The sequence below is a fragment of the Desulfovibrio biadhensis genome, from assembly GCF_055388615.1.
The window spans coordinates 627,501-855,543 of record NZ_AP042477.1 but is presented as its reverse complement, the minus strand read 5'-3'; the positions used below and the strand labels follow the sequence as shown (position 1 = coordinate 855,543).

The 228,043-nt window shown below is 56.1% G+C and carries 215 protein-coding genes, 2 tRNA genes, 1 other RNA gene and 4 pseudogenes (2 of these 222 only partly in view); 92 read left to right on the top strand and 130 right to left on the bottom strand.

The genetic code is table 11. The features are described from left to right. The 3 genes from ACZ5EH_RS03880 to ACZ5EH_RS03870 all read left to right on the top strand — a co-directional run. Positions 1-229: the final stretch of a hypothetical protein gene (locus tag ACZ5EH_RS03880; protein ID WP_464276820.1), read on the top strand. It extends 269 nt beyond the left edge of the window; 229 of the gene's 498 nt are visible here — the last part of the coding sequence; its start codon lies off the left edge, out of view; its stop codon occupies positions 227-229. A gap of 7 nt (positions 230-236) precedes the next feature. Beyond that, a complete protein-coding gene (locus tag ACZ5EH_RS03875; RefSeq protein WP_464276819.1) occupies positions 237-740 on the top strand; it encodes an acyl-CoA thioesterase in 504 nt (167 codons plus the stop codon). Between the two features lie 187 nt (positions 741-927). After that, entirely contained in the window at positions 928-1,572 is a 645-nt protein-coding gene (locus tag ACZ5EH_RS03870) for a YIP1 family protein (RefSeq protein ID WP_464276818.1), read from the top strand. 84 nt (positions 1,573-1,656) lie between these two features. Here the strand turns inward: ACZ5EH_RS03870 and ACZ5EH_RS03865 are convergent, their stop codons facing one another. After that, a complete protein-coding gene (locus ACZ5EH_RS03865) occupies positions 1,657-2,556 on the bottom strand; it encodes a Tim44 domain-containing protein (RefSeq protein ID WP_464276817.1) in 900 nt (299 codons plus the stop codon). Positions 2,557-2,570: 14 nt separating this feature from the next. After that, entirely contained in the window at positions 2,571-2,969 is a 399-nt protein-coding gene (locus ACZ5EH_RS03860) for a response regulator (RefSeq protein ID WP_464276816.1), read from the bottom strand. A gap of 169 nt (positions 2,970-3,138) precedes the next feature. On the opposite strand from ACZ5EH_RS03860, the gene ACZ5EH_RS03855 reads away from it, so the two are divergent. Then, complete coding sequence (locus ACZ5EH_RS03855) at positions 3,139-3,714, top strand: hypothetical protein (protein WP_464276815.1); 576 nt, start codon at positions 3,139-3,141, stop codon at positions 3,712-3,714. Between the two features lie 90 nt (positions 3,715-3,804). Here ACZ5EH_RS03855 and ACZ5EH_RS03850 read toward each other — a convergent pair whose 3' ends face one another. Further along, positions 3,805-4,038 carry a hypothetical protein gene (locus tag ACZ5EH_RS03850; RefSeq protein ID WP_464276814.1) on the bottom strand — a complete coding sequence of 78 codons (234 nt, stop codon included), beginning with the start codon at positions 4,036-4,038 and terminating at the stop codon, positions 3,805-3,807. A 305-nt stretch (positions 4,039-4,343) separates the two neighbouring features. Here ACZ5EH_RS03850 and ffs point away from each other — a divergent pair. After that, an RNA gene (gene ffs, locus ACZ5EH_RS03845) (signal recognition particle sRNA small type) lies at positions 4,344-4,437 on the top strand. Positions 4,438-4,502: 65 nt separating this feature from the next. Here ffs and ACZ5EH_RS03840 read toward each other — a convergent pair. From ACZ5EH_RS03840 to ACZ5EH_RS03825, 4 genes are all read right to left on the bottom strand, one after another. Then, positions 4,503-4,694 (bottom strand): YgaP family membrane protein, encoded by a 192-nt coding sequence (locus ACZ5EH_RS03840; protein ID WP_464276813.1) that lies wholly within the window; start codon positions 4,692-4,694, stop codon positions 4,503-4,505. A gap of 91 nt (positions 4,695-4,785) precedes the next feature. Further along, complete coding sequence (locus tag ACZ5EH_RS03835) at positions 4,786-5,151, bottom strand: CGGC domain-containing protein (RefSeq protein ID WP_464276812.1); 366 nt, start codon at positions 5,149-5,151, stop codon at positions 4,786-4,788. A gap of 220 nt (positions 5,152-5,371) precedes the next feature. Next, on the bottom strand, positions 5,372-8,041 hold the full coding sequence (locus ACZ5EH_RS03830) for a multiheme c-type cytochrome (RefSeq protein ID WP_464276811.1): 2,670 nt from the start codon (positions 8,039-8,041) through the stop codon (positions 5,372-5,374). A 1-nt stretch (position 8,042) separates the two neighbouring features. Further along, positions 8,043-9,158 (bottom strand): hypothetical protein, encoded by a 1,116-nt coding sequence (locus ACZ5EH_RS03825; protein ID WP_464276810.1) that lies wholly within the window; start codon positions 9,156-9,158, stop codon positions 8,043-8,045. A gap of 260 nt (positions 9,159-9,418) precedes the next feature. Here ACZ5EH_RS03825 and ACZ5EH_RS03820 point away from each other — a divergent pair, with 260 nt between their 5' ends. The 9 genes from ACZ5EH_RS03820 (at position 9,419) to ACZ5EH_RS03780 (ending at position 17,856) form a co-directional block, all read left to right on the top strand. Next, positions 9,419-9,883, top strand: a complete 465-nt coding sequence (locus tag ACZ5EH_RS03820) for a hypothetical protein (RefSeq protein WP_464276809.1) — start codon at positions 9,419-9,421, stop codon at positions 9,881-9,883. A 174-nt stretch (positions 9,884-10,057) separates the two neighbouring features. Next, positions 10,058-10,867, top strand: coding sequence for a type III pantothenate kinase (locus ACZ5EH_RS03815; protein WP_464276808.1), 810 nt, complete (start codon positions 10,058-10,060; stop codon positions 10,865-10,867). A gap of 144 nt (positions 10,868-11,011) precedes the next feature. Further along, complete coding sequence (eno, locus tag ACZ5EH_RS03810; protein WP_464276807.1) at positions 11,012-12,307, top strand: phosphopyruvate hydratase; 1,296 nt, start codon at positions 11,012-11,014, stop codon at positions 12,305-12,307. A 311-nt stretch (positions 12,308-12,618) separates the two neighbouring features. After that, on the top strand, positions 12,619-13,485 hold the full coding sequence (gene folD, locus ACZ5EH_RS03805; RefSeq protein ID WP_464276806.1) for a bifunctional methylenetetrahydrofolate dehydrogenase/methenyltetrahydrofolate cyclohydrolase FolD: 867 nt from the start codon (positions 12,619-12,621) through the stop codon (positions 13,483-13,485). A gap of 31 nt (positions 13,486-13,516) precedes the next feature. Next, on the top strand, positions 13,517-14,713 hold the full coding sequence (locus ACZ5EH_RS03800) for an acyltransferase family protein (RefSeq protein WP_464276805.1): 1,197 nt from the start codon (positions 13,517-13,519) through the stop codon (positions 14,711-14,713). A 9-nt stretch (positions 14,714-14,722) separates the two neighbouring features. Further along, positions 14,723-15,694, top strand: coding sequence for an ornithine cyclodeaminase family protein (locus ACZ5EH_RS03795; protein WP_464276804.1), 972 nt, complete (start codon positions 14,723-14,725; stop codon positions 15,692-15,694). 91 nt (positions 15,695-15,785) lie between these two features. After that, positions 15,786-16,856 (top strand): glycosyltransferase family protein, encoded by a 1,071-nt coding sequence (locus ACZ5EH_RS03790; protein ID WP_464276803.1) that lies wholly within the window; start codon positions 15,786-15,788, stop codon positions 16,854-16,856. A gap of 148 nt (positions 16,857-17,004) precedes the next feature. Next, positions 17,005-17,334, top strand: coding sequence for a hypothetical protein (locus ACZ5EH_RS03785; RefSeq protein ID WP_464276802.1), 330 nt, complete (start codon positions 17,005-17,007; stop codon positions 17,332-17,334). A gap of 144 nt (positions 17,335-17,478) precedes the next feature. Then, complete coding sequence (locus tag ACZ5EH_RS03780) at positions 17,479-17,856, top strand: hypothetical protein (RefSeq protein ID WP_464276801.1); 378 nt, start codon at positions 17,479-17,481, stop codon at positions 17,854-17,856. A gap of 62 nt (positions 17,857-17,918) precedes the next feature. Here ACZ5EH_RS03780 and ACZ5EH_RS03775 read toward each other — a convergent pair. From ACZ5EH_RS03775 to hmcA, 13 genes and pseudogenes are all read right to left on the bottom strand, one after another. Next, positions 17,919-19,175: pseudogene (locus ACZ5EH_RS03775) on the bottom strand (MFS transporter). Positions 19,176-19,309: 134 nt separating this feature from the next. Then, positions 19,310-21,592: a PAS domain S-box protein gene (locus ACZ5EH_RS03770; RefSeq protein ID WP_464276800.1), complete on the bottom strand. Its 2,283-nt coding sequence runs from the start codon at positions 21,590-21,592 to the stop codon at positions 19,310-19,312. A gap of 130 nt (positions 21,593-21,722) precedes the next feature. Next, positions 21,723-22,184 (bottom strand): RrF2 family transcriptional regulator, encoded by a 462-nt coding sequence (locus ACZ5EH_RS03765; RefSeq protein WP_464276799.1) that lies wholly within the window; start codon positions 22,182-22,184, stop codon positions 21,723-21,725. Between the two features lie 153 nt (positions 22,185-22,337). Further along, entirely contained in the window at positions 22,338-24,290 is a 1,953-nt protein-coding gene (locus tag ACZ5EH_RS03760; RefSeq protein WP_464276798.1) for a response regulator, read from the bottom strand. A gap of 67 nt (positions 24,291-24,357) precedes the next feature. Continuing rightward, the gene (gene divK, locus ACZ5EH_RS03755) at positions 24,358-24,714 is read right to left on the bottom strand and encodes a DVU0259 family response regulator domain-containing protein (protein WP_464276797.1); all 357 of its coding nucleotides are present in this window, start codon (positions 24,712-24,714) and stop codon (positions 24,358-24,360) included. Positions 24,715-24,887: 173 nt separating this feature from the next. Beyond that, positions 24,888-25,241, bottom strand: coding sequence for a DVU0259 family response regulator domain-containing protein (divK, locus tag ACZ5EH_RS03750; RefSeq protein WP_464276796.1), 354 nt, complete (start codon positions 25,239-25,241; stop codon positions 24,888-24,890). 126 nt (positions 25,242-25,367) lie between these two features. Then, the gene (locus ACZ5EH_RS03745; protein ID WP_464276795.1) at positions 25,368-26,264 is read right to left on the bottom strand and encodes a universal stress protein; all 897 of its coding nucleotides are present in this window, start codon (positions 26,262-26,264) and stop codon (positions 25,368-25,370) included. Positions 26,265-26,310: 46 nt separating this feature from the next. Further along, complete coding sequence (gene hmcF, locus ACZ5EH_RS03740; RefSeq protein ID WP_464276794.1) at positions 26,311-27,708, bottom strand: sulfate respiration complex iron-sulfur protein HmcF; 1,398 nt, start codon at positions 27,706-27,708, stop codon at positions 26,311-26,313. 46 nt (positions 27,709-27,754) lie between these two features. Then, on the bottom strand, positions 27,755-28,432 hold the full coding sequence (gene hmcE, locus ACZ5EH_RS03735) for a sulfate respiration complex protein HmcE (protein ID WP_464276793.1): 678 nt from the start codon (positions 28,430-28,432) through the stop codon (positions 27,755-27,757). A gap of 23 nt (positions 28,433-28,455) precedes the next feature. Continuing rightward, positions 28,456-28,617, bottom strand: a complete 162-nt coding sequence (gene hmcD, locus ACZ5EH_RS03730) for a sulfate respiration complex protein HmcD (protein WP_464276792.1) — start codon at positions 28,615-28,617, stop codon at positions 28,456-28,458. 118 nt (positions 28,618-28,735) lie between these two features. Further along, complete coding sequence (gene hmcC, locus ACZ5EH_RS03725; protein WP_464276791.1) at positions 28,736-29,908, bottom strand: sulfate respiration complex protein HmcC; 1,173 nt, start codon at positions 29,906-29,908, stop codon at positions 28,736-28,738. After that, positions 29,908-30,969 (bottom strand): sulfate respiration complex iron-sulfur protein HmcB, encoded by a 1,062-nt coding sequence (hmcB, locus tag ACZ5EH_RS03720; protein ID WP_464276790.1) that lies wholly within the window; start codon positions 30,967-30,969, stop codon positions 29,908-29,910. Before hmcB ends, hmcC begins: the two co-directional genes overlap by 1 nt. Positions 30,970-30,988: 19 nt before the next feature. Next, positions 30,989-32,788: a sulfate respiration complex hexadecaheme cytochrome HmcA gene (gene hmcA / locus ACZ5EH_RS03715; RefSeq protein WP_464276789.1), complete on the bottom strand. Its 1,800-nt coding sequence runs from the start codon at positions 32,786-32,788 to the stop codon at positions 30,989-30,991. A gap of 593 nt (positions 32,789-33,381) precedes the next feature. On the opposite strand from hmcA, the gene ACZ5EH_RS03710 reads away from it, so the two are divergent. Further along, entirely contained in the window at positions 33,382-33,762 is a 381-nt protein-coding gene (locus tag ACZ5EH_RS03710) for a hypothetical protein (RefSeq protein ID WP_464276788.1), read from the top strand. A gap of 22 nt (positions 33,763-33,784) precedes the next feature. On the opposite strand, the gene ACZ5EH_RS03705 is transcribed toward ACZ5EH_RS03710, so the two are convergent. The 3 genes from ACZ5EH_RS03705 to ACZ5EH_RS03695 are packed head-to-tail and all read right to left on the bottom strand — an operon-like array spanning position 33,785 to position 36,186. After that, complete coding sequence (locus ACZ5EH_RS03705; protein WP_464276787.1) at positions 33,785-34,513, bottom strand: sulfite exporter TauE/SafE family protein; 729 nt, start codon at positions 34,511-34,513, stop codon at positions 33,785-33,787. Positions 34,514-34,535: 22 nt separating this feature from the next. Beyond that, entirely contained in the window at positions 34,536-35,261 is a 726-nt protein-coding gene (locus ACZ5EH_RS03700) for a hypothetical protein (protein ID WP_464276786.1), read from the bottom strand. Between the two features lie 4 nt (positions 35,262-35,265). Then, a complete protein-coding gene (locus ACZ5EH_RS03695; RefSeq protein WP_464276785.1) occupies positions 35,266-36,186 on the bottom strand; it encodes a DMT family transporter in 921 nt (306 codons plus the stop codon). 336 nt (positions 36,187-36,522) lie between these two features. Here ACZ5EH_RS03695 and ACZ5EH_RS03690 point away from each other — a divergent pair, with 336 nt between their 5' ends. Continuing rightward, positions 36,523-37,959, top strand: coding sequence for a sigma-54 interaction domain-containing protein (locus tag ACZ5EH_RS03690; protein WP_464276784.1), 1,437 nt, complete (start codon positions 36,523-36,525; stop codon positions 37,957-37,959). Between the two features lie 169 nt (positions 37,960-38,128). Here the strand turns inward: ACZ5EH_RS03690 and ACZ5EH_RS03685 are convergent, their stop codons facing one another. The 17 genes from ACZ5EH_RS03685 to ACZ5EH_RS03605 form a co-directional block, all read right to left on the bottom strand. After that, positions 38,129-38,965, bottom strand: coding sequence for an FAD/NAD(P)-binding protein (locus ACZ5EH_RS03685; RefSeq protein ID WP_464276783.1), 837 nt, complete (start codon positions 38,963-38,965; stop codon positions 38,129-38,131). Further along, positions 38,958-40,031 (bottom strand): 4Fe-4S dicluster domain-containing protein, encoded by a 1,074-nt coding sequence (locus tag ACZ5EH_RS03680; protein ID WP_464276782.1) that lies wholly within the window; start codon positions 40,029-40,031, stop codon positions 38,958-38,960. The genes ACZ5EH_RS03685 and ACZ5EH_RS03680 overlap by 8 nt, the downstream gene beginning before the upstream one ends. Beyond that, the gene (locus ACZ5EH_RS03675) at positions 40,022-40,981 is read right to left on the bottom strand and encodes a 4Fe-4S dicluster domain-containing protein (protein ID WP_464276781.1); all 960 of its coding nucleotides are present in this window, start codon (positions 40,979-40,981) and stop codon (positions 40,022-40,024) included. The genes ACZ5EH_RS03680 and ACZ5EH_RS03675 overlap by 10 nt, the downstream gene beginning before the upstream one ends. Further along, complete coding sequence (locus tag ACZ5EH_RS03670; RefSeq protein ID WP_464276780.1) at positions 40,969-41,442, bottom strand: hydrogenase iron-sulfur subunit; 474 nt, start codon at positions 41,440-41,442, stop codon at positions 40,969-40,971. The genes ACZ5EH_RS03675 and ACZ5EH_RS03670 overlap by 13 nt, the downstream gene beginning before the upstream one ends. Next, entirely contained in the window at positions 41,415-43,391 is a 1,977-nt protein-coding gene (locus tag ACZ5EH_RS03665) for a 4Fe-4S binding protein (protein ID WP_464276779.1), read from the bottom strand. The genes ACZ5EH_RS03670 and ACZ5EH_RS03665 overlap by 28 nt, the downstream gene beginning before the upstream one ends. Continuing rightward, the gene (locus ACZ5EH_RS03660) at positions 43,388-44,305 is read right to left on the bottom strand and encodes a CoB--CoM heterodisulfide reductase iron-sulfur subunit B family protein (protein WP_464276778.1); all 918 of its coding nucleotides are present in this window, start codon (positions 44,303-44,305) and stop codon (positions 43,388-43,390) included. The genes ACZ5EH_RS03665 and ACZ5EH_RS03660 overlap by 4 nt, the downstream gene beginning before the upstream one ends. A 29-nt stretch (positions 44,306-44,334) precedes the next feature. Next, on the bottom strand, positions 44,335-44,928 hold the full coding sequence (locus ACZ5EH_RS03655) for a 4Fe-4S dicluster domain-containing protein (protein WP_464276777.1): 594 nt from the start codon (positions 44,926-44,928) through the stop codon (positions 44,335-44,337). A gap of 111 nt (positions 44,929-45,039) precedes the next feature. After that, entirely contained in the window at positions 45,040-45,867 is an 828-nt protein-coding gene (gene eutJ, locus ACZ5EH_RS03650; RefSeq protein WP_464276776.1) for an ethanolamine utilization protein EutJ, read from the bottom strand. 1 nt (position 45,868) lies between these two features. Further along, positions 45,869-47,290 (bottom strand): aldehyde dehydrogenase family protein, encoded by a 1,422-nt coding sequence (locus ACZ5EH_RS03645; RefSeq protein WP_464276775.1) that lies wholly within the window; start codon positions 47,288-47,290, stop codon positions 45,869-45,871. A gap of 26 nt (positions 47,291-47,316) precedes the next feature. Beyond that, a complete protein-coding gene (locus ACZ5EH_RS03640; RefSeq protein ID WP_464276774.1) occupies positions 47,317-47,601 on the bottom strand; it encodes a EutN/CcmL family microcompartment protein in 285 nt (94 codons plus the stop codon). Between the two features lie 100 nt (positions 47,602-47,701). Continuing rightward, complete coding sequence (locus ACZ5EH_RS03635; RefSeq protein WP_464276773.1) at positions 47,702-47,986, bottom strand: BMC domain-containing protein; 285 nt, start codon at positions 47,984-47,986, stop codon at positions 47,702-47,704. Between the two features lie 54 nt (positions 47,987-48,040). Continuing rightward, positions 48,041-48,382 (bottom strand): BMC domain-containing protein, encoded by a 342-nt coding sequence (locus ACZ5EH_RS03630; RefSeq protein ID WP_464276772.1) that lies wholly within the window; start codon positions 48,380-48,382, stop codon positions 48,041-48,043. 82 nt (positions 48,383-48,464) lie between these two features. Next, positions 48,465-49,022, bottom strand: coding sequence for a BMC domain-containing protein (locus ACZ5EH_RS03625; protein ID WP_464276771.1), 558 nt, complete (start codon positions 49,020-49,022; stop codon positions 48,465-48,467). A gap of 1 nt (position 49,023) precedes the next feature. Beyond that, the gene (locus ACZ5EH_RS03620; RefSeq protein WP_464276770.1) at positions 49,024-50,361 is read right to left on the bottom strand and encodes a 4Fe-4S dicluster domain-containing protein; all 1,338 of its coding nucleotides are present in this window, start codon (positions 50,359-50,361) and stop codon (positions 49,024-49,026) included. Between the two features lie 151 nt (positions 50,362-50,512). Beyond that, on the bottom strand, positions 50,513-50,788 hold the full coding sequence (gene eutM, locus ACZ5EH_RS03615) for an ethanolamine utilization microcompartment protein EutM (protein WP_464276769.1): 276 nt from the start codon (positions 50,786-50,788) through the stop codon (positions 50,513-50,515). Between the two features lie 40 nt (positions 50,789-50,828). Then, a complete protein-coding gene (locus tag ACZ5EH_RS03610; protein WP_464276768.1) occupies positions 50,829-51,830 on the bottom strand; it encodes a phosphate acetyltransferase in 1,002 nt (333 codons plus the stop codon). Between the two features lie 40 nt (positions 51,831-51,870). Further along, positions 51,871-52,614, bottom strand: coding sequence for a cupin domain-containing protein (locus ACZ5EH_RS03605; protein ID WP_464276767.1), 744 nt, complete (start codon positions 52,612-52,614; stop codon positions 51,871-51,873). A 1,145-nt stretch (positions 52,615-53,759) separates the two neighbouring features. On the opposite strand from ACZ5EH_RS03605, the gene ACZ5EH_RS03600 reads away from it, so the two are divergent. The 6 genes from ACZ5EH_RS03600 to ACZ5EH_RS03575 all read left to right on the top strand — a co-directional run bounded on the left by ACZ5EH_RS03600 (position 53,760) and on the right by ACZ5EH_RS03575 (position 61,783). Then, positions 53,760-54,872, top strand: coding sequence for a TRAP transporter substrate-binding protein (locus tag ACZ5EH_RS03600; protein WP_464276766.1), 1,113 nt, complete (start codon positions 53,760-53,762; stop codon positions 54,870-54,872). A gap of 82 nt (positions 54,873-54,954) precedes the next feature. Beyond that, positions 54,955-55,578, top strand: a complete 624-nt coding sequence (locus ACZ5EH_RS03595; RefSeq protein ID WP_464276765.1) for a TRAP transporter small permease subunit — start codon at positions 54,955-54,957, stop codon at positions 55,576-55,578. A gap of 3 nt (positions 55,579-55,581) precedes the next feature. Continuing rightward, the gene (locus ACZ5EH_RS03590) at positions 55,582-56,901 is read left to right on the top strand and encodes a TRAP transporter large permease (protein WP_464276764.1); all 1,320 of its coding nucleotides are present in this window, start codon (positions 55,582-55,584) and stop codon (positions 56,899-56,901) included. A 353-nt stretch (positions 56,902-57,254) separates the two neighbouring features. Beyond that, a complete protein-coding gene (gene hpsG, locus ACZ5EH_RS03585) occupies positions 57,255-59,741 on the top strand; it encodes a (2S)-3-sulfopropanediol dehydratase (RefSeq protein ID WP_464276763.1) in 2,487 nt (828 codons plus the stop codon). A 72-nt stretch (positions 59,742-59,813) separates the two neighbouring features. Further along, a complete protein-coding gene (gene hpsH / locus ACZ5EH_RS03580) occupies positions 59,814-60,743 on the top strand; it encodes a (2S)-3-sulfopropanediol dehydratase activating enzyme (protein ID WP_464276762.1) in 930 nt (309 codons plus the stop codon). A gap of 89 nt (positions 60,744-60,832) precedes the next feature. After that, positions 60,833-61,783 (top strand): amidohydrolase family protein, encoded by a 951-nt coding sequence (locus ACZ5EH_RS03575; RefSeq protein ID WP_464276761.1) that lies wholly within the window; start codon positions 60,833-60,835, stop codon positions 61,781-61,783. A gap of 206 nt (positions 61,784-61,989) precedes the next feature. Here ACZ5EH_RS03575 and ACZ5EH_RS03570 read toward each other — a convergent pair whose 3' ends face one another. The 9 genes from ACZ5EH_RS03570 to ACZ5EH_RS03530 form a co-directional block, all read right to left on the bottom strand. Continuing rightward, on the bottom strand, positions 61,990-62,616 hold the full coding sequence (locus ACZ5EH_RS03570; RefSeq protein WP_464276760.1) for a FlxA-like family protein: 627 nt from the start codon (positions 62,614-62,616) through the stop codon (positions 61,990-61,992). Positions 62,617-62,994: 378 nt separating this feature from the next. After that, complete coding sequence (locus ACZ5EH_RS03565; protein WP_464276759.1) at positions 62,995-63,555, bottom strand: DUF3159 domain-containing protein; 561 nt, start codon at positions 63,553-63,555, stop codon at positions 62,995-62,997. A 218-nt stretch (positions 63,556-63,773) separates the two neighbouring features. Next, positions 63,774-64,694: a GGDEF domain-containing response regulator gene (locus tag ACZ5EH_RS03560; RefSeq protein ID WP_464276758.1), complete on the bottom strand. Its 921-nt coding sequence runs from the start codon at positions 64,692-64,694 to the stop codon at positions 63,774-63,776. Next, positions 64,684-68,118, bottom strand: coding sequence for a hybrid sensor histidine kinase/response regulator (locus ACZ5EH_RS03555; RefSeq protein WP_464276757.1), 3,435 nt, complete (start codon positions 68,116-68,118; stop codon positions 64,684-64,686). Before ACZ5EH_RS03555 ends, ACZ5EH_RS03560 begins: the two co-directional genes overlap by 11 nt. Before the next feature lie 101 nt (positions 68,119-68,219). Beyond that, positions 68,220-69,206 carry a hypothetical protein gene (locus tag ACZ5EH_RS03550; RefSeq protein ID WP_464276756.1) on the bottom strand — a complete coding sequence of 329 codons (987 nt, stop codon included), beginning with the start codon at positions 69,204-69,206 and terminating at the stop codon, positions 68,220-68,222. A gap of 61 nt (positions 69,207-69,267) precedes the next feature. After that, positions 69,268-69,816, bottom strand: coding sequence for a TlpA family protein disulfide reductase (locus tag ACZ5EH_RS03545; protein WP_464276755.1), 549 nt, complete (start codon positions 69,814-69,816; stop codon positions 69,268-69,270). Between the two features lie 13 nt (positions 69,817-69,829). Continuing rightward, positions 69,830-70,606 carry a hypothetical protein gene (locus ACZ5EH_RS03540; protein ID WP_464276754.1) on the bottom strand — a complete coding sequence of 259 codons (777 nt, stop codon included), beginning with the start codon at positions 70,604-70,606 and terminating at the stop codon, positions 69,830-69,832. 260 nt (positions 70,607-70,866) lie between these two features. After that, positions 70,867-72,015 (bottom strand): iron-containing alcohol dehydrogenase, encoded by a 1,149-nt coding sequence (locus tag ACZ5EH_RS03535; RefSeq protein ID WP_464276753.1) that lies wholly within the window; start codon positions 72,013-72,015, stop codon positions 70,867-70,869. Between the two features lie 92 nt (positions 72,016-72,107). After that, on the bottom strand, positions 72,108-73,487 hold the full coding sequence (locus ACZ5EH_RS03530; protein ID WP_464276752.1) for an aminotransferase family protein: 1,380 nt from the start codon (positions 73,485-73,487) through the stop codon (positions 72,108-72,110). 348 nt (positions 73,488-73,835) lie between these two features. On the opposite strand from ACZ5EH_RS03530, the gene ACZ5EH_RS03525 reads away from it, so the two are divergent. Continuing rightward, on the top strand, positions 73,836-74,579 hold the full coding sequence (locus tag ACZ5EH_RS03525) for a GntR family transcriptional regulator (RefSeq protein ID WP_464276751.1): 744 nt from the start codon (positions 73,836-73,838) through the stop codon (positions 74,577-74,579). A gap of 6 nt (positions 74,580-74,585) precedes the next feature. On the opposite strand, the gene ureG is transcribed toward ACZ5EH_RS03525, so the two are convergent. From ureG to ACZ5EH_RS03415, 22 genes are all read right to left on the bottom strand, one after another. Beyond that, the gene (ureG, locus tag ACZ5EH_RS03520) at positions 74,586-75,191 is read right to left on the bottom strand and encodes an urease accessory protein UreG (RefSeq protein WP_464276750.1); all 606 of its coding nucleotides are present in this window, start codon (positions 75,189-75,191) and stop codon (positions 74,586-74,588) included. A 21-nt stretch (positions 75,192-75,212) separates the two neighbouring features. Continuing rightward, positions 75,213-75,884, bottom strand: coding sequence for an urease accessory protein UreF (locus tag ACZ5EH_RS03515; protein WP_464276749.1), 672 nt, complete (start codon positions 75,882-75,884; stop codon positions 75,213-75,215). Further along, complete coding sequence (ureE, locus tag ACZ5EH_RS03510; RefSeq protein ID WP_464276748.1) at positions 75,881-76,351, bottom strand: urease accessory protein UreE; 471 nt, start codon at positions 76,349-76,351, stop codon at positions 75,881-75,883. The genes ACZ5EH_RS03515 and ureE overlap by 4 nt, the downstream gene beginning before the upstream one ends. 83 nt (positions 76,352-76,434) lie before the next feature. Then, positions 76,435-78,138 carry an urease subunit alpha gene (ureC, locus tag ACZ5EH_RS03505; protein WP_464276747.1) on the bottom strand — a complete coding sequence of 568 codons (1,704 nt, stop codon included), beginning with the start codon at positions 78,136-78,138 and terminating at the stop codon, positions 76,435-76,437. Positions 78,139-78,146: 8 nt separating this feature from the next. Beyond that, complete coding sequence (locus ACZ5EH_RS03500) at positions 78,147-78,455, bottom strand: urease subunit beta (RefSeq protein ID WP_464276746.1); 309 nt, start codon at positions 78,453-78,455, stop codon at positions 78,147-78,149. A 7-nt stretch (positions 78,456-78,462) separates the two neighbouring features. Continuing rightward, positions 78,463-78,765, bottom strand: a complete 303-nt coding sequence (ureA, locus tag ACZ5EH_RS03495; protein ID WP_464276745.1) for an urease subunit gamma — start codon at positions 78,763-78,765, stop codon at positions 78,463-78,465. A gap of 18 nt (positions 78,766-78,783) precedes the next feature. Continuing rightward, complete coding sequence (locus ACZ5EH_RS03490) at positions 78,784-79,665, bottom strand: urease accessory protein UreD (protein WP_464276744.1); 882 nt, start codon at positions 79,663-79,665, stop codon at positions 78,784-78,786. A 30-nt stretch (positions 79,666-79,695) separates the two neighbouring features. Further along, positions 79,696-80,610 (bottom strand): LysR substrate-binding domain-containing protein, encoded by a 915-nt coding sequence (locus ACZ5EH_RS03485; protein ID WP_464276743.1) that lies wholly within the window; start codon positions 80,608-80,610, stop codon positions 79,696-79,698. A gap of 1 nt (position 80,611) precedes the next feature. After that, on the bottom strand, positions 80,612-81,403 hold the full coding sequence (locus ACZ5EH_RS03480) for an amino acid ABC transporter ATP-binding protein (protein ID WP_464276742.1): 792 nt from the start codon (positions 81,401-81,403) through the stop codon (positions 80,612-80,614). Between the two features lie 21 nt (positions 81,404-81,424). Further along, positions 81,425-82,084 carry an amino acid ABC transporter permease gene (locus tag ACZ5EH_RS03475; RefSeq protein ID WP_464276741.1) on the bottom strand — a complete coding sequence of 220 codons (660 nt, stop codon included), beginning with the start codon at positions 82,082-82,084 and terminating at the stop codon, positions 81,425-81,427. A gap of 10 nt (positions 82,085-82,094) precedes the next feature. Continuing rightward, positions 82,095-82,745 carry an amino acid ABC transporter permease gene (locus tag ACZ5EH_RS03470; RefSeq protein ID WP_464276740.1) on the bottom strand — a complete coding sequence of 217 codons (651 nt, stop codon included), beginning with the start codon at positions 82,743-82,745 and terminating at the stop codon, positions 82,095-82,097. Positions 82,746-82,769: 24 nt separating this feature from the next. Then, positions 82,770-83,618 carry a transporter substrate-binding domain-containing protein gene (locus ACZ5EH_RS03465; protein ID WP_464276739.1) on the bottom strand — a complete coding sequence of 283 codons (849 nt, stop codon included), beginning with the start codon at positions 83,616-83,618 and terminating at the stop codon, positions 82,770-82,772. An 84-nt stretch (positions 83,619-83,702) separates the two neighbouring features. Beyond that, positions 83,703-84,662: an agmatinase gene (gene speB / locus ACZ5EH_RS03460; protein WP_464276738.1), complete on the bottom strand. Its 960-nt coding sequence runs from the start codon at positions 84,660-84,662 to the stop codon at positions 83,703-83,705. A 705-nt stretch (positions 84,663-85,367) separates the two neighbouring features. Next, on the bottom strand, positions 85,368-85,784 hold the full coding sequence (locus tag ACZ5EH_RS03455) for a PaaI family thioesterase (protein ID WP_464276737.1): 417 nt from the start codon (positions 85,782-85,784) through the stop codon (positions 85,368-85,370). A 52-nt stretch (positions 85,785-85,836) separates the two neighbouring features. After that, complete coding sequence (locus ACZ5EH_RS03450; RefSeq protein WP_464276736.1) at positions 85,837-86,682, bottom strand: HDOD domain-containing protein; 846 nt, start codon at positions 86,680-86,682, stop codon at positions 85,837-85,839. Between the two features lie 7 nt (positions 86,683-86,689). Continuing rightward, a complete protein-coding gene (locus ACZ5EH_RS03445; protein ID WP_464276735.1) occupies positions 86,690-88,540 on the bottom strand; it encodes a GspE/PulE family protein in 1,851 nt (616 codons plus the stop codon). Positions 88,541-89,200: 660 nt separating this feature from the next. After that, the gene (locus ACZ5EH_RS03440) at positions 89,201-90,106 is read right to left on the bottom strand and encodes a hypothetical protein (RefSeq protein ID WP_464276734.1); all 906 of its coding nucleotides are present in this window, start codon (positions 90,104-90,106) and stop codon (positions 89,201-89,203) included. Positions 90,107-90,437: 331 nt separating this feature from the next. Next, positions 90,438-92,066, bottom strand: coding sequence for a glycosyltransferase (locus ACZ5EH_RS03435; protein ID WP_464276733.1), 1,629 nt, complete (start codon positions 92,064-92,066; stop codon positions 90,438-90,440). A gap of 449 nt (positions 92,067-92,515) precedes the next feature. Beyond that, entirely contained in the window at positions 92,516-92,890 is a 375-nt protein-coding gene (locus tag ACZ5EH_RS03430; protein WP_464276732.1) for a hypothetical protein, read from the bottom strand. A gap of 360 nt (positions 92,891-93,250) precedes the next feature. Then, the gene (locus ACZ5EH_RS03425; RefSeq protein ID WP_464276731.1) at positions 93,251-94,081 is read right to left on the bottom strand and encodes a formylglycine-generating enzyme family protein; all 831 of its coding nucleotides are present in this window, start codon (positions 94,079-94,081) and stop codon (positions 93,251-93,253) included. 311 nt (positions 94,082-94,392) lie between these two features. Next, complete coding sequence (locus ACZ5EH_RS03420) at positions 94,393-95,109, bottom strand: RES family NAD+ phosphorylase (RefSeq protein WP_464276730.1); 717 nt, start codon at positions 95,107-95,109, stop codon at positions 94,393-94,395. A gap of 6 nt (positions 95,110-95,115) precedes the next feature. Further along, positions 95,116-95,532 (bottom strand): antitoxin Xre-like helix-turn-helix domain-containing protein, encoded by a 417-nt coding sequence (locus ACZ5EH_RS03415; RefSeq protein WP_464276729.1) that lies wholly within the window; start codon positions 95,530-95,532, stop codon positions 95,116-95,118. 663 nt (positions 95,533-96,195) lie between these two features. Here ACZ5EH_RS03415 and ACZ5EH_RS03410 point away from each other — a divergent pair. The 28 genes and pseudogenes from ACZ5EH_RS03410 to ACZ5EH_RS03275 all read left to right on the top strand — a co-directional run bounded on the left by ACZ5EH_RS03410 (position 96,196) and on the right by ACZ5EH_RS03275 (position 122,673). After that, entirely contained in the window at positions 96,196-96,525 is a 330-nt protein-coding gene (locus ACZ5EH_RS03410) for a plasmid mobilization protein (RefSeq protein WP_464276728.1), read from the top strand. Positions 96,526-96,532: 7 nt separating this feature from the next. Continuing rightward, positions 96,533-98,251 carry a TraI/MobA(P) family conjugative relaxase gene (gene traI, locus ACZ5EH_RS03405; RefSeq protein WP_464276727.1) on the top strand — a complete coding sequence of 573 codons (1,719 nt, stop codon included), beginning with the start codon at positions 96,533-96,535 and terminating at the stop codon, positions 98,249-98,251. A gap of 603 nt (positions 98,252-98,854) precedes the next feature. After that, positions 98,855-99,163 carry an ArsR/SmtB family transcription factor gene (locus ACZ5EH_RS03400; RefSeq protein ID WP_464276726.1) on the top strand — a complete coding sequence of 103 codons (309 nt, stop codon included), beginning with the start codon at positions 98,855-98,857 and terminating at the stop codon, positions 99,161-99,163. A gap of 64 nt (positions 99,164-99,227) precedes the next feature. After that, positions 99,228-100,529 (top strand): permease, encoded by a 1,302-nt coding sequence (locus tag ACZ5EH_RS03395; RefSeq protein ID WP_464276725.1) that lies wholly within the window; start codon positions 99,228-99,230, stop codon positions 100,527-100,529. Between the two features lie 14 nt (positions 100,530-100,543). Beyond that, positions 100,544-100,777, top strand: a complete 234-nt coding sequence (locus ACZ5EH_RS03390; RefSeq protein ID WP_464276724.1) for a thioredoxin family protein — start codon at positions 100,544-100,546, stop codon at positions 100,775-100,777. 137 nt (positions 100,778-100,914) lie between these two features. Then, complete coding sequence (locus ACZ5EH_RS03385) at positions 100,915-101,283, top strand: putative zinc-binding protein (RefSeq protein WP_464276723.1); 369 nt, start codon at positions 100,915-100,917, stop codon at positions 101,281-101,283. Between the two features lie 98 nt (positions 101,284-101,381). Beyond that, positions 101,382-101,705 carry a thioredoxin family protein gene (locus ACZ5EH_RS03380; protein ID WP_464278258.1) on the top strand — a complete coding sequence of 108 codons (324 nt, stop codon included), beginning with the start codon at positions 101,382-101,384 and terminating at the stop codon, positions 101,703-101,705. Between the two features lie 2 nt (positions 101,706-101,707). Continuing rightward, positions 101,708-102,415, top strand: a complete 708-nt coding sequence (locus ACZ5EH_RS03375) for a cytochrome c biogenesis CcdA family protein (RefSeq protein WP_464276722.1) — start codon at positions 101,708-101,710, stop codon at positions 102,413-102,415. Positions 102,416-102,577: 162 nt separating this feature from the next. Further along, entirely contained in the window at positions 102,578-103,306 is a 729-nt protein-coding gene (locus ACZ5EH_RS03370) for a UshA-like (seleno)protein family 2 (RefSeq protein ID WP_464278257.1), read from the top strand. A gap of 16 nt (positions 103,307-103,322) precedes the next feature. Continuing rightward, positions 103,323-103,802: a rhodanese-like domain-containing protein gene (locus ACZ5EH_RS03365; protein ID WP_464276721.1), complete on the top strand. Its 480-nt coding sequence runs from the start codon at positions 103,323-103,325 to the stop codon at positions 103,800-103,802. Between the two features lie 2 nt (positions 103,803-103,804). Then, entirely contained in the window at positions 103,805-104,275 is a 471-nt protein-coding gene (locus tag ACZ5EH_RS03360) for a MauE/DoxX family redox-associated membrane protein (protein WP_464276720.1), read from the top strand. Then, positions 104,251-105,048, top strand: coding sequence for an alkaline phosphatase family protein (locus tag ACZ5EH_RS03355; protein ID WP_464276719.1), 798 nt, complete (start codon positions 104,251-104,253; stop codon positions 105,046-105,048). Before ACZ5EH_RS03360 ends, ACZ5EH_RS03355 begins: the two co-directional genes overlap by 25 nt. A 129-nt stretch (positions 105,049-105,177) precedes the next feature. Beyond that, on the top strand, positions 105,178-105,501 hold the full coding sequence (locus tag ACZ5EH_RS03350; protein WP_464276718.1) for a carboxymuconolactone decarboxylase family protein: 324 nt from the start codon (positions 105,178-105,180) through the stop codon (positions 105,499-105,501). Between the two features lie 215 nt (positions 105,502-105,716). Continuing rightward, a complete protein-coding gene (gene arsM, locus ACZ5EH_RS03345) occupies positions 105,717-106,523 on the top strand; it encodes an arsenite methyltransferase (protein WP_464276717.1) in 807 nt (268 codons plus the stop codon). After that, positions 106,523-106,885: an ArsR/SmtB family transcription factor gene (locus ACZ5EH_RS03340; RefSeq protein ID WP_464276716.1), complete on the top strand. Its 363-nt coding sequence runs from the start codon at positions 106,523-106,525 to the stop codon at positions 106,883-106,885. The genes arsM and ACZ5EH_RS03340 overlap by 1 nt, the downstream gene beginning before the upstream one ends. A gap of 16 nt (positions 106,886-106,901) precedes the next feature. After that, positions 106,902-108,013 (top strand): annotated as a pseudogene (gene arsB, locus ACZ5EH_RS03335) (ACR3 family arsenite efflux transporter). Then, positions 108,006-109,340, top strand: coding sequence for a radical SAM/SPASM family putative metalloenzyme maturase (locus tag ACZ5EH_RS03330; protein ID WP_464276715.1), 1,335 nt, complete (start codon positions 108,006-108,008; stop codon positions 109,338-109,340). Before arsB ends, ACZ5EH_RS03330 begins: the two are co-directional and overlap by 8 nt. Positions 109,341-109,373: 33 nt before the next feature. Then, complete coding sequence (locus ACZ5EH_RS03325) at positions 109,374-109,847, top strand: arsenate reductase ArsC (protein WP_464276714.1); 474 nt, start codon at positions 109,374-109,376, stop codon at positions 109,845-109,847. A 50-nt stretch (positions 109,848-109,897) separates the two neighbouring features. Beyond that, on the top strand, positions 109,898-110,863 hold the full coding sequence (locus ACZ5EH_RS03320; protein ID WP_464276713.1) for a substrate-binding domain-containing protein: 966 nt from the start codon (positions 109,898-109,900) through the stop codon (positions 110,861-110,863). Continuing rightward, positions 110,844-113,039, top strand: a complete 2,196-nt coding sequence (locus ACZ5EH_RS03315; protein WP_464276712.1) for a sigma 54-interacting transcriptional regulator — start codon at positions 110,844-110,846, stop codon at positions 113,037-113,039. Before ACZ5EH_RS03320 ends, ACZ5EH_RS03315 begins: the two co-directional genes overlap by 20 nt. A gap of 314 nt (positions 113,040-113,353) precedes the next feature. Further along, a complete protein-coding gene (locus ACZ5EH_RS03310; protein WP_464276711.1) occupies positions 113,354-113,728 on the top strand; it encodes a hypothetical protein in 375 nt (124 codons plus the stop codon). Between the two features lie 117 nt (positions 113,729-113,845). Continuing rightward, positions 113,846-115,087 (top strand): type III sulfide quinone reductase, selenoprotein subtype, encoded by a 1,242-nt coding sequence (gene sqr / locus ACZ5EH_RS03305; RefSeq protein ID WP_464276710.1) that lies wholly within the window; start codon positions 113,846-113,848, stop codon positions 115,085-115,087. 11 nt (positions 115,088-115,098) lie between these two features. Further along, positions 115,099-115,758, top strand: a complete 660-nt coding sequence (locus ACZ5EH_RS03300) for a hypothetical protein (RefSeq protein ID WP_464276709.1) — start codon at positions 115,099-115,101, stop codon at positions 115,756-115,758. 141 nt (positions 115,759-115,899) lie between these two features. Continuing rightward, positions 115,900-118,473, top strand: a complete 2,574-nt coding sequence (locus tag ACZ5EH_RS03295) for a molybdopterin-dependent oxidoreductase (protein WP_464276708.1) — start codon at positions 115,900-115,902, stop codon at positions 118,471-118,473. Positions 118,474-118,487: 14 nt separating this feature from the next. Beyond that, a complete protein-coding gene (locus tag ACZ5EH_RS03290) occupies positions 118,488-119,216 on the top strand; it encodes a 4Fe-4S dicluster domain-containing protein (RefSeq protein WP_464276707.1) in 729 nt (242 codons plus the stop codon). Continuing rightward, positions 119,213-120,304, top strand: coding sequence for an NrfD/PsrC family molybdoenzyme membrane anchor subunit (gene nrfD, locus ACZ5EH_RS03285; RefSeq protein ID WP_464276706.1), 1,092 nt, complete (start codon positions 119,213-119,215; stop codon positions 120,302-120,304). The genes ACZ5EH_RS03290 and nrfD overlap by 4 nt, the downstream gene beginning before the upstream one ends. A gap of 60 nt (positions 120,305-120,364) precedes the next feature. After that, complete coding sequence (locus tag ACZ5EH_RS03280) at positions 120,365-120,994, top strand: TorD/DmsD family molecular chaperone (protein WP_464276705.1); 630 nt, start codon at positions 120,365-120,367, stop codon at positions 120,992-120,994. 14 nt (positions 120,995-121,008) lie between these two features. Next, positions 121,009-122,673: an FmdE family protein gene (locus ACZ5EH_RS03275; RefSeq protein WP_464276704.1), complete on the top strand. Its 1,665-nt coding sequence runs from the start codon at positions 121,009-121,011 to the stop codon at positions 122,671-122,673. Between the two features lie 141 nt (positions 122,674-122,814). Here ACZ5EH_RS03275 and ACZ5EH_RS03270 read toward each other — a convergent pair whose 3' ends face one another. The 5 genes from ACZ5EH_RS03270 to ACZ5EH_RS03250 all read right to left on the bottom strand — a co-directional run bounded on the left by ACZ5EH_RS03270 (position 122,815) and on the right by ACZ5EH_RS03250 (position 128,103). Next, complete coding sequence (locus ACZ5EH_RS03270) at positions 122,815-123,129, bottom strand: hypothetical protein (protein ID WP_464276703.1); 315 nt, start codon at positions 123,127-123,129, stop codon at positions 122,815-122,817. A gap of 110 nt (positions 123,130-123,239) precedes the next feature. Then, positions 123,240-125,393 (bottom strand): zincin-like metallopeptidase domain-containing protein, encoded by a 2,154-nt coding sequence (locus ACZ5EH_RS03265; RefSeq protein WP_464276702.1) that lies wholly within the window; start codon positions 125,391-125,393, stop codon positions 123,240-123,242. Beyond that, the gene (locus ACZ5EH_RS03260) at positions 125,380-125,574 is read right to left on the bottom strand and encodes a hypothetical protein (protein ID WP_464276701.1); all 195 of its coding nucleotides are present in this window, start codon (positions 125,572-125,574) and stop codon (positions 125,380-125,382) included. Before ACZ5EH_RS03260 ends, ACZ5EH_RS03265 begins: the two co-directional genes overlap by 14 nt. 14 nt (positions 125,575-125,588) lie before the next feature. After that, positions 125,589-126,131, bottom strand: coding sequence for a conjugative transfer signal peptidase TraF (gene traF, locus ACZ5EH_RS03255; RefSeq protein WP_464276700.1), 543 nt, complete (start codon positions 126,129-126,131; stop codon positions 125,589-125,591). Beyond that, on the bottom strand, positions 126,106-128,103 hold the full coding sequence (locus tag ACZ5EH_RS03250) for a type IV secretory system conjugative DNA transfer family protein (RefSeq protein WP_464276699.1): 1,998 nt from the start codon (positions 128,101-128,103) through the stop codon (positions 126,106-126,108). Before ACZ5EH_RS03250 ends, traF begins: the two co-directional genes overlap by 26 nt. Before the next feature lie 46 nt (positions 128,104-128,149). Here ACZ5EH_RS03250 and ACZ5EH_RS03245 point away from each other — a divergent pair, with 46 nt between their 5' ends. Further along, positions 128,150-128,374: a hypothetical protein gene (locus tag ACZ5EH_RS03245; RefSeq protein WP_464276698.1), complete on the top strand. Its 225-nt coding sequence runs from the start codon at positions 128,150-128,152 to the stop codon at positions 128,372-128,374. Between the two features lie 10 nt (positions 128,375-128,384). Here ACZ5EH_RS03245 and ACZ5EH_RS03240 read toward each other — a convergent pair whose 3' ends face one another. The 14 genes and pseudogenes from ACZ5EH_RS03240 to ACZ5EH_RS03175 form a co-directional block, all read right to left on the bottom strand. Beyond that, positions 128,385-129,620 carry a TrbI/VirB10 family protein gene (locus ACZ5EH_RS03240; RefSeq protein ID WP_464276697.1) on the bottom strand — a complete coding sequence of 412 codons (1,236 nt, stop codon included), beginning with the start codon at positions 129,618-129,620 and terminating at the stop codon, positions 128,385-128,387. After that, positions 129,617-130,075, bottom strand: a complete 459-nt coding sequence (locus tag ACZ5EH_RS03235) for a hypothetical protein (RefSeq protein WP_464276696.1) — start codon at positions 130,073-130,075, stop codon at positions 129,617-129,619. The genes ACZ5EH_RS03240 and ACZ5EH_RS03235 overlap by 4 nt, the downstream gene beginning before the upstream one ends. Then, the gene (gene trbG / locus ACZ5EH_RS03230; RefSeq protein WP_464278256.1) at positions 130,075-130,986 is read right to left on the bottom strand and encodes a P-type conjugative transfer protein TrbG; all 912 of its coding nucleotides are present in this window, start codon (positions 130,984-130,986) and stop codon (positions 130,075-130,077) included. The genes ACZ5EH_RS03235 and trbG overlap by 1 nt, the downstream gene beginning before the upstream one ends. An 11-nt stretch (positions 130,987-130,997) precedes the next feature. Further along, positions 130,998-131,696: a VirB8/TrbF family protein gene (locus ACZ5EH_RS03225; RefSeq protein ID WP_464276695.1), complete on the bottom strand. Its 699-nt coding sequence runs from the start codon at positions 131,694-131,696 to the stop codon at positions 130,998-131,000. Beyond that, positions 131,686-132,873 (bottom strand): P-type conjugative transfer protein TrbL, encoded by a 1,188-nt coding sequence (trbL, locus tag ACZ5EH_RS03220; RefSeq protein WP_464276694.1) that lies wholly within the window; start codon positions 132,871-132,873, stop codon positions 131,686-131,688. The genes ACZ5EH_RS03225 and trbL overlap by 11 nt, the downstream gene beginning before the upstream one ends. A 15-nt stretch (positions 132,874-132,888) precedes the next feature. Beyond that, positions 132,889-133,710 (bottom strand): P-type conjugative transfer protein TrbJ, encoded by an 822-nt coding sequence (gene trbJ / locus ACZ5EH_RS03215; protein ID WP_464276693.1) that lies wholly within the window; start codon positions 133,708-133,710, stop codon positions 132,889-132,891. After that, a complete protein-coding gene (locus tag ACZ5EH_RS03210) occupies positions 133,711-136,164 on the bottom strand; it encodes a TraG/VirB4 family ATPase (protein WP_464276692.1) in 2,454 nt (817 codons plus the stop codon). It abuts the gene before it with no gap. Further along, on the bottom strand, positions 136,164-136,439 hold the full coding sequence (gene trbD / locus ACZ5EH_RS03205; protein WP_464276691.1) for a conjugal transfer protein TrbD: 276 nt from the start codon (positions 136,437-136,439) through the stop codon (positions 136,164-136,166). Before trbD ends, ACZ5EH_RS03210 begins: the two co-directional genes overlap by 1 nt. A gap of 123 nt (positions 136,440-136,562) precedes the next feature. After that, positions 136,563-136,835 (bottom strand): TrbC/VirB2 family type IV secretion system protein, encoded by a 273-nt coding sequence (locus ACZ5EH_RS03200; RefSeq protein ID WP_464276690.1) that lies wholly within the window; start codon positions 136,833-136,835, stop codon positions 136,563-136,565. Between the two features lie 88 nt (positions 136,836-136,923). Next, positions 136,924-137,829 (bottom strand): annotated as a pseudogene (gene trbB, locus ACZ5EH_RS03195) (P-type conjugative transfer ATPase TrbB); the annotation flags it as partial. A gap of 1 nt (position 137,830) precedes the next feature. Beyond that, entirely contained in the window at positions 137,831-138,277 is a 447-nt protein-coding gene (locus ACZ5EH_RS03190) for a hypothetical protein (RefSeq protein ID WP_464276689.1), read from the bottom strand. Between the two features lie 107 nt (positions 138,278-138,384). Next, the gene (locus ACZ5EH_RS03185; protein ID WP_464276688.1) at positions 138,385-139,119 is read right to left on the bottom strand and encodes a nucleotide-binding protein; all 735 of its coding nucleotides are present in this window, start codon (positions 139,117-139,119) and stop codon (positions 138,385-138,387) included. A gap of 8 nt (positions 139,120-139,127) precedes the next feature. Continuing rightward, positions 139,128-139,445, bottom strand: a complete 318-nt coding sequence (locus ACZ5EH_RS03180; protein ID WP_464276687.1) for a TraK family protein — start codon at positions 139,443-139,445, stop codon at positions 139,128-139,130. A gap of 3 nt (positions 139,446-139,448) precedes the next feature. Then, the gene (locus ACZ5EH_RS03175; protein ID WP_464276686.1) at positions 139,449-139,703 is read right to left on the bottom strand and encodes a hypothetical protein; all 255 of its coding nucleotides are present in this window, start codon (positions 139,701-139,703) and stop codon (positions 139,449-139,451) included. A 109-nt stretch (positions 139,704-139,812) separates the two neighbouring features. Between ACZ5EH_RS03175 and ACZ5EH_RS03170 the strand changes: the two genes are divergently transcribed. The 6 genes from ACZ5EH_RS03170 to ACZ5EH_RS03145 all read left to right on the top strand — a co-directional run bounded on the left by ACZ5EH_RS03170 (position 139,813) and on the right by ACZ5EH_RS03145 (position 145,853). Beyond that, on the top strand, positions 139,813-140,118 hold the full coding sequence (locus ACZ5EH_RS03170; RefSeq protein ID WP_464276685.1) for an immunity protein: 306 nt from the start codon (positions 139,813-139,815) through the stop codon (positions 140,116-140,118). A 270-nt stretch (positions 140,119-140,388) separates the two neighbouring features. Beyond that, complete coding sequence (locus ACZ5EH_RS03165; protein WP_464276684.1) at positions 140,389-140,586, top strand: hypothetical protein; 198 nt, start codon at positions 140,389-140,391, stop codon at positions 140,584-140,586. Between the two features lie 455 nt (positions 140,587-141,041). Then, complete coding sequence (locus ACZ5EH_RS03160; RefSeq protein WP_464276683.1) at positions 141,042-143,549, top strand: phage NrS-1 polymerase family protein; 2,508 nt, start codon at positions 141,042-141,044, stop codon at positions 143,547-143,549. 12 nt (positions 143,550-143,561) lie between these two features. Then, on the top strand, positions 143,562-143,792 hold the full coding sequence (locus tag ACZ5EH_RS03155; RefSeq protein ID WP_464276682.1) for a helix-turn-helix transcriptional regulator: 231 nt from the start codon (positions 143,562-143,564) through the stop codon (positions 143,790-143,792). Positions 143,793-143,806: 14 nt separating this feature from the next. Next, the gene (locus ACZ5EH_RS03150) at positions 143,807-144,886 is read left to right on the top strand and encodes a tyrosine-type recombinase/integrase (RefSeq protein ID WP_464276681.1); all 1,080 of its coding nucleotides are present in this window, start codon (positions 143,807-143,809) and stop codon (positions 144,884-144,886) included. Between the two features lie 82 nt (positions 144,887-144,968). Next, positions 144,969-145,853: an FRG domain-containing protein gene (locus tag ACZ5EH_RS03145; protein ID WP_464276680.1), complete on the top strand. Its 885-nt coding sequence runs from the start codon at positions 144,969-144,971 to the stop codon at positions 145,851-145,853. A gap of 194 nt (positions 145,854-146,047) precedes the next feature. Here the strand turns inward: ACZ5EH_RS03145 and ACZ5EH_RS03140 are convergent. From ACZ5EH_RS03140 to cbiM, 6 genes and pseudogenes are all read right to left on the bottom strand, one after another. Next, positions 146,048-146,124, bottom strand: a tRNA-Pro gene (locus tag ACZ5EH_RS03140). A 131-nt stretch (positions 146,125-146,255) separates the two neighbouring features. Continuing rightward, a pseudogene (locus tag ACZ5EH_RS03135) lies at positions 146,256-146,900 on the bottom strand (energy-coupling factor ABC transporter ATP-binding protein); the annotation flags it as partial. 172 nt (positions 146,901-147,072) lie between these two features. Then, positions 147,073-147,831 carry a cobalt ECF transporter T component CbiQ gene (gene cbiQ, locus ACZ5EH_RS03130; RefSeq protein ID WP_464276679.1) on the bottom strand — a complete coding sequence of 253 codons (759 nt, stop codon included), beginning with the start codon at positions 147,829-147,831 and terminating at the stop codon, positions 147,073-147,075. An 81-nt stretch (positions 147,832-147,912) separates the two neighbouring features. Then, a complete protein-coding gene (locus tag ACZ5EH_RS03125) occupies positions 147,913-148,680 on the bottom strand; it encodes a DUF4198 domain-containing protein (RefSeq protein WP_464276678.1) in 768 nt (255 codons plus the stop codon). A 92-nt stretch (positions 148,681-148,772) separates the two neighbouring features. Beyond that, the gene (locus ACZ5EH_RS03120; protein ID WP_464276677.1) at positions 148,773-149,402 is read right to left on the bottom strand and encodes a hypothetical protein; all 630 of its coding nucleotides are present in this window, start codon (positions 149,400-149,402) and stop codon (positions 148,773-148,775) included. A gap of 3 nt (positions 149,403-149,405) precedes the next feature. After that, complete coding sequence (gene cbiM, locus ACZ5EH_RS03115; RefSeq protein ID WP_464276676.1) at positions 149,406-150,047, bottom strand: cobalt transporter CbiM; 642 nt, start codon at positions 150,045-150,047, stop codon at positions 149,406-149,408. Positions 150,048-150,389: 342 nt separating this feature from the next. Here cbiM and ACZ5EH_RS03110 point away from each other — a divergent pair, with 342 nt between their 5' ends. The 8 genes from ACZ5EH_RS03110 (at position 150,390) to ACZ5EH_RS03075 (ending at position 158,485) form a co-directional block, all read left to right on the top strand. Further along, positions 150,390-151,031 (top strand): D-sedoheptulose 7-phosphate isomerase, encoded by a 642-nt coding sequence (locus ACZ5EH_RS03110; protein WP_464276675.1) that lies wholly within the window; start codon positions 150,390-150,392, stop codon positions 151,029-151,031. Between the two features lie 103 nt (positions 151,032-151,134). Further along, positions 151,135-151,374, top strand: a complete 240-nt coding sequence (locus tag ACZ5EH_RS03105) for an FmdB family zinc ribbon protein (RefSeq protein ID WP_464276674.1) — start codon at positions 151,135-151,137, stop codon at positions 151,372-151,374. Positions 151,375-151,499: 125 nt separating this feature from the next. Continuing rightward, positions 151,500-152,432 (top strand): hydroxymethylbilane synthase, encoded by a 933-nt coding sequence (gene hemC, locus ACZ5EH_RS03100; RefSeq protein WP_464276673.1) that lies wholly within the window; start codon positions 151,500-151,502, stop codon positions 152,430-152,432. Positions 152,433-152,783: 351 nt separating this feature from the next. Then, complete coding sequence (gene tmcD / locus ACZ5EH_RS03095; RefSeq protein WP_464276672.1) at positions 152,784-154,055, top strand: electron transfer complex subunit TmcD; 1,272 nt, start codon at positions 152,784-152,786, stop codon at positions 154,053-154,055. 15 nt (positions 154,056-154,070) lie between these two features. Continuing rightward, the gene (gene tmcC / locus ACZ5EH_RS03090; protein WP_464276671.1) at positions 154,071-154,730 is read left to right on the top strand and encodes a TmcC family electron transfer complex membrane anchor subunit; all 660 of its coding nucleotides are present in this window, start codon (positions 154,071-154,073) and stop codon (positions 154,728-154,730) included. Positions 154,731-154,779: 49 nt separating this feature from the next. After that, on the top strand, positions 154,780-156,108 hold the full coding sequence (tmcB, locus tag ACZ5EH_RS03085; protein WP_464276670.1) for an electron transfer complex ferredoxin TmcB: 1,329 nt from the start codon (positions 154,780-154,782) through the stop codon (positions 156,106-156,108). Positions 156,109-156,154: 46 nt separating this feature from the next. Further along, positions 156,155-156,553 carry an acidic tetraheme cytochrome c3 TmcA gene (tmcA, locus tag ACZ5EH_RS03080; RefSeq protein ID WP_464276669.1) on the top strand — a complete coding sequence of 133 codons (399 nt, stop codon included), beginning with the start codon at positions 156,155-156,157 and terminating at the stop codon, positions 156,551-156,553. 579 nt (positions 156,554-157,132) lie between these two features. Further along, positions 157,133-158,485 (top strand): tetratricopeptide repeat protein, encoded by a 1,353-nt coding sequence (locus ACZ5EH_RS03075; protein ID WP_464276668.1) that lies wholly within the window; start codon positions 157,133-157,135, stop codon positions 158,483-158,485. Here the strand turns inward: ACZ5EH_RS03075 and ACZ5EH_RS03070 are convergent. Beyond that, entirely contained in the window at positions 158,482-159,723 is a 1,242-nt protein-coding gene (locus ACZ5EH_RS03070; protein WP_464276667.1) for an MFS transporter, read from the bottom strand. The two genes, ACZ5EH_RS03075 and ACZ5EH_RS03070, sit on opposite strands and share 4 nt — an antisense overlap. A gap of 98 nt (positions 159,724-159,821) precedes the next feature. After that, on the bottom strand, positions 159,822-160,895 hold the full coding sequence (pspF, locus tag ACZ5EH_RS03065) for a phage shock protein operon transcriptional activator (RefSeq protein WP_464276666.1): 1,074 nt from the start codon (positions 160,893-160,895) through the stop codon (positions 159,822-159,824). Between the two features lie 168 nt (positions 160,896-161,063). On the opposite strand from pspF, the gene ACZ5EH_RS03060 reads away from it, so the two are divergent. The 11 genes from ACZ5EH_RS03060 to ACZ5EH_RS03010 all read left to right on the top strand — a co-directional run bounded on the left by ACZ5EH_RS03060 (position 161,064) and on the right by ACZ5EH_RS03010 (position 172,309). After that, entirely contained in the window at positions 161,064-161,741 is a 678-nt protein-coding gene (locus tag ACZ5EH_RS03060; RefSeq protein WP_464276665.1) for a PspA/IM30 family protein, read from the top strand. Positions 161,742-161,831: 90 nt separating this feature from the next. Then, a complete protein-coding gene (locus tag ACZ5EH_RS03055; protein WP_464276664.1) occupies positions 161,832-162,077 on the top strand; it encodes a hypothetical protein in 246 nt (81 codons plus the stop codon). After that, on the top strand, positions 162,074-162,454 hold the full coding sequence (gene pspC / locus ACZ5EH_RS03050; RefSeq protein WP_464276663.1) for an envelope stress response membrane protein PspC: 381 nt from the start codon (positions 162,074-162,076) through the stop codon (positions 162,452-162,454). Before ACZ5EH_RS03055 ends, pspC begins: the two co-directional genes overlap by 4 nt. A gap of 203 nt (positions 162,455-162,657) precedes the next feature. Continuing rightward, on the top strand, positions 162,658-163,221 hold the full coding sequence (locus ACZ5EH_RS03045) for a C40 family peptidase (RefSeq protein ID WP_464276662.1): 564 nt from the start codon (positions 162,658-162,660) through the stop codon (positions 163,219-163,221). 176 nt (positions 163,222-163,397) lie between these two features. Then, positions 163,398-164,588, top strand: coding sequence for a homoserine O-acetyltransferase MetX (metX, locus tag ACZ5EH_RS03040; protein ID WP_464278255.1), 1,191 nt, complete (start codon positions 163,398-163,400; stop codon positions 164,586-164,588). Positions 164,589-164,599: 11 nt separating this feature from the next. Then, positions 164,600-165,214: a methionine biosynthesis protein MetW gene (gene metW, locus ACZ5EH_RS03035; protein WP_464278254.1), complete on the top strand. Its 615-nt coding sequence runs from the start codon at positions 164,600-164,602 to the stop codon at positions 165,212-165,214. A gap of 96 nt (positions 165,215-165,310) precedes the next feature. Further along, positions 165,311-166,756 carry a signal recognition particle-docking protein FtsY gene (gene ftsY / locus ACZ5EH_RS03030; RefSeq protein ID WP_464276661.1) on the top strand — a complete coding sequence of 482 codons (1,446 nt, stop codon included), beginning with the start codon at positions 165,311-165,313 and terminating at the stop codon, positions 166,754-166,756. A 167-nt stretch (positions 166,757-166,923) separates the two neighbouring features. After that, entirely contained in the window at positions 166,924-168,165 is a 1,242-nt protein-coding gene (locus ACZ5EH_RS03025) for an HDOD domain-containing protein (protein ID WP_464276660.1), read from the top strand. Beyond that, positions 168,155-170,314, top strand: a complete 2,160-nt coding sequence (locus tag ACZ5EH_RS03020; RefSeq protein WP_464276659.1) for a sensor histidine kinase — start codon at positions 168,155-168,157, stop codon at positions 170,312-170,314. Before ACZ5EH_RS03025 ends, ACZ5EH_RS03020 begins: the two co-directional genes overlap by 11 nt. Then, positions 170,308-171,765: an IS1182 family transposase gene (locus ACZ5EH_RS03015; protein ID WP_464274772.1), complete on the top strand. Its 1,458-nt coding sequence runs from the start codon at positions 170,308-170,310 to the stop codon at positions 171,763-171,765. Before ACZ5EH_RS03020 ends, ACZ5EH_RS03015 begins: the two co-directional genes overlap by 7 nt. A gap of 70 nt (positions 171,766-171,835) precedes the next feature. Next, a complete protein-coding gene (locus ACZ5EH_RS03010; RefSeq protein ID WP_464276658.1) occupies positions 171,836-172,309 on the top strand; it encodes an Hpt domain-containing protein in 474 nt (157 codons plus the stop codon). 9 nt (positions 172,310-172,318) lie between these two features. Here ACZ5EH_RS03010 and ACZ5EH_RS03005 read toward each other — a convergent pair whose 3' ends face one another. From ACZ5EH_RS03005 to ACZ5EH_RS02955, 11 genes are all read right to left on the bottom strand, one after another. After that, the gene (locus tag ACZ5EH_RS03005; RefSeq protein ID WP_464276657.1) at positions 172,319-172,948 is read right to left on the bottom strand and encodes a LolA family protein; all 630 of its coding nucleotides are present in this window, start codon (positions 172,946-172,948) and stop codon (positions 172,319-172,321) included. Then, on the bottom strand, positions 172,945-173,439 hold the full coding sequence (locus ACZ5EH_RS03000) for a hotdog family protein (RefSeq protein ID WP_464276656.1): 495 nt from the start codon (positions 173,437-173,439) through the stop codon (positions 172,945-172,947). Before ACZ5EH_RS03000 ends, ACZ5EH_RS03005 begins: the two co-directional genes overlap by 4 nt. Next, on the bottom strand, positions 173,436-174,467 hold the full coding sequence (locus ACZ5EH_RS02995; RefSeq protein ID WP_464276655.1) for a radical SAM protein: 1,032 nt from the start codon (positions 174,465-174,467) through the stop codon (positions 173,436-173,438). The genes ACZ5EH_RS03000 and ACZ5EH_RS02995 overlap by 4 nt, the downstream gene beginning before the upstream one ends. After that, positions 174,464-175,789, bottom strand: coding sequence for a phenylacetate--CoA ligase family protein (locus ACZ5EH_RS02990; RefSeq protein WP_464276654.1), 1,326 nt, complete (start codon positions 175,787-175,789; stop codon positions 174,464-174,466). Before ACZ5EH_RS02990 ends, ACZ5EH_RS02995 begins: the two co-directional genes overlap by 4 nt. 7 nt (positions 175,790-175,796) lie before the next feature. Continuing rightward, positions 175,797-176,540 (bottom strand): lysophospholipid acyltransferase family protein, encoded by a 744-nt coding sequence (locus tag ACZ5EH_RS02985; protein WP_464276653.1) that lies wholly within the window; start codon positions 176,538-176,540, stop codon positions 175,797-175,799. 147 nt (positions 176,541-176,687) lie between these two features. Further along, on the bottom strand, positions 176,688-176,951 hold the full coding sequence (locus ACZ5EH_RS02980) for an acyl carrier protein (protein WP_464276652.1): 264 nt from the start codon (positions 176,949-176,951) through the stop codon (positions 176,688-176,690). Further along, positions 176,944-178,188, bottom strand: a complete 1,245-nt coding sequence (locus tag ACZ5EH_RS02975) for a beta-ketoacyl-[acyl-carrier-protein] synthase family protein (protein WP_464276651.1) — start codon at positions 178,186-178,188, stop codon at positions 176,944-176,946. Before ACZ5EH_RS02975 ends, ACZ5EH_RS02980 begins: the two co-directional genes overlap by 8 nt. Then, positions 178,179-179,666: a phytoene desaturase family protein gene (locus ACZ5EH_RS02970; RefSeq protein WP_464276650.1), complete on the bottom strand. Its 1,488-nt coding sequence runs from the start codon at positions 179,664-179,666 to the stop codon at positions 178,179-178,181. Before ACZ5EH_RS02970 ends, ACZ5EH_RS02975 begins: the two co-directional genes overlap by 10 nt. Next, entirely contained in the window at positions 179,663-180,883 is a 1,221-nt protein-coding gene (locus ACZ5EH_RS02965) for a beta-ketoacyl-[acyl-carrier-protein] synthase family protein (protein ID WP_464276649.1), read from the bottom strand. Before ACZ5EH_RS02965 ends, ACZ5EH_RS02970 begins: the two co-directional genes overlap by 4 nt. Positions 180,884-180,993: 110 nt before the next feature. Further along, positions 180,994-181,722, bottom strand: a complete 729-nt coding sequence (gene fabG, locus ACZ5EH_RS02960; protein ID WP_464276648.1) for a 3-oxoacyl-ACP reductase FabG — start codon at positions 181,720-181,722, stop codon at positions 180,994-180,996. A 73-nt stretch (positions 181,723-181,795) separates the two neighbouring features. After that, positions 181,796-182,356 (bottom strand): hypothetical protein, encoded by a 561-nt coding sequence (locus ACZ5EH_RS02955; protein ID WP_464276647.1) that lies wholly within the window; start codon positions 182,354-182,356, stop codon positions 181,796-181,798. A 132-nt stretch (positions 182,357-182,488) separates the two neighbouring features. Here ACZ5EH_RS02955 and ACZ5EH_RS02950 point away from each other — a divergent pair, with 132 nt between their 5' ends. The 3 genes from ACZ5EH_RS02950 to ACZ5EH_RS02940 all read left to right on the top strand — a co-directional run bounded on the left by ACZ5EH_RS02950 (position 182,489) and on the right by ACZ5EH_RS02940 (position 184,989). Continuing rightward, the gene (locus ACZ5EH_RS02950; protein ID WP_464276646.1) at positions 182,489-183,472 is read left to right on the top strand and encodes a beta-ketoacyl synthase N-terminal-like domain-containing protein; all 984 of its coding nucleotides are present in this window, start codon (positions 182,489-182,491) and stop codon (positions 183,470-183,472) included. A 143-nt stretch (positions 183,473-183,615) separates the two neighbouring features. After that, positions 183,616-184,236, top strand: a complete 621-nt coding sequence (locus ACZ5EH_RS02945; protein WP_464276645.1) for an acyloxyacyl hydrolase — start codon at positions 183,616-183,618, stop codon at positions 184,234-184,236. A 6-nt stretch (positions 184,237-184,242) separates the two neighbouring features. Continuing rightward, on the top strand, positions 184,243-184,989 hold the full coding sequence (locus ACZ5EH_RS02940) for a TlyA family RNA methyltransferase (protein WP_464276644.1): 747 nt from the start codon (positions 184,243-184,245) through the stop codon (positions 184,987-184,989). A gap of 88 nt (positions 184,990-185,077) precedes the next feature. Here ACZ5EH_RS02940 and ACZ5EH_RS02935 read toward each other — a convergent pair whose 3' ends face one another. Beyond that, positions 185,078-185,578, bottom strand: coding sequence for a hypothetical protein (locus tag ACZ5EH_RS02935; protein WP_464276643.1), 501 nt, complete (start codon positions 185,576-185,578; stop codon positions 185,078-185,080). A gap of 242 nt (positions 185,579-185,820) precedes the next feature. Beyond that, positions 185,821-186,330, bottom strand: a complete 510-nt coding sequence (locus tag ACZ5EH_RS02930) for a hypothetical protein (RefSeq protein ID WP_464276642.1) — start codon at positions 186,328-186,330, stop codon at positions 185,821-185,823. Positions 186,331-186,618: 288 nt separating this feature from the next. On the opposite strand from ACZ5EH_RS02930, the gene cobT reads away from it, so the two are divergent. From cobT to ACZ5EH_RS02915, 3 genes are all read left to right on the top strand, one after another. Beyond that, positions 186,619-187,716 carry a nicotinate-nucleotide--dimethylbenzimidazole phosphoribosyltransferase gene (gene cobT, locus ACZ5EH_RS02925; RefSeq protein WP_464276641.1) on the top strand — a complete coding sequence of 366 codons (1,098 nt, stop codon included), beginning with the start codon at positions 186,619-186,621 and terminating at the stop codon, positions 187,714-187,716. A gap of 64 nt (positions 187,717-187,780) precedes the next feature. Then, positions 187,781-189,991, top strand: coding sequence for a DUF2339 domain-containing protein (locus tag ACZ5EH_RS02920; RefSeq protein ID WP_464276640.1), 2,211 nt, complete (start codon positions 187,781-187,783; stop codon positions 189,989-189,991). Between the two features lie 484 nt (positions 189,992-190,475). Beyond that, a complete protein-coding gene (locus ACZ5EH_RS02915) occupies positions 190,476-191,462 on the top strand; it encodes a D-glycero-alpha-D-manno-heptose-1,7-bisphosphate 7-phosphatase (protein WP_464276639.1) in 987 nt (328 codons plus the stop codon). Positions 191,463-191,486: 24 nt separating this feature from the next. Here the strand turns inward: ACZ5EH_RS02915 and ACZ5EH_RS02910 are convergent, their stop codons facing one another. Next, positions 191,487-195,065, bottom strand: coding sequence for a PAS domain-containing protein (locus ACZ5EH_RS02910; RefSeq protein ID WP_464276638.1), 3,579 nt, complete (start codon positions 195,063-195,065; stop codon positions 191,487-191,489). Positions 195,066-195,563: 498 nt separating this feature from the next. On the opposite strand from ACZ5EH_RS02910, the gene ACZ5EH_RS02905 reads away from it, so the two are divergent. Next, complete coding sequence (locus ACZ5EH_RS02905; RefSeq protein ID WP_464276637.1) at positions 195,564-196,856, top strand: substrate-binding protein; 1,293 nt, start codon at positions 195,564-195,566, stop codon at positions 196,854-196,856. After that, the gene (locus ACZ5EH_RS02900) at positions 196,856-199,615 is read left to right on the top strand and encodes an ATP-binding protein (RefSeq protein ID WP_464276636.1); all 2,760 of its coding nucleotides are present in this window, start codon (positions 196,856-196,858) and stop codon (positions 199,613-199,615) included. Before ACZ5EH_RS02905 ends, ACZ5EH_RS02900 begins: the two co-directional genes overlap by 1 nt. A 91-nt stretch (positions 199,616-199,706) precedes the next feature. Here the strand turns inward: ACZ5EH_RS02900 and ACZ5EH_RS02895 are convergent, their stop codons facing one another. The 6 genes from ACZ5EH_RS02895 to ACZ5EH_RS02870 form a co-directional block, all read right to left on the bottom strand. Continuing rightward, positions 199,707-199,931, bottom strand: a complete 225-nt coding sequence (locus tag ACZ5EH_RS02895; protein ID WP_464276635.1) for a YMGG-like glycine zipper-containing protein — start codon at positions 199,929-199,931, stop codon at positions 199,707-199,709. 7 nt (positions 199,932-199,938) lie between these two features. Further along, positions 199,939-200,319, bottom strand: coding sequence for a hypothetical protein (locus ACZ5EH_RS02890; RefSeq protein WP_464276634.1), 381 nt, complete (start codon positions 200,317-200,319; stop codon positions 199,939-199,941). 166 nt (positions 200,320-200,485) lie between these two features. After that, the gene (locus tag ACZ5EH_RS02885; protein ID WP_464276633.1) at positions 200,486-200,932 is read right to left on the bottom strand and encodes a universal stress protein; all 447 of its coding nucleotides are present in this window, start codon (positions 200,930-200,932) and stop codon (positions 200,486-200,488) included. Positions 200,933-201,054: 122 nt separating this feature from the next. Next, positions 201,055-201,543, bottom strand: a complete 489-nt coding sequence (locus ACZ5EH_RS02880; protein WP_464276632.1) for a PilZ domain-containing protein — start codon at positions 201,541-201,543, stop codon at positions 201,055-201,057. Positions 201,544-201,917: 374 nt separating this feature from the next. Next, positions 201,918-202,004: transfer RNA gene (locus ACZ5EH_RS02875), tRNA-Leu, on the bottom strand. 60 nt (positions 202,005-202,064) lie between these two features. Then, on the bottom strand, positions 202,065-202,439 hold the full coding sequence (locus ACZ5EH_RS02870) for a hypothetical protein (protein ID WP_464276631.1): 375 nt from the start codon (positions 202,437-202,439) through the stop codon (positions 202,065-202,067). A 156-nt stretch (positions 202,440-202,595) separates the two neighbouring features. On the opposite strand from ACZ5EH_RS02870, the gene ACZ5EH_RS02865 reads away from it, so the two are divergent. Together ACZ5EH_RS02865 and ACZ5EH_RS02860 are read left to right on the top strand one after the other, a co-directional pair. Then, positions 202,596-203,936 (top strand): alkaline phosphatase family protein, encoded by a 1,341-nt coding sequence (locus tag ACZ5EH_RS02865; protein WP_464276630.1) that lies wholly within the window; start codon positions 202,596-202,598, stop codon positions 203,934-203,936. Further along, positions 203,926-206,082: an ATP-dependent helicase gene (locus tag ACZ5EH_RS02860; RefSeq protein WP_464276629.1), complete on the top strand. Its 2,157-nt coding sequence runs from the start codon at positions 203,926-203,928 to the stop codon at positions 206,080-206,082. Before ACZ5EH_RS02865 ends, ACZ5EH_RS02860 begins: the two co-directional genes overlap by 11 nt. A gap of 83 nt (positions 206,083-206,165) precedes the next feature. Here ACZ5EH_RS02860 and ACZ5EH_RS02855 read toward each other — a convergent pair whose 3' ends face one another. Both ACZ5EH_RS02855 and glpX read right to left on the bottom strand, forming a co-directional pair. Next, positions 206,166-206,594, bottom strand: a complete 429-nt coding sequence (locus tag ACZ5EH_RS02855) for a hypothetical protein (protein ID WP_464276628.1) — start codon at positions 206,592-206,594, stop codon at positions 206,166-206,168. A 305-nt stretch (positions 206,595-206,899) separates the two neighbouring features. Beyond that, the gene (glpX, locus tag ACZ5EH_RS02850) at positions 206,900-207,886 is read right to left on the bottom strand and encodes a class II fructose-bisphosphatase (RefSeq protein WP_464276627.1); all 987 of its coding nucleotides are present in this window, start codon (positions 207,884-207,886) and stop codon (positions 206,900-206,902) included. Here glpX and ACZ5EH_RS02845 point away from each other — a divergent pair. Then, entirely contained in the window at positions 207,885-208,013 is a 129-nt protein-coding gene (locus ACZ5EH_RS02845; RefSeq protein ID WP_464276626.1) for a hypothetical protein, read from the top strand. The two genes, glpX and ACZ5EH_RS02845, sit on opposite strands and share 2 nt — an antisense overlap. 24 nt (positions 208,014-208,037) lie before the next feature. On the opposite strand, the gene ACZ5EH_RS02840 is transcribed toward ACZ5EH_RS02845, so the two are convergent. The 8 genes from ACZ5EH_RS02840 to ACZ5EH_RS02805 form a co-directional block, all read right to left on the bottom strand. After that, entirely contained in the window at positions 208,038-208,889 is an 852-nt protein-coding gene (locus tag ACZ5EH_RS02840; RefSeq protein ID WP_464276625.1) for a class I SAM-dependent methyltransferase, read from the bottom strand. Between the two features lie 243 nt (positions 208,890-209,132). Continuing rightward, complete coding sequence (locus ACZ5EH_RS02835) at positions 209,133-209,603, bottom strand: response regulator (RefSeq protein ID WP_464276624.1); 471 nt, start codon at positions 209,601-209,603, stop codon at positions 209,133-209,135. Positions 209,604-209,948: 345 nt separating this feature from the next. Then, positions 209,949-210,635: a M15 family metallopeptidase gene (locus tag ACZ5EH_RS02830; RefSeq protein ID WP_464276623.1), complete on the bottom strand. Its 687-nt coding sequence runs from the start codon at positions 210,633-210,635 to the stop codon at positions 209,949-209,951. 5 nt (positions 210,636-210,640) lie between these two features. Further along, positions 210,641-212,038, bottom strand: a complete 1,398-nt coding sequence (locus ACZ5EH_RS02825; RefSeq protein WP_464276622.1) for a FlgO family outer membrane protein — start codon at positions 212,036-212,038, stop codon at positions 210,641-210,643. 162 nt (positions 212,039-212,200) lie between these two features. Further along, positions 212,201-214,189: a ribonucleoside triphosphate reductase gene (locus tag ACZ5EH_RS02820; protein WP_464278253.1), complete on the bottom strand. Its 1,989-nt coding sequence runs from the start codon at positions 214,187-214,189 to the stop codon at positions 212,201-212,203. Beyond that, positions 214,092-214,988 carry an anaerobic ribonucleoside-triphosphate reductase activating protein gene (locus ACZ5EH_RS02815; RefSeq protein WP_464276621.1) on the bottom strand — a complete coding sequence of 299 codons (897 nt, stop codon included), beginning with the start codon at positions 214,986-214,988 and terminating at the stop codon, positions 214,092-214,094. Before ACZ5EH_RS02815 ends, ACZ5EH_RS02820 begins: the two co-directional genes overlap by 98 nt. A gap of 872 nt (positions 214,989-215,860) precedes the next feature. Continuing rightward, positions 215,861-218,602: a PAS domain-containing sensor histidine kinase gene (locus ACZ5EH_RS02810; RefSeq protein ID WP_464276620.1), complete on the bottom strand. Its 2,742-nt coding sequence runs from the start codon at positions 218,600-218,602 to the stop codon at positions 215,861-215,863. A gap of 71 nt (positions 218,603-218,673) precedes the next feature. Continuing rightward, positions 218,674-219,702 (bottom strand): class I SAM-dependent methyltransferase, encoded by a 1,029-nt coding sequence (locus tag ACZ5EH_RS02805; protein WP_464276619.1) that lies wholly within the window; start codon positions 219,700-219,702, stop codon positions 218,674-218,676. A gap of 187 nt (positions 219,703-219,889) precedes the next feature. Between ACZ5EH_RS02805 and ACZ5EH_RS02800 the strand changes: the two genes are divergently transcribed. The 3 genes from ACZ5EH_RS02800 (at position 219,890) to dnaK (ending at position 223,575) form a co-directional block, all read left to right on the top strand. Beyond that, positions 219,890-220,279: a cupin domain-containing protein gene (locus ACZ5EH_RS02800; protein ID WP_464276618.1), complete on the top strand. Its 390-nt coding sequence runs from the start codon at positions 219,890-219,892 to the stop codon at positions 220,277-220,279. 79 nt (positions 220,280-220,358) lie between these two features. Continuing rightward, complete coding sequence (locus ACZ5EH_RS02795) at positions 220,359-221,180, top strand: AraC family transcriptional regulator (protein WP_464276617.1); 822 nt, start codon at positions 220,359-220,361, stop codon at positions 221,178-221,180. Between the two features lie 469 nt (positions 221,181-221,649). Then, positions 221,650-223,575: a molecular chaperone DnaK gene (dnaK, locus tag ACZ5EH_RS02790; RefSeq protein ID WP_464276616.1), complete on the top strand. Its 1,926-nt coding sequence runs from the start codon at positions 221,650-221,652 to the stop codon at positions 223,573-223,575. A gap of 94 nt (positions 223,576-223,669) precedes the next feature. Here dnaK and ACZ5EH_RS02785 read toward each other — a convergent pair whose 3' ends face one another. Both ACZ5EH_RS02785 and ACZ5EH_RS02780 read right to left on the bottom strand, forming a co-directional pair. After that, positions 223,670-225,964, bottom strand: coding sequence for a bifunctional diguanylate cyclase/phosphodiesterase (locus ACZ5EH_RS02785; RefSeq protein WP_464276615.1), 2,295 nt, complete (start codon positions 225,962-225,964; stop codon positions 223,670-223,672). Between the two features lie 12 nt (positions 225,965-225,976). After that, complete coding sequence (locus ACZ5EH_RS02780; protein ID WP_464276614.1) at positions 225,977-227,224, bottom strand: HDOD domain-containing protein; 1,248 nt, start codon at positions 227,222-227,224, stop codon at positions 225,977-225,979. A gap of 550 nt (positions 227,225-227,774) precedes the next feature. Here ACZ5EH_RS02780 and ACZ5EH_RS02775 point away from each other — a divergent pair. After that, a protein-coding gene (locus tag ACZ5EH_RS02775) for an Hsp20/alpha crystallin family protein (RefSeq protein WP_464276613.1) crosses the window boundary here: on the top strand, positions 227,775-228,043 show its 5' portion. Its footprint extends 145 nt past the window's final position; 269 of the gene's 414 nt are visible here — the first part of the coding sequence; it begins with the start codon at positions 227,775-227,777; the stop codon falls past the right edge of the window.

The following is a 228,043-nucleotide window of genomic DNA, read 5'->3' as shown; positions in this document are numbered from 1 at the left end:
ACTGGTCCCCAGTGCTTTGGACAGCCCGGATTTTCAGAATGAAATGTACCTGTTTCAGGTGTGGGCGCAGTCCCATGAGTCGCAACTGGAAAAAGCGCCCATGGAATTTGCCACTTGGCAGAAGCTCTATCATGAGTGGAAGCAGACTGATCATGTGCAGAAGCTGATAAAGCAGGCGGATACCGACGCCCAGCGCGCGGCCAAGTGTTCCACCAAAACAGTGCAGTGAGGCAACCATGACCGAGGTCAACGACCTGCAAGCGCGGTCTGTGAGCGAGACCCGGGTGGAGCTGCCGCAGTTGATGCTGCCCCAGGACACCAACCCGGCCGGCCACATCCACGGCGGTGTCATACTCAAATATATTGATACCGCCGCAGCCATTGTGGCCATGCGACATTCCCGCTGCAACGCCGTGACTGCGGCCATTGACCGCATGGATTTTATCAAGCCCGTTTTTGTCGGAGAGCTGGTGCATTTCAAGGCCAGCTTGAACTGGGTCGGCAAGTCATCCATGGAAGTGGGCGTCAGTGTGGAGGGAGAAAATCTCTTCACTGGCGAGTTCAGGCATTGCGCTTCCGCTTACGTGACGTTCGTGGCCTTGGACGGTAACGGCCGGCCGCGTTCGGTACCCCCGCTGCTGTTGGAAACCGAGGAAGACAGAAGGCGCAACGGCGAAGCCGCCATGCGCCAGGAAATGCGTACCCAGCAGAAGTTGAAGATGGAGATGAACCGCAGTTGAGGCGGCTTTCATACGAATATATGAGCGCTCTTCCCCCGGGGAGGGCGCTTTTTTTTGTTGTTGTGGCAAGCGCCATTCGGGAGGTACTTGAAAGGGGACACGAATTGGGCAAGGATGCACCCACAATTGCAGGTGGAGCGATCTTTCGCGCCCTCCCTATAACGGTCTACGCAATAAGGAGCTGCCCATGGCCAGCCAGTTTCAGGAAATCAAGGACACGGCGGTTCAAATTATTTTTCAGCCCACGGCGTTCTTTAGCAGCATGGAGAAGGACGGCGGCTTTGGCCAGCCAGTGCTTTTTGTCGCGGTCATGGGGGTGGCCACGGCCCTGGTGTCCATTGCGCTGAGCCTGTTGGGGTTGGGGCTGCAGGGGTTTGGCGTCTCCTTTGGCGGCATCATTCTTTTCCCCATTTTTATGGTGATCGCCACATTCATTATGAGCGGCATAGTGTTTCTTATCTGGAAGCTCATGGGCTCACGCGAGAATTTTCAGACAGCGTTTCGCTGCTATGCCTATCTTGCCGCCATCACCCCCCTGACTACGGCGCTCAACGCCATCCCGGTGGTGGGTTCCCTTCTGGGGCTTGCCTGGCTCCTTTGGCTCATCGTCATCGCCTCGGTGCAGGTGCATGGGATTTCACCAAAAAAGGCATGGATAGTGTTTGGCATACTGACGTTTCTTTTCGCCCTTGTCAGCCTGCGCTTGCAATCAAGGGCAGATGACCTGGAACAACGGCTGCATGACTACGGGCAGCAAAGTGAAACCGTGGCTCCGGCTCAGGAAACAACTGCTGCGCTGGGGCATTTGCCTTTACAGAGGGCGGATACATAAAAAAGACGCCCCGCATTTTGGGGGCGTCTTGGATGGTTTTTAGCAATCTGGGGTAGCGCGTTGCCAACGCTGGTGAGGAGCGCGTTACTTCTGGCGCTGCATGAAGCTGATGCGCCAGGTGGCGTCCTGGACCGCAATTTCCTTCTCAAATCGCCATATTTCCCGAACTTCCTGTGGCGGGCCGGATTCGCCGGGGAACTGGATCAACGAGGAGAACACAACCGAGGCCACGGCGCGGCCGTTCAGGATGCGCGCATCCTGTATGCCGGCTTCCACGAACATCACCTGGGGTTCCGGCATGGGGCCGGAAATCTGTTGTCGCAGGTGCTCCATGAATTCGGGCGTGGTGAAATAGCGTATATCGTCCCAGTCCGCCTGCGCCATGGACTCGTGCATACGGGCGTATACAACCTTTGCCCCTTGTAGCAGATCATCCGTATCAAAGCCGGCCTCCTTGGAGGAAGGCGTTTGCGGCAGGTCCTTTGCAAGGTTCTGAATGTCCTGCTCCGGCACATCGGGCGGCGGTGTCGGCGGTGCCGGTCTGGAAGGGCGGCGGGGCGGTTTGGAGCTCAAGTGGTCCCACATCTGCTCGCCACGCTGATAGGCACGGCTGTTGCGCCCCGGACCAGGAACGTCATCCACGGGGGGCTGTCCTGAATTGCCATTGGATTGGGCGTGGTAGTCCTTGTTGGCGTTCTCCCGACTGCTGCGGCTGCTCACGTAAAGGTAGCCGACAATGGCGGCCAGCAGGCCCAAAAAGGCTATGTCGCCAACGGTGAGTCCCGTGAAGTGGCGGTCAGAGAACAGGGATTGTATGAGGCCGCCCCCTTGTTGCTCCTGGGAATCTGCCTGTTGCTGTTGTTTTTGCTGGGTTAACCGTTCCCAAGGGGTGACAGGCTCCTGGGCAGCCATGCATGGCGCTGCGGCGATGCAAAGCAAAGCCAGCAGCAATCCGGCGAGTACGACAGTGCGGAATATGGGCATACGTTCAATGTGCGTCAGCTGATGAGTCCCAGATTGCGCAGCAGGTGGATAAACAATTGACGATCGATGGGCTTGGGGATGTAAGATGTTGCTCCCCCTTTATAGTAGGCTTCAACCACGTTTTTTGGATCATCCAGGGCGGTGGTCATGACGACCTTGGCCTCGCCAGTGCCCCGAACATTATGTTCCTTTTCTATGCCCCTGATTTTTTTCAGGGCTTCCTGACCGTCCATTTCGGGCATCATGATGTCCATGCAAATCAGGTCATAAGGCTGTCCTGCATCGAGAGCAGCCTTGAAGGCATCCACGGCTTCTTTGCCGTTGACCGCGATGTCACATTCCCCATGTGGGCTGAGGATGGTCTGCATCAGCTTGCGGCTGGTAAAGTCGTCCTCCACGATCAAAACCTTCATGGATACCTCCTGAAAAAGGGCGTGGACAGAGAATAAAGAGCCTTCGTTGCCCTTGTGCTACCAATGTTATACAAAAAAATGGCCGATGGGAATAGTGTGTAACGTCTTTGCGGTTTAATTCAAACCTGCCGCGAACTCCCAATGCCGATGATTTTGAGATACCTTAATAATGACTGCAAATCCCTTATTATCTTTTTTACGTCGCAAAAAGACTTCTGCGGAAGAAGAAAGCGTTGCCATAGCCCGCCTGGAATCGCAACTGGCAGTGTGCGGCTGGTGCATTGGCTGCGCCTGCGGTGTGCTGCGAGGGGTGTACGGGCCGAAAGGAGAGCATGACCTGGGTATATTGCTCTGGGCTGTCTCTGGACTGTTGCTTGTGGCCATTGCCAGCGGTTTGGGGTGCGGCCTTGGATATGGTCTTGCACGCCTTGTGCGCAGACCACGGAGCGAAGAGCAGGAGGAGGTTTTTACCAGCCGGACATCGCAGCCCAAAGAGAGCCAGATGCAAAGCCTCGGCGGCAACGGGGGGCACCAGGAAGCAGAGCTGGTGAGCAGTCTGGGGCTCGGGTCTGCAGTGGGGAGCTTTCTCGGAGCTGTGACCATGCTCGTTGCCGGCGCATGGGCCAATGCACTTTACGGGGCGGCCATAGGAGCTTTTCTGGTAAGCTTGGCTATAACGCCCTATGGCGACCTGGTGCGTATCGTATTACATATGATGGTGCGTGACAGGCAAAACAAACAGTAATAAAACCCCAATAAATGAGGCGGGGTATCTGGACATCGCAGTTGAAAGGGCATAATTATAAAAAAAGTGTTACGCTTATTTTAGCTATATTCAGGAGGCGCCACCATGTGTAAAGACTGCGGTTGTGGACCGAAGAAAGAGAGCAAGTTCGAGAAGTTCGCTAAAAATCATGCCCATGAGCACGAGCACCACCATGAGCATGAGCATTCCCATGACGGGCAAGTGCACAGCCATGAGCATGTGCATTCTCATAGCCACGAGCATGAACATGAGCACGACCACGATCATCCCCATGCGCATGACCATGCCCACGATCATGACCATGCACATTCGCATGAACACAATCACGACCACAAACACTAACATTTGGAGTCATGGTAAAGGGCGGACGGGGTGCGTCTGTCCAGGCAAATGATTTCCGACCTGAAGATGACTGTTGCCCCTGGCAACAGTCATTTTGTTTTTGTCCCCTTGTCTTGAAAGAATACAGGGGGATGCGTTGTCGGTCCCTGGTTGTTGAATTCTGGTAGGGAAAAGGCTTGACCTTCGCACCTCTTGATGCCAATAATTCCTGTTTCCCGCCGTAACCCGCCAAGACGCAAGATGTGTCCGTTAGGGTGACCAATGCGGCGGGGAGCCGGGCGGCAAATTCGCTGTCAACCCCGTCAGGTCCGAAAGGAAGCAGCGGTAGCAGTTGGGTTTGGGTGTCCGGCTCCCATAAGGGCCCAGGGCGTTATGCTCTGGGCCCTTACCATTTCATTCTCCAGAAAGCCCACCGTCGTGCCTGCTCAGCAGCTTTTAACACCCATTTTGCGCAGCAGCGCCATCAGGGGGCACCAGTTGCTGAACGCGCTCTGGAACAGGTTCAGCCCTACAAAGGCTGTAAACAGCAGCCACCAGGGAGAATGCGCATAGGCCAGGAACACGCTCAGCAGTACGAAGAATCCCGCCACGCCTCGAAGTATGCGATCAACTGTCATGATAGGCCTCCATCGTTCGCTAGGGAGTTTCGCTTGCCGGCTGTCTGCCTGTGATGGTCTGTATTCAGGCTAGCGGGCGCAGGACCACCTGTCAGGCAAAGATGTCAGAAGGCACAAACGGATGGGTGCCCTCTATGACCCGTATGCCGGCCTTGGCATTTATTTTTGCCATGATGCTGTCTTTATACGGGCACTGTTCGGCAATGCAAGGCGCAATGTGAATCACTGTCGGTTTTTCCTGCATGGGAGCGTTCCACAACTTCACCTGGGCCAGACGGGTCACTATGGCCGGTCCCGGACACCCGCCGCATCCCAAAAGCCCGATTATTTCCGCGTCGGTGTCTTCATAAATTTCAAAAACACCCTGCCGCCGGTTGAAGGCGACCATGCATCGGGAGCAACCGACACAAACGTCGTCCATGGTGTTCTTGCATCCGACAATAAGAATCTTCTCCATGATTTTGGCTCCTTGCCTCGTCTGATGTGAAATAAGATTTGGATAATATTTTATAGGGAAATAGTCTGCGTTGCAATCCCATGGTGCGTGAATCTTGGAAAACAGGATGGAGGAGTGGCGTGAGGTCAGCGGGAGCCATGCGCCCCCCGCGTAGCAAAAAAACGGCCGGACGCAGAGAGCGCCCGGCCGTTGTGCTTTATGGTGTAACTGTTGCGTCTTTTTATGGCGCTGTGGAGGGGTGGTGCGGGAACATGCCCATATCCATGGTGTGGCAGGGCTGACAGTTCTGGTCCGCGCCGATGGCCCTGTTCATGCCCATATAGCGCATGGGCTGCAGTGCATCGCGGTTTTCGCCATAGGGGTTGGTTGCCGGATACACGGCATGGGGGCTGTTGTGGCAGGCCGTGCACATCATGGCGCCCTGGTAATCGTGGCGCATGCGGAAAAGGTTTTCTTTTCCGGGCTCGGTCCACAGGTTGAATGCGCTATAGTTCTGGACTTCGCCCCCTGCGCCATCCAGCACGTGGCAGCTCAGGCAGTCGGGCTGCTGCACCCAGGCCTTTCTCGGAGCTATTTCCTCCACGCTTTCCACGGCTTCAGGCGTGAGTCCTTTCATGACCTCGCTGGCGTGTTGTCTGCCGGATTCGAGTTCGGCCTTGAGCAGCGCCAGGGAGTGGTCGGTCATGGAGCCGTGGCAGTCGGTGCAGGAAAGCATCATGTCGTTATGCAGATCGCGGAGCATGCGGGTGGCGCCCTCCGGGGAGGAGGCGTGGCATGCGTTACAGGCATCTGCGCCGGCGCCCTGCAAATAGGGGGCGTGGAAACCATGGATGGCGGCGGAGAGCCCGATTCTTTTGTTGTCGCCCTTTTTCAGCTTCATTCCTGCGTCGGGGTGGCAGCTTTGGCAGGCTTCCGGCTTGCCTGAAAGCGCAACCCGCTTCAGTTTGGTGCCGGAGCGCTTGTCGTGCATGGCCAGAATGTCGAGAGCCGTTGTGTCATCTATGCCCATGATTGGGGGGGTGTCCGTGCCGGAGGGCATGCGCCATTCGCCCCCGTGACAGTTCTTGCAGCCCATTTCCGTGGATGCCGGGGCAACAGTGCGCGTTTGGGCCAGAACGTTACCGTCCTTGTCACGGGCTTCTATGGTCACCAGCGGGTAGGGCATGGCATTGCCGGCAGCGTCATAGGGGGAAACAGGCACCATTTCCGCTGTCCAGGCTTGCTGCTCTGCATCGGGCTGCATTTCGCCCTCCACACCTGCGCCGGTGAGTCCGACATTGTCCTTGGCCTTGATGTCGAATGTCTTGCGCGAGTATTCCCAGAGTCGCAAATGTTTTGCAGGCTGTTGGTACCCTTCCTCCAGGGAATAGTGCAGGGTTACGTCTTCGGTTATCAGCGTCGGCAGGGGGCCGCGTTCAAGCAACTGGGCGTAGATGGTGTTGCCGGCCGGCATCAGCGAGAAGTACCGCGAGGCATCGGAAAAGAGATGCATCCCCGTGGTGTTCCAGGCCAGCAGCAGGTATTGGTCGTTGGCATCGTCATAGGGCAGGGGCTCGACTTCGAGTTGCGGCAAATCTGCAGCCACGGCCTGCGGCTGGTTGCCGTTAAGCCCTTCCACCACATAAGCGGCCAAGGCCGCGCGTTCGTCTGCATTGCCCACAAAGGGCGGCATGTACGGGCTGCGGAGCCCCTGACCGCGGAGCTGCGCTTCCATGCCGAACTGGGTGTACTTGGCCGTCCGCGGTATGATGTTCAGCATAGGGCCGCCAATGCTGTGGCAATTGGCGCATTGGATGCGGAAGATATCTTCCCCCACCTCCAGGCGGTTTTCATCTGTGATTTCCTTGTGCCGGACCCATTTGGCCTTGGAAAGAAACCCGTTTTCGCCCAGTTCGGGAACGTCTGCAGTATGGATTGAGTTCGAATACATGTACTCCCAGATCAGATAGGGGCGGCGGCCTGCTTCCCGAATGTATTCAAAAGCCCCCAGCTGGATAAAGGCAAGGATCAGAAGCAGCCAGGCCAAAGGGCGTCTGTTGGACTGAGGCGTGAGAAACGCCATGGCCAGAGCGCCCAGAAATACCAGCGGCGTTGCAACCAGGAAAGCGCTGAGCATCGGCGGAATTTCCTGGGACTTGTTCATGATCATGTCCATTTGCGCAGGCGGCATGGCCATCAGGTACCAGGCGCCGGAAAGCAGCACGAGGAGGAACGGCCCCGCCACCCACCAGGTGGAAAAGCGGATCATGCGTTCGCGGGCGTTTTCATCGGGAATGCGGATGGCTGTGAAATACGCCAATACCCCGGCCAGCAGGGCACAGAGCATGGTGCGGAAAACCAGCGATGGCCAGAAGGAAGGGTTGAAGAAACCGTCCCAGAAGCCCTTTGTTTGCGCCCATTCCCCAGGGGTGAGCATGAAGCCGATGATGCCGTTGATCATGAACAGGGAGAGCCAGGCAAAGATGAAATACAGCCAGCCGACTATCTGGTGTTCTCGGGGGCGCATTTTGCCGAATGTATAATAGTAGACAAGCAGCGCTACGATTTCACCGATAAAAAAGACCCACTCCGTAGCCCATCCAAAAACAAAAATGTTGATAAGCGCGCTGGTGGCCGCGGGGCTGGCAACGCCGATGACGAACCATATCCCCACACCCGTAAGGCCGCCTGCCACTAGCGTGAGCAAAAGAAAGAAGCGGGTGTGCCGCTTCACATACGCCAGGATATGTTCTTTGGCGTCCGAGTTGTCTTTCAGGCCCACACGTTCAGCAAAGACCAGGAAAAGACCGCCGCCAATGGCGAAGTGCGCAATGAAAACGTGAATGGTTGCGATGACTGCAACCGCCAGGGCCGCGCTCAAACTGGGAATCCACCATACGGGATATTCCATCTCAGCCCTCCAGAGTCTTTTGGTCAGTGTTCGGGGTTCTGCCCGCGATAAGAGCCTGCTTCAATATCCAGTAGATGGCTGCCAACCCTATGGCGAGAGAGACGAGGAACAGTGTCAGCGCAGAATATTGCGGCATGACCGGAGCTTCCTGGGCATTGTAGTAAGGGGCCAGGTAGCCGATGCGCACGAACGCCCGGATAATGGACATGAACAAAACGAGGACGCCCAGGCTGGCCACTGTGGGCCAGAGCATCCGGCGAATGCCCAGGTAGATGGTCAACACCACAAAGCCGAGGCCAACTACCATCAAACCGGTGTTGATGGCGTCTCCGCCCAGAAAGCTGTTCATCACGCGTTCCGGCAACGTCATAAGAAAGATGGGGCCTACGATTATTTGCAGCAGCGTGGTGCGCGTGAACCAGCGCATGCCGAATTCAATGCGGCGGGTAGCTACCTCTTCCGTCATTTTACCGCGTTTCATCTGTATGCGGGACATTGCCGCAGTGAACAGGCCGCCCACTGCCAGGGCTGCGACGACCATGTGCAGGTAGCGCGGAAAAAGCGAAGGTTCACTCCAGTTGAGCATGGTGCCCCCTGGGGAATCGAAATATTTCACCCAGCGTTCGGGTGCCAGCATCAGGGTCATGTTGTTGGTCAGGACAAACGCCACGATCAACAAGAGTACGGAGCACGCCCCTAACAGGATGATGCGCGCATGACCCATGGCTTCATATTTGAAGTTGAACGCATACAATCCGTAGTAGGCCAGGATGATAATGGCGACGATACCGAGCCATGACCAGGCCATGAGCACCGAACTGGTGTAGAGAAACTGTCCGTAAAGAACCTGGATGAAAAGTAACGGCGCTACTCCAAGGTTTACAGCCAGGGCCAAGGACATGGTCAGTTTGGGCGATAGTTCCTTGCCTGTGCCGGCCAATCCCCGGGCGTATTCTCCTTTGCCCTTGGCTTCTGCCACCATGGCGACGATGCTCCCCCCGAGAACAACGTTCATCAGCAACATGTGCAGGGTGAATGTCACCACGAGCAGTATTTGCAGAACGATGGCCTGAATGGGCATCGGGTAGCCCTGGGGTATGAGTGCGCTTGGATCCATATGGATTCTCCCCTTTTTTTGGGTCGTACGAGTTTGTCCTCTATAGCCTGTGCAGGAACACAAGACAAGGGTCTTAGAATATGCCGCTTTTAGCATAACGCCCCGCTATGCCCAATTATTATTTCTCCAAGAGGGATTTCCCCATTTTATCCCCGAGACGTACCTTTGCAACAGGCATTGTATTCTGGTTCGATGGAAAACTGAAACTAGTGGTATTTATTCAATGCTGGTTAAATAGTCTAAAAATAAAGGAGATGGAAATGAAAAAGAAAACAATGCTTCTGGTGACGGCAATGGTGCTTGTCATGGCTGGTATGTTATGGGCTGCGAATTCGCAGCATATCAAGGTGGATGTCACGAGGTATTTGTGGGATCATCCGCGGTATAACATTGCGTATGTAGATGTTGAACATGGTGTAAAGACGGATGCTCATTCAGGACGCTCCTACACAGTAGAAACAAAGATGGGTGAAGCCATCTGCTATTTTCGCGGCATTGAGAAATCAAAGCAGGGCAACACCGCCATTGCTGAGAACAGGGACGGCTGCCGTTTGAAGCTGGAGTTCACGGCGGATGAATCTGCCGTAACGGTGAGCAAGGCAGGTGGCAATTGCATGATCTGTGGTGAGGGGATGAACCTGGAAGGGACTTATAACCGCTATAAGACATACGAGCGGGAACTGGAGGCCTGGCCTGCGCCATCTCCCACCACAAAAATGGATTGATCATGAAAAACGGCCGGTTCTGCCGGCCGTTTTACATTACGCTTATGAAAGTAATGGAATCGACGCCGTTACCTTGTAGCCATGCCTGGAGAAATCTGTTAGCGCCTGATGAGTGCTCCTGATTTTGAAAGGAGCGCATATTGTTGTGCAGTGCACTTTCAGGAGGTCCGACCCATGGCTCGATGCACGCTTCTTTGCGACATCGGCAACACCAACGTAAAGCTCGGCTTGTCCATTGCAGGGCAAGGACTGACGCAGACGTTCAACCTGCCCACCAACCCGGCGGAAACAGCGGATTCCCTGGGATTGTCTCTGACCGGTCTGTGCAGACAGGCAGGCGTGGAAGTCGACGACGTGGATGCCTGCGTCGCCTGTTCTGTTGCGCCTTTTCTGGATCCATTGCTGCGGAGCGCGTGCCGCCGTTTTTTTGCGTGCGATGTCTTGTTCGTGCAGCGCGAATTGCCCGTCCCCCTGGAAAATCGTTATGAGCGTCCTACCGAGGTCGGTGCGGACAGACTGGTCACGGCTTTTGCCGCCAGACGTTTGGCGGCGCCTGAGGCGGAGGCCTTGATAAGTATTGACTTCGGCACGGCAACCACTTTTGACTGTGTGTTCCGAGAGGCGTATCTAGGGGGGTTGATCTGCCCTGGCGTGCTGTCTTCGGCATCGTCCCTGTTTTCCCGCACGGCCAAGCTGCCTCAGATCCGTTTGGAGATCGAATCCGAAACCTTGCAGATTGGCAAAAGCACGAGCCAGAGCTTGAACCAGGGTTTGATATTCGGATTTGCCGCACTGGCCGAGGGGCTTTGTTGCCGGCTGAAGGACGTACTTGTCATGCAGTGGGGCGCCAAAGGGGAGATCCCCATAGTGGCCACTGGCGGTCTGGCCAGCACCATCGCCGGTATCTGCGGCTGTTTCGATGTGGTACACCCTGAGCTCTTGATGGAAGGGCTCCGGCTTTTATATGAAGGTAGAAATGACTAGTGTCGCGTCCTCAAAAAAAGTTTATGGATGCAGCACTGGGCGGGCACTGCCCGCTCCTACATCACACTAGACCCGCCCTTGTGCCGTGCGGCGCCGGGGCGAAGTTCACGACGACAAGAAACATTAGCTTGAAGGAGTGGTCGCATGAGTACAATCGTATCCGTATGGGCACGGGAAATTCTGGATTCTCGAGGCAACCCCACTGTTGAAGTAGAAGTGACCCTGGAATCCGGCATCATTGGACGCGCGGCTGTGCCTTCGGGCGCCTCCACCGGCACGCGGGAAGCACTGGAACTGCGCGATGGCGACAAAGGACGCTATGGCGGCAAAGGCGTGCTCAAGGCTCTTGAGAACATTCAGGGTGACATTGCCGAAGCCGTGGTGGGCATGAACGCCCTGCGCCAGGTTGCTCTGGACAATCTGCTGGTGGAACTGGATGGCACAGAGAACAAGTCTCGCCTGGGCGCCAACGCCATGCTGGGCGTTTCCATGGCCACTGCACGCGCCGCGGCCGAACACCTGGGCCTGCCCCTGTATCAGTATCTGGGCGGCGTCAACGGCAAGATTCTGCCTGTGCCGATGATGAACATCCTGAATGGCGGCCAGCATGCTCCCAACAACCTGGACATTCAGGAATTCATGATCATGCCCCTTTCCGCCGACACGTTTGGCGAAGCGCTGCGCATGGGCGCCGAAATCTTCCATACCCTGAAGTCCATTCTGGCCAAAGACAAGCACATCACCAGCGTTGGCGACGAGGGTGGCTTTGCCCCGAACCTGAAAGACCACCACGAGGCCTTCACCTACATCATGAAGGCAATCAAGGAAGCCGGCTATCAGCCTGGGCGCGACATCGCCCTGGGCATCGACGCCGCTGCCTCCGAGTTCTACAAGGACGGCAAATACGTGCTTGCAGGCGAGAACAAGAAGCTCTCCGCCGAAGAAATGAGCGACTATCTTGGCAAGTTCACCGAGGAATTTCCCCTGGTCTCCATTGAGGACGGCCTGGCGGAAGGCGACTGGGACGGCTGGGCGCACCTCACCGACGCCATGGGCGACCGCATTCAGCTGGTAGGCGACGACATCTTTGTCACCAACCCTGAACTTCTGGTGCGCGGCATCGATGAGCAGGTGGCAAACTCCATCCTGATCAAGCTGAACCAGATCGGCACCGTCACCGAGACCCTGGACACCATCCAGATGGCCAAGGAAGCCGCCTACACCACGGTTATCTCCCACCGCTCCGGCGAGACTGAAGACACCTTCATCGCCGACCTGGCAGTTGGCCTGAACGCCGGGCAGATCAAGACCGGCTCCCTCTGCCGCAGCGATCGGCTGGCCAAGTACAACCAGCTGCTGCGCATCGAAGAGGACCTGGAAGAAGATGGCATCTTCTTTGGCCCCTACATGGCTGCGCAGTTCGGTTTTGACGAAGAATAGAACCTAGCTTTACCCGATGGCACAAAAGGGGCGAACCTGTATTCAGGGGCGCCCCTTTTTTTGTGCTCCAGCCAAGAAGGTGCTGTAACCTGGAGGATATGAAAGAGAATACGCGATTATTTTTCTGACTGCTTATAGTATCATTTTGATTTCAAGTTGTTGATATTGTACGTTGACAGCCGCCCCAAAAGTGGGGAAGTGTGAGCACAACACTGGGCTGATGCCTGAATTCAGTAACCTCACACGATATCTCAAAACGGCGGGGCGCCCCGCACTGGACGCCTCTTTGCTGTTGTTATGAAGGAGCCACTATGATCCTGCTTGATGGCAAAGCCACATCCCTGGCCATCCGCGCGGAACTGCGCGAGACTGTACCAGCCTTGCAACAACAGGCAGGGCGCGCCCCTGGACTGGCCGTGATTATTGTAGGCGAAGACCCGGCTTCCCAGATTTACGTACGCAACAAGGAAAAGGCCTGCGCCGACGCCGGTATCCGCTCCGAGACCCATCGCCTGCCTGCAGAGGCAAGGGGCACGGCCGTCAACAACCTCATTTTTGAACTCAACGAACGCGAAGACGTGGACGGCATTCTGCTGCAGCTGCCCCTGCCGCGGAACCTGGACTCCACCGCGTGCCTGGCCTGCATCGCCCCTGACAAGGATGTGGATGGCTTTCACCCTGTGAACATGGGGCGCCTTGCGCTTGGGCTGCCCGGGTACAAGCCCTGCACGCCCGCAGGTGTCATGGAGCTGTTGAAGCGCTATGAATTGAAGACCCAGGGCAAGACCGCCGTGGTGGTGGGGCGCAGCAACATTGTGGGCCGCCCGTTGTCCCTGCTGCTTGGCATGCGCGGTGAATACGGCGACGCCACAGTGACCCTCTGCCACACCAGGACTCCGGACATGGCCAAGTTCACCCGCGAGGCGGATTTTGTGTTTGCCGCGGCAGGCGTGCCAGGATGCATTACGGCGGACATGATAAAAGAAGGCGCCGTGGTGGTGGATGTGGGCATCAACCGCACCGAGCAAGGATTGCGGGGCGACTGTGATTTCGAAGGCATCAGCAAGAAGGCTTCCGCCATGACGCCTGTGCCGGGTGGTGTAGGCCCCATGACCATTGCCCAACTGCTGCTGAATACAATGCGTGCCTTCAAGGTGCACACCGGGGTGACGGTGTAACACTTCGCTGCAGAAGCAGGAGGGGGTGAGAATGACAACCAGCGCGCCATCCGTCGGACGCAGGCACGATGCGGACTGGTTGCGCATCATTGCCATTCTGACGGTGTTCGGCTTCCATTGCTGCATGTTCTTCACTCCCGTGGACTGGCACATGAAGAACAATGAGACCAGTATGCCGCTGTTTCTTGTGGTCGTCTTCCTGGACGCCTGGATAATGCCGCTCTTCTTTCTGCTTTCGGGGCTGGCGTCGTATTTCGCCCTTGCCAGGCGCACGCCCGGGCAATATCTGGCGGAGCGCTGCCAACGGTTGCTGCTCCCGATCTACACCGTAGGCATTGTGCTCCTGGTGCCCCAATACTTCTGGGAGCTGCAGACCCATGGGCATGGTGTCTCCTCGTTCTGGAGCGCCATCCCCGAATACCTGGCGACGCTGAGCCTGAATCCGGCCAGCCCCTTTTTTCTGGCGTTCTGGTCCGGGCACCTCTGGTTTCTCAGGTTTTTGTTCACCATCTCTGTTGTGGCGCTGCCTGTTTTGCTGTTGCTCCGGCGCCCCTTTGGGGAGCGGCTGGGGTCAGGCTTGTGCAGCTTCTGCGGCAAGAAGCGCGGGCTTCTGCTGTTCCTGGCGCTGTTCGCCCTGTCGGCTGGACTGCTGCAGCCGCATCCCGGCAGGCATTCCTGGAGCAGCATGTTTTTCTACCTGCTTTTTTTTCTGCTGGGTGCGTTGTTTGCCGGTAACGAAAGCTCTAGCGAATCCTTGGTGCGGCGCAGGTGGCAACTTTTTGCCGCGGGCTGTGTGAGCTATCTGGTTCTGCTTTGGGGGCTTTTCAGCGGCGTGATTTCTCCGCTCAATCCGGACGCCACCCCGCTGGGCAAGTTTGTGGGGCACACGCTGTTGATGGCCAACCGCTCCTTCTGGGTGCTGACCATCTGTGGATTCGCCGCACGGCATCTGCGGCGGCGGGCGCCGGCGGCGGAGCTGAGCACGGCCGTGCTGCCCTTTTATATCCTGCATCAGACCGTCATCCTTCTGGTGGGCTCCTGGATCATTCCATTGCCCTGGCCCATTGCAGCCAAGTACACGTCGATTTTCGTGCTGGCCCTTACACTCACGATCGGGGCATATCTCTTCCTTGTCCGCCCCTGGACGTTTGTGCGGCTGCTGTTCGGCATGAAATCGGCCAGGAAACCCGCGCCGGCGGTTACGCTCGCTTCCGAAAGCATCGTCTGAGGAGACACAGTGCGTACATTGAACATACTCGACAACGAGACCATCGCCCGCAATACCGACTGGCCTTTGGTTGTGGACGCCCTGCGCAAAGGGCATGAGTTGCCTCCCGCCGTTGTGGGGGATACCTTGCTCCAGGCGCCTTCCAATATACCCGAAGGCGCAAAGTTGCTGGTCCGTTCGGCCTGGATACAGGGCCTTGGCCCTGGTGTGAAAGCCGTCACCGTTTGCCCAGGAAATCCTGCCCGGGAAACCCCCTTGCCTTCCGTGCAAGGGTGGGTGCTGCTGTTCGATGCCGAAGACGGCTCGCCAACGGCCCTTTTGGATGGTGTGGCCATCACCCGTTGGAAAACCGCGGGCGATTCGGCCCTTGGCTCGCAACTGCTTTCCAGGGAGGATGCCGACACCCTGCTCATGGTAGGGGCGGGCGCACAGGCCGAACCGCTGATCCGTGCGCACTTGAGCGTGCGTCCCGCTTTGAAAAGGGTGCTGCTGTGGAACAGAACGCCCCAGCGTGCCCAGGCACTGGCGGCGCGGCTCCATGATCTCGCCCCCGATGTCATAAGCGATGTCCAGTGCACGGATTCCCTGGAGGAGGCCGTGCCCCAGGCCAGCATCATCTGTACAGCCACAATGAGTGATACCCCCATCATTCAAGGGGCGCTGCTTGCGCCAGGCACGCATCTGGACCTGGTGGGCGCTTATACCCCGGACATGCGCGAAGCAGATGACCAGGCATTACAAAGGGGGCGCATTTTCGTGGATAGCTACGACACCACCCTTGAACATATAGGCGAATTGAAAGACCCCTTGCAGCGCGGCGTTATTAAGCGCGAATCAGTGCTGGGTGATTTTCATACCCTTGTTTCCGGAGTTGCGGGCAGGCAATCGCCTGACGACATTACAGTGTTCAAGAATGGCGGCGGCGCTCACCTGGATGTGATGGTCGCCAAGGCTATTGCGGACGCATGCCATACTGCCTGAGGAGAGTGCAGAGGCGCGCTGAGGCGTTGTTCGCGCATTGCCATGGCGCATCTTTCGCCATGGACACAAAATAAGGAACAACTGGCAACGTATGCAAATAGTTCTGCTCGAGACGGATGTTCTGGCCCCATGGTTTCGCAGGTTGGGGCATGACGTGCTGTCCATCGTCTGGAAGCGGAACAGAAGCTCTGACGCGACCACCTTCAGGGCCAACACGCCTCTGTATTATCGCGATCTTCTCATTATTTTTGAGCGTTACGGCGTAACGCCGGACCTGGTGCTGTGGCAGGACGTGGGCAACGTGCCACGTGTGTGGGGTTTGGAAGCTTTGGAGTGCCCCACAATGGGGTATTTCATCGATACCTTTTGCAACCCCTGGCATATTCCCTACTCTGCATGCTTTGATTATGTGCTGGCCGCGCAGCGCAACACCTTGCCGTTTTTCGAGCAGGACGGTCTGCCGCGCCCTGCCGTGTGGGCCCCTTTGTTCTGCAATCCGGATAAGGACTACCACCAGGAAGAGACACGCGATATTCCGGTCTGTTTTGTGGGCTCGCTGCATCCAAAACAAAATCCGGCGCGCTACAAGTTCCTCACCGCATTTCAGAAGTTCTGCCCCATTATCATTAAGCAGGGCGATTACCGCCCCTTGTTTGCCAGGAGCAGAATCGTCTTGAACCAGAGTGTGGCGGGGGAAGTCAATTATCGCGCTTTCGAGGCGGCAGCCTGCGGCGCTGCCGTGCTCAACGAAGACATCGATAACGGTCTTTTTGAGCTGTTTGCTCCCGGGGAGACTATTATCACCCCGTATCCAAGGGGCGATGCCGCGGCTGCGGCCCGCATCGCCAAAGCCGCCCTTGAAAATCCCCAGGAGCTTAAGCGCATAGCCAGGGCAGGGGAGCGCCTGGTGCTGGAAGAACACAGTGCGCCGGCGCGCTGCCGCCAGATTTTGGAAATGTGCGAAACGGTGGCGGAAGCACCAAAAAAACGGCTGCAAAATCTGACGCCTTTACAAACGCTCATGGAGCGCGCCTGTCAGTTCATCAGCGGTGAGACAGACACCATTCTTGCGGCAGAGCATATTGCGCATTTTACAATGCTTGCTGAAAAGTATGCAGCACGCTGGAACAAGATGTCTTCGCTTTCGCAACAGAAATCCTGACACCTTCTTGTGGTCATCTTCCGCTTCCTGCGGTGAATCTTCGGGTATCCTTGCTTCATTACCTTTTCATGCTGCCTGAGACGTGCCAAAAGTATAGGCATGGTCGGTAATCTTCTTTCCATAGTCATAGTTTGTGCAAGGAGTTCTCATGCGGGTAGCTGATTTGAGGAAAAAACACAGAATTTCTGGTATGATTTTGGTCATCTTTCTTGCAGTGCAGGTGCTGACGGGCATGGTCATCTCTGGCGCGCATCTGTTTGGGGGAGACCATGAGCACACCGCCAAGGTGGAGCTCAAAGCCGGGGAACATGGGCCAGGCATATCCGTGGCCGCATCGAACGGTGATGATGAAAACGTCATCGGCGCTTTACATCACGGAGGCGGGGCGCTCGGTGATGTCTACAGACTGGCGCTGGGAGTGCTTGTGCTTTGGCAAGGCGTCACCGGCGTGATGATCTATTCAAAGATGAAGCGCTAAGCATTTTTTCCCACACAGAGCCGGGTTCACGCTGTAAGAACGCGAAACTCTGGCTCATGTAGCAGGATACTCTCACCACTCTTTTTTTATCAGGGTGGATAAGAAAGCGGGAAAAACTCTCGCAAGATACGAAAAGGAGCATCAATGACGACTCAATTGTCTTTCAGCAAGGAAGAACAGGACCTGCGCGGCGATTTCAGGGAAATGCTGGACCAGGTGGAATCCACACAGGACGTGAAGAAGTTCTTCTACCAGACCGTGCGCGAACTTTTGGACCGCGTCACGGCCAAGGAACTGGATGCACGGTATGAAGAGATTTCCCTTGATTTCGACAAGGGGGAAGGGTGGATACTGGCCGATGACCTGCGCCAGCGCGGCGGACTGGATACCCTCATCCAGCAGTCTGACCTGAACAACATTCTGGACCGGTTTGCTGAAAAGGCCTGGAACAAGTATCAGTATATGTCCAAGAATCCGGAGAAGACGGAAAAGAAAATGTGGAAGCGCCCCAGCGAAAGATAAGCGGGGCTTGGAATTGGATAGTGGGGCCGGGGGTGTAGCATCTCCGGCCTCTTTTATTTGGGCTACTCCCGGCTCTGCCCGGTGCGGAGCAGCAGGCTGAGAATGATGGCGGTTGCCGTGAGCACAGCCGCCAACATATAACTGCTGGAGAAATCGCCTGAAAAATCGGCGAGCCACCCCGCGATGGTGGGGCCTGCCACCTGCCCCATGGCGAAAAAGAACGTCACAAAAGCGAAGCCGTTCGCAGTGCGCGCGGGGCCGAGTCTGTCGGCCACAGTGGCGGAAACCACGGTGGGGATGCTTCAGACCGCGATGCCGTAAAGCACTACGGAGGCGTACAATGGCGCACCGGCAACGTGCATGCCGGCCAGAACATAGGCCGCAGTCTGCACGGCAAAAGTGGCTATGAGTCCGGTTTTGCGGCCGAATGCGTCGGATATTTTGCCGAAAAGCGCCCCGGATATGAGACTGAAAAGACCCACAAAGGCCCAGAAGCGGCCGGCCAGATGCTCCGGAAAGCCGTGCCCCTCTATAAGTGTGGTCACGAAAAATGTGCCGTAGATAATGTACGTGAAACCGAACAGGGAGTAGATGCAGCCCAGATGAATGAGAAAACGGCGGTCGGCTTTCTCGTCCACATGGGCAGGAGGCCTTGGCGTCGTCACTTTTGGCGTGCGCTTGCCCAGCATCTCCAGGCCCATGTCTTCGGGCGCGTTGCGTAAGAGCAGTGCCGCCACAGCGCAGATGCAGGCGCAGGCAATGCCCAGAAAAAGCCACCCCATGCGCCAGCCGTTGTCACTGAACGCATCCACCACCAAGGGGATGAAGAAGCCCGAGAGCACAATGCCCGTGCCGTTGCCGGCCAGCATAAGCCCTGTGGCCATGCCCCGTACGGAAGGGGCGAACCACCTGGCTGCCAGCGCCATCATCAAGATATTTGCCGCGCCAGACCCTATGCCGGTGGCGGTGTAGCAGGCCAGTGCCGCAACGTAGCTGCCGGAGTACCCCAACAGAATCATGGTGGCGGCAATGCATCCCAGCCCCATGACAATGGCCATGCGATAGCCGAACCGACGTCCCAAAGCGGGGGCCACCCCCACCATGGCCAGGTAGCCTATGAAATAGCCCGTGCCCACGTAGCCGCGCTGGGCGTAGGTCAGGTCCAGCGCCTGGGCCATGGGCGGCAGCAGCACGCCAAAGGAGAAACGCGCCAGCCCCAGGCAGGTCAGCAACACCAGATAGCCGGCAAAGACCACCACCCACCCGTAGTGGAAGGGCAGCCGGTTCAGGGCAGGGGGAGCGTCGCTGGGTAAAGCCATGCAGACTCCAGGCGCGAACGTTTAGTAAGTATGGTCAGTGGCGTAAGGCAAAGGAAAGGCGGGGCCATTTCCTCAGAATGGGACCTATGTACGCGGGGATAGGGCGAAAGGCAAATGAGGGAGAAGCGTCACCCTCACTCCTTTGCCATTCCCTCGAGGTCTGCAATGGGAAAGGTGATGGTGAAGCAGGCGCCGTTGTCTTCCATATTGCTTGCCTGGATGTACCCCCCGTAGTCTTTGACAATACCATAGGAGATGGAGAGGCCCAGACCCGTGCCCTTGCCCACGTCCTTGGTGGTGAAGAAGGGCTCGAAGAGCTTTTCGCGCAGCGCTGGCTTGATGCCGCTGCCCGTGTCGCAAATGCGGATGATGACTTCTTGGTCCGTAGAAGTGGTGGTGATGGTGATGGCTTTTTCACCGATTTTGGGACGCCCCGGCCCCCAGCGTTCTTCTATGGCGTCGCGGGCGTTGACCAGCAGATTGATGATCACCTGCTCCAGCCGGTTGGAGTCCGCCAGGATTTGGGGCAGGTCATCCTGCAAATCCCAGGTCACGTCGATGTTGCGCACGTTCAATTGCTGGCTGAAAAAGTCAAAGGCGCGTTGCAGCACTTTGTTCACCTGCACGGGCATGGTGCGCATGTCTGACTTGCGGCCAAATTCGCGCATGTGTTCGATGATCTTGCTGGCGCGGTCCACATGGGTGCTCACCCCATCGGCTATTTCCGCCAGCATGTCAGGGTTCATTTCATGCTTTTTCGATACCTTGCGCGTGAGCAGGTTGCTGATGGTCTTGAGAATGGCCAGGGGCTGGTTGAGCTCGTGGGCCACGCCGGTGGCCATTTCCCCCAGGGTGGTCATTTTGCTGGCCTGGATGAGCTGTTGTTCGGCCTCCAGCTTTTTGGTGATGTCCGCACAGGAGATAATAAGTACCCGTTGCTCCTGGAATTCCACGGGAGAAATGCGCAGGGTGGTGTAGATGTGGCGGCCGTCGCGAGTGAGTTGTGTGCATTGGGGTATCTCGTTACGGCTGGTGAGGATGCTCTTCCAGTCCTGGCGCTCGTCCTCCCGGAACAGATGCAGAAAGGATATCTGCAGCGCCTGCTCCCTGTTGTAGCCAAAGATGCGGGTGGCCGTGTCGTTGCAATCAAGAATGTCCAGGGTCTTGGCGTCCATCACAAAAAGGGCGCTGGGCGATGATTCGTAGATGGCCTGGTAGCGTTCTTCCGATGCGGCGAGCTTTTCTTCCAGTTCTTTGCGGCGGGTGATGTCTATCATCATTTCCATGGCCGCCACGACTTCCCCCTGTTTGTTCCTGATGGGGGAGGTGTACACGATCCAGTGAATGATATGCCCGCTTTTGGAGACGCCGGTTTCCTCACTGGTGTGGGGTTTGCCGTCAGTAAAGGTACGGTCCACGGGGCAGACGTCGCAACGCTTCGTTCTGCCTTTGTTCATTTCGTAGCAATAGCGCCCCATGGAGTGGCCGAAATGTTCGCGGTACAGGGTGTTGTGGCGGATAACGCGGAAATTGCGGTCCACCACGCTGATGAGGCAGGGCACGTTCTGGAACAAATCGCGGTATTCCTCGCGCTGCTCCACCAGTTCTCTGTGTTTGTCCGCGACCTGGCGCCCCATGTGGTTGAAGGCGGCGGCCAGGGTGCCGATCTCGTCCTGCTGCTTGCTGCTTATCTCAGTGAATTTGTCGTTGGTTCCAATATCGCGGGTGGCGTTGATAAGGCGTCTGATAGGTTTGAAGATGGCCTTGTAGGTGTAGAAAAAGAGCACGGCAAAGGTGGCCAGGAACGCAACCATGGAAATGGCCAGGTTTGTGCGCTCAAAGTTGCTTATCATGGCGCTTTTGTTCTGGGTGCTGACTTCCATATCCAGCAAGCCAAGGAGTTGCTCATCCTTGGAATGGAAGTGGCAGGGGCCGCCGTCACAACCCGGAGAGTTGGGTATGGGGGTCATGATGCCGACCACCTGAGCGCCCTTGTCTTCCCGGATGCGGCTTCTTTCGGCCAGGCTAGGCGTTACGGCCGGGGGTGAATACTGGTGGCAGGTCATGCAAAAGGGGTCGCTCATATCCACCACCTGGTTGACTTCTTCAGACTCGCTGGAAAAGACAATGCGCCCTTGCATGTTGTACAGACGGATACTCTGAATGTCCTCTTGCCTGCCGATATTGTTGATGATTTCCTTGATGTCCTCCTCCGAGTCCAGCATCATGGCGTAATGCAGCCCCAGGAGGATGGTGTCGGAAAGCATGGCTATGTCCGACTTTACGTTATCCAGCACGTTTTCCTTGAAGTAGAGGACATTGAAGCCGATCCAGAGAAAAACGCACAACAGCAGCGTAAGTCCGCCGGAAAGCAGCATTTTGAATATCAGGCTATGACGGACTTTTTCGAACAACATGACTATCTTCTATCCCCGCGGTACAGGCCGTAGCGGCAATTGCCAGCATGCCGGCCAGCATCAGGCGCGTCAGCAGCAGGTGCTTTTTTGCCGGATAAGAGAAGCAGGGTGCAGCGGAGGTTACGCGGAATTACTCGTCCAGGAATCCGTTCGAAGCTTTCTTCGGGGCTTCGTTCATAGGGCAAAGCCGGGCGTCCTTTATAAGGTCCGCCAGCGTGTAGGAATCCAGCATTCTGTACATTGCCTGGCTTGCGTCGTCCCAAATGGAGCGGCGCAGGCAAACAGCTGCCCGGGCGCAGGTGCCGGCCTGATCGCACTCCAGCATGCGCTCTTCCTGGCCGTCCAGTATCTGGGCGACTGCGCCTATGGAGATGTCCTCCGGCGCCTTGGTCAGGATATTGCCGCCGTTGGGCCCGCGTTTGCCTTTTACATAACCGGCCTCGTTCAGCATCTTGATGAGTTTCTCCAGGTACTTCAGGGAGATGCCCTCGCGCTGCGCAGTGTCCTTGCTGGGTACGGGGCCCTCTTTGGAGTGGAGCGCTATATCGAGCAGGAGGCGTGTGCCGTATCTGCTGCGGGTGGTCAGTTTCATGCTGTGGTCCTGGCTGAAGGCCTGAATGGCAGGCGGATTGTGATGCCGAGGCAGTATGAATGCTTACCCGGAACAGACAGGTTTCGCAACCCCGCGGGAAGGGTAGGTTCTGCTGTCTGAATGCGCACATGTCCCCCCCCAGTAGCGTGATCGTTAACACGACTCCCGTAACGGACGGGCGGCGTCAATACGTCGCGGCACTTGCCTGGGCACGGTAATGATGAAACGGGTGCCTTTGGACAGTTCCGATTCCACCTCGATGGCGCCACCGTGTTGCTCTATGGTCTGATTGGAGATGAACAGCCCGATGCCGGTGCCTTTCTTGCCTTTGGAAGAGAAAAATAGGGTGAAGATTTTTTCCCGGGTCTCGGCATCCATGCCCAGACCGTTGTCTTCTATGATGATCTCAAGGCCGGTATCCTTTGCAGCGGCGGAAAAGTTGATGCCCGGCTTTTCCTTGCGGCCGGTTTCGCAGGCGTCCACAGCGTTTTCCAGAAAATTGACCAGAGCGGCGGAAAAGGCGCTGGCATCCAGCTCCAGTGTGCCCAGTTCCTCGGGAATGTCGCAGTTGTAGGCAATGCCGGCCGCTTCAGCCTTCTCGCGCACAAGCTCGGTCGTATCGAGCAGGAATCTGGACGCTTCCACTTCCTCGGTTTCCAGATCGCGGGACTTGGCATAATAGAGGATGTCCAGGACCATCTTTTTCACGCGCCCGATCATGACCTTGAGTGTGGACACGGCGCCGGTAATGCGCTCTTCGTCCTGTTTGCGCATGCCGGATTCCAACCGATAGATGCCGCCGTCCAGCGCCGTGAGCATGCCCTTCACCCCATGGGACATGGACCCCAGCATGATGCCGAGGGACGTCAAATGATCCTGCAGCCGACGGATTTCGGTGATGTCGGTGGACATTTCCATTACCTGGTGCACTTCCCCAAAGGCATTACGGATGGGGGCGAACCAGACGAGAATGTTTTTTTGCTCACCTTTGCGGGTGGTGACCACAGTTTCCATTTGCTGGCTTTCGCCCTTCTCAAACGTCTGGCGGATCATGCACCCGTCGCATGGGTCCTGCCGGTGCGTGTAGACACGATGGCAGCGCTTGCCGACAGCGTCGGGAAAGTCCTCCAGAAAGCGGCGGTTGGCTTCCACAATGGTATAGCCCGTATCCTGGACGGAAATATAGCAAGGGGCTTCGTCAAAAAGACGCTGGTACTTGAGCTGGGTGGCCAGAAGCTCTTCCTTGAGCCGGCTGAGCTCGGTCATGTCCACGGAAATATCCAGCACAAGATCTATCTTGCCCGTGTTATCCGGGATGGGGGCGGTGTACACCGTGACGGGGATGGGTTCGTCTTCCAGGCCGATGAGAGTTTCCTTGCTGCGCTGCCCCTTGCCGGTCTCAAAGGTCATGCGCACGGGGCAGTCTTTTTCCGCGGAGGTGCGGCAGGTGTATATCTCGAAACTTCTGAGCCCCTGGCAGTCCCCAAGGCGCTCCCGGAAAAGTTTGTTGCAGGCAACGATCTCCAGATTTCTGTTGTGTACGGAAACAAGGCAGGGGAGCTCGTTGAAAATACCGGAATCGGTCTCCACTTCGTTGGCCGCATCGGTCAGCGCAGTGCTCAGGCTCTCCACCACCCTGCATGCCGTGGTCTGGCGTTCCAGTTCCACGATGCGCCTGGCTTTTTCCTCTACAAGGCGCTCAAGGTTTTCGGTGTATTCACGTAACTGGCGCTTCATGCGGATTTTCTCTCTGATGCGCTCCAGAGATATTTCCAGCACGTCGTCGTTGATGGGCTTGGTGATGAAGTCGGCGGCGTCGTTTTTCAGGGCTTCAATCGCCAGATCCAGATCGCCATGACCAGTGATGATGACAACTTCTATTTCGGGGGAAAGCTCCTTGACCCGACGCAGCAATTCAAGGCCGTCCATGACGGGCATCTTGATATCGGTCAAGATTATCGGCGGCGCAAAATCTTCAAAAAGCGCAAGAGCTTCCTGGCCATTGGCCGCAGTCTTGACTTCATAGCCCAGGTCTTCGAGGGAAAGCCCGAGAAAACGGCGTATGCCTTCCTCATCGTCGACCAGCATCAGCTTTTTGCCGTCCATTCCGACTCCAGCGGTTGTCTTGCAAAAACGCAGTCGTTTCCGGGGGGAGCCGCCTCCTGCTGCCTGGCTACTCCCCTATGGCATCCCGTACGATCTGGATCACCTCAGCCGGGTCAAAGGGCTTTTTTATCGTGGCCACAGCACGTTTAATGGCCAGATGGATACCCGAAAGCCCGCTGATGACGATCACCGGAATGTGTGAAAAATCGTCTTCCTGCGTCAGCCTGCGATAAAATCTTGGCCCCCATTCATGGGGCATTTCCAGGTCCAGGGTGATGAGGTCAGGCTTTTCCGCCTTGGCCACATCATATGCTGCTACTCCGTCAAATGCGCGGCAGGTTTCGTAGCCGTGGTCCTCAAAGACACTGACGAGGTAATCCACGATATTGGGGTCGTCATCCACGACCATGATTTTTTTTGGCATGCCCATTACCTCACAACATTATTTTGCAGGATGTGTTTCCCGCCTGTGAGTATGAGCGAATACTAAACCTGTGCGCATTTACAAGTCTTGATTGTAAGCCCGGCGTCGCCCGGTATGCTGCAGCGCCTTGCAAAGCAGGACGACGCCGGTGTAGTTGCCTGTTTTCCAACATGTTAGCCGATGTTTTCCTTGACGATCTTGATCAACTGATCGGGATCGAAGGGCTTGGTCAGGCTTGCAACTGCTTTTTGAATAGCGTATTTATTGGCATTGAGACCGCTGATCACAACCACAGGAATCCGTTTGAGTTCAGGATTCTGGGTGAGCTTGCGGTAGAATTTAGGCCCCCATTCCTGGGGCATTTCCAGGTCCAGGGTGATCAGATCAGGCTTTTCCTGGATTGCCAGGTCTTCCGCCTCGGAACCATCTGCGGCGGCTACGACCGCATAGCCGTTGTCGGTGAGCAGCTCGGTTAGGTACGAGCGAATTTCCGGGTCATCGTCAACGATCATGATCTTTTTGGACATTGCAGTATCCTCCTGAGTCGACTGGGATTGGCGCCCAATCCTTAGTTGTTGCCGCAACCGGCCGCCCCACGGCCGGTTGCGGTTTTTTTTATAAACCCGTTGCCGTATATGCCAGCACTCGGACAGCTACACCTTGTCCGGTTTGTTCACACTGACCACGGGACAGTTGGCGCGCAGGATGACCTGCTCCATGGTGGAGCCCAGCTTTGCAGCTTCTGGGTCCAGATCCTGTGTATGGTGCGCCATGACGATCAGGTCGGCCATGCGCTCGCGCGCAAGCTTGACGATTTCCACGTAGGGAACGCCTTCCCACACCTCGATGTCATAGTTCTTGAAATCGTCCATTTGCGAGCCGTAGGTCTCGCGGATGCGCTTGCGTGCAGCCATGAGCTTGTCTTCGATCTCGTTTTGGGAAAGCACCTTGCCGCTGATGTCCAGGGCGTGGAACAGGGTCAGATCGCAGTCGAACTCCTTGGCAGCGTTGAGCGCGTACTTGAAGGCGCTCAATGCCTGCTTGGAAAAGTCCGTGCCAAAGAGAATGTTGGAGAAACCGCCCTTGTATGAAGCGGATTCGCGGTGCACGGTCATAACCGGGCACTTGGCGGCCTTGGCGACTTTTTGCAAAGTGCTGCCAGGGTACCCTCTGCTGTTCAGGTGGTCTTTGCCACCGGAACTTGCCCCCATCACGATAAGGTCAACGTCTTCATTGCGTGCTGCACGCAGGATTTCCCGCTGCGGCACGCCGGTTGTCAGCAGGAAGCGCACCTGACCGGCGCCTTCCAGTTGCTGCGCGTAAGTTGTTTTCAGCTCGTCCTCGACCCACTGCATGTAGTCGTCGTCGACCTGTACTTCCTCACCTGTGCGCACGTCGTTGACGATTTGCGAATAGGCCTTGGTCGGAACCCCGACAACGTGGAACAGCAGCAGTTCAGCGTTGTAGCGCCTGGCCATCTCGAAGGCTACGCGCGCAGCCCCAAAGCTGGCGGGTGAGCCCGTGGTCGCCAACAGGATTTTCTTGCTCATGTGATACCTCGTTCAGTGCTGACGGTTCATACGGCAGGGCCAGGGGCTATTCTTCCTCGTCCTGGATCTTGAGATGATCAGGAACGACCATCATCTTGATCACCAAGGGTTTGAGAAAGGACCAGCGGATACCAATATGGTATTCTTCTTCGAGGTCGCGGATGGCGTCCCAGCAGTTATGGCACGGCGCCACAACGAGCTTTGCGCCCGTGGCTTCAATCTGCTCCAGCTTCTTGCGCAGGGCCACGTTACGTTGGGGGCGGTATTTACCGATGCCGTTGAAGCCGCCACCACCGCCGCAGCAGTAGTTGTATTCCTTGTTGGGCGCCATTTCACGGAAGTAGCCGGGCTCAACAAGGTAGCTCATGATCCGTCGCGTGACTTCCTTCAGACCGTGGTTGCGCACATAGTTGCAGGAATCCTGCAGCGTGACGGGCTCCTTGATGCGTTTTTCGGGGTCGATCTTGATCTTGCCGGTGCGCAGAGCTTCCTCGAGCCACTCCACATAGTGGATATAGGGCGCGGGAGGCTGCCCGTCCTGACGCCCCACCCAGTAGGGACCCTCGATAACCGTGGCGCGGTGAGCGTGGCCGCATTCCGTGCCGATAACCCGTTTGGGGCGCAAACGCTCAATGGCGGAATACACATTGGCGACGTTGTCTTTGCAGCATTCCCAGTCGCCGGCGAACATGGACAAAGAGGTCTGTTCCCACCCCTCGGAAGGTACGGTCCAGTTTTCACCCGCCACGTGAAACAGAATGGCGGCTTCGGCCAGGTCTTCCGGGTAGTGCTTGGGTTCGCGGGCGTTACAGGTGTACATGATGTCCGCGTCTTCCTTGTCCACGGGGATTTCCAGCCCGGGCCAATCCTCTTCGTTCTCTTCCGCCATCCATTCGCACGTTTCCACCCAGTCTTCAGTGGTCACGTCCATCTGGGCGCGATAAACACGGTGCATGCCGGAACCGATTTTCAGTTCCCAGGGCACGAATCCCTGCGAGTAAAGTAAACCGCGCAGGTATGAGAACATGACGCCCATGTCAATACCATGGGGGCAGAACTGGCCGCAGCGGTTGCAGCAGGTGCAACGGCTCCAGGCCACGTCCATGCAGTGGCGCATGAAGGCGTTGTCCACCTTGCCCTTTTTCTTGACCATCTGTCCGAGTGTGGACTGGATCTTGTAAGATGGCACCTGTTCCGGAATGCGTCCGTTGACCTGGTAGAGGAAACAGCTCTCTGCGCAAAGGCCGCAATGAGCACAAATGTCCAGCCAGGTTTTGGTCCGGGATTTCAGGGTTTTCTGGATCGTGGCCCACAGCTTGGCGGTATCCACATCCAGTTCTTCCATTTCCTGGTAATATTGCTTGCCGCCCTTGTCGCTGAGAGTCAGCTTGAGCTGCTCTTCATCATTGATGGGGCGCCTGTTACACAGCTTTCCTTCAGGCATGACGCTTCTCCTGTCTTTGAAGCTTGTTTCGTCTCGGCCGTGACGGCTACCAGCTCATGCTGGAGCCTTTCATGCCGCCGCGCTTGATGCCGTAGTCCATACCCAGCTGCATCCGGGACATGAAAAAGAGCACCACGTGGCTGAGCTTGGTAAACGGCAGGCTCAGCAGCCAAATCTCTCCGGTCAGGATGTGCAGAACCAGCCAGGTGTCGTAATCGCCCAACTCGTAACGGGCGATGAGCCCGGTGATGAAGGGCGCTACAGTGATGAGCAGCAGCAGATAGTCGTACATGGTCGTCAGTATGCGCACCTCAGGGAAGGCTATGCGCCTGAGCGCCATGAACAGGCCGCCCACGATCACGGTCCAGCTCAGCACGTCGGCAACGCTGGCCGGGAGCACCGGCAGGCTGAAGCCCAGGTTTTCCTGCAGCATCACGTTGTGCGCAGCCAGGAAAATAGGCGTCACCAGAAGCCCGATGTGAAAAGCAAAGAAAAGGATGGTGAACAAGGGGCGCGCACGCCAGCCATGAGATCCAAAAGGGATCAGCCAGGCGCGGATGGAGCGGGAAGCGCTCTTGAGCCCGTGCCCCATGTACGGCCGATAGGCCACACGGTCCAGCTGCCAGCTGAGTCCTCTGATGTAGAGCACTACGCGTGCTGCCAGGCCCACGAAGGTGACGATGAAGACCACCCAGAGAAACGGTCCTGTCAAGAAATCATACATGTGTCGTCTCCTCGAGCATCGTCTTATTTGTGTCCGTGATCTTCATCGTATCTGCTGGGCGTATCGTCCTTGCCGCCCATTACGAAGGACCAGTACAGAGTCGCCGCAACCAGTATGCCTCCCATGATAAGATAAACGACACCTTTGGTATGGGTGTAGAATTCCTGTAAAGTATGAAATTCCATGCTATTTGCCCTCCAAAATTAGTGCATCTTCGCTAGTGAATAGCCGGATGCTCTTTTGCATTTCACTGGCACAATGTTTCCTTGCTGCAGGGGAAGCCGGGCAGCAAGGAAGCATGCTTTAGTGCTCGCCCTTATACGCAGGGTGCTCGAAAAAGATCGGCATCCGGGTAGCGATGAATCTGAAGACAACTACACCCACCGTGACGATGAACAGAGAGATCACGACTTCGGACCAGCTCGGGAAGTAACGTTCAGAGGCGGGCAGGTGGTAGTTGAAGGCTATCAGCGAGACATTGAAGCGGTTGAACATGATGCCGATTACCGTCAGAATCGCAGTCCACTTCACAAGCTGCTTGTTCTTGTCACGCGCGCCAACGGCGTACAGGAACGATGGCAGGGCAACGAAGCAGAGCATTTCAATAAGGAAGATGACCCCGTAGCCCGAAGCCAGGTAGTGCCAGTTGTTGCCGTAGGCAACGCCGATCATCTTGATGGCGAAGTAACCGAAGAGCACCCAGGAGGCGCCGCGAGCGAAACCAAAGACAACATCGTCATGGTTGTTCAGGTAGCCTTCGTCCATCTTCGAGTGCAGGAAGCGGTGCGAAAGCGAGCCCTCGAAAATGACCATGGAAAGGCCGGCCGCTATGCTCGACACAAAGAAGAACAGTGGCAGATACGGCGTGTACCACAAGGGGTGCAGCTTGGAAGGCGCAATGAGGTACAGGGCGCCCAGGGAGGATTGGTGCAAGGTGGAGAGCACCACGCCGAAGATGGTCAGCGCAAGGGTCAGTTTGACCAGAAAGTTGCGGACCTTCGGCTTGCCCAGCCATTCAAAGGGGGCGGGCAGAAACTCGATGAACAGTACCGTAAGATATAAGAACACGCACAGACCCACTTCAAAAAGCAGGGATGTGGTGCCTTGCTGGACGAACACCGGGTAGGGCAGACGCCAGGGGCGCCCTACATCGTAGTGCAGGGCCAGCACAACCAGGGCGTAGCCCAGGAATGCCGTGAGAATGGCAGGCCGCACAGCCGCATGGTAGCGCTTGAGCCCGAATATGTAGCAGGCGGCCGAGGTGGTGTATCCACCGGCTGCCAGGGCGACGCCACAGAGCAGATCGAAGCCGATCCAGATGCCCCAGGGGTTGTTGTCGTCTAGGTTTGTGACCGCGCCGATGCCCTTGGTGAAGCGCAGCACAGTCACGATCAGGCCGGCGATGATGATCAGGCCGGCAATCACGTTGAACGGGGTGAATACCGACTTGGAGCCGGAGTTTTGTGCGGTGGACATCAGGCGCCCTCCTCCTCGTTTTCGCCGTCTTGCTCTTTGGCTTGCAGCGCCTCTTCAACGGCCTTCTTGACCTCGACTTCGATGCGGCGCTTGTTGTTGACTTCAGCCTTGCTGAGCTCATCGCTGAGCTTTTTCTCGGCTTCGGCGCTCGCCCTGGAAAGGGCGTGTTTCACGGCGTCTTTCTTTTCGAGGTTGTTGATGATCTCCTTGCGCTTGTTGATGGCGTAGATGCCGCCCAGCAAGACAGGCCAAACGCCCACAACCATGGGGACCGCCGCCAGGGCGCCGGATGTGAGCTCTGGCGCTGAAACGGTTCCCAAATCCTCACGCAGGCCGATCTGGCTGAAGGGCACGCCCGAAAGGTAAAGCCAGCTCGTGCCGCTCATTTCCTTCTCGCCGTAGATATGGTCCAGGTATTTGTCCGGCTGCGATTTGATACGCTCGCGTGCGATATCAATGAGGTCTTCACGTACGCCAAAGGTCAGCGCCTCTTTGGGGCAGGCCTCCACACAGCCAGGCAGTTTGCCTTCCGCCAGACGCGGCGCGCACAGGGTGCATTTGCGCACCCGCGGCGTAAGAGGCTCATCGTATTCATAGGTAGGCACCTCGAAGGGGCAGGCCACCATGCAATAGCGGCACCCCACGCATACCGAGGCGTCATAGGTCACTGCGCCGCTCGGCTCCTTTTTGAAGGCCTTTACAAAGCAAGCCGAGGCGCAAGCAGGCTCCAGGCAGTGGTTGCACTGGAATTTGCGGTATACGGGCGCGCCCTTGCCTTCGATGCTGTACTTGTTGACCACGGTGAAGGTGTCGGCGTGGGTCCGGCGCTTGGTGTTCAAGACGTCCAGATCATCAAAGGGGCGTTCAGGCTTTGGCAGCTCGTTGACCTCGTTACAGGCCGCCTCGCATTTGCGGCAGCCTATGCAGCGGGTGGCGTCGAAGAGCACGCCCTTGCTTCCGGGATAGCCCTTGAACTCCTTGCCCGCGGCTCCAGCCTTCATGGGCGCGGCGATGCTAGCTCCGGCTGCGCCCAGCAGTCCCAGGAATTTTCTGCGCAACATGTGTCCGTTCTCCTTGAGGCTATCCGTTATCGCTTTTAGCGTGGCAGGCAGTGCAATCAGTGTTTGCCGGCTTTTCCAGACCAAGCGCGGTATGACAGTCCATGCACTGGCCATGGTAAGCAGCCTTCAGACCCGGGCGCCCCAGGCGTCCTTCTTCAAAGGGCTTGCTGTGGCAGCTTTTGCAGCTGGGCGGTGTGGCTGAAGCCGGGCTGTTATGATGGCACCCCTGACAAAGGGTGGTGCTGGTGGCGTGAAATGCGCCTGCCAGGGAGTCGTTCTTGATATTCTCGGCGAGCTTCAGCACGATCTGGCGGTGGGGCATTTCACTGGGCTTGTACTGGTCTGCCAGGGAACCGATGACCACCTTTTCGGGAATATCTTTCACATCGATGAGCTTCTGTTCGTCGCTGCGCATATCCACGATTTTCTGGGCCAGGGCTTGTCTGGCTTCCTTGCTTTCAGGCAGTGGCAGCGGCAGCAGCGGCTTTTCTAAGGTCATGGCCGGAGCTTCTTCGCTTGCACCCTCTTCGTCAGTGGTTGCGGCGGGCTGTTCTGCAGGTGCTTGCGGCTCAATGTGGCAGGAGCTGCAGGAGTCTGCGGCGGGCTGTGGGGTAACCTTCATGGTTGCGTGGCAGGCGGCGCATTCGGGCTTGGCCTTTTGCTCCGCATGGCAGCCGATGCAGCTCTTGTCGCTATCCACCTGGTGCATGGCTTGCTCAATGGTTACGAAACCGCCTTCTTCCTTGCCACCGAGCGTGTGGCAGGTGCTGCACGCCTGAACACTCTTATGGTGGCAGGTGGCGCAGGATTCCACACTCTGCTCATGGGCCTTGTGGTCAAAAGCAACAGGCATGACGCCTGCCTTGCTTTCCTGCGCAACGGCAGGGGCTTTGGCATCCACAGTCGGCAGCAGCAGCGCTGCATCCGGTTGTTTGCGCGGGAGGCGGGGGAGCGTGCCGTCCAGCTTTTCGATCATGGCCTTGTTCTCATCCCTGACCTCGTCCTGGGCCACGGCGCCGTGACAGCCTGCGCAATCTACAGGGCCGGTCTTTTCAACGCCGACCTTTTGCAGGTCACGGTGGCAATTCACACACTGGGCGTGAAAGGCGTCCATGGTATCCAGCTTCATGCCTTCTTCAGGCGCAACGGCAGGGCTCTCGGCAGGATCTTCGGTATGGCAGTAACTGCAACTTTCTTCCTGATACTGGACGTAGACCAGCTTCTTTTCGGCTTTGTCGTATTCGTGGTGGCAGGCGCCGCAATTGGTGTCCAGGCCCTTGTCCTTGGGGATGTTCTCCGAACCCCAGTGGCGATAGTGGAGAGCGTTGCCCATGGCTACAGGCTTTCTTGCAGCCGTGTATTCAGGGCTTTCGACGTGGCAGGTGCGGCATTCGCCAGCCTGTGGGCCAAACTTCTCGGCCCGTGCGGCCTTGTCTTCTGCGTGGCAGCTGATGCACTTGCTGTGGTAGAGCTCTTTGAGCTCTTCCGCGCTCATGCTTTTGCTTTCTTCTTCTGTGCGCTCAAAGGAGAAAGCGAGCGCCTTCTGCCCCTGACTTGTGGTGACTTCCTTGTGGCAAGCAGCGCAGTCTTTTCCTTTTTCCTCCAGCGCCTGGGTGTGCCTGTCGTGCAGGAACACGGCGGCTGGCATCTCCAGCTGCTGCTTTTCGGCTATTGCGTCGACAAGCACCAGGCCGGGCCTGGCTTTTTCGACGGTGGCCGACGCGTCGGAAATGCTCATGACGTCCATGGCCAGTCCGAGCATGGCTGCCAAGACGACCAGGAAACATGTCATTCCCACGAGAATTTTCCTGTGTGCCATGATGTTCGCTCCCTCTTTCGCTGACGTTGGGCGTTGCGCGGTACATACAGGAGCGGCCCAGCTTCCTGATTTTGACCACACACATCACCCTGTTTTCGCGGCTTGCAGCTGGTTCGGCGCGCCTGCTGCATATGCCGTAAGACCCAAGGCGCCTTTGTTTCTAAAAAACCCTCCAAATGAGTAGGCTAAAATACCTCCTCGTCGAGTAGGTATTTAAACCCACCAGTTGGGTAGATTATATTTCCCATCAGTGTCAAGGGTTTTTTGTCGCAGGTTCGTCCCATTTCTCACAAATGTTTTTGTTCAATATTTCAGTCTCTTGATATTTTGTGAGGGGTGCGCAACTGCAGACGGGGCTGGCGAAAACCGTGAAAATGACGCTATATTGTTGCAGAAGGTCAAAGAACATATCACGTACCATGGTAGTATTATTCCAGGGGCGTATGGGTCCTAACGTATTGCTCCTAGACGTATTGCTTATAGACGCATGCTGCGAAGCTTGCTTTTCACGGCGAGGTGGAACAGGCGGTTTGCCTTCACGTGTATGGGGAGGAGGTGATGCTATGTGTCGTAATAGTAAGTGCCGGTCTGCGATGGCTCGTTCACTGCTGCGCTGTTGTTGGATGGCGCTCTCTATTCTTACTGCTGGGGGGGCGCTTTTGCTCTCTGGTAGCGAAGGCGCAGCATTTACGCAGGAAAACGCCCCCGCAGGGTCCTGCGATGTGCATCAGTTCATGGGATTCTGCTATGAATTTGTGGGCGCGGCTGCGAATGAGGCCGGAATGAAGAGCGAGTGCGACAGCGCGAATGGAATCTTTGCGCCTGCCCCTTGTTCGCGAGAAGGGGTGCTGGGCACGTGTGTTTTTGATCCCGAAGGCAAGGTGGAGCGGCGTATTATATATTACTTCTACGCTGATTCCTTTACCTTGAAATCGGCAAAAATGAGTTGTCCGGGTACATTTTACGAGCAATAGACAAAATGCGTTGCGTGATGTCTCAGGCTGTAATGCTTTTGTAGATCATGGTGACGCCGAGTATGAGCAGGATCAGGAGCACCAGCTTGTGGTAGCCGCCTTCACCGATGCGGCGCGAAAGCAGGGTGCCCGCGCCTATACCCAGCAGGGTGCCGGGCATGGTGGCGGCGAAGTAGCCGGCGATTTGCCCTGTAAAGACGGCAGTGATCGTGTAGTAGGCGCAAATAAGGATGAAATTGCCGAACAGGTAGGCCACCAGCATGGCCTTGGTCTGCTCCTTGTTCCAGGGGCCAAGGGTGGCGTAAACGATGACCGGTGGACCGTTGGCCCCGATGCTGCCGCCCAGCAGGCCGGACACCAGCCCCGCAATCCAGGCCCAGGCCGCATGCAGGGGACGTTTACGGGGGCGCACATACATGGTGAACAGCACGAAGCAGATGAGGATGCAGCCGAAAAAGGCCTGCAGCCAGAAGGAAGGGACTATCCGCAATAGCTGCCCGCCAATGGGAATGGCCAGCAGAGAACCCAGGAGAATGGGCAGGAGCAGTTTCCAGGCCACATCGCGCCGTAACTGCGCGGTTTGCACTGCGTTGATAAACAGCCCCAGCAATGCAATGAGCGGTACCGCGGTCTTGATGTCCACCAGCATGGTGAACAGCGGCAAAGCCACCATAACGGTGCCAAAGCCTGTCAGGCCCTGCAAGCCGCCGGCCAGGAAGCCGACACATGTCATTGCTATGTAGAGTTCCATACAGTTCTGGAATAACTACGGGCTAGAAAATTGCCTCGGCTCCACTGGAATACCAGGCCTCTATGCCGGCCAGAAGCGCAACAAAAAGAGCATAGAGCAGTATGACGCCGTTGCGCTTGATCGGGGAGGGCAGCGGTTCATCTTTTGCCAGTATGCTCCCTGCGTAGAGAAAGCGTCCGTCATCGATGAGCACGCGACGTTCGGGATCATTCAGGTCCAGATAAACGGTGACGGGGGCAACCCAGGTTGCCAGGTCGAAGCGGCGCAAATTTTTCTCCACTACTGCCCGTGCAACCGGGTTGTCGTAGTCGGGCTCGTTGTCTTTTTCCGTGGCATCGCTGTCTTCCGCTGCATCGTCATAGACAGGCGCGGGGTAGAGCTCCACCACCTTGCGCAGAACAGCCATGGCCGGGGTCCAACGCATGCGCATTTCCTGCTTTTCTGCTTTGGGGAACATCTTTGCCGCTTGCATAAAACGCCCCAGCAGTGAAAAGCGCATGTAAACAGCAACCCCAGCGAAAACGGCAACCAGGGGCAGGCTGCGCAGAAAAGCGCCGAGCCGTTGCTCGGATTCCGTCACCAGTCCCAGTTCCACAGGGAAAAGGCCGCTGGCAAGGGCCAGAGCCGCGCCGCCCCATCCAAGCATGGTGGCGAACTTGAGGGTGCCAATGCTTTTGGGCAGGCGTTTGGTGACAGGGCCGGGCTTGCGCGTGCGAGCCAGTACTTTTTCAAACAGATCCATACTCATACTATTACGCTCCTTGTGAGGGCGCTGCTGCTTTACGTTGACCGCCGAGTCCCAAACGAATGGCGGTGATGGCGAGAACTGCGCCGCAAAATCCCCAAAATCCTGTAGGGCGGGAGAAAAAAAGTATATCCCAGATAAAGGAAAATGTGGGCATGATCAGAATTGTCAGTCCGCCCACAGAAGCCTTTACCCGGGGCAGGCCAATGGAAATGAGCAGCCATCCGATGCCTTGGGAAACCAGCCCATACGTAAGAAGTACGGCGCCGTCCCAAAGGGTGGGGATGGCAAGAGACGTGCCCCCTGCCGTACAGAAAATCGCTAGCAGGGCGGCAGTCGCCAGAGACGCGACGGCCATGTTGCCGACAGGCGCCATTTTACGGGGGCGATCCTGCGATGCGCGAACGAACAAAATGTATGCGCCAAAGCCCAGAGCGGCCAACAACCCCCAGCTGACGCCCCATACGGTGTCCGTGGTATGAACCACATCCACCCCGGCAAGAAGCCATAATCCGACCAGGGCCAGACACATGCCCGCTGCCATCCTGGGGCGCAGGGTCTCCCTGTACACGGCCCACCCCACCAGGGCAACTATGAAAACCTGGAAATTGATGCAAATGGTCGCAAGCCCCGGACCAACAAGGGCAATGGAGCGATGCCAGGCCGTGAGGTCGATGGCCAGGCTGATAGCCGCAGCGCCCAACAAAGCGAGGGCGCCTGGATAAAAACGCAGTGGTTCACGCATGGCCAGGGATAACAACGCCAGTCCTGCGCCGCCAAAAAAGACCCTGTAAAAAGCAGCGGTATCCGGTCCCACGGAAACCAGCTTCACGAAGACGGCAGAGAAGCTTATCATCAACGACCCGACAACAACACTGACCAGAGGGCGTCGTTCCATTGCGTCGAGAAAAGAGTCAATCATAGCCATTCGCTGTCACCTTGCATTGTACGCGCTTGCCTCGCCGATTGCCTTGGCGCGATCAGTTCACTTAAAAACGAATATCTTTTAAGATCGGAAAACTGGACAGCAAATACCTTGCCAAAACATGCGGGAATGGGTGGGGAAACTGCTTTTTTTCAGAACGTTACGGAAACGACATTGACTTGTCTGGCGCAGTTCTTGCTTATGAGAAAATTGTAACATATTCACTGAATAGGCCCATGTGTATGGTTCCGGCGCTCTGATTTCATCTGAAGCTTTGAGCCGGTGCGTGTAATATGCGCGTGATTTGACGTTAACGTATAGCAGTCCGACGAGGGCGCAATGGTTGATAATTCGGATGCAGGTTATGAGTTGTTGTTGGCCCACTTCAACGACATCATCGATACCGTCCAGGACGGCGTCTACATTTCCGACTCCGCGGGCAAGACATTATTGGTGAATGCTGCCTATGAGGAACTTGTCGGGGTCAAGGCCCCGGAGTTGATCGGCAAGAATGTGCAGGAGCTGCAGCAGGATGGATTCTTTAATACCGTGGTCAATCCCAAGGTTGTTTCCAGCGGGTCCAAAACCACATCCGTGCAGGAGGTCAAAGGGCGCAAGGTGGTCCTGCATGGCCACCCTGTGAAGAACAACCATGGAGAGGTCGAACTCGTTGTGACATTTGTTCGCGACATCACGGCCTTTACCCGGCTCAAAAAGGAGCTGACCTCGCAGCGGGCGCTCATCGATTCCTACCAACGCCAAGTATCCAACTTCAATCCCGAAAGTGTTTTTCAGGACGACGGGATGGTTGCGGTGAGTGAGGCTTCGCTGAATTTGTTGTCTTCCATCAGCACCATCGTGCCTACTGACGCCGCCGTCCTGATTCTTGGGGAAACAGGTGTTGGCAAGGACATCGTGGCCCGCAAAATCCATAAGAAAAGCCATCGCGCAGAGAAGCCCTTTTTGAAGATGGACTGCACCGCCATCCCGGAAACACTTATAGAATCCGAGTTGTTCGGATATACTTCCGGCGCTTTTTCCGGCGCCAATACCAAGGGCAAAGAAGGCTTTTTTGAAAAAGCCAACAACGGGACATTGTTTCTGGATGAGATCGGGGAACTTTCCCTGACCATGCAGACCAAGCTGCTGCGCGCCATTCAGGATCAGGAGATCATCCGCCTGGGTTCCACCAAAGTGACATCGGTGAACGTGCGTATCATAGCGGCGACAAACAAGAATCTGGAAGATGAAGTCCTGAAGGGAAATTTCAGAAGCGACCTTTTTTACAGACTGAAGGTCGCCGTGTTGAATATCCACCCCTTGCGTGAGCGCAAGGATGATATTCTGCCCCTTGCCAGGGTGTTTTTATATCGTTTCAATCACAAGTACGAGAAGAATATGTCTTTGGGGCGCGATGCCGAGAACATTCTCTTCCAGCACAATTGGCCCGGCAATGTCCGCGAACTGGAAAACACCATCCATAGCGTGGTGGTGACCAACACCAAGGACTATATTTCTTGCGCCGATCTGCCGCGCTCCATCAATGGCAGCAAAAGCTGCAACGACGTGCACCCGTTCATGCATTCGTTCAATATTGGGGAGGCATCGCTCAAAGAGATCATGCGGAACATCGAGCAGGAGGTCATCAACGAGACCCTGGCGATCTATGGGTCACTTACCAAGACCGCGGAAATCCTGGGTGTGGACAGGACGACATTGTTTCGCAAGATGAAGGCTGCAAACGGAAAATCAAAAGAATCTAACGAAAAGAATTAAAACAAATAGTTGTGCTGCAATCACAAGAGGGGAACCTTTTTCTGGAAAGGTTCCCCTCTTGCTTTATACCCCATCAACAATGTCCAGTTCGCATTTGGGTCTTGTGTAAAACCACATCTGGAACAATCTCCCATTGCTACAGGGAAATGTTTTGCGTGGATAAATCGTCCTAAAAATCCACGGGTAGCTGGTCCATTTCCTGTTTACTGAAAACAGGCCCGTCCTTGCACACGAACTTTGAGCCGATATTACAGCGGCCGCAAAGGCCGATACCGCATTTCATACGGCGCTCCAGGGTGGTGATGATGCGCTCGGCGGGAAAACCGAGCTTGTCCATGGATTGCACCGTGAACTTGATCATGATCGGCGGGCCGCAGGTAATGGCGTAGGCTTTGTCTGCTTTGGGCGCCATCTCTTCCAGGATATGGGGCACGAGCCCCACACGCCCTTCCCAGTCGTCAGTGCCGTTGTCCACTGTCTGCACCAGTTCGATGTCGGGATCGTTGCGCCATTCCTCGAGATCTTCCTTGTAGCAGAAATCGGCAGGGCTTCTGGAACCATAAAGTACGGTGAGCTTTCCATAATCCTCGCGGTTGTCCAGGCAGTAAAGGATCAACGTTCTGAGGGGGGCGATGCCGATACCGCCGGCAACAAAAACGAGATCGTGCCCTTTCATGGCTTCGACGGGAAAATGGTTGCCCAAGGGAGCGCGGACCCCCACGTGGTCACCGGCAGAAAGCGTATGCAGCCTGTTGGTGACTTCACCCGTGGCCATAACGCTGAACTGCAGGTAATCCATACGGGTTGGCGGCGAATTGATAACAAAGGTCGATTCGCCCGTCCCGAAAACCGAGAGCTGGGCCACCTGTCCGGGCATGAAGCTGAAGGCCTTCATGCGTTCCTCGTTGTCCAGCACCACCCGGAAGGTCTTGATGTCCCGGGTTTCTTCGACAACGTCTATGATTGTCGCCAAATCTGGCAGATACGGATTTGCCGCGTCACGCATTGCTTTCCTCCGTGGCCCTTTCCATGGCGCTCAGGACTATTTCGCGGATATCAACGCCCATGGGGCAGAGCCGGATGCAACGGCCGCAACCGGTGCAAGAGTTTTCGCCATAGAGTTCAGGGTAAAAACCGAATTTGTGCAGTACTCTGTTGCGCATCCTGTGGGCGCGCATAGAGCGCGGATTGTGGCCGCTGGCCTCTTGCGTGTAATGGGGGAACATGCACGAATCCCAGGAACGGATGCGCTCACCCGCCAGACCGGAAGCCTCATCTGTGATGTTGAAGCAATAACAGGTGGGGCAGTAGTAGGTGCAGGCGCCGCAATGGATGCAGTTCCCCGCAACATCACTCCAGAAGTCCATGTCAGAGAAGGCTTCGTGCAGTTTGTCGCGGCATTCCGCAATGTCCGGCGCCTGGGGCAGGGCCGCTGCGGCTTTGCTGGTGGCGGCTGCGGCCTCTTCCTGCTGTTCCTTGGTGGCTACAGGCAGGGTTTCGCCGACACAGGCCTTCCCTTTTTCGGTCACCACATCCACAAGATACCCGCCCGAGACAGGGGTGAGCAGCAGGTCGGAACCTCTGGTGTCACCGGGGCCACCGCCGACCCAATGGCAAAAGCATGCATTGCCAGGAGTCTCGCAGGATATGGACGCGATTACGGTCCGCTCACGTCTGGCCTTGTAATAAGGGTCAACGTATTCGCCCTCAAGAAAGACCTTGTCTATGAGTTCCAGCCCGCGTGCTCCACATGGGTTTGCGCCAAAGAGGAGGATGTCTTCGTCCGGATATACGGGTTCCAGCTCAAGGCGTCTGTGCCCCCCAACTGGGGCGGTGCGCTCGGCCTTGAACCGCATCAGGTACTCGGTTTGCGGAAAAACAACCGACTTGGGTCCGGCTGCGGCATGGTCCTCGAACTGCAGCTTGGCGCCGGCGACATGGTCGCGAAAGACGACCGATATGCCTTCGCGCACGGGCGTCATGACGCGCATTTTGCTGGCCATTTGCTCCAGCCAGGCTTCCACGCCGGCAGGTCCTTCATGGGCGAGAAAACGGCTTTCGACTACCACCACTCTTTCTCCATGATGTTTTCCTCCTCAGCCTGGAACGTCTGCAAAGGAGGCGTGGAAGACAGGTCGATACCCGCCTCGTATTCAAAAACTTCAGCCATGATCTGTCCCAGCTTCTTCTTGAAGAGCAGCACGGGAATGCCCATGGGGCAGGCGCGTTCGCACTCACCGCATTCCGTGCATCTGCCGGCCACGTGGGTGGCATGGATCAGTTGGAAGTACCATTTCTGCGTTACGTCGCTTTCCTGTGACTGGTAGTGCGGCTGGCGCGATTCCGCCAGGCAGTGGTCCCTGCATACGCATAAGGGGCAGGCGTTACGGCAGGCATAGCAACGGATGCAACGGCTCATTTCGCGTTTCCAGAACTCGAAACGTTCTTCCAGGCTCAGCGCCTCAAAGGCCGCCAGTCTGGCATAGGGGTCCTGCTCACTTTCGGGCGCTTCTATGGGGTCGCCAACAAAGCGGTCAAAATGCAAGGCATTGGGATACTTGCATGACTGGCATTTGTCCGGAAGGATGTCTGCCATGGTGTAACGTTTGACCTCGCCGCCGCAGGTGAGCTCCACGGCATCGTTGCTCACCGTGGCGGATTCTACCCTGTCCAGGTCCATATCCTGTTTCAGTTTGGCAATGCTGATGACGCCGCTGCAGGATAAACCGATGACAGTGACTTCCTGTTCGTCGATGAGACCTTCCTTTTGCAGCTGGATTATGGTCCTGCTGTCGCACCCTTTGACTATGACGCCGATCTTGCGCCCTTTTTCATGGGGCAGAAAGGTGGCCAGGTTCTGTACGCAGGTCGGGTCCCAAATAAGCTTTTCCACATCTTTTTCGGTGCGCATGAAGAAGGGCACTGCACGCAGTGAATCGAAGCCGCGCTTCCAACCGATGACGGCGTCGACTGTGGGCAGCACTTCCAGCACCGCTTGTTTCAGTGCTGCTAACTCGGCCATATTTCCAATCCCTCCTGGAAGCGCGCAGGCGCGTCTTCCGGTTCCATTACACGGGGGGCGGGCCCCAGCTCGTGGATGGTTTCTGTAAAGCTGGTGACGACGTTTTGCCACTTTGCGCCCTCGGCCGCAGAGACCCAGGTATAGGCAAAGCGGCGCGGATCAATGCCCAGCACGGGCAAAAAACGCGCAAGCACTTCCAGCCGGCGGCGGGCCATAAAGTTTCCGGAGGTGTAGTGGCAATCAAAGGGGTGGCAGCCCGAAACCAGTACGCCGTCTACGCCTGCCAGCAGCGCTTTGAGCACAAACAAGGGGTCCATACGCCCAGTGCAGGGCAGGCGGATGATACGCAGGTCCGTGGGCTGCTTGAAGCGCGCAACACCTGCGGTATCGGCGCCCCCGTAAGAACACCAGTTACACAAGAAACCTACTATTTTTAACTCGTTACTTGCCATTCCCGACATAGTGCATTTACCTCGGCAAGGATTTGATCGTCAGTGAAGTGATCGAGCTGGATGGCTTTGTCCAGACACGTCACGTTGCATACGCCACAGCCCTGGCACACGGTCTCGATGACCTCGGCCTTGAGAGCGCCGCCTCTTGTCTCGACCAGTTGGATAGCGCCAAAGGGGCAGACAGAAACACATTTTGCGCAACCAATGCAGCGTTTCTGATTCACATGCGCCACTTGGGGGTCGGACTCCAGCTTGTCCTTGGATAGCAGCACCAACGCCTTGGCGGCGGCTGCGCTGCCCTGTGCGACGGACGTTGGAATGTCCTTCAGTCCCTGGCATGCGCCTGCCAAAAAGACGCCTGCAGTATTGGTTTCCACAGGGCGCAGTTTGGGGTGCCCTTCCATGTAAAAGCCATGTTGGTCCGTGGATATACGGAGCTTTTCCGCCAGGTTGACGGCGCCCTTTGTGGCTTGGCCGCCAACAGCCAGCACCACCAGGTCGGCTTCCACTTCCACCTGCGCGCCGAGCAGCGTGTCAGCACCGCGGACAACCATTTTGTCCCCAGCGCGGTAGATGGAGGACACGCGCCCCCTACAGTAGCGGACGCCGTATTCTTCCCTGGCGCGGCCGATGAATTCTTCGTACCCCTTCAATGGGGCGCGGATGTCGATATAAAAGACAATGACCTCGGAATCCTTGACGTGGTCCTTGGTCAATACTGCCTGCTTGGCCGTGTACATGCAGCAAAAGCCCGAGCAATAGGGACGCCCTATGGATGGATCACGCGAGCCAACGCACTGCACAAAGACAACGGTCTTGGGCTCCTTGCCATCAGAGGGGCGCTTCAGGTGGCCGCTGGTGGGGCCAGAGGCGCTGAGCATGCGCTCGTACTGCATGGACGTGATGACGTCGGGATAGCGGCCTGCCCCGTACTCGGCATAGGCTGCAGGGTCGAATGTATCGTAGCCCGTGGCCGTGATGATGGCGCCCACTTCCTCTTCAATCAGTTCGTCCTGCTTTTCGAAATTGATGGCTTTGGTAGGGCAGATTTTAGCGCATACGCCGCATTTGCCCTTGCCAAGCTTCATGCAGAACTCAGGGTCGATGGTGGCTTTCTTGGGGATAGCCTGGGGAAAGGGGATGTTGATCGCCGTTGTCGGCGCCAGCCCTTCGTTGAACCGGTCCAGGCTTTTCTTGCTGGGGCATTTCTCCATGCAGAGCCCGCACCCCGTGCACTTTTCCCACTCGACATAGGGCGTTTTCTTGCGGATGGTCACATTGAAATTACCCACGTAGCCCGAGATGCTTTCCACTTCCGAGTAGGCCATCAGCGTGATGGAAGGGTGCTGGGCAATATCCACCATCTTGGGCCCCAGAATACAGGTGGAGCAGTCCACCGTGGGGAAGGTCTTGTCCAGCTTGGCCATTTTGCCGCCAATGGACGGGTCGCGCTCGACCATGATGACCTGCAGGCCGCCTTCGGCCAGGTCCAGGGCTGCCTGGATTCCTGCAACACCCCCGCCGATGACAAGGGCGCGTTTGTTCACGTCGAATTGCGAACGCTTGAGGCCACGGTTGAACCGCAGTTTTTCAACAGCCGCGCGGATCAGTTCGGAAGCCTTGCGTGTGTTGGCTTCCACATCCTGGCTGACCCAGGAGACATGCTCGCGAATGTTGGCCATCTCGAACATGTAAGGGTTCAGGCCGGCGCGCTCCACGGTGCGGCGGAACGTGTTTTCGTGCATTCTGGGCGAGCAGGACGCCACAACCACGCCGTCTAGACCGCGCTCTTCAATGGCGTTGCGGATGCTTTCCTGCCCCGGCTCGGAACAGGCGTACATTTCAGCCTTGGCATAAGCCACGTCGGAAAAGCCCTCGGCGATGCTTGCCACCTTGGCCACGTCGACAGTGGCGCCGATGTTGCTGCCGCAAAGGCAGACGAATACTCCTATTTTCATGATCTTTCCTCAGATAATGCGGCTTCGGAACGAGCTGCTGCTCCTGCCATGCCATGCAGCAGGGCGTCAGTTGAAACGAAGTGCTTGTCCAACCCCAAAACATGGGGCGCAATGCCCATGGCCAACCCCAGCGCCTGGGTGAAATAAATGACGGGCAAGGGTTTGGTGGCGCCGTGAATGGTGAGCTGTGGCTGGCGCATGTCCAGATTCTGATGGCACAAGGGGCATGCAACCACGATGACGTCGGCCTTGCAACGGACAGCCATATCCACAATGCGGCCCGAAAGGCGGGAAACCATATCCAGCCGGGGCACACCAAAGCTGGCGCCGCAACAATCCACCTTAAAAGGAAAGTCTACGACCGTAGCGCCGGCAGCCTGCATCAATTCGTCCATGGAGACAGGGTTTTCCCTGTCGTCGAATTGCATCAGCTCGGGGGGACGGGTCAGCAGGCACCCGTAGTAGGGGGCCATCTTCATACCCTTGAGAGGCGCGGTGATCATGTCTTTGAGCGCATCCACGCCATAGTCTTCATAGATCACCTGCAGCAAAGAGCGGGACGGGAAGGCTCCCTGTATGGGAGAGCCGCACAGCCTCCCCAAAAGCTCGTTCTTTTCTGCATCCTCGGCGTATTCCCCCGCAGTCTTCAATGCAGCGAGGCAGCTTGGGCAAGGCGTTGTCATCTGTTCTGCGCCCGTGCTTCTGGCAAGCTCCAGATTGCGTGCTGCAAGAGCGGCTTGCAGGTCCTTGCCGCGACTGTGTGCAGGAGAAGCGCCACAGCAACTCCAGTCCGGCACTTCGCGCAGCTCGATGCCAAGATGCTCGCAAACGGCGCGGCAGGACATGTCGTATTCCTTGGCCGTCCCTATTTGCGAACATCCGGGGTAGTATGCGTATGATGTGTTTGTGGTCATAGTCTTTCTCGCATGGGGGCAATCAGTTTTCAGCTTTTGGCATTGCGGGATTCAGCCTCGAAACGCTCCATTATTTCGAGAACCTGCTCCCGCCCTTTGATGTCGTGCGGTTTGATGGAAAGCTTGCGCTTGGCCAAAACCTTTGGACCAAGGGCAACGTCTTGGAATATGCGGCCGGTGCGCCTGACAAAGTCGACCATCAGACCCAGCTCATGGATACGGCCATGTTTTTTGGCGGAATCCAGAAAGCTCTGCTGGAAGGAATTGACGGCTTTGACGCCAACCTTGCCTTCCTTGAACGAAAGCTGCCGCAGCGCATCCATGACCGCAGGAACATCAATTCCTGCAGGGCACCTGACGCCACAGGTCTGGCAGGAAAGGCAAAGCCAGATGGCCTTGCAGGACAGGACGGTGTCCTTTTGCCCTTCCTGTACCAGGCGCATGACCTGGCTGACGCTGTAATCGTAGGCAAAAGATGCAGGGCACCCGGCAGTGCATTTGCCACACTGCAGGCACCGCGCCGGTGTCTGACCAGAAAGCTTTTTGACAGCATCGATGAACCCCGTATCGCGGGCGGCGAGGTTCAATGTTTGGCTGTCTTTGGTAATTGCTTTGAAATTCATGATTTTTCTTCCTCGGGCAGAGACAAGATTTTACTTTTTCATGTGCGTTTTTTCACAAGCGTTTCGAGGGATCTCGCACTATTCCAGGGTGTTACAGCAGATTTTTTGGGATCAGCTCCGTTGTGTTGGTAGCCGGAGCGAAGCTATAGCCAGGGGGGTGAGCAGCAAGGGCTGGCTTGGCAGCACTACAGGCAGGCCAAGTTCCCTTTCAAATACGGTCTCGATGCCGGTGAGGCAGCAGGTGCCACCGGAAAGAATGATTCTTTCGATCTTGTGGCCCTTTATGTGCTTGGCCACGATGTCGCTAATACGTTCAAGGGTGGGGCGCGCAAGGCTCAAAATCCCGTACTTCTCATGGTTGCGCTTGCGGTCTTCGGCCTCCTGGTAGGGGATGCTGAAGTGCCCGGAGATGCTCAGGGTTATGTGTCTGCCACCGCTGGGTTCGTCGTCTGAGAATACAACCTGCCCCTTTTCTACGATGGCGGTGCCTGTGGTGCCGCCGCCTATGTCGACCACAGCGGCCTTGTCCAGCTCGAACAGGCGTGCAACGCAAGTGGGCTCGTCAACGACGTCTTCAACCTCGAGACCGGCTGTTTCCAGGATATTGGTGGACAGTCGCGCATCGGTTCCGGGAGGGAAAGAGGTCGAGGCAGAGCTGATCTCAATACCGAGTTTTTCCTCGGCTTTGGCCAACAGCTTGCGCAGGATGTCCACCGCGCCGATGAAGTCGACAACAACGCCGTCACGCACCACCTCGGCCCACTCCAGGAAGCAGGCCAGGGGCTCGCCCGCGTCGTCGAGGACCATGAGCACGACATCTGCCGTGCCCAGGTCCACGCCGACGTGAAAGGGCTTGTCCCATCGCTTGGGCGATTCGTCGTTGATCAAGCCGTACGCCTTATCCAGGCGTCGGTTTGCCTCTTCCCAGGAAATCGACATGTTAGACTATCCTGAAGTGACCAACCAGGGCGCAACGACGCAGCCGGACAAAGGTGCTGGCGTTGGTGACACCTTCGCCCGTAGGAGTGGAAATGGTCATGGAGGTCCAGCCTTCGCCGCCAACGCCCAGACCGGCAGCGTGGGGGCCGTTCTTGACGAACAGACTGGTGTTGATCACCTTGGCCATCTTGTCCATGTTTTCGATGTTCAGAGAGTGCATGCCTGCGGTGTGGCACAGGCCGCGCTCCAGCTTCAGCGCCCACTCTATGGCTTCGTTGACGTCGTTTGCGCGCAGCATGGGAACGATGGGCATCATCTGCTCAACGCGGGCAAAGACGTAGTCCACGTCACGGCCTGCATCCACAACCAGCAGGCGGCAGCTTTCAGGCACATCGAAACCGGCGCCGCGTGCCAGCTCGCGGGCGTCACGGCCAACCCACTTGGGATTGGGGCGGCATTTGGGACCGGGGTAGTCCAGCAGGCAGGTGCGCGCGATGGCCTCGGCCTGGTCGGCGGTCACCTGCACAGCGCCACATGCGGTCAGTTCGCGCATCAGCTCATCGGCAATGGAGTTGACGGCGATGATTTCTTTTTCGTCGGCGCAAATGATGTTGTTATCAAGGGAAGCGCCGGCGTAAATGCTGCGGGCTGCATTCTTGATGTCAGCGGTCTCGTCCACAACGACAGGCGGGTTGCCTGCACCGGCAGCGATGAGCCGCTTGTCGGTAGCTTTGCGGGCGGCTTCAACAACAGCCTCGCCGCCAGTCACCACCAGCAGCTTGATGCCGGGGTAGGTGAAAAGCTGCTTGGCAACGTCGATTGTTGGTTCGCGTACGCAGACCATGAGGTTGTTGACGCCAACTTCCTCGTAAACGGCCTTGTTCAGGGTCCGGATGGCTTCCTGCGTCGTGCGCTTTGCGCCGGGGTGCGGTGCAAAGACCACGGCGTTGCCGCCGGCGATCATGCTGATGGAGTTGTTGATAACCGTGGCGGCCGGGTTGGTGGAAGGCGTGACCGATGCGATGACGCCCCAGGGAGCGTTTTCGATCAGGGTCAGTCCCATGTCACCGGAAATGGCCTGGGGATTGAGCACTTCCTGGCCGGGAGTGCGTTCCGCCACCAGAATATTCTTTTTGATTTTGTCTTCAATGCGGCCCATGCCGGTTTCACCGACAGCCATTTCAGCCAGGCGGCGGGCATTGGTGCGGGCGGCAACGCGGATGGCCTTGAGTACTTTTTCCCGGATGGCGATGCTGGGAATCTGCTTGTAAGCCTTGTCCGCAGCGGCAACGGCATCTTCGAGTCGCTCGAATACGCCCCAGTCGCCTTCCTGGGGAGCATCGGCCTTGGGAGCCGCTGTCGTGCCCAGCTTGCTGAGGACCTCAGTCACTATTGATTCAATATCTTCACGTCGAATGGACATATCCAACCATCCTGTTCGCTTATAAACTATTTGCTGTAAAGGGTATTTTTGCCGGCTGTAACCTGATCCACGATGCCGACGACGCTCAGGTCCATGGGTGTCTTGTAGTCGAGGATCAACCTCGCGGCGCTGCCTCTGACCAGCAGTACTATCTCGCCCTCGCCGGCGCCTAGGGTATCCACGGCTACCTGGCTCGAGCGCATGGTATTGCCCTGGGCATCGATGATGTCGACCAACAGAAACGTCAAATTAGGCAGTCCCGTGTCACGTACGGTGGCAACGACCTGTCCAGTTACTCTGCCCAGTTCCATCGGGATACTCCTGCTGCTTCATATGCGGCCGGGGCCCATCCCCTGCCTACTGTTTTTCCGCCAGAATACATGCCTGACGATTGTGCGTCCATGCCACCCGCTATTTCTTCAGCGGTGTGATGGGGAAGATTTCTTCCAGATCGGTATGGGGACGCGGGATTACGTTGTGCGCAAAAACTTCGCCTACTCTGCCTGCAGCCGCCACACCTGCGTCGACGGCAGCCTGGCAGGCAGCCACATCACCGCGCACAAGCACGTTGACCAGACCTGCGCCAATGCGCTGATAGCCTACAACTTCGACGCGAGCAGCTTTGCTCATGGCGTCAGCGGCCTCGGTCAAGGCCGTCAGTCCTTTTAGTTCGATCATCCCAAGCGCGTCGTTCATGCAGACACCTCGTTTGTAAATTGTCGATCAGCCGGCATAGCGCCAGCGGATTCGCTATTTCTTTTTACCGCCGGACTTGGCAGCCGGGGCCTTTTCCTCCTTGGGGAGGATGTTGCCGATGAATTGTGAGACGACGAGGTCGGTATCGTCGTCAGGACGCGCGATAAGATTGCTGCCGTACAGGTCCCCGATGCGGGAAGCTGCTGCCTTGCCAGCGTCCACAGCTGCCTTGCAGGCTGCCAGGTCGCCTTCGCAGATCACGCTGATGAGCGCTGCGTCTGCATTGGCTATGGTCTTCACACGAACGCGCGCCGCCTTGACCATGGCGTCCGCTGCCTCGATGGCGGCGGTCAAACCTACGGTTTCGACAAATCCGAAAGACTCGTTACTTGCCATGCTGTCCTCGTCTTAACGACGTACCGTTTCCGGCACGCCAGTTTTTCTCTCTGGTTCAGCGCTCCCGAAACTGCCAGAAGCATTACAGCAGGTGCCGCAGCACCTCGGGCGCCATGCTTGGCACCACAACCTTGCGCATCAGCAGCCCTTTATCCGCAGCCGTTGCCGCGCCAGCGTCCACGGCGGATTGCACGGCAGCCACATCTCCGGAAATCAGGCAAAAAGCTTTGCCGCCCAGCCCCATGGCGATGCGAACTTCCATCAGGTCGATGTCGGCAGCCTTTACTGCGATGTCTGCAGCGTAGATTGATGCGGCAGCAGAGAACGTCTCGATGACGCCGATGGCGCCGCCTCTGACGGTATCCACCGTACTGGACATGGCGGATATTACGCTGGGGCTGATGTTAGGGATCTGAAAATGGTCGACCACGGCGTCTTTGCCGTATGCCAGACCTGCGTCCAGCGCCGCCTGAGTGGAGGAGACCTCTCCGTATACGGCGACGACGAATTTTCCCGGACAGATCGTTTTCAGCATCAGGATCTCGACCTGTGCGGCCTTGACCATGTAGTCAGCAGCCTCGATGCCAACAGCAATGCTGTTGGACTCGATCATGGCCAGTGATTGGAGTTTGGCTTCCACCTCAGGCTCCTTTGATCGTTATCGAATTGCCGGCTTCTGTAACCGTACCGGCGATGGAGGCGTGAATCGTAGCGCCCAGTTTCCCCTCGGGGATCGCGCCGATGCGGTCGCCCACGGCGACCGTGTCGCCGACGTTCACCTGGGCGACCGCCCCGGCCCCGATGTGTTGGAGGAGAGGGATACGCACCGTCGCGGGGGTATATTCACCCATGTACTCAGGATGGAGGTCCATGTACTTGGCGATGTCCAGCTTGAAAGCCAGCCGCGGCACAGGCACCTTGCGGTATGCACGCAAGGCGCTTTGTTCGGGGCGCACCTCTCGGATGCCCTGGTATTGCACGCCTTTCTTTCTGAATTCCTGTTTCAGGAGAGCGTTGATCCTTCTCGGTGAAAGCCGCATGGGGCAGCTGAACAGCTCGCAGACGCCGCATTCGCAGCACATCCAGGCCTGCAAAGCGCCTTCTGCCACGTCGCTGCCGCCACCAAATGCACGCATCACTTTGTGCGTTTCAAAGCTGTGCCCGATGAGAAAGCGCGGGCACAGGTCCGTACAGTAACGGCACTGAATGCAGGCTGTTGCTGCACGCTTTTGCATTTCCTTCAGGGACAGGGACGCACATTCATGAAGGTAATGCCCACGGGGCAGCACAATGACGCCGCCCGTGGTTTTGGTGACGATGGATTCGTCCATGGCTTCCTGGGTATCCACAAAGCGCCCCATCATGGGACCGCCGAGGATGTACACCGGATCGGAAACAACGGGACCGCCGCACTGACTGACACATTCAGCAATGCTGGTTCCTAGGGGAACCCGAATGATGCCAGGGTTGGCGACTTCACCCGTAACCGTAAGCTCTTTGTGGGTGAAGGGTTTGCCCTCCATGGCCCTGCTGACGGAGTGCAGCGTTCCCACGTTTGCAACGAGAGCGCCTACGTCCTTTGGAAGGCCGAGTGGCGGGATGGTTTTGCCGGTAACTTCATTGACGAGAATCTGTTCGTCCCCTGCCGGGTAGAAGTTATCCAATTCGAAGAGTTCGAGGCTGGTGCCAGCCATCGCCTCTTTGAACGCCTCGGCAACCACGGTGTATTTCCGCTTTATGCCGATGACGCCGCGACCCGCACCGGTAACTGATACGATTTCCTGCAGCGCGCGCACGATTTCAGGCGCATGGTTGCGCATGACATGCTGGTCTGTGTAGAGCAGCGGCTCGCATTCACAACCGTTGGCAATGACCGTGTCCACCTGCGTGTCGTATTTGACGTGCGCAGGGAAGCCGGCGCCACCTTCGCCCACTACTCCGGCATCTCGTATCGCTTGGATCAAGGCTTCTTTATTCATGCCGCCTTCGATAGCTTATAACGTGTGTCTCGTTGTCATGATGCACCAATTGTTGCAAAATGGAACATGCTTCTGTGTCTTTTAGTGCATTGTTGCAACATTGTTTGCGTCAAACATGGAACCAGTTCAGCACTTTCTGTCGTACAGGGTGCTATTTACGCTTGAGAGGAAGAACTTCTTCCAGGTCAGCGTGAGGACGCGGAATAACGTGTACAGCAATAACTTCGCCGACACGGGCAGCAGCAGCTGCGCCAGCGTCTGTTGCAGCCTTGCAAGCAGCCACATCGCCACGCACCAGAGCGGTAACATAACCAGCGCCGATCTGCTGGTAACCGACCAACTGCACGCGAGCGGCCTTGACCATGGCATCAGCGGCTTCGATCAACGCCGTCAGGCCTTTCGTTTCAACCATGCCCAGAGCATCCATTGTGAGCCTCCTTAGGTTTTGTTAAATCAAATAGTTAAGGTTAGTTTATGGCGGCGCCGCGTTGCAGGCAAATGCCCATTACGGCGACCTTGTAAATATCTTTGACGCTACAGCCCCTGGAAAGATCATGCCAACCCCCGGCGAATCCCTGTAGAAAAGGACCAACCGCGGTGTAGCCGGCCAGGCGCTGCACCAGTTTGTATCCAATGTTCCCCGCTTCCAGGGAGGGAAAGACCAGAACGTTGGCCTTGCCTTCGAGGACGCTGCCTGGCGCCTTGGTGGCGGCAACCTCCGGAAGGGCGGCGGCGTCAAACTGTAGTTCGCCGTCCACCAGCAGGTTGGGGGAGCGTTTGCGCGCTATTTCAACAGCTTCACGCACCACTTCCGCACGGGGGTGCTTGGCGCTTCCCTTGGAGGAAAACGACATGAGCGCAACCCGCGGTTCTTCACCCAGAAGCACACGGGCCATTTCTGAAGATGTGATCGCTATATCAGCAAGGGTCTCGCTCCCTGGCTCCGGTATGACAGCACAGTCAGCAAAAATGAATTTTTTCTGACCGTCCGGAGAGATCATAAGAAAAAAACTGGAAATGGTCTTGATGCCTTCCTTACGTGGGATAATTCCCAACCCGGTGCGCAAAACGGCTGCGGTGGGTGAAAGGTTGCCGCCGACACCGATCTCGGCTTCGCCCCTTCTGACCATCATGGCGGACGCCACGAGGGGACAGTTCATCAAAGGGGCGGCCTCTTCAGCAGTGACCGGCTTTCCTTTTTGACGGCGAATTTCCATAAATTCTTGTGTGTTTCTGTCCAGAATGTCAGGACTGCCTGGATCGACGACCCTGTACCAGTCGGGACGGCGCGCATGAGCCTTGACCTTGCCGCGCAGTTCAAAAGGTGAAGCGACGAGGATGGGTTCAATAACGCCTTCACGTTGCATCATTGCAACTGCTTCAAAAATCCGCGGGTCCAGACTGTCGGGAAAAGCCACAACCCCTGGCTTTTTACGACAGATTTCTATGCATCGTTCGAGAATATCCACGCTGCTTTCCTTGTTTGGAAGGGAGATAGTGCTCAGCACCCTAGTCGCACTGGTCGAGGCAATTGATGCACGCCAGTTTAACCTTTTCGGGGGCGCTGTAGATCACTTTTACGCCCTTGGGCAGGTAGATCATGTCGCCGGGTTTGCCGATCATGTTTTCGCCACCCACTGTCAGATGCAGCTTGCCCTCGAGTATGACGCAGATTTCCACACACTCCATGGTGCGATTGAAGGATGACTTCTCCCACTGCATGTAGCCCGCCGACATGGGGAGCTTTTCGGAGGCGCCAAGAGCTTCGGCCATGATGGTCTGCCCTGGAACAGGCTTGGGGCCTTCGTGCGAGTCCATGAGGCGTTGATTATCGACAAAAAATACACCGGCTTTACCCGCATCAGAAGCGCCAGCCGAAGGCGCCGCTGCTTCAGTTTTGCCCGCTGCCGGTTGTGAAGACTTGGCTGCAACGACGTCGCGAACCACTTCTTCGAGCTTTTTTGGGGAAATACCAGCAGGAAGTTTTGCACGCATCATGGAAATGACTTCACTGATGAGGGCGTTTTCCTTTTGGGGGCGGCTTGCGTCGCCAGTGCCGCCGGTGGGAGAGGGGGGGGCAGCCTGGGATGCTGCGCCCTGCGTGGCGGGGTCTTCGATTATGCTGACGTTGAGTTCCAAAGCTTTATCCCTCGCCTTGGGAGTGACAATGCACTCGCCAGGAGGGGCGGTAATTGAAGAACCCGCTTCCTGAGCTTTGTAGACGTCGGCTTCCGTAATGATGCGCTTGGCCATTGCGAACCTCCTGCCACAATATGATCAAATCTGAAAAATATCCGAAATGGAAAAAGTCCCTGCTCGTGAACACTGCCAGAAATCACGGTGGGGAATCGGTTCGATCTTGTGCAACTATCGTGCTAAGGTCGTAATCTCGGTTTCAAATATTTATGATTCGCCTAAAAAAAAATGGGCAAGGATAATAACGACTGATGATGTGAAATGAAGAGAAAAGAGCACGCCCACGTCGCCCTGTAATGAACTATGGCAGTATGATGACGCGGGGTTTTTTGACTGGGCCTGACATGTTTTTGGTTTTGTGGTCGCTTCGAAATTCAGTGTTGCCCAGAAAGATTAGTGTCGCCAATAAAAAAATAAAATCGTGTAAGGTTGTCGTTTTTTTCTGAGAAAGCTAACGTTTTACGATCATGCGACAGATGGCAGTTGGTGTGTCAGAATTGGCATAGTTTGCTAACCATTTGAATATAATGTATTTATGCTTTACATCCGTGTTTTTGGGTGCACTTCACGATCGTGAGATGTCTCAATCGTGTGGCAAAGTTTACATCTAGATGTAGCAGTTCTGCAACGTGCTTGTGAAAGGTTTTTCTTACAGCTGTTGGGAGCAAGAACCGTTGTCATTGGCTTTATAGGGGATGGATTATTTAAATGTGAAGAGGTCATGGATCAGTATAGATTATGTTTCATTTTTGCAACATGGATAGTCTTTTTTATGTCACGTTTTTCACAATGTTAGAGGTGTACCTGAAATGTGTTGCAATTTTGCATCAAGCGTTAGATTCGCAACAAAACCCGCAGAAAATATATCCATTTGTTATTTTTAATTAATTTTGTCAATAGGTAAGTTTATTAGGCAATTAGCAGAGTTTTTGGTGAGGACAGGCGGCCTCTTAGAGGGGGTGTAACGGTAGTGATTCAGCCGCTTTTTGTTGCAAACGAGTGGCACTATCCTTGCTCTGAAAATAACAATCTAAAAGGGGGCGAACCAAAAGTCTTTATTTTTTAAGGCTTTTCTTGCGTCCGTGACTTCATCTCCTGGTTTCTTCGAGCAGGGTAGAGCAGGGCGGATGATGAGCCTACTGGTAGAGGTGAGAAGGTTTCAGGCTTTTAGACCAAAAAACCGTATTTGGAGGAGAAGGGTTATGCTAAGAGGCTTGTTTTGTGCGTTGTTGCTCAGTTTGGTAGTCGCCGTGCCGCAGTCTTGGGCCGCCGAGTACCAGCTGCAGATTCAGACCGCCGTTCCTGGTTCCAGTATGTATTTTAAGACCATGGAGCGCCTTGGTAAGAACATTGAGGCGTCGTCCAACGGCGAGATCAAGGTCGAGATTTTTGCTGACGGCGCTATCGTCAAGGCTTTCGAAATTCTTGACGCTGTTAGTGAAGGTATCGTGAATGGTGGTCAGGCCTGGACTCACTACTGGTCTGGCAAGCACCCCGCCGGCCTGCTGTTCGCCGCCCCTACAGCTGGTCTGGGTGTTGGTCTTGACCAGCGCGGTCTGCTGTCCTGGGCTTGGGAAGGTCAGGGCGCCGAGCTGCTGAACCAGTACTACCAAAAAGAGCTGGGCTACGACATCAAGGCTTGGCTGTGCATCCCCATGGGTCCCGAGCCTTTTGGCTGGTTCCCCAAGAAGTTCGAAAGCATGGACGAACTCACCCAGATGAAGTTCCGCTCCCCTCCGGGAATTCCTGCTGAAACCTTTAAGAGCATTGGCATGCCTGTTGTTGCCATGCCTGGTAGCGAAATCGTTCCCTCCGCACAGCGTGGCGTTATCGACGCTGCTGAGTGGATCAGCCCTGGCGACGACAAGTTCCTGGGCCTTTCTGACGTTTGGAAGCACTACTACCTGCAGGGTCTGCACCAGGCTCTGTCCATCGGCGACGTTTACATCAACAAGACCTGGTACGACTCTCTGCCTGAGCATCTGCAGAAGGTTATCGACATCAGCATGAAGGCTGCCGTTGCCGACCAGATCGGTATGAACGTCAGCATGAACAGTGCTGCGCTGAAGGAACTGGTCACCAAGGACGGCGTGCAGCTGCACGAAACTCCTGAAGCCTACTTCAAGGAATACATGGCTGCCGTTCCCGCCATTCTTGACAAGTACGCATCGGCCAACCCCTTCTTCAAGCAGGTCCTGGATTCCCTGGTAGACTGGGCCAAGCTGACCGTGCCTTACGAGGTTAAGGTCAACGGCCTGTACTACAAGATGGGTAAAACTGCCATGGATTCCGGCGTTATGAAGGATTACCAGTAAGCAGAAGTGTGAAGAGGCTGCGGACTCGAGAGGTTCGCAGCCTCTTTTTTACATTTCAAGTCTCCACAACGAGGGTACTGGAGTGAATACTCAAGCTGAAACGATGACAAATGGTCCGTCACCAGGCGTTTATAAGGTTGTTGGCGCTCTGGACAAGCTGAGCGGTTTTACCGGTAAGACTGCCGCTTACCTTGTTTTGCCAATGATGTATGTGCTGGTCCACGAAGTCATCGCCCGCTACTTTTTCAATGCCCCCACGATTTGGGCTGGTGACCTGGCCCTTATTATGTATGGTATCTACTTTATGGTGGCATCACCTTATTGTCTGCGTGAAGGCATGCACATCAGGACTGACTTCCTGTACACCCACTGGTCCACAAAGACCAAGGGTATGGTGGATTTCTTTATCTACCTATTCTTGTACATGCCCACACACGCTATCTTTTTGGAAGTTGGCTGGAAATACTTCTACAAGTCCTTTCAACAGAACGAATCCATCATTTCCAGTCCTTGGATGCCCATCATCTGGCCTATGAAGATGGCCATCCCCGTGAGCCTGGCTCTTATGCTCACACAGGGGTTGAGCGAAATGATCAAAAGCTTCTACGCTTGGCGTCGTGGTCAGTTCTTCTGGGGCGATCCGCATCATGAACCTGCAGGGGATCCCATTGCCTGCAAAGACCTCAGTGAAGAAGAAGGGAGCTAATTCATGTCATTTAATGAACTTCTCGGGGTTCTCTCCCTTTTTGGTCTGTTGCTGGCGTTTTGTTCTGGCTTCCCCATCGCATTCACCATGATGTTCATCGGCCTGGCCTTTGGATATCTGGGTATTGGCAAGCTCGTTTTCCACCTTATGAACCTGCAGTTCTACCAGGTCATGAGTGACCCCGTTCTTGGGGCAATCCCCTTCTTCTTATTTATGGGGTACATATTGGAAAGCGCGGGGCTAATGGATGACCTATTTCATTCATTCCAGAAGATGATGGCCCCCATTCCCGGTTCGCTGTATGTGGCGATTATCCTAACAGCCACAATCTTTGCTGCGGCCACCGGTATCGTGGGTTCCTCCATCACCCTGCTCTGCGTCATGGCTGAACCTGCCATGCGACGCAGCGGATATAACATTCGTATGGGAGCTGGCGCCATCGCCGCAGGAGGTACGCTGGGTATTCTCATACCTCCGAGTATCATGCTTGTGGTCATGGGGCCGCTCATGGGCGTGCCCGTTACGGACCTGTTTGCTGGTGCTGTCATTCCCGGTGTGCTGCTCTCGGGCATCTACTGCGCCTACTCGCTCATCCGTTCGTTCATCAACCCCAAGCTCGGTCCGCCGATGCCGCCGGAAATGCGCGCAGAATCTGTTGGCGCACTCATCAAGGACCTGCTCAAAGGCGTTGTGCCGCTCATTTTGCTGATCGGCGCGACCTTGGGCAGTATCCTGGCCGGTCTTGCAACGCCGACTGAAGCTTCCGCCTGTGGCGCCTTTGGCGCGCTGTTGCTGGTTATCGCGTACCGCAAGTTCAACATAAAAGACCTCAAAACCGCGATGTACAACAGTGTGAAGCTGTCGGCCATGATTCTGATCATGATCGCGGCCTCCAACTTCTACGGTTCGGTCTTTTCCAGGCTTGGCGGCGCATCATGGCTTTCGAACCTGCTGATCAACATGGATCTGCCTCCCATGTTCATGATCGCTCTGATCATGGCGTTCGTCTTCCTGCTCGGCTGGGCAATGGAGTGGGTGCCCATCGTATTGATCATTCTGCCGATCATGTTGCCCACGGTTAACGCCCTGGGTATCGATCTGCTCTGGTTCGCCATTGTCTACGCTGTTACCTTGCAGACATCCTGGCTTTCCCCGCCGGTTGCCCTCTCATGCTACTTCATCAAGGGGTGCATACCAAGTTGGCAACTCTCGGACATCTATAAGGGGATGGTCCAGTATATCGGCTGTCAGGTCGTTGGTATCGCCCTGATCATGGCTTTCCCGGCCCTGGTTACCTGGTTGCCGAGCCTGATCAATCCTTAGTTTGAATGATGCAAAGGGCGGAGGGAAAACCCTCCGCCCTTGTTGCAAGGTCGCAACGCAGTTGTTCTTTGATTCGTAAATTGTAACAAAAAAAGTTGTGAATTTTAAGCAAGTTGCAAATTGGCATTGTAGAACTGCAACATGGTGCATTTTAAATAATTCAGGTGTGCGACATTCGTTGTAACTCAGTTGTAACTGACAAGTTGGCGCAAATAAGAGTAGTCTAAATATTTTAGCTGTTTAAGAGAAATAACGAGAGAATTGGGCAAAAGCCATTAACTGGCATCGATCTTGCTCATGTAAAAACATCAAAGGGAATCGTTATTTCATTCTTACTTTAAGGAGTACTTATCATGGATTGTTGCTTGTCTCCTCAAGAGCGGCTTTTGAAGGACCAGATGGAAGGACGTGAAAACCAGTTTCGTAACTCTCCCGCACACGCCCGTGCGTTCAAGATTCTGGATCGTGTGCAGAATCTGACTCCGAAAGTTGATATCGAGCGTGGTAAATACTTTACCGAGTCCATGCGCCAGACCGAAGGGCAGCCGCTTGTGCTTCGCTGGGCCAAGGCTATGTACAATGTTGCAGAAAAGATCACTGTTTATATAGATGACGATCAGCTGCTTGTCGGTCGCGCCGGCGCCCAGGGCCGTTACGGCATCCTGTATCCCGAGCTTGATGGCGACTTCCTCGACCTCGCTGTGAAGGAACTCGACAAGCGCGAAGTTTCTCCTTTTATCATCGAGCCTGAAGACGGCAAGGTGATGATCGAAGAGATCGCTCCTTACTGGAAGGGTAAGACCTACCACGAAGACCTGGCTGTTGCTCTGCCTGAAGAGACTTTGAAGCTGACGTATGATCCCAACGACACGATGTTCTCTCGCTTCATCGTCAACGAGACCTCTTCCTTCCGCTCCTCGCTGCAGTGGGTTCTGGACTTCGAAAAGGTCATCAAGCGCGGTTTCAAGGGCTTGAAGACTGAAGCTGAAGAAAAGCTGCGCAGCCTCGATCCCTTCAGCCCCAAGGACAATTGCGAAAAGCGTCCTTTCCTGGAAGCCGTTATCATCGTATGCGACGCAGTCACCCTGTGGGCCAACAGGCATGCTGCCCTGGCGCAACAGATGGCTGCTGCTGAAAGCGATCCCCAACGTAAGAAAGAACTGGAGCAAATCGCTGAGATTTGCGCCTGGGTTCCTGAGAATCCTGCACGTAACTTCCGCGAAGCCATGCAGTCCCAGTGGTTCACGCAGATGTTCTCCCGCATTGAGCAGAAGACCGGTACCATCATCTCCAACGGCCGTATGGACCAGTACCTGTACCCCTTCTACAAGGCTGACGTCGAAGCCGGTGTCCTGACTGAAGACGAAGCCACCGAGCTCTTCGAGCTGATGTGGGTTGGCATGGCTCAGTTCATCGACCTGTACCTCTCCCCCACTGGCGGCGCTTTCAACGAAGGCTACGCCCACTGGGAAGCTGTTACCGTCGGTGGTCAGACCCCGGACGGCCGCGACGCCACCAACGAGCTGACCTACCTGCTGCTGCGCTCCAAGCGTGAGTTCCCGCTGCACTACCCCGACCTGGCTGCGCGTATTCACTCCCGTGCGCCTGAGCGTTACCTCTGGGAAATCGCGGAAACCATCAAGGAAGGCTCCGGCTTCCCCAAACTGATCAACGACGAAGAAGTCATCCCCCTGCATCTCGCAAAAGGGGCGTCCTTCGAAGAGATCCACGACTACGCTGTTTCCGGTTGCGCTGAAATCCGCATGCCCAACCGCGACACCTATACCAGCGGCTGCGCTTACATCAACTTTGCCGCCGCCCTGGAAATGGCTCTGTACAACGGCAAGATGCTCAAGTACGGCGACGAAGTCATCGGTCTGGAGACCGGCGATCCCACCAAGTTCACTGAATGGGAACAATTCTGGGATGCCTACATGGCCCAGCACCTGAACTTCATCAAGCATGCCTTCATCCAGCAGCACAACATCATCCGCCTGCGTGCGCAGCACTTCGCCATGCCCATGGGCAGCGCCATGCACGACCTGTGCATGAAGCATTGCGTGGACATCCACACGCCGCAGGTTCCTGAAGGCATCAACCTGGGATACTTCGAGTGCATTGGTTACGGCACCATCGTTGACTCCCTGTCCGCCATCAAGAAGCTGGTCTTTGAAGAAAACAAGACCACCCTGGCCGAAATCATCGACGCTCTGAAGAATAACTGGGAAGGCAAGGAAGACCTGCGCGCCCTGATGCAGAATGTCCCCCGCTACGGCAACAATGAAGAATACGCCGACAGCATCGCCAAGGACGTTGACAAGCTCTCCCTGGAGTTCACCAAGAAGTACTCCAAGGACCTGGGCGTACACCTGGACCTGCGCCTGGTGCCCTTCACCTCCCACGTGCCTTTCGGCAAGGTTGTGAGCGCCTCTCCTAACGGTCGTTACGCCTGGACGCCTCTGGCTGACGGTTCCTCCGCCTCCCATGGCGCCGACACTCACGGCCCCACCGCAGTTCTGATGTCCAACTTCGAATCCAAGAACTACGGCTACCGTGAGCGCGCTGCTCGCCTACTGAACGTCAAGCTGACGCCTCATTGTGTTGAAGGCGAAGAGGGTACTTCCAAGCTGGTCTCCTTCATCAAGACCTTCTGTGACCTCAAGCTCTGGCACATTCAGTTCAACATCATCAACAAGGATACGCTGCTTGCTGCCCAGGCTGATCCTGACAAATACCGTAACCTGATCGTACGTATCGCCGGTTACAGCGCTTACTTCTGCGACCTTTCCAAGGACCTGCAGGACGACTTGATCCGCCGCACCGGTCACGAGGCCATGTAGCTTAGAATCGAATTGTACTCGGCCGGGGGAATTTTTCTCCCGGCCGGGTTTTAAGCGACAAGGATGACAGCTTTGGCTACCAAGCCGGATTCGAAAATTTCGGGCCTAGCCTTCAATATCCAGAAGTACTCGGTTCACGATGGCCCTGGCATCCGTACAATAATATTTCTGAAAGGGTGCACCCTGCGTTGCGATTGGTGCAGCAACCCTGAATCCCAGGCCTTGCACAGGCAACTGGCATACAACCCGGAAAAGTGTCTGACCGTGGATAAATGCCAACGGTGCCAAGGCATCTGTCCGCGTGACGCCATTTCCATCCGTGAAGATCGAAAGATAGATGTAGATTTCACCATCTGCGACAGCTGCATGCTGTGCGCAGACGCCTGCCCCACAGGCGCCCTGAATATTTATGGGTATGATATCACGGTTGAAGAAGCCTTGAAGCGCGTCGAAGAAGATTCAATTTTCTATTCCCGCTCCGGTGGCGGCCTAACCCTCAGCGGTGGCGAACCACTCTGCCAATCCGAGTTTGCCTTGGCTTTGCTGCGTGAAGCACGCAAACGCCGCATCAATACCTGTATTGAAACCTGTGGCAACGTGCCCTGGCCTGTCTTTGAAGAAGCCGGAAAGTATCTGAACAGCGTCTATTATGATATAAAGACCATGGATACAAAAAAGCACGCAGAAGTCACGGGTATGGGTAATGAAAATATTCTGAACAATTTCAAAAAGCTCAAAGAAACATACCCTGACTTGCAGGTGACTGCCCGTACTCCGGTCATCCCGGGTATCAATGACGATGAAAAGACCATCAAGGATATAATTGATTTTCTTGAGGGCATGCCCAATGTAAAGTACGAACTGCTCGCTTATCACAGGATGGGTACCCCGAAATACGGGTACATAGGCAGGACATATCCGCTGGAAGGGACACAAAATTTGCCAGATGGGCGAATTGAGGAACTTCGTGGCCTCATTCCTGCATCACTGTCCGTGAAATAGGCGGCATATATCGATAGTCGTGCACTGAACCGCAAGACCGGTCACGCCACGGGGCGCGAGCCGAGGAAAACACAATAGGGGAGCCTAAGATGCAAGTCATAGATTTTCGATTCCGGCCTAACACGGAGCAAACCCTGACGGGTATCCAGAACAGCAAAATGTTCAAGGGTCTTTGCCAACACATCGACTTTTCCAAGATGAAGCCGCAGACCGTTGAAGAAGTTGTTGAAGATCTGGATCGCTACAACGTTGTTATGGCTGTTATCACCGGACGTGATTGCGAGACGACCTACGGCGCCAAGTCCAACAACGACAGCGTCATTGAATTTGTCAAAAAGTTCCCCAACAAGTTCCGGGGCTTTGTCGGCCTGGATCCGCACAAGGGAATGGGCGCAATCGCCGAACTCAAAGCTTGCATCAATGATATTGGCTTGCACGGCGCCGCCGTTGACCCCTATCTGGCGCAACTCTACGCCAATGACGCCAAGTATTACCCCATCTACTCCAAGTGCTGCGAACTGGATGTGCCCATCGTCTTCACCACCGGGCCGGCCACCTTGGTTCCCAACGCCATTATCGATCACGTCGCTCCCCGTTATATCGACGTTGTCGCCAGAGACTTCCCTGAGTTGAAGATTGTCATCAGCCATGGCGGGTATCCCTGGGTGAACGAAGCCATCATCGTGGCGCAGCGCAACCAGAACGTTTACATTGATCTTTCCGAATACGAATTCTCCCCCATGGCGGAAGCTTATGTACAGGCTGCCAACACCATGATTCCGGACAAGATCCTGTACGCCAGCGCGCACCCCTTTGTTGATTTCCGTGAAGCCTTGAAGACCTATGACTCCTTGCCGTTCAAGCCAGAAGTGAAAAGTAAGATCATGTACGAGAATGCCGCCAAGCTCCTGGGCGTAACGCCTGTGGCGGCAACCGCCAGCGCCCCTGTAAAGAGCGCGACGGTGCCCGGCGCAGATGACAATGTGCGCAACATGGTCAGCGATATAGTGCGTGAAGTACTGACACGCCTCGACTCTTAGCCTGAAAGCCCTCACCCTAGCAGCTTATACTGCCTCATCTGCCTGCGGATCCCTTCCGCATGAGTCCTCCGGCCCTGGAGAGTGTCCCAAGCGACAGCACTCTTCAGGGCCGGCCCCTTTTGAAAAGCAGGTGGTTACCATTATCTTATAAAAAGCCGACAGAATCGCTGCTGCCGGCTTGGAAAGGGGGGGGAGTGTGGGGCAGCTCAACCCTGACTTTGCGTCTGTAATTCAGAAAGCTCCGCCTGCAGGCTGGCCAGTTCTATTTGTTTGGTATTGAGTTCGGTTTTCTTTTCTTCATCATCGGTGGATTCACTCTGTAGTTGCTGAATTTCCTGCTGCAGTTCCTGAATCTGTTCCTCCAGTTCTTCTATTTGATCTTCAGTGGACGTGCCTGAGCTGTCGCCTCCCGCTCCGGATTCGCCCACGCTTTTTGCTTCACTGCCGTCTATTGACATTCCTTCACTTTCTGTGGTTCCTGATGTACTTTGCTGCTCTCCTGAAGGTGCCTCAATACCCAGTTCCTGGAGCTTGTTGCCCAGTTCCTCTCTTTCTTCATCGGTCAGAGATTCGAAATCACCATACTCTTCCTGTAGCGCCTGCAACCCGGCAACCTGCTCGGCCGTCAAGGTTTGACCATTGTCTTCGTATTCTTCTTGTTGCATGCGTTCAAAGAGTTCCTTGGCTTCATCTGAAATCTGAACGGAATCACCGTACGAAGTCGCGGATTTTGAGGAGTTGTCTTCCTCGTTTTCGCCTGTTGCCGTTGCGTCGTAGGTTTGGATGTTCCCCAACTGAAAGCCTGAAACACTGTCAACGGAATAAATGCTCATGCTAACCTCCATCAAAAGTTCGCTTGTGGCGAAGTTATCGGCGCTATTACTATGCACTTTAAAAAAAGAGCATGGAGTAAGGTAAAATTTTCCAGAGTACTCCTTGCATAAAGGAGATAAAGCAATTGTTATTCCGGAAAATACTGCCTTAGGAAGGGAAGGAGTTCGGTAAACAGCGGTGGTGCAATTTAAGAAGAGTAAAGAAAAGGTTAAGACATACGGAAAATGCGTTAGGATGAGAAATGAATACTGATGTGGGAATTTATTGTAGAGTATGAGAGCAGTAAAATGCAATAAAAAGACCGGCAATTGAACATTACCGGTCTTTTGTTATAGATGTAGTATTGCAAAAAATAGTATTGATTTTATTGTGTGGAGCTATTGGCTTTCCCGTAGTCGGCGTTTTTTTACTTTGTACCATTCAGTATACCCAATGCCGACAACGACAATGGCTATAGAAAGAATTGAATAGGACCATTCAGGGAGACCTGCGTGATAGAATTTTGCAAAAGCAAGTCCTGTGGATATCAGAAACAAACACCCCCATAAAATGGTCATGTAGCGGCAGCTCGAGATGAATTCCTTACTGTTCCAAAATTCCTGGGCCGTATGCTCTTGTGCAAATTGCAGAACAAAAGGTTTGCCAACAATAAACGATATCCAGGCTATGGCAGCAAGGGTGGCTGGAGCTAAAATTCCCATGTGCTGCATGATCCAGGCGCTTCTATAACCAAGCACGAGAATCGTCATTGCCATGAAAAAAATAAGCGTTCCCCAGGTGAGAATGTAGCCTTTTATAAGTTGTCTGACGCCTAAAACAACGGTGAGAATAAGTGAGATGACAATGGCTTCTTCGAGCTGCATCAGGGATGGCCCCGCAAGAATGCCAAAGGCTATCCAGGGGAGAAAACCGATAAGAAATTTGACGACGTCCAGCATGAAGGTGTCTCCTTAAAAAAAAGAATAAAGTATCAATCTGTTTACACAATAATGGTCTGCCCCCAGCTTTACAATAACTGAACGCGCAAAAAAGAAGAGGGGCAGACTGTAGAGTTGGAATACCTAGAGAAAACTGGATGGTTTGGCTAGGGGGAAAAACTCGTAAAGGATAAAGGGGCTCATTAAAAGAAAGAGGTGGGAGTACTCTTAAGAAGAATTTACTCCTGGTTTTGATAGGCGTGGAAACAGTTACGTCCGTTCTCCTTGGCAAAATACAAAGCGCTGTCCGCTTTTTTGATAAGGGAGACGGACGAGGCCTCATTTTCAGGGAAACAGGTGCTGCCGCCGAGGCTTACGGTGAGGTACTCTTCTATTGGTGAATTATTGTGCTCCAGGTGTAAATGTCTGACAGCATCGAGGATGCTCCGGCCAATGGTTGCAACTCCCGCGGCATCGGTCTCGGGGAGTAGAAATACAAACTCTTCCCCGCCGTATCTGGCAACAAAATCCTGGGGCCTGCGCAGGGTGCGCTTGAAGAGTGATGCAACCTGCTTGAGGCAGAGGTCTCCTTTTGCGTGCCCATAGTGGTCGTTGAAATTCTTGAAGAAATCTATGTCTATAAGAATCAGGGATAAGGGCGAAGAAGTCCTGGCGGCGGCCTTCCAATATTGCTCCAGGGTTTCATCGAATGCACGACGGTTGTAAATTTCCGTGAGGCCATCAATACGGGCGAGACTTTCCAGCAGGTCTGTCTTTCGTTTGAGTTCCAGATGGTTGTAAATACGTGCAACTGCGACGGAGGGATGAAAAGGCTTTCTGATGTAGTCTATGGCGCCCAGTTTGAGCCCTCTTTCTTCGTTTTGGTAGTCATCGGTGGCAGTGATGAATATGACAGGTATGCTTTTGGTCCTGTGGTCCTGCTTCAGCGCCGTACAGACCTCAAAACCATCCATGCCAGGCATCATAATGTCCAAAAGTATGAGGTCTGGTAGGTATGTACCAGCCTTTTTCAGGGCCGTCTGACCATTCTTGGCCACGATGATCTGCAGTTCATCGCCTAAAGCGTCCAGCAATATGCGAATGTTTTCGGACTGGTCATCAACGATGAGTATTTTCTGGCGATCTGTATCAAAGCTCATTATGACTGCCGCGCATAGCTGTGATAAGCGCTCTTATTTTTTCAGAAGCGCTCTCCGTCTCAAAGTTGTCCATGTCTCGCCGCAGTGAAATATAGGCATTGTGATAATCAGAATGCAACAGGAATGCACCAAGTTTTGTAACAAGTGTTTCCGCTTGTTTGACGTCATCCTCAATGCAGTTATCTAGATCATGAAGAAGCGAAAGAACGTCATTGTCATGTGATTCTAGTGCTGGTGTTGATTCTTTTGTTTCAGTTTCTGCAATCTGCGCTGTAAGTTGTCTGGCTTCAAATAGTACGTTTTGAAATGCTTCGATAAAATCGGAAATAAGAGCGTCCATGTTGTCAAAGAAAATCACAGCCTGTTCTGTTTTTGAAGCTATGTGAGCCAGTTTTGAGGCGCCGATGACTGGAGAAATACCTTTCAAGGAGTGGGCTGTATGGTTGATGGCTGTGTAGTCGCCTGCAGCAAGAGCTGCAGTCAAAGATTCAATATACTTATCTCCTGACTCTAAAAAAAGACGCAGGCGTTCAAGAAATTGCTGTGGGTCGCCATCACAGTACTCAAGCCCCATTTTGTAATTTATGGCTGTCGTCTCCCATTGCATGTCAGGTATGCAATCGCGTCGAACAGAAGGGAGTTCTGCGTCAGCGCCAGCAACAGGGCGGGATACTGTGTGGGGCGTTAGCCACTTTTCCATCATAAAGAGCAGTTCGTCTTCTTTGAAAGGTTTCGCCAAGTGGTCGTTCATGCCAGTGGCGAGGCATCTGGCCTGCTCTTGCCCCCCGGTATGTGCCGTCATGGCAATGATGGGAACATTTTGAAAAAGCAACTGGGTACGTATTCGTCGGGTGATTTCGTAGCCATCAAGATCAGGGAGCTGAATATCCATGAATATCAGATCAAAGGCACCAGTTTTCAGGGCGTCTATCCCTTCTGCTCCTGTGCTGGTGATGACAGCGGCAAATCGATGTTTTTCTGCGATCTCCGCTATGAGCTGTTGGTTGAAATCGTTGTCTTCTATGAAGAGGACTCGCTTGCCCAGCACACTCGGTGCAGGTTGAGCAGTTGAACGGCAGTAATCGGAAAGGAAGGAGGTCTCCTGCTGGCCAGACAAGGTTGCAAGGGCATCAACCGTGGCTGGATAGGAAAGGGGTTTGCAAACTATTGCGTCAAAGGAAAATGGCATGGAGTCCAGGGCGTTTTCCTGGCGGCTTCCTGCAATCATGGCGCACCATTTGTCTTCTGGGGAACTTTGTAACGGCATTGTGCCGCCTGGCGCTGCTACATGCGCAGTATGCAACACGGAGAAATCAATGAATACAAAGCGACCAGTGGTGGCGCCATGCTCCTGTGGCAATGTGGCGTTGAGTATATCGACAGCTTCAGTCAAGTTGCTGCACCCTGTTGTCTGAACGCCTGCCTGGCGGAGATAGCCCATGAGCACATCGCGGGCACCTGCATTGTCATCCACGACAAGCGCCTGTCTGCCGGAAAAGGTGTGAGAAGGAAGGGGAGTAAGTTGTGGTGACATTCCGAGGCGGACTGTGCAGGTGAATGAGGATCCTTGCCCAAGGGTGCTCTGAACCTCGATATCGCCCCCCATAAGCGAGACGATTTTTTGGGAGATGGCCAGTCCTAGACCTGTACCGCCATATTTACGGGTGGTAGAGCTGTCTGCCTGGCTGAATGATTGAAACAGGCCGGCGATTTGTTCCTGGGTCATACCGATCCCGGTATCGCAGACGGTAATGGTCAGTATCGCATCGTGCCCTTTTGTTTCACACCGCAGGACAAGGCGGATTTCGCCTGATTCCGTGAATTTGACGGCATTGCTGCCAAGATTGAGCAATACCTGCCCCAATCTGAGGGGATCGCCTATGAACTGAGAGGGCATGTCTGGCGCCATGTCCAGAATCAGTTCAACCTCTTTTTCTTCTGCTTTTAGAGCAATTGCGCAGATCGCATCAGCAACAACGGTGTCGAGGTTGAAAGCAACTGTTTCCAGCGGAAGCTTGCCGGCTTCGATTTTGGAAAAATCGAGAATGTCGTTGATGATGCGCAACAGCGACGTGGCGGAGCGGTTGATACGATCGAGGTAATAGGTTTGTTTGTCGGTCAGTGCAGTTTTCAAGGCCAGGTCGCAAAATCCGATGATGGCATTCATGGGCGTGCGGATTTCGTGGCTCATATTCGCAAGAAACAGGCTTTTGGCCTCGTTGGCTTTGTTTGCGGCAAGCCGTTCGCGTTCTGCTATTTCCTTTTCCTTGCGTTCCTTGATGTCGACAACAGAGCCTTCAATCATGGTCATCTGGTCTGCATCATTGAAACGCGCCCTCGCAGAGAGGAGCACGGGGAAGCTGTTTTTATCCTTGTCGCAGAGAGAGACCTCGTAATCGACCACTTGATGGTCCGCGCGCATTTGCTGCCAGAAATGCTGCAGCGATTCCTTGGAGGCGAAAAACGGCTCAATGTAGTGTTTTTCGCTGCTGAGGAACTCTTCAGGTGACGCATAGCCGAGCATGTTCGCCAGTGCAGGGTTGACGTTTATGACCGTGCCGTCCTCCAAGGCCTGGAAGATGCCTTCAAAGGCGTTTTCAAAGATATCACGGTATTTTTTCTCAGATTTACGCAGCAGGGCTTCGGAATGGTGGAGGTCGGCCACGCGTGCTTCCAGGTCCCACATGGTCTGCTGCAGTTTGCCCACCATGGTCTGGAAGGAGCTGGCCAGATGTCCGATTTCGTCCTTGCTGGAGATTTCTATGCGTTGGTCGAGATGACCATTACCAACGTCCTCGGCATAGCGGCTGAGTTTGATAATGGGGGTGACGATGGTGCGCACAAGGGGGACAGAAAGCAGCGCACCGATAAACAAGAAGATAAGCCCAGTGCCAATGAGCTGGAACTTGAGATTTGAAATATTTTCTTCAAGCGTTGCAAGGGATATTTCTATTGCAGCAATACCCCACCGAATGCCTTTTATTTCTATGATGCCGTAAACACGAAGGGTATTATTCTCTTCATTGAAAATATGAACAATATTCGCAGAATCTGAAGGGAAATTATCAAGGGCGTATGATTTAATAATTTTGTTTTTGCATGATGCATCCATGCAGCTCAGAATAGTTCCATTGCTATTAGCAAGCACAACATTGGTAACATTATGTTCGTTGGATGCAATGTCTTGAATGAAATTATCCAGGGAATTTCTGTCTATATATATTTCGTTAGTCTCTGGATCGATTATTGTGATGGCGTAGGTGCATTTCTCTAAAAGAGAGCGAAGCAGAGTGTCCGTCTGCTTTTGTTTTTCCTTGTATAGGATAGTCTCCAGCTTTCTTATGCTGAGAAAAGTGCTGACGCTCATTCCGGAAAACAACAGAATGAGGGCAAATAGAAAGATTTTGCGATAGATGCTGCTCAAGTTAAAAACCTTGATCTAAAAAAGCGAGGGGTTTGAATGGAACCCCTCACTCCGTTATCGTGTGCTTAAACTCATGCCACGAACTGACATGCCAGAAAAAACTATTTGCTCTTGGCCCATTCTGTTTCCAATCGGGCATCAGGGTATTGGCTGTACAGATAGCTGATTCTGTTTGTTTTCATGCGGTCGTAGGAAAGGTAGCGCTGGTGGCAGAAGGCGCACTTCTTGGCCACATCGCGCAACGCCTTGTTCGCTTCAGTGGCGGACGGTTCCGTGGTTAAAAATTTCGCCATCTCAACGGACATATCCACTTCCTCTTTGAGCAGTTTGGGAAAATGGGGCGACATATCCTTGATCGGGGCAAAGAAGGTGGCGGAACCATCTATGCGCAGCCCGTCTACCAGTCTCTTATACGTATCTTTCGCAGCGCGGACTTCACCATGTTGCAATTGTTTGTCGGCCTGCAGCATCATGGCTTCAACCAGTGTTGCCCCGGTAAGATGCTTGAAAAATTCGTTCAACGCGGCAATGGCGAGAATGCTGGCTTGAGCGTCCCTGCCGCCGAGAATGACGGCGCTTCCAGGGCCGTCAAAAGCATTGGGCACTACCTCGATCTTTCCCAACGCTTCTGCGCTCCAGTCCACCTTTGACTTGCCGGCATCCACAAGCTGGCGAATCAACGCATTGCTTTGCACGGTGCCACAGAGAACGATGGTGCGTTCAGCAAGGTATTTGGGGGGGATAGTGCTCGCTGTCAGACCAATCCCAGCGGAAGAGGTGGTGTTGATCGTCTGGAGATATTCTCCAACACGTTCCACAAGGTCCATGGCGGCAATGGCTACACTGCCGTCAGGTGTATCGCCTATAACGACATTGGTATTGAGCGTGCCGAACTCGGTAAGAAAGGCGACATGTCTGAGTGAAATGGCATCCGGGTAAAAAAGGTTGAAAACATCACCATTAGGGAGGCAACCTTGTTGCAGTTGGTTGTTGTCCTGTGACGTGTCCGCACCTACTGCTATGCTTACATGCACTACAAGGGATAGTATAAAAATGAGTGTATAGAACAAAGGCGTAGCGTTTTTCATATCTTCCTCAATCTGCGACAGGGGGGCGCCGCTTATTTTGTTTGATGAAAGTCAGGAACAGCTAATTATTACTTATATTGCTTATGATGTTACTCACCATTTTGGAAGATGTAGTAGTGGTTGAAGAAATAACCTCCAAATCCTTATTCAAGACAACGAGAAGAGGTACGTCTTTAATCTTGTAAGGATTTTTAAGTTCCCCCCATTCATCAACCAGTGTGATTATATCTGAATCCAGTTTGTTTACAAATAGAGAAATTTTGGTAGGACTTTCACGCAAGCTTATAGTGACAATCGAGATATTCTGGGCACGTAGTTTATGATGCATGTTGCTGAGCATCACCATGATCTCTCTGCAGTAAGGGCACCAAACGCCCCAAAACAAGAGCATTGTGTACTCATCCTCGCCTTTGTGCGCAAAAAGCGAGTATTGTTTACCTGCAAGGTCGGGGAGCGTGAAGTCGGGTGCGGTTTCTCCTGTCGTCAGCATCTGGTCTGCACCATAAGATGGAAGCGTGAAAATGGTGATGGTAAAACAAAAAATCATGATGCATGATGTTAAAAGTATCTTACTTGGGATTAGGAATGCAGATAAAACGTTAGTGGTCATGATACAATTATTGTTATGGTGTATTCAGACTGTTTATATGAGAAAGGGCAGGGAGTTGTTGCAGGTTGATGGCGCGGACATGGGAGTCCGTGTCATACACAATGCCAATAACAGCATACTCTTTCTCATGTTCCAAGTTTGGTACATTGAAGACATCTGGAAGGGTGCATCCCTTCTCTTGCGATGGAGGCAACTTGGATACGGGTTGGTTCGCTATTTTGTTTTTGATGATCCAACCTTTCACGTTGTTGGGAAATCTATATGCTTGAAGGAGGAATATGGAAAAGTGTCCATCAAATGCGGTGGACTCCATAAGGTTGCATATTGAAAAATATATAGCAGGATTTTTGTTGTTTTGTATGTGGTAGGAAAGATATGTAGAAACGTTTTTCTTTTCGGGTGCGTCCATGTTCGCTACGTTGTTAGAATCATGTACACTCTGTAGTTCTTCGCTTTGGACGTAACGTGGCGGTGATCCGTTTACGGATAAAGCAGGAAGATTCCCTTTTGCTATGTCAGTGTCTTTTTTGAAATGGTCTTTTGGAGAAGTGGGAACGCCGCATGCAAGGTGAATGATCAGGGCGCTGTCTTTGTATACGGCACTGGACAAAAGTTTTTCGATGAAATTAATATTTTGTGCGTCTGTAATGTTATCAAGATAACATTCAATTAGATTCTTAATTGTTGAGTTGTCATCTGGGTTGTTTGCGGAATATACAGTTGTGCTTGTGCATGTAAATGCAAAAGAAAAGGTGAGAAGAAGGCAACAAGTGATTTGCATAATCCGCATAATTAACTGGCGCGCTCTCGGATAAATGAATCTTTGTCGGGGGGCAGGAATGAAGCAAGTTACGTTTCAATTTCTGAATTGTCAAAACAGAAATGCTCATAAAATAACTGACGTTGTTTTGCATAGCGAATGGTGTGGAATTGAGCAAATTGAGTACGCAGTTGTAACATTGGGATGTTTTGTTTCGCAGGGCAGGGCATAAAAAAGGGCCGTCAGGTTTTGCAACCCCACGGCCCAGGCGCACATGATAGTACGGCAGGCTATTCATAATTTTCCAAGAGCAGTTTTTCTACGCTTTCCTGGGTACAGCTTCTAAGATTATTGTTAATCAGGCGGGCCGCACCGATTGTGCCCTTGGCGATGTCGGGCAGGGCGTCGCGCTCCACGCCATAGTGGTTGAGCGTGGTTGGAATCTCCAGGTCAGCCAGCAGGGCGCGCACCGCCTGTACGCTTTTACGCGCTGCTTCCAAGTGGTTGCATCCGGTAGTGTCTTCCCCGAAGAGTCTCGCGATTTCAATGAATTTTTCGGGCCCAGCCAACAGATTGTACTCCATGACCCAGGGCAGGATTGCCGCGGTCAGCAGGCCATGCGCCAGGGGGTACCTGCCCCCCACAGCCAGGGCAATGGCGTGGACAAGCCCATTCTGGGTGTTGGAAAACGCCATGCCGGCCATGCAGCTGGCGTTGAGCATTGCTTCACGGGCGTCGATGTTACCGCCCCTGGTGTAAGCCTTGCGAAGGTTTGCCGCGATAAGGCCGATGGCCTGGTGGTTGAGCGTATCCGTAAAAGGTGTGGCGTGCAGCCCGGTGTAGGACTCTATGGCGTGGACAAGGGCGTCCATGCCCGAGGTCGCCGTGATCTTGGGCGGCAGACCAATGGTCAGTTCAGGGTCGAGCATGACCGCGGTGGCGAACATGTTGCTGCTGACCACGGCCTTCTTGAGCTGCTCCTTGGTGTCTGAGAGCACACTGATGGACGTGACTTCACTGCCCGTGCCCGCCGTGGTCGGTATGAGAATAAAGGGCAGAGCAGGCGCCGGCACCAGGTCCATGCCAAAGTATTTGTCAACGGGACCCTCGTTGGTCATCAGGGCAGCGACTACCTTGGCAATGTCCAATGTGCTGCCGCCGCCAAGCCCCACAATAACGTCGGGCGATGCCGCCTTGGCTGCTTGCAGGCAATGCTCCACAACCTCTATTTTAGGGTCAGGGGCAACCTCGCTAAAGCTCGCCACATCAAGGTCGGCCTGTTGCAGTTGCTCGGAAACAGGACCGAGCAGGGTCCTTTTTATGTTGGGACCGGTGACAATAAAAACCTTGGAACCACCGATGCGCTTTACTTCAGCAGCAAGGGCGCTGCTGCACCCGCGACCATGAACGATGCGGCGGACCGTATTATAGGAATGCACGTGAGACCTCCCTCTTTAAAGGCGATTGTTGCGGACCTGCACCTGGAGTGAAACGTTTTTGCTTCTTGCCGCAGGCAGCACGTTTCTCTTCTCTATCCAAGCACCTTAAGGATTGAGGCGCGGAGGGCCTTCAGCATGGTGGCGATTTCTTCTTCTGTGACAACATACGCAGGCGCCATGTTGATGGTGTTATTCATCCCCTCCAGGCAACGATTCGTGCGCCCTATCAGCACGCCGGCTGCAGCCATTTCGCCCACAATGGCGACGACTTTGGACTCCTCCAGCGGTTCTTTGCTCTTTTTGTCCGCCACAAACTCAACACCGCATAGCAGTCCCTTGCCGCGCACGTCTCCAACGCCAGGCAAATCGCGCAACTCTTCCAGCCCAGCCATGAGCATCTCGCCCATCTTCGTTACCCGGTCGAGGAGCTTTTCCTCCTCGATAATACGTATATTTTCCAGGGCGGCGCTGCATGCCGCCGCGCAGCCGCCATAGGTGCTGATGTCGCGGAAATAGGCCATTTTGTCACTGGGATCATTGACAAAAGCGGAAAAAATATCCTCCGTGGTCACAGTGATGGACAAAGGCATGTAGGCGCTGGCAACGCCCTTTGCCAGGGTCACCATGTCGGGGGTGATGCCGTAATGTTGATAGCCGAACATGGCGCCTGTGCGCCCTATACCGCAGACAACTTCGTCCATGATCAGTTTGATGTCGTATTTTTTCAGGATGCCCTGCAACACGTCGTAGTATTCCGGCACAGGAGGAATGACACCACCGCCCGCTGTGATGGTTTCCACAACGCAGCCGCCCACTGTTTCGGGGCCTTCTGCCTGAATGATGCCTTCAACGGCTCTGGCGCATTCCAGGTCGCAAGAAGGGTATTCCTTGTTGAAGGCGCAGCGGTAGCAGCATGCGTGCGGAAAAGAGACAAACCCATCTACAAAAGGGCCGAACCAGTCACGACGTTCGTTTTGCCCGCTACTGCTGAGAGCGCCTATTGTCGTGCCATGGTAGTCGCGGTCGCGGTACAGAATTTTCTTTTTTTCGGTCTTGCCCGTGATATGCGCAAGGGAGCGTACGATCTTGTATGCTTTTTCGTTGGCTTCTGACCCGCTGTTGGAAAGGTACATTTTGCCAAGGCCAGGCATGTAGGAGATGAGCTTTTCACCCAGTTCGATCATGGGGATGGAGCTGGCAGTGGCTGCGAAATAGGGCATTTGCAGCATCTGGTCGTACACTGCTTTGGCAATGCTTTCGCGGCCGTAGCCGACATTGACGCACCAAACCCCGCCAGAAGTGGCGTCGAGGTACTCATTCCCGTTGATGTCACGCAGTCGCAAGCCCTTGCCTTCCACGACAATCATGGGAGGCTTGTTGGCAAAGGCCTGGTGTTGGGTGAGATGGTGCCACGTGTACTTACAGTCGGCATCGTTATATGCGGCCGTGCTTTTTGCTGGGAAACCTGCCATCGGACTTCTCCTCTTGCTAAGGAAGCATCAGTTGATAAGGCAGCTAAGTGCCTTGAAAATTGTTGTTTTTTACTTGAAAGAGCATGAAAGGGAGCGGCAGCAGAGTGGCCTTGAGAAGCGTGCCGTTTCTTTTGTCTAGACATACTGCCCGCGACAGAATATTGTCAAGCGGTAAGGACGCAGAAAATAGGGGCTGAATCAAGTTGCCGCATGGTGTATTTGTACGAAAAAACATCATGTTATTGACGGAAGATGAACATCTTATCGCAGCTCGGGCCAAAGACGTACCGGTCTAGGGGCGCAAAGAATACGCAGCAACCGAGCCGTAGAAACATCACAGGAGTGTGCGTGTCTGGTAAAAGCAAGTACATGGCTATTTATGAATGGCTCTCAAGCCAGATAGCGGAAAAAAAGTTTTTGCCAGGAGACAAGATCCCAGGAGAAGTCGAGTTGGCTGAGATGTTTGGCGTACACAGGATGACGGTGCGCCAGGCCATCAACAAGCTGGTGGGCGACCATATTCTGGTGCGCAAGCGCAGCAAGGGCACGTTTTTGCTCTCCACGGAGCGCCCTGTCTTGACGCGTTCACTGGAATCCATCTCCACATTCCATGATGACATTGTGGCCGCGGGGCTGCGCCCCCATTATCAGCCGCTGGAGGCCCGCATTGTTTCCGCCAGCGAGATGGTGGCCAGGGAGTTGAAGATCAACGAGGGGGAGGACGTCGTCTATGTGTACAGGCTCATGCTGGCGAGCGACGTGCCCCTGGCTTTGGAAGAAAGTTATCTGCCTGCCAAACTTGTCCCGGGGCTGGAACAGCGCTCATTGGACACCATCCTCTACTCCATCCTGCAAAAGGACTACGCTATCAATCTGCGCTACTCCAAAAACGAGATAAGCGCGGTGCTGCCCTCCAAAGAGGAAAAAAAGTTGCTTAAAGTCTGGGAGCATTGCCCGTGTATGCGTGTTGACGGCGTGGTTTACGATGAGGCCGGTATTCCTGTGGAGTTTGCTCGCGCGCTGTGCAGGGGCGATAAGTACCGCTTCCGCTGCTCCATTGGTAAATACGTCTACCAGGCTATCCAGGAATAGCAGCCTTTACTCCAGCATTCCCTCCCGGATGATGAAATCCAAAATATCCTGCAGCCCTTGTTTGGTCTTCATGTTGGCAAAAACAAAAGGCTTGTCGCCGCGCTGCGCTTTTGCGTCCTGGTCCATGACGTCCAGAGACGCCCCAACCAGCGGCGCCAGGTCGGTCTTGTTGATGACCAGCAAGTCTGTCTTGCAGATGCCGGGGCCGCCCTTGCGGGGGATCTTGTCTCCGGCTGAGACGTCAATGACGTAGATGGTCAGGTCTGCAAGCTCAGGACTGAACGACGCGCTTAGATTATCGCCCCCCGATTCCACCATGACCATTTGCAGTTCAGGGTAGGTGGCGCACAACTCTTCCACGGCGGCAAGATTCATGGAGGCGTCTTCGCGTATGGCCGTGTGCGGGCACCCTCCGGTTTCCACGCCGCGCACCCGTTCCGGGGGCAGGGCCTGGCGTCGGGTCAGAAATTCTGCATCTTCCCTGGTGTATATGTCATTGGTGACTACCGCGATTTCAAAACGGTCGCGTAGGGCAAGGCAAATCTGCTCGATGAGAGCTGTTTTGCCCGATCCCACAGGGCCGCCAATGCCAAGGCGCAGTGCTTGAAACATAAAAACTCTCCGTAAAGGTAATTACGAACGGAACAGGCGTGTCCGCTGTGTTTCATGCAGGGCAGACGCCATGGCCTGACCGGGAGCGCTTGCGCCGATGGCGTCGTCTTCCAGCGCCAGCCCAAGGGACACGGCGTCAGGCGTCAAACTAACTACCTGTGACAGAATCCGCTGCCCTGCAGTTTGTCCCAGCGGGACAAGTTTGATGGCGGCAGCAACCTGGTTTTCCGCCCACGCCCAGCAGTAAGCCGCGCACAGGTCCCCGTGGGAAATGCCCCAACGCGCGCCCGCCAGGGCAAACAGGGTGGCAAAGGTTCTTCTGGGGTGGACGCCCCATTCCCTGGCTTCCGGCATGTCCAGGTCCGTTAGCAATCTTGCCAGGGCGCTGCCCGTGGCATGCTCCTCAGCGCGCAATTCCATGCTCTCGCGTGAAGCGTATAAAAAGCCGGACCACTTCTGCACGCCTGCTGCGTGCCCCAGTTCCCAGGCTTCATGCAGCCGCGCCAGCACAGGGACATCCAGCCGCGCCAGGGTGTTTTTCAGAATACCGCAAATCCAGTCGGCTGCCAGCGTCTCGGTATGCAGCCCGTTTTCCGCGCTCCATTCCAGCCCTTGTGAATAGGCAAACGCCCCCACCGGGAGCGCAGGGCTGGCAAGTTGCAGCAAGCGAAGCAATTGGGGCGTGGGCGTCATGCCGCGCTCCTTGAAAAGGTAAAGTCGTTGGCCACTGCAATGTGGGGCATGTGGTAAGCGCCGCCCTCCGGATGAAAGGGGCCGTGCGCATGTTCAACCGAATACCCCATGCTGCGGACCATGTCGTCCACAACGGGGTCGTACAAATAGCGCACTGAATGTTCCCGTATTTCCAGGGGCGTATGCCGGTTGCCAAGATGGTAGCAGGCCTTGGCCATCTCCAATGGATCGCGCAACACAACAATCGAAAGCGGTTCTTCCTGGGCGATGATGCGCACCGTAACGCCATCTTTTGTGGCAATGCAGTCGCCCCCTTTGAGTACGGTGCCGCGGGGCAGCATAAGCCCTGCCTCCACGCCAGAATCCAGCCGTACCCGTAGACGTGAGCGCTCCCGCTTTTCGTGGGGCAGTGTCAGCGTTTCCGCTACTGCTATTTGACTATCTACTACCTGAGTAAATTGCATCATATCTGGCAGCCCTGTGATGGGTTGTGCGAGGGGGAGAACCTTTCATTGAAAGGTTTCCCCCCGGAAAGCCCCCCCGGCCTGTTTCAAAACAAAAAATACCGCTGGGCCAGTGGCAGCACAGCTGCGGGGTCGCAGGTCAGCAGTTCGCCATCGGCGCGCACTTCATAGGTTTGTGAATCCACCTCGATGGTTGGGGTGGCGCTGTTGTGCACCATGTCTTTTTTACGCACGGTGCGCGTTCCGGAAACAGGGGCGAGTCGTTTTGCAAGCCCGTATTGTTCCTTGATGCCGGCCTGATAGGCGGCCTGGGAGACAAAGGTTATGGTGGAGGCGGCAAGCGCTCCGCCAAAGGCGCCAAACATGGGGCGATAGTGCACGGGCTCCGGCGTGGGGATGGAGGCGTTGGGATCACCCATTGGGGCGGCGATGATGGTGCCCCCTTTGATGATCATTTCGGGCTTTACACCGAAAAAGGCGGGTTTCCAAAGCACAATATCGGCCATCTTGCCGGGCTCCAGGGACCCCACTTCATTCTGGATGCCGTGGGCCAGGGCTGGATTGATCGTGTACTTGGCTATGTAGCGCTTCACGCGATTGTTGTCGTTGCGCGCGCTGTCCTCGGGCAGCGGGCCGCGCTGGACCTTCATCTTGTGCGCGGTCTGCCAAGTGCGGGTAATGACTTCACCCACGCGCCCCATGGCTTGGGAGTCGGAGGCGATCATGGAAAACGCGCCCATGTCGTGCAGGATGTCTTCCGCCGCTATGGTCTCGCGCCGGATGCGGGACTCGGCAAAGGCCGTGTCCTCGGGGATGGCGGGGTCCAGATGGTGGCAGACCATGAGCATGTCCAGGTGCTCGTCAATGGTGTTTACAGTATAGGGGCGTGTGGGGTTGGTGGAAGAGGGCAACACGTTTTGCGCGCCCACCGCCTTGATGATGTCAGGAGCATGGCCACCACCGGCGCCTTCGGTGTGGTAGGCGTGGATGGTGCGATCTTTGAAAGCGGCCAGGGTGTTTTCCACAAAGCCCGATTCATTGAGCGTGTCTGTGTGAATAGCCACCTGCACGTCGTATTGGTCGGCAACGGTAAGGCAATTGTCGATGGCGGCGGGCGTGGTGCCCCAGTCTTCGTGCAATTTGAGGCCCATCGCGCCGGCTGCAAGCTGTTCTTCCAGAGAGTGCGGTAGGGATGCATTACCCTTGCCCAGCCAGCCCAGGTTCATGGGCAGCCCTTCTGACGCCTGAAGCATGCGCATGATGTTCCAGGGGCCAGGGGTGCAGGTGGTGGCGTTGGTGCCGGCGGCTGGGCCGGTACCGCCCCCGAGCATGGTGGTGACGCCAGACATGAGCGCGTCTTCTATTTGTTGGGGGCAGATGAAATGGATATGCGCGTCAATGGCGCCGGCCGTGGCGATGAGCCCTTCGCCTGCAATGGCTTCCGTACCGGGGCCGACAACGATGTCCACTCCGGGCTGGGTATCGGGGTTGCCGGCTTTGCCAATGGCGGCGATGCGTCCGTCCTTGAGACCTATGTCGGCCTTGACGATGCCCCAATGGTCCAGGATGAGTGCGTTGGTGATGACGCAGTCCACGGCGATGTCATTTGCGGCCTGGGATTGCCCCATGCCGTCGCGCAACACCTTGCCGCCGCCGAATTTCACTTCTTCGCCGTAGATGGCCTTGTCGTCTTCCACCTCGATGATGAGGTCGGTGTCTGCCAGGCGAACACGGTCCCCTTTTGTGGGGCCGAACATATCGCAATACGCCTTTTTATCTATGCGTGCCATAACTCCCCCTAATCGAGCGCGCCCATGACGGCGGCATTGAATCCATAAACCTTGCGCGCGCCAGCCAAGGACACGAGCTCCACGTCACGGCTTTGGCCGGGTTCAAAACGCACGGCCGTGCCTGCTGGAATATTCAACCGGAAGCCTTTTGCGGCTTCGCGATCAAAGCTGAGGCCGGGATTTGTTTCGTAGAAATGGTAATGGGAGCCCACCTGAATGGGGCGGTCGCCCGTATTGGATACGGTGATGGTCACTGTGGCGCGCCCCTGGTTGAGGTCGATGGCGCCCTGTTCGCAAAAAATTTCGCCGGGAATCATGAAAACCTCACTGGATGGGGTTGTGTACGGTGACGAGTTTGGTGCCGTCGGGAAAGGTCGCTTCCACCTGCACCTCGGTGATCATTTCTGGGATACCCTCCATGACGTCTTCGCGGGTAAGCAGTGTGGCGCCGAAATCCATGAGTTCGGCCACGGTTTTGCCTTCTCGCGCGCCCTCCAATATGGCAGCGGCGATGTAGGCCATGGATTCCGGATAGTTGAGCTTGAGGCCGCGCTCTTTGCGCTGGGTGGCCAGCATGCCTGCGCAGAAAATCAGGAGCTTGTCCTTTTCTCGTGGCGAAAGCTTCATGTTGTTTTCCTTTGGTTGTTACGTGTTCCAAACCCTTGGAGGGCACGGGGGGCAGCCAAGGATATCCTGCCTGAGTTCGCTCCAAGCTATGGCGAGCAGGTCGCGCACCTTGAAAGCATTGTGCCCCATGGCGCGGCAAACGGTCAGTCCGTCCATGTGCGTCAATGCGCAGCGACCTTTTTCAGAAAAGGGTTTAACGCCTTTACGGATGCGCTCTATGGTCGTGGCGCTCCCGCCTGTTGCGTACAGGGCGCCGAAAACGGTGCAGCCGCCAAGGCCCCATGGTTGGGAAAGTATGCCTGCGCCCCCTGCATAAAGGGCGCGTTCCAGAAGCAGCGGTTCTTCATCACGAAATATTTCAAAAGACTGGCGGAAGCTGCCGCGGGAGAACGGTTGCTCCGAGGCCGGCAACCCCAGACAGATGATTTCCCAGCCAAGGAAGAACGCCTGGCCTGTGAGCTCCACCCGAGTTTTTTGACAGGCGTTGGCACCCGGGTAGACGATTGTTTCCTGGGGGAGCCATTCCAGGGTTGCGCCGCTATCCACGCGCAGGGTTTGCACCTGCCTGCCCACAGGGCCGGCTGAGCGATAGAATTTTCCCGCGGCCGGACTGGTGACAAGGGCGTGGGCCTCTGGCCTGACAGTGGCGTTCAACCGCAGGCTGTCACCCCCGACAATACCGCCGGGAGGATGCAGCACGTAGACATGGCAGGCGCCATTGGCCTCGGGATGGAAAGGGCGCTGCACGGCAAGGGGGCCACGGTGGCTGCGTCTGGAAAGGATGGTGCGTCCGCTACCAGGGGCGAACTCCAGATCCAGCTCGGCCTTCCATCCTGAGGCGGCATGGGATGGCGGCGCAGCAGGTGCGGTGGCGTGGGTGTCGTGGGCAATGGCGAGCATGGTGTGGTACTCGTACGATGTGAGGCCGCGTTAAAAATTCATCCGCGCTTTGAAAGCGGCGGCTTCTTCGAGCATCCAATCGTAAAAGCGGCGGATGGCCACCCGTTGCAGAGAAGACTTGGGGCAAATGATATAGAATGAATCCTCGTACTCCACGTCGTCGAAAAGCCGCACTAGCCTGCCTTCCTCCAGGTGATCGGCAACCAGGGCAAACCGTGTAAGGGCAACGCCGTGGCCGGAAAGGGGGCTTTCGCTGACCAGGGCCGCCGTACTGAAAGAGGGGCCGGGCCCGCCAGAAGGCATGGGCAGGCCGAGCTTGGCGAACCATTCGGCCCAGTCCGTTGCGTAGATGATATGGGGCAGCGAATCATGGATCAGAAAGCTGCCATCCAGGTCGGCCGGGCTCTCTATGGGGTGCTCTTCCAGAAAAGAGGGCGCGCAAACAGGAAAAATGGCGTCGCTGAAAAGATACGTCTGATCCAATTCGGGGCGATCCTGCTTGCCATAGGTGATGGCCACGTCAATGCCGTCTTCCATGAAATTGGGCAGCGGGATTTCTGCTTCCACGGTTATGCTCAATTCAGGCGCAAAGTCCCGCAGCTTTTTCATGCGCGGGATGAGCCACTTGGCGGCAAAGGAGGGTAGAGTGCGCACCATCAGGCTTTCGCGCCGGCGGCGTGTGTCGTCCAACTCTCGCAGGGTGTGCTCTATGCGTCCCAGACCGTCGCGCACGGCAACCCACAGCCGGGCGCCTTTTTCCGTCAATTCCAGCCCACGCGCCTTGCGCTCGAAGAGGCGGAAGCCCAGGGATTCCTCGAGCCTGGCGATCTGCTGGCTCATGGCGCTCTGGGAGATGCCCAGCTCTTTGGCCGCCCGTGTAAAATTCAAATGAAAGGCGGCGGTGGAGAACAGCCTGAGGCTGTCGAGGTTTTGCAGCTTTATCATATCAGTTCACGGAGCCGTTTCGTTCCGACCAGGGGCCCAAAAAGGACTTGAGTCTGGGGCTTTGCGGATTGGTAAACAGTTCCTTTGGCGGGCCTGATTCCTCTATCAGTCCGTCAGCCAGAAAAACAACACTGTCCGCCACCTGGTAGGCAAAGCCCATTTCGTGGGTAACAACAAGCATGGTCATACCTTCTTCGGCCAGCTTGCGCATGACGTTCAGCACTTCGCCCACCAGTTCGGGGTCCAGCGCGGACGTCGGCTCATCAAAAAGCATGATGGACGGTTCCATGCCCAAGGAGCGGGCAATGGCCACTCGCTGCTGCTGCCCCCCGGAGAGACTGTTTGGGTACGCATCCGCCTTGGCGAGCATGCCGACCTTGTCGAGGACTTCCCGCGCCTTGGCTTCTGCGCTTTGCTTGCTCATTTTTTTTACCAGACGCAGGGGCGCCATGACATTTTTGAGCACAGTCATGTGGGGCCAGAGGTTGAACTGCTGGAAGACCATACAAATTGAGTTCAGCGCAGCGGTGCGCTCTGCAGGCACCAGGTTGGGGTGGTTTTCATCTCCCAGGGCGCTGAACATTTGCCCCCCGATTATGATTTTGCCGTCATTGAAAATTTCCAGCCCGTTGATGCAGCGCAAAAGCGTACTCTTTCCAGAGCCTGAGCCGCCGATGATACAGACGACTTCCTTGCTTTTTACGTTCAGGTCCACCCCTTTGAGCACCGGGGTTTCGCCGAAGTTCTTCCACAGATTGATGAGCTGGACGCTGTAATTGTTTGCATTGGCCATGAGTTGGTACCTCGGATTGCACTAGCGGGAAAGGTAGCGCATCTGTTTGCGTTCCAGGATTTCGCAGCATTTTGAAATGCCCGTAACAATGAGCCAGTATGCGCCGGCAAGGACCACATAGGGTTCGACCATGGAAAAGGTCTGGGTGGAGACCTTGACCGCCGCCGTGGTGAGTTCCGGCACTGTGATGATGGACAGGATGGCGGATTCCTTGACCACCAGGATCGTTTGATTGATTACGGATGGAGTAATGAGTGTAAGCATCTGGGGCAATTGCACATGAAACATGGTCTGGAGTTTTGTGAACCCCAGGTCCTGACAGGCTTCGATCTGCCCTTTTGGGATGCTCTGAAATCCGGCGCGGTATATCTCCGCGAAGTAGGCGGCACTGTACAGCGTAAGCCCCAGGATGCCAGTGGCGATTGCCGAAAAGCGCAAACCGAAATGAGGGCCGCCATAAAACAGCAGAAAAAGTTGCACCAGTAGAGGGGTGCCGCGAAAGACCGTGACGTACCCCCGATACAGTAGGCGTACTGCCCTGAACCGGTATTTGCTCAGACTGTGCAGCACCAGGCCCCAGGCCAGTCCCAAGGCCACACCTGCGATGCAGATGAGCACCGTGTTTCTGAAACCTTTGAGGAACAGGGGGTAATATTCTAAAATTATGGAAAAATCGAACATGATTGCGCCCCTATGCGGTTTTCATCTTCCCTTCCAGGAAGATGCCGAGTCTGCCGATGCAGGATGTCAGGATAAGATAGATGACGCCCGCCATGACGTATGATTCAACGGGCCGGAACGTGGCAGATGCCAGTGTTTGAGATACCCGCATGAGATCGGTGACCGCGATTGTGGAAATAAGAGCGGAGTTTTTGAGAATGTCGATGGTCTCGTTGGTCAAAGCCGGCAGCGTGGCCCTGAAAACCTGGGGCACCAGGATGTGCAGCTTGATTTGCAGGGGCGTGAGCCCAAGATCTTGCGCGGCTTCCACCTGCCCTTTTGGCAGCGCCTGAAAGCCGCCGCGCAAGATCTCCGACTGGAAGGCCGCGGTGTTCATGGACAGGCAGAGCACCGCGGCCACCACAGACGGGATGTTTATTCCGGCCAGGGGCAGGAAGTAGAAGATTATCGTCAACTGAACGAGCAGGGGGGTGCCCCGGAAGAAGCTGATATAGGTTTTACAGCATCTGCTGAGCACTCTGCCGCGCGACATCTTTCCGAAGCAAAGCAGGAGGCCGAAGACGAAACCGATCAGGATCGAGATGCTCGAGATGAACAGGGTTCGCCAGGCGCCGAGCAGCAGTTCGGGAAAATGCCCCAGTATGACGGTAAAATCGAACATGGGATATCAGTCGCTTTTTTTACGTTAGATGGTGGGTTCCGGAACCGTGGTCGGAATGTCCATGGTGAAGCCGAACCATTTCTTCTGCAGCTCAGCCATCTTGCCGTTCTCGTTTAACTTCTTGAGACCATCGCTAAAGAATTGCACCAGAGAGGCGCTTTCTGCGTCCTTGCGTCCCACCCAGCCAAAATAGGTCGGAGGGCCAAAGGGAGGCAGACCGATGGCAAAGACGTCGGGGCGCTCTTTAACCAGGGGCGCCAGGTTGGGCAGTGAGTTCACGACTGCATCCACACGGCCGCCAGCCAGCGCTGCGTAAGCTTCGTCATTGTTGATGAATTCAACCAGCTCGCCGACGCCCTTGCCGAACTTGGGCTTGAGCACGTCGTTTTCCAGACCTTCGACTGCGGCAAAGTAGGGCTTTGCGCCAGCTTGAATGCCGATGACCTTGCCGGCCAGGTCTTCTGCAGACTTGATGGAGTCGTCATCAGCGCGCTTTACATAGGTGACCGACGCTGTGGAAATGGGGATGGTGAAGGCGTACTTTGCCATGGGTTCCTTGGTGATGGTCAGGGACGTACAGACGAAGTCGTAACGTTTGGCGTCCAGGCCAGCCAGGATGCCCTGGAAGGGGAGATCGAGCTGCTTCAGCTTTACGCCGGGCAGGTCCTTCAGGATTTCGTCCATCAGGTCTTTTGCATAGCCTACAATCTTGCCGTCCTGGATGAACTCAAAGGGGGAGAAGCGCGCTTCTGTGGCAATGACGATTTCGCCACGTTCCTTGATTTCATCAAGCAGGTCTTTTGCTTGGGCTGTTGCGGCAGCCATGGTCAGCAGGGCAATCATGAAAACCAGAATTCCAAGTCGTCTCATCATTTGGAGAGGCCTCCGAAAGTAAAAGGGTTATGGATGGGGACGCCCCGGTGAGAGTGTTTCCACCACATATTGGTTTCTCCGCAATCAGGCCGCTTTGCTGGCAGCCTTGCTTTTGGCGAGAACCGACAAAAATGCGTGCATAATGCCGCACGCGGCCAAAGAGGTGATCTGCGCATGGTCGAGGTCGGGCAGTACTTCAACCAGGTCCATGCCCACGAGCTTTTGCCCTGCACAGGCGCCGAGCACGAGCTGCAAGGCTTCGTGGCTGGTGAATCCGCCGATTTCAGGGGTGCCAGTGCCAGGAGCATAGGCAGCGTCCAGAAAGTCGATGTCAAAGGACATGAAGACCGGCGTTCCGTCGATTTTTTCGCGGATGCGGCGGATGCCTTCTGCAATGCCCATGGCGTGCAGATCCCATCCGGAGATGATCTCCAACCCGCGGGAAGTACCGCCGGCCTGGGCATCGGCACTGTACAGGGGGCCGCGCATGCCCACCTGAATGGAGGTGGCGGGATTGATCAGCCCCTCTTCCAGGGCCCAGAAGAAGGGGGTGCCATGGTTGTAGGGCTTGCCGAAGTAGTCGTCGGCCGTGTCGCTGTGCGAGTCGAAATGCAGGAGCGATACGGGGCCCAGGTGTTTGTGCGCAGCTCTGAGGATGGGCAGGGTGATGGAGTGATCACCCCCAATGATAATGGGCACAACGCCGGCCTCGAAAACAGGGGAGAGGCCATCTGTGATGTTTTTATGGGATTCTTCCAGGTAGCCTGGGATGATATTGACGTCGCCGTAATCCACCCCGGAGCAGTGTTCAAAAATGTCCACGCCCACCACGGGGTTATATGCCTTCAGGATAGCGGATGCTTCGCGGATGGCTTTGGGGCCGAAACGACAGCCGGCCCGGTACGAAGTAGCGGTATCAAAAGGAACGCCGATGACAGCGAAATCAATCCCTTCCAGCGTGGTTATGGCGGGCAGCCGCATGAATGTGCTGACCCCCACAAATCTGGGTGAAGCGAGTGAATCGACAGGCACGTAGGGTTTCAATTTTTCCTCCATATAAGCAAAATTGGTTTGTCGTGTTATGAGGGCATACAATGCAACACGGAGACCGAAACTGATGGCTCATGGGGGAAGCGGGACAGCAAGAAAGGGCTTTGGAACGGCATTTTGATTTTTTAATATGCTGAAATTAAATAATTAAATAATTTATTGCAGAATATTGGTTCCAGAACCGGTATTAGCCGAGACAAAGCCTAGCAATAAGCTGTGCTTATTGGTCCATACGCCTGTCTGATGGCATGGAGGGAAAGGCGCGCGAAAATGGAAGGCTGAAGCGAAAAATATTACAAATATAGCAATTAAACAAAAATTTGATGAACAAAAATGAAAAATAAATACAAAGTGTGCGCGCGTTCCAAGTGCGCACTCCCGCATCAGGCCTTGTGTGAAGGGGATTATACAGCAGGGCTCATTTCTATGCGGCAGGGGAAGGGGGGGCGTTGTGTTGCGGATTAAAGAACGGGGTTTGTGCGGTTTAACATGTTGGATGTCCAAGGAATGGAGTGACGCTGCAAGTGCTTGAAGGCAGAGGGGGCAGTGTTATTATGAAATCGTTGTGTGAGGTGCAGGAGTGAGAGGGGGGGTAGTGTGGACATTTTCGTTTTTTGCGCTGTGCTTATCCTGACGAGCATTCCTCCATGGCGCCACTCCATTCAGTATGGGGTAGCCATGCTTAGGGGATTATGAACATTACGCCCGCTTGATGTTGTAGACGCCTCTGCCAACCGCGAGGTGCACATCAGGTGCGCCCGCAGGCCAGACCACCACATGGGCGTTGCCCACGCGGTTGCCCTGCAGACGAACAGTTGCCTCTGCTATCAGGTCGCAGGCCATAGCTGGCCGCAGATAGTCGACGCTCAGGGTGATGGTGACGAGAGTGTCTTCAGGGGCGCACTTGGTCCAGACGGCAAAACCGCCGCTTATATCAATAAGGGAGGAAATGACGCCCCCGTGGATCATTCTGCTCTGTACATGTCCAAGGAGTTTTTCGTTGTAGGGGACGCGCAACCGTACACAGTCATCCTGCACTGCATCCAGTTTTATCCCGAGCAGTTCGTGGAAAGGAAAGTTTTTTTCAATGACTGCTGTGTATTGGTCTAGGGTCATGCTGTCTTGTGCCTTATGCTGCGTGTTGAGGTGCCCCATATTGGGGAGGGGCTCATGAAATAGTGTTGGCCAGATTCATGGCGTCTTCGATCTTTATCTCCAGTTCTGCAATGCGAACATCTGAGACTTCGAGAAATGTGGCTTCAGGACTGGTTGCTATATCCAATTCGCTGTCGACCTTACAACCGAAGCCGCATTTGTGGCACAGCTTGTCCGTCAGCTTCACGCACAGCAGCAGCGGGTCATCGGTCTCTTGCGTCTCATTATGATGGTCTCTGGCCACATTGCAATAGATAGAAGGGAGGTTCCAGTTCTTGAGGAGTTTGTACCCCTGCTCGGAGTGCAGGCTGTGGATGATATCCTCGATAAAGGCCTGGGTCGCATCGAAACTCAGGTCGCGCTTTGTCTTGATGTCTTCGATGGCCTTGAGCAGAAAAAGCTTACCAACATCGTGCATGAGCCCTGCGAAAAAGGCTTCGTGAATGATGTCGTTAAGGGCAAGGTGGCGGGCAAGCCAATGGGACCCCACTGCGCAGGAAACGGAATGCACCCACAGATTGTTCATCATGCGCAGCAATTCCGGGTTCTTGGTTTTGAACAGATTTCGCTGCGCGCACAAGGTGACGATGTTCGCAATCTCGTTGGCGCCAAGACGGATGATGGCGCCGTGCACCGTGGAAATCTCTTTCATCCCTTTATAGAAAGGTGAGTTGGCAATCCGCAGCACCTGCGCCGTGAGGCTTTGATCCTTGATGGTTTCGCGCTCTATGGCTTTTATATCCGGGTTTTCCTTCGCAAGTTCATTGCGGATGTTCACCACAACCTTGTTGAAAGGGGGGAGCGTAATTTCCCCCGAATTGATGGTCTCCTCGAGAATTTCGACAAATGAAAGGGTCATGGTCCTGTTATACTCCGAGAATTTTTTTGAGTTCGTTCAAAGGGCGGGGGCGCATGACCTGGGGCAGGCAACGCAAAACTTCATCTATGGTGGTAATGCCCTGAGCTGCCTTGACGATGCCGTCTTCAAAAAGGGTAACCAGGCCGCTTGTACGGAGGCTGAGACTCCGGATCTCATAGCTGGTCTGCTTGTCCAGAATGGCATTGCGTATGTATTCGTCCAGGATGAGCAACTCGAAAATGGCGATTCTGCCGTTGTACCCCGTATACCGGCAATTGGGGCAGCCTGAACCCTTCATGAACTGGGCGCCCACGATGTCCTTTTGTGAATAACCCACAAGCTGCAGTTCGGCCTGGGTGGGCTTGACGGGTTTTGCACATTCCGGACAAACCTGCCGCAACAGGCGTTGGGCTACGACGCTGACAACTGTGGAGGAAATCAGAAAAGCTTCGATGTCCATGTTCAGCAGGCGCACAAGGCCGCCTATGCTGTCCTCCGTGTGGAAGGTGGTAAGAACCTTGTGCCCGGTCAAGGCTGCCTGCACCGCCACATCCGCGGTGTAACTGTCCCGGATTTCACCTATGACGATGATATCCGGATCCTGGCGGACAATGTGGCGCAGTGTTTCCTCGTAGGTGAGGTTGATTTTGGGTTCGATGGAGCATTGTGTGACGCCGGGGACGACGTACTCCACGGGATCTTCCGCCGTGATGATGCTCACGTTGATATTGTTCAGGTAATTTATGCAGCTATATACGGTGGTTGTCTTGCCGGAGCCCGTAGGCCCGGTGATGATCAGAACGCCGCTTGGTTTGCTGAGGGCGTTGTTCATAAAGCGTTTGCACATGCGCGGTTGCATGCCCAGATCGTTTATATCGATGAGGGCGCCCTGCCTGTTGAGCAGGCGCAGAACAATGGCCTCACCATGGATCGTTACGTAAAAGGATACGCGCAGGTCGATCTGTCCGCTGTCATAACTGAAGAGCAGGCGCCCTCCCTGGTGGCGGCGTTTTTCCGTGATATCCACGTTGCTCATGATCTTGATGCGGCTTGAAATGCCGTTCATCAGTTCAAGCGGGTATTCCTTGTGCAGTTCCAGCACGCCATCGCGCCGGAGACGAACGCGGATTCTGTCGTCCAGGGGTTCGATGTGGATATCACTGGCATTAACCTGGATGGCCTGCATTATGATGCCATCGATAATGCCGATGGTTGTTTTGTCGTCGGCAACAATGCTACCCTGTTTGCCTTTTTCTATTCTTTGCAGGACTTCGCGTATGGCGTCTTTTGCGGCAATGCCGGTGATGATGCCTTCCTGAAAGGTGTGCTCGGCGTCTTCTATGTCCTTGTAGTCGAGGGGGTCTGCAAAAACGACGAGGACCTTTCCCTCTTCCTTGCGTATGGGCAGGAAAATGCTTTTGTTTCTGATATGCTGGGGAACTCTTTGCACCAGGGCGGGATCAACGCGGGTGAAGCGGGGGTCGATGTGTATGTACCCCATTTGCAGCGAGAGCACTTCAAGCATCTTTTGTTCTTTGATGAAGTTGTGCTTGACCAGTATCTCGCCGATTTTTTTATTGTCCCCTTCGGTCTTCTGGATGGCGAAAGCGGATTCAAGGTCTTGCTGCCGTATCAGTCCCAACTCTACGAGCAGCAAGCCAATACGCATGCTCAACTTGTTGTTGCGGATGGCTTCCCAGGCCTGGGCTTCGGTAATGTCTCCCAATTCGATCAGGATGTTCAGAAGCGGTCTGCTGTCACCAAGTTTTGCGCGAATCCGTTCTGCGTGTTGGATTTGTTTTTCCGAAATCAACTTTTCAGCGAGGAATATCTGCATCAGTTCGCTGTGTTCTGGCATCCCTTTATCCTTTCTGGGGGCTTGATCCTGCAATACCAACAGCCACAATGAAACCAGAGGGTGCGCATGGCTATAACGGCTAGCGCGGACGCACCGCTTCTCATGGAAGCTTGGCTTCAGTCTCAGTCAATCTAGCTTGTCCAGTTTATCGGTAGCTTTGGCTTAGCATGGCAAGCTGAACGCGCAGTCCTGCCACTGACACACCTTGATTCTTATTTGTCACCCCGAGGCGTGTGGCCAAATGGAGGTGCATGCCCCCCAGCATGCAACCCGCCTTTTACTTACAATTGAAGACTTCTTTTCGTCAAAAAAAAATCTGGTAGGGAAAAAATGAGTAAAAGTGGGTAGAAGAGGAAGTTTATATTTTGGGGTGTGAATCTTAAAACCGTAAGGGGATAAGATTTAGTACATTTATTTTGATGAGCTGCAAAAATAAAATATTATGCCGCCATGTAATAATAACGTCTTTTTGTTGCGTATTCGACTTGGTGTTTTAGAGGTAATACGAGCCATTGCGTAAAATTATTGGTCGTTATGGCTTGTTGTGAAGTGTTTTGGCTGATATTTATGGTAATTATCTATAGTCAAGATGCGCGATGCGTTTGCACGACTATACAGCCGTATGATTTGCAAGATAATCACGCAAAAGTGCGTATCACATTAGAATTTGTAACTCACGTCACAGGCGACACCCAACGTACTGTCAATATTCGGTGAGCGCACCTTGTCACCATTTTTCCTGTAGACGGTCATTTCTCGGGCAAAATTAAATGTTGGTCCGAAATTTACATTCAGGCCGCTAACGGGGGTGAATTCCGCCAGCAGTGATGTTTGGAAGGCCCTGGTGGAGAGATAGCCTTCAGACTCTATGTCGCTGTCGTCTGCCAGCCGATAAAATCTGGTGTCCAGGTTGAAATTGCCGCTCATGCCGAACCAGGGGGTGAATTTGTATGTCACCGACGCATCAGGCGCGGTCAAGCTTGCCAAAAGACCGGTGCCATCCTCGCCGATGCCGTTATAAACCACCCCCAGAATGGGGAAGGCGCGGACTCTGATGGCATTGACGAAAATGGTGCCTCCAGCCATGACCTGCCAGCGTTTATCAAAGCTGTATGAAATGCCGGCGCGGAATGCTCCGCCAAAGGAGTCGTCCAGTTCGCTTTCAAATGCCGACACGCCTGTGAGGCCGGCGAACCACCCCCATTGGTCGGCAATGACTCCCTGATGCGAAAGCCCGATGCTGAGGCGGTGCAGGTTTTCAAAAGGGGTCTCCCCATTGTCGACAAGGGGCAGCTTGTGTTTGTCCTCCCACTGATAGCTGCGGACTTCATAGCTCAATGAGACCGGTGATGCCTTGAGGGACACGCGGTTTTCCCACACGCCAACTTCGCCCCCTCCGTCATCCATTTCTGAGAGTGCAATGGCATGGCTGCGCACCTGCGCCTTTATTGCAGGCCTCCAGCCATGGGCCTCCTTTGAGGCTTGCTCCGCGCCGGAAATCAAAGGGGTGCTGAGCAAGGTGAGGAAAACACTACAGAAAATAAAAAGACGAAAAAGGGGGTGCATGGCATCTCCTTGAACTGTTGCGTACAGGGTGTGTGGCACGCAGGCGTAAATGCATATTGTTGCTTTAGTCTAAACTTAGTATAAAGAATAGCAAAAATTGTGCAGTGTGGTCTACTCTTTTTATCGGATAACAGGCAGTCATGCTGTAAGCATGTTGATTTTAAGGCATGCTGCTTGTTGTGCTCGTTCGCTGGGGGCTTTTTGATACTGTCCGCCAGGCTTTTAAGCCTGTATCTTGCCGCGCCAGAAGGCGCAAAAAAAGTGAATCCCTGGGCATACCTGCCACATGAACTCTCGACAAACGCAGTGCCATGGACAGAAAGTGGGGGCGCTATCGCAACTCCTGCATGAATGCAGCCGTGTTTGACTGCATCCACCGTGTGAATGCGGGGAAGTGATCCCGAAATCTGTAATAGAACTTCACATCGTTCCCCATGGAATTGCCACTTGTTTTGTTATCGCTTTTTTGAAAACCCGTTGCCCTGTGGTGGATACACGCCAGGTTGCCTAAATATCTGACCTTCCACCCCTGCAGGTTGACGTCCAGGTGGAAGGCGACATCGTCGAGTTGGCTGGGGGAGAATTGAATATCGAAATCAGGAACCTTTTGAAAACATTCCTTGCGAATCAGGTGGCAGCACCCCATGACTGTCCAGACATCTCTGCGAACTTCGTACAATCCCGTTGAGCTGCCGGCAATCGGCCTGGGCAGGGTCAAGCGAAAGCTGCCCGGCTTTACTATGCTCGGGTCGCGGTAAAGGTACTGCGGTTTACGCACATCTGGGTTGAGAACACGACAGCCGACAACACCGATGGAGGTATCCTCACGTATGGCGCAGAGCAGAGCCTGCAGCCAATTATCAGGCAGGATCACATCGTCGTCCAGATACGCCACATACTTGAATGCGTAGTGTTTATGCACGTAATGTAAAAGGTAGTTCCGCGCAGCAGGGGCCCCCATGTTGATGGGCATGTTGATGATCTCTATGCCTCTGTTGGGGAACTCCTTCTGGGCTTGTTCCACTACCTCCAGGCTGCTGTCCGAGCATCCGTTGAGGAGGACGATAATTTTGGAATCGCCAATGGCAGATTCACAGACGCTTTTGAGCGTGGCGCCCAGGAGCTCTGCCTTGTTGTAAGAGTATATGAGTATGGGGATGGATTCGCCCTGAAGCGGCGTGTCTTCGATTTTGAAAGGATTCTCAAGCTCGTTGAGCAGCAGCCTGATGGGCAGCAGCGTGGGGTCCATATCGAGTGCTCGTGCAAAGAGCTCCTTGGCCTTTGCAGCATCCCCGGATTTGGCAAAGCAGGCGCCGAGGTGGCACAGGAGGTTTTCTCCACATTGGGCAACATCCAGATCCGCGCGCTCCCACAGGGCTAAGGCAAGTTCTGTCTCGCCATGCTTTGCGGCCTGATAGATCGTCTGTATGTTCCAGTCATCTTTTAAGATTTCATGCGGCTTCACGTCTTCAAGCCAGGAAAGCGCTGCCGGGTCATTTTCAAGAGAAAGTTCCAGTAACATCTCCGCAAGCAGCACGTTGGTGTTTTCTTCCTGGAGTTTTGCAAGCAGCGCGTCGTAGGCTTCCTGGTGCTTGCCCCTTTTCTGAAGAAAATTGAAGCGTTTCAAAAAAGCGTCATCAATGGAGTATTTTTCAAGGGCGCTGGATTTTATTTTGTCGAGTTGCGTATTGAAAATCTGCCCGTGTATTCTTTTCACCCCCGGATTAAGGGGGAGCAGTTGGGCGGCTTTGCGTATCAAATGGACGAAACACTTTGTGAGTTCGCCGTGAGACTGGAGATTGTCAATTGTCAGAAATCTATTGAGATATGCGGCTCCCAGGAATTCATCAAGAAGAAAAGCATGAAGATGCGCGCAGTAGTGATGTTGCAGTTCCGCCGGAGTAAGGGCGTTCAGCTCAGGCTCCAGGCCAGGTTGAATATAGGAAAATTCAGCATTCATGGAGTCTCCCGATGTAAGCGGGTTTACGTCGTTTTGGATGGATTACGCTCAGGCTGAAACGTGTTCTGTAGGGTGCCGCAATTTTTATAAAAGAGGCAACTTCGAATTGTGCAAGTGTTTGTTAATTGTACCCCACCTTCAAAAAAGTCCTCTCGTCTCGCCTTGGCAGCATACCCTATTCTTTTGATAAACAAAATGGTGGCAAAATCCTGGAACGACAGGGACCGCAGCCCTGGCTGGCGGCATAAAATCGAGCTGTCTCGATGGCATTAATTCTCTTCGCCCCTTAGATCTGTGGCACAGCACCCCGCTCCTGAGCACGTGCTGGTAGGGATGCTCCGGTGTTGCGGCCTTTGCAGTGGCAACGATTTGCGCCATCAAGAAAGGGATTATCTGTATAAAGAGCGACTTGACTATTTTCGTGAGATGTAAAATCCGGAGCGAAAAAATCAGGTGCAGGAGCAAATCCAGGATCTCGCCTCTTCCATGTTAGGGAAGACCTGGACCTTCCAACTCGCTGTGGTCATGGCGGATTGGTACATCTTGGCAACTTCTATGGCTTCCCGTGTAGCAGCAATAACAGCAACAACCAGGTGGGGTTTGGTGAAGGTGGCGGCTTCGTCCAGGGAAGCAGATTCGTCCATGATATCCTTGGTCAAATTGAAATGCTCAACACCCAGAATGTCGACAATCTGGTAGCGCAAAGTATCGAATCGAGGATCTCCATAAATATCCAGGTTCGCCTGTGTGGCATCCTCTCCTGTGAGTTCCCCATGAAATGTCCAGACTATCCCGTGGGGTTCCCATGAAATCTCATACGGCACGATTCATCTCCGGATATTGTGTTACGAATACATATCTAAAATAAATCATGAAGGTGTGGTAAATGCATTCTTTCCTTTTGCCTGTACTAAAACTGAAGCGCCAACACCACCTAAAGATTTGTGTTTCGTGCCGTTTATTCATTCTTACGTTGTGATTACAACACCTTGAGCAGAAACTCGAGGTTTACCATCAAAATCTCCATAAAAAAGGGTCAGACAATGTTTTCATTGCTGGCCCTTGAAATTCGTCTTCGGGAGGAGAAGGTTGGAGTCTCTGTTACCAAAGCTGTTCAAGAGGTTTCAGACATGGTGAGTAATGAAATGCCCTTTGCATAGTGCAAATAGCGTGAGCAGGGGCATCTAGTCGTTGCCAGTCGTTTTATTGTCTTTCCGCACGAGACGGAATCCCAGGTTGTAGCTGCTTGCCTCAGGGGGGGTTCTGCGACGATCTGTAGAGCGCAGGTATCTCAGTTCGTAATCGAAGCTGCCGCCTCGGTAAACGCGATGGGCTTCACCGTCCAAGCCTTGCAAAATCAGCGGATTGTCATGCGGATATTCGGGGTAGTACGCCTCATCGTTATAAATATCCTGGCACCACTCATAAGCGTTGCCGCTCATGTCGTACAATCCCAGGCCGTTTGGAGATTTTTGGCCGACGGGATGCATTGTATTGCCGCTGTTCTCAAGATACCACGCCACCTGGTCCAGCGAGTCTGCCCCGCAGAATTTTTCCGGCTTGCCCCCACTGCGACAGGCGTATTCCCACTCTGCTTCGGTTGGTAAACGAAAATACGTTGCATCTGAAGTGCGGGCGTTCAACTTGCGGACAAATTCCTGGATGTCATCCCAAGAGACATTGGTCACCGGTAGAATCTCGCCCTTATAAAAAGAAGGGTTGTCGGGCATGACCTTGCCCCATGCAGCCTGCGTCACCTCGTATGTGCCTAACCAGAATCCATCTACGCAGACTTGGCGCGCTGGCTTTTCATCATCGTAACAACTGGCCTGCCATGCGCCACACCCCATTTCGTAGCAGCCCCCTGGCACCCAGACGAATGCCATGCCCGTGGCAGGGTCGGTCCATGATTTGTTTACGGGGGCCGCTGCAAAGACTACGGAAGTCCAGCAGAAAACAAACGTGGCAAGCAACATAACCGCAGACTTTTTTCCAGGCATTGTTTTTTCCGTCATATGCGCCTCCACCCCGGCAGAGAGGGCAACCATATAAAATTGAGATACAAACCAACGAAAAAAGGGCCAGTCAACGTTTCCGTTAGCTGGCCCTTGAAATTCGTGGTCGGGATGAGAGGATTTGAACCTCCGACCCCCTGAACCCCATTCAGGTGGTTCTGGCATAATGTGTTGATTTCATTAACTCATCAAGAACTCCGCCCTACAAAAAACGGCTGTTTCTGGCACAAATGTAGGGCGGAATTGTAGGGCGGAGCGGCAGGCAAGCACTGGTGTCGAAAGCGCTGTTCCGCAACGCATTGTCCCGAGGATCACGCCAGGGTGCTCGGCCGGATGTGCAGCCAGGGCAGACCGGGTTTGCGCTCCACGGTCACACTGTCCTCGCCCGGCACTGTGCGGTAGGTGAGAAAGCAGTGGTCACGAACGTTCGAGAGCCGCTCCTGACGGAAGATGGCTCCATTCACCCCCTCACAACGAGCGGAATGCACCAGCACCCCGTTCTGTCCCTGCTCCACGAGCCAGGAGCCAAGTCGCTGGCAAAAGCCGTAGTCCTTCCTGGAGCGCAGTTCTGGAAAGGCCAACTCTTTCCCCCGCAAGTCTATCAACAGCGCATCGCACCCCGCGCGGAAGACACGGCGCTCGCCGATGATGTCCCCCCCATGGTCGGGGAACGAGTCCATGATGAAACGGTACCAGTGAAAAACTGTCTCGTACACCGTGGTTTCAAGCTCGAGACTGCCATACCAGACGCCGTAGCGCCGGCCGTCTGAAAAGCGCGTCTCCTGCCAGGGTGCGGCATCAAAGCTGTAGGTGATCACTGTACCATAATCAAAGGGGCGTGTGATGCAGGGCTCCTGTGCGGCATCCTTGCCCAGGGCAGTTGCTGTCACGGCCGTGGACCGGTCGTAATCATTGTCCGCCAGGTCATCGAAGAGATCCTGGGAGACGCGAATGGACTTGATGTTGCGCAGCAGGTCGCCGTCAAACAGCAGCGTGCTGGAGCACAGAGCGGCGAATGTTTCCTTCATGAGCGCCTAACTCCCCCGCTCGAAGTCGAGATAGCGCCGCAGGGCAAGCAGTCCTTCAAAGCCGCGTTCTCGGGCGATGTCCACGGGCCTGGCGTCAAGCCTGCGATTCTGGGCGCGCATCCAGCCATAGGCCAGCTCGCGATTCTGCGGAAACAACAGACGCAGGCTGGCATGGATGGCCAGCAGATGTCCGGCGCGCTCCAGGAGGTCGCGGTTGTCGGCCAGTGGCGCGCCCTTGCGATACCGGGCGAGGGTTGAGCGGTTGTCCTCTGCCAACCCGAGCACGGCAGCCTGCTCCCGCCCGCTCAGTCCCCAGAGGTCGAAGAGCCTGGCGAGCTGCTTGGCAAGGCTTTTCCTCGCCTCCGGATCATGCAGGTCCACCTGCCGCGCTCCTTCGTGGTGTGTGGGGAGCGTGTTTGGCATTATTCACTCCTTTTCTGCTACATATATAGTAGCATCTGCTACACTGGCAAGTTTTTTTGGAGCACCAGGTATTGTAAAAAACAAGTCCGCCTTGTCCGCTTTGTCTGCCAACCGGCCTGGTACTGACTTTCCCGGCGGCAGACTTCACGGAATCAATGTCTGCAAAGTCTGCTGCCCATCCCGTCCGTTCACTTCTGAAAAACAAGTCTGCTTTGTCCGCTTTGTCTGTCAGCCCTTGTCCTGCAAGCCCTCCCGGCCGCAGACATGGTCTCGGGCAAGTCTGCATTGTCTGCATTGTCTGCACCTTGTGCCGGACGACTCATGCTGTGTCTGGTGTCAAACCGTCGCAAGACCAGCGGGCGGTCGGAAGCTCCATACCTTGCGACGATATTCCCCCGTATGCGCTTTTAAGCGGCGTTATGTCAGTTATGATGTACTGTATTGATGCATGCTCAACCATGCAATGCCATCTTCAATCTTACGCAATCATCTGCAATCATATGCGAATGGGATCGACGATTTCCATACGCTGTCGTATGGTGCAGCGAAGTCTGAAGGCAGGACAGGTGAAGTAGGCCCACCTACGGTAGCCTCTTCACATCCTGCCCTGCCGGGAGCGTGCTTATTCGCCTTCGGCTCAACGCTGCAAAACAGGAACAAGGGATGCCTTCCAAGAAAATCGCCATGAAGACCTACCTGACGCCGGAGGAGTACGGACAGATCATCCAGAGCGCGGACAAGGCCGGGCTCTCCCTCTCCACCTTTGCGAAGCGTGTCTGTCTGGGGCAGCCAACGCCAAGCCGAGAATTGGAGCGCTTCCGGCGCGAGCTGCTGCGCATCAACGCCGACCTCGGCCGGCTCGGCGGATTGTTCAAGCTCTGTCTCGGCAGGTCCGATGCAGAGTGGCGGGGGCTGCACCGCGAGGTGCGGCAGCTCCTGTGGCAGATCGAGGCCCGGCAGCGCGAACTCAAAGACGCTGTCGCCAGATTGTGAGGCAGACATGATCAGCCGACGCATTACCCGAAAGCCGGCCAACGACAACTACCGCCGCCTGGCCGCATACATCGCCGGTGCCGGGCACGGCGAGCATGGGGGCGAGAAGTGCCTGCTGGCCTGGTGCGCGGGCTGTTGGGCCGGTGACGACTACGACCTGGCAGTCAAGGAAGTCGCGGACACGCAGGCCCTGAACACGCGCACGACCAGGGAGAAGACTTACCACCTCATGGTCAGTTTCCGCCCAGAAGATGAAGCCAAACTCACGCCCGAGACGTTCAAGGCCATCGAGGAGGCCTTTGCCACGGCCCTGGGTTTCGAGCAGCATCAGCGCCACTGCGGCGTGCACAAGAACACGGCCAACCTGCACATGCACGTGGCCTACAACATGATCCACCCCGAGCGCCTGACGCGCCACGAGCCCTTCCGCGACTTTCACACCCGCGACCGCGTCTGCCGGGAGCTGGAGCAGCGCTTCGGCCTGAGCGTGGACAACGGCCGCGAGCGAGTCCCGTGCGAGCAGTCGCGCCTGCGTGATACTGCGGCCACAGTGGAAGCGCATACAGGCCAACAGTCCTTCGAGGGCTACGCCAAGGGACATCGCGCGACCATCCTTGAAGCGCTGGACATGTGCGAAACCTGGGAAGACCTGCACCGCTCCCTGGCGCCGCTCGGCCTGGAGGTCAAGCCCTGCGCCAACGGTCTGGTCTGCAAGGACCGCCACGGCGAACGGGCTATCAAGGCCAGCGCGCTCGATAGGAGTCTGTCCAAGCCGAGACTGGAACAGCGTTTCGGCCCCTACATGGCGCCGTCGTCTGTTGTGTTGCAAACGCAATCCAGACAGCGCTTCCAGGCTCGCCCCCTGCATCGTAATCCAGAGCGCGGCAATCTCTACGCGGCATACAAGGCCGGCATCGAACGTCGCAAGGCTGCCCTGGAGCGCATCGCAGCAACCCGCCGCAAGGGGCGGGAAGCCCTGGCACAACAGTGGGCCCAACGTCGAGAGGAAATCGAGGCCATGCCTTTGACCAGGCGCGACCGCTTCAACCTGCTTGGCCTGGCCCGGCAGCACGAGGCCCAGGCCCGTCGCGCCCTGGCGCGTGAGCTCGACGCCCGGCGTCAGGAAGTGAACACCGCCACCCCCTTCAACTCCTGGAGCGCGTTCCTGCGCATGCAGGCAGAGCAAGGGAGCGAGGTTGCCCTGGCCATCCTGCGCTCACGCAAAGAGGAGACAACGCCGGATAAGCCACGCTCATTGCCCCTTGCACCGCAGAAGCAGCTTACCCCCCAGACCTGGCACGAGCGGCAGCTGGAAATCAGGAAGGCAGAGGCCCTGCACCCCATGGAGCGCAAAGAGCTGGCGGCCGTGGCCCGCATGCGTGCTCTGGTCGCTACGGAAGCAGCCAAGCTCGTACTCCAGGTCCCCCTGGCTTCACAGGACGCCTCGAGCACCCCGAACACGCCGGACGCCGCAGCTACCAGGGATAACCCGATCAAGGATTTCAGCTACTACGTCGATGGCAAGGGCACGGTGCTCTTCACCCTGGCCAATGGCGGCCGGGTGGTCGACGCGGGATTGAACGTTTACTTCAGCCCCCATAATAAGAAAGCTGAGATGATCGCCAGAAGGTATGCTCAGAAGAAATGGGGAAAGGGCTTTGCAGTCCACGAAAATGGTCTACGGTTTCGTGACAACGAGAGAGACCAAGGGATGGGCAGGATCTGACTATCGAAATATCGTGATGTCTTCATGAAAAAATTTCCTCACCTGAGTTTACGAGAAGATTCTGTTTTTCAGAAGTGCTTTTTCTGGTGGATTACCATCGGACCTCACTCCCTCCCACTGCCTGGTCTTCGAAGGCGGTGCCTCTTCATCGCTGCGGTCCTGCCGGACGAACGCAAATCCAGCCTCATGATCAGGTGCTCCGAGCAGATATGACGCCCAGTTGCTCGACCTTACCACTTGCCCATCCTTGCCTGACAAAGTCGGTTTCTGCGGTCTGCTGCCGCAAAGGTGCAGCACAAATCGTTTGGCCGATACTCGACTCCTCTAACCATCATGAAGGGGTGGTGCCACCCCTTCATGATGGTTAGTAGGAACTTGGGAGGGCCAGAACGGACCATTCGGCCACTGTATCTGCTCGGATGGAAGCGACTTGAACCTCACCTGGCGAGGGCTTGTCCATGAAACCGATGATATTGAGAAGCGTGGTTTTTCCAACTGCCAGTGGGGCCGAACATCACCGGCTTGCCTTGATCGATGACACTTGACAAGAAACGGGCCAGGGTTTAGCTAGAAACAGCTTGGCCAATCAACCAAGGAGAGATCATGGCAACACTGACAAAATCACGACTTGAAGACTTCACCGAACGGGCGATGGTCATGAAGGCCATGGCTCATCCTTCGCGACTTCTGATGATCGACGAGCTTTCGAGAGGGGAGCGTTGTGTCTGCGAGTTGACCGAACTCGTGGGCCATGACATGTCTACGGTCTCCAAGCATTTGTCATTGCTCAAAAAGGCGGGCATTGTGGAAGATGACAAGCGTGGTCTCCAAGTCTATTACCGGCTCAAAGTACCTTGTGTGCTTAATTTTTTTCATTGTATCGAGTCTGTCATTCAGGCCAGGAAATGCTGATTTTTTTTACAATTAACTTGGCAAAACAGCCAACTGTTGAGTAAAGTCAGGAGGTTCATTGTCCATGCTCTGGAAAAAAGAATGGAAGCCACTGCTCATCATGGTGGGCATTTTTCTGGCCTTCTTTTATCTGCCCCTGGATTGGGAGCGATTCACCAATTCCATTTTCGAAGCCCTCTACCTCACGAAGTGGTATGCTCAGGAGCACGTCCTTCTGTGTCTGGTTCCGGCGTTCTTCATTGCCGGAGCCATAGGTGTTTTTGTCAGTCAGGCTTCGGTCATGAAGTACCTGGGGCCAACGGCCAACAAGGTTTGTGCATACGGTGTCGCCTCATGTTCCGGGTCGATACTGGCCGTTTGCTCCTGCACCATCCTGCCCCTGTTCGCCGGCATCTATCGCATGGGTGCTGGACTTGGTCCGGCTTCGGCCTTCCTCTATTCAGGGCCGGCAATCAACATTCTGGCCATCATTCTCACAGCGCGCATCCTCGGCCCCCAGCTTGGTCTGGCCCGCGCTGTCGGCGCCATACTCTTCAGCGTGATCATCGGCCTGTTGATGCACTTCATCTATCGCAAGGAGGAGTGTGAAAAGGCGGCGCAGATGGCTGCCATGCCGGAACCAGAGGTGGAGCGCCCCTTGTGGCAGAACGCAGTGTACTTCGCCACCATGATCGGCGTGCTCGTTTTCGCAAACTGGGGGGCGCCTGCCGAGGATACAGGGTTGTGGGCCGGCATATACAGCGCCAAATGGATCCTGACCTCCCTGTTTGCGCTGGGCTTCGCAGCCACCCTTGTCGCCTGGTTCAAGGTCAAGGCGCTGCATGGAATCCTGGCGGCGCTGCCCGCTGTCATTATCGGACTCCTTTTCCCTGATTCGCCGCAAATCGCCTTTGTCGCTGGCGTCATCGGCCTGAGCGTGCTCACCAGCACCCGGGAAGACGAGCTTGGCGAGTGGTTCGGCCAGAGCTGGGGGTTCGCCAAACAGATCATGCCCCTGCTGCTTTATGGCGTGCTCATTGCCGGCGCCCTGCTGGGACGCCCCGGCAACGAGGGGCTGATACCTTCAGAATGGGTGGCTGCGGCCGTTGGGGGCAATTCCATGCTTTCCAATTTCGTGGCCTCGTTTGCCGGCGCGTTCATGTACTTCGCCACCCTGACCGAAGTGCCCATTCTCCAGGGGCTTATCGGCAACGGGATGGGACAGGGGCCGGCATTGGCGCTGCTGCTGGCCGGCCCTGCGCTGAGCCTGCCCAACATGCTCGTCATCCGCAGCGTCATGGGGACGCAGAAGACCTTTGTTTTCGTCACTCTCGTGGTCATCATGGCCACGCTGAGCGGCATCATCTATGGAACCATAGTCACCTGATAAAGGAGTAGACAATGAAAAAGATTCTTGTTCTTGGAACGGGCTGTCCCAAATGCGAAAAGCTGAAAAAGGACGTCGAAACCGTTGTCTCGGAGCTGGGCATCGACGCCGAAATCGACAAGATCACCGACATCCAGCAGATGATGCAGTACGGCGTGATGACCACCCCAGCCCTTGTGGTGGATGGAGAGGTCAAGGCGGCTGGCAAGTCGCCTTCCACTGACGAACTTAAAAAAATGCTCAGCTGATTTCGAGGTCGGTTTATTTCCAATCTCCATGTCATCCCTGGCCCTGTTGCTGCAGGGCCAGGGATGAGGAAGATATATGTGCGTTGCCCAGTAATCTGTGTTTTTTATAACAATCAAACATAACGGAGATTATCACAATGAGTTGTGAATGTGCCTGCAGTGCAGCCCCAAAGCTGATCTTTTCATGTTCCGGTGGAGCCGACGTCGGCGCACTGGCAGACCTGGCAGCCAGGAAGCTGACCCGCGACGGCTGCGGCAAGATGTATTGTCTGGCGGGCATCGGCGGCAGAGTTTCAGGGATTATGAAGACCACTGAAGCCTCGTCGATGATTCTGGCCATCGACGGCTGCCCCCTGGATTGTGCCAAGAAGACCCTTGAGGCGGCTGGCTTCGCCAATGTCAGCCACTTGCGTCTGTCCGACATTGGATTCGAAAAGGGGCGTTCAGAGCCCAGCGAAACCACCATCTCGCTGGTGGTCCAAAAAGCAATGGAGCAACTTGCATGACAAGGAAACTACGAATTTTTTCTTTTTCAGGACTTGTTGCGCTGCTGGTGATCGCGACAATCTGGGGGGCGTTGTTTTTCACTTCTGACAAACAAGGCATGCCTTTATCCGCCCATGCTGACCAGACGCCCTCCATCCCTGTGCCAGGCACCGTGACCATGGTGGACCTTGGCGCCAAGAGCTGCATTCCCTGCAAGATGATGGCCCCCATCCTCGAAGAGTTGAAAAAAGAATATGAAGGACGCGCAGCAATCCTCTTCATCGATGTCTGGAAAAACAACGATGCGGCCAAGGAATTCGGCATCAAGGCCATTCCCACCCAGATATTCTATGACGACCAGGGCAGAGAGCACATGCGCCATGTCGGCTTCATGGATAAGGAGTCCATTGTTGCTGTGCTGGAAAAGCTGGGAGTTGAATGACCATGGAGCAGCTATTTCTCGCCATCAATTCCTGGATGTCCGGCGGATTGCTGCTGGGCGCCCTGGGATGTTTCCTGTGGGGAGTTGTCAGCGTGCTCTTCAGCCCCTGCCACTTGGCGTCCATCCCGCTCATCGTTGGTTATGTCGGGGGGCAGGACGCAAACATCGAAAGCCGCAAGGCCTCACTCTATGCCGTGCTGTTCACCACCGGCTTGTTCATCACCATAGCCGTCATCGGGATCGTCTGCTCCCTGCTGGGACGGATGCTGGGGGATGTCGGCCCCTATTGGACAATCCTTATCGGGCTGGTCCTGATCTGGCTGTCTCTGGACATGCTGGGCGTCCCCACATGCTCCCTTTCCGGCGGTCTCATGGGACGCCTCAGGCTCAGAGGCTTGTGGGGCGCTTTTGCCCTGGGGCTTGCCTACGGCGTTTTGTCCGGATCGTGCACTTTCGGGTTCATCGCCCCCATCCTGGCAATCATCACGGTGCAGGAAAAGGTCGTCACCGGCGTCATCTTCATCATCCTGTTCGGGATAGGGCACTGCATTCCAATTGCCGTCGCCGGCAGCTCCACGGCCCTGGTCAAGCGGTTTCTGGCCAACAGCGCATGGCAGCGGGGCGGTGTGTTTTTTCGCAAGCTCGCAGGTGGACTCATCGGACTGCTCGGAGTGTATTTCCTGGCGTATCCCTTTATTCAAGAGATCTAAGGCGGTGCAATGTATAGGATATTATTTTTTCTGGCTATCCCCTTGTTGTTGGCAACCGGAACGGTTGCAAGAGCAGAAACCACAAATCCTCTCGTGCGGATACTCTACACCGCCAATGGTTTTGGCTACTTTCATCCGTGCCCCACGTGAGGCAGCAGAACAATCGGCGGAGTGGCCCGGAGGGCTACCATCATGAAGCGGCTGCGGCAGGAGGTTGGTTCGGATCGGGTTGTCGCCATATGTGGGGGGTTCGAATTCCTGTCCCCTGAAGGAGCGCCCGCGTCAGACTACTTTCCTGATAAATTCAAGACACTGTATCAAGTGCTGGATTACGACGTTGTCCACCTTGCTCCAGTCGAATGGCGATGGCTCCAGAAAAAGGCAGTGGATCTGCCTGAGCATTGGAAAGAGGCGAGCGGCAGACGCAATTTCGAAATGTTGAACGTCGACGGCGTAACGCTGGCTTTTGTCTTTGTCCCAACCATTGATGGGCCTGACATGGAAACTGCCGCACAGCAGTTCGTTGTGGAGCAGGTCGCAGAGGCCAAAAAGACAGCTGACGTCATTGTGGGCATAAGCCATCTCGGGTCGCCTTACGAGGAACGTCTTTTAAAGGCGCACCCGGATTTGTTTCACATCCTGCTTGGAAGCGGCGCAGGCAGAAGCAACGACGGTTTGCAACGCAGACCTGGAGAAACGCTCTGGCTTCGTCCATACTACAAAGGGGCAGTGGTTTCGCGAATCGACATAAAAAGAGCCCCAGAAAGAAGGCCTGACTCGAATTTTCCTGACTCCTGGACCATTGGGGCTGACTATGTAGTCGATGTCAAGCCTCTATACGATGATATTCCAGGTTCAACACAGGTTCTGGAGCTTATGCAAAACAATTGACGCTGGGAGTTGCAGAATGCTTGTATTTGCAAGGGTGTTTCTACAGATGTTGTGCATTGCAGCTGTCTCCGTTGTTCTGGCTCTGGGCTCTAATGCACTTCGCCCCCACGGCCTGCCGCTGCTTCATGCCGAGGAAAGCGCCGTTGACCTGAACAATGGGGCCGACACGGTTTCGGTCAAAGACGCCGCCATGCTTTTCCTGTCCGGCAGAGCCGTGTTTCTCGATGCGCGCTCGCGCTTCGAATACGAGGATGGCCACATCCAGGGCGCCGTGTCCGTACCTGCCGAGGAGTTCGGCTTTCTTTTGGACGACCTGAAACCGAAGCTCCAGGGCAAGGACGCGATCATCACCTACTGCGACGGGGAGCGCTGCCCCTTGAGTCATGAGCTCGCCACGTCGCTTCGCGGGGCAGGGTTCGACAACGTCCGAGTCCTGGTCAACGGCTGGACCCTCTGGAACAGGGAAGGGCTGCCTGTCACCACAAAGGGGCAATAGCCATGGCAGGTGTTTTCAATCTGAAGAATGCAGACATTCTCCTGCGTCTCGCACTGGGCGGGATCTTTATCGCTGCCAGTGTTGATAAAATCCTGCACCCCGCCGCATTCGCGAGCATCGTGCGCGACTACAAAGTCCTGCCGGACACCCTGAGTAACTTGGCGGCCCTTGTCCTGCCCTGGCTGGAGCTGGTTCTTGGCGCGCTGCTGCTGGCCGGGGTCTGGCGCGCAAGCGCCCTTGTTCTGGCGAACCTGCTGCTGCTGCTCTTCTGGACCACTTTGCTCGTGAATTTCTTCAGGGGAATTGATGTGGGGTGCGGCTGCTTTTCCACAAGTGCGGTACAGGAGCACAGCATGCTCTGGTATGTTGTCCGCGACGGGCTTTTTGTGGCGCTCGGCATTGGCGCTGCCCTAGTGTACCGGAAGCTTTCGACACAAGGAGAAAGAGCATGCGCCTCGCGCTTTTCTTGCTAATTTGCGCAGCGTTCGTGTCTGAGGCCGCCATCGCCGGGGCGATACCGCAACAGATCGTGGTCATATCCATCGATGCGCTGCATCCCGACGCTGTGACCCCGACTGCCGCCCCGCTTCTGCATGCCCTCGCCCGGGAAGGAGCGGCCAACTTCGATGCGCGCAGCGTGACCCCGCCCCGCACACTTGTGGCCCACACGGCCATGATCACCGGCCTAGCCCCGGAAGACGGTGGCAGGACCGACAACTCATGGCGCCCGGGAGAGTCTCGCGTTCAGGGGGAGACGCTTTTTCATAAAGCAAAAGCCCTTGGTTACAGAACGGGCTTTTTCTACGCCAAAGAACGCCTGGGGCATCTGGTTTCGCCGGCGGTCGACGAGTCCGAGTTGACAGTGTTTCCTGAACAGGAAGCCCTGAATTTCCTTCAGGCAGAAAAGGCGTTTGCTTTCGTGCACCTCAGTGGACTCGACCAGGCAGGCCCCCGCTTTGGCTGGCTCTCCCCCGAGTATATGGAAGAGCTCGGCTTCATCGATGAATACCTGCGCCCCCTTGTGGCGCATCTGCGGAAAACAGACAGCTATCTACTGATCGTTCTCGCTGACCACGCCGGACACGACAAGCAGCATGGAACCTCGCACCCTGAGGATTTCAAGATTCCACTGATCATTGCTTCTGATACGTGCAACGTGGAAAGCGGGTCGACACAAGATTTCCGGGTTGACCAGCTTCCGGAATTATTCAGCGAAATACTTACCCAATGCAGTCCAATGGATTGAGGCAGGGTAAGGAAATGTCTCAACCACGAGCGAAATAAATTTCCAAATTTTGTCAGACTGTTGGGATTGTCACAATTGCAGCACGGCGATCTATAAACACGTAACCTTTTATTTTGAACGGAGGATACCATGCGCTTTCTTGCCCAACTTTTTCCAGAATTCACCGAACACCTCGACCAGATGGACACTCTTTATCAGGAAAAGCGGAGCATCGACGAAAAGACATACCAATTCATCTGTTTCGCCCTGTCCATCAAAGCACGTTCTAAGCCTTGCGTGCTAAAGCACTTCAAAGGCGCCCTGGATGCAGGTGCGAGTCTCAAGGAGTTGGCTTACATCCTCGCATTGGTCATGCGCGAGGCTGCAGGCGCTGACGACTGCTGGACACACGATGTCCTTGGCGATATTCAGGACATAATGGCTGGCAATATCGAGTGTGACTGCCAGAAGTAAACGACTATTCCAAGGCTGGCTCCTGCAAGTCAGAGGTGCCAGCCTTGGCCATCCTCTTCTGGTCCTGGATTCATGTCGGAAACAATGGCGCCTTGGCATTGAAGACTCAAACACGCCGGTGTACTTGCCCGTGGTTGCCTATTCTTCATCTTGACATATCCGCATGTGAGGATATAAGAATTTTTTGTCCATCACCAACAATTGGAGAACTGTCGATGAAGAACGACATTCGCACAAATGTTTCCAAGGCTTACGCAGCCTCGCTAAGCAAAGCCCAGCAAGGCTTGGGAAGCTGCTGTTCTTCTTCCAGCTGCTGCACCGCAAGCCAGCTAGCAGGATACGGCAACGAGGCGGCAGTCCATGAGCAAGCCGCGCAGAACTCTTTCGGTTGCGGCAACCCCCTGGCTTTCGCAAACGTGCAACAAGGTGAAACAGTGCTCGACTTGGGTGCTGGGGCAGGGTTTGACCTGCTCATCGCGGCTGACAAGGTCGGAACTGACGGACATGTCATCGGTATTGACATGACCGACGACATGCTCGAAGCGGCGCGCCAAAATGTTGTTCAAGCCGGGAAAAGCAACATCGAGCTGCGCAAAGGGTTCATTGAGGAGCTTCCTGTAAAAGACGCCTCCGTGGACTGGGTCATCTCCAACTGCGTGATCAATCTCTCCCCCGACAAGCCGGCTGTATTCAGAGAAATAGCCCGTGTGCTTAAACCCGGGGGCTCCATTTCCATCTCGGATATCGTGGCTGAAACACTTCCTCCCATTGTCCAAGCGACCCCAGATGCCTATTACGCCTGCATTGGCGGCGCCATCCCTGAATCAGACTATATTCAGGGGCTGAAAGAAGCTGGTCTGGATGATGTCACAGTGACTCAGCGCATTGTCTACACTGCTGCGCAACTTGTGGAGATGATGGCAGGGAGTTCCACACTCCCGGCACTCATGCGGGAGCTGGAAGATTGTGCAGGGGCAATCTGGAGCGCAAGATTCGAGGCTCGCAAGCCATTGGACATATAATGGAAAAACTGGCTTTCTATTTCAAAGCGCTGAGCGACCCGACACGGCTGCGCATCCTTGCCTGCCTGAAAAATGGGGAGTTGTGTGTCTGCAACCTTATGGAAGCCCTGGACATGCCACAGTCCACCATATCCCGACACCTGGCCACGCTCAGGCACGCTGGACTGGTCTCCGGCCGTCGAGGGGGCAAGTGGATGTACTACCAGCTTGCAAAACCCGATTGCCTGCTTTGCGCAAGCGTGCAGAACCTGCTCGTAGCCTGCGACTCCGACCTGCATGCAATGCCCCAGGCCCTTGAGGATGCGGTGCGGCTTCGACACCACATTGAAACAGAATCGACAGCATCATGCGCCAACATATGACGTAGGGGAGTCTTCAATGAGCGAATCCGTCGTCAAAAAGCTTTCCTTTCTCGACCGCTATCTGACGCTCTGGATATTTCTGGCCATGTTCGTTGGTGTCGGCGGCGGATATCTTTATCCGGATATCAAGAACGTCATCAATTCTTTCCGGATGGGCACGACAAACATCCCCATCGCCATCGGGCTCATTCTGATGATGTATCCGCCCCTGGCCAAAGTAAAATATGAAGACCTCGGGCAGGTTTTCAAGAACGTCAAGGTACTCTCCTTGTCGCTCGTACAAAACTGGGTCATCGGCCCCATCCTCATGTTCGGCCTGGCCATCACCTTCTCTCCGGCTACCACGAATACATGGTGGGGCTGATCCTCATCGGGCTCGCCAGATGTATCGCCATGGTCATCGTCTGGAACGACCTGGCCAAGGGGGATACCGAATATTGCGCCGGGCTGGTCGCCTTCAACTCCATTTTTCAGGTGATCTTCTTCTCAGTGTATGCCTACCTGTTCATCACGGTGCTGCCCGGCTGGTTTGGCCTGCAGGGTGTCGTGGTGGACATCTCCATCGGACAGATCGCTGAAAGCGTCTTCATTTACCTGGGTATTCCGTTCATCGGCGGCCTGCTCACCCGGTTCTTTGGCCTGAAGCTCAAGGGCCGGGACTGGTACGAGAACACCTTCATCCCCCGTATCAGCCCCCTGACGCTTGTCTTTTTGCTGTTCACGATCCTTGTGATGTTTTCCCTCAAGGGAGAGAAGGTCATCGAGCTCCCCTTGGACGTCATCCGCATCGCGATTCCCATGACCATCTACTTCCTGGTCATGTTCCTCGTCTCGTTTTACCTCTCCTACAAGGCCGATGCCACCTATGAGCAGGCCACCACCTTGAGCTTCACCGCCGCGTCCAACAACTTCGAACTCGCCATCGCAGTGGCCATCGCCGTTTTTGGCATTGATTCCGGCGAAGCCTTTGCAGCGGTCATCGGCCCCCTTGTGGAGGTGCCCGTGCTCATCGCCTTGGTCAATGTGGCGCTGTTTTTCAAACGCAAGTATTATCCTTATATCGTGAACACCCCCACTGGAGTCTGCCATGTGTCGTGCAAGGCAGGGGTGGAGACATCCGATGCTTGAACAGGTGCACCAAAGCAATGCTCTGCGTCCTGCAGTGCAGCGCCGGTTTCCTACCTTGTTGCAGGTCGAGGTCACAACTCGCTGCAACATGCGCTGCGCAATGTGTGTGAAAAGCGCTTCAGGCTGCAACATTCCTGAGATGCACATGCCCATGGAGCTGTTCACCAGAATCGAATCCGCCCTGCCGCATTGCAAGGGGCTCGTGCTCAACGGCATCGGCGAGCCCCTGATGCATCCGCAGTTGCCTGAAATGGCCGCATTCGCCCGGGAGCATCTGCCCCGTGACGCCTGGATGGGGTTCCAGAGCAACGGGCTGCTCCTGACTCCCTGGCTGGCCAGGGAGCTTATCCAGGCGGGGGTGGACACGGTGTGTCTGTCCTTAGACGCCCTGGCGCCTTACAGTGCGGACAAAGAACTCCACGGACAGCAGCACGTTTCCAGGCTGGAGGAAGCCTTTGCCATGCTGCGCGACGCCGGCAAGCATGCCGGCCAAACACTTCGCTTGGGCGTGGAGTTCGTGCTCATGGCCGACAACTGTTGGCAGCTGCCCGCGGTTGTGCGCTGGGCTGCCCGCCAGGGTGCGCAGTTCGTCATCGTCTCCCACGCCCTGGCCTATGACGCAGCCATGGCGGCGCAATCGCTTTTCAACCCCAACACCCCAAAGGCCACTGCCATATTCGAGGAGTGGAAGATTAAGGCACTGGAAGAGAGAGTGGACTTCCACCGCTTTCACAATGTAATCTGGAAATTCAAGAAAAGCCCGCAGGAAAAGCGGCTGGTGGAGCTTGTCCAGGCAATGCAGGAAGACGCCCAGCGCAGGGGCGTCTGGATTCATCTGCGACACCTGCTTGACTGGGACAAACGCAGCCAGAAGCCCTTGAAGCAACTATTCGAGGAAGCCAGGCACCTGGCACAATCTGGCGGCATGGAGTTGCACCTGCCCCCTTTGCTGGCTTCCGACGAACGGCATTGCCATTTCGTGGAGCAGGACGCCACTTTCGTGACCGTGGAAGGCAATGTGGCGCCCTGCCAGTTTCTTTGGCACGAGGTCTCCTGCCACATGGACGGCGAGGCCAAGCGTATCAAGCCGTGGCACTTTGGGAATATTGGCCAGACACCCCTTGAGGACATCTGGTCCAACGATTCGTATTATGATTTCAGGCGTGAAGTGCTCAAATACGAATATCCCTATTGCTCCAACTGTTCGTTCGTGCCTTGTGACGACATTGTCGGCAGTTCCTATCCTTTTGAAAGCGATTGTCTCGGGCACGCCATCCCCTGCGGCCATTGCCTCTGGTGCATGGGGGGACTACAGTGCCTGCTCTGAAACACCATCAACCCAAGCAAGGAGACTTCAGTCATGCACAAGGTTCTGTTCATTTGCGTTCACAACAGCGCTCGCAGCCAGATGGCCGAAGAATATGTCAAGAAACTCGGCGGGGACGAGTTCATGGTCGAGAGCGCCGGTTTCGAGCCAGGCGTGATCAACCCCCTGGTGGTGGAGGCCATGGCCGAAGAGGGGGTGGACCTTTCACAAAAACAGACGCAGAGCGTGTTTGAACTTTTCAAGAAAGGGCGCATCTTCGACTACGTGATCACTGTCTGCGACGAGTCCGAGGGCGGCAAGTGCCCCATTTTTCCTGGCATGACGCACAGGCTGCACCTGCCTTTCCCCGACCCCTCGCAGCTTGAAGGAAGTCATGAAGAGAAGCTGCAGCAGGTGCGCGCAATCCGGGACCAGATCAAGGGCATGGCCAGGGAATTCGTGGACTGGGTTAACAGTGACGAGAAAAAGCCCCTTTCCAAAATCTGGGGGCACAAGGACCTTACATAGATAGTACAGTTGCTATAAGCTGTTTGCTTTTTCGCAGGAGTCGTGGACAGATGCTTTCCATGCGCTTAATTTATTGCATTTTTATAATCATAACGGCACTTCTTGTGCTTGTTTCCTGCGATTCCGGTTCAAACGAGCAGCAACGTATCGTGGTTGACTTCTCTGGCCCCACATTGGAGTCTGTAGGAGTTGCGCCGCAGGGGCAGGCGCCGGTGTTGCGCGCAGCTGTGGGGGCAATGATTTCCCCAAAACAGACCTACCTTCTTTACAGGGACCTTTTCGCCTATCTGAGCGAACAGGTTAATCGCAGGCTCTTTTTTGTCCAACGCAAGACATACAGAGAGGTCAATGGCCTGTTTGGCAGCGGTGAACTCGACCTGGGTTTTGTCTGCACAGGGCCATATGCCTCCGGCAGCCAAAAATACGGATTTGAACTCCTTGCCACACCAGAAATCGATGGCAGCCACTTCTATCACGCGTACCTTATAGTTGGTGCAGACAGTGACGCCCAAGAGTTCGAAGACCTACACGGAAAAACATTTGCCTTTACCGATCCCGACTCGAATACAGGATACATGGTACCGCTGTATTGGCTGCAACAGTTGCATGCAACGCCCAGGTCTTTTTTTGCCAGAACGCTTTTCACTTACAGCCACGACAACTCCATAGTCGCTGTTTCTCAAGGCCTGATCGATGGCGCCAGCGTTGACAGTCTGATCTGGGAGCACATGGCAGCCACACATCCTGAAATAACGTCCAGGACGCGTGTCATCAAGGTCTCAGAGGCATTCGGCGTCCCTCCTGTTGTCGCAGCTTCGTCATTGCCTCAGGACCTGCGGAATCAGCTGCAGACAGTATTGCTTGAGATGCACACTACAGCGCAAGGACAAAAAATCCTGAGTGAATTGAAGATAGACCGCTTCACTGTCCCACAAGAGGGGTGGTATGAGTCTATTCGACAGATGCTGCAACAATTGCAGGAAACAGGGGCGCTCGATGTCGTCACTCAGCCTTAGAAGTCGTATCGCCATTCTTATTGCCAGCCTTGTGCTGACAAGCTCAGCGCTTCTGACCATCCTTGCAACCCACAGGTATGCATTCAGCCTGCACTCTGAACTGCAAGCCACAGCAGAGAACCTGGCGCTCAGCCTCTCCCAGCAGACAACCGACTTCATTCTCATCAACGACATCGTCTCCTTGCAAAAGCTCATAGCTCAGGAGCAGCGTAATCATCCGGATATTATCTATATTTTCGTGCTCCAGGACAACGAAGTCCTGGCCAGCACCATGGATTCCGGGGTGCCCGTGGCTCTTGGGGAGGCCAATATCCCTGACTCGCCGCAGCATGGCAGGATGCTCTACATCACGTCAGAAGCAGGGGAAGAGTATCTGGACATTGCCTGGCCAATTTTCGAGGGCAAGGCCGGAATTCTTCGCATGGGATTCTCCGAAAAAAGACTGTTCGCCAATGTGGGTGAGCTCTGGCGCGAAACAGCTCTTCTCGCAGGCTGCATTCTTATCGTCGCCCTTTTTGCTGGCTTCGCATTTACCAGGCGTCTGACAACACCCCTGCAGGAACTTGTGCAAGCCACGAAGGAACTGGACGCCAGCAACTTCGAAAAAAGAGTGAAAATCACGAGCAACGACGAGATTGGCAATTTGGGCCAGTCATTCAATCACATGGCCCAGAGATTGCAAAAATACGTTACCCGTATTGAAGAACAGGCTTCGGATCTCGAACGCCTCTACATGCAGCTTTCTATGGCTTATGAAGTCATTCACAAGGCTTCCACCCTTCGCGGGCTGCACGAGATTGGCGCATTTGTCCTGGAAAGTGTGCGTGAACGCATCACCTGCTCTGAAATGACCCTCTTCGTTCTTGATTCCACTTGCAGCAACATTTTTATAATCTCAGCGAATGAAAGCTCCCGCAAACATTGTCCTGAGATCGCCAGAAACATACAAAGCAGTTTACGGACACTGCCGCCTTTTGTCTTGAGTTTCGAGCATGACATCTCTCCGGAAATACTTCCGGCCCATGAAATTGCTGAAAAGAAACAGGGTATTATCCCATTGCATTGTGAAGGACAGCTATGCGGATTCCTGGCAATTTTCTGTCCCAGGTCTTGCAGCTGTTCACTGCTTGAGGCGGATTTCGTGGCCCTTGTCTTGGCGCATACCGCTCCCAGCATTGTCAGGGCTGCGCGACAGGAGGAGGAGATCAAACGGCTCACATCTCGCCTGGAAAGTGTGCCGGATTATTGCGGCATAGTGGGGCGTGACGCGTCAATGCAGGTGATCTACAAGCTGATCGAAGACGTCGCCCCAACTGATGCAACCGCCCTTATTCAAGGGGAAAGCGGCACCGGTAAAGAACTTGTGGCCAGGGCTATACACGAAAAGAGCAACCGCAAGGACAAACCTTTTGTGGTCATAAACTGCTCGGCATACCCGGAAACCCTGCTGGAGAGCGAGCTTTTCGGTCATGAAAAAGGTGCTTTTACCGGAGCGTTGAAGCAGCGTGCCGGACGTTTTGAGCAGGCTGACGGCGGCACAGTCTTTCTTGACGAAATCGGGGAAATCTCCCTGCAAGCCCAAGTGAAGCTGTTACGAGTGCTGCAGACACGACAACTCGAGCGGCTGGGCTGCGACACGACCATCCATGTGAATGTACGGATCATTGCCGCCACCAACAAAGATCTGTTGCAGGAAGTCAAGACTGGCGCTTTCAGGGAAGACCTGTACTACCGGCTGGACGTCGTCTCAATGTCACTGCCCCCTTTGCGGGAGCGAGGCAACGACATTCAGCTTCTGGCGCAACACTTCCTGGAATCTTTTGCGGCAGAGCAAGGAAAACTTGTCACGAGCATCGGCCCAAGAGCCATGCGCATGCTCCTGGATTACGACTGGCCGGGGAATGTCCGGGAACTTGAGAACGTCATGGAGCAAAGCGTTATCGTTGCCAGAGCCTCGACAATCCACCGGGAAGACTTGCCTTCCAAGCTGCAGCAGGGAGCGGCTTCTGTGAAGCACAGTACAATCCTGGACCATGAGCGCAATCTACTGCTCGAAACCCTTGAGGAATGCAATTGGAATAAAAGCCATGCAGCAGAGCGGCTCGGCATTGGCCGCAGTACATTGTACGCGAAGTTGCGCAAATTTCGCATCACCTCCCCTGATGATCGTGTCTGAAGCCTGCACAGTCCAGAAGACAAAGCTGATTGTGTCCTGTTCATGGTCGCATTCAACATGTTTTAATTTATAGCTATTTCGAGTATGGCCACTTCAGGTGTCCAAATCAGGAACACCACTCCCCTTTTGTGACGACTTCTTGAGCCGCTACATCTTTTTGTTTCTTTTGAAACAATTACAGTATTTCAAGATGTTAGTGCGTTCAGCTTGAATACCTTCATTGTTCCCGAGAATGCTGGCTCTGTTCTTGCTAAGATTCATAGCGTGCAAGTAGGTTTTCCAACATTTCAAACTAGGCCCAAGGATCCAGTTTCATGGAAGAAAGCATGATCGCGGTTGCCATAAAGGACGACAGAGAGGCGGACCATGTCTGCTCCCTTGTGGCTCAAGTCGGGGTAACGTGCGCCCGGCTCGACCCGGATAGGCTTCTTGCAGACTCCGCCCAGCAGGGCAAAAAGTTGGTGGCTCTAGTGGCGCGGGTTGAGGACTGGCCCTTGGCTCCACCTTTTTTTCGCAAACTGGAACAGGCGCTGCCCAATCTCAGGGTCGTTGTTCTTTCAAACAGCGCCGCCCACCCGGAACTGAAGCAGGCAATTAGAAGAAATATTTTTTCCTGTCTGCTCGCGCCCTATGATGATGAACTTACATTCTGCCTGCGCAGCATCCTCAGGGCGGTGAAAAGCGACTGAATTGAAGCACAGGAACCTGCCTGAGAGGCCTGCGTCGTGGATACTGCATGGGAATGCGCCCTGACACACTCTACGACGTATTGTTTGAATAATTTCCAGCCGCTTGGAGAGAGTGACATGCAAAAAATCCTGATTATCGGCGCGGGTGCAGGGGGCACGATCATGGCAAACATGCTTCGCAAAGAACTCAGCGAAGAAAAGGCCTCCATTACCATTCTGGACAAGGACGAAATCCATCATTACCAGCCTGGCTATCTTTTCATTCCTTTCTGCATTTATGGGGAGCAGGATGTTCTCAAGCCCAGACGCGAGTTCATTCCCAAGGGAGTGGAGTTCAAGGTGGACACTGTGGCCAAAATTTCCCCGGACACACGAGTGGTTGAGGGACTGGCCGGACGCTACGACTATGATTGGCTGATCATTGCCACTGGCTGCCGCATCTGCCCCGAGGAAGTGGACGGCATGATGGATGGATGGGGTTCGAGCATTTTCGACTTCTACAGCCTGCAAGGATCGCTGCAACTCCGCGACGCCCTGAAGTATTTCGAAAAAGGCAAAGTTGTCATGAACATTGCCGACGTGCCTTACAAATGCCCCATCGCGCCTCTGGAATTCGTTTTCATGGCAGACTGGTTCTTCCAGAAAAACGGCGTGCGCGATCAGGTGGAGATCGAACTGGTAACGCCACTTGGAGGTGTCTTCACCAAGCCCGTGGCCACAAAGATTCTGAGCCGGGTTGCCGAAGAAAAGAACGTCAAGGTCACCTCAAACTTTGTTCTCTCACACGTTGACGCAAAGGAGCGCTTTCTGGAGGCAGGAGACGGACGCAAGGTGGACTACGACCTGCTGGTATCCATCCCCCCGAACCTGGGCGACAAATGTATCACCGAGTCCGGCCTGGGCGACCCCCTTGGTTTCATGCAGACAAACAACCACACGCTGCAAGCCGAGGGGCTGGAGCGGGTTTACGTCATTGGCGACGCCACCAACATTCCAGCCTCCAAGGCCGGCTCCACAGCCCACTACGCCGCTTCCACCGTCCTCGAGAACATCGTGCGCGAAATCGACGGCCACCCCCCGCGCGAAACCTTTGACGGCCATGCTACCTGCTTCCTCGCATCGGGGAGCGAGAAGGCCATCCTGCTCGACTTCAGCTACAAGGTGGAGCCGCTTCCCGGCATGTTCCCCTTCCCAGGCCTGGGTCCCTTCAGCCTGCTCAAGGAAAGCCTTCCCAATTACTGGGGCAAGATGATGTTTCGCTGGGTCTACTGGAACCTGATGATGCGCGGCGAGGAACTGCCTCTCGAGCCCCAGATGAACCTGGCAGGCAAGATTCGCCAACCTGCGCAGGCCACATAAGAGAGGGCGCCATGACACAGCAAACAGAAATCCTCCAGCGTCTCGAACGAATAGAGGCAATGCTCGAACCCATGGCCGCTTCGGCGGCAAGTATGCAGGAACTGAGGAAGGATATTGCGCCGCGCGTCAACGAGGGTGTCAAGGCCCTGATCCTGGAACTTGCGGAGATCGAAGGCGATGTGCAACTCGATGAAATCCTTGCCCTCATGAAGCAGATGGCGCGCAGCACAAAAAACATCAGCGCCGGCCTGAAACACATGAATGCCTTGTTCGATCTCGTCGCCACCGCTGAACCCCTGCTCCGGACCACTGTGCCACACGCCATTGAAAAGCTGGATCAGCTTGAACGCGATAATGTCTTCAAGCTGTTGGGGACCATGCTCTCTGTCCTGCAGCGCATAGGCGGCGGCTACAGCGAAGAACAACTGCGCCAAATGGAAGAAAATCTGCCTCGCCTGGTCGCAGCTCTCGAGCTGTTGCTTGACAATCGCAGCATCGAGTTTCTTGAGCGGGCTGCCGTTGCGCCCGGCTGCATTGACTGGGAACTTGCCGGAAAGGCCGGTTTTGGATCATTGGTGCGCCAGATGCGAGACAGGAAAACACAGCAATCCATGGCCGCAATGCTGCAAATGCTGCAGGCTCTTGCGCCGCAGGAGGCGAAAGACGCATAACAAAAGGTGCAGCTCTTGGTTTGCTGGCAACGTTTTGCAGAGAGGAGCCGCAGCAACAGAAAAGTCCTGAACACTGTATGTGCATAAAGCCCCGGTTCTGACTGGAGCTGAATAACGACAAGTCCAAGGAGAGAAGAGCAAATGGCAGAGAACAACAATCGAGAAAACAAAGCGGCAGTCAAGACAGGTGTCAGTCGCAGGAAGTTCCTGAAGACCTCATTGACTGCGGGGGCAGCCTTGAGTGTAGGCTTGCCTGCGTTGCGGGCTTTTGCTCCTGCAAAAAAAGCCCATGCGGCAAATGCCGGCAAACTTGGCAAATGGCTGCCCGGAGGGTGTCAGGGGTGTACGTCCTGGTGTTCACTGCAAATCTATGTTGTCAACGGCCGGGCGGTGAAGGTGCGTGGCAATCCCAATTCCAAGGTCAATATGGGCGCCTGTTGCCCCCGCTCCCATCTGTCCTTGCAGCAGGTCTACGATCCAGACCGTATCAAGGCGCCCATGAAGCGCACCAACCCCAAAAAGGGGCGCGACCAGGATCCCGGATTCGTACCCATCTCCTGGGATGAAGCCCTGGATACTATCGCCGACAAGATCATGGAGCTGCGCAATAACAACGAGACCTACAAGTACATGCTCATGCGGGGGCGTTATACCTACATGCGTGACATTCTGTACGATTCCATGACCAAGATCATTGGTTCCCCCAACAACATCTCCCACAGCGCACTTTGCGCGGAAGCCGAAAAGTTCGGACCCTACTATACAGAGGGATTCTGGGGCTATCGCCAGTATGACATCGAAAACAGCCGCTACATCCTCCTTTGGGGCGCCGACCCCCTGGCAGCCAACCGACAGGTTTCTTACTATACAAAGGCTTGGGGCACTGCCATCCAGGAAGCCAGGGTCGCTGTTGTCGAACCCCGACTCTCATCTACTGCAATCAAGGCTGATGAATGGTTGCCCCTGAAGCCAGGGGAAGACGGCGCCATTGCCTCGGCCATTGCCCACGTCATTCTCAGCGAAGGCCTCTGGTACCGCGACTTCGTGGGCGACTTCATCGACGGCGTGAACCGATTCCGGCCTGATACCTGGGTGGACGAGACTCTTTTCGAAGAGAAATACACCTACGGCGTTGTCAAATGGTGGAATCTCGAACTGCGCGACAAGACGCCGGAATGGGCAGCTCAACGCAGCGGGGTCTCTGCAGAACAGATCAGACGGGTTGCCATGGACTTCGCCAAGGCCGCCCCTCATGCGATTTCATGGGTTGGCGGCGGCCCCGCCATGCAGGTTCGCGGCGGCTACGCCTGCATGGCCACCCATGCCCTCAACGGCCTCGTGGGCTCCTGCGATAATGTCGGCGGAACCCTTGTTTCCAACAAGGAGTACACAAGCAAGTTTCCTAAATATGACGAGTACCTGGATGATATCGCCAAGAAGGGCAAAAAGCACGAAAAGATCGACCAACGAGGCCGCCTGCAATTTCCTGCGCTCAACAAGGGAAAGTCAGGCGGCGGTGTCGTGACCAACAATGCTGCGGACGGCATCATCAACAAGGACCCCAACGAGATCAAAGTGGCCATTGCCTACATGAACAACTTCAACTTCTCTGCGCCGGAATCGCAGCGCTGGGACAAGGCGCTGGCCATGATCCCCTTCCTTGTCCACATCACCACCAACGCTTCTGAATTCTCATGGTTTGCGGACATCGTTTTGCCAGACACCCATCACTTGTTCGAAAAGTGGGGCTACACCAAGTCAACTGGCCATGCCTATCGCCATGTGCCCATCCAACAACCCATCATCAACATGCCTTTCGAGTATAAGATAGATGAGACCGAGGTTCCTTTCCTCCTCGGCAAGAAACTGGCTGAACGCGGCTTCGACATGCTGCACCGCTACCATGTGGAGAAGTTCTACGACCCGGAAACAGGCAAGGCTCCTGAAAATGAAAAGGAATTTGCCGAATTCGCCCTGAAGATGGCGACCGAGAACCTGTGGAACCCATCAAAGTACAAAGGCGGGGACCGCATCAACGGCTGGGAGGAGCTGAAACGCATTGGCGTCTGGAACTCCAATCCCTACCCCTTTCGTGCGCGCTGGGGCAAGATGAAAACCAAAACCGGCATGTTCGAGTTCTACAGTGAAACCTTGAAAGAGGCGCTGGAAAAGCATGCGGAAAAGCACGGCGTCGACGTGGATAGAGTCATGGAGGCCACCAATTACCTTGCCCGTGGTGAAATTGCTTTCGTCCCCCACTACGAAGAGCCCTTTGTCCATGGATCAGAAGAGGACTTTCCTTTTGTTTTCGTAGACCACAAGTCCCGACTGAACCGTGAAGGACGCACGCCCAACTGCAGCTGGTATTACGAGCTCAAGGATCTGGACCCCGGCGACATGGCTTATGCCGATGTAGCAAAACTCAACCCTGTAGACGCTGCAAAGCTGGGCATCAGTGCAGGTGATGACATCAAACTCCAGACTCCCGCGGGCGAGATATCCTGCAAAGCGGCCTTGTGGGAAGGTGTCCGCCCCGGCACTGTGGCCAAGTGTTACGGACAGGGGCATTGGGCTTACGGCAAGGTTGCATCAAAAGTCTTTGGAAAAGAGCCCCGTGGCGGCAACAACAACTACATCATTCCGGTCGACTATGAACGTCTGAGCGGCGCTTCTGCCTATTACGGCGTCACTCGCGTCAAGGTCGTAAAGGCCTGAGGAGGGAATACATCATGACAACCTGGGCAATGGTCATCGACCAGCAACGCTGCGTAGGCTGCGGCGCCTGTATTATCGCATGTAAAACGGAAAACAACCTCGACGAAGGCATCACCTGGTCGTACAAGATTACGGAGACGCGAGGCACGTTCCCAAATGTCCGCTACCACTATACTCCCACGCTTTGCAATCACTGCGAAGATGCGCCCTGCGCTCGCGGTTGCCCCACCAATGCCATGCACAAGGCAGAAGGCGGAATCACCATGCACGACCCTGACAAGTGCATCGGCTGCAAGTACTGCATCTATAACTGCCCCTACGGCGTCATCTACTTCAACTGGACGAAGCCGCACGCCTTCTGGAGAAACGGCAAGGCGCTGATCAAAGGCTGCACCACGTCTCCCAAGGAAGAAGTGGAAAAGATCGGCGGCAATGGCACGCCTTACTACAACCCTGAACGCGCTGACACCCTGGACGGTATCAGGCCCATGGGGGTCGTTGAAAAATGCACCTTTTGCGATCACCGCATCAAACAGGGACTTTTACCGGCTTGCGTGGAAGCCTGCCCGGCTGATGCGCGCATATTCGGCGACCTTGACGACCCGGACAGCGAAGTAAGCAAGCTCCTTGGTAAACACAAGCCCTACCGGCTCAAAGAGCACCTGGGAACGAAGCCAAAAATCTACTACATCCGCAGCTTCAACCCGGCTGGATACGCCCAGACAAAGGGAGGCCTGAAATGAACCAAATGACGAGCAATATGAAGAAACTCAACATGCCCTGGGTCACGCTGCTCAGCCTTGGCATCCTGGCAGGGCTCTTTGTCGCTTTCAAGCTGCTGTCTGGCGGACATGACATTCTGGCGGCAAACGACACCATCATCTGGACATTGCCTATCGGGTCCTACGTTTTTTTTGCCATCACAAGCACAGGCATGGGGCTGCTGGGCTCCCTGCCCAAGCTCCTGGGGGTTGAGGCCCTGAACCCCTGGGCCAGACGCTTCACATTTATGGCCATTGTCACTCTGATCGGCGCCTTTGTCTCCATCGGCCTGGAACTGGGCTCGTTGACACACATGATCTATATCATGCTTTCGCCGAACTTCTCCTCGCCTATATGGTGGATGGGCTTGCTTTACTCCCTTGAGTTAGCTCTGCTCATCATAAAATTCATTGTCGAAGGCAGGGAAGGCGGCACGCCCCCGGCCCTGTCCGCTGCTTCTGGAACAATCGGTGTCATAGCAGTTATGGTCCTCGGGAGCGTTTTCGGCATGGCAGAGTCCCGCCCGACGTATTTCGGCGCCTACATGCCAGTCTACACGTTGAGCATGTCCCTGGTCTCTGCCTGGGCTGCTGTCACGGTATACGACGCCATTGCCCCCATCGGGGGGGCCGAACCCTCTGCGGGCATGGGCCGCATCCTGAAGGCTACGCTCATACTCGCAACAGCCGTAGCCTTTGCCAGGTTGGTGCCAGCTCTTGCCAACACTCAGGAGGCATTCTCAGAAGTCACGGGAATCTGGCCTACTTTTGGCTTGCTTTTGGCCCTTCTGCTCATGCTGCCCGCCGCTTCGAAGGTAAGCCGCAGCGTCAGGGGCATTGCCGCTGGTCTTACTCTTCTCTGCGTTCTCACCTTGACCATGTCGATCATCATCTCGGGACAGGCGAGGCCCATTGGGCCCAAGGCCGAGAACCTTCCCGAGGTACTTACCTACGCCCCCAACATCTGGGAGGCCCTGGTCTTTATCTTTTCGGCGTCCGTCATAATGCTGCTTTATCACCTGGGCGACCGTTTGATGCAAATCGACCCCAAAGCTGTAGAGTCCAAATAGCACACGGTCAAAGGGGCCGGCCTTCTTGGCCGGCCCACACAAAACCTGGAGAAAACATCCATGCCCAAAATTGAAGCGCCTACAACGGTTGAGCAACAGGTCTTTTCCACCTTGGCTCTCTGCTACTACCCTCCAGACACTGCTGTTGGCGACAGAATCGACCTGCTTGAAAGGGCTCTCGCCCCTGTGGGGGGAGAATTCCACGATTTAGCCGCGAAGCTTGTGCAACAGTTCAATGAAGCCGAGTTGCAACAGCTCAAGGTGGACCAAGCCAAGCTGTTCGTCGGGCCATTCCAGCTCCTGGCCCCGCCCTTCGGCTCGGTCTATCTGGAAGATGAAGGCCTGCTCATGGGCGACTCCACCATGCACCTCAAAGATCTTTATCTTGAAGCTGATCTGGAAATGGCCGAAGACTTCAAGAATCCGCCGGACCATATTGCGGCGGAACTTGAGTTTCTGGGTTTTCTGCTGCAGATCGAAGAGCAGGCAGAACCGACAGAAAAGGCCATGTGCCAGGACCTTCGCCGGCGATTTCTCGACGAGCATCTCGGGCGCTGGTTCCAGGAGTTCACGGAAAAGGTCGTCCAGAACGCCGAGACCGATTTCTACCGGACACTCGGCATGTTGACGCGTCTCTTTGTGCAAGAGCAACTCGACGAGATCGAGGCCCTGCACGTTTCATCTCTGTAGTCCGGAGGCAGACCATGCTTGAATCCCAGGAGCAGAAACAACCGGTCATGATCGGCCAGTACACGTTTGACGAGTTCAAGGACAAAGCAAAGGATTTCCACGGCTACCCCGCCCCTGGCCTGCTGCTGGGCGCCTACATGGTGGAAGCCGCCAAGGCTCGTTTGCCTGAGGGGACGCTGTTCGAAGTTTATGTTGAAACAGCCAAGTGCCTGCCTGACGCCGTGCAGATGCTCACCCTTTGCACGTATGGCAATGGCCGCATCCATCTCGCTCACACCGGCAGATACGCCCTGGCCCTTTTCGACAAGCACACCGGCGAGGGGTGGCGCTGCGCTGTTGATCCGGACAGGCTGGCAGACTGGCCGGAAATCCAATGCTGGCTGATGAAGCTCAAGCCCAAGAAGGAACAAGATACCAAAAAGCTGTTCCATGAAATCTCCATAGCTGGCGACACCATTTGCACCCTGGAGCCCATTCAGGTGCCGCAAAGAATGCTGGGCAAACATTCATCAGGCCGCATTGCACACTGTCCGTCCTGTGGCGAGCCATACACAGCTTCAGACGGCCCCATCTGTCTTGGCTGCCTTGGCGATGTCCCCTATCTTTTTTCCGCAAGAAGAGCCGAAGGAAAGCGCCCCCGGCAAAATACTCCCAAGGCGCTGCCTCTGCAGGAGGCCGTAGGCAGGAAAGCACTTCACGACATGACGCGTGTTGTGCCCGGCGTCTCAAAGGGGCCTGCCGTCATCGCCGGCCAGGAAATCACGGCCGGTGACGTCTGCGAACTGCAACGCATGGGACGGGCTCATGTGTACGTCGAGGAAGCTTTTCCCAGCGGTGACGACTCAATACATGAGAACAAGGCCGCGCTTGATTTTGCTAGGCTCATGGCTGGCAGAAACATGGATTATTCATCCCGTCCGCGAGAAGGAAAAGTTGATTTTTTCCCGGTTATGGATGGTCTTTTCGTTGTGGATCGCCAACGACTACGAGCTTTCAACCATCTGCCAGACGTAATGTGCGCTACCAGACAGAGCGACATCTTTGTTGAAGTTGGAAGGCCTGTAGCTGGTGCGCGAGCCATACCACTGCTCCTGGATCGTAACGTATACCACCGGGGGATTGCCCTGCTTGAAAAGGGACCGCTCTTCAGCGTATTGCCTCTTAAACAAATGCACGTAGGAATTCTTGTTACAGGCACAGAGGTTTTTCAGGGGCTGATTCAGGACAGGTTCATTCCCCTTGTGCAGGGGAAAGTGGAAGCATTTGGCTGCAAAGTCACCGCAACTGACATCGTGCCTGATGATCGTAAAACCATTGCCGAGGCCGTCAGCAGGATGACATCAGCAAAAGTAGAGTTGCTGGTCACCACTGCTGGGCTTTCCGTGGACCCTGATGACGTCACACGCCTTGGCTTGCTTGACGCCGGCCTCATCGACATGATTTACGGGGCGCCATTGTTGCCAGGCGCCATGACTCTCCTGGGTCGGATCGGTGAAACTCGCGTCATGGGAGTTCCCGCCTGCGCGCTCTTCCATAAGACGACCAGCTTTGACCTGCTGCTGCCCCGAATCCTTGCTGGAAGAGCAGTTTCCCGCGCAGACCTTGCGGACATGGCTGATGGCGGCTTCTGTTTGGCGTGCAACTCCTGCACGTTTCCAAAGTGCCCTTTTGGCAAGTAAGGTGCTGGAGGTCTAAAGCATCCGTCTCTGTATCTAGATCGTGCGTTTCGGGCACTGCAAGGACGGTCCAGGGACAAAGCAGACCCTTTTCCGATTACAGGACGCTCATTTCCATTCAATGCTCAAAGGACAGTGCCCATTTCATGCCCAGACGAAGCGCTGGGCGCGGAGGAGTCGCTCCCAGAGTTCTTTGAAACGCAACGAATCCATGGCGACAGTCGTGACTTTGAGCACTGTTCTGCCCGCGAGGGTGACGATCTTGGCGGGCACGTCCACCAGTTGGCGGCGAAGCATAGTGGGGAAAGACATGACTGGCACCACAGGCTCGGACACGTCCTCCGTGAACGCCTTGAACAGAAAGAAGCCCAGGAGCATGGTGTAGTAGAAGGCGGAGTTGGGAATGAAATGCAGGAACGGCAACTCCTCGAAGCCTAAGCTCTTGAGGAATCTGTGCATCAGTTCCTCCGCGCAGCGCCGGTTGCAGGTTGTAGGAGAACGATCCGTATCTTCCCAAAGAATAATTCCCCTATCAAATCAGTTCCAGTTTAGAAATTGACTACACGTGTCTACCTCCCCACCTCCCTCCGCTCCTGCTCCATTCGCCTGACCACCCGCTCCTTGATCATCGCCAGCCCCTTGTCGCCGCGCGCCTGGTGCAGGTCGTTGAAGTCTGTCAGGCCCTTGGCCTTTTCGTCTGCAGTGAATGATGGCGCAAGGACCTTTGCGCCGACGGCCTTGGCTGCCTGCTGGGCCTTTTTCAGGCCCACGTTTGGTTCCAGGGCGTGGTCGTCATCAGCCAGGATGAGCATGGGCGTCTCCGGGAATTTCACGCGCAGGGCCGTGGCCACGGGCTCCAGGTTGCCGGCATCGAAGGCGGCCACCACGGGCAGGCCTGTGGCCATGTGCACGCTGGCGGCGGTGGCGAAACCTTCGGCAATGAGGATCGGCGCCTGGCCGAGCTTGTTGTCCGGGTCGATGGCGTGGAAGCAGCCGGTCTTGCGGCTGCCTGGCTCGAAGCGTTTGTCGGCCGAGGTGAAGTTTTGCATGGTGATGGTTTGCAGGGTGTGGATGTGGCCGGTGATGTCCTGCCCTGCAATGAGGAGGTTGCCGTTTTCGTCTTCCCGTGCGCCGCAAGGGGCGATGCCTTTGGCTATCAAATAGGCTTGCCCTGGCGTGGCTTCCTTGGCGTTGACGAACTTCGCGAAGGCGCGTTTTGACGCCCTTTCCTGCTCACGGGCGAGGTCGAGTTGGCGTTGGGCGCTGCGTTGGGCAGCCTCGGCCTTCAGGGTTTTCTTCTGCTCCTCTGTGAGCACGTGGCCCGTGGCCTTCCAGGTGATCTTTTCGCCGGTCTTGTGGTTCTGGATGAATCCGGCCGGGACGCCGTCCGCGTAGCCCAGGTAGGCGCCGTCGAGCTTGCCTGGCTTGCCGTCCAGCAGGGGCACGCGGTGGATTTTGCCGTCCATGATCGGAGGTTGCTCGCCGAGATCGAGACCGGAGGCATGGATGGCGCGCGCGAATTCTGCCTGCACGTCCATGCTCTTGACCGGCTCGGGCGCCTTTTCCGGCAGCCAGGATTCCAGCTTGGCCAGGTCCGCCCCTTTGGGGGCATACCAGAGCTTGGCCTCCCGGTCCCACTTGGCGCCTGCGGCCTTGGCCTGATTGCGTTGGCGATAGGGGACCGCCAGATAGACCTTTTCCGCTGCCTGCCGGGCCGGGGTTTCGGCTTGCTGCACTCGCTCCCGGAGCGGTTCACGCGCTGCTTCCTGCGTGGTCTGCATTGTGGCTTGCATTGTGGCTTGCATTGTCGCTTGCTCCTCGCGTTCTTGTGTCCGCTCCAAGGCGAGCACGTAGTTCTTGATCTGCTCCGCATCGCGGCAGGCGCGCACGATCTCGTAGGGGTCCTTCTCCAGGACCGTGATCCAGGAGTCCACGTAGGCCAGGTGCTGACCCGGATCGTGCCCCACACCGAGGTCCTGGCCGAGCATCCAGGAGGCTATTTCCGCGCGCAGCTCCTCGCGTGCGTAAACCTCGGAGCCGAAGGGGCCAAACTCCCGGTTCAGGCGCGAGCCATGCCCGGTCCAGTGCCCGAGTTCGTGCAAGGCGGTGGCGTAGTAGCCGTCGGCCGCCGCAAAGCTCTCCCTGGGGGGCAGCGAAATCTCGTCACGCAGCAGGCTGTAGTAGGCGCGATCGCGCTGGTTGTGCTTGATGAGCGCGCCCGAGTTGCGCAGGATGACCTCGGCCTTCTCGTTAGGATCCCAATCCGCCCCTTGCTTGAGATCAAGCGGGGGCAGCTCGCCTTCGAGCTGGCTGGCGTGGAAGACCGAGGAGAAACGCACGATGGGGCGCTCCAGTTCGACCTTGTGCTTGAGCGCGTTGCCCTCGGCATCGAGCACGGGCTTGCCGTCGTCATCGAGTAGCGGCTCTTCCTTACTGAACTGCCAGAAGACGATGGTCTGCGATTTCTCGCCCTTGCGCACGCGGCACTCCAGGCTGTTGGCCTGCTTCAGACTCATCCAGCGCGGGTCCTCGAAACCCTGGCGCGAGAGCATGACGCGGTTGATGCCGCTGTAAACAGTACCCGAGACCGGATTCCTGGGCGAGCGCAGTTGCCCCGGCCGCCAGGGGCGCTGCCAAGGCGCAGTGCCGCGCTTCAGGTCCTCAATGATCTTGGCCGCGAACTCCTCATGAAACGGGGGGCGTTCGACCTTACTCCTGGCCATGTTCGCCCCCCGCGTCGTCGGCGTCGTCCACGTCGGCAAGACTCAGCGCGCTTTCCTCGAAGGCGCCCATGAACTCGGCCACATCCGGGTCCACCGGGATGCCCAGCTCTGGACTTTCGGTTGCCTGCACGTCTACGGCCCGGGCCGCTGCCTGCAAATACTCCTTGTAGTCTGTGTTCATTTCCTCTCTCCTTGTCATTCAAAGATCTTGACCGGCCGCGCCGGACGCAGCGCACTCAAGTCCACCAGGCCGAAGTAGCGACTGTCGAAGCCGCCGGCGTAGGCATCCGAGAGCAGCAGGGCTTTGTTCGCGGGGATGGTGCCGGATTCCAGGGCGCCACGCGGCAAGGGGCGGCCGTGGCTGTCCAGTGTCCTGACCTGGCTGCAAGGCTGGAGTCTGCTGTTGATGCACACCCCTTCCGGGGCGATGTCCAGCTGATCGCCCGGTAGGCCGACCAGACGTTTGAGCAAGGGGCGCGTGCCCGAGGCACAAAGGCCGGGGCGCAGATACCCTCGCTCCAGGGCCAGTGCGACAAGCGCCCCCTGCTGTGGACAGAACGCAACGAGGTCGCCGCGTTCAGGCGCTCGGGATTCCAGGCGATAGAGACCGACGGCCACGGACGGGGTGAGGTTCAGGCGAAAGCCCAGTGCCCAGAGGACCCCGAGCCAGAAAATCAGGATCAGAGCCAGGACCAGGACCGCAAGCGGCAGGCTATACCTCGGCCAGATACCGTTCATAGGACTTGTCCTCGCTGGGTTTTGGTTGCGGCTTGTTTGAAGAGCCGGGACGCGTGCGCTCCGGATGCAGCGAGTCAGACTTCCCTGGAGCCGCGATCCGCGCGCGCTGGGAAAACACCGGGTCCAGGAAGTAGAGAATCTGCTTGCCGTAGATGGGCGGCTGGCCGGCGCAGAAGACGAGCATGTCGCCCGGCGCCGTGATGCGGCCGGTCGCGTTCTTGGTGGGGCCGGGCAGGCGCATGCACTCGTCCTCGGTCAAGAGCGGCCGCGCGACCTCGTTCACGCTGAGCGAGGCGTTCTTCAGCCCGCCGCTGCGCGCGCCCGAGAGCGCGGTCTTTTTCTCGATGACAGTGGCCTTGCCGGTCATGGCCGAAAGGACGCGCGCGGTCTCCACCGTGTTCGGCGCAAAAGCCACACGCACGTGGCAGTTGGCCATGAGGCCGTTGTCCTTGCCGTAAACCGCGTTCAGCTGCACGATGTCCTGGACGATGAAATAGCCCTTGAGCCCGTAGCCGGCCATGTAGGCGATGGCGCGCTCCACGATGTCCAGCTTGCCCAGGGCCGTGAATTCATCGAGCATGAGCAGCACGCGCCGGCGCTGCTCTGCGCCGCAGTCCAGACGCGCGGTGGCGCGGTTGAGCAGCATGGTCAGCACGATACGCACCAGGGGGCGCAGCCGGTCGATGTCCGCCGGGCTGATCACGAGGTAGAGATTCACGGGGCGCTCGTGCCGCGCGAGGTCGTCCAGGCGAAAGTCGCAGCGCGCGGTGTTCATGGCCACCACCGGGTCGCGGTAGAGGTTCAGGTTGGCCACGGCCGTGGAGAGCACGCCCGAAAGCTCCCGGTCCGCCTTGTTCAGCATCTCCCGCGCCGCGGCCGTGACGAAGCGGTGGATGTCCGCGCCGTGGTGCCCAGAGACACCCCCCGGCAGCAGTGCGTCGAGCATGGCCGCGTGGTCCGTGGCGATCATTTCCTCGAACACATCCTGAATGGGGCGGTTCTCATCCGCCAACAAACAGGAGAGGTCGCAGAGCGTGGCCGCCCTGCCCTCGGCGTGGCGCGTGACCACCAGACAATGCAGCAGCGCCCCTGAAAGAAAGCCGAACGCGGCCTTGTGCCAGTAGTCGGCCAGCCCCTTGCCCTGGGGGTCGAGGATCATGCTGACCAGGTTCTGGGCGTCCTGCACCGCGTGCACGGTCTCCAGGCGGATTTCCTCCAGAGGGTTGAAGCAGGCGGAGTTGCCGCTAGCGTCCGAGGGGTCGAAGCGCAGGACGCGATGCCCCTGCGTGGCGAGCCAGCCTGCTGTCAGGCTCCAGTTCTCGCCCTTGATGTCGAAGACGACCGTAGAATCCGGCCAAGCCAGCAGCGTGGGGATGATCAGCCCCACGCCCTTGCCCGAGCGCGTGGGCGCGAAACAGAGCACGTGCTCCGGGCCGTTGTGGCGCAGATAACGCTGCACGCGCAGCGGCATACCCCGGAGTGCTCGCCGTAAGCGCACGCCCCCGCGATGCTCCTGGAGCCAGCCGCCCACATACACGCCTTGCCCGTCGAGCAGGCCCATGGTGCGAATTTCCTCGGCACGCGCCCAACGCGCCGAGCCGTGCAGGTCCTCGCAACCCTTGCTGAGCTTGCGGCGCCCCACAAAGAGGCTGAGGATAAGAAACTGCGGCAGGATGAACAGGGCCTGAGCAAAGGACAGGGACTGCTCCACGTAGCCCTGAGGGTCGGCCAGGCCGGGCATGGCCTGCCAGGCGAAGATGGACCACGGCGCGTACCAGGCCAGGTCCAAGGCGCGGCCAAGCGGCGCGCCGAGGGCGGGATGGAAGCCGTAGTGCGCGGCCACGCGCTGCGTGGCAAAGCTCATGGACGCCAGGGCAAGGATGGTGACGAAGACGAGGTAGCACCAGAGCGAGGCCCTGGAACGCGCGGGCTTGGCCTGGCCGAGGCCGTAGGGTTTCTTGTGCTCAGGCATGGCGCTGCAGCCTTGACTTGGCGCCAAGAGGTGGTACCAAAGCGCTATGAATATCCTGCATTACAAAGGCTATCAGGGGTGCTTCGAGTACGATCCCGAGGCCGACCTGTTCCACGGCGAGGTGCTGCACCTGTCCGACGTCATCACTTTCCAGGCTGGTAACGAAGACGCAATGCAGCAAGCCTTTGCCGATTCCGTTGACGACTACCTGGGGTTCTGCGCCCAAAAGGGGCGCGCGCCAGAAAAGCCCGCTCCATCCAGCCGAGCCTGAAGCCTCAATCCTACTGCCACGCCGCATACGGCGCCTCGAACACGACGTCCTTGGTCACGATGAGGTTGAACCGATAGCCGGGGCGGATTTCCAGCGTGGGCTTGATGTTCAGGTTCTTTTCCAGGAGCTTTGTGGTTGTCTGGCCCAGCTGACTGGACAGGGCCGAGACCATTGCATCCTGCATGGAGGGCGCGCTGCTGCTCGTGCTCAGGCCGGCCGCGTCGCTGTCGTTGAGCGTGTCCATGGCATAGGCCGTGCCCCCGGAAATCAGGGACATGAGCACGGCCGAGCCGAAGATGCGCCAGTAGTGGTTGTCCACCTCGTCGTGAAATCCGGCGTAGCCGCTCATGTCCGCGCCGGGCATGGCGCCCAGGGTCACGGCAGAGCCGTCCGGGAAGATGAGTCGGTTCCAGGCCACGAGCACGCGGGACTGGCCGTAGACCACGCGCGAATCATACACGCCGTAAAGCTTCGAGCCCTGCGGGATGAGCAGGTGCGCGCCGTGTGCTGTGTCGTAGACGTTCTGGCTGACCTGGGCGATGAGCGCGCCCGGCAGATCGGAGTTCACGCCCGTGAGCATGACGCCGGGGATGACCGCCCCTGTCTTGAGTTCGAAGGGGCGGCCGGGAGTACGCGAATCCGGCAAGCGCCACTGCGCATCGGCCTTGGCGCGCCCGAAGAAGGCTTCCTTGTCCTTGTCCGCGGCGGGGTTGTAATCGCTCTGGAGCAACGCAGAGAGTTCCTCGCCGTCGAGCCCACCGCGCCCAGACGGTTTCTCGCCCCCTGCAGGGGCGGTTGCCGTCACTGCGACCGTGCCCGGCTGCGTTTGCTCGCCCTTCTTGACCACCAGCGGGGAACGCAAGGCGTCAATGTTCTCTTGCACCTTGAGACGACGCAATTGCTCCTGCTCGCGACGTGCGTTGTCCCCGGCCTCGTCTTTCTGCGGCGCCAGCACCACAATCTGTTTTTCCGGTTGCACGGGCGCAGGAGCCTCGGCCGCTGGGGGCTCGGGTTGCATGGCCAGGCCCGGTCCACCGTCTTCCGGGAGAAAGGGCTTCTCGGGCTGCACCTCCAGCGGGAGCGCTTGCTCCTCTGGGCTGCCACGCTCCATGAAGTTCACGCTGTAGATCAGCACCGCAGCCAGAATGCACCCCATAAGCAAGACGAGCAGCAAGGGCTTCTTGCTCATGCGGGCCACGGGCAGGTCCGCGCCACCCATGGGGCTGAGTTCGTTGGGGCTGTTCATGGCTGTTCAGGCGTTTCTACCGTGGCAGGCGCTGCTGGTGCCCCGGTCTGGGCCAGGCCCGCTTCAGGCGTGGTCCGCTCCCCGAGGATGTACACGCGGGAAAAGGCAAAGCCGTCCGAGAGTGCCATGTGCAGATACCAGGCCGCAGGCTCCTCCCTGATGGCGTCCAGGGTGTAGCTCAGGTCCAATACTTCGGCGCCGGCAGCAGGCTCCAGGCGAAAGCCACTGGCGCGAAGCCCTTGTTCCAGTGCCTCGCCAAAGCTGCCGCGTTCCGCTGGCTCCAGATGCAGAGCGGTCAGGCCGGGCGGGTAGACCTCTGCCAGGCGGGATACAGCATCCGAGGCCATGACTGTTTCCTGCTCGGCCTGGAGCCCCTGGCCACAGAACGAACCGCCATGGCGTGCGGCGCAGCCAGAGCACAGGGCCAGGCAAAGCAGCAGGATGAATGTGCGCATCAGCTGTCCTCCCTGGTGATTTCGATGGATTCCTGATCGCGCCCCACACCGAGCACCAGGACGACCTTTCCAAAGAGCCCATCCACGATCATGGCCTGGCCCTTGACGCGGTAGTTCACGAGCACGTCGCTGCCGGACTTGCGCACGAGCAGGACAGGCATCTCGTTGGTGGCCGCGGCCGTGGGCAGTCGGATCACGGTTTGACGGCCGTCGTCATAGACCTGCACCGGCTTCCAGGAGGCCTTGCCCGTGACCACGTAGCGGAAGTTGAGCGTGCTCAGGTCCACCTCGTGGCCGTCGAGCGATGCCGTGCGCCAGCGCTCTTCCCTGGCCTCACGTTCTGCCTGCTCCCTGAAACGTCGCACCTGGTCTTCCATGTAGAGGAAGCCCACGTAGGGCGTGTGCCCCTCGCGTTGGGAGATCAGGCGCAGATGGTAGACGCGGCGGCTGGTGGTGACCACGGCCGAGCTTTCCAGGCCGGCGTCCACGGGCTTGATCAGGAGATGCACGGTCTCGTGCTCCCCAGCGCCGGACGTGGCCACGTCCACGAGCCAGCGGGCCGAGTCGCCCAGCACCACCTCGTTGAGGGTCTCCCCGGCCTGCAACTCCACATCGCAGACATTGAGCGGCGCGGCGACGATGGTGGGCAGGCTCGCCCCATGCACGTAGAGCACCTTGCCCGTGCCGTTGCGCACGGGCGTCACCGACCTGGCCGCCCACTCCCCGGCCAGCTCCAGGGCTTTGGCCTCGTTGGGCGTCAACGCCACCGGTGTGTCACTGAGATAGTCAGGAAGGGGCGGAAAAGGCGCAGCGGATTGCTCCGCCTCAATTTGCGGCGCTTCTGAAGCATGCTCCGCAAGAGCAGGAGCGGGAAGCAAGAGCACAAGACAACATAACAGCAGGCAACGCATGGTCATGCACCTCATCGGGGTTGCGAGTTGACAGTGCCCGAGAGCACTTTGGCAAAGGAAATGCCTGTGACATGAACCCCGCCAGGGTTCTTGATGATCTGATCTTCCGAATTCGGGGGGCGCACCTGGACGGTCAGCGTGGCCTCGAAGGACTGCGACGGCTGCAGCTCCAGACCGTTGAAGCCGCGCACGGTCTCTGTCCACTCCACACGCCAGGAATCCTGGCTCACCGGCAGGGGCAGCCCTTTGACCGAGACCTGCACCAGCTTGCCTTCCTTGGCGCGTTCGTAGGGGTTGTTCTGCTCGTACCACTGCCGCAGCTGCCCCTTGGCTGAACCGGCCATGAAATAGGCCAGGCGCTCGACCATCTTCTTCTGCAGGTCCAAATCAGCGGTCACGGTTCGCCAGTTCACGATGACGCCGGCCAGCTCGGCCTGAATCAGCCGCTGGGGCACCGGCGCGGCCAGGTCGGCACGGGTCACGGCCGCGGCCTTACCCAGCTGGTCCACCTCCACCACATAGGGCACGACCTTGTACTGCGCGGCCATGATCACGTTGCCGGCAATGGAGCCGGCCGCAAGGAGCAGGCTGACAAAAGCGGCCAGGCGCCAGTGGGCAGCGCGCTGGATGTAGCTGCCGTAACGCTCCAGCCATTCCTCGCGGCCGCTCAGGTACGGATTGCGGGGCGCAGACGTCTGCCTATTCGACATCTTCTTGATCCTTCATGGCGTTCTCCATTTTCTTGGCCTGGAGTCTCGATTGCAGCCGACTGTTCAGGCGCAGACCGTAGCCGGCGCGCGGGCTCTCAGCCCGAGCCTGGGCATAGGCGCTGTAGAGGTTGCCGGCCATGTGGCCGAAGCGCCCCAATCCGGTGGCGCCGCTTTCCTTGGCCAGTTGCGAGGCCGCGCTCACGCTCTTGACCCCCACGGCGGTGCCTGCCGTGGCAGCGGCGGCGCCCGCAGCGCCCCCCACCGCCGCTCCGAGTACGGCGCCGGCCGTGGCGCCCAGGGCCTGGCCGCCGTGCACGTGGGAGCCGTTGATGATGCCGGCGCAGGCCTCGGGGATGGCGCGCACCAGGGCCAGAATGATGACAGCCACGCCGATGACCACGAAGATGTCCTGCATGGTGGCTTCGGCCAGCTCCAAATCGGCGATAAACGAGAGCGCGAGCCCCAGCAGCAGTTGCATGACGAATAGCTTGAAGGCCACGGCGAGCACGTAGCGCATGACGTTGATGGCGTACTCGCGGAAGATGGCGCTGCCCCCCAGTCCGAGCAGGATCACGCTGGCGTTCATGGCAATCATGGCCTCGCACTTGACGAAGAGAATCTGCGCGGTCATCAGCGCAAAGGCGATGAGTACCACCAGCGCGGCGACGATGTAAGCCAGGCTGTCCACCGGGGAGGTGATGGAGAGCTTGTCCAGAATGGTCATGACGATGGCGCAGCCGGTCATGAACGGCGCCTCCACCGTGGTTCTGGACGCGCCGAGGCCGTCGGCCGTTGCGGCCAGCCCGTTGATCAGGCTCCAGGACCAGGCGTCATAGTTTTTGATCACAGCGGCGATGAACCCGGCAAAGAGCAGAATCATCACGAACTGCCCCATGATGTCCGCTATCTGCGCCCGCTGCAGCGCCATGCGCACGCCGAAGAGACAGACTTCGAGGATCAGGGTCCAGCGCAGGAGCGCAAAGGCAAAGGATTGCAAGGTGCCGCCCCAGCTGGCCGTTCTGGTGTAGAAGGTCTCGACCAGTTGCGAGATGCTGCCCGGCGAGGTGTCGGCCAGGCCCTCAGCGGGGCAGACCAGGACCAGGGCAACAGCCAACACAACTGGCACCGCACCTGGCAAGGAGATGCCCAGCGGCGGGAGTGTCATCTTCTGGAGCACGGGAATTCCAGCCGGTTAGAAGGGGTCAGGCCGGGCGTTTTCCATGCCCACCTTGCCTTTGAGCTTGTCCGTGCGCGTGGCCTCTTTCCACCACTGCGCGCGCAGCTCTTCCAAGCGCTCGGCCTTCATGCTCTCCTGGGCCTGGGCCTGGGTTGCGGTCAGCAGGAGTGTGCGCAACTGGCGTGCCTCCTCGATCTGCAGCGCAGCCAGCTGATTGCCGGCGTCGAGCGCCTGCACCTGCCCCTCGGGTGTGCTCAGCAGACTCGCGATGTGCTGGTCAAAGGCGTCGGCGTCCTGGATCAGGCTATCCAGCTGCTGCCCCGATACCTGAAACACGGCCTTGGAAGCGCGCTCGACCTGATCCGACCACTCGTTCCACTTTTCGAAGTACTGCGCGTTGGCCGGCTCGATGCCGTCGCCTTGCGCCGTGGCCAAGTTGTTCAGGAAGTCCTTGTCTGCGTAGATTTCCTCGAAAAGGTTGCCCAGGGCCGCAATGTCACCCACCTGATTCTGAATGCTGCTCGTGAGCCCGGCCAGTTTTCTGAAGTCCCCCGTAACCTTCCCCAGTAGTCGTTGCGGCAGTTTGATGGTGTTCTGGACCATGTTGCGGTACTGGTCGATCTGGTTGGCCACCATCTGCATCTGGTGCATGGTCTGTGCGACCGATTCTTCGTAGTCCGCGGCCAGGGTCGCCAGCTCTTCCACGTTGGTGACGCGGTCGAGGATCTGGATCAACTTCTCGCTGCAATTGGTGCAGGTCACGGTCATGCCCGCGTTCGTAGTGGACGCCAGCAACAACATGAAAAGACAGCAAAGAAACACAATCCGAATCTTCATCTACAGCACTCCTTTTTCCTTGAGCCAGAATGCAACCCAATCCGGGCCTTGTTCAGTGTGCAGTTCCTTGATGCGGGAGACGCTCTCCCTGTCCGAGACCCCCACAAAGGCCAGGGTCTGTTTCTGCAGCGCGAGCTGCACCAGTCGCCGCCCCGCAGGGGCGAGCACGTAGTAGTCGCGCTTGGGCGTGGCCGTGGCCACGATCTCGATCTGGCGCGCGTTCAGCCCCATGCCGGCATAGAGTTCGCGCTGCCCGTCCTGCCGGGCCGCAAGATTGGGCAGGAGAATCTTTGTGGGGCAGGACTCCACCAACACGTCGAGGATGCCTGAGCGCACCGCGTCGGACAGGCTCTGCGTGGCCAGCACTACCGCGCAGTTTGCCTTGCGCAGGACCTTGAGCCACTCGCGGATCTTCTCCCGGAACACGGCGTGGCCGAGCATGACCCAGGCCTCATCCAGCACGAGCAGCGCGGGCTGCCCCCGCAGGGCCTTTTCAATGCGATGGAAGAGATAGAGCAGCACAGGCACGAGGTTCTTGTCGCCCAGCTGCATCAGGGCCTCCACCTCGAAGACCACAAAGGCCCCGCTGTCCGGTGTGTCTTTGTCTGCAAGTCCCAGGGTGTCCGTGGCCGCATCCAGCAGGCTGCCCATGGCGCCGCTTTTGGTGTAGTGCTGGAGCGCGGCCCTGAGTTCCTGATCCTGAACCACGTGCCAGAAATCCGTGAGGGAGCGCATTTGCGGCGGGTTCTGCCGCAGGGCGTTCATGGCCGTGTGGATGGCGTTGCGGTGGCCGGGCAGCACGGCCAGGCCTTGCAGCTCGGCCAGATCGGCTATCCACCCCTCGGCCCAGCTCTGCTCCGCCTCGGAGGCGTCGATACCCTGCAGGGGCGCCAGGGCCAGGCCGTGATTCCCGGCAGCGCCGATATCGTAATGCGCGCCGCCAACTGCCAGGCAGAGCGGCAGCATGCTCTGCCCCTTGTCGAAACAGAAGACCTGCGCGCCTTTGTAGCGCCGGAACTGCGCCGCGATGAGCGCCAGCAGCGTGGACTTGCCCGAGCCCGTGGGGCCGAAGACCAGCGTGTGCCCCACATCGCCTTCGTGCAGGTTGAAGCGAAACGGCGTGGCGCCGTCCGTGGTGCAGACCATCAGCGGGGGCGAGTCCGGCGGATAGAACGGACACGGGCACTGCTCATAGCCGGCCCAAATCCCGGCCAGGGGCAGCAGATCAGCCAGGTTCAGCGTATGCACCAGGGGGCGGCGGATGTTGGCGAAGCCATTGCCCGGATGCGTCCCGAGCCAAGCCTCCAGGGCATTGATGGTTTCCAGGCGGCAGCCAAACCCCAGCGTCTGCACCGCACGTCGCAGTTCACGCGCCCAATCATGCAGGACCTCGCGCTCCTCGTGCAGGAGCACGATGCACGAGGTCAGGTAGCCGGCGCCCACGAAGCCGGATTGGACCTCCACCAGGGCCTGCTCCGCGTCCTCTGTCATGAGCTGGGCGTCGCGGTTGGCGCGGGCGTTGGGGTTGTTGAAGAACTGGTCAAAGAAGCGGAAGACCTGCTGCTGCCAGGTCTTGCGGTAGGTGGTGATCTCACGCGTGGCGTCGAGCTGATCCAGGCAGATGAAGCGCGTGGAGAAGCGATACGGCAATTGCAAGCCGTCCAGGGTGGCCAGCATGGCCGGCCAGCTCTCCTGCGGCAGGCCGTCCAGGCCGAGCACCGCGATGTGCAGCCTGCCAATGCGCGGCGCCAGCCCCCCGACCAGGTCCTCGCCCCCCAAGAGCGCATCCAGATACATGGGCGTGCCAGTGATAGTTGGCACACGCACGGGGTGCTCCTCGCCCGTCAGGCAGTGCTGCAAATGCTCCAGGAGCGCGGAGTACAGGCGCGGCCGGCCGTCTTCGTCTTCTTCCTCATATTCATCCAGCCGGTGCAGGCGCAGCACCGCTGCCAGCGCGTCTTCGATTTCCAGCAGGGTCTGCTGGAACTGGCTGAGGTTCTTCTCCAGGACGTTGGCAGTTGCCACGCCGGTCTGGGCAGCCACGGCCAGCTTGCCGGCGTAGAGGTTGGGCTTGAAGCTGGCGCTGAGAAAGGTGCGCGTGCTGTAGCAGCGGTCGCCGCTGAAATAGGCGCGGCGCTCGGCATCGATGCGCCGCGTCACGGGGTCCGGGAAGTGGCTCGCGTCGGGGCGCGAATAGGCGCGCTGACGGCAGCGCACGGCGTCCACGTGCAGCATCCACCCCGTGCCCAGGAGCTTTACCGCGCTGTTGACCTGGGCTGAGACAAAGGCCAGCTCCTCGGGCGTGCTCGATGCCGTATCCTGGCCGCGAAACTCCCAGGCGGCGAGGAACGAGCCGTCCTTGCAGAGCACCACGCCCGGCGCCACGAGCGCGGCATAGGGCAGGAGGTCGGGCAGGCCCTTGGCCTTGTGGCGAAAATCCTGCAAGCGCAGCATCACGCCCTCCAGACCGAGGCGCGCGCCGGGTAGTGCAACTGGAGTTTGATGTGCCGCAGCCAGACCTTGCTCATGAGCGGATCGGCCTTGGCCATGCGGCGCAGCACAAAGACCGCCAGCACCCAGAAGCCGAAGCCGGCCACACCGGACAGCAGGCTCAGGCCGCCGATGGCCACGAGCAAGGCGACCAAGCCGCTCATGAGCACGAGTTCACGCTCCGCGCCCATGACGTGGCTGTGCCGGTGCAGTGATTGATGGATGGTCAAAGTGCGCATAGCAACTCCATATTATGTTATTCCCAACCCCCAACTGAGGGGGTTTGGGGGGAATCATTCCCGCCAACGGGGAGGGTCCAGGGAGGGGCAGCGCCCCACCCTGGCCGCCGGAGGCAGCCACGATCAGACCACAGCGCCGGAGAAGGAGAAGATGTTGTCCACGATGCTCGCGGCAAAGGCGATGAAGGAGATGCCGAAGACCACGCCCAGCAGCAGCTTGAAGCCGCCGGTGAGGTCATCCTTGTTGAAGATGTAGATCACGCCGCAGAGCGCCATGGCCACGATGGATATCCAGCGTCCGGCCGGGCCGGTGATGGTGCCCACGACCTTTTCCAGCGGCCCGGAGAACTCGGAAATGCCCCCCGAGGCATGCGCGAGTTCGGGCAGCAGAGCCATTGCCATTGAAGCCAGAAGCAGCGGGAGCAGCGTTCTTGTGCGCATGCAGATACTCCAGTTCGAAGTTGCGGGTTTTGGGATCGATGCCCTTGACGCGGGCGATTTCCGAGACGCGGCGACCACCAGCTTGGGTCGTCGCGCGTTCGATGAACACGATGAGGTCCACGGCTTCGGCAATGAGCGCCCCCATAGGGGCGGGCGTGGCCTCGGCAATGAGCTGCTCCAGGCGCACGAGCCCGGCTGCCGCGCTGCCCGCGTGCACCGTGGCCAGGCCGCCGGGGTGGCCGGTATTCCAGGACTTGAGCAGGTCCAAGGCCGAACCGTCTCGCACCTCGCCCACGATGATCCGTGTGGGGCGATAGCGCATGGTCACCTTGACCAGGCGCTGCATGCTCACGAAGTCCGAACTGCGCAGGAACACGGCGTTGCGGCTGCGGGATTGGAGTTCGGCTGTGTCTTCCAGGAGCAGCAGCCGATCCTCGGGACACTGCACGGCTACGGACTCCATGAGCGCGTTGACCAGCGTGGTCTTGCCCGAGCCCGTGCCGCCGACCACGAGGATGTTGCGGTGCTCGGCCACGGCCTGCTCCAGGACTGCGCGGTCGGCTGCGTCCACGATGCCTGCGGACGCGTATTCCGCCAGGGTGAAGACCTTGCTGGCGCGCTTGCGGATGGTGAAGGAGGGGCCGGCCACCACTGGCGGCAGCAGGCCTTCGAAACGACTGCCGCCCCCTGCGCTGATGGCGGGAAGCTCGCCCTCCACAATGGGGCGCTCCACAGTGACTGTGGTTTCCAGAGCGCTGGCCATGAGGGAGATGATCAGCCGCCCCTGAGCAGCGGAGAGGCTGCCATGCTGCGCCATGCCTTGCCCGAGTCGCTCGATCCAGAGCGTCTGGTCAGGATTGAGCATGATCTCGATCACGTCCGGATCGCGCAGGGCGTCCATGATCGCGGGGCCGAGGTTGTGTTCGAGGCTGGCGTGCAGGCGGTCCACGCTACCGCCCCCCGAGGAATACGAAGGCAATGACGTTGCCCAGGGCGGACGCGACCACGATCCCCGCCAGCCACAGCAGATGCAGACGGAAGGCCTTCAGGGCCGCGCTATGTTGCTGCAGGACACCACGCATGGATTCGATGGACGCGGCGGAAAGGTCCTTGCCCAGGGCCTCGGTCGCCTGGAGCACGCCGGCCACGTACCTGTCTGTCTTTTCCGCGAGCAGGGCGGTGAGCGCTTTGTTGTGCCTGGCCAGGAGCCTTTCGTACTCGCCGAGAAAGGCGTTGTGCAGCGTCACGAGCATGAGCACCGGATCGTCCGCGCCGATGATGGTGTCGTGTTGCTTGGCCAACAACGCGCGTACTTCGTCCAGAGTCAGTCCGACGCCGTCAGGAGCGCAATAATCGTCTGCTCGATCAGTCTCATTCGAAGCTGTTGTTTCATCCACCATAATCTCTCCAGATCAACCCAAACTCAGGGGGTCTGGGGGAGATGATCTCCCCCAGCCGGGCTTTGGGGTGGAACCCCAAGACGTTCGCCTTTGCCATTTTTTCTTCAAAACAACTGCGCCTTGTCGATTTCTGCCACGACATCGCGCCAGAAACCGGCCAGGCGTTGGCGCACCATCAGCGGCAGCGTGGAGTTGATCGCGCTGTCGAAGCTCTGGCGGCGCGCAAAAAGTTCTTCCAGGTCCTTGCCGAAGGTGGCTTGCTTGCGGTGTGGGATGGCGACCACGGCGTGGAAGCTCGCGGCGTTCTCTACGTAAATCTTGAACTCATGGAAGGCTTTGCCGTCGAGCGTGATCTCGCCGAAGAAGCGGTTCAGCCAGACGACTATCCGATTGGCGGGCGTGGCCGGAAAATGCGTCACCAGGGACTTGAGCCCGGAGAGCGTGTCCAGGATGGCCTGGCCGCCGGTGACCACGGAGTGCAGCATGACCGTGTGGCCTTGGCTCTGGAGCAGCGGCAGGGCCTCGTTTTCAAGCAGATAGGAGCCGAGCGGAACGAAGGATGATGCGCCGTTGTCCACGACCACGTGTGCGTCCTCGTCTAGGGCGAAGATGCTTTCCATGAGCCGATCGAAGCGGCGCGGATCGATGTCGTCTCCGCTCATGATGTCCAGGGCAGTGACCTGGAACTCCGCGTATCCGGCAAGCGTGGCATTGATGGGGTCCGTGTCGAAGCAGTGCACGGGCACGGCATTGGCGCGCAGGTACTGCACGAGCAGCGCGGCCACGAGCGACTTGCCCACGCCGCCCTTGCCCTGGAGAATGCAGTGGATGGTAGCCATGGGGGGCCTCAGATCATCTCGCCCGATGATGGTTTCTTGTTCACGGCAAAACTGTTGTGCCCTGAGCGCGACTCCTCGCAGCTCGAGTGCTCGTCTCGGTTCTGCCCCCAGTCATTGAGCGCTCTGTCGCTGGGAAAAAAGCGCTTCATGTAGCGGCAAAACGTGGCGTAGGCCATGGTCACGCGTCCCTTGGCCGCAAGCGCGTCATGGATTTTCCTGTTGTCGTAGCCCTGGCGGTGCATGGTCGCGATACTTTCCCTGCAGGCCAGGAACTCCACGCGCCCCATGTTGCGGGGGATGCGAGACGTGCCTTTTTGGGAAGACATGACCTAACGCTCCGAGCCGGCTCGCAGGCATGCGGCCATTGCTGGTGGCGTCATGGTCGCCTGAGGCGGGTGCATGGAATTTCCTTGCAGGAGTTGGGCGCGAACCCGGATAAACGTGTCCACGCGCGGATGCAGCTCCTCTCCGCGCTCGACCTTCCGGCGGATGTTCAGATACTGTCTTTCCGTGTAGCCAAGCGCCCTGGCAACAGCGGCATAGGTGCCGAGCTGACGCAGGAGCTGGTCGAAGATATCTTTCATGTCACTCTCCTTGTGTGACATATCTAAAAGAATTTCCGGTGCAATGCAACAGGAAATTTTCGCTGGACAACGAAGGAATTTCCAGAGACAAGGGCCATGGGAGGACGCCATGGATAATTTTTCGCACCTATTGGAGCGGTCATTCGTGGAGCTGATCGACAAGCGCGCGGATGCCCGCGGTTGGGGCAAAGGGGAATTCGCACGGATGGTCTGGCCGGAAACTCAGCCCAAGGCCGCCGCAGCGCGCTGGTCGGCCATTCGCGGCAAGGCCACCAACACCGGCAAGCCACAAGGGGTACTCATCGCCGACGCCCAGCGCATGGCCGAGGTGCTCGGGGAGGACCTTGCCTATCTGCTGGCCGTGGCCAAGGAGAATGCCAAGCAGGCCCGCAACGGATTTGCCACCAAGGGTTGAGGTCAAAGATATCGGCCAAGGCGAACCTGCAGAGCCCCTTCAAGGGAGGCAAGGGGCGAGTGCATGGTTTTGTCGATGCAGCGATACTTTTCAATTTATGCAGATTGATTGGGAAATTTCTCACAAAATTATTGCATTCTTCCCATAATCTGGCATGAGACAGCCTTGACCAAAGGGGGACAAGTCTGTCGGTCATCCAAAACAACGAGGGGGGGACTGACATAGGCGGAAGACATACATTGGTCACTGCATAACGAAAGGGAGGCATCGGTGGGCAAGCCCAAAGTTGAAGACGTCGAAAAGCAGGCACAAGAGCTGGTCAAAATGGTTTTCACGGCCAGCGATCAACATATGACCCAGGTAAACGGCACCCCCACGAACCTGCACAACGCGCTAAGCGCGGCTGCGCTTACGGTCCAGAACTCCGTGAAATCCTTTGTGGAGATTCTCCGCTCGTTTTCACGATGACACCCCTTGGCCGCTAAGCCCGCCGTGCGCGGGCTTTTTATGGCCTATTTAGATAGGAAATTCCTTTAAAAGGTTGTTCGTCATTGAACGAAATTCCTTGGTATTGGGGAGTGGTTGCGTCCGGAAGTGCGGTTGAAAACTGACAAAGGTCGGAGGCTGTTTGAAGAGTGGGCCAAACAGCTGAAACCATCTGATGCAATACTCCACATAGACGATTAGAGCACATGAAATGAGTGGAAAAGACAAGGGCGGACCCCGCCAGGCCCGCCCATCATCGAAAGCCAAAACACATTCGACATGCATAATGCACACGGCCAGATGGTGTGTCAACATGTTCAAGACGCGAAATTTGTTCTTGTCTGAAGTTTTGCATACGAATGTACTGATATCTTGTGAGAGGTTGCAATGCAGTTCTGTTCCTTTTGGTGTAGCACCCCTGCTGCAAAGGGGGGCGTATGCAGTCTGAGCACATTGCGGCCATCCCGGCTGCCCTGCGTAATATCCCGCGCTGGGTTCTCTGGAAAAGCGAGGAGCGCAACGGACGGCGCACCAAAGTCCCCTACGCGCTTGGGGGCAACCGTGCGCGGACAGATGCCCCAACCACCTGGGCAGCCTTCGAGGACGTGCTCGATCGGCTTCGGGCAGCGCCCCACGAGTATGCCGGCCTTGGCTTTGTCTTTGCCAAGGAGGACGGCTTTGTGGGCGTGGATCTTGACCACTGCGTTGCCCACGATACCGGCGCGCTCATGCCCTGGGCGAGGCAAGTAGTGGAGCTTCTCGGCAGCTATACGGAGTACTCCCCTAGCGGCGTCGGCCTGCACGTCATCGTCGAGGGGCGCAAGCCTGACCCACGCTGCAAGCAGACCCGTATCCCTGGCGCCCCTGCCGGCTCTGCCTTCGAATGGTACGACGAACGCCGTTTCTTCACCGTCAGTGGCCGCGTCTTTCCTGGCGCACCAAATGATATTCATCAGCGCAACGGGGAGCTGAGCCAGGTTCGGAACCTGATCTGGGGCAGCTCCCCGGAGGCATCCACTCTGCCGACTCGTAGCCCCTTCCGGGACCAGGACGCCTTGCTGTTCGAGCGTATTCGCGCGTCCCGCCAAGCTGCCCGGTTCGAAGTCCTTTGGCGGGGGGACTGGCAAGGCGCCGGCTACTCCAGCCAAAGCGAGGCCGACTTGGCGCTCTGCGCCATGCTCTCATTCTGGACGGGGCGCGACGCCGCCCACATGGACGGTCTTTTCCGGCAATCCGGACTCTACCGCCCCAAATGGGAGCGCAACGCCGGCGCCGGCCAGACCTATGGCGCCCGCACCATCGCTGCCGCCTGCGCCAAGAGCCTGGAGACACTGGAGCCCAGGCGCACTTTCGCCAAAAGGCAGGACCTGGCATCACCCGACCTCGACAAGGCCCAGGACCTCGACCGCTCCCGCGAGTTGTTCCCGCGTCGCTCCTTTCCCTGGCAGGTCTTTCCATCATCAATAGCCGAGAGCTTGCGGCAGTTGGCGCGCTCTTGTGCCGGCAGTCCGAACCCGTTGCCGGGTACGGCCTTCTGTATCCTGGGGGCCGCCCTGGGCCGCACCATTTCTGTTCTGCCCAAGGCGTCCTGGCGGGAACCACTCATCTTCTGGCACCTGGACATCGAGGAGTCGGGCAGCGGCAAGACCGCCCCCATGTGGTTGCTGGCCGAGGTCATGAAGCGGGCGCAGGCCGAGGCCCATGAGCGCTACGCCGAGGAGTACGCGACCTGGCGCGCCCTGCCCAGAAACGACAAACACCCCGAGCCCGAACCGGCGCCGGCGCGTGGCTACTTCCTGACAGACGCCACCCTCGAAGGGCTGCGCTGCGAGCTGGAAGCGCACCCCACTGGGGGGCTGGCCATGCTCCTCAACGAGGCGTCGTTTCTGCTCAACTCCCACAACCAGTACAAGGCGCGCGGCACAGACCGCGAGGCCTGGCTCTGCCTTTGGGACGGGCACCCGGTGCGTGTGGTGCGCGTGGGCAAGACCGTCTACCTCAAAGGGGCGCGCGTGCAGGTCTGCGGCGGCATCCAGCCCGAGGTTTTCAAGGCCGCGTTCACGGCCAAGAAGGGGCTGTATCTCTGTGACGGCACAGCCTTCCGCTGCCTGCTGACCTTCGAGCCGCCAGCGCACTACGAACAGACCGAGGAAGTCTGGTCTGCCGCCCTACGCACAGCCTGGGAGCGCACCCTCGCCACGGCCATGGCCTGGGCGGATCAGCGCGCGGCCTTGGGCGAGCCCCTGGATCTGCACCTCGCCCCCCAGGCCAGGGCGGCGTTTCTGGACTGGCGCAACAGCCTGGACGCCCAGCGTGATGAACTGCCGGCACAGCTGCGCGGCTTCCTGCCCAAGGCCTTCAGCTACGCCCTGCGCCTGGCTGGCGTCCTACATTGCATTGAAGCTTTCCACGCCGGCAGCGAGCCTGCGACGGTCCTGGACACCACGTGCATCCTGAACGGCATCGAGGTGGCTGAATTCTACCTCGGCCAGGCAGTGGACGCGGTGCGCCTCCTGGCGGACGAGCGAGGCGCACGCCCCACAGAGGTCTCGGATCGCATGCGGCTCCTGGCCAAGGTGCTCGCGTCCCTGCGCCCGGACCTGGACAACGGCCGCCTGGCCGTGGGCTTCATCCAGGAGCGCTTCAACACCATGGCCCCCGCAGAGGCCCGAATCAAATCCCCCCATGCCATGGGGGCAATGCTGCGCAGCGCAGGCTTGAGCGTCTCGGCGGGCAAACTGAACGCCAACGGCCGCCGCTCCACTCGTTGCCTGCTCTGGGATCAAAAAAGCGAAGACTTTGTGCAGACATCACTGCAGACATTGCAGACTTTGAAAACAACAAGTCTGCACCCCGGAGCCCGCGTCAGTAAAGACTTTGCAGACAATGCGGACAAAGCAGACATGGTTTCAGGTGAAAACAAACTTGAAACCGAGAAAAGCTGAGCTGAAAGACAAATGACCATTCAGGGACCTTTCTACAATCTCAAGGAAGCTGCGCAGTATTGCGGATACAAGCCAGCCACGTTCGCAAGGCTGCTCCGTGAGTATGACCTGCCCAAGTCCGGCCCTCGGAAAAATCGCTTCGCAGTTTCTGTGCTCGATGCCTGGATGGCGAGTCCTGATACATTCAAGATCACTCCCGCAGCTCCTGCTAGACGCAGGAAACCACAATTGGTATCTGTATAGTCAGGAGGCGATCCATGAGCGTACACAAGAAGAAGGACGGGCGCTGGCAGGTTAACTTCCGTGACGAACACGGGCACGTGCGCAGCAAAACCTTCCCTGCGGGCAAGGAAGGGAAGAAGCAGGCCAAGACATTTGACTTCGAGGTCAAGGCGCTCAAGACTCAAGGCAAGCAGCTTCCAGTCATCACCCGCCAGGAGGGCATCTATTTCGACGAACTGGCCCAGCTTTGGCTCAACGAGAAAAAGGCCCAGGGGCGGGCCCTGCGCTGGCTCAAGGAGCTGGCCGAGCTTCTTAACAAGTCCTTCATACCCACCTTGGCAGCCAAGCCAGCGAACCAGGTCAGCCAAGCCGATGTCATGGCCATCATCGGCGCACAGTATGCGAACAACGCCCAAGCCACGCGCAATCGCTACATAGGCTATGTGAAAGCGATCTTCGAACACGGAGTTGAGCACGGGCACCTGGAGAAGAACCCTCTCGCACGCTGGAAAAAGGGCAAGGAGGCGCCACGGCGCTCCCGATTGTCCTTGGACGACCTTCGCAAGGTCCAGGAGCTGGCGCCAGAGCACCTTGCCTGGGCGCTCGAAGTGGCCTGGAACGTGCCTTGCCGACCCGGGCCGTCCGATCTGTTCGCCCTGCGCTTCGATACGCATGTGGACTACGACAAGGGCGGGCTGAACGTCTATCATTCCAAGGTCAAGCGCTGGGCATGGATTCCTTGTGACGAGGGTTTCATGCGCGCACTGTTCGCAAGACAGCAGATGCATGGCAGCGGCCACCTCATAGAATACAAGGGAAGCCCGGTCCTCAAGCTGGCCAAGGCTTTGCGCACCTCAACCAGGAAGGCGAAACTCCCTTACGACATCTGCTTCTATGATGTCCGGCATCTCTGGATCACAACCATGCTCGATGCGGGGGCGTCGGCCGCCGCCGTGGCCGAAATGGCCGGCACGAGCCTGGAAATGATCATGGCGAACTATTATGAGATCAATAGATCGGAGAAGGATAGGGCGGTGGGGTTGTTGCCTAAGTTAGCGAAAGAGGAACCTGAGCGATTGCTTAATGTCATTGATTTCAAATTAGCCAGAAAGTGAAAAGTGGCAGAGCTGTACTAGTTTGGACACTGTAATGTTATAACTATTAATAAAATTTCATTCATATCATATGAGATGCAAAATGGATAGTCCCCACTTAAACATGACAAAGGATTTGACATATACAGCATGCACAGTGCAGGAAATATTAGATGTCATTTTTTTTATTAAAAAAAAGGAAAAAACACAGTTATGGTTTCGGGGACAAGGTCCATATGGCAATTTAACGCCAAGTTTGCTTAGAAATGCCAAGCCAATTCGCGACCAAAAAGGCCGAAAAAGGACAACGCCCACACTGGCTGGTGGAACTTCATATTCATTTCCAGATCAATTTGCGATGGTTGAAGAGTTTAAAAGGATATCTAGCCACACATTTAAAACTGTGCCGAAAAATGTATTCGAGTGGCTATGCATAATGCAACATTATGGCTTGCCTACGAAGTTGCTGGATTGGACAGTTGATCCAATGATAGCCTTATTTTTTGCTACAGATATTGCAAAATGTAAAATACAAAAAATGATTCGCGAAGGAGGGTGTGGAGCAGAGCTTTGGATTTTACCTCCATTCAAGCTAAATGAGCACTCTCAGTTTAAGAACACTAGTTACATTTTTACATCATCGGATGATCACGTTAAATCCTTCCTAGATGGTGTTGGCGATTTTCTGCCAATCGCTATCGATGCTCCTTACATTGAAGAAAGATTAATACTCCAAAAGTGCTGCTTTACTATGCATGGACATGATATAAGGCCATTAAATCATATGTGTTGTTATCGTGAAGGGTGGCTATATAAAATTGAAATACCATCAAGATCGCTTCCTAAAATCAAAAAGTGCCTAAACGATTTTGGACACACTCATGATTACTATTATCCAAATGACCATGCTAAATATACTCATATTCAAAAAAAGGAGTTGAAAAAATTTCTAGATTGGTACAACAAATACAAGGAGCAACAAGACTAATCCAGTTGTAGCTTACTATGACAAGTCCGACTTTTTTCATTTCGATGATGTCCTCTTGATTCCCGATAAAATCGTGACGGCCACGATGATAACAGTGACTCCGTAATGCTTCCGCCCAGAACGATTGTAGGGCAAATCCGTAGGGCAAAACGAGAAAAGGGGCCACAGCTTTCACTGTAACCCCTTGAAATCTCTGGTCGGGATGAAAGGATTTGAACCTTCGACCCCCTGAACCCCATTCAGGTGCGCTCCCAAACTGCGCTACATCCCGACGAAGAGTCGTTTGATATGCCTTGCATTGGGCTTTTGTCAAGAAAAGAATGCTGCAAATGGCAAGAAATTTTTGTATCCGGCTGCTATCAATGGAAAATTTGTCTGTAACAAACGACGTTTTCGCCGTGTTCAGTCTTTTGGGGCATGCTCAGGGTGGGCGTGGTCGGCTTCGCCCCCCGGGTGCGCGTGCACATGGGCGTGGAGCACGGCCGCGTCACGGGATTCCAGGCGCCCCTTTTTCATGACGAGCAGGCGGGAGACCGTGCGGTCGAGGAAGTCCCAATCATGGGAGATGATGCACATTGCCTGGGGCAGGGCGTTCAGCAGTTCCACCAGCCGGTCGCGGGTTGCGGGGTCCAGGTCGTTGCTGGGTTCGTCCAGCAGCAGGGCGCGCGGCCGCATGGCCAGTACCGTGGCAAGGGAAACGAGCCGTTTCTCTCCACCAGAAAGGCGGTGGGTGATGCGCTTCTCTAAGCCGGCGAGTCCCAGGCTGCGCAGTGTCTCCATGGCGCACTCCCTGGCTTCCTCCGGGGGCAGCCCCTGATTCAAGGGGCCGAAGGCCACGTCTTCCAATACCGTGGGCATGAAGAGCTGGTCGTCCGGATTCTGGAACACAAAGCCCACCTGGTTGCGCAGTTCCTTGAATTCCTTTTCTGTGGAGACCACCTGGCTGTCGAGCTCCACATGACCGGAAGTAGGGCGCAGTAAGCCCATCAAAATGTGCAGCAGCGTGGTCTTGCCGCTGCCGTTTGCGCCTATGAGCCCCAGTCGCTCCTCACCCAGGGAGAAATCTGCCCCATTGAGGACAGGGGGGGCGCCAGCATAGCCGAATGACACGCCCTTTGCCGCCAGCAACGGGTGCTCTGGCAAATGGACATGCCCTCCGAGGGCGCCGTGTTCCTGGTCATGATGTAAAAAAAGGAGGTCGTCTGCCATGCAGGGCTCTTTACACGCTCAATCCGTAAATTGCCAGCCAGGCCGCGGCCAGACAAAGCACAGCGGCCAGCATCAGGTCCCTTTTTTTCAGTCGCGGCTGTGCAAGCGAATGAAAGCGCCCGTCAAATCCGCGCAGCAGCATGGCCTGATGCACCCGGTGGGAGCGGTTCCAGCTTTTCACCAGGGTCATGGCAAACAGGTTGGCATAGGTTCGGTAGGTGTGCAGGTTTGTTTTCGGGGTGAAGCAACGCAACCGGGCTGCGCGCACAAGGCGCTGGTATTCTTCAAAGATGACGAAAATTTGTCGATAGGTGAACAGCAGCAGCCAACAGAGGGAAGCAGGAAAGCCAAGGGACTGCATGGCGTGCCCCATGTCGGGTAAGGGGCTGGTGGACACCAGCGCCATGAGCGTGAGCACAATGGCGTTGCATTTCAGGGTCACCAGCAGGGCCAGGGTCACCCCCTGTTCGCTGGCTGCAAGCCCCCCTATGGTGAAGGATGTGTCGCCCGGCATGGTAAAGGGCAGCACAGCCCAGAGAAACACAATGAAAATGTTGGCCAGCGCAAGACGTTGCAGTGCGGCGGTCAGGGGGAGCCGGGCCAACAGGGCCAGCAGCACCCCCAGCATGAGAGCAGCACCGGCAGTGGGAAGGCTGTGCCCCAGCGCTATGGCGATGGACAGCGCCCCGGCTGCGATCAGCTTGGCCCTGGGGTCTGCCTTGTGCAAGGGCGATGCGCCATTGCTGAAAATTTCCTGTGGCTGCGACATGCAAGTCCTGTAGGTGTATATTTTCCCGAGGGGGGAATCCTTTTGCCAAGGATTCCCCCCTCGGAAATAATCCTCTCATATTTATTTGAAAGGCGCCATTTCAACCCAGAGCACAGCGCCGATTTCAACACCCTTGTCGTTGCCATCAGGATCTTTGAGGGTGAAGTCGCCTTCTGTCAGAGCGGCAAAACCCCACCACCCCGCCTTGGGGCAGCCGGCGGTAAAAACACCGTTCTGGTCGGCCATGACAACGTATGTCACGTGGTAGTCGCTGGCCGCCTGCAGCCCGCTCTTGTTGTAGTATTCGATCTCGACTTCTGCGTTGGGAACGGGCTTGCCGTCCAGCAGCACCTGGCCGGTGAACACATACCCTGCGTAGCCGCCAAAAGGACGCGAGAGCGGTACGATCTCGGTCTTCAACCCCATGGGTTCGTTCCAGCCTGCCTCCTCGCCATACGCCGCAACAATCGTCTTGGTGTAGTGGATGATGGAGACATCTTCAGCAGGCTCCCAGTAAGGAACAGGCTCAAAGGCGAACTGATACACACCAGGCCGCTTGAAGGTGTAATCCGTCTTCCAGGCAGTGTGATCCATTACCTTTGTCTCCTGCAAGCTGTCCAGCAGGCTCTCTTTTTTGCCCTCAAAGAGCACGTCAAACGACTTGGGCTTGACCAGTTCCATGCCGTGCCCTTCAAAAGGGTGCGAAAAAGAAAGGGTCAGCGTGGTTGTCTTGTTGTCCTGGCCGATCACGGAACTGTCAGGAATCAGCATGCCGAAGTGGGCAAATGCTGGGGCGCTAAGGCACAAAAGGGTCAGGGCGGTGATGGTCAGCGTGGCAAGTTTCCTCATTCTGCGGCTCCTTTGTAAGATGTTTTAGGGAATCGTGTTACCTTGAAGCGCAAAAAAAGCCCTGACAGGTCTGTCAGGGCGTTGCGCGTTCTTTACGTTCTACGGCTGCGGGCCCAGGCAAAAATACCTGCCAAGCCAATGATGTAGCCAATGCCCCCCAGCACATCGCGGAGGTCCGTACCCTTGTCTTCAAGTATCTCGCGCTTCAAGGGCGCAAGCTCGCGGGAAACGGTGGCGGCTACTGACCGGGAGATCATGGCCTCGAGTTTCTTCTCGTTCAGGGCAGGCAGAGTGGATTGCGCCGTGGCGGGGGGAGTGACGGCAGGTGATGCAGCTTCCGGCTCATTCTGCGCGACTGTAGCCGGAGCGGCCTGCGCCGCACCTTCCACATGCTGCATATATTCGTCGGGCGCCAGCTTCCATTCTCCGCGGTGGCCTTCGCCCCCGTTGATGACCACAAGCAGACCGCTGCTCGCGTTTGCCGCTTCAGGGGGCAATGTCATGCGACAAATGCCCTTCTTGTCGGTCTGGCTCTCCAGCAGAGTCTTGCCGGTTCCGGTGTCTTCCAGCGTTATGCCGCACTCCATGCAGGGGTTGCCGCCGGGAAAGCTGCCTTCTGCTACCAATTCATTGCCTTCCATGTATGCAAAAACAATAACCTTGTGCGCCAGAGCAGGGGAAGCGGCAAACATGAAGATGAGAAAAATTGCAATGGTGCGCATGATCTATTCCTGTGCCTGGGGCAGATCGCCCTCGTTGGTATAGGTAGGCGTCAGGCCGAGTATCTCGGGTTGCACCTTGACCAAAAAGGATACGGCGAACATCGTTACAAAGCCTTCAATGATCATGATGGGGATATGCGCCAGCATAATGAGCTTGGCGGCCGTGAAAAACCCCTCGTCCGTGAATGCCAGGGCAAGGGCGGTGAGAAGGCCGGAAAAGAGAATGGCGCAAAATCCCGCGGCAAAAGCGGCGATGATCCGTGTTTTGCCGCCCTTAAGTAACATGGGGCGAAATAAAAGACCGCATAAAAGGGCGGGGAAGGCCATATCAAAAGTGTTTACCCCCAGCACCGTCAGGCCGCCGAATTGGAAAAATACGGCCTGAAGGAACAACCCGCAAAGCAGTGCCGGAAAACAACTCCACCCCAGCACAAGACCGAGCAGGCCGTTCAGGATAAGATGCGCGCTTGAAGGGCCGATGGGAACATTGATCAGAGACGCCACAAAAAAAGCCGCAGCCAACATGGCCACGGTCATGATGCGCTCCTGGTCGAGCCGTTTGACGCCGATAAATGTAGCAACTGCGGTGAGGCCCCACCCTGCTGCCAGAACAGGGGCGCTGAGTACGCCTTCAGCAATATGCACTTTTTTTACTCCTCCCGTCACACGATTCGTTTTTTTGTGTACACCCACAGCATAAGCTAATCAAGGAAATGTTCCAGACCATGACGATTTCCTTTTTTAAGGTACAATCTACGGCTATATGCACGGGCGCGCCAGCAGTGTATAACCGGTATGCAGCAGCGCTCCTTGCCGCTGCCGTGCAAATGGGATACATGCGGCAGACGCTTTTCACGCTGATGGCACCCCCGCGCACCATGGCAGACGCCACTGGTGCAGTGCGGCTTTCCATGGCGCAAAGGCGTTTTCTCCATCGCAGCCGCAAATCGCGGCATGATGGCTGTAATACCTTGATCGGAGTGAAGCATGTCTGAAAATGCGCTCAAGCTGGTGCTGGAGCATGCAAAAGAGGGCGCCAGGCTGCGTGAGGCCTTTTTTGAGAAAAATGCCGAACTGGTGGTGGAGGTTGCCAAAATCATGGCCGCCACCCTGGCCAGGGGAGGTAAGCTGCTTTTTTGCGGTAACGGTGGCAGCGCGGCGGATGCGCAGCATTTGGCCGCCGAGTTTGTGAATCGGTTCATGATGGACCGCCCCCCGTTGCCGGCCATTGCATTGAACACCGACACATCTGCCTTGACGTCCATCAGCAATGATTTCGGGTTCGAGCATGTCTTTGCCAAACAGGTGCAGGCGCTGGGCGTGCGCGGCGATGTGCTGGTGGCCATTTCCACCTCGGGCAACAGCCCCAACTGCATGCAGGCCCTTTTGGCAGGGGCGGAAAAAGGCATTGCGTGCGTCGGCCTGCTGGGTAAAAGCGGGGGCGAGATGCTGCCCCTGTGCGACTACCCCATTGTCGTGGAAAGCAAGAGCACGCCGCAGATTCAAGAAGTGCAGATCGCTGTGGGACACATGCTCTGCCGGCTTGTGGATTATTATCTGTTCGAGGCCGTGATGGAGCTGCAGCCTTATCTTGAGTTGCACCCCCACCTTGACGATGAGCAGGCATGAACTACTACTCTTTCACAGAGTATGGCGCTTTGAGCGCCGCTATATTTCGCAACCAGTGAAGGGAAGGCGCTGCTTTTCCTGAGCATACGGAGGATACCCGAAAATGCCCATGTATGAATACCATTGCACCAAGTGTGACAAGGAATTTGAGGAGTTGGTCTTTAAGGATGGCGAAGAAGTGCGCTGCCCTGCTTGTGGCTCGGTGGAAACTGAAAAATTGTTGTCCTGCTGCCGTTTCAAGAACGCCGGATCGGACACGCCCCCTGCGGCCATGCGCAGCAGCGGCGGCGGTGGCGGTGGTTGCTCGGGATGCTCGGGCGGCAACTGCAGCACCTGCGGTTAGGTTTTCCCGGCGCAAACATATCATGCACACGGCGCCTGCCTATCAGACAGGCGCCCTTGGCCCGCCCTTTTCCGGAATTGGCACAGGCGGGCTCCTGCTAACCGAATCAAGCACAGCAAATCCCCATGAGAAAAATCACCATTGCCACCCGCAGTAGTAAACTGGCCCTGTGGCAGGCCAACCATATCAAGTCGCTGCTGGAAGGATTGGGCGCGGAAACTGTGGATCTGCTACCCCTGAAGACCACAGGCGACAAAATTCTGGATACCCCCCTGGCCAAAATTGGCGGCAAGGGGCTGTTCGTGAAGGAAATCGAGGAGGCCATGCTGGACGGGCGGGCAGACCTGGCCGTGCACAGCATGAAAGACGTGCCCACCGTGCAGCCGGAAGGACTTGAAGTGGGCGTGGTGCCCGAGCGCGAAGCCCTTACCGATACGCTGCTCAGCGTCAAATACGAGAGTCTTGCAGAAGTGCCGCAGGGCGCCACCGTGGGCACCTGCAGCCTGCGCCGTCAGGCGCAGCTTTTGGCCTTGCGCCCCGATGTGAAGGTGGAAAACCTGCGGGGCAATGTGGATACCCGGCTGCGCAAGCTCATGGAAGGGCAGTACGACGCCATTATCATGGCGACTTCCGGGCTCAAGCGTTTGGGGCTTGCCGCGCCCAAGCACGTGGAACTCGGGCCTCCGGACTTTTTGCCTGCAGTGGGGCAGGGCGCTCTCGGTATTGAATACCGCGCGGATGACGCGGAACTGCTGGAGCTGCTGCAAAAGCTCAATCACCAGGAAACCCTGCTGTGCGTCGCGGCGGAACGCGGTTTTCTCGCCGGGTTGGACGGTGGCTGCCAGGTACCCATTGCCGCCCATGCCGTGCTTGAGGGCGGCACCATCAGACTTGAAGGCTTGGTGGCGGAAGTGGACGGTTCGCATGTCGTGCGCAAAGTCACCACTGGTTCTGCCACAGATGCAGCAGCCTGCCACAAGGTAGGCGTTGCGCTGGCTGAAGAGGTTCTGGCTGCCGGGGGCAAGGAAATTTTGGACAGGCTGTACGAACGCGAGTAATTCTTTTCTGATTTACGTTGTGAACTGCAACGGCAGCCGACAGCAACGCGGCATGCTTTTTTGGAGGGGTTTGGTCTGAAATTAGGACCGACCCCTTCTTTTATGCAATAGATCGTAATTAATAATTAAACTGCGAAACAAGAATTTGGCACTGTATTTCCCACTAAACTGGGAGATTTTGTATAGTCGAAAGATTGTTACTGGATGGGGAATTCCCTAGTAAACAGGTAGGAAGCATATATTTTTACGTTGCCACCTTGCCATATTTCTCTTCCCGAGGTAGTGAGGGCAAAATTTAGTAAGTGAAGTAGTCTGGTCGGTTAATGTTCAATAAGGGGAAGGAGGCGAATAATGCGTCCTGGTTCTGACTGGGATTGGAATCCCGGCACAAGAGAAGTACTGGACACAGCAGCCTGCGCCAAGGATTTTGAATGGGTTGAAGAACTCGTTGCAAGTCCCGATGGTGAAAAAATAGCTGCAGTGGTCAAAGTGCCCAATGAGGACGAGGCGGAGTTCACCATGTGTGTGAACGGCGAGGCCTGGGAGAATACCTTCGAAAAGGCCTGGTATCCAAAATTCACCCCGGACGGCCGTCTTACGGCCATTGTCGCAACCATGGCAGAGTGGCAGCTCGCCGTGGATGGCGAAGCTCCGGAAGAAACCCATACGTATGTATGGGGCACAAAATGCAATGAGGCTGGCAACGTCGCCGTTTCTTTGCAGCAGGATGGCGAGTACGGCATGATCGTTGATGGCGAGATGTGGGAAACCATGTACGAAAACGCCAACAACTTCGTGCTGCACAATGAAAGCGCAACCACGGCAGCCGTGGTGCAAACCCGCAGCATCCCGCAGGCGGACATCTTCACCTACCAGGAAGGATGTTACTCCGTGGTTCGCAACAGCGAATCCTGGGACCGCAATTTTGTGAACTGCTGGACGCCGGTGTTCAACACCGATGCCAGCAAGGTCGCCTGCCAGGTGCGTCTCTCGCTTTACGATTACACCATCGCCGTAGACGCTGATACCTGGGCAACAAATTACCAGTGTGTCTGGGAGCCCCTGTTCAACCCTGCCAATGGCCGCGTTGTCGCACCTGTGCGCACCAAGGGCAAATGGGGCATGGCCCAGGACAACAACATGATCTGGGACCCTGTCTACTTTCAGTGCTGGCAGCCGCAGTTCAGCCCTGACGGCTCGCACCTGTACGCCATCGTGTCCCCGGCTTTTGGCCGCTGGACCGTGGCTGTTGATGGCAAGCCCTGGGGACAGACTGTGGGCACGCTGCTCACAGACCTCGTCGTGAGCCCGGACGGTTCCCGCGCCGCAGCTGTGGCCAAGGAAGAATCCGGCAAGTGGGGCATCCTGGTCGATGACAGGCTCTGGACCGGCAATTATGAAATGGCCTGGAAGCCAGTGTTCTCGCCTGATTCCAAGCATGTAGCCGCCAAGGTTGAAAAGCCTGGCAGGAAGTACGGCCTGCTTTTCGATGGCAAGCTTTACGGCAAGGAATTCGACCAGCTTTGGAATCCCATCTTCAGCCCTGACGGTGACAAGGTGCTGCTGCGCGTGGTCGAAAATGGCGTGTACAGCCGCATTGTGCTGCCGCTCAGCGAACTCTAGGCAAGGGAGACGGCCATGAACAGCTTTTATAGTTTTCTCACAGGACCTATGGCCTGGATTGCCTTCATCGTCTTTTTTGGCGGCATAATCTATAGGATTGTCCGCCTGGTGAATCTGGCCAGAACAAAAGATCCCACGGTGCATAACTACGTGGATCTCAAATACGGACTGCGCTCCATCATCGCGTGGAGCATCCCCTTTGTGGCTCGCAACCAGCGGTTGCAGCCCGTCATGACGGTCGTTACCTTCGCGTTCCACATCTGCCTGCTCATCGCGCCCATTTTCCTGATGGCGCACGTGATGATGCTGTCCGACGGCATCGGCCTGAGCTGGCCCACGCTGCCCGACACGGTGGCTGATGTTATGACGGTTATCGTCATTCTCGGCGTAGGCTACTTTGCCTATCGCCGGGTTGCAGTGCGCGAGGCCAAATACGTCACAACCGGAGCCGATTTTCTGCTCCTTTTGCTGGTGGTCGCCCCGTTTATTACAGGGTTTCTCGCCTATCATCAGATCTTTGACTACAAGTGGATGATCACCCTGCACGTTCTCTTCGGTGAACTGATGCTCGTGCTGATCCCCTTCACCTGGTTGACGCACATGATGCTTGCGCCTTTCGTGCGTGCATATGTCGGTTCCGAATTCGGCGCTGTGCGCCATGTGAAGGACTGGTAGTCCCCGCTCCATCCGGACGGAGCGAATAAGCGCAACGGGAGTAAGCGCAATGAGCCAAGAGACAACTGAAAAAGTAAAGAAAATCGTCGATCCAGGGCTGGACAGGGCTGATTCCCTTGATCCGGCGCGGATCTCCAGCGTCATTAACCAGGTACTCACCACCGAGAACCTGGCGCGGTTGGAAGCATTCACCAAAACCTGCGTGCACTGCGGCCTTTGCGCCGAGGCATGTCACTACTATCATTCGCACGACAAAGACCCCAAGTACGCCCCTGTGGGCAAGGTCAAGCAGACCCTGTGGCCCATGATCAAAAACAAGGGCAAGGTCTCCAGCGAATTCATGAAGGAAGCGGCGCGCATTGCGCATACAGAGTGCAACCTCTGCCGCCGCTGCGTACAGTACTGCCCCTTTGGCATTGATACTGCCTTCCTGATGACCACGGTGCGCCGCATAGCGCACAAGCTGGGCATTACCCCGCAGTACATTCAGGATACCTGTCACAGCCACGCCGCGACCATGAACCAGATGTGGGTCAAGGACGACGAGTGGATAGACAGCCTGCAGTGGCAGGAAGAAGAAGCTCGCGACGAGTTTCCCGACCTGCGTATCCCTGTGGAAAAAGAAGGTTCGGACATTTTTTACTCGGTCATCGGACCTGAGCCGAAGTTCCGTACCCAGCTTATCTACCAGGCCGCTGCCATCTGGCACGAGGCCGGTGTCGACTGGACCATGCCCGCAACCACAGGCTGGGACAACTCCGACATGTGCATGTTCACCGGTGATTACGAAATGATGGGGCGCCTGAAGCGCGACCATTTCGACACCGCCATGCGCCTCAAGGTGAAAAAGATCGTCATGGGCGAATGCGGCCACGCATACCGCTCCGTGTACGATACCGGTAACCGCTGGTTGTCCTGGAAGTATATGCCCATCCCCATCATTCACGCCATCCAGTTCTACTGGGAGCTGTTGAAAGAAGGGCGTATCAAGGTCGATCACACCAAGGACGACCTGGCTACCTTCCATGACCCCTGCAACACTGTGCGCGGCATGGGCTTGCATGAAATGGGGCGCGAAGTCGCCAAGGCCTTCTATCCCAACATGGTGGAAATGCACCCCAACCGCGAGCATAACTACTGCTGCGCGGCAGGCGGTGGCGTCATCAACTGCGGTCCGCCGCACAAGATGACCCGTGTGCTTGGAAACAAGGTAAAAGCCGAGCAGCTTGCAGCAACGGGCGCCAAGGTCATCATCGCCCCTTGCCATAACTGCCACGGCGGCCTTGAAGACATTGTGCACCACTATAAGTTGGATATGGAAATCAAGTTCCTGGGCGACATCATCTATGAGCAGATGGTGAAGTCGAAAGCCATCTAGGCGCTGCGCCCCAAGAGCGTCACGACAAGACACGCAGAGGTACATCATGCGAAAGAGATACGCACACGCGGCCATGCTTCTCGCCGCAACGGTCCTCTTCCTGCTGCCGGCTTTAACACCGGTATATTCACAGGGGCAGGATGATTATATCGAGCTCTCTAACGATCAGTTCGAAAATCCACAGCGCCCCTCGGTGAAGTTTCCACATGACGCGCATAATTCCGCGGCTGAATTGGAGGATCGTTGCTGGTACTGCCACCATATGGACGGCAGCAATCCGAGCGAAGACGATAGTTCGGAAGGCATTGCCTGCGCAGACTGCCACGCGGTTGATGCGGATGCCGGCACGACGAATCTTATGGATGCCTATCACGGGCAATGCATCACCTGCCATGAGGAAGAGGGCAAGGGCCCCATTGCTTGTGGCGAGTGCCACGTAAAATAGCAGTGTGAAGTTCTTCCGGCTCGGCCGGAACTTCTGCAATGTTGCTATAGGCGGTTTCGGAACAGGTGTAAGAACCTGTCCCGGAGCCGCCTTTTTTTGTTTTGGTAATCCTTGAAGCCAATCCGGAAGCGGGCAGCTTGTATTGCCACGTATTTTCAGGTAGCGAGGGGCGCTTTGATAGTGGTTCTTCGGTTTTTATGGCGATTGTATTACAAATTAACGCTATGAGATATAAACTGTTGCGGTTTTGGTTTGTTTGTGCAATTTGCGTTGCGCATTGACCTTCTTCAAGCGGGCCCCTGGAAATTGTTTTCGTATAGGCGGAAACGCGGGACATGGTCATTTCGTTGCCGCGTAGTGGCGCATCTTCTTCGGGGAGATTCTTGGCAAACTGTTGACAGTTACTCTGACTGGGGTCAACCTGTAGGAAAGGTGTGACAGATTTCTTTCCAGGCGTGCGTATCTCTTGCGGAAGTGTCGTAAAAGCAGTGTTTTATTCCAATCCTATGCGACATATATTGAAAAATACCCATCCGAATTGTAGATTCTTTTTTTTGTATTTTTAAACCGGAGCGTGTCGTGGCGATTAAAGTTGATAACAGGATAAAGCAATATGAAACCACAGTTGTGGACTTTATCCGCAAGGAGCATGGGTATTTTGTCGTAGCCAGCCACGATAATACGTTTCTGGGCGTTCTGCGGTCTACCATTGCCAAGCAGTTGGCCGTAACCGAAGACTGCATCACTGCCATTACGGATGAAAAGCATATCCTCAAGGCGATCAAAGATTCCTCGACACGAAAGAAAAATGTCGTCCTGTTTATCGAGAGGCTTTTCAATAACAAAGAGACTAGCTTTTTTATCAAGCAGATAAAGGAAGCGTTCAGTAATACCAAAATAGTCATCCTGACGGGTGAAACAGATCGCCAACGCCTGGTTCTGTTGCACGAAATCGGGGCGGATAACTTTATTTCCAAGCCTATCTCGATAAATACCCTTATTGAGAAGATTGCCTTTACTGTCAAACCCCAGGGGAAGATCGGCAAGCTCATAGATGCGGGCAAGCTGATGAATTCCAAGGGCACGTTCGACCAGGCCCTGAAGATCGCCAGACAGATTCTGGAGATAAAGCCCAACAGTGCAGCGGGCTACCTCATCCTGGGTGATGCGTTCAGAGGCATGAAGCGTAAGGAAAAGGCCGTTGAGGCTTATGAAGCCGCCAGCGAAAGCGCAAAGATGTATCTCGAACCCCTGAAAAAGCTAGCCGAATTTTTCGAGGAAGAGGGCGATGTCGAACAACAGCTGAAATATCTGGAAAAACTTGACCGCTTAAGCCCGCTCAACGTTGAACGCAAGGTGGACATGGGGGGGCTGCACATCTCATTGGGCAACGATGATCAGGCAGAACAGCTTTTCGATACCGCTCTTGCCCAGGCAAAGAAGGAAGCTTCGAACTATATTGAAGAAGTCTCCACCAAGATTGGAAACGTATACGCCAAAAAGCATCCGGAAAAAGCAGAGAAATATTACAGGCGCGCTCTTGAGGCAAAGGGCGACATGTTGAGCAAGGAGGACATCAAGACCTTTACGTTGCTCGGCATTGCCCTGCGTAAGCAAGGGCGCTGGCAGGATGCGGTCAAAGAATACAACAAGGCCGTCGGCATCTCGCCGGATGATGAAAACATCTACTACAACATGGCCATGGCTTTTGCAGAAGGGGGCGATTACAAAACGGCGAATCGCTATCTGCAAAAGACCCTTGAGAAAAACCCACAGTTTCACGCCAAAGATGCGGTGCTTTCCTATAATGTAGGGTTGATAATGGCCAAGTCTGGTGCACGTAGCAAGGCTGTGTATTTTCTGGAAAATGCCCTTAAACTCAATCCGGATTTCGCCAGCCCGAAAAAGCTGCTCGACGCCATCAAGGGCTAACCGCTCTGGCGGTCCTGGGTGCGCGGGCGCATCAACACCAACAGTGCAAAGGCCGTAATCACGCCGATCACGGCGCAGCTTATAAATACCGCCTCAAGCCCTCCCATACCGTAGAGCAATCCCATCATGAACGGGCCGATAGTCTGCCCCATGCGCAATACCATGCCGTTGAGCGCCATGAACCCCCCCCGGTGTTTCATGGGAGCGAGATTGGCAAGAAGCGCCTGAACACAGGGCATGTTGATACCCTGCCCAAGTCCGAAGAGGGCCACAGGTAGCAAGTGCCACCAAATGCCGGGCATCAGCGCCATGGACACGCAAGACGCGCCGTAAAGGATAAAGGCAGTGAAGAGGAGCAGACGATCGCTGATAAATGTAGTCAGTTTGCCCAAAAACGCTGCAGCCAGTCCCGTTGCAAAGGCGGATAAGGACATGACGCTGCCAATGATCAAAGGAGAGGCATGGAAACTGCGCCCCAGTTGAACGGGCAGGTAGGTGAGAAAAGCGCCGTAGAGCATGATGAAGGCCGCCAGGGTAGCGGCGAACAGACCCGCCACTTCCCGCTGCCGCAGGCCTTGCCAGGCGCCTTTGAAATAGTCCTTGAGCCCCCCACTGGTATCAGGCTCGGGATTGTGCAGCTTGAGCCAGACGACGGCGGCAAGGGGCAGGGCCAACAGCGGCAAGGCAAAGGGCAACCGCCAGTTCACATATCCCAATGCACCCCCGAGAACGGGGTAGGCGGCAATGCCCATTGATAAAACGCCGGCATTCAGGCCCAGAGCGCCTGCGCGGCGAGTGCCTGTATAAAGGTCCCCGATGATGGTCACATTCAGAGCGCCAAGGGCGGCTGCGCCCACGCCTTGAATAAACCGGAGTACGAGTATTTCCTTGAAGCCAGGTGCAAAGGCGCAGGCCGTTCCGGCCAGGCTGAAAATAACAAGGGATGGCACCAGCACGGCCTTGCGGCCAACCCTGTCTGCCAAAATGCCCATGAGCGGGGTCAGTATGATGCCGGGGACGGTAAACAGGGTGACAATGAGGCCGATGTTGCCTTCGTGCACCCCGTCAAGATGTTTGATGAGGTTGGGAAATGTGGGGGCAATGCTGGTGACGCCCATGACAACCATGAGCGTTACCCCGAAAAGAATCAGCAGATTCGGGTCTTTATAGAGAGGGGTTTCTTCTTCGCCGGCGGAAGCAGCTCCGGCGTTGGCGTCAGCATGTATCGGTGCAGGCATTATGAATCCGGAAAAGGGGGCAGTGCGGGTATGAAAAGCTCATTGAAAACACAGCAGGGGCATACGCCAAACAGCTGCAAAAGGCCACATTTCAGAGGTTATAAAATGTCCGCCCCTTCCAGTTCGCCCTTGTACTTGCGATAAAGCCCCCGGAATTGATGGTAACTCAGCCCCAGAAGGTCGGATGCGGCGCGCTGGTTGTGGTGCGCTGTGTTCAGGGCTGCTTGCAACGCGTCCCGCTCCAGACGTTTTTGCGCAGCGCCCAGGTCCATGGGCAGCGTTGGAGACTGCGACGAGGGGGCTTCTTGCGCCGGCTTCGCGGCCGGGGCTGACGGCTCCCCGGAAGTGAAAGACTTTTGTTGCACCGGCAGTGGGCGGTAGGCAGAAGCAAAGGGGTCCAGTACAAGCTTTTCCACCTTCGTGGCGTGCTCAGTTCCGGCATGGAACACGGCGCGCTCCACCGCGTTTTTCAGTTCACGTATATTGCCGGGCCAGGTGTGCCCCTCTATTTGCGCCACTGCATAGGGCGTAAATGTTGGCGCTTCTTCCATTTCAAGCTCCAGGGCCATGGATGCGGCAAATCGCTCTGCAAGCAGCATGGCGTCACCTTCGCGCTCTCGCAGCGGGGGCAGGGTAATCACTTCGAAGCTGAGTCGGTCCAGAAGGTCCCGTTTGAAGCGCCCTTTGTCGCATAGCGCTGGAAGGTCGGCATTGGTGGCGGCGATGATGCGCACATCTACTCCAACAGTGCGCATGCCCCCTAAGCGTTCAAATTCGCCATACTCCACCACTCGTAGCACTTTTTCCTGGGCACGCAGCGGCATGGTGGCCAGTTCGTCCAGGAACAGGGTGCCCCTGTCCGCCGCCTCAAAGCGTCCGATGCGTCGAGAGACGGCCCCCGTAAAGGCGCCGGCCTCGTGCCCGAAGAGTTCGCTCTCCAAAAGCGCAGGCGCCAGGGACGCGCAGTTAAGCGTGACAAGGGGATTTTGCCAGCGCCGCGAAAGGTAATGCAGCCTGGCGGCGGCAAGCTCCTTGCCTGTGCCGCGTTCGCCTACCACCAGTACGGGGCGGTCCACGCCAGCAGCACGGGCAATGCGCTCACTGCATTGCAGGAAGGCGTCCGAGCGGCCGAGCATTTCTATGGCGAGTACGTTTTCTGTGGGCGATGGCATGGCAAAAAATACTGTTGGTTGGTTGAAATTGCTAAAAGTTGGTTAAATATACCATAACATAAAATTTGTGGCAAATGAGTACGTGTAGAAAAAACAAGTAGTTGTAAAAAAAACTCTCCATGGCACGTTTCCTGCCTTATACATGCAAACACCAACAGGAGGACGACCATGGGTGTGTTTACTCGATTCAAAGACATAGTCGGCGCCAATATCAATTCCATGCTGGACAGGGCTGAAGATCCGGAAAAGATGATCCGGCTCATGATCAGGGAAATGGAAGAAACTCTTGTGGAGCTCAAGGCTTCTTGCGCAGGGCTGATGGCCGACAAGCGCAAGATTCAGCGCGAGCTTGAGCTGGTGGAAGAGCGCATGGGCATTTGGAACCAGCGTGCTACCCTGGCTGTTGAGAAGGGGCGCGATGACCTGGCCAAGGAAGCGCTGCTGGAAAAAAGCCGCTTTGGCCGCCGGGCAGAGACCCTGCAACAGGAGACCGACCATTTCGATTCCCTGGTGGAACAAGCCAAGACCGACATCCAGACACTGGAAGAGAAGCTGCAGGCCGCCAAGGAAAAGCAACGCCTTCTGGTGCAGCGCCATATCCGCGCCTCTGACAAGAAGCGCGCCGAGGGTGATGTACGCAGAGCTGCCGGTGCAGACGCCCTCCGCAGATTTGAGGAATTCGAGCACCGTATAGAACGTATGGAAGCCGAAGCAATGCTCGTGAACCCATCCAGCTCCGAGACCAAGCGCAGTCTGGATGAAGAGTTCGCCCTCCTGGAGGGACACGAAAACATTGAAAAGGAACTCGAAGAACTCAAGAAAGCTGGTAAGAAGGGTGGGCAGTGAGTTTCCCATACCGGGCGGCCTGTGCTATTACCCTGGACATCGCGGTAAGTCGCGCCACAAATTGGCTGAAAAAAAGAGGAGAACTTCGAAATGATGGGCGGATTCATGACCTTCGCGTTCAGCATGCTCCTGGTGGGGCTGGTCATTGTTGCCCTGGTTGTGGTGCTCATAGCCAAGCTGCTCAAGGGCGGTTCAGGGGCGGAAAACAAGGCGGAACGCACGAACGAAGCCAAACTGATCCAGGAACTCTACCACGGTCTGAGCCGGATGGAGGATCGGGTGGAATCTCTGGAGACCATACTCCTGGACAAGGAAAGCAAGGAAGAAAGAAAATGAGATACGCTACTTCGAGGCGAGGTCTGTACCGCTCCCGCAAGGGCGTCATCATGGGCGTGTGCAGAGGCTTTGCCGAATACTTCGACTTCAGTGTTTTTTGGATCCGCGCCATAGCCCTGGCTCTTCTGCTTTTCACCGGTATCTGGCCTGTGGCGGTGCTCTATGTACTGGCAGGGCTGCTTATGAAACCTGAACCGGTGGTGCCTTTTGAAAGTGATGCGGACCGTGAATTCTACGAGTCCTATACCAGCTCGCGCAGCATGGCGCTGGGGCGTGTGAAGCGAAAGTTTGAAAATCTGGATAGAAGGCTCAGACGCATGGAAGATGTGGTGACCAGTCGCGACTTCGACTGGGAGCGCCGCATGGCCAAGGATTAATATCGAGGCTGACGTTTGCCATACTCATGGATAGCACCAGCCCTAAGGCGCGGTATACAACGCCTTAGGGCTGCAATATACTTAACCGGATGACAATCTACGACCATAAGACCCCCCCTTTTTCCCTTTTCTGGCTTCCAGTAGTCAGGAAAGGGCGCGCTTTTTTACTGCTTCTTCTCTGCTGCCCGTTGTTGGCCGCATGTATGTTGGAAGAAGAACGCAAGTTCAACGCGCTGAGCGAGGCGCAGTTCAAGGTCAGCAGCGAATCCCCGGCGGACAGAGCCCTGCGCGAACAGCGCCAGCGTCGTCGCGCCCTGGCCGAGGCTCTTGAGAGCGAACAACTATACGTGGATATGCTCACTGAACTCGAACTTGGGCTTGGCGGCCCCCTGACATCAGGGGCAGTGCTTGAGGCGGTACGCCCCTTACTGGGTATCCCCTATAAATTCGGGGGCGAGACAGTACAGGGCATGGATTGCTCAGCCTTTACCCGCCTGGTGTACCGCAAAATGGGCGTCAACCTGCCGCGCACCAGCAGAGAGCAAGCCAAGGCCGGCGTACCGGTGGACAGGAGCTCGCTAAAGCCGGGCGATCTGGTCTTTTTTGCTGTGCAGTCCGATACCATAGACCATGTAGGCATTATTGTCGGCCCGGACAGAATTGCCCACGCCACAGGAAGGCGCGGGCGCGTGGTCATCGAGCGTCTTTCAAGTGTGTACAGAGGCAAATTCGCAGGCGCCTGCCGTGTGGGCGGCAAAAAGAAGTGACCCTCCGCAATACCTCCTTTTCTTGATTCTCGATCTGTAATCAACTTTTTTTATTATTGATTTCTTCCCTGCGTCTATGAGCCGGCAGGAATGCTTCGGCAGTGGCCCGCTTTCTTGCAGCGCCCTCCCCAATGCCGCCACTTGCGCAGGGCGCGCGCCCTGGCTATGTTGGGGGGATGAGTGAATACATTGAGCATGACGCTACCGGGATAACGGTAGGGCAGGTGCGCAAGCAGTTTTTTTGCGCCTGGGATAAAGACAAGCCCATGGATCTGGAAAGTGGCGCAACGCTTGGTCCCGTGAACCTGGCCTATGAAACCTACGGTGAGCTTTCTCCCAATCGTGACAACGCCGTGCTGGTGTTTCACGCCCTGACAGGCGATTCCCACGTTGCCGGCTACTATTCTGAGGAAGACCCCAAGCCCGGGTGGTGGGACATCATGGTCGGCCCGGGCAAGCCCATTGATACGGATCGTTACTTCGTCATTTGCTCCAACGTGCTGGGTGGCTGCATGGGCAGCACGGGCCCCGCCTCCGAGAACCCCTATGCTCCAGGCCAGTTTTATGGCCTGGACTTTCCTCTGGTTACCATTGGCGACATGGTCCGGGCGCAAAAGCGTCTGGTGGAGCATTTGGGCATTGAGCGGTTGCTCTGCGCCATTGGTGGCTCCATGGGCGGCATGCAGGTGCTGGAGTGGACGGTGCGCTATCCCGATGCCGTGGTAACGGCAGTGCCCCTGGCGACAACCACGCGACACTCCGCCCTGAATATTGCCTTCAACGAGATTTCTCGCCAGGCCATTATGGCCGACCCCAGTTGGAAAAAAGGGCGCTACTACGGTGAATCCGGGCCGGATATGGGGCTGGCGGTTGCACGCATGATCGGCCACGTCACCTATCTTTCGGATGAAGCCATGCGGCAGAAATTTGGCCGCCGCCTGCAGGACAGGGACAGCTTTACCTTTGACCTTATGGAAGCGCCGGATTTTCAGGTGGAAAGTTACCTGCGTTATCAAGGCAGCAAATTCGTCCAGCGTTTTGATGCAAACAGCTTCATCTACATCACCAAGGCGGCTGACTATTTCGACCTGGCCTTGCAACACGGCAATGGCAGTGCGGCGGGCGCCTTCAGTAAAGCCAAGGCGCGCTTTCTGGTGGTTTCCTTTTCCTCGGACTGGCTGTACCCCACGTATCAATCGCGTGAAATGGTGCAGGCCATGAAAAAGGCAGGCCGCGACGTCAGCTTTTGCGAGATCAACGCTGATTGCGGACACGACGCCTTCCTGTTGCGCAATGACAGAATGTTCGCCCTTGTGCGCAGCTTTTTGGAAAACGCCTTGAACCAGGTCCGCAAGGGGGCGCTGTGAACCTCGAAAAAATGCGCTTCGATCTTCAGGTGATTGCGGACTGGATAGAGCCCGGCTCCAAGGTCTTGGACCTCGGGTGCGGCCGGGGCGACCTGCTGCACTACCTCACTAGAGAAAAACAGGTGCACGGCACTGGCATAGAGATGAGCGAGGAAAAGGTGCTCCAGGGAATCAGCAAAGGGCTGTCCGTGGTGCAAGGTGATATTAACCTGGAAATTTGCGATTATCCCGACAAAACTTTTGACTATGTCGTGCTGAGCCAGACTTTGCAGCAGGTCTATGACCCGGCAGCGCTCATCCGCGAGATGTTACGCGCAGGGCGCAGGGGCATTGTCAGCTTCCCGAACTTCAGCCACTGGCGCATCCGCATGCAGCTCCTGTTTACAGGGCGCGCGCCCATCTCGCGCGAGCTCCCGTACCAATGGCACGACACGCCGAACATTCGAATCATTACCATGAAGGATTTCAACAGGTTTTGCGATCAAACCGGGTTCGCCATCCGCCGTCAGGCCGCCATCGATTCCTATTATCAGGATACCACGGGCCACATTGTCGAGTTTCTGGCCGCATGGCGCGCTACCTACGGCATCTTCATGCTTGCGTCTCAAAATGGTCACACTGCTTGACGCGGCCGCGCTTCTGCGTGAAACAGCGGGTGCGGCCGGAGACGGTTGCCGCTTGCCCCTGGCATACGTACGAACTACCCCTTGCGAGGAGAAAATATGGGTTTTTTTAGCAAAGTAACCAAACTCTGGAAGAAATCTGATGAAGCCGCGCCCGAAGCAGTAGACGCGGGGGGGCAGCAGGAAGGATCGCAAGAACAACAGGAAGAGCCACATGCGCAACAGGAGGCCGCTGCCCCTGATACCCCGCCTGCAGCGGTAGAAGCGGAAGTCGGCACAGAGGCGCCCGAAGCGGTAGAGGTGGAGCCCCCCACAGAGGCGCCAGCCGCTACTCCGGCAGAAAAAAGCGCCCCCTGGCGGGAAGAGCTGACACTTGCCCTCCGCGAAGCCGAACCAAGGCTTTCTGTGTGGCTGGATATTGTGCTTACTGGCCAGCAAAGCGCCACCCCAGAACTGTGGGAGCGCCTGGGCTTTCTTTTTCAGGCTTTGGAAGCGCCCGCCAATGAAGCCGAACAGTTCCTCGAATCGTTCAAAGGCTGGCTGGATGAGATGGGGTACGAGCAGGTGGAGGAATTTCGCTCTGAGCTGCAATACCGCATGGCGCTGGCGCTGGACCTAGAGGATGAGGAAGACGAGCGCAACCGGCTGATGCTGAAGCTTTCCGAAGGACTGGCCAAGACCAAGGAAAGCATCACCAAACGCATTGATTCTCTGGTCTCGTCCCACGACACCATGGATGAAGCCTTTTGGGAGGAGCTGGAAGAAATTCTGATCACCGCTGATGTGGGCTACGAAGCCACGGTAAAGCTTACCGAAAATTTACGCGAGCGCGCGCGCAAGGCAGACGCCAGCGATCCTGCAGCCTTCAAGGATCTGCTGCGTGCGGAAGTGGAGGAGATTTTCAAACCGCGCCCCCGCATCAAGGCGGTCAATCCTCCGGAGGTTGTTCTGATTATCGGCGTAAACGGTGTGGGCAAAACCACCACCATCGCCAAACTGGCCCACAGGGAACAAATGCAGGGGCGCAAGGTTCTGGTGGCTGCAGGTGATACCTTCCGCGCCGCTGCAGTGGAACAGCTCGGCATCTGGGCCAAACGCGTGGGCGCAGGTTTTCACGCCAAGGGGCAGGATGCGGACCCTGCTGCCGTGGCTTACGAGGCCATGGATAAGGCCCTGAAGGAAAATTACGACCTGGTCCTCGTGGATACGGCAGGGCGTCTGCACACCAAGGCCAACCTCATGGAGGAACTGGCAAAGATCAAGAATGTTCTCGGCAAGAAGCATCCCGGTGCGCCGCACCGCAGCATACTGGTGCTGGACGCCACCACGGGGCAGAATGCGCTTTCCCAGACCAAGTTGTTTTCCGAGTCCGTGGGCGTGGATGAGATCATACTCACCAAGCTGGACGGAACCGCAAAGGGCGGTGTGGTCGTGGCTGTTGCCCAGCAGTTCGATGTCCCCATCAGTTTCATCGGCCTTGGGGAGAAAATGGAAGACCTGCGCCCCTTCAGCGGCAAGGATTTTGCCCAGGCATTGCTTTCGTAGATGGGGGAATTCGCACGCCCGCCGGCTGTCTTGACCAGTAGGAAGGCCTACGTCTATGAACATACAATATGACGTCATTCATGGGGCAGCTGGTCTCGGAGCACTCGCGTCTGTCCTGCTGCCCGTTGTTGGTTTAAGGTTCTGAAATCCCTCCCTAAGGGGGCGCAATGGCAACAATCAATGTCGCCGATCTGCAGAGCGGCATGGTTTTGGAGGAAGACCTCAAGTCCCCCCAAGGCCGCCTTCTGTTGCCTGCCGGTACTGTGTTGACCGAGCGCCACCTCTCCATTTGCAAAATCTGGGGTGTCATCGAAGCCCAGGTCGCAGGTGTGGATTCCGAAGAAGTTGAGGAACGCACCCTGGATGGCCTGGATTCGGAGCGCCTTGCCGCAAGCAGAAAACTCATGGCCAGGCGCTTTGCCCATGCGGATATGAAACATCCCATGCTACGCGAGCTGGCCAGGCAGGCCGTGAAGCTGACGGCGCAGCGCTATGATTCCCTGCGCCTGCCCCTGGAAATGGCGGACAAGGAGAACTGTTCGCAACAGGAAAAACCGCCGCGCTTGCGGGACTTGGTGGACGGGCAGGGCGAGCTGGCTTCCCTGCCGGCTATTTTCAACCACATCATAGACGCCATCAACAGTCCGCGGACATCGGCAGCCTATGTTGCCGATGTCATCAGCAAGGATGTGGGACTTTCTGCCAAGCTCCTCAAATTGGTGAACAGCCCGCTTTATGGCATGCAGCGGGTGGATACCCTTTCCAGGGCCGTGACAATCATCGGCTCCAACCACCTTACCAATCTTGCCCTGGGCATCTCGGTCATCACACAGTTTCAGGATATACCCACCGGGCTTATCAACATGGAGCGCTTTTGGCACCACAGTGTGTTGACCGGTGTGTGGGCAAAGCTCCTGGCAGGGCAGTTGCGTTTTCCCGGCGAGGAACGCTGTTTTGTTTCCGGACTGCTGCACGATGCAGGGCGTCTGCTCATGCTGCGCGGCGCACCTGGCTGCTATTGCTCTCTTTTACGCCTGGCAGGCCCCAAGACGAATGTCCTGTATGAGCTTGAACGTGAATCCTTCGGGTACGATCACGCCCAGGTTGGAGGAGCCTTGCTCGATACCTGGCGCTTTCCCGAGGAGCTGGTTCAGGCCGTGCGCGGACATCATGCTCCCATGGCGGGGCATAGCACTCTGACAGAGGCGTGCATTGTCCATGTGGCGGACATTACCGCCCACTGTCTGCAAGATGAAGTAGGTGGTCCGCTGGATCTGGTTCCCCCTTTGGCTGCCGATGCCTGGGAAAGTCTGGGGCTCAACAAGAACGCGTTTGCTCCGCTCATTCCGCATGCGGAGCACCAGCTAAGCGAAATAATGCGGATTTTCTTTAATCACGATGTCGGCTAACGGTGACAAGAAACGCATAGAGCTGCTGGAGCAGCGCGTCGAATACCTCGAGGAAGTCAACAAGGCGACCACTGAGGCTTTGGAGCTTGCCGCTTCTTTGGGTAATTTCGAAACGTCCATGAGTCAGCTGGACTCCCCGGAGAACATCCTGCGGGAAACGTGCCTGCGCGCAAAGCGGCTGGTAAAAACAGAAGCCCAGTGCATCTTTCTTTTCAGCGAAAGCGATTCCGACCTGGAGATGGGGTATTGCACCCCCCGGCATTTGGCGACCCACTTCAGAAACGAGGTTGATAATCTGGTGGAAAATGGCTCACTGGCCTGGGCCCTGGATCGCAACAGGCCTTTTTTCGCCTCCTCCCTGCTGCAGGACCGCAGTATCCTGCTGTATTCACTCGCCACCAGCTCCCGCATACGCGGCGTTTATCTGGGCATAATGAAAGGCAGCGTCAGCGAGCTGCCGGATAGTATGCGTCTGTTGTTCTCCATCATTATGCAAAGAAGCGCCAACAGCTTGGAAAGCTATGCGCTCTACAGCCTGCTGCGAGATGTCAACGCCAAGCTGGAGGAGAAAATACAGGGGCTGGCGGATTCGGAAGAGGCCCTCAAAGAGGCCCATGACTGGATGCGCGCCATTTTCGACGTGATTCCCATCGGGATGAACATTGTGGACCAGCAGCACAGGATAATCGAAGTCAGTGACAAATTGCTGGATGATTACAAGGTTTCCAGAACGCAAAAGGTTGTTGGGCGCTATTGCTTTGAGGTGCTGAAGCGCCGTCGCTCCCCGTGTCCGGAATGCACCGTTGACAGGGTCCTGAAAAGAGGGACGTATTCCAGCCGCTTTTCCAGCGATGAAGAAAACGCCCTGACAGGGAAAAACTTCAAAATCTTCACAGCGCCCATCCCCCGCGGATACAAAGGGCGCAACGCCGTGGCGCAATTCCACCTGGATGTCAGCGACCTGCGAGAACTTGAAAAGGCGCTGGTCCAGGCCAAAAACGAGGCTGTAAAGGCCAGCCACGCCAAAAGTGATTTCCTTGCCAGCATGAGCCATGAGATTCGGACCCCCATGAACGCGATTATGGGCATGACCGAATTGGCCCTGTCCACGCCCCTGAACAGTGAGCAGTTCGAATACCTGGAGACCATCACGGAATCCGCCCACCACCTGCTCATGCTTATCAATGATGTTCTTGATTTTTCCAAGATTGAGGCGCGGAAGCTGGAGCTCGAGGTGCAGCCTTTTGACCTGCACCTGGTGATGCGCTCCGTTGTACGCACGCTGCTGTCACAGGCCCGCCGCAAGGGACTGGACTTGCAACTGGAGATCAGCGACAGCGTGCCCCAAGCAGTGATGGGCGACGCAGGGCGCTTGCGGCAGGTGCTTTTCAACCTGCTGGGCAACGCTCTTAAGTTTTCCAATGAGGGCACGGTGCGTTGCCGCGTGCAAACAGTCAGAGAGGGGCTTGATAAGGACTTCTGGGATGCGAACAGCCTGCTCATAAGTGTGGCGGACAAGGGCATAGGCATCCCCGCCGAAAAACAGGACAGTATTTTTGAAGAGTTCACCCAGGCGGATGTCAGCACCACCAGAGGGTACGGGGGCACAGGCCTTGGCCTGGCCATTTCCAAACACCTGGTGACGCTCATGGGAGGACGCATCTGGGTGGAAAGCCAGCCCGGCAAAGGCAGCACCTTCTATGTACTGGCGCCGTTCGAAAAAGCCGACCCGGCTCTGCTGCCCAAACACGCACCAGACCAGCCGCATACCTGCAGGCCGCTTCCCAACGGTCCCCTCAAGATTCTTCTGGCTGAAGACAACAGTGTCAATGCGCGGGTGGCGACCATTTTTCTGGAGCGCCAGGGGCACCATGTCTGCCATGCCGCCAGCGGTCTGGAAGCCATGACCCATCTGGCGGAAACAGGGTTTGATGTCGTGCTCATGGACCTGGAAATGCCGGACATGGACGGTCTGGAAGCAACGGTGCGCATCAGAAACGGTGAGGCTGGCACTTCGGCCACGGGGGTTGTTATCATCGCCATGACAGCCCACGCCATGGGGGGGTATCGAGAAAAATGTCTACAGGCACAGAATGCTGACAAACCCTCGCCAATCGGCGAGGGTTTTCTTATACTATCTTCATGCTAAAGCCGCCCAAAAATCAGCAGGTGAAAATGGAGTTTGTTTCGATCAACGAACTTGTCCCCATGAATCATCTGCTTCGCAAAATTGCCAAGGTTATTGATTTCTCCTTTATTCATGAGCTCACCAAGGATTTGTATTGCGAGGGCAATGGCCGTCCGGCCATTGAACCGGTGGTGCTCTTCAAAATGCTATTCATCGGCTATCTGTTTGGCATCCGCAGCGAGCGTCAGCTTGTCAAGGAAATCCAGGTCAATGTTGCCTATCGCTGGTTCCTTGGCCTGGGATTGCAGGACAAAGTGCCCGATGCCAGCACCATCAGCCAAAACCGGCGGCGCAGATTTAACGACACCAGCGTTGCCCAGGACATTTTTGACGGTATAGTGTTCCAGGCCATGAAAAAGAGGCTTGTCGGCGGACACACGCTTTACACCGATTCCACCCACCTGAAAGCCAACGCCAACAAGCATAAATTTACGGAAAAGCTCGTTGCCCAAAGCACGAAGTCATACTTGGGCGAACTTGAAGACGCCGTGGAGGAAGACAGGCGCAGGCATGGAAAGAAACCGCTGAAGCAGGACAACCGCGAAGCGGGGTCCAAGCGGATCAAGCAGAGCACAACCGATCCGGACAGCGGGTACATGGTACGCGAGGGCAAGCCTAAGGGCTTCTTTTACTTGGATCATCGCACTGTGGACAGCCGACACAACATTATCACCGACAGTTACGTAACTCCGGCCTCGGTGCATGACAGCATGCCCTATCTCGATCGGCTGGACCGACAAATCAACCGCTTCGGCTTTGCTGTGAAGCACGTCGGCCTCGATGCAGGATATTTCACCTCACACATTTGCAAGACGCTGGAAGAAAAGCATATTTATGGTGTCATTGGCTATCGTCGTCCCACTCGTCGCAAAGGGATGCTCCCCAAACGCGCCTTTGAATACCTGCCGGACAAGGACTGCTATCTTTGCCCCGAAGGCCAGGAGCTTCACTACTCCACCACCAACCGCGAAGGATATCGTCTCTATGACTCGTTACCAAAGGTTTGCCGCCGCTGTCCGTTACTGAAAGAGTGCACAACAAACCGGAATTGCAAGAAAACAGTGACACGCCATGTGTGGCGGGAATACGTGGATACGGTGGATGCGCACCGGCTCACGGAATTCGGAAAAAGAATCTATGCTCGCCGGAAAGAGACCGTAGAGCGCAGCTTTGCCGACGCCAAACAACTGCACGGGCATCGCTATGCTCGGTTCTGCGGCCTGGCTAAGGTCCAGGTTCAAAGCCTGCTTTCCGCCACATGTCAAAACATGAAGAAAATGGCCTTGCTGCTGGCCCCTTTGGAGCTGTCATACAAATATTTGCAGCCCAAATGCCTGTACTTTCTTCCTCAGTCTCTCTGTCTCGTTCGATTGGGGCCGATCGAGCCAACATCCCAGCTGGCAGCGGCCTGAAAAGAAATCGGTTCATAAAAACAAACCCCACTTTGCAAAAAGCGGGGTTTGTCAATGAGCTGAGGCAGGCATGGATTTTTTTCTGACCAAACCCATCAATTTTCACGAACTCAGATCATTGCTCGATGGCATGGAATTCGATGACACATGTTGCGAGGTAGAGCTGCAATCATTGGCGATACTGAATAAGGAAGAAGCCTTGCAACGGGCTGCAGGCGAAGAGGAAGTGCTCCTTGAGATCATGGAGGTCTTCCGCGAGGACGTGCCGCGAAAGATACAGCAATTGCGTGAAGTTATTGAAGAAGAAGACGTGCGCGGGCTGCAGCGCACTGCCCACATCGTAAAAGGCGCGACAGGAGCCATTGGCGCAAAGCGCTGCTGGAATGCGGCGAACAGGTTGGAAAAGGCCGCCCTGTCCAAGAACATGCCCGCAATACCGGTATTGATGATCGACCTGGAAAAGGAACTCGCAGCGCTTTTGGAGCGCATGGACGTTTTACGAAGCGAGCTTGCGAGCGTGGTGGAAAACAAGCCCGCCCAGTGAGTTCTGCTTTTAATAAGTAAAAATATTATCCGGCAAGGGTTCGTTCACCACAACGTTTTCGAATTGGAGGAGCGTGCTGTCGCCGTCGCGCTCCACAATACGCACCTGGTGTACAATGCTCAGTTCTTCACTGAAGGTGATGGTTATTTCCTGCAGATAACCGGCCAGCCGCTCCGAGCGCGGCGTCAGCTTCAGGACCGGCGGGTTTGCCTGTTCCACGGAAATTTCAAAGGCTCCCTGCAATCGCTCCAGGTCGACGCTGGCCCAGGCAAGAAGCTGCTCGGCAACGATCTTGGCGGCCATGTCGTCGTCGATGGCAAAGCGCTCAGGGGCCGGGGATAGCTCGCTCCAGCGGATGGCGTTTTCTCCGTCCACGATAAAACCGGATACGCTTGGCTCAAGATACTCCCACCGCAGGCGGTCCGGCTTCTCCAGCACCATCATGCCCCGCGAGCGCAGTTCTGAGGCGAAAACGCTCAGTTTCTTTATCTGTACGAATTCACTTTGAATGGTCTGTACGTGTTCGGCCGCGTTCTGGATGCGTTCCAGGGTGGCGTCTGCGGCGGCATCCTGCGCAAGGACTGGGCAGGACCAGACAATGACCAGCAACAGGCTGGCAATAAAGGGGCAGATTTTCACGGACGCTCCTCTTTTTCGTTAGCAGATGCTTCCGGTTCGATGAAAAGTTTACATTCCGCGGAGGCCAGAACCGTATCATCCAGCATGACCGTGCCTGCAACTATAGAGAAATCGCCGAATCCGCCGGTTGTTTGCGCCTGAATCGTCAGGGTCGCGCCCGCCGTTACAGGCAGGGGCGCTCCGTACTCTACACGCCGCAGCCCTACCAGCATACCGCTTTGCGGGGGAGCGCCCGCTACTGCGCGTGCGTATCCGGCGGAGGCGGCAAAAGCCTGGGCAATCAGCTCAACAAAAGCTTCGGGCTCCAGCCTGGCGGGACCATTCTCCACAGGCGTCAAAGCAGGGCAGTCCGGAGCAATGGTGGCTTCGGCCACGACGGCGGGGTTCTCCCCTCCTTCTACGGACAACAGTTGCGTCACCAGAAGCATGGGAGGGCGGTGCGGCAGCAGCCCGGTTGTTTCGCATGGTAATGCGGGAGCGTGCATCATCATTCCTTGCCGCGCCAGCACAAAGGGTCGGCGGCCATATAGTCTCCTGTTGCCTGGTATGCCATGCCACGGCAGCCATAGCATTCGTCCGCCTGGTCACATTCCTTGCAAGCGCCTTTGATGGTCTTGCGGATGTTGCGCAAGTTGTTGATAACCGGACTGTTCCGTAAAATATGCGCCAATGATGCGTTACGAATATTGCCCACAGGGATGTTCACGCCAGGGCAGGGCAGCACGTCGCCATGCACGGTGACGGTGCAGGTGTATTCGTGCCTGCGGCAGGTCAGCCCCGCAATGGGTGGGCGTGGCGTCCAGTGCAGGTCATAGCGTTGGGCGTCTATGCGGGAAAGCTCTTCAAACACGGCGCGCAGTTCGGCAGGGCTCACCTCCAGGTCAGGGTGATCCTTGGCGCGCCCTTGCAGAGTGAGCATCTCGAAATAGGGGGTCATTTTGCGCTCGCGAGCCCATATCCACATTTCGGGAAGTTCATCCAGGTTTTGTCTGCACACTACGCTTTGCACGCCCAATGGCAGATGTTCCGTGGGGTAGCCAGCTTCGGTGAGGTATTCCAAACCACGCATGATGGCCGCATAGGTGCCAGATTTGTCAGCAAGTGCGTCTTGTACGTCTTCTCGCAGGCTGTTCAGCTTGATGACGGGGGAAACCCCCAGCTTGCGTAAACTTTGCGTTGTCGGGCGGTCCAGCAGGGTGCCGTTGGTGAACAGATCCACGGCAAGCCCGCGTTGGCGGATGGTGCGGATAAGCTCCAACAAACGCGGATAGGCCATGGGTTCGCCGCCCCCCAGGACGATGATGCGGCGGGCGCCAAGGCCGGCAGCCTGATCCAGAACATCCTGGATTTCATCCCATTCCAGCTCATCCTCCAGGGGCTGCCCTGCGCTTGAATAACAATAGATGCAGCGCAGATTGCAGATTCTGCTCAGTTCCAGCTCCATAGTCAGGAGCTGCCCCCCGTCGCGGGCGTCGTTTATCTCCTGACGGCTGAAGTGCCGCCCCCATAGTGGTTTCACGGACGCCCCTTTCTGTAGTCGAAAAACGTGAGTGGTTTGCGTTTGTCCGGATGGTTCACCCTGTCTGCCACTTCTTTTGGAGTGGCCAGCACGACTTCCGGTTTGACGCGGGTGCGCGCAGCGATGCGTTCCGCCACGGCCGTTGCCGTCAGTTCCGGTGAGCAGGCGCCTGCCACGACCCGAATCTGGTCGGAAAGCTCATACTCGTCGCGCACCTCAAGGTAGTATCCCTGGATGCCTTTGATATCCTGAAGCACCGCAAAAATCGAGTTGGGGTAGACGGTGGTGCCTCTGTATTTGAGCATGTGGCTTTTGCGCCCCAGTATGGGGCCAAGGCGAGGCGTGGTGCGGCCGCAGGCGCAGGGTTCCTCGTAGAGCACGGCCACATCGCCGGTGCGAAAGCGTAAAAGGGGCATGCCCGTCACGCGCAACGGCGTGGCGACAATCTCACCGGACTGCCCGGCCGGCACGGGGTGACCTGCGTCGTCCACCAGTTCAATGACCGCAAGCTCATGGGGCAGATGCCCGCCGCAACCATGGGCGCACTCGGTAAAACCGGTTGCCAACTCTGTGCTGGCATAGGTGCCGTGGACCCTGGCCCCCCATAACTCATGGATACGTCGGCCCAAGGGCGCCAGTGAAAAGTCCTGGCTGCGGATGGGCTCGCCGATACAGACAAGGGTCTGCACGCCCATTGCCGCGGGGTCTTCGCCTTCTGCCTGCAGCCGCTCTGCAAGGGTTTTTATGAGGGAAGGCACCCCCACGATGACGGTTGGCCGTTGGCTGCGGAGTAATTCCAAGGCCACAGGGATGCTGCTGGAGCCGGCCCTGACAACCGTTGCGCCGATGCGGACCAGACCTAGAAAATAGGCCAGCCCGGCCATGAAACAGCGGTCCATGGCGGCGCATATCATGACGGTATCGTGGCGGGTGATGCCGGCGGTGAGAAAGCCCTGTTCCTCGTTGCGTTCCAGACGGGTAAGATCGTTCTTTGTCTGCAATAGCGCCACAGGGGACGCTGTTGTGCCCGATGTCAGGCAGACGTCCACGATTTCATCCCGGGGCACGCAAAGAAAGTCGTTTCCATGTGTGTCCAGGTCTTCCTTGCTCGTAAGAGGCAGGGAGGCAAGGTCAGCCACACATTGAACAGCATCGGGGGATATGCCGGCCTCGGCGAAGCGTTGTCTGTAAAATGGGGAGTGCTGCGCCAGATAGGCCACATGGCCGCTCAGAAGAGCGTCCTGCATCTTCTTTTGCCGTTCAACTGGCGCGAAGGCGGGATCGTTCTCATAAATCGCAGGATGCTGCGGTGTCGCGGCCATGAATGGTTCACCCCTCTTTGTTCGCCTTTCTCATGCGCTCTATTTCTGCCTGCATGATCTTTTTTACGTGTTTGCGCAACGCTATGTGGGCCAGCTCCCCCTCAAAGGCCGTAGACGGTATGGGGTCGAGCAAGCGTATGCGGATGGTGGCCGGTCGCAGGGTCTTTTTGCCCGGAGGCAGCAGGTCTTCCGTGCCTGCAAGGCACAGGGGCACGACCCAGGCCTTGTGCTCCAGCGCTATTTTAAAGGCGCCGGAGCGGAAACGCTGGAGTTGGCCGTCACGGCTGCGGCGGCCTTCGGGATAAAACAAGAGTACATCGCGTCTGGCCATGACTTCCGCCACCTGGCGCTGGAATATCTCTGGGGGGGTGCGCTCGATGTCCAGATAGGAGGCCATGCGCATGAAAGGGGTGCTCCAGAGCATCTTGAATGGCCAGGCTTTGACCACGATGCTCACATCGCTCGCAGGCAAGGAACCAAGGCAATACAGATCGAAAATGGAAAGGTGGTTGCAGACCACCACGCATGGACGCGGCAGCTTTTCAGGCCCCTGGGGATTAATGTAGAATTTGACAATGGGCCGGAAGGCAAGAAACCAGACGCGCCCGTACATCCAGATGAAATGCTGCCCTATGCGGCGGGTATCCCATTTTTTGACCAGGCGGCACCAGAGGTAGATTCCTGGAAAGCCGAAGAGCGCCAGCAAAGTGAGAAACACCAGTATGCAGGCGCCATAGATCGTGGCCAGCACGGATTTCACCCTGCCGGTTTCTTGTCTCTCCCCATGTGAGGAAGAAGATGAAGGCTCTGCTGTATGGGGCACGGGGGCCGGGCCATGGGTTTGGCTCCTTTCAAGAAGGAGCGGGTTCAAGGCAAAATGAATGTGACGGTCGATACGTTATGTCGTGTAGCCGCCCTCGCGGACCTTGTTGCCAATGAAGTTGTATATATCCTGCAAGGTGCGGATTTCACGCAGGGATTGCTCTTCGCGGAGTTTCACGCCAAAGCTGTTCTCAAGCACAATGACCATGTCCACGGCATCCAGACTGTCCAGGCCGAGGTCTTCGTACAAGTGGGTTTCAGGTTTCATGTCAGCCAGTTCCAGCTCGAATTCCTCGGCCAGAGCAGCGTTGACAGTCTCACGTATCGCTTGTTCATCCATCAACATATCTCCCGAACACGAGGCAGGTGTTCACCCCGCCAAGTGCGAAATTGTTTTTGACGACATAGCCCGGTTCATGCTCAAGCGGGCTGGTCACATGATGAAGATTTCCACAGCGCGGGTCAACATCGACGAGGTTGTGCGTGCCGGGAATCCTTCCGTGTTTGTACATACGCATGATGGCGGCGCTTTCCAGTCCGCCGCTGGCGGCCAGTGCGTGCCCCAGGTTTCCCTTGCAGCAACTGACAGGCGTTTGCGCGCCCACAACCCGCTCGATGGCCTGGCCTTCAGCTATATCGCCAAGTTCCGTGGCCGTGGCGTGGGCGTTGACATAATTCACCGCTGCGGCGGGAACCTCGGCCTGATCCAGGGCCTTGCGCATGCAGGATTCTATGCTGGCAGCATCCGGTGTGGAAATATTGGCTGCGTCATTGACTACTGCAAAGCCCCGCATTTCGGCAATGGGTGTTGCTCCACGTTGCAGCGCGCTGTCCAGGCTCTCCAGCAGCAGCACGCCGGCGCCTTCGCTGCATACCGTGCCGTCGCGCCCTGTATCGAAGGGGCGGGGCGATTTTTCCGGGGCATCGTTGAAACGGGCGGAGGCCACGTTGAGAATGTCGAAGGTGGCTACCGAAAGCGGGTGCAGTTCATCGGCGCCCCCGCATAGCATCATGTCTTGCCGCCCCATGGCTATGGCTTCGAAGCCAAGTCCGATGGCTTGGCCACCGCTTGCACAGGCGGCGGCTGGTGCTATGACACGTCCCCTGATGCCCAGGGCCTGGGCCGCATTTGCTGCGCAGGTGTGGGACATGACCTTGAAAAACATTTGCGATTTGGTGCGCTCGATCGAGAAATCCTGCAGATAATCGGCATAGAACGCCTGGGTTGCCTGCGTGCTGCCCAAGGTGGAGCCGATGGCCAGTCCCAGGTTGCCAGAGGCCGCGGTTGCGGCGTCCACCCCGGCTTCCTCCAGGGCTTCCTTGCAGGCCAGGTAGGAGAATACGGACATGGCAGACATGGAACGCCGGAATTTGCGTGGAATTTGCGCTACGCCAAGCGCTTCGGGATCGGGGGCTTTTCCTGCGATGTGGCAGCGCAATCCAGTGACGGACTGGAGTTCCGTTATTGGCCGAATGCAACTGCGCCCCTCTATGAGTGCAGAGTAGAGCGTGTCCGCACCCAGGCCGAAGGGGGAAACCGCGCCCACGCCGGTAATGACAACCCGTTTTAAGCGCATTGTCGCACCTCCTGCAGCAGATGCCTGCGCCCTGTGATGAAGGAGCAGGCAACAATCGACGAAACCGTGGCGCCCAGTACTCCGGGTCCGGCCACACCCTGCCCCGCAAGGTACAAGCCGGGCAATTTGGTTTGCGGCAGGGGGTAGTGGGTGTGTATGGTGTGCTGCACGCCGTAAAGGCTCCCGGTGGGGGAATTGCCGTAGCGCATGAAGGTAAGGGGGGTTGCCCCTGCCACTCGCTGCCATTGGCCGGCAAGTTCCGGCAGGCATGCCAGCATCCGTGATTCCAGACGCGAGATGATGTCTTCCTTGAACTCTTTATACCCTTCATTACGGCCAGGGTGATGATACCCTTTGCTGCCCAGCCAGGGCAAGGCCTCCTCCTCCGCTGCCGGGACAACCGCGCCGACTACGGATGCGCCGGGAGCATCGGCTTCACCGGCAAGCGCCACAAAAACATGGCGTCGTTCGGGGGGGGCATTGGTGATGTCAGCCAGACTTCCTGTCGCTGCGGGGCAAAGGTGCACTCCGCCAGAAGCAAGGTCATCCGGCAGATTGGAGACAACTCCGTAAGTCATGAAGGCGGACGCTGTTTCCTCCATGGTGGCGATGCGTTTTGCATAGGCCGGGCGAAAAGCGGATTTGGGAGCCAGATCCAGAGCCACCCGCGGGTGCGTGGTCACAATGCAAATGGTGCAGGGCAGCTCAAGGCCGCTTTCCAGGCGGGCGGCGTAAAGGTTTCCGGCAGGGGAGGTCAGCAGTTCGCTTACGCCGTCACCTACCACAATCTCCACATTCGCCTCTTGCAGGGCCTTTTCAAACGCCAGGGTAAGGGCGTAGCCCCCGCCTTTGATGGCGCGAGTGGCGCCGAAATAGGAACCCGAAAAACGGGCATGGTCTTCAAAGCGAATTTGCTTGGGCGGCACGCCATAAAAATATTGAGGCAGGCTGAGTATCTGGTGCAGCACAGGGTCCTTGATGAAAAGGTCCAGTGCGCTTTGCAGGCTGTGCCCTTGCATGGGGCGTCTCTCCGGCTCCTCCTCCACGTCCAGGTTGAGAAAGGGCGTGGCCTCGTATTCCGTTCGCAGCGCAGCGAGGAACCGCTGCAACCCTTCGACTTCTTCGGGAAAATGGGGCGCCAGTTCCTCGACCATGCCTTGATAGTCGTAGGGAACACGGTAGTGGCCTTGCGGGTTTTCAATGCGCAGGGTGTCCACAACGTGGTGTGGTTCGAGGCTGATATGGGCGCCTACACCGAGGTAGTCGAGGTATGTGCTCAGAATCTTGCCGGCGCCCAGGCCACCGGAATAATGGAAACCGGAATCCAAACGCAGGCCGGGGCGTGAAAAACCGCGCAGTATGGGCGCCAGTTTTGGGGCGCGCTCCACAAGCGTTACCTTATAGCCCTGTTTGGCCAGAATAATGGCCGCAGACATGCCCGATGCACCGGAACCGACGACAAGGCAGCGTGTGCTCATGATTGCAGTTTGATTGCCAGGCAGGAATTGGTGCCGCCAAATCCGGCCGCATTGCACAGCATGATGCGGGGAGGTTCCGGCAGGGTGCTGGTAGGAATGTTCAGGCCTGTGCAGCCCTCGTCCGCAGCCGAAAAATTGGGGTGCCCGGCGGTGAAGCCTTCTTTGCCCATGATGGTGGCGTAGACAGCCTGCGCCGCGCCTGACATCCACAGCTCGTGCCCTGTGAGCGCTTTGAGACAGACAACTTTGGGTGATTTTTCCCCGAAAACGCTGCGGATGCTGGCTGCTTCTGCAGCGTCGCCCGTAATGGTGGATGTGGCGTGGGCGTTGATGCTGTCTATATCCTGGGGGGCAAGGCCGGCGTTCTGCATGGCCATGCGCATGGCGCGGGCAAGGCCCTCTCCACTGGGCTGTGAAATGTGCTTACCGTCCGAGGAAAATCCGTAGCCCAGAACCTCACCAAAAATGGTAGCGCCCCTTTGTTGGGCGATGTCCATACGCTCCAGCAGGACTGCGGCCGCGCCGCCGCTGGGCACCAGGCCGTCACGGGCAGCATCGAAGGGGCGGCTTGCCTGGGCAGGAGTATCCTGGCGCATGGAAAAAGCGCCCAGCCCGTCAAAGGAGCAGATGGATTGCCAGCTTATCTCCTGGGCTCCTCCGCAGAGCATCCGTTCCTGACGCCCCGTGGCGATGAGGTCGGCGCCCTGGCCTATGGAGTGCCCCCCGCTGGAACAGGCGGAGGACATTGTCCAGCTTGCACCCTGAATACCGAAGAGGATGTTCAGGTTCATGGTCACCGTGGAATTCATGGCCCGGAAGATAAGACCAGAGCCGATACGCGATGTGTCACCTTGTTCGCGCAGTATGTCTGTCTGCTCCACGGCAGCTATACAGCTGGAGTCGCAGCCGAAAATGACGCCGCTTTCGGGGTTCGCCAGCGCATCTGGAGCGAGACCGGCCATATCCATGGCCTGGAGACTTGCATCGTAGCTCCAGATGCCGAAATCGGTCATGGTCTTGCGGTGTTTGCGGGAAAGAGAGGGCGGTGGCGTATAATCGCGCACCATGCCGGTGAGCGCACTGCGAAAGCCAAGGTCGCGGCGGGCAGCATCATAGACGATGCCCGAGCGTCCTTCGCGTAAGGCAGTTGCGACAGTGGCAACGTCGTTCCCCAGACAACTGACGACGCCCACCCCGGTTATTGCTACTCTGTACATGTAAGAAACCCCCTGGAGTCACCGGCGAAGAGGGTCTTGAATACGTGTAGCCCCCTTGTCAGTCAAGGCCAGGCCCTTTGAGGGGCGATAGTGCGAAATCGAATGGGGAGTTACATGTGGATGCCGCCATTGACGGCGATGGTCTGTCCAGTGATGTAGGCGGCTTTTTCTGAGCAAAGAAAACGCACTACGCCGGCCACTTCTTCAACCGTGCCAAAGCGCTTCAAGGGGACCATTTCCAGCAAACGCTCAGTGGGAAGCGCTGCGGTCATCTCCGTTTCTACAAATCCGGGGGCTACGCTGTTCACCAGAATACCGCGGCGTCCCACCTCGGCAGCCAGGGAGCGTACCGCACCCATCATTCCCGCCTTGGCCGCAGCATAGTTGGTCTGCCCCGGCAATCCTGCTTGCCCGGCGGTGGAGGCCATGGCGATGATGCGCCCTTTGCGGGCGCGCAGCATCTTGGGGAGCACGGCATGGACCACGTTGTAAAATCCCGTGAGATGCACATCGATAACGCTGCGCCAGGATGTCTCGTCCATCAGGGCCATGAGTCCGTCGCGCACGAACCCCGCATTGCTGACCACGGCAAATGGGGTGGCCTCTTCCAGCAAGGGAGCCAGCGCTGCGTTCACCGCAGCATGGTCGGCAACGTCGCAGCGCAACAGGGAGCAGGCACGGCCAAGGGCTTGAATCTCCTGCGCCACGGCGTTTGCGCCAGTGTCATCCCGCAGGTAATTCAGCCAGATGTCAAAGCCATCTTGCGCCAGGGCAAGGGCCACTGTCTTGCCGATGCCCTTACTGGCGCCCGTAACAAAAGCTATAGGGGTATTTTGCATTGATAGTGTCGGGGGCAGACAGCGGGGAACACTGCAAGGGCAGTGCCCCCGCCATCATGTATGTTGCAATGTTTTAATACCGTACCTGCGTCACAATGCCGTCAACGTCAAAATCGACAGCCAGGGTCCGGAAGCGGTTGCGCCAGTATATCCATTCGTTGCTCTGCAAAGAAGGCGTACGGTGGCTGGCGGGATAGCCCAGGGCGGCGAGCACGCCTTGCTTGGTCATGCCGGGCATGGCCTTGCCATCCTTTACACCCTCCAGATCCTTGGGCGTCAGGTGTTCTAGAGAAATGATTTTTGGCGAAGTTATGGTCTGAATGTAGGTTGCCACCGACATGTTCATGCGCCTGTCGTCATAGGCGAAATATATTTTACGCTTGGGTGCGGCCTGGGTCATGATGACGAACCCATTGCGCCAGGTGTCTATGGTCATGGGGGTATTGGGCGGCACGATCTGGTGGCTGGAGCCCGGATCGGTGTAGTTGGCGTAGCTGGCGTGCCAGTCCCCGCGGCTTTGATAGATGTGGATGTTGTACCTGTTATATACAACGGTGGCGGACTGTGACATGCATGGTATGAGAACGAATGCAAATGTTGCCAGGATCAGTCCCAGGTGCTTTTTCGAAATCATGTCGGATACCTCGATAGTTGTCGGGTTTGCAGGCATTGGTTAACTATGCCTTAGCTTTTTCGTGTGTCAAGGCTTGGGATGTTCCTTTAGAGCCCTCTTGCCCCGCCTGCAATGCAGCGGTAGTAAGACAGCATGTACAAAACGCACATACACGCACTAGGTGTTGTCGGCCCCTTTGGCTGTGGCAACGCATCCCTGCTCGCTGCCTTGCATGCCCCTCAATCTATAGTACAACCACAGACGCTCCCCCTGCAGGGCGCAGGAGCCATGCTGCCAGAAGCAGACCGCCGGGCGCTGCTGTGTGATGTCAGCCCTTTGGAGCGCTTTTTTCCCAAACGGGCCTTGCGCAGGATGGACCGTTTTTCTCGGCTGGCACTGCTTGGCGCCTGTCTTTGTCTTGAAGATGCAGGGCTGCTTCAGGAAAAAGGCAAAGGCGGAGTACAGTCCGGGGACAAAAGCATGGGGTTGATCCTTGCCACCGGGTATGGCGCCGCCGCGACAACGTTTGCCTTTCTCGATTCCTGCATAGACGATGGCGACGCCCTGGCTTCTCCAACACATTTCTCCAATTCCGTGCACAACGCTGCTGCCGCCAACGTCGCCATTCAGTTGGGAATGGAGGGGCCGGCCCTGACTGTCAGCCAATTCGGCTTTTCGTTTGCGTCGGCGCTGGCAACGGCTGCTCTCTGGCTGCACGAAGGGCGTGCGGCAACCATCCTTCTGGGCGGTGTTGACGAAGCCTGTGATGTGCTGGCGTATTGTCACGGGCGCTTGGCCCCAGGGCAACAAGATGCAGCTGCCGTGGCAGGCGAGGGGGGTGCTTTTTTTCTGCTACGCAAATCGCAACCTGCAAATGGTTCCGGGTATGGCGCTCTGACTGGGACGCGCCTGTTTGCAGAAGAACCTCACGGCGGAAACAAACTTTTTGGCGCATGGGGGCGCACCGCCTGTACTCAGGATGCTTCTTTTGAACATGCGCCCTTGTGGGGAAATACGCCGGCCGGGCAGGCTCTGGATATTGCAGCCGCCTGCCTGCAACGCCAAAGCGGAAACCACCCCCCTTTGCATTGCCTGTTTCATACTGAAGCAGGTGTCTCGTGTATCGATCTTGTGTAGCGAACAACACGGGAGAAACCATTAAAAACGCACTTGCACTTGTGTATCTAGACTTTTTCGAGTAACCGGGCAGAAGTGGGGATATGGTCGCGTTCGTTTGCCACCCGACAGGTGGCGGCCATTATGCAGCAGGAGGACCCGGTATGACCAGAAGTGATCGCAAATCTCTTGCAACGTGTGCAAAATGTTTTTTGATGGCCCTTTTTGGCCTGCTCTTGCTCAGCAGCACGGCCTGGCCGCAGGAAAAGGGCCAGGAGTCTGCACAGGATGGCTATAAAGTGCCGGCGCGTTGGGGCATGGCCGTCAGCTTTGCGCAGGGCGTGGGGTTGTCTGACAACTACGGCATGGGGCTTGCCACATTGATCGGCCTTTTTGACTATGACGCTGTCTGGCCCCACAGGGCGCCGGAGCAGTTGCGTTTCAAGGTAGAGCTGACGGGCGGCGCCACCACCGGACCTGAGGCGGGGCGAGGCGTCGTTTCCGCCAATATCCTGGCCCTTTATTATCTTGATTTCATTTCCGCAGATTGGATCGTTCCCTATGTAGAAGCGGGCATTGGCGGCATTTACACCGATTTTCAGGTGGACGGACAGGGTTCGCGCATCAATTTCAATCCCGTTGCCGGTTTCGGTTTCGAGTTCCCGTCCACGTCTGGCCCCACATGGTTTACGTCTCTTCGCGCCAGCCATTTTTCCAATGCCGGGTTGCATGAGAACAACCAGGGCGTGAATACCTTCGGCACCATGCTGGGACTCTATTTTTAACGCCCCATGTCAAAAAAGCAGCGTGCCGACCAGTTGATGGTGGAACAGGGCCTGGCCGAAAGCCGGGAGCGCGCCAAGCGTCTGCTCATGGCAGGGCAGGTGTTCTGGGTTACCGAGAAACAGCGACAGATGGTGGATAAACCTGGCCGACAGCTTCCGGCAGACGCCGTTCTGGAGCTGGCCCAGGCCGAGCGCTACGTTAGTCGTGGCGCGTACAAGCTGCTTTCCGCCATGGAGGCCTTTGGCATAGACGTTACGGACGTGGTTGCACTCGATGCAGGCGCCTCCACCGGAGGGTTCACGGATTATCTGCTGCAGCACGGCGCCCGCAAAGTCTATGCTGTGGATGTGGGCAAAGCGCAGCTGCATGAGCGCTTGCGTGGCGATTCCAGGGTTGTTTCCATGGAAGGCGTCAACCTCCGGCTAGCCCCCCCTGACTTGCTGCCTGAGCGTGTTGATTTCCTTTGCGCCGACCTGTCCTTCATTTCCTTACGCACGGTGTTGCCCCCGTTGACCAGGTTCCTGCGGCCCGGAGCCCGGGTGGTGGTGCTGGTCAAACCGCAGTTTGAGCTGGGTCCCGGCAGAACAGTGAAAGGGGTTGTGCGTGATGCCGAAGCGCAGCAGGAAGCTATCGCGCTGGTGCGGGAGGAAGCTACGGCGCTGGGCTATGAGGAGCTGGGGCTGACGCCTTCGAAGATCAAGGGCCCCAAGGGCAATCAGGAGTACCTGCTCTATTTGCGGTATATTGGCTGAGTCTCCATGCTAGAAACTATAAAAGGCCTTGCCACCCGATCAGCTCGGGCGGCAAGGCCTTTGTCGTTTTTATGCGGCTGCCTGCGCGCTAGGGCTGGCAGATGCAGCTCGGCATGGGGCGCGTGGTGACGATCTCGTAAGCACTGTCGTCAGCGCCTTCAGCCTTGCTGAAAAGCACAAGATAGGTCTGGCCATCCTGGTTCTGGAACAGGAAGGAATACCGCTTGCCTGTGTCAGGACCGGTCATGGTGAAACCATTGCGTTTATCAACGGGGGCGTTTTGGATGGCGCCGGCAATTGCCTGGCCAGCCTGTGTGGCAGCTCCTTCGCCTTCACCCTGGTTTACCAGAATGTCGGAAAGCGCCTTGGAAAGCTCGTTGGTGCAGGCGCTGTCTTCAACATTTTGGATTTTGCAGGGCTGCATTTTGCTCATGCTGGGAGTAGCAGGCTCTTGCGCAGCTGGGGCGGGCGCAGGTTCGCTCGGAGCAGGCGCCGCCTCAGGCTCTGGGGTAGGTGTATCGGATGAGCCGCAGGCGGTCAGCAGCGTCAGCATCGCGGCGGTCAACAGAAAAAGGCGGAACCAATGCATTGCAATCACTCCTTAACGATTTTTCGGTCGCGTCGTCTTCAAACAGGTCTGGTAAAAAGAAGTTTGGAACGACCACGCATTATCAATAAACATTTCCAAAAGCATCTCTACCAGCCTGCAGCCTTGTTCCATGGGACTGGGGGTTAATAGGTTGCAACGCAACAGCGCGAAAAAACAACCCATCATCTGCACCCTACACGCATGGTACTGCAAAGGCAAGGGGTTGCCTTAAAAAGCCCTGATCATTGCAACGGCATTCGCAGTAGTCTTATCTCATCTACCCATACTGTGCCAGGTCCCGTTATGACGAGATTCAACCTGACATTTACAGGATTTTGACCCACTTGGAGGAAGAAGGGCGTTTCCTGTAGCCGCCATTTTGTGCTGCCGGCGATGGGGGCGTGCAGGGCTCGTGAAAAGTATTCTCCCATTGCGTCAAATACGCACCACATCTCCAGGTAGGCCTGGCCTTCCAGGTTTTCACTACGCAGGGCAGCCTGGTAGGTGATGCGCGCATTTTCCACATCTATATCGCCCGTATCATACAGATGCACGGTCAGCGGACCAGTAGCGTAAATGCGCAGAGCGCCTTTGCCGTCCTTGCTCATTTCAGGGTCAAAGCTCACATGTTGCTGGTCCACGACGCTTTCCATGGAATCCGCAGGATAAAACGCCAGTTGTTCAACGGCGAAAGCAACCGTGCTCAGAGAGAGGATAAATGTGGCAAGGATACAAGTCAGAAGGCATTTCATAGCGCCCTCCATGGCACTTTGTGCTGACGCTGGCAGAAGTCCATCCTGGACGACCACAAAAATGGCGCTCACGTAAATTTTCCGGAAGCGTGGCAAAGCGCAGATTTGGGCAGAGAGGATCGCGCCAACTCCCAGTCTAGGTTTTCATTATAACAGGAATAGCCAGGGCGTCAAAGAGATTGCAACATGATCTTCGGCACTTTGTCGGGGTTTACCTGATACGAGAAAGGCGCTAACAGAGCCATCGTTGTATGATTTTTCTATCCATTTGAATGATCGGGAGAAACAATGAACCAACGTATAGCTACGGTTGTAGGCGCTGTAGAACACATTGATCAGAAGTATGAGACGGAAGCCCAAAAACTTCTTGATTCATTGACCAAACCGCAAGGTTCTCTGGGCCGGCTGGAGGATTTGGCAAAGCGCTTGTACGCCATACAAAAGGGCGGTGCAGTGAACCCAAAGCGGCCTGCGCGACGTATGCTGCAGGTCGACCCGGCGCGTATCCACACCATAGCGGGTGATCATGGTGTTGTTGATACTGGTGTGAGCCTTTTTCCCAAAGAGGTTACACGTCAGATGATGGCGAATTTCGTGGCTGGCGGTGCAGGCGTGAATGTGCTCTCCAGGGTAGCAGGCGCCGAGCTGATTGCCGTGGATGCAGGAAGCTGCGGCGGGGCGTATCCCGAGTCTGCGCAGTTGGTGCAGAAAAAGGTTGCTCCCGGCACAAAGAATTTTGTGGAAGGCCCTGCCATGGAAATCGAACAATGTGAGAAGGCCCTTGAGCTTGGCATGGACCTGGCCGACAAGGCCGCCGCCGAGGGCATCCGCTCCATTGGCATGGGGGAAATGGGTATTGGCAATACCACACCCGCCACGGCGCTGTATTGCGCATATTTTGGCCTGGCTCCTTTGGAGGTTGCCGGACCTGGCACCGGACTGCCCCCCGAAGGCGTGCGTCACAAGGCCGAGGTAGTGGGCACGGGGTTGGAGCTGCATGCCGGTACGATTGCAGGTGGTGATCCTCTTGAGATCCTGGCTGCCCTTGGCGGGTACGAGATTGCGGCTCTGGCTGGTATGGCCATTGGCGCCGCGCGCAACCGCATGGCCCTGCTTGTGGATGGTTTTATTGCAACATCCGCCTACGCCACTGCCTGGAAGATGTGCCCGGCTGTGGCTGATTACGCTTTTTTTGCCCATGTTTCCGCCGAGCCAGGACACGCAAAGGCCCTGGAAACAATGGGAGCGCGCCCCTTGTTGGATCTGGGCATGCGTTTGGGAGAAGGCACTGGCGCCGCCATGTCTCTTTTGATTTTGCGGAGCGCCGCCGCCATTTTCAACGAAATGGCAACATTTGAAGAAGCAGGTGTGAGCGAGGGCAGCTGATACAATAGCGGCTTTTGTCCTTGCAGGACTTGTGCAGCTATGCAGGGTGACGTAGGTAGAGTGCATGGAACAGGACGATATCCGCTTGAAATGCCCCTATTGCGGCGGGGACGTAGTCGCTGGGCAGCGTTTTTGCCCCATGTGCGGTGCGGCTCGTGTCGCATCTTCTCCGCCATCCGAAGATGCTGTGCCTGACGCAGCCCCTTCTTCCGCCGGCTCTGTGCATGATCTTGCTGCTGTATTGCAAGAGCTGCGCGCCCTGCGTGCTTTACAGGCGCAAACCGGCATCAGACTGCGACGGCTGGAAGAACAATTCGGGTCCCTGGAATTGCCACAGCAGGAAAGTGATGCGGCTGCAGGGGGCGAAGAATTCACCTTTCAGAACGATGGCACAGGCGCTGCTGTGGCGGATGAGGCTGCGCCGTCTTTAGATACAAGAAGCCATTTCAAATATGCTCCTGGAGATCGCCCCCATCCTGAAGGGGGCGATTTCTTTGCCCCTTCCCCACCAAGAGGCGCCCCCCCTTTGCGCAGGATAAGACGCCGACTGGCGTCTGAAACCGCCTCTCGCAGGGACTCCGCCTCCCTGGAAAGCGCAGTGGGGCAGAAGTGGCTGCTGGCCATTGGCCTGGTGGTCATGGTCTTCGGCATCGGCTATTTTCTGAAATATACATTCATAAAGGAATGGATTGGCCCTGCAGGACAGCTGACTCTGGCCTATGTATGGGCCGGTGGGCTTTTGGCTGCAGGCGAGATCACACGCCGCAAGGGGTATGAGCTTTTCGGGCTCTGGGTACTGGCTGGCGGTATTGCGTCACTTTATTTCGCCACGTTTGCGGGTTTCAAGCTTTTTGACTTGCTGCCACAGGCGCCGGCTTTCGGGCTCCTGGTGGCCACCACTGTCGCCGCTATTGCGCTGGCTGTGCGGTACAATGCTTTGGGATTGGCCGTGCTTGGCCTGCTGGGGGGGTACCTGACGCCAGCCCTGTTGGACGGGCTGCATGGCAATGTCTATTTCCTTTTTGGCTATCTTACCGTGCTCAACGCGGGGGTGCTCGCAACGGCCTTTTTCAAACGCTGGAGCGGGTTCTACTGGCTCGGGCTGGCTGGTACGTTCATCCTTTTCAGCTACTGGCATTTCGACGAATACGGCATGTGGTATTTCTGGCCCAGTCTGGTTTTTGTGAACCTGACGTTTCTCGGCTACGCCACAGTTCCCCTGGTGGGCAGGCCCGTACGGAACGCAGGGCCTGAGGCCCAGCGCGCAGCAGCCTGGCTTGCGGCAGCAGCTTCCTACATGGGCATGGTTTACAGCTACAGCATTATTGATGATCGCTTCAACGAGAGTTGGGTTGCGCTGCCTTGTCTGCTTTATGCGCTTGTGTTTGGTGGTTTGGCGGTGTTGCAGCGCTCCTCGCAGCCGAAAAAATCTGTGGAGAACAAGGCGCTGGACCGGGCGGCTGTGCTTTCCACCCACGGAGCGCTCTATTTTGTGCTGGCCGTGCCCATGGCGTTTGAAGGCAGCCTGATCGCCGCGTTGTGGGCATTGCAAGGGGCTGTCCTGTTCTATCTCGGCCTGCGCTTTGAAGGCCGTGGCCTATTATTTATGGGCAAGCTGGCCCTGATTGGCGGGCTTTCCCGGCTGTTGTTCTGGGATTATGAAGAAAGCTACGGGCTTGTGGTCGATAGCGGACTGAAAAGCCTGCAAGGCGCAGTGTACACCTTTTATGGTGGCTTTTTTTCGCGTCTGTTTGAGCGGCTGGCTACAGAAGGGGCAGTGCTTGGCGCGCTTGGTTACAGTTCCTGGCTGACAGGCAGAATGCAGTGGCCGTCGGATGCTTTTCTGGGGCAACGCGGCGCCCGACAAGAGGGCGGGCTGTTGCACCTGGTGTTCATTGCTGGACTGCTGGCCGTGCTTTCCGTTGAGTGTCTGGCCTTTTTCGGGGAAATGGCGCCCGACGCCCGGTCTGCCACATTGTCCGCGCTTTGGGCGCTTTACGCCACCGGGCTGACAATCTGGGGCTTCCGTATGGGAAGCAGGATGTCGCGCTACGCCGCTCTGACACTTTTCGCCGTAACGCTCTTAAAGGTGGTTATGGTGGATATGGAAGCATTTTCAACACTATACCGGATTTTGTCTTTCCTGGTACTGGGAGCGCTTCTGGTTGCGGCGAGCTTTTTATATCACAAATACAAGGATCGTCTGGAGTTGGGGGCTTCCGCTGCAGACGCAGTAAAACCAACGCCAGAGCCGGTTTCGCCTGATGCGGAATAGGCGAAAACAAGAATATTTGAAAAAGATAATCATTTTCCCCTAGACAGCCTTTCTCACGTGCTTATTTACTAGAGCAAGAGGGTGAAACGGTAAGCGTACAGGAACTGACCATAACGGAGGGTGACATCGCATAATCCGTTCACAAGAAGAAAGGCGAGCTTACACTGAACCAGAGTCTCCCAGCCTCAACGGGAAAAGAGTGTATCAAAATGCAGACAAACCGCCGCGAGAACGAGGCACCTGTCTGCGAATGAGAGAACAAGTTCGCCCCTGGACGTACGAAGAGTTGGCGCGTTGCAAGGCAACAACGTGATCAAAAAAATAGAAGACTCTCCTCCACGTGAAGGGCCGCCAGACTAAGGGCGGCCTTTCGTTTTTTTATTGTACAGCGTTGCATTTAAGGACTGGTCGGGGCACAACTCTTGACACGGGCGCATACCTGTTTGCGGGCGGTTGCGACCTGATACCAGACCAGGGGTGTGCAATGGCCTATTGTTCCGGCGGCAAGCGCTGTTTTTTGACACTTGAACCAAAACGCTCGGGGTCGCCTGATCCGGAATTTGTCGTTGCCCTCATGCGCAACGCCCGTCGTTTTGGATTCGATGAACTGCTGCTGGATTCGGCGACCTGCGGAGAACTTTTTTCACCTGCAAGGCTAGCGGAGCTGGCTGTTCAGTTGGATTCCACGGTGGCTCTTGCTTCCTTTGCTGCGGTGGCGACCGGAGTTTCCCCCTTTTTGTTGTTGCCTGCCGATCTTTTTTTGGATGTGAATCTGCTGGCGCTTGCCTCTCCTCTGGCTGCAGGGTGCAAGGGACGGGTGTTGCGCACCAAAGAGGGGGGGCGTCTTGGCGCGGCATGGCTGAACGCCCTGCAGGAGAGTGAGTGGGGCGTCGACACCTTGCTTGAGGGTGGAGATATTTTGCAGGAAGCAGTCGATGCTAACTTTGCTATCGCCGCTAAGGATCTGCACGTACTGCGCAGGCGTCCGGCTGTATTTTTTGACAGGGATGGCGTGCTGAATCATGACTGCGGCTACCCCTCCCGCCCTGAAGACCTGGTGTGGAATGAAGGAGCGCAGGAAGCTGTGCGGCGGATAAATGATGCCGGCGGGTATGTTTTTGTGGTTACCAATCAATCCGGCATAGGGCGCGGCTATTTTGATGCGCCTACGGTTTTGGCGTTGCATCGCCACATGAACGACCAGCTTGCAATGTCAGGGGCGCATATAGATGATTTTCGGCATTGTCCGCATGCACCTGGCCAGGGGTGCGATTGCCGCAAGCCGGCGCCGGGTATGGTACTGGCGTTGGCGCGGGATTGGCCTGTAGACATGGAGAAAAGCGTGCTGGTGGGGGACAAGGAGTCGGATATTGGTGCTGCGGTGGCAGCTGGAATCAGGGGCGAGCGCTTCCGGGGAGGAAGCCTGCTGGATTTTGTAGCGCCGTTTTTGGAGGCGATGTTTACGAAGTGAGTGGTGCAGGGCCTGCGCCACCCGCTATTGCTGCGCGACCAGTTTTTGTCGCACAGTGGCCAGGGCCGTTTGCAGGTCGTCCAGGCGAATGGGCTTTGAAAGGTAATCGTCCATGCCTGCGTTGAGAAAACGCTCCTTGTCCGTGGCCATGGCGTATGCGGTAAGCGCTATGATGTGGGTGTGGGGCTTGCCTTCCTGCTTTGCAGCCGCACGTATGCGGCGCGTCACCTCCATGCCGTCCATGCCGGGCATCTGGATATCCATAAAAATCAGGTCGAATGTATCTTGTTCATAAGCAGAAAGAGCATTCACCCCATTCTCTACAGCCGTGACGCGGCATCCTTGCTTTTCCAACAGCTTCACCATGGTGAGCTGGTTGATATAGTCATCTTCGGCGACCAGTACGCGCAAGGAGTCTGGCGTGTCATCCGTGTTCGTCTGTATGACTGGCTGTTGCGGTATGGATGTCGCCACGGAAAAGGGCATGCTGATATAAAAGGTTGCGCCATTTCCGTTTTCACTTGAGACAGCCAACGTTCCCCCCATGAGGAAGATAAGGCGGCGGGTAATGGACAACCCCAGCCCTGCGCCCTGGTATTTTCGTGTTAGGCTGCCTTCGCCCTGTGTAAATGGCTGGAAAAGCCGCGTTATCAAACTGTCGTCTATGCCAATGCCGGTATCCGCAGCCGTCATGAGCAAACGGACGTACCCGTTATTACCATGGGGCAGGCAGGAAGCTTCGATTCTTATTTGACCATTCTCCGTAAATTTTATGGAGTTTCCGACAAGATTATTGAGTATCTGCTGAAGTCTGTTGGCATCACCCACCAGGTATTGGGGTACATTTGGGGCGACGTGGGAATGCAATTCCAAGCCTTTGTGTTGTGCCGGGGGAGTAAAGAGCTGGGCGACGGAATCGAAAACCTCGCGAATTTCAAAAGGCTCCGCCCCTATTTGCATGCTGCCTGCTTCCACTCTGGAAATATCCAGAATATCGCCAACCAAAGCAGTCAGTCTGCGGCATGATTGTACAGCGGTGTCGGCATATTCCTGTTGTTCTTCATTCAGAGGGGTTGTGGCCAGCAGGTGCAGCATGCCCATGACGCCATTGAGGGGGGTTCTGATTTCATGGCTCATGTTGGCCAAAAATTCTGATTTGGCCATGCTGGCCGTTTCCGCCTGCAGCTTGGCATCGAGGAGGGCGTCTCTGTCCTTTTTGTTCTCCGTAACGTCGTGGGCAACGGCAAAGACCAGGTCCAGCTCCTGCACCGGATTTATCACCCAGCGCAACCAGCGGTAGCCGCCTTGCTTTGTGCAAATGCGGATTTCAAAATCCATGACCAATTCGCCCCGTGAGATTTTTTCCTGGTGGATTTTTTCCACGATTTCCCGGTCATCGGGATGAACGAAACGCATGAGCTCCTGCCCGACAAGTTCTTCCGGCTGGAATCCAAGAACACGGGTGAAGGCAGGGTTTACCCTGATGTATTTCATATCCTGCAGTCCGGATATGGAGATCATGTCAGGGGAAAGCTCAAAGACACGTTCAAGGTCGAGTTGGGCCATCTTGCGTGACGTGATGTTCTGGACAAAACCGTCGATGATGAAATCGCCGTCGTCCATCTCCTCTCTGATGCGGGCATTGATGGAGATCCAGATGCGCTCGCCGTTTCTGCGTCTGGCTTCACACTCAAAGTATTCCACATTGCGGTGCTTGCGCAATTTTGCAAGAAAATTAAGCCGATCTTCAGAATAAATATAAAAGTCCGAGATGATGTCCTGGATTGTGGTCGCCTGTTCCGGCGTTTCTGTGCCAAATATCTTGGCCATTTCCGTATTGACCTGCAGCACGCGCCCTTTCGCTGTTGTCTGAAATATGCCCACAGGCGCATCGCGGAATAGCTCATCTAGGGTGGCGCGGCTGTCCTCCAGCGCCTTTTGCGCAAGAATACGTCTGGTTATATCCCGGTTTACGCCGGCTACGCGTACGGGAACGCCCTTTGCGTCACGCAGGATTGTGGCGTTCATTTTGATGTAGCGGATTTCGCCGCTGGGGTGTCTTATCCGGAAGACGTCTTCCAGATCACTATCGGTCTCCATAGCATTTTGAAATTTATTTCTGGTGGCCTCCAGATCCTGCGGGATCAGAAAATTGGAAAAAATATCGAAATCATAGTCAAATTCCCCGGCCGTGACGCCATAAATCTGATGCGTCTGTTCATCAAAGATTATTTTGTTGGTCGCCAGGTCCAGGTCCCAGATGCCAATACGCGCAGATTTCGTGGCCAGAACAAGCCTGTCGGAGAGACGTGAGAGACGGGCTTCAGCCTCTTTTGTAGCGTCTATGTCCGTCATCACGGCGATGAGACGGAGGGGGGCTCCCGCACCATCTCGCCCCACTGCCATTCCTCTGTCCAGCACCCATTTGTAGCTGCCGTCTTTGCACCGCATGCGGTGTTCGCTTTGGAAACGCTGTGTTTTTTCTTCAAAATGCTGGCGCAGCTCGTATTTTACCTTGAGCAGATCATCAGGATGCACGCGGCTTTCCCACTCTGAAAAGTTGCCATTGATCTCGTTTGCAGTGTACCCCAACATTTCAATCCAGCGCGGGGAGTAGAATACTTCGTTGGTATTGATATTCCAGTCCCACAGCCCATCTCTGCTGCCTTCCAGGGCGAATTTGATGCGTTCTTCACTTTGTTTGAGGGCAAGGGTTTTTTCCGCAACTTTTCGCCTGAGCGACCAGCTCCAGAGCAGGGCCACTGCCAGCACCAAAAGCAAGGGCGCCCCTGTATAGAGAAGAGCGCGCAGGAGAATCCTGCGAGTAGGTCCTTCTTCTTCTAGAATTCCAAGCCATTTTTCGCTGATTTCTCGGTAGGTGCCGTTTTTATGGAGAATGGCCAACCCTTCAGCTATCCGGGCCAAGAGGCGCGTATTGCCCTCAGTGACGGCAAAGCAGTTCTCGGCATTGATGACGGGTAAACCGCTTGTCTGGAGGTTTTCAATCTTGAGCTTGTTTATCCAATACATTGCGGGAAGCTGGGATACCACGGCGCAGTCATACAATCCGGAGGACAATAGCTTCATGACGCCGGAGAGGTTGTCGATAACTATGATTTCAGCGTCCACATTTTTCTGCAGGAGATACTCGTGCATTAAATCATCACGGACAACTATGACGCTGTGCCCTTTCAAGTCATTGATAGTCTCAATGGGCGCAGCACCCTTGCGGATGAAAATACATTGGTTGACGCGAGTATGGGGGGGGCTGAAATCGTACCGAGTGTCGCGCGCCGGGGAGTAGTACATGTCCAGCAGAACATCGAGCGTTCCACTTTCCATATTTGCGCGCGCCTGGGTCCAGGGAGTGAGTTCAAAGGTAACTTCAAGGCCGGTTTCGTCAGCTATCGCCTGCATCAGGTCTACGCTGAAGCCTGTAGGTTCTCCGGCGTCATTCAAAAAAGTATAGGGGGGGTAGTCCCATTCGCCCCCGGCCATGATGTGCAGAGGCGGTTCATTGGCGTGAACGTTTTGTGAGGCGGATGCAGTGGATGCGTTGCACAAGGCCAATAGCGGAAGCTGTGCGCAACAAAGAAGGCACAAAAATATCCTCCGCCACCAGATTTCCATCTGTCCCCCATGCTGTCGGTGTACCGATTGCTTTGGCAATAGCAGTGTCGGATGTTCCATTATTCGAGTTAGTGCGATTGCCAGGAAGCAAAAGATTAACGGACTACCTAGCACCGGCCGGGGACAAGCTCAAGTGTGAAGCCCGTGGATGCAAATACATGCAATTCTTCTTCATGGCATCGCCTTATGGCAAGTGAAATCATAAAATAAAATATATAAAAACAGAAGTATGGATGGCAGCATTTTACAACATGTGCTTTTGTCATCAAAATAGTGTTGCATGTGAGAAAGCTGTTGTTGTCAGCTGCTTTGATAGTTTAAGATATGCTGCAAGGGGAGCGTGGCGTCAACGAGGATGTTTTATGTATAGTAATTAATTAACTAAAGGTAGAAGTTTCCAAGGGAGATGGGAAAATAAGTTGCAAATTCCATGACATTGTGATTATATGTACTGAGGGGAGATGTGTAGGCATGAGAGTTATGCAGGCAGCAGCAAGGCTATGGGGTCTCTGCGTAATATTGCTCTTGCCGGTATTTTTATTTTTACCGGCGTCTTTGTGCTGTGCAGCATCTGTAAAACTCGGAATCAATTATCCTCTTACCGGACCGTACTCCGTAGAAGGGCTGGACCAGATCAGGGCTGCCCGCCTGGCTGTGGATGAAATCAACAGGGCAGGGGGCATACTTGGGAAGCAATTGTTGCTTGTGCCCCGTGATTCGGCTTCAGATGTTCTCGTAACGCGTCTTAATGTAAACCGCCTTATTGATGCTGGCTGCTCAATGATCTTTGGCGGTTCGTCATCCGCAGTTGCAGTCACTGCCTCAGATGTCTGTCAGAAAAGAAAAATTCCGTTTTTTGGAACCCTTACATACTCCTCGGAAACAACTGTCGAAGACGGCCACAGGTACGCCTTCAGGGAGTGCAACGACTCCTGGATGGCGGCAATGCTCATGGCCGAATGGCTTAAAGAGCATTTTCCGGGAAAGCGCTATCATTATATCACTGCGGACTACATTTGGGGGTGGAGCACAGAAGACAGTCTGCGGCGTGTTACCGCTACGCAGGATAAAGAAAAACATCCCGGTGAGCTGGTGCCACTGGGCAATACAGATTTTACGCAAGCCTTGCAAAAAGTGGGGGCCGATTCTCCAGATGTGCTTGTGATGGTGCTTTTTGGCAAAGACCTGGCCTATGCGCTGCAGCAGGCAGATAAAATGGGGCTCAAAGAGCGCATGCAGATAGTGGTGCCCAACCTGACTCTGGGGATGGCAGAACGCAGTTCCGCCAGAGCCATGGAGGGCGTTGTGGGAACCCTCCCCTGGACGTGGAGAGTGCCCTATCTTTTTAACCATAAACGGGGGCAGGAGTTTGTGGAGGCCTTCACGGCCCGCTACCGCCGCTACCCCAGTACCTCGGGCGCCAGCGCCTATACCATAGTATATCAATACAAAAGCGCTGTTGAGCGGGCCGGGAGTTTTGCGCCTGCCGCCGTGGTCAAAGCCCTGGAAGGGCACTCCTTTGCATTACTTAAAGGGCGGCAGACATGGCGCGCGCTGGATCATCAAAACGTGCAAACCGTCTATATGGTCCAGGGAAACGGCCAGAAAACTGTTTTGGCCGACCCCATGAGACAGGATTACTTCAGCATCATACTGCACAAAGAGGGCGAGCAGCTTGTGCTGCCCCCTGATCAGTGGCGTGCGCGTCGCAAGAAAGCGGGGCTGCCGCCCTACCTGGAACCACTCGACGACGGAGGCCAGTGATGAGCGCTGGCAAGGTGCGCAGGTACTTTTCCCGCTTGTTGCCAAACACCGCACTTTGGCGGCTGGTGCTCGCCACGGCTGTTCTCTCCCTGTTGACGGCAGCCGGCGCTGTTGTCGTGTCAAAAATCATCGGCAGAGATCTGGTTTACTCAATCAGCGAGGATAACGCCTACACTGTTCTGCGAAGCGCTGTGGACCTTATCGGGCGCACAAGCGTGCAACTGGCAGAAGATAGAAATAAGGTGTTGGAGGCGAGCAAGCAATCCCTGCGCGAGTCATTGGATTTTGCATCCGGATTCATTGAAACCTACGCCACCGGTTCTTTACTGGATGCTCAAGCAAAAGAACGAGGTTTTCGCCGACTAGAAGCCCTTGCTGTCTCAATGACGCCGGCCATTGCCGTGGAAGATGCTACTGGGGCGATACGCATTGTAGGCAACGGCGTCTTCGAGGAACTGGAAAAGGCACATGTGCTGCGTGATCTGGACGCTTCCGCCAGAGGGAGACCCGCAGAGGACTCCTTTTCGTTGTATGTTCCCGATGGGCGCCAAAACGCTGTTCTGGTTGCCGCACGATATGAACCTCTCTGGAACCTGACCTTTTTTGCGGCAAGGGATTATGGGCAGGCCACTCAGGCGTTGCAAGAAAAGCAACGCATGACGCTGAATGAATTGCGAGCGCGTATCAATGAAATAGTGGTGGCAAAATCTGTCTATGTGTACGTATTTGCAGAAGATTGCAGAATGGTTGCCCACCCCACCATGTATGAGGGAAATTTTGCGGAATTGCACTTGCAGGGGAGCAATCGTTTCATGTGCGATGTGCTGCGTGAAACTGCGGAGCAGCCATGGGGGGAGAACAGTTACAATTACAAGTGGGACAGGCCCGACGACGCAGGCAATTATATCTATGATAAAATAACCTGGAGTACCGTTGAACCCACAACTGGTTGGGTGGTGGGAGTTACCGTCTATAAGTCGGAACTTGAGGCCCCCTTGCCCAGGTTCATGGCGCGTATCTTTTTTCCGGCCCTGGGTTCGATTTTATTGCTGGGGCTTGCCCTGGTTTTTATCCTGCGCAGCCAGCTCAGGCCGATCAATGCCCTCACACGGGTTTGCCAGCGTGTAAGCCATGGAGACCTTGATGTCGCTGTCAATGAAAATGCCAGCGGCGAGATAGGGCAGCTTTGCTGGTATTTCAACGCGATGATCAAACGTATAAAAGGCCTCAGGCAGCGGGATGAACGGCGCCGCAAGGAACTGGAAGACCTGAATTTGAATCTTGAGCGTAAGGTGCTGCTGCGTACCAAGGCTCTGGAGCGCAAGGCGCACAAGCTGCAAGAGGTCAACGTAAGGCTGGAAGAACTGGATGAACTCAAGACAAGTTTCGTCTCTTCGGTCTCGCATGAGCTGCGGACGCCACTGACGTCTATTCTGGGGTTTGCCAAGATGATTAAGCGGGATTTCAACAAGCTGGAAGAAATCTGCGCCATGGAAGACCATGCCGGACCGAAGTTCCCCAAGCGCATTCAGACGAATCTGGGGATCATCGTTACAGAAGGAGAACGCCTGGCCCGGCTCATCAATGATTTTCTTGATCTGGCCAAAATCGAAGCCGGCCGCCTGGACTGGAGCGATTCACTGATTGATTTTCATGAATTGGTCATGGATTGCCTGGACGTATTGCAGGGGCACATTCGCTTAAAGGAAGGGGTGAATATCAGGTATGAGATCACGCCCGACATGCCACCGCTGTATGTAGACAGGGATCGTTTGACACAAGTGATTATCAACCTGATGAACAACGCCCTCAAATTTACGGATGCAGGTGAAGTTCTCTTGTTTGCCTGTCACGATGGCGATGCCCTGCAATGCCGTATCAAAGACACGGGGCAGGGGATACAGGTCAGCGAGCTTTGCAAGGTGTTCGACAAGTTTCATCAGGTCTCGGAAAAGGAAATCAGCCAGAAGAAAACGCCTGGCACCGGGTTGGGGTTGGCCATTTGCCGTAACATAATAGAGCATTACAACGGGTTGATCTGGGCTGAATCCGCCCCTGATAAGGGGTGCGAAGTGGTCTTTGAGATTCCTTTGCGCAGAGATCTTGAAGATGTTGAAAAACTCACCTCAGGTAGTGACGATGCAGGGGGCATCCCTCGCAGGAAGGAGGAGGTTCCCCTTATTCTGGTGGTGGATGACGACCAACATATTCAGACACTATTGCAGAATTTGTTTGAGGATGCCGGCTACCGCGTCGCCACCGCACCAGATGGGGAGACCGCCTTGCGCTGGTTGCAAACAGGGGCGCCAGACCTCATCACCATGGACCTGATGCTGCCTGGCATGCCTGGCAGTCAGGCCATCCAGCGCTTGCGATCAGACCCCCGTTTCAAAGATATACCGGTAATACTTGTTTCAGCTCTGGCGGACAGGGACGCGGACGATCATACAGACAGCAATGCCGTGATCCCCAAGCCCATAGATGAAAAAATGCTCTTGACCACTGTCCAAACGCTCCTTCTTGGAGATGAGAAGCCACTGCCAGACCTAGATTTTTTGGAACAACATCCGCAATGGCGCGCCGGTATTCCATATGTGTGTGACGGGCAGGGAAATTGCTACTTTTGTTCGCTGTCGGAAATTGGTGCGCGTATGGAGACTGGCTTTACAGGGATTGTTTGTGTGCCCCGCCAAATAGAAGATACCCCCGAAGTGCAGGCCCTCGCCAGGGCTGGGGGGGTCCAGGTGGTTGTGCTATAAACTGGAAATTTTGTGCGTACGCAAAGTGACGGCACCATCCCCAGGTCGTGCGCCAGGGGACGGTGCCGTGTCAGTTGCTTTTGTGCTGATTCTAGCGTTGCTGCCTGCCGGACAAATATCCACCGAGTGCGCCCAGACCGCCGCCTATGGCAGCGCCTACCCCTGCATTGCCACCTGAAATGGCGGAAATGCCGGCGCCAACGCCTGCGCCTATGGCGGCGCCAGAAAGCGTGCCCTGTTGCTGGGGCGTCATATTCGTACAGGCCGGTGCTGCCAACGTGCCAACGATGAGGATGGTTGCGATGACTTTTTTCATGGCTTCCTCACTTCTTTGCAAATGAAGGATCTACATATATTATCCACATTGTTTTGATGACTGGAGTGTCCAATTCGTCAGGATTCTCCGCATACCAGTTGTCCAAACCTTGGATGATTTCCGTCAGCGCGTATGGGCTCAATCCCTTAACCCATGAACGCACCAGCGATTTGCACTCCTGCTTGCATTCCTCCCCCCGGACTTCATGCTCCAGCTTGATGGCGGTGGCGAAGCCCAGAAGAAAAGCGCGTTTTTCATCCTGCGTAGAGGATTGCCAGTGCTTGCCCGTGACGATTGGTAGCTTGTGAGAGGCGCTTGCGATCGTTGCCTGCCCCATAAGCAGCAGGGCGGCAAGAATGGCAAGGCTTAAAATGCTGATCCGTTTCATAGGCGCTCCTTTTTTAAAGGAAGATATTGTGGCGGTACAACGCTCTCCCGGCTTTGGAGTGTCCGGTTCCAAAGAGGGAGAGGTGTTGCTGCCGCACAAAAATCACCTTTATGAAATTGGCCTGACAACGTTGCGCAATGGGCAACGTCATATAAAAGTGGCTTGATTATTTTGCCCGCACCGTCAGAACCGGGATGGGCGCATGGTGGACCACGCGATCCGCCACACTGCCATAGTTAAAACGGCTTATTCCGGTGCGGCCATGCGTAGCCATTATGACAAGGTCGATTTCTTGTTTTTCGATGTAGTCAAGAATCTGTTCTCCAGGGTCGCCCTCTACCACTTGCCTTTGAAAAAGAGGGCACTTGTCTTCCAGAATCTCACACAATGATTCAAGAGATCTGGTGGATTCGCCCCACAAATGCTCCCGCATATTCTGGGCTTCGCTGTAATTGAGCGAATTGGCGAGCCGTTCGAAACGAGTCACTTCTTCCATGACGTGAAGCACTATGACTTTGGCGTTGTATTTCTCTGCCAGGGAAGTAACGTAGGGCAATGCCTGCGAAGCAACATCCGACAAGTCAGTAGGCCACAGTATCCGCTTGATTTCCATGAAAGGCACCTCCAAAGTGCTGGTATAGAAAGAAGGAATTTTTACATTGTGTGGCAGATTGCCACCGCAAGGCCAGTATGTCCAGCCTCTATATCGGAGGGAAAGGCAAGGTGCGGGTATGCTCAGAGATAGCCCTTGGCCTTGAGCTCGATGGTCTTTTCGTCCATCTCAAGGGTCACCTGGTCTGCTTCATCGAGTTTTTCGGAAAAAGCGAGGGCGTGCACCAAAGATTCAAGGGTGGAGAGGGTTTCTTTGGATATGGAGAGAAAGCGGCACCCCAATGCTCCGTCTTTGGTTCGCAGTATTTCTACCGGTAGTTCTTCCAGAATGAAATCTTTGGTAATATGCAGGGTGATGTTGGCAGTGTCGCCGATTTTGAAGTCAACATCAGCATCCGGGATGCCTATGCGCAGGCCTGTTTTGCTGATGTCCGCAACCTCTGCACCGCCAAGCATGAATCCAAAATAACAATAAATGCCTGTTGCCGCTACGCGACGGCTTTTCCGACGCTCCACCCCTTGATCAAGAAGCCCCTCTGTTACAATGAAATATGTATTGCAATGGGGACAGTGGGCTTTTTTCCTGACGGAATCGCCCGGAAGATTACCCATAGTGCTGCAATTGGGGCACCGTATTCGCATTTTGCACGACCATTGTAGTATGATTATAGATCATGCATGAATTTATACATGGAAAAATTAAGAAAAGTCAAGTTGCATGGGGGATATGTATAAAGAATTTTTGATTCTTTTCCCAAGGATCAAGCGACAATAGAACGCGATAATCAGCCTGAAGTAACCCGATTCCAAAGTGTTGCGGGGGGTGCTGCAACTCCATCCAAAGATGGTGCAAAAATACTGTGAAAGTTGTTCCTGTTTCACAAAGGAATACTGAAGAACAGCCAGAAAGATAGGATATGTTTGGCATTGCTAGCAGATATTCTGGAGTGTCCTTGTTCTGGAGACGGTCACTTGATATTTTTGAATGGTGCCCGGGACGGGAATCGAACCCGTACAGCCTTGCGGCCGAGGGATTTTAAGTCCCTTGCGTCTGCCTGTTCCGCCACCCGGGCATGATTGGGTGGGCTTGGTCAACTACATCTGTACAGCGGGGGGGCACATTACCCGGAATCTTACGCATCCGGGGTGGTGATGTCCTGCCCTTGTTCGCTCCAGCGGCCGGGGTACAGGTAAAAAATATGAACCCGGCTTAGGTGTTTATCCAGGGCGAGGAGGCGGCCCGCCAGTTTGCCGTGCAGTTTGCGTTTCAACAACGCCGTTATTTCGTCACACAAGCTGCGTAGTAGCGGGGCATCGAACTCGGGCAGCGCGCATTGGAACTGCAACGCGTCGCCTGACCCCCAAAAATCCAGATGCACTGCCTCCAAACCGTCCAGGATGTCCTGCAGTTCAACAAGCAGACGCTCCTCTTCGGCATACAGCGCATCGTAAGAAAGATCAGGGCTGTAATTGATCAGCCCGAACACCTCGCATTCATACCTGCCCATGTCATCGTCCTGCCGCGCAGATGGGGTTTGCGCGCGCCACGGACTTGTACCTTTAGTGGGTCAGCGGCGTCAACGCTCCTTTTTGATTCGGGCTGATCAGGGTTTGCCATTGTCACGGGCTGGCCTATCTTTGCCGCTGCTGCTACAGTCCGCCCCATGCTGATGCAGGACGAACGAACCCGGCTTGTGATTTTAGGGGTAGATGGTCTGCCCCTGGAGCTTGCGCAGCAATTGTGTGCGCAGTATCCTGAATTGTTTCCCAACCTTACCCGCGTGCTGCCGGAGGCGACCAGCGTCCAGGCTGAATTGCCGGAGCTTTCCCCCGTCAACTGGAGCTCTTTTGCCACGGGGTGTGGTCCGGAAGAGCATGGCGTTTTGGGCTTCACACGCCTTGATCCGGCGAGCTACGCCATACAGATTGCCGACACCACTTGGCTGCGCACCCCCACCATTTTTGAGCGTCTTGGCGAACAGGGGCTTGTGAGCAGGGTATTGAACCTGCCGAACATGTATCCGGCGCGCCCCATAAGGGGAATGATGGTGGCCGGTTTTGTGGCCCCGGAGCTCTCAAGAGCCGTGTTCCCGCCATTTTTGGCAGGACAGCTCGCATCCATGGGGTACAGGATAGAGGCTGATACGGACAAGGGGCGCCATGATCCCGATTTCCTGCTGGCCGAGTTGCGCACAACTCTTGCTGGCCGGCGTAAGGCTTTGGAACTCTTTTGGGGTGATCTGGCCTGGGATGTCCTGGTGTTCGTGCTCACGGAAACAGACCGGCTTTTCCACTTTCACTTTCCGGCGTTAACCAGCGCTGACGATATGCTGCATCGCCCTTGCCTGGAATTCATGGCCATGTGGGACGCGGCCATTGGCGACCTGCTGGACCGTTACGAGGCCTTGCCCGAACCCAAGCGGTTGCTGGTTCTGGCTGACCATGGCTTTGGTGAGTTGGAGCAGGAGCTGGACCTGAATGTCTGGCTCAAGGGGCAAGGGCTGTTGCATTGCAACACCAGCGCCCACGAGCTGGACGCATCCGCCATCCTGCCGGAAACAAAAGCCTTCGCCCTCGATCCGGGGCGGGTGTTTTTGCATGACCAAAGATTTGGCAGGGGGCGCGTATTTTCACCAGCTGCGCGCGAGAGCACATTGGCCCATATTCGCGAGGGGCTCATGTCCCTAAGGCATGAAGGACGGGCAGTGATGCAAAGCGTACGCACAGGGGGGGAGCTCTACCCGGGCGCCCCCGATTCCTTGCAGCTGCCGGACTTGATTTTTACGCCTGCGCCCGGTTTTGATCTCAAGGCAAAGTTTGACCGGAGCGAGCTTTTCGGCCGCTTTGGCAGGCGGGGCACACACAGGCCGGAAGGTGCGTTTTTTTATGATTCCCAAGGCGCGCAGCCTGAGCGCATGCGCGATGTGGGGCGTCTGATACTCAAACATTTCGACATACAACAGCCGGAATCCCCGGCAAAGATCATAATAAGCCATGCCCATTGATTACGAAAAGGAATTGAACGAAGCCCAGTGGGAGGCGGTGCGCAGTACGAACGGCCCCTTGCTGGTCATCGCCGGCGCAGGCAGCGGCAAGACACGCACCATTGTTTACCGTCTGGCCTATCTGGTGGAAAACGGCGTCCGTCCGGAATCCATCCTGCTGCTGACATTCACACGCAAGGCCTCACAAGAAATGCTCATGCGCGCAGGTCGATTGCTGGGGCAGGATGATCCGGTTCTGGCAGCGGCAGGCCTGGGAAATGTGCGTGGCGGCACGTTCCATTCCTTTGCCTACAGGGTGTTGCGGCGCACGCCGCCACCGGGCTATGCTGGTGATTTTACCATCATGGACCGCCCCGATGCCGAAAGCGTGCTCAAAGAAGTGAAGGGTGATCTGGGGTTGGGCAAGGGCGACCGCTCCTATCCCAAGGCCGGAACCATTGTCGAGAATTTGAGCAAGGCGCGGAACAAGGAACTGGACGTGGCCGATGTGCTGGCGCGCGAGAGTTTTCACCTTTCCGCCTATACCGAAGATTTTTTGAAGCTGGACAAGGGGTATCGCGACTATAAACGGCGGCACAACCTGCTGGACTACGACGACCTGCTCTTTCAATTCGAAGTGCTGCTTCAGGAACAGCCTGAAGTCAAAGAATATTATCGTAACATGTTCGAGCATATAATGATCGACGAGTACCAGGACACAAACCTGGTGCAGGCGCGTCTTGTCCGCCACTTGTGCCCCCCGACGGGGCGTGTGATGGCAGTTGGCGACGACGCCCAGTCCATTTATGCCTTTCGTGGGGCGGATGTGCGCAACATCCTTGAGTTCCCCAAAATTTTTGAAGGGGCAAAAGTCGTCAAGCTGGAACAGAACTACCGTTCGCGGCAGCCGGTTCTGGATTTGACCAACGAGATTCTTTCCAACTCCCAGGCGCAGTTCCGCAAGCATCTTTTTTCCGAGTTTACAGGAGGGGACAAGCCTGAGCTCATACGCCCCTTGTCTGATAGAACCCAGGCCAAACTGGTGTTGGACAAAATTCTAGAGATGCTGCGGCGCTACTCGCCAGATGAGGTGGCTGTGCTCTTCCGCGCGGGCTACCAGTCCTTCCACATCGAGACGCAACTCTCCAAAATGGGGATAAGCTTTCAGAAGTTCGGGGGCATGCGGTTCTCAGAAGCCGCCCATATCAAGGATGTGCTTAGCTATTTGCGCTGCGTTCGCAATCCGGGCGACCGTGTGGCCTGGCAACGCATAGCCAGCCATGTAAAAGGGGTGGGGCAGAAAACGGCGCTCAAAGTGCATGATGCTTTTCTCTCCGGCGACAAGAAAAAGCTGGAGACGCCCCTGAAACGCCACCCGGAGCTGCGGCGCATGCTGGACTTTTTGCACGAGCAACGCACGCGCAATGCGCGGCCAGCAGCCCTGGTGGAGGAAGTTATAGAGTATTACACGCCTGCCCTTGAAATGCTGTACGCCGATGACCACCCCCGTAGACGCAAGGGGTTGGAGGAACTGGCGCAGATCGCCACGACCTATGATGATCTGGACAGCTTTCTCGGGGATTTGAGCCTTGAGCAGCCGGACCAGCGGGAGCGTGAAAACGCGGTAACGCTTTCCACCATCCACCAGGCGAAAGGGTTGGAGTGGAAAGCCGTGCTGGTGATTGATCTGGTTGAGGAGCGCTTTCCCTCGCGCCATGCCATGAATAGTGTGGACGACTTTGAAGAGGAGCGCCGGTTGTTGTATGTGGCGTGCACCCGGGCCAAGGAGCGCCTGATGCTCTTTGCCCCCCGCGCGTTGTATAAGAGGGGGGCGGACTTCAGTGAGCAGGCCAGCATCAGTCCTTTTCTGCGAGAAATATCCCCTTCGTATTTCGAGGAAATCCATGAGGGGCGTTTAGGCGCGCAGCGTGTCGCCCCCCGGCCGGAATATATGGAGCGGCCAGCCCCGAGCTACGCTCCTGATGACGCACCAGAACCCGAGCGGCCAAAGCCGGTACAGAACCCCGAGGCTTTGCCCTTCTGCAATCACAAAATCTTTGGCCGGGGCAAGATCGTCTCGCGCATCCCGCCCAACAAGTACCGCGTGAACTTCCCGGGCTTCGGGCTCAAGGTGATCATTGAAGAGTATCTGGAGCTGGAGAAATAGTCCTTTAGTCGCCATGGGAGATGCCAGATGGGCAAACACGCCCTGTGCATGAACCGATGACTGGTGCGCCTTGGCGGGCTTCCCTATTGTATGGACACCGCATATAGCTGCAGCAACAGAACGGTAATGAACTGTACAACCACGAGTGTGTCGATCAACCGTTCAGACTTGCCCTGTAATAATGAGTAGTAGAGGGTTTTGTTGTAGTTCTCTAATATCACATCATTTTCCGGTGTCTCTGCTCCGTATTGCATCTCTTGCGATATTTTGGAGTGCGCCCTGGAGCCGGAGGAATAAATCCAATAAAGCCAAGCGAAACTACAGATGAGCGCAGGGATGAAAACGGCAGCCCCTATGGAAATTGGAAGGTAGGCAGATTCAATAGTCCAGTACAGGACTATGTATGAGGTAACAATGAGTTCTGCCAGACATTTGCAATGCGTACGCCAAATTTTCTTTCCAAACTTTTCGGTTTCATGAAGCAATCGGTCTGGGGTCATCTGGCTGGGCATGCAATCTCCAGAGTTTGATACACTTGTGAAATGACGTCTTTCATTCGCAAACTTAGTAATAGGGCTGAAAAAAGCCTCGTATACAACAATTATAGACCATAATAGTGGCTATTCCCGCACCGAGCAATATATATTTGAGAAAATACGACATATTGGGCTGAAAAAAGAGGGCTTGGCTATTGTGCTCTGCGAAAGTGGAGAGTGCAGTCTGATCGGGGGAAAAGGCTGGCGAAAAGAGAAATTCAGGGGAAAAGGCGCCGTGCGGGAGATTCCTTCAGGGATACCCCACACGGCGCCTTTGCTTTTTAGGCGTAATCTATGACGCTGACGTTCATAAGCTTGGTAAAGGAGTGCAGGGATTCGATGCGGCGGATGGTGCCTGTGCGGCCACGGATAACCATGGAGGTTGTCCGCGCGCCGTTGCCTGTGAATTCCACACCTCGCAAGAAGGTGCCGCCGGAGATGCCCGTGGCGGCAAAGAACACGTCATCACTGGTGACAAGGTCATCCGTGGTGAGCACGCGCGCCAGGTTGTAGCCGGCTTCCTCGAGGTTTTTGCGCTCCTCTTCGGTCTGGGGGTCGAGCATGCCCTGCATCTCGCCGCCAATAGCACGGATGGCGCAGGCAGCCAGAACACCTTCCGGAGTGCCCCCCGTGCCCATCATGACGTCCACTTCCGAGTCGGGCATAACGGCCATAAGCGCGCCAGCGACGTCACCGTCTGTATGCAGTTGGATGCGTGCGCCCGTTGCGCGAATTTCCTCGATGAGTCCTTCGTGGCGGGGCTTGTCCAGCACGAAGACCACCAGGTCGTCCACATCCTTGCCCAGGGCCTGGGCCACGCGCTTCAGGTTATGGGCCACGGGGGCCTTTATATCCACACGGTATTTGGCCTCAGGGGGAACCACCAGCTTTTTCATGTAAAAAGCCGGCCCGGGGTTGTACATGGTGCCCCGTGGCGCCAGGGCGACAACGGCTATGGCGTTGGGGCGCCCCAGGGCGAGAAGGTTGGTGCCTTCTACGGGATCAACGGCAACGTCCATTTCCGGCCCTTTGGCCGTGCCCAGATGTTCGCCATTGAAGAGCATGGGCGCTTTGTCCTTTTCGCCCTCGCCTATGACAACAACGCCTTCGATGTCGATGATGTTGAAGCTGATGCGCATGGCGTCCACGGCAGCGGCGTCGCCTTTTTTGCGCTCCCCTTTGCCCAGCCAGCGGGAAGAGGCCAGGGCGGCGGCTTCGGTAACGCGTACGAGGTCCAGGGCGAGGTTGCGATCCGGAGCTTGTTTCATGGTTGTGACTCCTGCAAGTTCTTCAGTGGAGCCCACCTTGCAAGGGGCGCAGACTGAAGGATTGTTGTATTGCCTGTTCGGCTGGGCGGACAGTAGCAATCCCGGCCTGTTGGGGCAAGCGTTCTGACTCCACCCCAGGCGGAAGAGACGTTCATTTTTCCTGCTGTACTGGTTTGCGAGCTGTAATGGTCAGGAACTCATCCCGTCCTCCCGGCCATGTGGGCTCAAGGGCAACTCCCGTAAATCCGGCGGTTTTGAGCAACTGCACATAGCCTGCTCCGGTATAGGCTTTTGTCGTGGAGCACATGATCTGCACGTTACCGCTTGCCGCGTCTATGATGTAGAAAAACTGCCGCGCTGTTTCTTGCGCGGCAAACCACTGGTTTTTGACCAGGCACAAGTGAGGAGCGTCGCCAAACAGTCCTGATGCTGCGGCGGACCAGGATGCGCCGCTGCCAAGTGCCGCTACAGCTTCCCTGGTGTGTGCTTCCAGCAGCAGAACGCCCCCTGGTTTTAATGCGTCCCATGCTCTTGAAAGGATGCGCCGCGCTGCTGCCTCTGGAAACACGTTCAATTCACCGTACAGAAACATCACCAGATCATGCCCCTTTTCAAAAGACGTGTGCTGCAGATCACCAAGCACAAAGCAGCAGCTGGGGGAGGCAAAATGTTCTTGTGCATGGGCAATGGAGGCGGGCGAGAAGTCAATCCCCAGATAATGGTGCCCATGCGCCACAAGATAGGGAGCATACAGCCCCGGGCCGCAGCCAAGGTCCAGGATGCGTTTTTTGCCGTGGGCAAGAAAGGATTCATGCAGCCAGTCAGCCTGCAGCGCTATGCGCTCTCGTTTACGACTGGCCATGTCGTGCTCCTGCGTCAGGTGCTCGCGGAGCATACGTTTACTGAACGCAGGATTGTCCCAGGGGATTTTATAGCCACAAGTCCAAAGGGGCTGGTCTTCAACGGTGTTGGATATAATGTCGGAAAGGTGGAAAGATATCATGGTAATAGCCTTTAATCCCTTGCGGGCGGAAGAAGGGCATACGTAAAGAAGCGTCTGATCCTCGGCATGAGGGACGCCAGGCCTTGAAAGAGATGAAGGGGCCCCGTTAAGGGCAAAGGCGGCTAATACATGATGGCTGTACCCCTAAACGCATCAGGGGCTGAAGTAAAGAGGCTGCAAATGAAAAAGCCCCTACAGCATGCTGCAGGGGCTTGGTTGCTCAATGAACTCCGAGAGAACGAGTCATTTTTTGGGGACTTCGTCCTCATCCTCATCGTCGATGTGCTTGGCCATTTCCTGGGCTTCGTTGAGGTCGCCGTAAGAAGCCATGCCCGCAGTCGCCATGGAGCTTTCCAGCTTTTTGGGCAAATGCTTGATGAAATCCCAGAATTTTTCCATTTCGCCCTTGTCGTAATACTCTGATTCAAGGGCTTCCGTGGCTTGCTTGACCTTGTCATCGCCAAATCCGGTCAACAGCACGGTCTTTACCTTGGGCTGCAGTTCCTTGAGTTTGGTGATGGTCACCAGACCGTCGATGCCGGGCATTTTCAAGTCTACAATGGCGGCGTCGACTTGTTTTTTGTGTGCAATCTCAAGGGCTTCTTCGCCGGAATACGCCACTATGGGCGTAATGCCGCGCAACTCGAGTCGCTCCTTGAGAAATTCGACAAAATCTTTTTCGTCGTCAACGATAAGCAGCTTTATCTTCCCCACAACACACCTCCATGATTGAAATATACGCAACGTCTTCAGTTGAATACCAACGTCGGGAGACGCGCCGGATGCATCGCCAGGATACACCCGTAGCCACAGGAGAACACATCATGCTCCTGCGAAGCCTTGTCAGAAATGCGGCGTGCATTCCTGACGTTACGTATAGAAACGCTCAGACCAAACCAGGCACCCTCACATGCCTCGAATGATCCATCCGAGCTTGTTCCAAATTCATACAAACTTTTTTCGGGAAACGAAACCCCCCACGGGGGGCTTTCGTACTGTTTTATTTTGTATTTGCAGAGTAATCCAGAATGCTTTTGCGGCGCCTGCATGGGATGTGTATCATTGCAGATCCTTTTCGAAATGCTGGTAATCCTTCAGAGTATGCCAGGCTCCGCCCCATTTCCAACCGCGGGATACAAAGGATTTATAGACCGCATCCCCCTTTGTGATCAGCCCTGGGGTGCCGGCTTTGCGTTGCAACCAGGCCCTGCCTTCTGGCGGCTGCACATTGTCGCCCTTTACGTAGGGATTGATCAGGGGATTCACATCAATTGCAAGCCCCCAACTGTGTTTGGAATATTTTTTACTGCCAAGGGCCTTGCGGCAATTGAAGGCCGATGTGTTGTCAGCCGCCATGGACAAGGGATCGCTTCCAAAATAAGGGGCGCGCTCGATAAGCTCCATGCGCTCGATGTAAAAGCCAGATGCGTAGATGTCAGCAAAGATATCCAATACTTCCTGCGCCACAGACGCATGCACCAGCATCTCACCTGTCTGCGGCGCGCCGGACATATCCAGATAGCTCATACGCAGGTAGGAAAGGTCGTCAATGCTTATTGGGCATCCTTCTCGCCAGGTATGCTGCCGCATCATCGCGGCAACATCTTCAGGCACGGGCGCTACGCTACCGCTGAAAGGAGGCGGGGCGCCCTCACTTGCGGCAGAACCGGCGGCGCTGGCATGGGCCACCGTTGCGGCCATAATGGCCCCGATCAGGAATACAGAAAGGGCCAGGCGTACGCCCATGGCGGCTACTCCATGACCAGGCGGAATCCCAGGTCGGCTTCACGGAAGTCTGCGTCGTCCAGTCCGCGGTTGGCGCATCGGGCCGAGGCCGGCTTGCTGAAGAAGCCTGCGCCGCGGTTGCCACGCTTTTTCAATTTGAAATTGTCATTCACGGGATTATCGCGGTCCGATATCTCGTAAAAGTCGCTTGCGTAGGCGTCCAGCATCCACTCCCAGGCATTGCCGCGCAGGTCGTAGAGACCGAGTCCGTTGGGCTTGCGTTTGCCCACAGGGTGCAGGCCGGGGCCGATGCTCGTGAGATACCAGGCCACATCGGTCAAGGGAGCGCCTGTATCTCCCTTGCGGCAGAGGTATTCCCACTGCGCTTCGGTGGTCAGGTGAAAGTGTTTTCCGGTGCGGGAAGACAACCAGGCGGCATAGGCCATGCTGTCATCCCAGCTTACTGCCACCACAGGATGTTTGGGGCCGGTGGCAGTGCCGGTTTTGCGCCAGGAGTAGCCGTCGCGCCAGCCCCAGGTGGCGCCTACGTATACCTTGGCGTTGCCCTGGCGTTCGGCTGTGGTCACGTAGCCGGTATCGCGGACGAATTTTTCGAATTGCTCATTGGTGACTTCGTAGCGCCCTACCCAGAAGGGGTCCAGACACACTTGATGGGGGGGGTACTCGTCCTTTTCACAGTTGGAATCACCCCGTTGGCAGCCCATGGTGAAGCACCCGCCCTGGACGCGCACCATTTCCATGTTGGTCACGGGGTCGGTCCAGGTGTTGGATTGCGTTGCTGGCTTTGCCGGCGCTGGCGCAGGTGCAGGAGCAGGTGCTGGAGCGGGCGTTGCCACCTGAGGCGCGGCATCCGGTTTCAGAAGCACCACAATCTTGTTCATGACCGTACTGGTGGCTCTTGCCAGTTCGGAAAGCGAGGGCCCGCAGATGATGTTTTCCGCAAAGAGGATGGTGCCGTCGCTGACGTCTACGAGACGGGCGTCTATGCTGGACTCGCCCCCGTATTCCGCAACAGAGCCGGAAAGCACGTATTTGGCGCCCAACATGAAACCAATTTTCTGTGCATCGGAGCCGGAAAGGCCGGATTCGCCGAATTCGAGTTCGTCGAGCACCTTTTTGATCATCTGGCGTTCCACCACGTCAAAGACGCCGGATTTGACGGCAGCGGTGGTGAGCCGTTCAGAAACAATGCGGCCCTTGTTGTTTTTGGTGGCAGCTTCGGTAATGCCGTCAAAGGACAGAATAGCTATGCGCATGCGGCCGTTGTCTTCGCTATTGCTGTCTGTTGCTTCGGCTGCAGGTTTTGTGTCGTCGGCTTGTGCTGCAGCAGGGAAAAAGAACGCAGAAATGCACAGCAGCGCGCAGATGCACAGGGGGGAATAAAGGCGGAAAGCACGGTCCATGCCGGAATGACTCCCTTTTTGTTCAAGGGTGAATGACAATGAGGCCGAGCCCACTATGCCTTGGGGCACTGTGTTAGGCAAGGTTCTGATTTCGATAAATGAAAAAGAAAAAGCCCCGGCGTAATGAAACCGGGGCTTTTGTGAGCGCGGTATGACGTTTATCTACATCGAGCAGAACGTCTGGCGTTCGGTGTATTCGGCCTGTTTGCCCTTGTTCCAAAGCGAAATGGGGCGGTAGTAGCCTACGATGCGGGTGTATACTTCTGTGGCTGCGCCACATTCGGGGCATTCGAATTTCTCGCCGCAAATATACCCATGTTCCTTGCACACCGAAAAGGTCGGCGTAATGGAAAGGTAGGGCAGCTTTGTCATGGAAAATGCCTTGACGATGAAGTTCTTCAGCGCCTTGGGGTCGGCTACTGCTTCACCCAGGAAGGTATGGAAGACGGAACCGCCCGTATAAAGCGGCATCAGTTTGTCCTGATGCTCCAGGGCGAAAAGAACGTCTTCGGTAAGGCCCACAGGCAGGGCAGTGGAGTTGGTGTAATAAGGGGTGCCGTTGCCCGAAGCCTGAATCTGGGAGTAAAGGCCCTTGTCGATCTTGGCCAGGCGATAGCTGGTGCCTTCTGCAGGGGTTGCCTCGAGGTTGTAGAGATGCCCCGTCTCTTCCTGGAAGTTGGAGGTCAGTTCCCTGAGGTGGTGCAGCACCCGCTGCATCAGCCGTGTGCCTGCTTCGGTCTCGATGCCCTTGTTCAAGAGGTTCAGGCACGCCTCGTGCCCGCCCACCAGACCGATGGTGGAGAAGTGGCCCTTGAAGCCGTTCTTCAGATAGCGCTGGGACCACGGGAACATGCCGCGTTCCAAGTTGTCATTGATCAGCTTGCGTTTGAATTCCAGGGCGTCTCTGGCCATGCAGGCGTATTCGGCCACATGGTCTAGGAAGTCTTCCTCTCCCTGGGAGAGGTAGGCCAGCTTGGGCAGGTTCAACGTAACAACACCAATGGAGCCAGTGAGATCGCCAGCGCCGAACAGGCCGCCGACCTTGTTGCGCAGTTCACGCAGGTCCATCTGCAAACGGCAGCACATGGAGCGCACATCCTCGGGATTCAAATCCGAGTTGATGAAGTTCTGGAAGTAGGGCGCGCCGTACTTGCTGGTCAGCTTCAGCAACAATTCACCGATTTCGGTCTCCCAGGGGAAGTCCTTGGTGATATTGTATGTCGGGATGGGAAAGGAGAAGATGCGGCTGTGGTAATCGCCTTCGAGCATGACTTCGAGGAAGGCGCGGTTGATCATCTCCATTTCCTCGACGAAATCGCCGTAGGGAGTGTCCGTGATCTTGCCGCCGATGATGGCGCCTTCGGTGGCGATGTGTTTTGGGGGCACCAGGTCGAAGGTCACGTTGGTGAAGGGGCTTTGCCCACCCCAGCGCGACGTGGTGTTCAGATTGAACACGAACTTCTGCATGGCCTGGCGCACCTGCTTGTAGCTCAGCCCGTCATTGCGGACAAAGGGCGCGAGGTAGGTGTCCACGTTGTTGAACGCCTGGGCGCCGGCCCATTCGTTTTGCAACGTGCCAAGAAAGTTGACCATTTGCCCCATGACAGAGTCGAAGTGCTTGGCAGGTCCGGCGCTGGAGCGTCCTTCGAGGTTGAAGCCTTCGAGGAGCAGGTCGCGCAGGCTCCACCCTGCGCAGTAGCCGGCCAGGCCAAAGGACAGGTCATGAATATGGAAGTACCCGTGGTTGTGAGCTTCGCGGATTTCAGACGGATATTTTTCCAGAGCGTAGCGCGCCTGGATGGTGCCCGAGAGGTGCAGCATCAATCCCTGGAACGAATGGGACATGTTGGCGTTTTCATTGACACGCCAGTCTGCCTTGTCCAGGTAGTTGTCGATGGTGTTGGCAACATCCACATAGGCTGCCTTCTGCTCGCGGATCTGGCGTCGCTGCTCTCTATAGAAGATGTATTTCCGGGCTACATGGTAGAGGCGGGACTCCATGAGCACCTGTTCCACCATGTCCTGGACCTGCTCCTGTTCAGGAACATCTACATCATGCAGCTTGATTTCGACCTTCTGCGCCAGGCGCTTGGACAGGATCGGATCCTTGATGCCGCAAACGTTCAGCGCTTTGAGTATTGCCTGAGCAATCCGATCCAGTGACCACGTCTCCTCGCATCCGTCCCGTTTCCGTATCAGCCTGGGCATACGTCCTCCTGGGCTCTTGAAAGTGTTGTATTTTCAGAGAATATTCCTGCGGCAAATAGCCGCGTGTTTCTTCAATATCAGCATCGGTAAGTGTTGGAACGCGTGTGGTGCGGAAAACAAAGCGGCCGGGATTGCTACGGGCAAGGTCAAAAACCTCCTCCATGTTTTCTCTGGCCTTATCTTCGTTCACAGCCTGCCCAGTAAGGTGCGGGTAAAGGCGAAAAGGGCCTTTCACGTCAACAAAGAACTGATCCACCAGGCCGGCGTCCAGGAGTTCGGCCAATACCGACGGGCGCATGCCGTTGCTGTCCATTTTTACAGGCAGTCCTACACGTCCCAGGTCTTGCAGCAACACAGCGATGTGCGGCACCACACTGGGTTCGCCGCCTGTGACCACGATGCCGTCCAGCCATCGTTTGCGTTCGGCCAGCATGGCAAGCGCCTTGGCGCGGGGTACTGCAGGCAGCAGTTCATGCTGCCAGGCCATTTCGGCGTTATGGCAGGTGGGACAACGCAAATTGCACCCCCCGCAGAAAAAAACCATTGCCGTATGGCCGGGCCAGTCGCAAAAGCTCAAGGCCTCAACGCCGCGCACCCGGTTCCAGGCGTTTTGCAAACTCAAATCAACGGGTTCAAGCTGCTTTTTCGCCTTGGCGTAGGGGCGCCACCCTCTCACGGGCCTGGCTGGCTGATGCGCACCAGTCGTCAGACCATCATAATAAATGCTTTTACTTGGTTCCATTGAGCTCATCGATTGTATTGCATTATCCACGTCAGAATTTGAGTTGCAGAGGGACATTCCCAGGCTAGCTTCATACCAAAAAATATCCCATCACAGCCCGCCACAAGCGGCACAGCGCACATCCCACGGACCCCTGGAGTCCTGGTAGAAACCTACACTCTCTTCCTAGAAAATGCCAAGAATTTTTTTAAAAAAGCCACGCAAGGGAAAAACTACTCCAGTTAAGATGACTTGTGAAGGTGAGTTCCAAAATTGGTGTTGTATCTAAGATTCAACGTTCCGAAATAGAAAAGAAATTAATTTTGCAGCGGTGCATAACCTACTGCATCCCTGTTCCTGTGCGGAAGTGCACAAATCCGGCAGAGATGTTGGATGTCGTGGTTTTGAAACAATAGACAAGTTGCGACGTCGTGACGTGTGTAAAAAAAGATATAATAAAAACATCTGCTTTAAGAGTTATGAACATGTTACGAAAGGGTTAGCTACAGTATTTTTCCGCTACTTGCGGAAAAAAAAGAAGACCCCTCGAAATTTCTAGAGAAAATCAAGTGTCAATTCTGTTTGTCACAGGAATGAGATAAAAAAAGATTTTTACGTTGGGTGATTGCGAAAGCCCAGTATGGAGGTCAAGAATGGGGGTGTGAAAAACACATTTTGTCTTCGGGGAGGCGTGAATGGGTATGTGTTGCAACTACTGGGCCGCGCGTTATCTGATGGAGAAGAAAAAGCTATGTATTGTTAGACAGTTAAAAAGTCTAAAAAAATTGCCGTGCGCAAGGTGCCATTGCGCATTGTCGGACTGGTGGGAGATGCGTTGAGATAATGCTGTAAAATACTGAAACTATAGTATTGTTTCAGGGCGTGTGGAAATGCTAGGCTGCAGGGTGCAGCAGAACTGTGAAAACGGCGCCCCCCATGTCGCTGGTGCCGCTGTGTATCTCACCGCCCCAGGAAGTGACAAAGGTGTGCACGATGGACAGGCCGAGTCCCATTCCCGAGCCTGCTTCCTTGCTGGTGAAAAAGGGGTCGAAAACCCTGTCCCCGAAGTCCTGCAGGCCTGGGCCGTTGTCATGCACGCTCAAGGCAAGGCGATCTCCCTGCATGGAGGTCTGCACCAGAATCCGCTTGTCCTGGCGGTTGACGCTGTCCAATGCCTGCATGGCGTTGACTACCAGGTTGATGACAACCTGTTCCAGCTGCACCGCGTTTGCCTGGGCGGGGGGCAGTGTCGGTATGGCCTCCACTTCTATGCCGATGTTGTGGGCTTTCAGCTGTGCCTGCAAAAGGGAGAGTGCGTCCCGTACGCATTCCTGGGTATCCGATGCGGCAGGGCGCGATGGGGTTGCTTCCTGCCGGACAAGAGCCCGCATGTGGGTGATGATTTCGTGGATTCTGCCTGTTTCGCGTAGAATCCATCCCAGGCGGGTCAGCAGGGTCTCGCGGTCGAAGTGGTGATCCTTTTCAACCAGCATTTCCAGGCCGCTGGCGTACAGTTGCAACGCGTTGAGCGGTTGATTGATCTCGTGGGCAATACCCCCCGCAAGTGTGCCCAGGGCTTCAAGCTTTTGTGCGCGTTGCAGTCGGGCCTGGACCTCGAGTTTTTCCGTTACGTCCTCTACGAGAACGATCACCGAACCCACCTTGCCATCGGGGGAAAATACAGGGCTATAAGTGGCCTGCATCCGGCGGGTGCCTGCCGGGGTCTGTACGTCGTGCAATGCCTCGTAAACATACCCGTAATTTCTTACCAAGGTCACAGGACAGCCATGGGATGGCTCCGCTTCAGATTGCGGCGTATGCGGGTCGCCGGCTGCGCCGGGTTTGTCACCCTGGCCGGGTGAAGGGGAGCAGCCCGCGAAAATGTCCCGGTAGTCGGGCGTTGCGTTAAAATCAACATGGGGCAGCCACTCCCGAAGGCGGGGGTTGGCGGCCTCAAGGCGCATGGATTCGTCCACGATGGCAAGCCCCATGGCCAGGCTCTCGGCAATGCTGCGATAGCGTTCTTCACTGGCCAGCAAGGCTTCCTGGGCCTTTTTGCTGGATGTGATGTCGATACCGAGTTCAAGGGCAAGGGGCAGGCCGTCTGTATCTTCATAGGGGTAGCCATAGACCTGATAGTGGCGCCCTGTTTCTTCACAACGCCACTCCCAGATGCTCAGGCTGCGGACTTCGAACAGTTCCTGCAAAGGGCCTGGTTCGCCAGGAGGGCCGGCATGCATTGCCTCATAGGCGGCAAGTTCCTCAGGCGAGTGGAAGGCGTCATGAAAAAAACGGTTTGCAAAACGAATTTCACCGGCAGGTGAAAGCAGAGAAACAAAAGCCGGCAGCCGGTCAAGCAAACTGAAAAGGCGGCGGCGTTCTTGTTCAACGGCCTGCTCGGCTGCTTTGCGCTCCGTGATGTTCAGGTCGGAACCGCTCAGCACGCCGGTGCCGCCATGGGGCGAAGGCTGCATGACCCCGCGGCTCGTGATCCAGACCACATCCCCGTTTTGGTGCAGCTTGCGGTGTTCGCTTTCAAATATGGGCGCGCGCCCTTCTATGTGGTCGCGCAGGGCCTGCAACAGGGCGGGACGATCTTCAGGGTGGATGAGATCAAGCCATTCCTCGCCCTTTTGGATCAGCGGCTCGGGCTCGTATCCCAGCATGGTATTGAACATGGGGTCCAGGTACATGGCGTCGCTGTCCAGATCCCACTCCCAGATGCAGACTTTTCCGGCTTCCACCGCTAGGCGGTAGCGCCGTTCCTTGTCGCGAAGCGCTTCATTTGCCTTGTGGCGTTCCGTCACATCTGCGTACGACACGACAACGCCGTGCCCAGGCAGGGGCAAAGGCACAGCGATCACACTCAGCCAGCGTACTTCGCCACTGGAATGGCGGATGCCCATTTCCTCACAGGTGCAGGTGCACCCTGTTTTGAGGGCAATAACACTCGGGAATTCACTGTCCGGCATGGGCGAGCCGTCTTGCCTGATGATGTCCCAGGGCTTGCCACTGAGGGTGCGCCCGGTGTGCTCCTCGGTCTTCATACCCAAAATCTTTTCGCTGGCGGGATTGACTTCAAGAATCTTTCCCTCTGCATCGCTGATGGTGATGCCTATGGGCAGCGTCTCAAACAGTACACGAAATTTTTCATGCCCTGCGCCAAGTACCTCTCTGTTTCTGCGCAGGTCTGTCACGTCATCCAAGGTTGCCAGCGCGCCTGAAAGCTGGCCGTCCCCCGTATAAATGGGGCGGGGAGAAATGCGCAGCAACCGATCTTCATTTTCAGAAAGGGGCAGACGGAGAAAATACGGTTTATAGACGCCGTTGTTGCGTTCACTGCGCGCCTGCTCCAGGGTTTTGCGGTTTTCCTTGTCCTGGAGTGCTGGTTGCAGCACGGAGGGGATTGTGGCGATGGCGTCAAGGTCGTGGGCGTTTTGCCCTGCGTCCATGCTTTGCAACACCGAGGCGGCGTACTGAAAAGGAAGAGGGCCGCCCTGGTCACCCTGGTCCCCCTGGTCCCATGACCAGAAGGGGGTATCTGCAATCTCGCCGAGAAACCACGCGAGAAGCGTGTCTTCATCGGCGGATCGGAGCAGGAGAGTGGCTGCAGCCGAACGTGTCTTTTCGGGCATACGCTGTCCATGGAACAGAACCGCCAGTGCGTCAAGACGTGCGCGGCTTCGCCCTCTTTTTGTGGCGGTGTTTATTCTTCCACGGGTATGGCCGCAAGACCGTCCGCTTGCCAAACCGCCTGGCCCGGGGGATTCCAGGACGCGTTTTCGAACCGAACGACATTGCCCCCGTAGGTTGCCATGATGCGCCGCAGCGCCCCTGCAACTCCATCGGCTTCGTCCACGTTATCGAAAAAAACAACACTGCCGGCATCCAGCTTGGGGTGCAGGGCCTGAAACTCTGCAAAAACGTGGGGCGCTTCGTGGCATCCGTCCAGAAAGGCAAAAGGCACGGGCCGTGAGCCGGCGTCAAAATCCTTGAGGAAAGCCACACTGTCTCCCTGGTGCAATGAAACGAGATCGGCAAGCCCGGCAAGCTCGAGGTTTATGGCGGCTTTTTTGAGTACGGCAGGGTCCAGGTCTACCGAAACCACACTGCCCCGGTACTTGGAATCGCGGATGGCCTGGGCAAGTACGATTGTGGAGCACCCAACATTGGCGCCCGTTTCCAAAATCAGATTATGCACACCGGGCCTGAGTGCGCAGAGGCAGGAATAATAGAGCAGGTTCCAGCCGGGGTAGCCAATGGTGAGGCCACTGCGGGCAAAAGACTCCTCCGTGCTATGGACGCCTTCCTCATACAGAGCCAGCAACTTGTTGGGCAGCAGGGAGCGATCGTAGTCGAACATGCGTCTGTTATCCGGGTCAGGGCGGTCAGGAAACAGAAGCGGATGCTCCGCAGCAAGCGCAGCCGCCATGCCTTCCAACACGGCGGCAAACGTCTTGAAGACCGGGCCGGTTGCCGTGGCGGAACGCTTTGCCAGCATTTTGGAGGCCTTGCGGGGTGCATCTCCGGCCAGCAGCACAGGCACGCCATCCAGGTGATCGGGAAGAGCCGCCAGGGAGTGTACGGGCAGTGCATCCAATTCCTCTGGGGCGTTTTCTTCGGGGAGCGCCAGAAACGCAAGAGGGAGAATCCCCAGGTCTGTCAGCGCCTTTCGTGCTTCCCGGGCGGCTTGCCCCACCCCGTAAATGCAAATGTTCTTTTCCTTGGACTGCATGCTCTGGCTCCTGATTTATGGCGCATTGTTCTTACGGTTGTATTGGCCCGTGAAGCCGATAGCAGGGACGCACGGCATGCGCAACCTGACATACACATTAAGCAGCAGAAAAGAGCAAGATCGTCCAAGTCTGTCCGGGATGTGGGGAGTACCTCTGGCAGCAACACAACAACAAAGGAGGTCCGCCATGGACATGGATATGGAAAACTGGGGAATGGGAGCATTGGCTCACTTGGAAGAAGGCGCCTGCCGGCTGGACGCATGCGCCTGGAACAAGCATCCGAACTTTGAAGGCGTGGAGCTCAAGCACCTGGTGCGGGGCGAGGCCACAAAGGGAGCGCTCTCCTGCCATCTGGTCCGGGTTGCACCTGGAAAATGTCTGCAAAGCCACACCCATGACCCGCAATGGGAGCTGCATGAAGTGGTTGCCGGCGACGGGTGCGCCAAAGTCGGCGAGCGCAATGTGGAGTATACCCCCGGCACCATGGCTGTCATCAAGAGCGGTGCCGTGCATGAAGTGACTGCCGGCGACAAAGGGCTTGTCCTGTTTGCCAAGTTCTTTCCCGCCCTGCTATAGCAGATGTCTGCACGCCGGGTGCATGGGCCTGTGCTCCCGGCGGTTGCAGCAATGTCTGAGAAAGCTCAAGAGGCGGGGCGTGGCCGTGCAAGGGCAAGCTCGTTTCATGTTCAAGGTGCTTTCCGCTGCTGGCGGGGGCGCCGATCTGGTGCAGGGGGAGGGTGTGCCCGGTACCGTGGCGCGCCATACCCACGCCAGCTATATCCTGGGCCTGGTGGAATCAGGTGAACGCGTGATGCAACTTGGGACCAGGGAACTTACGATCCCCGCCGGGTGCATGTTTGTGGTGCACCCCAATCAACCCCATGCCTGCCTGGCCCCAACAGATTGCGAACTCGCCTTCTGCGCTCTGGCTTTGCCTGCCGCATATGTTGCAAAGGTCGCCCGCGATGCCGGGTGTGGTGGCGGCTTGCCCCGGTTTCCTGACGCTTATTTTCGTAATTCGGCGCTTGCCCGGAACCTCAAGTCCCTAGCCGGAGCAACCGGCGCTGCCACTGCGGAAACAGAGACACTGCTTCTGGAGACGGTGGTGTTGCTGCTTGAGGAGCATGCCCTGGACAATCCGGAACCGCCCCCTTTGATCCCTGGCCTGGTGCATAAGGCTGTCAACGCCATTAAAGAGCACCACGCCGCGCCCCTTGATTTGCATGAACTGGCCGAAAACGTTGGGATAAGTCCCTTTCACCTGCACCGTCTTTTTGTTCGATCCATGGGGGTGACACCGCTTGCCTGGCAGATGCAAGTGCGTGTAGGGCGTGCGCGCCAGCTCATGCGGGAAGGCTACAGCGCATGCGCAGCCGGACATGAAGTCGGGTTTTGCGACCAAAGCCATTTTACTCGTGCCTTCAAGAAAATCATGGGTCTGCCACCAGGGGCGTACCTGCGTTCCTGCGGCGATTAATTTTCCTCCTCGTTTAGTTTTTTCCATATTTTCAGTTTTTTACTGCGTGTATCCGCGCAGGGGTAAATTCAGTGTCGCAATCCTTGACACAGGGAAACACTGCATTATTACTTTATAAACAAAAAGGCGAACGGTGTTTTGCCAAAAGTGACTTGAGTGGCGTTGCCAAATGCGACGACTGATAACCGCTGTCACTGGGGGCGATGCACAAGAAGGCCATTCCAGAAGCAACGACGCACCAATGCACCATAGATGCAATGTCGTGGTTCTGGATGGATACCTTTGCTATAGAATAATGATCGCCTCTTACTTGTCGTCGCTCTGAAGCACCTGTAGCGCTGAAGTTCTGTTTTAAACGCGTTGCAGAGCGAATTCCCCAAAAAAGGGCATTAGCCACTTGACAGACCTGATGCAGGTTTTACTTTGTGTTTAACAAAAATGTTAAATATCACCCCAAGGAGGGAGGCATATGAGCAAGATTATAGGAATAGACCTGGGAACCACCAACTCCTGCGTCTATGTCATGGAAGGTAAGGAAGCCAAATGCATCAACAACCCCGAAGGCGGGCGCACTACTCCTTCAGTTGTTGCTTTTACTGATAAGGAACAGCTCGTGGGCGAAGTGGCCAAACGGCAGTCCGTAACCAACCCCGAACGAACCGTTTTCGCCATCAAACGTTTGATGGGGCGCAAGGCGGATGCTGCTGAAGTGCAAGCCTGGAAAAAGCATTCTCCATACGAAATTACGGCAGGCAACAACGGCGATGCAGCTGTGAAAGTCGGTGACCGCACCCATTCTCCATCTGAAATTTCCGCCAAGATTCTGCAAAAGCTGAAGGCTGACGCTGAAGCATACCTGGGCGAAAAGGTTACCGAAGCCGTTATTACCGTACCTGCCTATTTCAACGACTCCCAGCGTCAGGCCACCAAGGACGCAGGGCGTATTGCCGGGCTGGAAGTAAAGCGAATAATCAACGAGCCCACCGCGGCCTCTTTGGCATATGGTCTGGACAAGAAGACCAACGAAAAGATTGCTGTCTTCGACCTGGGCGGCGGCACCTTTGATATCTCCATCCTCGAGGTGGGGGATGGTGTCGTGGAAGTGCGCGCAACCAATGGTGATACGTTTTTGGGCGGCGAAGACTTTGACCAGCGGATCATCGACCATCTGGTGAATGCGTTCAAGAATGACACGGGTATCGACCTCTCCACGGACCGCATGGCCCTGCAGCGCCTGAAAGAGGCTGCGGAAAAGGCCAAGAAGGAATTGTCCTCTTCCATGGAGACAGAGATCAACCTGCCCTTCATCACCGCAGACCAGAGCGGCCCCAAGCACATGATGCTCAAGCTGGGGCGCGCAAAGTTGGAAAGTCTGGTGGAGGACCTTGTCGCCCGTGTTGAAGCTCCCTGTAAGAAGGCCCTGGCTGATGCGGACCTGAAGTCTACCGAGATCGACGAAGTCATCCTGGTGGGCGGCATGACCCGTATGCCTCTGGTGCAAAAGAAGGTGCAGGATATCTTTGGCAAGGAGCCCAACCGCAGTGTGAACCCGGACGAAGTGGTCTCCATGGGCGCGGCCATCCAGGGCGGTATCCTGGCTGGCGATGTGAAAGACGTGTTGCTCCTCGACGTCACCCCGTTGTCCCTGGGCATTGAAACCATGGGCGGTGTAATGACCCCGCTCATCGAGCGCAACACAACAATTCCCACGCGCAAAAGCCAGGTGTTCACCACGGCGGCGGACAACCAGCCAGCTGTGGACGTGCATGTGATGCAGGGCGAACGCCCCATGGCGCAAGACAACATGACGCTGGGGCGTTTTGAGTTGACCGGTATCCCGGCGGCGCCCCGCGGCGTACCGCAGATCGAAGTGAGCTTTGACATCGACGCCAACGGCATCGTGAATGTCTCAGCCAAGGATATGGGCACCGGTAAGGAGCAAAGCATCCGCATTACCGCTTCCAGCGGTCTGGACGAGGCCGAGATCGACCGTTTGGTCAAGGAAGCCGAGACCCACGCAGCGGAAGACGAGCGCAAGAAGGCCCTCATCGAGGCGCGCAACCAGGCGGATACGCTTGTGTACACCACGGAAAAGAGTATCCGGGATCTTGGTGAAAAACTTGACGCTGCCACAAAGGCAGACGTGGAAGCGAAGATTGAAGCCGTCAAGACCGCGCTTGCTGGTGAGGACGAAGCCGCCATCAAGCAGGCCTCCGAGGACCTCTCCCATGCAGCCCACGCCCTGGCGGAGCAGCTCTACCAGAACAATGCCGGCCAGCAGGCAGACGCAGGGTGCGGCGCTGGAGGATGCGGCCAGCAGACTCAGGGCGCGCAACCCGGCCAGAATGCAGATGACGATGTAATAGACGCCGAGTATACGGAGCACGCTGCCTAACGCGTACTGAACAGACCATTCCTATCTATATGTATGGGCGGCTTCCCGAAAGGGGGGCCGCCTTTTGCAATGTGAAGCAAAAGATGCGTGCCGCTCAGTAGGATTCTGCAAGTTTCAGAGCCTGCGCAAAACTGGAAGCGCCGCCAGCTCCGAGAAGCGCCGTGACATCCTTGCCGCACACGGGAGGAGAAAAAAGAAACCCCTGAAGCAAAGGGCAGGCAAGGCGGCGCAATTGCAGCGTCTGGTTCATGTTCTCCACGCCTTCTGCCACCGCTTTGATGCCCATGCTGTTGGCAAGGGCCATGATGGTGGAGACGATTTCCGGCTTGCTCAACCCTTTGGAGGAGCCGGAAACAAATGACTGGTCTATTTTCAGGTAATCAATGGGGAACTGATGCAGGTAGCTCAAAGAGGAGTAGCCAGTGCCAAAGTCGTCGATAACTAGCTGCAACTCAAGTTCTTTCAGACGCGTAAGCACTTCCTGGCACAGCTTGATGTTGCGCATCATGGCTGATTCCGTGATTTCCAGCTTCAGGGATGAAGGCTGGATTCCGGATGTGTCCAAGGCGGACTGCACGATTGCTGGCAGGCCGCGCAATCCCAATTGACGTGCAGACAGATTGACGCTGACGTACAACGAGGTCCATTGGGGGTAGAGGGTTATCCATTCCTTGAGCTGCCGGCAGGCCTCATGCAACACCCACTCTCCCAGCGGAACAATGAGCCCGGTTTCTTCCGCCATGGGGATGAACTGGGAAGGGGAGATCACCCCTTGCGTCGGGTGCTCCCAACGGACAAGGGCCTCCAGTCCGCAAAGAGAGCCGTCCTGGGAAGACACAATGGGTTGGTAATAAAGCGAGAAATTTTCTTGCGCCATGGCCTGGCGCAGTTCGGCTTCCAGGCTGAGGGCCTGCAGCGCCGCATTGAACATGGCGGGATTGAAGAATTTGAAGAGGTTGCCCCCCGTTTCCTTGGCCCGGTACATTGCAATATCGGCGTTGCGCAGCAAATCCTCTGGCGATTCCTCTGGCGAGTTGCGCAGTACGATGCCGATGCTTGCGCTTGTAAGGATTGTCTGTTCACTGATGAGGAAGGGTTCTTCCAGGGAGGTTTTGCAGCGCATCACTACCTGCGTCACTTCCTGGGCGCTGTGGAATCCCTCCAGCAGTATGGCGAACTCGTCGCCCCCCAGTCGTGCGACAGTGTCCACATTGCGGATGCTGCTGGCCAGGCGGGATGCTATTTCCTGCAGCAGTTTATCGCCGATGATGTGGCCGAGGCTGTCATTGATTCCCTTGAAGCGGTCCACATCCAGGATGAGCACGGCAAAGCGGTGGTGCTCGTCGCGGTTCGAGCGTTTGATGGCCTGGTTCAGGCGCTCAATGAACAGGGCTCTGTTGGGCAGCCCGGTAAGCGAGTCGTGAAACGCCTGATAGGTAAGTTGCTGTTCAAAGGCCTTGCGCGATGAAATGTCCTGGAAGCTGTAGTACACGGCCTGTACTTTTCCATCGTGAATCACCGGGTACCCCAGAAAAGAAACCGGGATATGCTCGGCCTGCTTGTTGCGAGTGGTCAGTTCTCGGGAGGTAGGCGTGCCGGTGAGCAGGGACGCATGCAGGGATGCAAAGGTGCCATGGTACATGCGGGGCAGGATAAGTTCGTGGCAGATGCGCCCTGCACAGTGTTCCTGACTGTATCCGAACAGATCCACGAATCCCGAATTGACCTCTATGATTTTGCTTTCAGTATCAACGAGGGCAAGCCCCAGGGGAGAGTTCTCGAACAGTTGCTGGTAAAATGCCTTTTGTTCGTCCAGGGCTTCTATCTTGCGCTCCAGCTGATTGTTGGCCGCGCGTAAAAGGCGATACAACTCGTGGCTTTCCAGGCTGTTCGCAGTGTTCAGCATGATCAGGGAAAGCAAATGCAAAGAGCTGTCCGGTATGTCCTTGAGCCCTTTGGCGGGGTAGGCCATGAGCATGCCGCGGATACGCGTGGTCGTGGCCATACGGTGCAGGATCAGTTGGCCGCTGTTGGAAGGAGGGGGCGCTTCAGCCGAAACAAAAAGCGGCTTCTGCATATCCAGGGCCTGGGCAAAAGTGCCTTTCTCGGATTGGCCTTCCAATTCCTGGACGAAATTATCTTCCATTGCTGCAGGCCAGCAGTGCGCAATGTAAAAGTCGGCGCTGTCCTCGTCTATGCGGTAGATCGCCAGACCGGTCAGTTCAAGTAGTTTCAGTATGCGTTTTGCCGCTTCCTGGATGATCATGGCCGGGGAATCAAAAGCGGTAAGGTTCTGTTGGAAATCCGAGAGGGACGCCGCGGATTCCAAGGCTTCCAAGGTGAAGCGGTACACCCGCTCGAGATATTCGACCCGTTCATTCAAACGCATAGAGGCTCCACGCTATACCGCTTCCTGAAATAAGGCCCTGAACATATCTTCGATGAGAGGCTCAGTCTGCTGCATCACGGCCGCAATGACGCTGGAGTCTATCGCCAAGCTTTCCCAGGCGCTGATATCAAGGGGGGGAATGCGCAAGGCATCCCAGTTGCCGAGGACCAGGGCATGGGCAAGAACATCCGCTACATGCAGCAGTTTGCTTTCCGCATTCAGGCTGGTTGTGAAGGGCGGATGATGGTTGCCTACGCCCTGGCACAGCTCTTCGGGCAGTCCCCAAAAGGTTAGCAATTCCTGCGAGAGGGATGCGTGGTTCCAACCAAGCATCTGTTGCTCAACGGCATACAGGGGAGAGCGACCATAAAGGGATATCTCCATCATGTATTTGCAATGAACAGGGTGTTGCAGGCAGATTACCAGCCGGCCGATGTCATGCAACAGGCCAAGGGCGAACATGCGCTCTCTGTTGACTCCCTGGCAGTATCCGGCAAGTGTCCGGGCAACTATGCCACAGGCGACACTGTGCCTGCAGTATTCCTCCAAGGAATAGACCGAGGACGGCACACCCTTGAAGAGACTGAACACAGAAATTCCCAACGCAAGGGTGCTCAACTGGCTGGACCCCACAAGAGCAACCGCACGGTCCAGAGAATCCACGCGCTGGCGGAATCCATAAAAGGGCGAATTGACCAGCCGCAACAGTTTTGCGCTCAGGCTGCTGTCGCGGCTTATGACTTCCGCCACATAGGCGGCAGATGCATTCGGCGCGTCCAGAGCCTCCACTATTTGGGCATAGGTTTGCGGCAGTGTGGCCAATGTCTCACTTTTGCCGACAATAGCCTCCGGTGTGGGGAGGGGGGGCAGTTGCTCATCTGCTGCAGGTGCGCTGATTGTGGTGGAATCCCCTGAAATAATGACGCCGGCGTCAATTTTGCGCGCTGCGTGCAACAAAAACTGGCGCAAAATCTCTTTGCATGCCGGATGCTGCAGATCAAGACTGCAAAACCGCTTTTGAGCCAGCGCCTTGCTCAGTTCCCTGGCCACAGGGGAAAAAGATTTCTGTGCCTTCCCTGCAATTTCTTCGGAAGTGATGTTTGCGATTTCCGCACCGGGAATGCCCCAGCGTTTGCAGAGCGTAATGTGTTTGCATTCCAGAGGTTCGCCTCTGGACAACAAAAGGCGCCCTTGCGGTGATCGCAAGTCCTTGTCCAGGACCATTCCGGGCTCAAGGTCTGTTGTGTTTATGCTCGCCATCAGGACCTCTGTGAAGATAATGCAAATAGTCCAGGTGGTTGAAAGGGTCTGAGAGGGATAATAGCATGGCGGGAAGCTTCATTTCAATTGGAGATGGCAAAACAAAAAAAGTTGAAGCACCGGCAAAAAATATGAATGACCCTTAGTGATTTGTTTATCTTAAAAAGGTAAAGCGTTGTCAATGTTGTGAGGATTTGGTGACACGAAGGGAAAGGTTTTCCTTAATGGCTTCGCATCCAATGAGGGCGATTCCATTGCCTGGGAGTGAGGAGGAAGTTTCTCGCTATATTCACAGATGTTAGGGGTGCTTGCGAGTAACGTCATCTTATATATGGAAACAAGTAGCCTGAAATGTGCTCCATATCGCGGAGATTCCGACACTTGGCCCGCAAGATGTGCGTGCAAGTTGCAGCGTGCGTTTGGGGGAAATGTACAGAGACGTGGTGGTTAACACGTTGAAATGTAATTACTAAAAAAATTGAAACAGCACTTGACTCGGCCGGCTCCGAGATTATTTTTTATGCAGAAAAAATCAACGGAGGTAGCTGAAATGGTTACAGAACTCAGTCCTTTTTTTGGTGGCGACAGGAGCCTGGACAGGTTGCTGGACGGGTTCTTCACGCCATTGGTCTACAGCCAGAGGCGCGGCACGTACCCCCCTTTGAATCTGAGCGAAGATGATCACAATATCTATGCAACCCTCGAGGTGCCGGGGCTGGCTATCGATGACCTGGAGTTGACGCTTACTGATGCGACGCTTTCCATTAAAGGCGAGCGCAAGGCGGACGACGGGAAGTATTACCGCAGAGAGCGCCCTTA

Bases quoted from the DNA above. Each gene is read 5' to 3' on its own strand.
- ACZ5EH_RS03875 (WP_464276819.1), top strand. From the start codon at position 237: ATGACCGAGGTCAACGACCTGCAAGCGCGGTCTGTGAGCGAGACCCGG.
- ACZ5EH_RS03870 (WP_464276818.1), top strand. From the start codon at position 928: ATGGCCAGCCAGTTTCAGGAAATCAAGGACACGGCGGTTCAAATTATT.
- ACZ5EH_RS03865 (WP_464276817.1), bottom strand. From the start codon at position 2,556: ATGCCCATATTCCGCACTGTCGTACTCGCCGGATTGCTGCTGGCTTTG.
- ACZ5EH_RS03860 (WP_464276816.1), bottom strand. From the start codon at position 2,969: ATGAAGGTTTTGATCGTGGAGGACGACTTTACCAGCCGCAAGCTGATG.
- ACZ5EH_RS03855 (WP_464276815.1), top strand. From the start codon at position 3,139: ATGACTGCAAATCCCTTATTATCTTTTTTACGTCGCAAAAAGACTTCT.
- ACZ5EH_RS03850 (WP_464276814.1), bottom strand. From the start codon at position 4,038: ATGGTCATGATCGTGGGCATGGTCATGCGCATGGGGATGATCGTGGTC.
- ACZ5EH_RS03840 (WP_464276813.1), bottom strand. From the start codon at position 4,694: ATGACAGTTGATCGCATACTTCGAGGCGTGGCGGGATTCTTCGTACTG.
- ACZ5EH_RS03835 (WP_464276812.1), bottom strand. From the start codon at position 5,151: ATGGAGAAGATTCTTATTGTCGGATGCAAGAACACCATGGACGACGTT.
- ACZ5EH_RS03830 (WP_464276811.1), bottom strand. From the start codon at position 8,041: ATGGAATATCCCGTATGGTGGATTCCCAGTTTGAGCGCGGCCCTGGCG.
- ACZ5EH_RS03825 (WP_464276810.1), bottom strand. From the start codon at position 9,158: ATGGATCCAAGCGCACTCATACCCCAGGGCTACCCGATGCCCATTCAG.
- ACZ5EH_RS03820 (WP_464276809.1), top strand. From the start codon at position 9,419: ATGAAAAAGAAAACAATGCTTCTGGTGACGGCAATGGTGCTTGTCATG.
- ACZ5EH_RS03815 (WP_464276808.1), top strand. From the start codon at position 10,058: ATGGCTCGATGCACGCTTCTTTGCGACATCGGCAACACCAACGTAAAG.
- eno (WP_464276807.1), top strand. From the start codon at position 11,012: ATGAGTACAATCGTATCCGTATGGGCACGGGAAATTCTGGATTCTCGA.
- folD (WP_464276806.1), top strand. From the start codon at position 12,619: ATGATCCTGCTTGATGGCAAAGCCACATCCCTGGCCATCCGCGCGGAA.
- ACZ5EH_RS03800 (WP_464276805.1), top strand. From the start codon at position 13,517: ATGACAACCAGCGCGCCATCCGTCGGACGCAGGCACGATGCGGACTGG.
- ACZ5EH_RS03790 (WP_464276803.1), top strand. From the start codon at position 15,786: ATGCAAATAGTTCTGCTCGAGACGGATGTTCTGGCCCCATGGTTTCGC.
- ACZ5EH_RS03785 (WP_464276802.1), top strand. From the start codon at position 17,005: ATGCGGGTAGCTGATTTGAGGAAAAAACACAGAATTTCTGGTATGATT.
- ACZ5EH_RS03780 (WP_464276801.1), top strand. From the start codon at position 17,479: ATGACGACTCAATTGTCTTTCAGCAAGGAAGAACAGGACCTGCGCGGC.
- ACZ5EH_RS03770 (WP_464276800.1), bottom strand. From the start codon at position 21,592: ATGTTGTTCGAAAAAGTCCGTCATAGCCTGATATTCAAAATGCTGCTT.
- ACZ5EH_RS03765 (WP_464276799.1), bottom strand. From the start codon at position 22,184: ATGAAACTGACCACCCGCAGCAGATACGGCACACGCCTCCTGCTCGAT.
- ACZ5EH_RS03760 (WP_464276798.1), bottom strand. From the start codon at position 24,290: ATGGACGGCAAAAAGCTGATGCTGGTCGACGATGAGGAAGGCATACGC.
- divK (WP_464276797.1), bottom strand. From the start codon at position 24,714: ATGCCAAAAAAAATCATGGTCGTGGATGACGACCCCAATATCGTGGAT.
- divK (WP_464276796.1), bottom strand. From the start codon at position 25,241: ATGTCCAAAAAGATCATGATCGTTGACGATGACCCGGAAATTCGCTCG.
- ACZ5EH_RS03745 (WP_464276795.1), bottom strand. From the start codon at position 26,264: ATGAGCAAGAAAATCCTGTTGGCGACCACGGGCTCACCCGCCAGCTTT.
- hmcF (WP_464276794.1), bottom strand. From the start codon at position 27,708: ATGCCTGAAGGAAAGCTGTGTAACAGGCGCCCCATCAATGATGAAGAG.
- hmcE (WP_464276793.1), bottom strand. From the start codon at position 28,432: ATGTATGATTTCTTGACAGGACCGTTTCTCTGGGTGGTCTTCATCGTC.
- hmcD (WP_464276792.1), bottom strand. From the start codon at position 28,617: ATGGAATTTCATACTTTACAGGAATTCTACACCCATACCAAAGGTGTC.
- hmcC (WP_464276791.1), bottom strand. From the start codon at position 29,908: ATGTCCACCGCACAAAACTCCGGCTCCAAGTCGGTATTCACCCCGTTC.
- hmcB (WP_464276790.1), bottom strand. From the start codon at position 30,969: ATGTTGCGCAGAAAATTCCTGGGACTGCTGGGCGCAGCCGGAGCTAGC.
- hmcA (WP_464276789.1), bottom strand. From the start codon at position 32,788: ATGGCACACAGGAAAATTCTCGTGGGAATGACATGTTTCCTGGTCGTC.
- ACZ5EH_RS03710 (WP_464276788.1), top strand. From the start codon at position 33,382: ATGGCTCGTTCACTGCTGCGCTGTTGTTGGATGGCGCTCTCTATTCTT.
- ACZ5EH_RS03705 (WP_464276787.1), bottom strand. From the start codon at position 34,513: ATGGAACTCTACATAGCAATGACATGTGTCGGCTTCCTGGCCGGCGGC.
- ACZ5EH_RS03700 (WP_464276786.1), bottom strand. From the start codon at position 35,261: ATGAGTATGGATCTGTTTGAAAAAGTACTGGCTCGCACGCGCAAGCCC.
- ACZ5EH_RS03695 (WP_464276785.1), bottom strand. From the start codon at position 36,186: ATGGCTATGATTGACTCTTTTCTCGACGCAATGGAACGACGCCCTCTG.
- ACZ5EH_RS03690 (WP_464276784.1), top strand. From the start codon at position 36,523: ATGGTTGATAATTCGGATGCAGGTTATGAGTTGTTGTTGGCCCACTTC.
- ACZ5EH_RS03685 (WP_464276783.1), bottom strand. From the start codon at position 38,965: ATGCGTGACGCGGCAAATCCGTATCTGCCAGATTTGGCGACAATCATA.
- ACZ5EH_RS03675 (WP_464276781.1), bottom strand. From the start codon at position 40,981: ATGGCCGAGTTAGCAGCACTGAAACAAGCGGTGCTGGAAGTGCTGCCC.
- ACZ5EH_RS03670 (WP_464276780.1), bottom strand. From the start codon at position 41,442: ATGTCGGGAATGGCAAGTAACGAGTTAAAAATAGTAGGTTTCTTGTGT.
- ACZ5EH_RS03665 (WP_464276779.1), bottom strand. From the start codon at position 43,391: ATGAAAATAGGAGTATTCGTCTGCCTTTGCGGCAGCAACATCGGCGCC.
- ACZ5EH_RS03660 (WP_464276778.1), bottom strand. From the start codon at position 44,305: ATGACCACAAACACATCATACGCATACTACCCCGGATGTTCGCAAATA.
- ACZ5EH_RS03655 (WP_464276777.1), bottom strand. From the start codon at position 44,928: ATGAATTTCAAAGCAATTACCAAAGACAGCCAAACATTGAACCTCGCC.
- eutJ (WP_464276776.1), bottom strand. From the start codon at position 45,867: ATGTCGATTTCCTGGGAAGAGGCAAACCGACGCCTGGATAAGGCGTAC.
- ACZ5EH_RS03645 (WP_464276775.1), bottom strand. From the start codon at position 47,290: ATGTCCATTCGACGTGAAGATATTGAATCAATAGTGACTGAGGTCCTC.
- ACZ5EH_RS03640 (WP_464276774.1), bottom strand. From the start codon at position 47,601: ATGGAACTGGGCAGAGTAACTGGACAGGTCGTTGCCACCGTACGTGAC.
- ACZ5EH_RS03635 (WP_464276773.1), bottom strand. From the start codon at position 47,986: ATGAACGACGCGCTTGGGATGATCGAACTAAAAGGACTGACGGCCTTG.
- ACZ5EH_RS03630 (WP_464276772.1), bottom strand. From the start codon at position 48,382: ATGGCAAGTAACGAGTCTTTCGGATTTGTCGAAACCGTAGGTTTGACC.
- ACZ5EH_RS03620 (WP_464276770.1), bottom strand. From the start codon at position 50,361: ATGAATAAAGAAGCCTTGATCCAAGCGATACGAGATGCCGGAGTAGTG.
- eutM (WP_464276769.1), bottom strand. From the start codon at position 50,788: ATGGATGCTCTGGGCATGGTTGAAACGAAAGGCCTGACGGCGTTGATC.
- ACZ5EH_RS03605 (WP_464276767.1), bottom strand. From the start codon at position 52,614: ATGGCCAAGCGCATCATTACGGAAGCCGACGTCTACAAAGCTCAGGAA.
- ACZ5EH_RS03600 (WP_464276766.1), top strand. From the start codon at position 53,760: ATGCTAAGAGGCTTGTTTTGTGCGTTGTTGCTCAGTTTGGTAGTCGCC.
- ACZ5EH_RS03590 (WP_464276764.1), top strand. From the start codon at position 55,582: ATGTCATTTAATGAACTTCTCGGGGTTCTCTCCCTTTTTGGTCTGTTG.
- hpsG (WP_464276763.1), top strand. From the start codon at position 57,255: ATGGATTGTTGCTTGTCTCCTCAAGAGCGGCTTTTGAAGGACCAGATG.
- ACZ5EH_RS03575 (WP_464276761.1), top strand. From the start codon at position 60,833: ATGCAAGTCATAGATTTTCGATTCCGGCCTAACACGGAGCAAACCCTG.
- ACZ5EH_RS03570 (WP_464276760.1), bottom strand. From the start codon at position 62,616: ATGAGCATTTATTCCGTTGACAGTGTTTCAGGCTTTCAGTTGGGGAAC.
- ACZ5EH_RS03565 (WP_464276759.1), bottom strand. From the start codon at position 63,555: ATGCTGGACGTCGTCAAATTTCTTATCGGTTTTCTCCCCTGGATAGCC.
- ACZ5EH_RS03560 (WP_464276758.1), bottom strand. From the start codon at position 64,694: ATGAGCTTTGATACAGATCGCCAGAAAATACTCATCGTTGATGACCAG.
- ACZ5EH_RS03550 (WP_464276756.1), bottom strand. From the start codon at position 69,206: ATGAAAAACGCTACGCCTTTGTTCTATACACTCATTTTTATACTATCC.
- ACZ5EH_RS03545 (WP_464276755.1), bottom strand. From the start codon at position 69,816: ATGACCACTAACGTTTTATCTGCATTCCTAATCCCAAGTAAGATACTT.
- ACZ5EH_RS03540 (WP_464276754.1), bottom strand. From the start codon at position 70,606: ATGCGGATTATGCAAATCACTTGTTGCCTTCTTCTCACCTTTTCTTTT.
- ACZ5EH_RS03530 (WP_464276752.1), bottom strand. From the start codon at position 73,487: ATGGCAGGTTTCCCAGCAAAAAGCACGGCCGCATATAACGATGCCGAC.
- ureG (WP_464276750.1), bottom strand. From the start codon at position 75,191: ATGTTTCAAGCACTGCGCCTTGGCATTGGCGGCCCTGTGGGATCGGGC.
- ACZ5EH_RS03515 (WP_464276749.1), bottom strand. From the start codon at position 75,884: ATGACGCCCACGCCCCAATTGCTTCGCTTGCTGCAACTTGCCAGCCCT.
- ureE (WP_464276748.1), bottom strand. From the start codon at position 76,351: ATGATGCAATTTACTCAGGTAGTAGATAGTCAAATAGCAGTAGCGGAA.
- ureC (WP_464276747.1), bottom strand. From the start codon at position 78,138: ATGGCACGCATAGATAAAAAGGCGTATTGCGATATGTTCGGCCCCACA.
- ACZ5EH_RS03500 (WP_464276746.1), bottom strand. From the start codon at position 78,455: ATGATTCCCGGCGAAATTTTTTGCGAACAGGGCGCCATCGACCTCAAC.
- ureA (WP_464276745.1), bottom strand. From the start codon at position 78,765: ATGAAGCTTTCGCCACGAGAAAAGGACAAGCTCCTGATTTTCTGCGCA.
- ACZ5EH_RS03490 (WP_464276744.1), bottom strand. From the start codon at position 79,665: ATGCTCGCCATTGCCCACGACACCCACGCCACCGCACCTGCTGCGCCG.
- ACZ5EH_RS03485 (WP_464276743.1), bottom strand. From the start codon at position 80,610: ATGATAAAGCTGCAAAACCTCGACAGCCTCAGGCTGTTCTCCACCGCC.
- ACZ5EH_RS03480 (WP_464276742.1), bottom strand. From the start codon at position 81,403: ATGGCCAATGCAAACAATTACAGCGTCCAGCTCATCAATCTGTGGAAG.
- ACZ5EH_RS03475 (WP_464276741.1), bottom strand. From the start codon at position 82,084: ATGTTCGATTTTTCCATAATTTTAGAATATTACCCCCTGTTCCTCAAA.
- ACZ5EH_RS03470 (WP_464276740.1), bottom strand. From the start codon at position 82,745: ATGTTCGATTTTACCGTCATACTGGGGCATTTTCCCGAACTGCTGCTC.
- ACZ5EH_RS03465 (WP_464276739.1), bottom strand. From the start codon at position 83,618: ATGATGAGACGACTTGGAATTCTGGTTTTCATGATTGCCCTGCTGACC.
- ACZ5EH_RS03455 (WP_464276737.1), bottom strand. From the start codon at position 85,784: ATGACCCTAGACCAATACACAGCAGTCATTGAAAAAAACTTTCCTTTC.
- ACZ5EH_RS03450 (WP_464276736.1), bottom strand. From the start codon at position 86,682: ATGACCCTTTCATTTGTCGAAATTCTCGAGGAGACCATCAATTCGGGG.
- ACZ5EH_RS03445 (WP_464276735.1), bottom strand. From the start codon at position 88,540: ATGCCAGAACACAGCGAACTGATGCAGATATTCCTCGCTGAAAAGTTG.
- ACZ5EH_RS03440 (WP_464276734.1), bottom strand. From the start codon at position 90,106: ATGCACCCCCTTTTTCGTCTTTTTATTTTCTGTAGTGTTTTCCTCACC.
- ACZ5EH_RS03435 (WP_464276733.1), bottom strand. From the start codon at position 92,066: ATGAATGCTGAATTTTCCTATATTCAACCTGGCCTGGAGCCTGAGCTG.
- ACZ5EH_RS03425 (WP_464276731.1), bottom strand. From the start codon at position 94,081: ATGACGGAAAAAACAATGCCTGGAAAAAAGTCTGCGGTTATGTTGCTT.
- ACZ5EH_RS03420 (WP_464276730.1), bottom strand. From the start codon at position 95,109: ATGAAGGAAACATTCGCCGCTCTGTGCTCCAGCACGCTGCTGTTTGAC.
- ACZ5EH_RS03415 (WP_464276729.1), bottom strand. From the start codon at position 95,532: ATGCCAAACACGCTCCCCACACACCACGAAGGAGCGCGGCAGGTGGAC.
- ACZ5EH_RS03410 (WP_464276728.1), top strand. From the start codon at position 96,196: ATGCCTTCCAAGAAAATCGCCATGAAGACCTACCTGACGCCGGAGGAG.
- traI (WP_464276727.1), top strand. From the start codon at position 96,533: ATGATCAGCCGACGCATTACCCGAAAGCCGGCCAACGACAACTACCGC.
- ACZ5EH_RS03400 (WP_464276726.1), top strand. From the start codon at position 98,855: ATGGCAACACTGACAAAATCACGACTTGAAGACTTCACCGAACGGGCG.
- ACZ5EH_RS03395 (WP_464276725.1), top strand. From the start codon at position 99,228: ATGCTCTGGAAAAAAGAATGGAAGCCACTGCTCATCATGGTGGGCATT.
- ACZ5EH_RS03390 (WP_464276724.1), top strand. From the start codon at position 100,544: ATGAAAAAGATTCTTGTTCTTGGAACGGGCTGTCCCAAATGCGAAAAG.
- ACZ5EH_RS03385 (WP_464276723.1), top strand. From the start codon at position 100,915: ATGAGTTGTGAATGTGCCTGCAGTGCAGCCCCAAAGCTGATCTTTTCA.
- ACZ5EH_RS03380 (WP_464278258.1), top strand. From the start codon at position 101,382: ATGCCTTTATCCGCCCATGCTGACCAGACGCCCTCCATCCCTGTGCCA.
- ACZ5EH_RS03375 (WP_464276722.1), top strand. From the start codon at position 101,708: ATGGAGCAGCTATTTCTCGCCATCAATTCCTGGATGTCCGGCGGATTG.
- ACZ5EH_RS03365 (WP_464276721.1), top strand. From the start codon at position 103,323: ATGCTTGTATTTGCAAGGGTGTTTCTACAGATGTTGTGCATTGCAGCT.
- ACZ5EH_RS03360 (WP_464276720.1), top strand. From the start codon at position 103,805: ATGGCAGGTGTTTTCAATCTGAAGAATGCAGACATTCTCCTGCGTCTC.
- ACZ5EH_RS03355 (WP_464276719.1), top strand. From the start codon at position 104,251: ATGCGCCTCGCGCTTTTCTTGCTAATTTGCGCAGCGTTCGTGTCTGAG.
- ACZ5EH_RS03350 (WP_464276718.1), top strand. From the start codon at position 105,178: ATGCGCTTTCTTGCCCAACTTTTTCCAGAATTCACCGAACACCTCGAC.
- arsM (WP_464276717.1), top strand. From the start codon at position 105,717: ATGAAGAACGACATTCGCACAAATGTTTCCAAGGCTTACGCAGCCTCG.
- ACZ5EH_RS03340 (WP_464276716.1), top strand. From the start codon at position 106,523: ATGGAAAAACTGGCTTTCTATTTCAAAGCGCTGAGCGACCCGACACGG.
- ACZ5EH_RS03330 (WP_464276715.1), top strand. From the start codon at position 108,006: ATGCTTGAACAGGTGCACCAAAGCAATGCTCTGCGTCCTGCAGTGCAG.
- ACZ5EH_RS03325 (WP_464276714.1), top strand. From the start codon at position 109,374: ATGCACAAGGTTCTGTTCATTTGCGTTCACAACAGCGCTCGCAGCCAG.
- ACZ5EH_RS03320 (WP_464276713.1), top strand. From the start codon at position 109,898: ATGCTTTCCATGCGCTTAATTTATTGCATTTTTATAATCATAACGGCA.
- ACZ5EH_RS03315 (WP_464276712.1), top strand. From the start codon at position 110,844: ATGTCGTCACTCAGCCTTAGAAGTCGTATCGCCATTCTTATTGCCAGC.
- ACZ5EH_RS03310 (WP_464276711.1), top strand. From the start codon at position 113,354: ATGGAAGAAAGCATGATCGCGGTTGCCATAAAGGACGACAGAGAGGCG.
- sqr (WP_464276710.1), top strand. From the start codon at position 113,846: ATGCAAAAAATCCTGATTATCGGCGCGGGTGCAGGGGGCACGATCATG.
- ACZ5EH_RS03300 (WP_464276709.1), top strand. From the start codon at position 115,099: ATGACACAGCAAACAGAAATCCTCCAGCGTCTCGAACGAATAGAGGCA.
- ACZ5EH_RS03295 (WP_464276708.1), top strand. From the start codon at position 115,900: ATGGCAGAGAACAACAATCGAGAAAACAAAGCGGCAGTCAAGACAGGT.
- ACZ5EH_RS03290 (WP_464276707.1), top strand. From the start codon at position 118,488: ATGACAACCTGGGCAATGGTCATCGACCAGCAACGCTGCGTAGGCTGC.
- nrfD (WP_464276706.1), top strand. From the start codon at position 119,213: ATGAACCAAATGACGAGCAATATGAAGAAACTCAACATGCCCTGGGTC.
- ACZ5EH_RS03280 (WP_464276705.1), top strand. From the start codon at position 120,365: ATGCCCAAAATTGAAGCGCCTACAACGGTTGAGCAACAGGTCTTTTCC.
- ACZ5EH_RS03275 (WP_464276704.1), top strand. From the start codon at position 121,009: ATGCTTGAATCCCAGGAGCAGAAACAACCGGTCATGATCGGCCAGTAC.
- ACZ5EH_RS03270 (WP_464276703.1), bottom strand. From the start codon at position 123,129: ATGCACAGATTCCTCAAGAGCTTAGGCTTCGAGGAGTTGCCGTTCCTG.
- ACZ5EH_RS03265 (WP_464276702.1), bottom strand. From the start codon at position 125,393: ATGGCCAGGAGTAAGGTCGAACGCCCCCCGTTTCATGAGGAGTTCGCG.
- ACZ5EH_RS03260 (WP_464276701.1), bottom strand. From the start codon at position 125,574: ATGAACACAGACTACAAGGAGTATTTGCAGGCAGCGGCCCGGGCCGTA.
- traF (WP_464276700.1), bottom strand. From the start codon at position 126,131: ATGAACGGTATCTGGCCGAGGTATAGCCTGCCGCTTGCGGTCCTGGTC.
- ACZ5EH_RS03250 (WP_464276699.1), bottom strand. From the start codon at position 128,103: ATGCCTGAGCACAAGAAACCCTACGGCCTCGGCCAGGCCAAGCCCGCG.
- ACZ5EH_RS03245 (WP_464276698.1), top strand. From the start codon at position 128,150: ATGAATATCCTGCATTACAAAGGCTATCAGGGGTGCTTCGAGTACGAT.
- ACZ5EH_RS03240 (WP_464276697.1), bottom strand. From the start codon at position 129,620: ATGAACAGCCCCAACGAACTCAGCCCCATGGGTGGCGCGGACCTGCCC.
- ACZ5EH_RS03235 (WP_464276696.1), bottom strand. From the start codon at position 130,075: ATGCGCACATTCATCCTGCTGCTTTGCCTGGCCCTGTGCTCTGGCTGC.
- trbG (WP_464278256.1), bottom strand. From the start codon at position 130,986: ATGCGTTGCCTGCTGTTATGTTGTCTTGTGCTCTTGCTTCCCGCTCCT.
- ACZ5EH_RS03225 (WP_464276695.1), bottom strand. From the start codon at position 131,696: ATGTCGAATAGGCAGACGTCTGCGCCCCGCAATCCGTACCTGAGCGGC.
- trbJ (WP_464276693.1), bottom strand. From the start codon at position 133,710: ATGAAGATTCGGATTGTGTTTCTTTGCTGTCTTTTCATGTTGTTGCTG.
- ACZ5EH_RS03210 (WP_464276692.1), bottom strand. From the start codon at position 136,164: ATGCTGCGCTTGCAGGATTTTCGCCACAAGGCCAAGGGCCTGCCCGAC.
- trbD (WP_464276691.1), bottom strand. From the start codon at position 136,439: ATGCGCACTTTGACCATCCATCAATCACTGCACCGGCACAGCCACGTC.
- ACZ5EH_RS03200 (WP_464276690.1), bottom strand. From the start codon at position 136,835: ATGGCTCTGCTGCCCGAACTCGCGCATGCCTCGGGGGGCATTTCCGAG.
- ACZ5EH_RS03185 (WP_464276688.1), bottom strand. From the start codon at position 139,119: ATGGCTACCATCCACTGCATTCTCCAGGGCAAGGGCGGCGTGGGCAAG.
- ACZ5EH_RS03180 (WP_464276687.1), bottom strand. From the start codon at position 139,445: ATGTCTTCCCAAAAAGGCACGTCTCGCATCCCCCGCAACATGGGGCGC.
- ACZ5EH_RS03175 (WP_464276686.1), bottom strand. From the start codon at position 139,703: ATGAAAGATATCTTCGACCAGCTCCTGCGTCAGCTCGGCACCTATGCC.
- ACZ5EH_RS03170 (WP_464276685.1), top strand. From the start codon at position 139,813: ATGGATAATTTTTCGCACCTATTGGAGCGGTCATTCGTGGAGCTGATC.
- ACZ5EH_RS03160 (WP_464276683.1), top strand. From the start codon at position 141,042: ATGCAGTCTGAGCACATTGCGGCCATCCCGGCTGCCCTGCGTAATATC.
- ACZ5EH_RS03155 (WP_464276682.1), top strand. From the start codon at position 143,562: ATGACCATTCAGGGACCTTTCTACAATCTCAAGGAAGCTGCGCAGTAT.
- ACZ5EH_RS03150 (WP_464276681.1), top strand. From the start codon at position 143,807: ATGAGCGTACACAAGAAGAAGGACGGGCGCTGGCAGGTTAACTTCCGT.
- ACZ5EH_RS03145 (WP_464276680.1), top strand. From the start codon at position 144,969: ATGGATAGTCCCCACTTAAACATGACAAAGGATTTGACATATACAGCA.
- cbiQ (WP_464276679.1), bottom strand. From the start codon at position 147,831: ATGTCGCAGCCACAGGAAATTTTCAGCAATGGCGCATCGCCCTTGCAC.
- ACZ5EH_RS03125 (WP_464276678.1), bottom strand. From the start codon at position 148,680: ATGAGGAAACTTGCCACGCTGACCATCACCGCCCTGACCCTTTTGTGC.
- ACZ5EH_RS03120 (WP_464276677.1), bottom strand. From the start codon at position 149,402: ATGCGCACCATTGCAATTTTTCTCATCTTCATGTTTGCCGCTTCCCCT.
- ACZ5EH_RS03110 (WP_464276675.1), top strand. From the start codon at position 150,390: ATGTCTGAAAATGCGCTCAAGCTGGTGCTGGAGCATGCAAAAGAGGGC.
- ACZ5EH_RS03105 (WP_464276674.1), top strand. From the start codon at position 151,135: ATGCCCATGTATGAATACCATTGCACCAAGTGTGACAAGGAATTTGAG.
- hemC (WP_464276673.1), top strand. From the start codon at position 151,500: ATGAGAAAAATCACCATTGCCACCCGCAGTAGTAAACTGGCCCTGTGG.
- tmcD (WP_464276672.1), top strand. From the start codon at position 152,784: ATGCGTCCTGGTTCTGACTGGGATTGGAATCCCGGCACAAGAGAAGTA.
- tmcC (WP_464276671.1), top strand. From the start codon at position 154,071: ATGAACAGCTTTTATAGTTTTCTCACAGGACCTATGGCCTGGATTGCC.
- tmcB (WP_464276670.1), top strand. From the start codon at position 154,780: ATGAGCCAAGAGACAACTGAAAAAGTAAAGAAAATCGTCGATCCAGGG.
- tmcA (WP_464276669.1), top strand. From the start codon at position 156,155: ATGCGAAAGAGATACGCACACGCGGCCATGCTTCTCGCCGCAACGGTC.
- ACZ5EH_RS03070 (WP_464276667.1), bottom strand. From the start codon at position 159,723: ATGCCTGCACCGATACATGCTGACGCCAACGCCGGAGCTGCTTCCGCC.
- pspF (WP_464276666.1), bottom strand. From the start codon at position 160,895: ATGCCATCGCCCACAGAAAACGTACTCGCCATAGAAATGCTCGGCCGC.
- ACZ5EH_RS03060 (WP_464276665.1), top strand. From the start codon at position 161,064: ATGGGTGTGTTTACTCGATTCAAAGACATAGTCGGCGCCAATATCAAT.
- ACZ5EH_RS03055 (WP_464276664.1), top strand. From the start codon at position 161,832: ATGATGGGCGGATTCATGACCTTCGCGTTCAGCATGCTCCTGGTGGGG.
- pspC (WP_464276663.1), top strand. From the start codon at position 162,074: ATGAGATACGCTACTTCGAGGCGAGGTCTGTACCGCTCCCGCAAGGGC.
- ACZ5EH_RS03045 (WP_464276662.1), top strand. From the start codon at position 162,658: ATGTTGGAAGAAGAACGCAAGTTCAACGCGCTGAGCGAGGCGCAGTTC.
- metX (WP_464278255.1), top strand. From the start codon at position 163,398: ATGAGTGAATACATTGAGCATGACGCTACCGGGATAACGGTAGGGCAG.
- metW (WP_464278254.1), top strand. From the start codon at position 164,600: ATGCGCTTCGATCTTCAGGTGATTGCGGACTGGATAGAGCCCGGCTCC.
- ftsY (WP_464276661.1), top strand. From the start codon at position 165,311: ATGGGTTTTTTTAGCAAAGTAACCAAACTCTGGAAGAAATCTGATGAA.
- ACZ5EH_RS03025 (WP_464276660.1), top strand. From the start codon at position 166,924: ATGGCAACAATCAATGTCGCCGATCTGCAGAGCGGCATGGTTTTGGAG.
- ACZ5EH_RS03020 (WP_464276659.1), top strand. From the start codon at position 168,155: ATGTCGGCTAACGGTGACAAGAAACGCATAGAGCTGCTGGAGCAGCGC.
- ACZ5EH_RS03015 (WP_464274772.1), top strand. From the start codon at position 170,308: ATGCTAAAGCCGCCCAAAAATCAGCAGGTGAAAATGGAGTTTGTTTCG.
- ACZ5EH_RS03010 (WP_464276658.1), top strand. From the start codon at position 171,836: ATGGATTTTTTTCTGACCAAACCCATCAATTTTCACGAACTCAGATCA.
- ACZ5EH_RS03000 (WP_464276656.1), bottom strand. From the start codon at position 173,439: ATGATGATGCACGCTCCCGCATTACCATGCGAAACAACCGGGCTGCTG.
- ACZ5EH_RS02990 (WP_464276654.1), bottom strand. From the start codon at position 175,789: ATGGCCGCGACACCGCAGCATCCTGCGATTTATGAGAACGATCCCGCC.
- ACZ5EH_RS02980 (WP_464276652.1), bottom strand. From the start codon at position 176,951: ATGGATGAACAAGCGATACGTGAGACTGTCAACGCTGCTCTGGCCGAG.
- ACZ5EH_RS02975 (WP_464276651.1), bottom strand. From the start codon at position 178,188: ATGCGCTTAAAACGGGTTGTCATTACCGGCGTGGGCGCGGTTTCCCCC.
- ACZ5EH_RS02970 (WP_464276650.1), bottom strand. From the start codon at position 179,666: ATGAGCACACGCTGCCTTGTCGTCGGTTCCGGTGCATCGGGCATGTCT.
- ACZ5EH_RS02965 (WP_464276649.1), bottom strand. From the start codon at position 180,883: ATGTACAGAGTAGCAATAACCGGGGTGGGCGTCGTCAGTTGTCTGGGG.
- fabG (WP_464276648.1), bottom strand. From the start codon at position 181,722: ATGCAAAATACCCCTATAGCTTTTGTTACGGGCGCCAGTAAGGGCATC.
- ACZ5EH_RS02955 (WP_464276647.1), bottom strand. From the start codon at position 182,356: ATGATTTCGAAAAAGCACCTGGGACTGATCCTGGCAACATTTGCATTC.
- ACZ5EH_RS02950 (WP_464276646.1), top strand. From the start codon at position 182,489: ATGTACAAAACGCACATACACGCACTAGGTGTTGTCGGCCCCTTTGGC.
- ACZ5EH_RS02945 (WP_464276645.1), top strand. From the start codon at position 183,616: ATGACCAGAAGTGATCGCAAATCTCTTGCAACGTGTGCAAAATGTTTT.
- ACZ5EH_RS02940 (WP_464276644.1), top strand. From the start codon at position 184,243: ATGTCAAAAAAGCAGCGTGCCGACCAGTTGATGGTGGAACAGGGCCTG.
- ACZ5EH_RS02935 (WP_464276643.1), bottom strand. From the start codon at position 185,578: ATGCATTGGTTCCGCCTTTTTCTGTTGACCGCCGCGATGCTGACGCTG.
- ACZ5EH_RS02930 (WP_464276642.1), bottom strand. From the start codon at position 186,330: ATGAAATGCCTTCTGACTTGTATCCTTGCCACATTTATCCTCTCTCTG.
- cobT (WP_464276641.1), top strand. From the start codon at position 186,619: ATGAACCAACGTATAGCTACGGTTGTAGGCGCTGTAGAACACATTGAT.
- ACZ5EH_RS02920 (WP_464276640.1), top strand. From the start codon at position 187,781: ATGGAACAGGACGATATCCGCTTGAAATGCCCCTATTGCGGCGGGGAC.
- ACZ5EH_RS02915 (WP_464276639.1), top strand. From the start codon at position 190,476: ATGGCCTATTGTTCCGGCGGCAAGCGCTGTTTTTTGACACTTGAACCA.
- ACZ5EH_RS02905 (WP_464276637.1), top strand. From the start codon at position 195,564: ATGAGAGTTATGCAGGCAGCAGCAAGGCTATGGGGTCTCTGCGTAATA.
- ACZ5EH_RS02900 (WP_464276636.1), top strand. From the start codon at position 196,856: ATGAGCGCTGGCAAGGTGCGCAGGTACTTTTCCCGCTTGTTGCCAAAC.
- ACZ5EH_RS02895 (WP_464276635.1), bottom strand. From the start codon at position 199,931: ATGAAAAAAGTCATCGCAACCATCCTCATCGTTGGCACGTTGGCAGCA.
- ACZ5EH_RS02890 (WP_464276634.1), bottom strand. From the start codon at position 200,319: ATGAAACGGATCAGCATTTTAAGCCTTGCCATTCTTGCCGCCCTGCTG.
- ACZ5EH_RS02885 (WP_464276633.1), bottom strand. From the start codon at position 200,932: ATGGAAATCAAGCGGATACTGTGGCCTACTGACTTGTCGGATGTTGCT.
- ACZ5EH_RS02880 (WP_464276632.1), bottom strand. From the start codon at position 201,543: ATGGGTAATCTTCCGGGCGATTCCGTCAGGAAAAAAGCCCACTGTCCC.
- ACZ5EH_RS02870 (WP_464276631.1), bottom strand. From the start codon at position 202,439: ATGGGCAGGTATGAATGCGAGGTGTTCGGGCTGATCAATTACAGCCCT.
- ACZ5EH_RS02865 (WP_464276630.1), top strand. From the start codon at position 202,596: ATGCTGATGCAGGACGAACGAACCCGGCTTGTGATTTTAGGGGTAGAT.
- ACZ5EH_RS02860 (WP_464276629.1), top strand. From the start codon at position 203,926: ATGCCCATTGATTACGAAAAGGAATTGAACGAAGCCCAGTGGGAGGCG.
- ACZ5EH_RS02855 (WP_464276628.1), bottom strand. From the start codon at position 206,594: ATGCCCAGCCAGATGACCCCAGACCGATTGCTTCATGAAACCGAAAAG.
- ACZ5EH_RS02845 (WP_464276626.1), top strand. From the start codon at position 207,885: ATGGTTGTGACTCCTGCAAGTTCTTCAGTGGAGCCCACCTTGCAAGGG.
- glpX (WP_464276627.1), bottom strand. From the start codon at position 207,886: ATGAAACAAGCTCCGGATCGCAACCTCGCCCTGGACCTCGTACGCGTT.
- ACZ5EH_RS02840 (WP_464276625.1), bottom strand. From the start codon at position 208,889: ATGATATCTTTCCACCTTTCCGACATTATATCCAACACCGTTGAAGAC.
- ACZ5EH_RS02830 (WP_464276623.1), bottom strand. From the start codon at position 210,635: ATGGGCGTACGCCTGGCCCTTTCTGTATTCCTGATCGGGGCCATTATG.
- ACZ5EH_RS02825 (WP_464276622.1), bottom strand. From the start codon at position 212,038: ATGGACCGTGCTTTCCGCCTTTATTCCCCCCTGTGCATCTGCGCGCTG.
- ACZ5EH_RS02815 (WP_464276621.1), bottom strand. From the start codon at position 214,988: ATGGAACCAAGTAAAAGCATTTATTATGATGGTCTGACGACTGGTGCG.
- ACZ5EH_RS02810 (WP_464276620.1), bottom strand. From the start codon at position 218,602: ATGCCCGAAAAGACACGTTCGGCTGCAGCCACTCTCCTGCTCCGATCC.
- ACZ5EH_RS02805 (WP_464276619.1), bottom strand. From the start codon at position 219,702: ATGCAGTCCAAGGAAAAGAACATTTGCATTTACGGGGTGGGGCAAGCC.
- ACZ5EH_RS02800 (WP_464276618.1), top strand. From the start codon at position 219,890: ATGGACATGGATATGGAAAACTGGGGAATGGGAGCATTGGCTCACTTG.
- dnaK (WP_464276616.1), top strand. From the start codon at position 221,650: ATGAGCAAGATTATAGGAATAGACCTGGGAACCACCAACTCCTGCGTC.
- ACZ5EH_RS02785 (WP_464276615.1), bottom strand. From the start codon at position 225,964: ATGCGTTTGAATGAACGGGTCGAATATCTCGAGCGGGTGTACCGCTTC.
- ACZ5EH_RS02780 (WP_464276614.1), bottom strand. From the start codon at position 227,224: ATGGCGAGCATAAACACAACAGACCTTGAGCCCGGAATGGTCCTGGAC.